The sequence below is a fragment of the Streptomyces sp. NPDC006997 genome (assembly GCF_040635175.1).
Classification (GTDB): Bacteria; Actinomycetota; Actinomycetes; order Streptomycetales; family Streptomycetaceae; genus Streptomyces.
This window is the reverse complement of sequence record NZ_JBEYHH010000013.1, coordinates 1-203,103: the sequence shown is the minus strand read 5'-3', so window position 1 is coordinate 203,103 and position 203,103 is coordinate 1. Positions and strand designations below refer to the sequence as shown.

General features: G+C 74.0%; 161 protein-coding genes and 3 pseudogenes. 68 read left to right on the top strand and 96 right to left on the bottom strand.

Translation table 11 applies throughout. The features are described 5' to 3' along the window. The first annotated feature begins 180 nt into the window (after positions 1 to 180). Positions 181 to 348 carry a hypothetical protein gene (locus ABZ659_RS15705; protein ID WP_360219045.1) on the top strand — a complete coding sequence of 56 codons (168 nt, stop codon included), beginning with the start codon at positions 181 to 183 and terminating at the stop codon, positions 346 to 348. Between the two features lie 9 nt (positions 349 to 357). Here the strand turns inward: ABZ659_RS15705 and ABZ659_RS15700 are convergent, their stop codons facing one another. Further along, positions 358 to 930, bottom strand: coding sequence for a dihydrofolate reductase family protein (locus ABZ659_RS15700; RefSeq protein WP_360219042.1), 573 nt, complete (start codon positions 928 to 930; stop codon positions 358 to 360). Between the two features lie 224 nt (positions 931 to 1,154). On the opposite strand from ABZ659_RS15700, the gene ABZ659_RS15695 reads away from it, so the two are divergent. From ABZ659_RS15695 to ABZ659_RS15680, 4 genes and pseudogenes are all read left to right on the top strand, one after another. Then, positions 1,155 to 2,378 carry an ROK family transcriptional regulator gene (locus ABZ659_RS15695; protein WP_360219039.1) on the top strand — a complete coding sequence of 408 codons (1,224 nt, stop codon included), beginning with the start codon at positions 1,155 to 1,157 and terminating at the stop codon, positions 2,376 to 2,378. Between the two features lie 114 nt (positions 2,379 to 2,492). Further along, a pseudogene (locus tag ABZ659_RS15690) lies at positions 2,493 to 2,696 on the top strand (carbohydrate ABC transporter permease); the annotation flags it as partial. 10 nt (positions 2,697 to 2,706) lie between these two features. Beyond that, the gene (locus ABZ659_RS15685) at positions 2,707 to 3,972 is read left to right on the top strand and encodes a 6-phospho-beta-glucosidase (protein ID WP_360219036.1); all 1,266 of its coding nucleotides are present in this window, start codon (positions 2,707 to 2,709) and stop codon (positions 3,970 to 3,972) included. After that, entirely contained in the window at positions 3,963 to 4,946 is a 984-nt protein-coding gene (locus tag ABZ659_RS15680; protein ID WP_360219033.1) for a BadF/BadG/BcrA/BcrD ATPase family protein, read from the top strand. The genes ABZ659_RS15685 and ABZ659_RS15680 overlap by 10 nt, the downstream gene beginning before the upstream one ends. A gap of 22 nt (positions 4,947 to 4,968) precedes the next feature. Here ABZ659_RS15680 and ABZ659_RS15675 read toward each other — a convergent pair whose 3' ends face one another. The 5 genes from ABZ659_RS15675 to ABZ659_RS15655 form a co-directional block, all read right to left on the bottom strand. Continuing rightward, positions 4,969 to 6,447, bottom strand: a complete 1,479-nt coding sequence (locus ABZ659_RS15675; RefSeq protein WP_360219030.1) for an aspartate aminotransferase family protein — start codon at positions 6,445 to 6,447, stop codon at positions 4,969 to 4,971. Beyond that, on the bottom strand, positions 6,437 to 7,828 hold the full coding sequence (locus ABZ659_RS15670; protein ID WP_360219027.1) for an MFS transporter: 1,392 nt from the start codon (positions 7,826 to 7,828) through the stop codon (positions 6,437 to 6,439). The genes ABZ659_RS15675 and ABZ659_RS15670 overlap by 11 nt, the downstream gene beginning before the upstream one ends. A gap of 359 nt (positions 7,829 to 8,187) precedes the next feature. Next, the gene (locus ABZ659_RS15665) at positions 8,188 to 8,997 is read right to left on the bottom strand and encodes an SAM-dependent methyltransferase (RefSeq protein WP_360219024.1); all 810 of its coding nucleotides are present in this window, start codon (positions 8,995 to 8,997) and stop codon (positions 8,188 to 8,190) included. 298 nt (positions 8,998 to 9,295) lie between these two features. After that, the gene (locus ABZ659_RS15660) at positions 9,296 to 9,541 is read right to left on the bottom strand and encodes a DUF397 domain-containing protein (protein ID WP_360219021.1); all 246 of its coding nucleotides are present in this window, start codon (positions 9,539 to 9,541) and stop codon (positions 9,296 to 9,298) included. A gap of 2 nt (positions 9,542 to 9,543) precedes the next feature. Continuing rightward, positions 9,544 to 10,410 carry a helix-turn-helix transcriptional regulator gene (locus ABZ659_RS15655; RefSeq protein ID WP_360219018.1) on the bottom strand — a complete coding sequence of 289 codons (867 nt, stop codon included), beginning with the start codon at positions 10,408 to 10,410 and terminating at the stop codon, positions 9,544 to 9,546. A 362-nt stretch (positions 10,411 to 10,772) separates the two neighbouring features. On the opposite strand from ABZ659_RS15655, the gene ABZ659_RS15650 reads away from it, so the two are divergent. Next, positions 10,773 to 11,303 carry an ATP-binding protein gene (locus ABZ659_RS15650; protein ID WP_360219015.1) on the top strand — a complete coding sequence of 177 codons (531 nt, stop codon included), beginning with the start codon at positions 10,773 to 10,775 and terminating at the stop codon, positions 11,301 to 11,303. Further along, the gene (locus tag ABZ659_RS15645; protein ID WP_360219012.1) at positions 11,300 to 11,833 is read left to right on the top strand and encodes a DUF6624 domain-containing protein; all 534 of its coding nucleotides are present in this window, start codon (positions 11,300 to 11,302) and stop codon (positions 11,831 to 11,833) included. The genes ABZ659_RS15650 and ABZ659_RS15645 overlap by 4 nt, the downstream gene beginning before the upstream one ends. A 22-nt stretch (positions 11,834 to 11,855) precedes the next feature. Here ABZ659_RS15645 and ABZ659_RS15640 read toward each other — a convergent pair whose 3' ends face one another. The 3 genes from ABZ659_RS15640 to ABZ659_RS15630 are packed head-to-tail and all read right to left on the bottom strand — an operon-like array spanning position 11,856 to position 13,442. Then, a complete protein-coding gene (locus ABZ659_RS15640; protein ID WP_360219009.1) occupies positions 11,856 to 12,755 on the bottom strand; it encodes a hypothetical protein in 900 nt (299 codons plus the stop codon). Then, complete coding sequence (locus tag ABZ659_RS15635) at positions 12,739 to 13,311, bottom strand: sigma-70 family RNA polymerase sigma factor (RefSeq protein WP_360219006.1); 573 nt, start codon at positions 13,309 to 13,311, stop codon at positions 12,739 to 12,741. Before ABZ659_RS15635 ends, ABZ659_RS15640 begins: the two co-directional genes overlap by 17 nt. Further along, on the bottom strand, positions 13,308 to 13,442 hold the full coding sequence (locus ABZ659_RS15630) for a hypothetical protein (protein ID WP_360219003.1): 135 nt from the start codon (positions 13,440 to 13,442) through the stop codon (positions 13,308 to 13,310). The genes ABZ659_RS15635 and ABZ659_RS15630 overlap by 4 nt, the downstream gene beginning before the upstream one ends. Positions 13,443 to 13,890: 448 nt before the next feature. Here ABZ659_RS15630 and ABZ659_RS15625 point away from each other — a divergent pair. Together ABZ659_RS15625 and ABZ659_RS15620 are read left to right on the top strand one after the other, a co-directional pair. Then, positions 13,891 to 14,217, top strand: a pseudogene (locus ABZ659_RS15625) (transposase); the annotation flags it as partial. A gap of 38 nt (positions 14,218 to 14,255) precedes the next feature. Continuing rightward, on the top strand, positions 14,256 to 15,293 hold the full coding sequence (locus tag ABZ659_RS15620) for an alpha/beta hydrolase-fold protein (RefSeq protein ID WP_360219000.1): 1,038 nt from the start codon (positions 14,256 to 14,258) through the stop codon (positions 15,291 to 15,293). 233 nt (positions 15,294 to 15,526) lie between these two features. Here ABZ659_RS15620 and ABZ659_RS15615 read toward each other — a convergent pair whose 3' ends face one another. Beyond that, a complete protein-coding gene (locus ABZ659_RS15615) occupies positions 15,527 to 16,498 on the bottom strand; it encodes a pirin family protein (protein ID WP_360218997.1) in 972 nt (323 codons plus the stop codon). A gap of 116 nt (positions 16,499 to 16,614) precedes the next feature. On the opposite strand from ABZ659_RS15615, the gene ABZ659_RS15610 reads away from it, so the two are divergent. Together ABZ659_RS15610 and ABZ659_RS15605 are read left to right on the top strand one after the other, a co-directional pair. After that, on the top strand, positions 16,615 to 17,112 hold the full coding sequence (locus ABZ659_RS15610; protein ID WP_360218994.1) for a carboxymuconolactone decarboxylase family protein: 498 nt from the start codon (positions 16,615 to 16,617) through the stop codon (positions 17,110 to 17,112). Between the two features lie 83 nt (positions 17,113 to 17,195). After that, a complete protein-coding gene (locus ABZ659_RS15605) occupies positions 17,196 to 17,852 on the top strand; it encodes an ATP-dependent endonuclease (RefSeq protein ID WP_360218991.1) in 657 nt (218 codons plus the stop codon). 113 nt (positions 17,853 to 17,965) lie between these two features. On the opposite strand, the gene ABZ659_RS15600 is transcribed toward ABZ659_RS15605, so the two are convergent. After that, entirely contained in the window at positions 17,966 to 20,119 is a 2,154-nt protein-coding gene (locus ABZ659_RS15600) for a SpoIIE family protein phosphatase (protein ID WP_360218988.1), read from the bottom strand. A gap of 290 nt (positions 20,120 to 20,409) precedes the next feature. On the opposite strand from ABZ659_RS15600, the gene ABZ659_RS15595 reads away from it, so the two are divergent. After that, the gene (locus ABZ659_RS15595; RefSeq protein WP_360218985.1) at positions 20,410 to 21,078 is read left to right on the top strand and encodes a DUF4389 domain-containing protein; all 669 of its coding nucleotides are present in this window, start codon (positions 20,410 to 20,412) and stop codon (positions 21,076 to 21,078) included. Positions 21,079 to 21,261: 183 nt separating this feature from the next. Next, positions 21,262 to 22,845 (top strand): hypothetical protein, encoded by a 1,584-nt coding sequence (locus ABZ659_RS15590; protein ID WP_360218982.1) that lies wholly within the window; start codon positions 21,262 to 21,264, stop codon positions 22,843 to 22,845. A gap of 18 nt (positions 22,846 to 22,863) precedes the next feature. Here the strand turns inward: ABZ659_RS15590 and ABZ659_RS15585 are convergent, their stop codons facing one another. From ABZ659_RS15585 to ABZ659_RS15575, 3 genes are all read right to left on the bottom strand, one after another. Then, a complete protein-coding gene (locus ABZ659_RS15585; protein ID WP_360218979.1) occupies positions 22,864 to 24,030 on the bottom strand; it encodes an aromatic ring-hydroxylating dioxygenase subunit alpha in 1,167 nt (388 codons plus the stop codon). A 99-nt stretch (positions 24,031 to 24,129) separates the two neighbouring features. After that, positions 24,130 to 25,209: an ABC transporter substrate-binding protein gene (locus ABZ659_RS15580; RefSeq protein WP_360218977.1), complete on the bottom strand. Its 1,080-nt coding sequence runs from the start codon at positions 25,207 to 25,209 to the stop codon at positions 24,130 to 24,132. After that, on the bottom strand, positions 25,206 to 25,835 hold the full coding sequence (locus ABZ659_RS15575; RefSeq protein ID WP_360218974.1) for a TetR/AcrR family transcriptional regulator: 630 nt from the start codon (positions 25,833 to 25,835) through the stop codon (positions 25,206 to 25,208). Before ABZ659_RS15575 ends, ABZ659_RS15580 begins: the two co-directional genes overlap by 4 nt. Before the next feature lie 136 nt (positions 25,836 to 25,971). On the opposite strand from ABZ659_RS15575, the gene ABZ659_RS15570 reads away from it, so the two are divergent. Then, the gene (locus tag ABZ659_RS15570; RefSeq protein WP_360218971.1) at positions 25,972 to 27,006 is read left to right on the top strand and encodes an aldo/keto reductase; all 1,035 of its coding nucleotides are present in this window, start codon (positions 25,972 to 25,974) and stop codon (positions 27,004 to 27,006) included. 52 nt (positions 27,007 to 27,058) lie between these two features. On the opposite strand, the gene ABZ659_RS15565 is transcribed toward ABZ659_RS15570, so the two are convergent. The 7 genes from ABZ659_RS15565 to ABZ659_RS15535 form a co-directional block, all read right to left on the bottom strand. After that, the gene (locus ABZ659_RS15565; protein WP_360218968.1) at positions 27,059 to 28,663 is read right to left on the bottom strand and encodes a glycoside hydrolase family 13 protein; all 1,605 of its coding nucleotides are present in this window, start codon (positions 28,661 to 28,663) and stop codon (positions 27,059 to 27,061) included. A 59-nt stretch (positions 28,664 to 28,722) separates the two neighbouring features. Next, a complete protein-coding gene (locus ABZ659_RS15560) occupies positions 28,723 to 29,598 on the bottom strand; it encodes a carbohydrate ABC transporter permease (protein WP_360218965.1) in 876 nt (291 codons plus the stop codon). A gap of 16 nt (positions 29,599 to 29,614) precedes the next feature. Continuing rightward, the gene (locus ABZ659_RS15555) at positions 29,615 to 30,574 is read right to left on the bottom strand and encodes a sugar ABC transporter permease (RefSeq protein ID WP_360218962.1); all 960 of its coding nucleotides are present in this window, start codon (positions 30,572 to 30,574) and stop codon (positions 29,615 to 29,617) included. Between the two features lie 92 nt (positions 30,575 to 30,666). Next, complete coding sequence (locus tag ABZ659_RS15550) at positions 30,667 to 32,082, bottom strand: extracellular solute-binding protein (protein ID WP_360218959.1); 1,416 nt, start codon at positions 32,080 to 32,082, stop codon at positions 30,667 to 30,669. 194 nt (positions 32,083 to 32,276) lie between these two features. Further along, positions 32,277 to 36,563, bottom strand: a complete 4,287-nt coding sequence (locus ABZ659_RS15545) for a discoidin domain-containing protein (RefSeq protein WP_360218956.1) — start codon at positions 36,561 to 36,563, stop codon at positions 32,277 to 32,279. 37 nt (positions 36,564 to 36,600) lie between these two features. Then, complete coding sequence (locus ABZ659_RS15540; RefSeq protein ID WP_360218954.1) at positions 36,601 to 39,981, bottom strand: CARDB domain-containing protein; 3,381 nt, start codon at positions 39,979 to 39,981, stop codon at positions 36,601 to 36,603. Positions 39,982 to 40,178: 197 nt separating this feature from the next. Further along, positions 40,179 to 41,189 carry a LacI family DNA-binding transcriptional regulator gene (locus ABZ659_RS15535; protein WP_360218951.1) on the bottom strand — a complete coding sequence of 337 codons (1,011 nt, stop codon included), beginning with the start codon at positions 41,187 to 41,189 and terminating at the stop codon, positions 40,179 to 40,181. A 243-nt stretch (positions 41,190 to 41,432) separates the two neighbouring features. Between ABZ659_RS15535 and ABZ659_RS15530 the strand changes: the two genes are divergently transcribed. Continuing rightward, positions 41,433 to 42,968 (top strand): PQQ-dependent sugar dehydrogenase, encoded by a 1,536-nt coding sequence (locus ABZ659_RS15530; protein WP_360218948.1) that lies wholly within the window; start codon positions 41,433 to 41,435, stop codon positions 42,966 to 42,968. A gap of 7 nt (positions 42,969 to 42,975) precedes the next feature. Here the strand turns inward: ABZ659_RS15530 and rox are convergent, their stop codons facing one another. The 3 genes from rox to ABZ659_RS15515 all read right to left on the bottom strand — a co-directional run bounded on the left by rox (position 42,976) and on the right by ABZ659_RS15515 (position 45,618). After that, complete coding sequence (gene rox / locus ABZ659_RS15525) at positions 42,976 to 44,409, bottom strand: rifampin monooxygenase (RefSeq protein WP_360218945.1); 1,434 nt, start codon at positions 44,407 to 44,409, stop codon at positions 42,976 to 42,978. 239 nt (positions 44,410 to 44,648) lie between these two features. After that, positions 44,649 to 45,044 carry a DUF1801 domain-containing protein gene (locus ABZ659_RS15520; RefSeq protein WP_360219054.1) on the bottom strand — a complete coding sequence of 132 codons (396 nt, stop codon included), beginning with the start codon at positions 45,042 to 45,044 and terminating at the stop codon, positions 44,649 to 44,651. Between the two features lie 118 nt (positions 45,045 to 45,162). Then, positions 45,163 to 45,618 (bottom strand): carboxymuconolactone decarboxylase family protein, encoded by a 456-nt coding sequence (locus ABZ659_RS15515; protein WP_360218942.1) that lies wholly within the window; start codon positions 45,616 to 45,618, stop codon positions 45,163 to 45,165. Between the two features lie 197 nt (positions 45,619 to 45,815). Between ABZ659_RS15515 and ABZ659_RS15510 the strand changes: the two genes are divergently transcribed. After that, entirely contained in the window at positions 45,816 to 48,275 is a 2,460-nt protein-coding gene (locus ABZ659_RS15510; protein WP_360218939.1) for a tetratricopeptide repeat protein, read from the top strand. 50 nt (positions 48,276 to 48,325) lie between these two features. Continuing rightward, positions 48,326 to 48,541, top strand: a complete 216-nt coding sequence (locus ABZ659_RS15505) for a hypothetical protein (RefSeq protein ID WP_360218936.1) — start codon at positions 48,326 to 48,328, stop codon at positions 48,539 to 48,541. A gap of 52 nt (positions 48,542 to 48,593) precedes the next feature. Here the strand turns inward: ABZ659_RS15505 and ABZ659_RS15500 are convergent, their stop codons facing one another. Continuing rightward, on the bottom strand, positions 48,594 to 48,875 hold the full coding sequence (locus ABZ659_RS15500; protein ID WP_360218933.1) for a hypothetical protein: 282 nt from the start codon (positions 48,873 to 48,875) through the stop codon (positions 48,594 to 48,596). A gap of 155 nt (positions 48,876 to 49,030) precedes the next feature. Here ABZ659_RS15500 and ABZ659_RS15495 point away from each other — a divergent pair, with 155 nt between their 5' ends. Further along, entirely contained in the window at positions 49,031 to 49,999 is a 969-nt protein-coding gene (locus ABZ659_RS15495; protein WP_360218930.1) for a chlorophyllase, read from the top strand. Positions 50,000 to 50,033: 34 nt separating this feature from the next. On the opposite strand, the gene ABZ659_RS15490 is transcribed toward ABZ659_RS15495, so the two are convergent. After that, entirely contained in the window at positions 50,034 to 50,630 is a 597-nt protein-coding gene (locus tag ABZ659_RS15490) for a TetR/AcrR family transcriptional regulator (protein WP_360218927.1), read from the bottom strand. 143 nt (positions 50,631 to 50,773) lie between these two features. Here ABZ659_RS15490 and ABZ659_RS15485 point away from each other — a divergent pair, with 143 nt between their 5' ends. Beyond that, complete coding sequence (locus tag ABZ659_RS15485) at positions 50,774 to 51,421, top strand: peroxiredoxin-like family protein (protein WP_360218924.1); 648 nt, start codon at positions 50,774 to 50,776, stop codon at positions 51,419 to 51,421. Between the two features lie 65 nt (positions 51,422 to 51,486). Here the strand turns inward: ABZ659_RS15485 and ABZ659_RS15480 are convergent, their stop codons facing one another. The 4 genes from ABZ659_RS15480 to ABZ659_RS15465 form a co-directional block, all read right to left on the bottom strand. Then, a complete protein-coding gene (locus tag ABZ659_RS15480) occupies positions 51,487 to 52,929 on the bottom strand; it encodes a GH1 family beta-glucosidase (RefSeq protein ID WP_360218921.1) in 1,443 nt (480 codons plus the stop codon). 38 nt (positions 52,930 to 52,967) lie between these two features. Then, positions 52,968 to 53,882, bottom strand: coding sequence for a carbohydrate ABC transporter permease (locus ABZ659_RS15475; protein ID WP_360218918.1), 915 nt, complete (start codon positions 53,880 to 53,882; stop codon positions 52,968 to 52,970). Between the two features lie 13 nt (positions 53,883 to 53,895). Further along, positions 53,896 to 54,873 carry a sugar ABC transporter permease gene (locus ABZ659_RS15470; protein ID WP_360218915.1) on the bottom strand — a complete coding sequence of 326 codons (978 nt, stop codon included), beginning with the start codon at positions 54,871 to 54,873 and terminating at the stop codon, positions 53,896 to 53,898. Between the two features lie 84 nt (positions 54,874 to 54,957). Then, the gene (locus ABZ659_RS15465) at positions 54,958 to 56,271 is read right to left on the bottom strand and encodes an ABC transporter substrate-binding protein (RefSeq protein WP_360218912.1); all 1,314 of its coding nucleotides are present in this window, start codon (positions 56,269 to 56,271) and stop codon (positions 54,958 to 54,960) included. A 267-nt stretch (positions 56,272 to 56,538) separates the two neighbouring features. Between ABZ659_RS15465 and ABZ659_RS15460 the strand changes: the two genes are divergently transcribed. From ABZ659_RS15460 to ABZ659_RS15440, 5 genes are all read left to right on the top strand, one after another. Further along, entirely contained in the window at positions 56,539 to 57,552 is a 1,014-nt protein-coding gene (locus ABZ659_RS15460; protein WP_360218909.1) for a LacI family DNA-binding transcriptional regulator, read from the top strand. 64 nt (positions 57,553 to 57,616) lie between these two features. Continuing rightward, positions 57,617 to 58,921 carry an erythromycin esterase family protein gene (locus ABZ659_RS15455; protein ID WP_360218906.1) on the top strand — a complete coding sequence of 435 codons (1,305 nt, stop codon included), beginning with the start codon at positions 57,617 to 57,619 and terminating at the stop codon, positions 58,919 to 58,921. A gap of 138 nt (positions 58,922 to 59,059) precedes the next feature. Continuing rightward, positions 59,060 to 59,644: a hypothetical protein gene (locus tag ABZ659_RS15450; protein WP_360218903.1), complete on the top strand. Its 585-nt coding sequence runs from the start codon at positions 59,060 to 59,062 to the stop codon at positions 59,642 to 59,644. 154 nt (positions 59,645 to 59,798) lie between these two features. Beyond that, entirely contained in the window at positions 59,799 to 60,335 is a 537-nt protein-coding gene (locus ABZ659_RS15445; protein ID WP_360218900.1) for a TerB family tellurite resistance protein, read from the top strand. 146 nt (positions 60,336 to 60,481) lie between these two features. Further along, complete coding sequence (locus ABZ659_RS15440) at positions 60,482 to 60,763, top strand: hypothetical protein (RefSeq protein WP_360218897.1); 282 nt, start codon at positions 60,482 to 60,484, stop codon at positions 60,761 to 60,763. A 334-nt stretch (positions 60,764 to 61,097) separates the two neighbouring features. Here the strand turns inward: ABZ659_RS15440 and gap are convergent, their stop codons facing one another. Together gap and ABZ659_RS15430 are read right to left on the bottom strand one after the other, a co-directional pair. After that, a complete protein-coding gene (gene gap / locus ABZ659_RS15435; protein WP_360218894.1) occupies positions 61,098 to 62,096 on the bottom strand; it encodes a type I glyceraldehyde-3-phosphate dehydrogenase in 999 nt (332 codons plus the stop codon). Positions 62,097 to 62,237: 141 nt separating this feature from the next. Next, positions 62,238 to 63,194: a helix-turn-helix domain-containing protein gene (locus tag ABZ659_RS15430; protein WP_360218891.1), complete on the bottom strand. Its 957-nt coding sequence runs from the start codon at positions 63,192 to 63,194 to the stop codon at positions 62,238 to 62,240. A 153-nt stretch (positions 63,195 to 63,347) separates the two neighbouring features. Between ABZ659_RS15430 and ABZ659_RS15425 the strand changes: the two genes are divergently transcribed. After that, entirely contained in the window at positions 63,348 to 64,052 is a 705-nt protein-coding gene (locus ABZ659_RS15425) for a hypothetical protein (protein ID WP_360218888.1), read from the top strand. 14 nt (positions 64,053 to 64,066) lie between these two features. Then, the gene (locus ABZ659_RS15420; protein WP_360218885.1) at positions 64,067 to 64,855 is read left to right on the top strand and encodes an alpha/beta fold hydrolase; all 789 of its coding nucleotides are present in this window, start codon (positions 64,067 to 64,069) and stop codon (positions 64,853 to 64,855) included. Between the two features lie 24 nt (positions 64,856 to 64,879). Here ABZ659_RS15420 and ABZ659_RS15415 read toward each other — a convergent pair whose 3' ends face one another. From ABZ659_RS15415 to ABZ659_RS15355, 13 genes are all read right to left on the bottom strand, one after another. Then, the gene (locus ABZ659_RS15415; protein WP_360218882.1) at positions 64,880 to 65,692 is read right to left on the bottom strand and encodes a methyltransferase domain-containing protein; all 813 of its coding nucleotides are present in this window, start codon (positions 65,690 to 65,692) and stop codon (positions 64,880 to 64,882) included. 103 nt (positions 65,693 to 65,795) lie between these two features. After that, positions 65,796 to 66,905 carry a MupA/Atu3671 family FMN-dependent luciferase-like monooxygenase gene (locus ABZ659_RS15410; protein WP_360218879.1) on the bottom strand — a complete coding sequence of 370 codons (1,110 nt, stop codon included), beginning with the start codon at positions 66,903 to 66,905 and terminating at the stop codon, positions 65,796 to 65,798. Positions 66,906 to 66,919: 14 nt separating this feature from the next. Then, positions 66,920 to 80,671, bottom strand: a complete 13,752-nt coding sequence (locus ABZ659_RS15405; RefSeq protein WP_360218876.1) for an SDR family NAD(P)-dependent oxidoreductase — start codon at positions 80,669 to 80,671, stop codon at positions 66,920 to 66,922. Continuing rightward, positions 80,668 to 90,729, bottom strand: a complete 10,062-nt coding sequence (locus tag ABZ659_RS15400) for an SDR family NAD(P)-dependent oxidoreductase (RefSeq protein ID WP_360218873.1) — start codon at positions 90,727 to 90,729, stop codon at positions 80,668 to 80,670. The genes ABZ659_RS15405 and ABZ659_RS15400 overlap by 4 nt, the downstream gene beginning before the upstream one ends. 2 nt (positions 90,730 to 90,731) lie before the next feature. Next, positions 90,732 to 102,842 (bottom strand): SDR family NAD(P)-dependent oxidoreductase, encoded by a 12,111-nt coding sequence (locus ABZ659_RS15395; RefSeq protein WP_360218870.1) that lies wholly within the window; start codon positions 102,840 to 102,842, stop codon positions 90,732 to 90,734. Positions 102,843 to 102,910: 68 nt separating this feature from the next. Next, positions 102,911 to 103,777 (bottom strand): ACP S-malonyltransferase, encoded by an 867-nt coding sequence (gene fabD / locus ABZ659_RS15390; protein ID WP_360218867.1) that lies wholly within the window; start codon positions 103,775 to 103,777, stop codon positions 102,911 to 102,913. Beyond that, entirely contained in the window at positions 103,774 to 105,195 is a 1,422-nt protein-coding gene (locus ABZ659_RS15385) for a PfaD family polyunsaturated fatty acid/polyketide biosynthesis protein (RefSeq protein ID WP_360218864.1), read from the bottom strand. The genes fabD and ABZ659_RS15385 overlap by 4 nt, the downstream gene beginning before the upstream one ends. 47 nt (positions 105,196 to 105,242) lie before the next feature. Continuing rightward, entirely contained in the window at positions 105,243 to 105,758 is a 516-nt protein-coding gene (locus tag ABZ659_RS15380; protein ID WP_360218861.1) for a hypothetical protein, read from the bottom strand. A 31-nt stretch (positions 105,759 to 105,789) separates the two neighbouring features. Next, on the bottom strand, positions 105,790 to 106,284 hold the full coding sequence (locus ABZ659_RS15375) for a hypothetical protein (RefSeq protein WP_360218858.1): 495 nt from the start codon (positions 106,282 to 106,284) through the stop codon (positions 105,790 to 105,792). Between the two features lie 279 nt (positions 106,285 to 106,563). Then, positions 106,564 to 109,413 (bottom strand): AAA family ATPase, encoded by a 2,850-nt coding sequence (locus tag ABZ659_RS15370; protein ID WP_360218855.1) that lies wholly within the window; start codon positions 109,411 to 109,413, stop codon positions 106,564 to 106,566. Positions 109,414 to 109,766: 353 nt separating this feature from the next. Then, on the bottom strand, positions 109,767 to 110,957 hold the full coding sequence (locus tag ABZ659_RS15365) for a cytochrome P450 (protein ID WP_360218852.1): 1,191 nt from the start codon (positions 110,955 to 110,957) through the stop codon (positions 109,767 to 109,769). A gap of 117 nt (positions 110,958 to 111,074) precedes the next feature. Further along, complete coding sequence (locus ABZ659_RS15360; RefSeq protein ID WP_360218849.1) at positions 111,075 to 111,845, bottom strand: ABC transporter permease subunit; 771 nt, start codon at positions 111,843 to 111,845, stop codon at positions 111,075 to 111,077. A gap of 55 nt (positions 111,846 to 111,900) precedes the next feature. Continuing rightward, the gene (locus ABZ659_RS15355) at positions 111,901 to 112,830 is read right to left on the bottom strand and encodes an ABC transporter ATP-binding protein (RefSeq protein WP_360218846.1); all 930 of its coding nucleotides are present in this window, start codon (positions 112,828 to 112,830) and stop codon (positions 111,901 to 111,903) included. Between the two features lie 95 nt (positions 112,831 to 112,925). On the opposite strand from ABZ659_RS15355, the gene ABZ659_RS15350 reads away from it, so the two are divergent. Then, positions 112,926 to 113,390 carry a helix-turn-helix domain-containing protein gene (locus tag ABZ659_RS15350; RefSeq protein ID WP_360218843.1) on the top strand — a complete coding sequence of 155 codons (465 nt, stop codon included), beginning with the start codon at positions 112,926 to 112,928 and terminating at the stop codon, positions 113,388 to 113,390. A 103-nt stretch (positions 113,391 to 113,493) separates the two neighbouring features. Then, a complete protein-coding gene (locus ABZ659_RS15345; RefSeq protein ID WP_360218840.1) occupies positions 113,494 to 114,294 on the top strand; it encodes a VOC family protein in 801 nt (266 codons plus the stop codon). Positions 114,295 to 114,320: 26 nt separating this feature from the next. Here the strand turns inward: ABZ659_RS15345 and ABZ659_RS15340 are convergent, their stop codons facing one another. Together ABZ659_RS15340 and ABZ659_RS15335 are read right to left on the bottom strand one after the other, a co-directional pair. After that, a complete protein-coding gene (locus ABZ659_RS15340; protein WP_360218837.1) occupies positions 114,321 to 114,998 on the bottom strand; it encodes a response regulator transcription factor in 678 nt (225 codons plus the stop codon). After that, positions 114,995 to 116,203, bottom strand: coding sequence for a histidine kinase (locus ABZ659_RS15335; protein ID WP_360218834.1), 1,209 nt, complete (start codon positions 116,201 to 116,203; stop codon positions 114,995 to 114,997). The genes ABZ659_RS15340 and ABZ659_RS15335 overlap by 4 nt, the downstream gene beginning before the upstream one ends. 347 nt (positions 116,204 to 116,550) lie before the next feature. Here ABZ659_RS15335 and ABZ659_RS15330 point away from each other — a divergent pair, with 347 nt between their 5' ends. Together ABZ659_RS15330 and ABZ659_RS15325 are read left to right on the top strand one after the other, a co-directional pair. Then, the gene (locus tag ABZ659_RS15330) at positions 116,551 to 118,884 is read left to right on the top strand and encodes an MMPL family transporter (RefSeq protein ID WP_360218831.1); all 2,334 of its coding nucleotides are present in this window, start codon (positions 116,551 to 116,553) and stop codon (positions 118,882 to 118,884) included. 22 nt (positions 118,885 to 118,906) lie between these two features. Then, on the top strand, positions 118,907 to 121,519 hold the full coding sequence (locus tag ABZ659_RS15325) for a SpoIIE family protein phosphatase (protein WP_360218828.1): 2,613 nt from the start codon (positions 118,907 to 118,909) through the stop codon (positions 121,517 to 121,519). A 3-nt stretch (positions 121,520 to 121,522) separates the two neighbouring features. Here the strand turns inward: ABZ659_RS15325 and ABZ659_RS15320 are convergent, their stop codons facing one another. After that, the gene (locus ABZ659_RS15320; protein WP_360218825.1) at positions 121,523 to 121,873 is read right to left on the bottom strand and encodes a metalloregulator ArsR/SmtB family transcription factor; all 351 of its coding nucleotides are present in this window, start codon (positions 121,871 to 121,873) and stop codon (positions 121,523 to 121,525) included. Positions 121,874 to 122,033: 160 nt separating this feature from the next. Further along, positions 122,034 to 123,749, bottom strand: a complete 1,716-nt coding sequence (locus ABZ659_RS15315; RefSeq protein ID WP_360218822.1) for a SulP family inorganic anion transporter — start codon at positions 123,747 to 123,749, stop codon at positions 122,034 to 122,036. A gap of 192 nt (positions 123,750 to 123,941) precedes the next feature. Between ABZ659_RS15315 and ABZ659_RS15310 the strand changes: the two genes are divergently transcribed. Continuing rightward, entirely contained in the window at positions 123,942 to 124,553 is a 612-nt protein-coding gene (locus tag ABZ659_RS15310) for a TetR/AcrR family transcriptional regulator (RefSeq protein WP_360218819.1), read from the top strand. Between the two features lie 20 nt (positions 124,554 to 124,573). On the opposite strand, the gene ABZ659_RS15305 is transcribed toward ABZ659_RS15310, so the two are convergent. Next, the gene (locus ABZ659_RS15305; RefSeq protein ID WP_360218816.1) at positions 124,574 to 125,509 is read right to left on the bottom strand and encodes a LysR family transcriptional regulator; all 936 of its coding nucleotides are present in this window, start codon (positions 125,507 to 125,509) and stop codon (positions 124,574 to 124,576) included. Between the two features lie 126 nt (positions 125,510 to 125,635). On the opposite strand from ABZ659_RS15305, the gene ABZ659_RS15300 reads away from it, so the two are divergent. Continuing rightward, positions 125,636 to 126,826, top strand: coding sequence for an MFS transporter (locus ABZ659_RS15300; protein WP_360218813.1), 1,191 nt, complete (start codon positions 125,636 to 125,638; stop codon positions 126,824 to 126,826). Positions 126,827 to 126,840: 14 nt separating this feature from the next. Here the strand turns inward: ABZ659_RS15300 and ABZ659_RS15295 are convergent, their stop codons facing one another. Next, positions 126,841 to 128,229 (bottom strand): LCP family protein, encoded by a 1,389-nt coding sequence (locus tag ABZ659_RS15295; RefSeq protein WP_360218810.1) that lies wholly within the window; start codon positions 128,227 to 128,229, stop codon positions 126,841 to 126,843. A gap of 228 nt (positions 128,230 to 128,457) precedes the next feature. Between ABZ659_RS15295 and ABZ659_RS15290 the strand changes: the two genes are divergently transcribed. Continuing rightward, positions 128,458 to 129,678 carry an FAD-dependent oxidoreductase gene (locus ABZ659_RS15290; protein ID WP_360218807.1) on the top strand — a complete coding sequence of 407 codons (1,221 nt, stop codon included), beginning with the start codon at positions 128,458 to 128,460 and terminating at the stop codon, positions 129,676 to 129,678. Positions 129,679 to 129,696: 18 nt separating this feature from the next. Then, a complete protein-coding gene (locus ABZ659_RS15285; RefSeq protein ID WP_360218804.1) occupies positions 129,697 to 130,653 on the top strand; it encodes a sigma-70 family RNA polymerase sigma factor in 957 nt (318 codons plus the stop codon). A 19-nt stretch (positions 130,654 to 130,672) separates the two neighbouring features. Here ABZ659_RS15285 and ABZ659_RS15280 read toward each other — a convergent pair whose 3' ends face one another. Beyond that, positions 130,673 to 131,731 carry a nuclear transport factor 2 family protein gene (locus tag ABZ659_RS15280; protein ID WP_360218801.1) on the bottom strand — a complete coding sequence of 353 codons (1,059 nt, stop codon included), beginning with the start codon at positions 131,729 to 131,731 and terminating at the stop codon, positions 130,673 to 130,675. A 143-nt stretch (positions 131,732 to 131,874) separates the two neighbouring features. Between ABZ659_RS15280 and sigJ the strand changes: the two genes are divergently transcribed. Further along, positions 131,875 to 132,807, top strand: coding sequence for an RNA polymerase sigma factor SigJ (gene sigJ, locus ABZ659_RS15275; protein ID WP_360218798.1), 933 nt, complete (start codon positions 131,875 to 131,877; stop codon positions 132,805 to 132,807). Between the two features lie 8 nt (positions 132,808 to 132,815). Here the strand turns inward: sigJ and ABZ659_RS15270 are convergent, their stop codons facing one another. Genes ABZ659_RS15270 through ABZ659_RS15255 form a run of 4 tightly spaced genes read right to left on the bottom strand, consistent with a single transcriptional unit; the run spans position 132,816 to position 134,763 of the window. Continuing rightward, complete coding sequence (locus tag ABZ659_RS15270) at positions 132,816 to 133,268, bottom strand: hypothetical protein (protein WP_360218795.1); 453 nt, start codon at positions 133,266 to 133,268, stop codon at positions 132,816 to 132,818. Next, on the bottom strand, positions 133,252 to 133,743 hold the full coding sequence (locus ABZ659_RS15265; RefSeq protein ID WP_360218792.1) for an RNA polymerase sigma factor: 492 nt from the start codon (positions 133,741 to 133,743) through the stop codon (positions 133,252 to 133,254). Before ABZ659_RS15265 ends, ABZ659_RS15270 begins: the two co-directional genes overlap by 17 nt. Before the next feature lie 40 nt (positions 133,744 to 133,783). After that, positions 133,784 to 134,386, bottom strand: a complete 603-nt coding sequence (locus ABZ659_RS15260) for a class F sortase (protein WP_360218789.1) — start codon at positions 134,384 to 134,386, stop codon at positions 133,784 to 133,786. Next, positions 134,383 to 134,763 (bottom strand): sortase-dependent protein, encoded by a 381-nt coding sequence (locus ABZ659_RS15255; protein WP_360218786.1) that lies wholly within the window; start codon positions 134,761 to 134,763, stop codon positions 134,383 to 134,385. Before ABZ659_RS15255 ends, ABZ659_RS15260 begins: the two co-directional genes overlap by 4 nt. Before the next feature lie 220 nt (positions 134,764 to 134,983). On the opposite strand from ABZ659_RS15255, the gene ABZ659_RS15250 reads away from it, so the two are divergent. Beyond that, positions 134,984 to 135,448, top strand: coding sequence for a hypothetical protein (locus ABZ659_RS15250; protein ID WP_360218783.1), 465 nt, complete (start codon positions 134,984 to 134,986; stop codon positions 135,446 to 135,448). Positions 135,449 to 135,466: 18 nt separating this feature from the next. Here the strand turns inward: ABZ659_RS15250 and ABZ659_RS15245 are convergent, their stop codons facing one another. Beyond that, the gene (locus tag ABZ659_RS15245; RefSeq protein ID WP_360218780.1) at positions 135,467 to 135,661 is read right to left on the bottom strand and encodes a hypothetical protein; all 195 of its coding nucleotides are present in this window, start codon (positions 135,659 to 135,661) and stop codon (positions 135,467 to 135,469) included. A 105-nt stretch (positions 135,662 to 135,766) separates the two neighbouring features. On the opposite strand from ABZ659_RS15245, the gene ABZ659_RS15240 reads away from it, so the two are divergent. Next, positions 135,767 to 136,546 carry a class I SAM-dependent methyltransferase gene (locus tag ABZ659_RS15240; protein WP_360218777.1) on the top strand — a complete coding sequence of 260 codons (780 nt, stop codon included), beginning with the start codon at positions 135,767 to 135,769 and terminating at the stop codon, positions 136,544 to 136,546. Positions 136,547 to 136,550: 4 nt separating this feature from the next. Here the strand turns inward: ABZ659_RS15240 and ABZ659_RS15235 are convergent, their stop codons facing one another. Next, positions 136,551 to 136,952 (bottom strand): VOC family protein, encoded by a 402-nt coding sequence (locus ABZ659_RS15235; protein ID WP_360218774.1) that lies wholly within the window; start codon positions 136,950 to 136,952, stop codon positions 136,551 to 136,553. Positions 136,953 to 137,040: 88 nt separating this feature from the next. Between ABZ659_RS15235 and ABZ659_RS15230 the strand changes: the two genes are divergently transcribed. The 5 genes from ABZ659_RS15230 (at position 137,041) to ABZ659_RS15210 (ending at position 141,997) form a co-directional block, all read left to right on the top strand. Then, the gene (locus tag ABZ659_RS15230) at positions 137,041 to 137,424 is read left to right on the top strand and encodes a VOC family protein (protein ID WP_360218771.1); all 384 of its coding nucleotides are present in this window, start codon (positions 137,041 to 137,043) and stop codon (positions 137,422 to 137,424) included. A 113-nt stretch (positions 137,425 to 137,537) separates the two neighbouring features. Continuing rightward, positions 137,538 to 138,662, top strand: coding sequence for a sulfite oxidase (locus ABZ659_RS15225; protein WP_360218768.1), 1,125 nt, complete (start codon positions 137,538 to 137,540; stop codon positions 138,660 to 138,662). Between the two features lie 32 nt (positions 138,663 to 138,694). Beyond that, positions 138,695 to 139,141, top strand: coding sequence for a helix-turn-helix transcriptional regulator (locus ABZ659_RS15220; RefSeq protein ID WP_360218765.1), 447 nt, complete (start codon positions 138,695 to 138,697; stop codon positions 139,139 to 139,141). A 10-nt stretch (positions 139,142 to 139,151) separates the two neighbouring features. Next, entirely contained in the window at positions 139,152 to 139,562 is a 411-nt protein-coding gene (locus ABZ659_RS15215; protein WP_360218762.1) for a VOC family protein, read from the top strand. 65 nt (positions 139,563 to 139,627) lie between these two features. Continuing rightward, complete coding sequence (locus ABZ659_RS15210; protein ID WP_360218760.1) at positions 139,628 to 141,997, top strand: excinuclease ABC subunit UvrA; 2,370 nt, start codon at positions 139,628 to 139,630, stop codon at positions 141,995 to 141,997. Between the two features lie 73 nt (positions 141,998 to 142,070). Here the strand turns inward: ABZ659_RS15210 and ABZ659_RS15205 are convergent, their stop codons facing one another. Together ABZ659_RS15205 and ABZ659_RS15200 are read right to left on the bottom strand one after the other, a co-directional pair. Next, positions 142,071 to 142,532 carry a hypothetical protein gene (locus ABZ659_RS15205; RefSeq protein ID WP_360218758.1) on the bottom strand — a complete coding sequence of 154 codons (462 nt, stop codon included), beginning with the start codon at positions 142,530 to 142,532 and terminating at the stop codon, positions 142,071 to 142,073. 63 nt (positions 142,533 to 142,595) lie between these two features. After that, entirely contained in the window at positions 142,596 to 142,958 is a 363-nt protein-coding gene (locus ABZ659_RS15200; protein WP_360218756.1) for a DUF4180 domain-containing protein, read from the bottom strand. 75 nt (positions 142,959 to 143,033) lie between these two features. Here ABZ659_RS15200 and ABZ659_RS15195 point away from each other — a divergent pair, with 75 nt between their 5' ends. From ABZ659_RS15195 to ABZ659_RS15185, 3 genes are all read left to right on the top strand, one after another. Next, positions 143,034 to 143,723: a helix-turn-helix domain-containing protein gene (locus tag ABZ659_RS15195; RefSeq protein WP_360218753.1), complete on the top strand. Its 690-nt coding sequence runs from the start codon at positions 143,034 to 143,036 to the stop codon at positions 143,721 to 143,723. Positions 143,724 to 143,754: 31 nt separating this feature from the next. Beyond that, positions 143,755 to 144,258 (top strand): DUF3291 domain-containing protein, encoded by a 504-nt coding sequence (locus ABZ659_RS15190; protein WP_360218750.1) that lies wholly within the window; start codon positions 143,755 to 143,757, stop codon positions 144,256 to 144,258. A gap of 64 nt (positions 144,259 to 144,322) precedes the next feature. After that, the gene (locus ABZ659_RS15185; protein ID WP_360218747.1) at positions 144,323 to 145,402 is read left to right on the top strand and encodes a serine hydrolase domain-containing protein; all 1,080 of its coding nucleotides are present in this window, start codon (positions 144,323 to 144,325) and stop codon (positions 145,400 to 145,402) included. On the opposite strand, the gene ABZ659_RS15180 is transcribed toward ABZ659_RS15185, so the two are convergent. Next, positions 145,403 to 146,092, bottom strand: a complete 690-nt coding sequence (locus ABZ659_RS15180) for an adenosylcobinamide amidohydrolase (protein WP_360218744.1) — start codon at positions 146,090 to 146,092, stop codon at positions 145,403 to 145,405. Positions 146,093 to 146,250: 158 nt separating this feature from the next. Between ABZ659_RS15180 and rpmG the strand changes: the two genes are divergently transcribed. Beyond that, a complete protein-coding gene (rpmG, locus tag ABZ659_RS15175; RefSeq protein ID WP_210919441.1) occupies positions 146,251 to 146,415 on the top strand; it encodes a 50S ribosomal protein L33 in 165 nt (54 codons plus the stop codon). A 60-nt stretch (positions 146,416 to 146,475) separates the two neighbouring features. Here rpmG and ABZ659_RS15170 read toward each other — a convergent pair whose 3' ends face one another. Continuing rightward, the gene (locus tag ABZ659_RS15170) at positions 146,476 to 146,775 is read right to left on the bottom strand and encodes a transglycosylase family protein (protein ID WP_360218740.1); all 300 of its coding nucleotides are present in this window, start codon (positions 146,773 to 146,775) and stop codon (positions 146,476 to 146,478) included. A gap of 316 nt (positions 146,776 to 147,091) precedes the next feature. Between ABZ659_RS15170 and ABZ659_RS15165 the strand changes: the two genes are divergently transcribed. Then, the gene (locus ABZ659_RS15165; RefSeq protein ID WP_360218737.1) at positions 147,092 to 147,967 is read left to right on the top strand and encodes an SGNH/GDSL hydrolase family protein; all 876 of its coding nucleotides are present in this window, start codon (positions 147,092 to 147,094) and stop codon (positions 147,965 to 147,967) included. Positions 147,968 to 147,971: 4 nt separating this feature from the next. Here the strand turns inward: ABZ659_RS15165 and ABZ659_RS15160 are convergent, their stop codons facing one another. Continuing rightward, positions 147,972 to 148,292 carry a hypothetical protein gene (locus tag ABZ659_RS15160; RefSeq protein ID WP_360218734.1) on the bottom strand — a complete coding sequence of 107 codons (321 nt, stop codon included), beginning with the start codon at positions 148,290 to 148,292 and terminating at the stop codon, positions 147,972 to 147,974. 136 nt (positions 148,293 to 148,428) lie between these two features. Further along, a complete protein-coding gene (locus tag ABZ659_RS15155; RefSeq protein WP_360218731.1) occupies positions 148,429 to 149,769 on the bottom strand; it encodes a M28 family metallopeptidase in 1,341 nt (446 codons plus the stop codon). Between the two features lie 266 nt (positions 149,770 to 150,035). Here ABZ659_RS15155 and ABZ659_RS15150 point away from each other — a divergent pair, with 266 nt between their 5' ends. Both ABZ659_RS15150 and ABZ659_RS15145 read left to right on the top strand, forming a co-directional pair. Further along, positions 150,036 to 150,770, top strand: a complete 735-nt coding sequence (locus ABZ659_RS15150) for a type 1 glutamine amidotransferase (protein ID WP_360218728.1) — start codon at positions 150,036 to 150,038, stop codon at positions 150,768 to 150,770. Between the two features lie 29 nt (positions 150,771 to 150,799). Beyond that, positions 150,800 to 151,375: a PadR family transcriptional regulator gene (locus ABZ659_RS15145; protein ID WP_360218725.1), complete on the top strand. Its 576-nt coding sequence runs from the start codon at positions 150,800 to 150,802 to the stop codon at positions 151,373 to 151,375. A gap of 4 nt (positions 151,376 to 151,379) precedes the next feature. Here ABZ659_RS15145 and ABZ659_RS15140 read toward each other — a convergent pair whose 3' ends face one another. Then, positions 151,380 to 152,774, bottom strand: a complete 1,395-nt coding sequence (locus tag ABZ659_RS15140; protein WP_360218722.1) for a diacylglycerol kinase family protein — start codon at positions 152,772 to 152,774, stop codon at positions 151,380 to 151,382. Positions 152,775 to 152,926: 152 nt separating this feature from the next. Next, a complete protein-coding gene (locus tag ABZ659_RS15135) occupies positions 152,927 to 154,438 on the bottom strand; it encodes an MFS transporter (protein WP_360218719.1) in 1,512 nt (503 codons plus the stop codon). Between the two features lie 202 nt (positions 154,439 to 154,640). On the opposite strand from ABZ659_RS15135, the gene ABZ659_RS15130 reads away from it, so the two are divergent. Next, positions 154,641 to 155,621: an alpha/beta hydrolase gene (locus tag ABZ659_RS15130; protein WP_360218716.1), complete on the top strand. Its 981-nt coding sequence runs from the start codon at positions 154,641 to 154,643 to the stop codon at positions 155,619 to 155,621. Positions 155,622 to 155,768: 147 nt separating this feature from the next. Continuing rightward, positions 155,769 to 156,950, top strand: coding sequence for a S1 family peptidase (locus tag ABZ659_RS15125; protein WP_360218713.1), 1,182 nt, complete (start codon positions 155,769 to 155,771; stop codon positions 156,948 to 156,950). Between the two features lie 15 nt (positions 156,951 to 156,965). Here ABZ659_RS15125 and ABZ659_RS15120 read toward each other — a convergent pair. Beyond that, positions 156,966 to 157,110: pseudogene (locus tag ABZ659_RS15120) on the bottom strand (iron chelate uptake ABC transporter family permease subunit); the annotation flags it as partial. Positions 157,111 to 157,177: 67 nt separating this feature from the next. Further along, complete coding sequence (locus ABZ659_RS15115; RefSeq protein WP_360218710.1) at positions 157,178 to 157,636, bottom strand: SsgA family sporulation/cell division regulator; 459 nt, start codon at positions 157,634 to 157,636, stop codon at positions 157,178 to 157,180. Positions 157,637 to 157,881: 245 nt separating this feature from the next. Here ABZ659_RS15115 and ABZ659_RS15110 point away from each other — a divergent pair, with 245 nt between their 5' ends. Next, positions 157,882 to 159,180 (top strand): NAD(P)-binding domain-containing protein, encoded by a 1,299-nt coding sequence (locus tag ABZ659_RS15110; protein WP_360218707.1) that lies wholly within the window; start codon positions 157,882 to 157,884, stop codon positions 159,178 to 159,180. A gap of 128 nt (positions 159,181 to 159,308) precedes the next feature. Here ABZ659_RS15110 and ABZ659_RS15105 read toward each other — a convergent pair whose 3' ends face one another. The 6 genes from ABZ659_RS15105 to ABZ659_RS15080 all read right to left on the bottom strand — a co-directional run bounded on the left by ABZ659_RS15105 (position 159,309) and on the right by ABZ659_RS15080 (position 164,568). After that, on the bottom strand, positions 159,309 to 160,436 hold the full coding sequence (locus ABZ659_RS15105) for a tryptophan dimethylallyltransferase family protein (protein ID WP_360218704.1): 1,128 nt from the start codon (positions 160,434 to 160,436) through the stop codon (positions 159,309 to 159,311). Between the two features lie 259 nt (positions 160,437 to 160,695). After that, positions 160,696 to 162,051, bottom strand: a complete 1,356-nt coding sequence (locus ABZ659_RS15100; protein WP_360218701.1) for a cytochrome P450 — start codon at positions 162,049 to 162,051, stop codon at positions 160,696 to 160,698. Positions 162,052 to 162,067: 16 nt separating this feature from the next. Then, positions 162,068 to 162,661: an ATP/GTP-binding protein gene (locus ABZ659_RS15095; RefSeq protein WP_360218698.1), complete on the bottom strand. Its 594-nt coding sequence runs from the start codon at positions 162,659 to 162,661 to the stop codon at positions 162,068 to 162,070. Then, positions 162,636 to 163,013 carry a DUF742 domain-containing protein gene (locus tag ABZ659_RS15090; RefSeq protein ID WP_360218695.1) on the bottom strand — a complete coding sequence of 126 codons (378 nt, stop codon included), beginning with the start codon at positions 163,011 to 163,013 and terminating at the stop codon, positions 162,636 to 162,638. Before ABZ659_RS15090 ends, ABZ659_RS15095 begins: the two co-directional genes overlap by 26 nt. Next, on the bottom strand, positions 163,010 to 163,390 hold the full coding sequence (locus ABZ659_RS15085) for a roadblock/LC7 domain-containing protein (RefSeq protein WP_360219051.1): 381 nt from the start codon (positions 163,388 to 163,390) through the stop codon (positions 163,010 to 163,012). The genes ABZ659_RS15090 and ABZ659_RS15085 overlap by 4 nt, the downstream gene beginning before the upstream one ends. Positions 163,391 to 163,404: 14 nt before the next feature. Continuing rightward, positions 163,405 to 164,568: an ATP-binding protein gene (locus ABZ659_RS15080; RefSeq protein ID WP_360218692.1), complete on the bottom strand. Its 1,164-nt coding sequence runs from the start codon at positions 164,566 to 164,568 to the stop codon at positions 163,405 to 163,407. Between the two features lie 516 nt (positions 164,569 to 165,084). Between ABZ659_RS15080 and ABZ659_RS15075 the strand changes: the two genes are divergently transcribed. After that, on the top strand, positions 165,085 to 166,515 hold the full coding sequence (locus ABZ659_RS15075) for a vanadium-dependent haloperoxidase (RefSeq protein ID WP_360218689.1): 1,431 nt from the start codon (positions 165,085 to 165,087) through the stop codon (positions 166,513 to 166,515). Positions 166,516 to 166,645: 130 nt separating this feature from the next. After that, positions 166,646 to 167,422, top strand: a complete 777-nt coding sequence (locus ABZ659_RS15070; RefSeq protein WP_360218686.1) for a hypothetical protein — start codon at positions 166,646 to 166,648, stop codon at positions 167,420 to 167,422. Between the two features lie 9 nt (positions 167,423 to 167,431). Here ABZ659_RS15070 and ABZ659_RS15065 read toward each other — a convergent pair whose 3' ends face one another. Next, complete coding sequence (locus ABZ659_RS15065; RefSeq protein ID WP_360218683.1) at positions 167,432 to 167,893, bottom strand: NAD(P)H-dependent oxidoreductase; 462 nt, start codon at positions 167,891 to 167,893, stop codon at positions 167,432 to 167,434. A 328-nt stretch (positions 167,894 to 168,221) separates the two neighbouring features. On the opposite strand from ABZ659_RS15065, the gene ABZ659_RS15060 reads away from it, so the two are divergent. Continuing rightward, a complete protein-coding gene (locus ABZ659_RS15060) occupies positions 168,222 to 168,734 on the top strand; it encodes a hypothetical protein (RefSeq protein WP_360218680.1) in 513 nt (170 codons plus the stop codon). A 56-nt stretch (positions 168,735 to 168,790) separates the two neighbouring features. Here the strand turns inward: ABZ659_RS15060 and ABZ659_RS15055 are convergent, their stop codons facing one another. Beyond that, positions 168,791 to 169,867, bottom strand: coding sequence for a hypothetical protein (locus ABZ659_RS15055; protein ID WP_360218677.1), 1,077 nt, complete (start codon positions 169,865 to 169,867; stop codon positions 168,791 to 168,793). Between the two features lie 432 nt (positions 169,868 to 170,299). Here ABZ659_RS15055 and ABZ659_RS15050 point away from each other — a divergent pair, with 432 nt between their 5' ends. After that, entirely contained in the window at positions 170,300 to 171,562 is a 1,263-nt protein-coding gene (locus ABZ659_RS15050) for a hypothetical protein (protein WP_360218674.1), read from the top strand. Between the two features lie 171 nt (positions 171,563 to 171,733). Beyond that, on the top strand, positions 171,734 to 173,098 hold the full coding sequence (locus ABZ659_RS15045) for an FAD-dependent oxidoreductase (RefSeq protein ID WP_360218671.1): 1,365 nt from the start codon (positions 171,734 to 171,736) through the stop codon (positions 173,096 to 173,098). 63 nt (positions 173,099 to 173,161) lie between these two features. Here the strand turns inward: ABZ659_RS15045 and ABZ659_RS15040 are convergent, their stop codons facing one another. The 4 genes from ABZ659_RS15040 to ABZ659_RS15025 all read right to left on the bottom strand — a co-directional run bounded on the left by ABZ659_RS15040 (position 173,162) and on the right by ABZ659_RS15025 (position 175,568). Then, positions 173,162 to 173,536, bottom strand: coding sequence for a hypothetical protein (locus ABZ659_RS15040; RefSeq protein WP_360218668.1), 375 nt, complete (start codon positions 173,534 to 173,536; stop codon positions 173,162 to 173,164). A 90-nt stretch (positions 173,537 to 173,626) separates the two neighbouring features. Further along, positions 173,627 to 174,139 carry a roadblock/LC7 domain-containing protein gene (locus ABZ659_RS15035; RefSeq protein ID WP_360218665.1) on the bottom strand — a complete coding sequence of 171 codons (513 nt, stop codon included), beginning with the start codon at positions 174,137 to 174,139 and terminating at the stop codon, positions 173,627 to 173,629. Positions 174,140 to 174,177: 38 nt separating this feature from the next. After that, positions 174,178 to 175,167 (bottom strand): hypothetical protein, encoded by a 990-nt coding sequence (locus ABZ659_RS15030; RefSeq protein WP_360218662.1) that lies wholly within the window; start codon positions 175,165 to 175,167, stop codon positions 174,178 to 174,180. After that, positions 175,164 to 175,568, bottom strand: coding sequence for a hypothetical protein (locus ABZ659_RS15025; RefSeq protein ID WP_360218658.1), 405 nt, complete (start codon positions 175,566 to 175,568; stop codon positions 175,164 to 175,166). The genes ABZ659_RS15030 and ABZ659_RS15025 overlap by 4 nt, the downstream gene beginning before the upstream one ends. A gap of 269 nt (positions 175,569 to 175,837) precedes the next feature. On the opposite strand from ABZ659_RS15025, the gene ABZ659_RS15020 reads away from it, so the two are divergent. The 4 genes from ABZ659_RS15020 to tgmB all read left to right on the top strand — a co-directional run bounded on the left by ABZ659_RS15020 (position 175,838) and on the right by tgmB (position 178,883). Further along, complete coding sequence (locus ABZ659_RS15020) at positions 175,838 to 176,962, top strand: hypothetical protein (protein WP_360218655.1); 1,125 nt, start codon at positions 175,838 to 175,840, stop codon at positions 176,960 to 176,962. Between the two features lie 128 nt (positions 176,963 to 177,090). After that, positions 177,091 to 177,417, top strand: coding sequence for a YkvA family protein (locus tag ABZ659_RS15015; protein ID WP_360218652.1), 327 nt, complete (start codon positions 177,091 to 177,093; stop codon positions 177,415 to 177,417). 274 nt (positions 177,418 to 177,691) lie between these two features. Next, complete coding sequence (tgmA, locus tag ABZ659_RS15010) at positions 177,692 to 177,883, top strand: putative ATP-grasp-modified RiPP (RefSeq protein WP_360218649.1); 192 nt, start codon at positions 177,692 to 177,694, stop codon at positions 177,881 to 177,883. A 16-nt stretch (positions 177,884 to 177,899) separates the two neighbouring features. After that, a complete protein-coding gene (tgmB, locus tag ABZ659_RS15005; protein WP_360218646.1) occupies positions 177,900 to 178,883 on the top strand; it encodes an ATP-grasp ribosomal peptide maturase in 984 nt (327 codons plus the stop codon). An 18-nt stretch (positions 178,884 to 178,901) separates the two neighbouring features. Here tgmB and ABZ659_RS15000 read toward each other — a convergent pair whose 3' ends face one another. From ABZ659_RS15000 to ABZ659_RS14985, 4 genes are all read right to left on the bottom strand, one after another. Continuing rightward, positions 178,902 to 179,120 (bottom strand): hypothetical protein, encoded by a 219-nt coding sequence (locus ABZ659_RS15000; protein WP_360218643.1) that lies wholly within the window; start codon positions 179,118 to 179,120, stop codon positions 178,902 to 178,904. 181 nt (positions 179,121 to 179,301) lie between these two features. Next, positions 179,302 to 179,550 carry a DUF5133 domain-containing protein gene (locus tag ABZ659_RS14995; RefSeq protein ID WP_360218640.1) on the bottom strand — a complete coding sequence of 83 codons (249 nt, stop codon included), beginning with the start codon at positions 179,548 to 179,550 and terminating at the stop codon, positions 179,302 to 179,304. 184 nt (positions 179,551 to 179,734) lie between these two features. Then, complete coding sequence (locus ABZ659_RS14990; protein ID WP_360218637.1) at positions 179,735 to 181,501, bottom strand: ABC transporter ATP-binding protein; 1,767 nt, start codon at positions 181,499 to 181,501, stop codon at positions 179,735 to 179,737. A gap of 145 nt (positions 181,502 to 181,646) precedes the next feature. Further along, on the bottom strand, positions 181,647 to 182,207 hold the full coding sequence (locus tag ABZ659_RS14985) for a hypothetical protein (RefSeq protein ID WP_360218634.1): 561 nt from the start codon (positions 182,205 to 182,207) through the stop codon (positions 181,647 to 181,649). Between the two features lie 316 nt (positions 182,208 to 182,523). Between ABZ659_RS14985 and ABZ659_RS14980 the strand changes: the two genes are divergently transcribed. After that, complete coding sequence (locus tag ABZ659_RS14980; RefSeq protein ID WP_360218631.1) at positions 182,524 to 182,754, top strand: DUF397 domain-containing protein; 231 nt, start codon at positions 182,524 to 182,526, stop codon at positions 182,752 to 182,754. A gap of 116 nt (positions 182,755 to 182,870) precedes the next feature. Beyond that, complete coding sequence (locus ABZ659_RS14975) at positions 182,871 to 183,782, top strand: helix-turn-helix transcriptional regulator (RefSeq protein ID WP_360218628.1); 912 nt, start codon at positions 182,871 to 182,873, stop codon at positions 183,780 to 183,782. A gap of 46 nt (positions 183,783 to 183,828) precedes the next feature. On the opposite strand, the gene ABZ659_RS14970 is transcribed toward ABZ659_RS14975, so the two are convergent. From ABZ659_RS14970 to ABZ659_RS14960, 3 genes are all read right to left on the bottom strand, one after another. Further along, positions 183,829 to 184,647 (bottom strand): SAM-dependent methyltransferase, encoded by an 819-nt coding sequence (locus tag ABZ659_RS14970; RefSeq protein WP_360218625.1) that lies wholly within the window; start codon positions 184,645 to 184,647, stop codon positions 183,829 to 183,831. 111 nt (positions 184,648 to 184,758) lie between these two features. Further along, entirely contained in the window at positions 184,759 to 185,616 is an 858-nt protein-coding gene (locus ABZ659_RS14965; protein WP_360218622.1) for an aldo/keto reductase, read from the bottom strand. A gap of 126 nt (positions 185,617 to 185,742) precedes the next feature. Then, complete coding sequence (locus tag ABZ659_RS14960; protein WP_360218619.1) at positions 185,743 to 187,149, bottom strand: condensation domain-containing protein; 1,407 nt, start codon at positions 187,147 to 187,149, stop codon at positions 185,743 to 185,745. 204 nt (positions 187,150 to 187,353) lie between these two features. On the opposite strand from ABZ659_RS14960, the gene ABZ659_RS14955 reads away from it, so the two are divergent. Beyond that, positions 187,354 to 187,815: a hypothetical protein gene (locus ABZ659_RS14955; protein ID WP_360218616.1), complete on the top strand. Its 462-nt coding sequence runs from the start codon at positions 187,354 to 187,356 to the stop codon at positions 187,813 to 187,815. Between the two features lie 22 nt (positions 187,816 to 187,837). Continuing rightward, positions 187,838 to 188,296 (top strand): hypothetical protein, encoded by a 459-nt coding sequence (locus ABZ659_RS14950; protein ID WP_360218613.1) that lies wholly within the window; start codon positions 187,838 to 187,840, stop codon positions 188,294 to 188,296. Positions 188,297 to 188,368: 72 nt separating this feature from the next. On the opposite strand, the gene ABZ659_RS14945 is transcribed toward ABZ659_RS14950, so the two are convergent. Genes ABZ659_RS14945 through ABZ659_RS14925 form a run of 5 tightly spaced genes read right to left on the bottom strand, consistent with a single transcriptional unit; the run spans position 188,369 to position 193,283 of the window. Next, a complete protein-coding gene (locus tag ABZ659_RS14945) occupies positions 188,369 to 189,652 on the bottom strand; it encodes an ABC transporter substrate-binding protein (RefSeq protein ID WP_360218610.1) in 1,284 nt (427 codons plus the stop codon). Beyond that, on the bottom strand, positions 189,649 to 190,746 hold the full coding sequence (locus tag ABZ659_RS14940) for a branched-chain amino acid ABC transporter permease (protein WP_360219048.1): 1,098 nt from the start codon (positions 190,744 to 190,746) through the stop codon (positions 189,649 to 189,651). The genes ABZ659_RS14945 and ABZ659_RS14940 overlap by 4 nt, the downstream gene beginning before the upstream one ends. Positions 190,747 to 190,786: 40 nt before the next feature. Further along, complete coding sequence (locus ABZ659_RS14935; protein WP_360218607.1) at positions 190,787 to 191,686, bottom strand: branched-chain amino acid ABC transporter permease; 900 nt, start codon at positions 191,684 to 191,686, stop codon at positions 190,787 to 190,789. After that, positions 191,683 to 192,501 (bottom strand): ABC transporter ATP-binding protein, encoded by an 819-nt coding sequence (locus tag ABZ659_RS14930; protein ID WP_360218604.1) that lies wholly within the window; start codon positions 192,499 to 192,501, stop codon positions 191,683 to 191,685. Before ABZ659_RS14930 ends, ABZ659_RS14935 begins: the two co-directional genes overlap by 4 nt. Beyond that, positions 192,498 to 193,283, bottom strand: a complete 786-nt coding sequence (locus tag ABZ659_RS14925) for an ABC transporter ATP-binding protein (protein WP_360218601.1) — start codon at positions 193,281 to 193,283, stop codon at positions 192,498 to 192,500. Before ABZ659_RS14925 ends, ABZ659_RS14930 begins: the two co-directional genes overlap by 4 nt. Before the next feature lie 618 nt (positions 193,284 to 193,901). Between ABZ659_RS14925 and ABZ659_RS14920 the strand changes: the two genes are divergently transcribed. Further along, positions 193,902 to 194,795, top strand: a complete 894-nt coding sequence (locus tag ABZ659_RS14920) for an NAD-dependent protein deacetylase (protein ID WP_360218598.1) — start codon at positions 193,902 to 193,904, stop codon at positions 194,793 to 194,795. 2 nt (positions 194,796 to 194,797) lie between these two features. Here the strand turns inward: ABZ659_RS14920 and ABZ659_RS14915 are convergent, their stop codons facing one another. From ABZ659_RS14915 to ABZ659_RS14905, 3 genes are all read right to left on the bottom strand, one after another. Continuing rightward, entirely contained in the window at positions 194,798 to 196,072 is a 1,275-nt protein-coding gene (locus ABZ659_RS14915; protein WP_360218595.1) for a helix-turn-helix domain-containing protein, read from the bottom strand. A 144-nt stretch (positions 196,073 to 196,216) separates the two neighbouring features. Next, positions 196,217 to 199,306 (bottom strand): LuxR C-terminal-related transcriptional regulator, encoded by a 3,090-nt coding sequence (locus ABZ659_RS14910; protein WP_360218592.1) that lies wholly within the window; start codon positions 199,304 to 199,306, stop codon positions 196,217 to 196,219. Positions 199,307 to 199,521: 215 nt separating this feature from the next. Then, positions 199,522 to 200,463 carry a dienelactone hydrolase family protein gene (locus ABZ659_RS14905; protein ID WP_360218589.1) on the bottom strand — a complete coding sequence of 314 codons (942 nt, stop codon included), beginning with the start codon at positions 200,461 to 200,463 and terminating at the stop codon, positions 199,522 to 199,524. Positions 200,464 to 200,705: 242 nt separating this feature from the next. Between ABZ659_RS14905 and ABZ659_RS14900 the strand changes: the two genes are divergently transcribed. After that, positions 200,706 to 201,617 (top strand): Gfo/Idh/MocA family oxidoreductase, encoded by a 912-nt coding sequence (locus ABZ659_RS14900; protein ID WP_360218586.1) that lies wholly within the window; start codon positions 200,706 to 200,708, stop codon positions 201,615 to 201,617. Here ABZ659_RS14900 and ABZ659_RS14895 read toward each other — a convergent pair. Next, positions 201,586 to 202,470: a GNAT family N-acetyltransferase gene (locus ABZ659_RS14895; protein WP_360218583.1), complete on the bottom strand. Its 885-nt coding sequence runs from the start codon at positions 202,468 to 202,470 to the stop codon at positions 201,586 to 201,588. The genes ABZ659_RS14900 and ABZ659_RS14895 overlap by 32 nt on opposite strands. A 331-nt stretch (positions 202,471 to 202,801) precedes the next feature. Here ABZ659_RS14895 and ABZ659_RS14890 point away from each other — a divergent pair, with 331 nt between their 5' ends. Next, a complete protein-coding gene (locus ABZ659_RS14890; protein ID WP_360218580.1) occupies positions 202,802 to 203,008 on the top strand; it encodes a hypothetical protein in 207 nt (68 codons plus the stop codon). The last annotated feature ends 95 nt before the right edge of the window (positions 203,009 to 203,103 follow it).

Here is a 203,103-nt window from a genome sequence, read left to right as displayed (position 1 = left end):
AACTGCAGACACTCCTGGCCACCTGGACCGGCGCCTGCCCCACCTGCCACCGCGACATACCCACACTGATACGAACCTGACCAAGCCCTACTAGGTGTTCTGTCCCGGGAGGTTGTTGACGGTGAGGCAGATCTCGGCTGAGGAATCTCGAACGGGTCAGGGCCTTCCGGTTCGGTGTGGATGGCGACGTCTACACCAACCAGGAAGGGCCTCGCGGTCCACCGTAATGCACCCCTGACCGAGACCGGACGCCTGCGCCTGGCCCGCCGCGTCGTCGACGGTGCCGTCCAGGCCGATGACTACGACGGTGCGTCCGTGTCCGAGGTCCGCTACCGCCGTGCCCTGTAGGGCCGCCGGTCAGCGGACGACGTCGAAGACGTTCTTCTGCAGGCCGTTGGCGTAGGTCTCGTGCTCGACGAGCTTCAACTGCTGTTTGTCCTTGTCCGTGGCGCTGAACAGCCGCTTGCCCGCGCCGAGCAGTACCGGGAAGACGAGCAGGTGGTAGCGGTCGATGAGACCGGCGTCGGAGAGCGCCTGGTTCAGGGACGCGCTGCCGTGGATGATGATCGGCCCGCCCTCCGTCTCCTTCAGCGCGGCCACGTCGTCGAGTGAGCGCAGGATCGTCGTCTCGCCCCAGTCGGTCACCAGGTCGTCCTCGGTGAGGGTGGTGGAGACGACGTACTTCGGCATCACCTTGTAGTCGGCGAAGTCCGCCATGTCCGGCCACACCGGGCTGAACGCCTCGTAGCTGACGCGGCCCAGCAGCATCGCGGTGGCCTCCTGCTGCTCGCGGCCCTTGATCTCGTAGGCCTCGGGGAGGAACTCGATGTCCTTGAAGGTCCACCCGGAGTTCCGGTAGCCCGGTTCGCCGCCCGGCGCCTCCACCACGCCGTCGAGCGAGATGAAGGCCGTGCTGATCAACGTACGCATCTTCGGTCCTCGGTTCCTCGGTCTCTCGGGCGCTGGGCTCCCAGCGCGCCGCTCCCACATGATCTCTGACCGGGGCGCGCCGGGAAACTCATCGGTCGGCGGCCCCACAGGTATTGACCGTGACGTGACGGGCGTCCTACGGTCCCTCCAACCAATCGGTAGGGAACTTTACTAACAGTTCCCGCACTCGGTTGACCGTCGCGTCGAAGGGCAGGTGCGCTCCCATGGCAGGGACGAATCAGGGCTCGCCGGGCGTCCCGGGCACCCCGCGGGTGCTGCGGGCGATGAACGACCGCGCCGCCCTCGACCTGCTGCTCGAACACGGCACCCTCTCGCGGACCCGGATCGGCGAGCTCACCGGCCTGTCCAAGCCGACCGCCTCGCAGCTCCTCGCGCGTCTGGAGGCCGCCGGGCTGGTCGTCGTCACCGGCACCAGCGCGGGCCGCCCCGGCCCCGGTGCCCAGCTGTACTCCCTCAACGCCCGGGCCGCCCACGCCGCCGCGCTCGACGTCAACCAGCACCGCGTCCGCGCCGCCGTCGCCGACATCACCGGCGCCGTCGTCGGGGAGTTCGAGCTGCGCACCGGGGGCCGGGGCGGCCCCGGCGTGGTCCGGCAGGTCGGCGACGCGCTGGACGGCGCCGTCAAGGCCGCCGGGCTCACCCGCGCCGACGTCCGGCGTCTGGTCATCGGCACCCCCGGCGCCTTCGACCCGGCCACCGGACGGCTGCGGTACGCCTCCCACCTGCCCGGCTGGCACTCCCCCACCCTGCTGGCGGAACTGGCCGCCGCCCTGCCGATGCCGTTCGAGTACGAGAACGACGTCAACCTCGCGGCCGTCGCCGAGCAGCGGCTCGGTGCCGCCCGCGGCCACGCCGACTTCGCCCTGCTGTGGAACGAGGAGGGCATCGGCGCCGCCCTCGTCCTCGGCGGTCGGCTGCACCGCGGCTTCACCGGCGGTGCCGGCGAGGTCGGCTTCCTGCCGGTGCCGGGCACACCGCTGGTCCGGCAGGTCACCAAGGCCAACTCCGGTGGCTTCCAGGAACTCGCGGGCGTCCGGGCCGTTCCCCGGCTCGCCCGGGAGGTCGGCATCGGCACCCCCGAGCAACCCTCCGTGGAGGTCGCCGGCGACCTGCTCGCCAGGGCCGCCGAGGTCCAGGGGGACGACGGCCGGTACGCCGAGCTGCTCGACCGGTACGCGGAGCGGCTCGCCACCGGACTCGCCTCACTCGTCGCCGTCCTCGACCCCGAACTGATCGTGCTCTCCGGGGGCGTGCTCGTCGCCGGGGGCGAACCCCTGCGGGCACGCGTCCAGTCCGAGCTGGCCGACCTCGCCGCCTCCCGGCCGCGGCTCGTCCTGACCGCCGTACCCGAGTCCCCCGTGCTGCGCGGGGCGCTGGAGAGCGCCCTCGCCACCACCCGCGACGAGGTCTTCGACACCTCGCGCTGACCGCACCACCCACCAGCCCCGGCGCCGCCCGCGCCCCGGGGTCCGACCAGCGCACCCTCGCTCCGTCCCAGGGAGACAGCCGCCATGCCCCCTCGCCCGCGCAGAACCACCGCGTTCGGGCCGCAGATCCACGCCTCCGAGAACCCGGGCGCCTGGCCCCTGAGCCACGGCCTGGGATCCTTCAAGGGCGCGCACCACACCGACTGGAACCTGACCATGGCCGCGACCGTGCTGGTCATGGCACCCGTGATCCTCGTGTTCTCCTTCGCGCAGAAGGCGTTCGTCGCGGGAGTCACACTGACCGGAGTGAAGGGCTGAGACACACACCATGAAGCTCGCTGTCGTGGGGGGCGGATCCACCTACACCCCCGAACTGATCGACGGTTTCGCGCGGTTGCGCGACACCCTGCCCGTCTCCGAACTCGCCCTCGTCGACCCGGACACCGCACGGCTGGTCCTCGTCGCCGGACTCGCCCGCCGGATCTTCGCCCGGCAGGGCCACCCGGGGCGGATCACCGCCACCGCCGACCTGGACGCCGCCGTCGCGGACGCCGACGCCGTGCTGCTCCAGCTGCGGGTCGGCGGGCAGGCCGCCCGGAACCAGGACGAGACCTGGCCGCTGGAGTGCGGCTGCGTCGGCCAGGAGACCACCGGCGCCGGGGGCCTCGCCAAGGCGCTGCGGACGGTGCCGGTCGTGCTGGACATCGCCGAACGGGTCCGGCGCGCCAACCCGGACGCCTGGATCATCGACTTCACCAACCCCGTCGGCGTCGTCACCCGCGCCCTGCTGCTCGCGGGGCACCGGGCCGTGGGCCTGTGCAACGTGGCCATCGGCTTCCAGCGCCGGTTCGCCGACCGGCTGGGCGTGGCCCCGGCCGACGTCCACCTCGACCACGTCGGGCTCAACCACCTGACCTGGGAACGGGCGGTACGGCTCGGCGGTCCCGACGGGGAGGACGTACTCCCCCGGCTGCTGGTCGAGTACGGCGACACCATCGCCGCCGACCTGCGGCTGCCGCGCCCGCTCCTGGACCGGCTCGGCGTCGTCCCGTCGTACTACCTGCGCTACTTCTACGCGCACGACGAGGTGGTCCGCGAACTGGGCACCAAGCCGTCGCGGGCCGCGGAGGTCGCCGCGATGGAGAAGGAGCTCCTGGCGATGTACGGCGATCCCGCGCTCGACGAGAAGCCCGCGCTGCTCGCCAAGCGGGGCGGCGCCTACTACTCGGAGGCGGCCGTGGACCTGGCCGCCGCCCTGCTCGGCGGGGGCGGGTCGCCGTACCAGGTGGTGAACACGCTCAACAACGGCACGCTGCCGTTCCTGCCGGACGACGCCGTCGTCGAGACCCAGGCGGCGGTGGGCCCGGAGGGCGCGGTCCCGCTGCCGGTGGCGCCGCTCGACCCGCTGTACGCCGGTCTGGTCGCCCACGTGACCGCGTACGAGGACCTGGCGCTGGACGCGGCGCTGCGCGGCGGCCGGGAACGGGTGTCCAAGGCGCTGCTGGCGCATCCGCTGGTCGGGCAGTACGAGTACGCCGAGAAGCTCACCGACCTGCTGGTCGCGCACAACCGGGAGCACCTCGCGTGGGCGTGAACGGGTTGCTCCTGGCGATCGACGCCGGGAACAGCAAGACCGACGTGGCGGTGCTCGACCGGGGCGGCGCCGTGCTCGGCGCGGCACGCGGCGGTGGCTTCCAGCCCCCGGTGGTCGGGGTGGCGGCAGCGGTCGACGGGCTCGCGGCGACGGTGGGCCGGGCGGTCGCGGACGCCGGTGTCCCGGCCGCCGCCTCCTTCGACCACGTCGCGGCCTGCCTCGCCAACGCCGACCTGCCCGTGGAGGAGGCCGCGTTGGAGGAGGCCCTGCGGGCACGGGGCTGGAGCCGCTCGGTGCGGGTGCACAACGACACCTTCGCGGTCCTGCGGGCCGCCGTCGACGAGCCGCGGGGCGTGGCCGTGGTCTGCGGGGCGGGCATCAACTGCGTCGGGATGACCCCGGACGGGCGGACCGCGCGCTTCCCCGCGGTCGGCCGGATCTCCGGCGACTGGGGCGGGGGCGGCGCGCTCGCCGAGGAGGCGCTGTGGTGGGCGGCCCGCGCCGAGGACGGCCGCGGCGGGCCGACGGAGCTGGCGCGGGCGCTGCCCGCCCACTTCGGCCTGGACACGATGTACGCGCTGATCGAGGCGCTGCACCTGGGCCGGATCCCGCAGACGCGGCGCCACGAGCTGACGCCGGTGTTGTTCCGGGTGGCGGCCGGGGGCGATCCGGTGGCGCTGTCGCTGGTGCACCGGCAGGCCGAGGAGATCGTCGCGCTCTCGGCGGTGGCCCTCGGGCGGCTCGGCCTGCTGGCCGAGGAGACGCCGGTGGTCCTCGGCGGCGGCGTCCTCGCGGCCCGGCATCCGCGGCTGGAGGCACGGATCGTGGACCTCCTGGCCGAGCGCGCCCCGAAGGCGGTCGTCCGCTTCGTGACCGCGCCGCCGGTGCTGGGGGCGGGGCTGCTCGCCCTGGACGCGGCGGGGGCGGGCGGGCCGGAGGCTGCGGGCCGGCTGCGGGCGCGTTACGGCGGGTGAGGGGGCGGCTGCTCCGCGGTCCTCAGACGCGGAACAGTGCCGAGACGTACTCCGTCATCAGCCGCTCCTTCAGCCGTACGGGCAGGGCGTCGAGGAGGGTGAGTACCGGGGCCATCCGGGTGGGCGGGGGCCGCTCGCCGTCGAGGCCCGCGAAGGCCAGGACCGCGGTGACGTCCTCCGGGGTGAGGGCGTCCGGGTCCAGGGTGGCGGCCAGCGCCAGGAGCTGGGGGTCGGTGGTGGGCGGCGGGGCCGTGCGGGCCGACGTGAGCGCCTCGGTGAGGTCGGCCAGGAGTTGCGGGACGCGGTCGGCGGTGGCCGGGGTCAGGGTCAGGTGGAGGTTGGCGGGCAGCGGGCCGTAGGAGAGCTGGGGCTGGAGGTACCAGCCGCGTTCCCGCGTCTCGTCCGCGACGTGCAGCACCCTGGCGAGGTCGGGGGCGCCGTCCGGGCCGGTCACGGTGAACGCGACGAGGCTGCCCGTGGGTTCGCCGAGGACGCGGACGTCGGGCAGCGCGCGCAGCGCGGGCAGCAGGTGGTCGGCGGCTTCGGCCACCCGGCGGGCCAGTTCGGTGTAGCCGTCCTCGCCGAGGTGCCGTAGCACCGCCCAGGCCTGGGCGGCGAGCCCGGCGGGCCGGGTGCCCTGCGCGGTGGGGTTGACCACCGGGTACCCCGGCCACCGGGCGTACGCGAAGTACTGGTGGCGGCGGAGTTCCGCGTCCCGGTACAGCACGACGGAGGCGCCCTTGTCGGCGTAGCCGTACTTGTGCAGGTCCACCGAGAGGGACGTCACCCCGGGCACCGTCAGGTCGAACGGCTCGACCGCGCGGCCGGTACGGCGCAGGAACGGCAGGAACCAGCCGCCGATGCAGGCGTCCACGTGGCACAGCACGCCCCGGGACGCGGCGGCTGCCGCGATGTCGGCCACCGGGTCGAGGACGCCGTGGGCGTACGAGGGTGCCGAGGCGACCACCAGGACGGTGCGGTCGGTCAGCGCGGCGGCGACGTCCCCGGCGTCCGGCCGGAACGTCAGCGGGTCGACCGGGACGGTGACCGGCTCCACGCCCAGGTAGTGAGCGGCCTTGTGGAAGGCGGGGTGGGCCGTCGCGGGCAGGACCAGCTGCGGCTGGGTCACACCGCGTTCGGCGCGGGCGTGGTCGCGGGCGGTCTTCACCGCCAGCAGGATCGACTCGGTGCCGCCGCTGGTGAGGGTGCCCTGCGCGCCCGGTTTCCCGAGGACCGTGTTGACGGCGCCCACGAGGTCGTTCTCCAGCCGCAGGACGCTGGGGAAGACGGTGGGGTCGAGGCCGTTGACGGTGGCGTGGACGCGGTACGCGTCGGCGGCCAGGTCGTCGAGTCCGGGCACGCCCGCGTCGTACACGTAGGCGAAGGTCCGGCCGCCGCGGGTGGGGGCGTCCGCGGCGCGCGACGCGCGCAGTTCGGCGAGGAGTTCGGCGGCGGGGCGGCCCTTGGGCAGGGCGCGGTCGGTGCGGGGGTCAGTGGGCACGTCGGGTCTCGTCCTCCTGGGTGGGGGGCGTGGTCGGGGTGTCGAGCCGGGCGGACTCGCGCTGGTAGCGGCGCAGCAGCGGGAGCGAGGCCAGGGCGAGGAGGGCGGGGAGCAGGCTCATCGCGGTGTTGATGCCGGTGAGGGCCGAGTCCGGCTGGCTGACCCGTTCGTCGGCGTCGGAGGAGCGGAACCCGGTGACCGTGAGGACGAGGGCGAACAGCGCCGGGCCCGTGGCCAGGGCGAGCGTCTCGGCCGCCGTCCACAGGCCGGTGAAGGTGGCGGCGCGGCGCCGTCCGGTGCGGGCGGCGTCCGCGGTGAGCGTGTGGGCCAGCAGGGTGAGCGGCAGCAGTTGGAGACCGGCGTAGGCCACGCCCGCCCCGGCGACGGCCGCGTAGGCGACGGCGGGGTGGGTGTGCGGGGTGAGCAGGAGCAGGGCGCAGGAGGCGGTGAACAGCAGGGAGGCGTACCACTGCGCGGTGCTGGTGGAGCGGGCGCGGGCGAGGCGGTTCCACAGCGGGGTGGCCGGGACGAGCGGGCCGATCATGCAGAGGAACAGCCAGGTGACGGAGGCCGCCGAGCCGAGGACGTAGGTGGCGAAGTACTGGGTTCCGGCGAGCATCACGCCCACCGCGAGGGCCTGTACGGTCCACATGCCCGCCAGCGGGGCGAAGGCGCGGTGGTCGCGGGCCGCCGCGAACTGGGCGCGCAGGGAGGGTTCCGCCGCGCTGTGCGCGAGGACGGGGGCGCGGCGGGTGGCCGCCCAGGCGCCCAGCATTCCCACGGCCAGCAGGGCGGCGACGACCACGCCCATGGTGCGGTACCCGGCGGGGTCCTCCTCGTCGGTCCGTGCGACGGCGGGGGCCAGCGCCCCGGACAGCAGGATCGACACGCCGAGGAAGGCGACGCGCCAGGCCAGCACCCGTGACTGTTCGGTGGCGTCCTCCGTCATCTCGGCGGGCATCGTCACGTACGGCACCTGGAAGACGGCGTACGCGGTGGCGGCGAGGACGAAGAGCACGGCCACGTAGGCGGCGGCGCCGGTGCCGCGCAGCGGGGGCGCGGCGAAGACGAGGGCGAACAGTGGCGGCAGGGTCAGCGCCCCGGCGAGCAGGAAGGGGCGCCGGGAGCCGCCCCGCGCGCGGCTGCGGTCGGAGGCGGCCCCGATCAGGGGGTTGACCACCACGTCCCACGCCTTGGGCAGGGCGACCGCGGCACCGGCCAGCGCGGCGGGCACGGCGAGCACGTCGGTCAGGTAGTACAGCAGGACGAGCCCGGGGACGGTGCCGAAGGCCCCGGTGCCCAGCGATCCCAGGCCGTAGCCGACGCGGACCGTGCGGGACAGCGCGGTGCCGGAGGGGGTGCGGGCGGGCTGCGCTGGCATCCGGCGTCAGCCGCGGTCGGCGCGGCACCGGCCGGACGGCGTCCCCGCTCCGCTCTGGTGGCGCGCGGGCGGGCGGGGGACGGCGGCGGCAGCGGTCATGCGCGGCATTGTCATCTGCCTGATGGGCGCACGACAAGCGGCTGTGCGGGATCCGGGGCGGCGTGGCTCGACGACCGCGGGGGCGTGGTCCGGGGGGACGTCGACGCGGGTGCCGGAGGGGGCGCCGTGGGGCGGGCGGCGGTGCCCAGCGCGACGACCACGCCGGGCGGCCTCACCTGCGCCGGTCCGTCAGCGCGCCGCCGCCCGTGGGTCTCCCGTTCCGGTGCGGGGGCGGGAGACCCGGGGCTCGGAGGAAGGGGTCAGGGCTTGCGGGCCACACCGCCGTAGATGTCGGTCGGTTCGGGGGTGGTGTTCGGTTCGGGCCGCCACAGGGGGCAGGAGACGATGCCCGGCTCCAGCAGTTCGAGTCCCTCGTAGTAGGCGGCGAGCTGCTCGGGGCTGCGCAGCACGTACGGGATCGCGCCGGTGTCGTCGTAGCCCTGCTGGGCGGACTTGAGGGACTCGTCGGTGTCGGTGCTGTCGTAGTGGACGAAGTAGCTGCCGGACGGCAGGGCGGCCTGGAGGCGGCGGACGATGGACTTGGCCTCCTCGTAGTCCTGGATGTGGCCGAGGATGCCCATGAGCATCAGGGCGACCGGCTTGTCGAAGTCCAGGAACCGCTTCGCCCGCTCGATGATCTCCTCGGGCTGGTGCAGGTCGGCGTCGATGTACTCCGTGACGCCCTCGGGGGAGCTGGTGAGCACCGCCTCGGCGTGCCGGAGCACCAGCGGGTCGTTGTCGACGTAGACGATGTGCGACTCGGGGGCGATGCGCTGGGCGACCTGGTGGGTGTTGTCGTAGGTCGGCAGGCCGGTGCCGATGTCGAGGAACTGCCGGATGCCGAGTTCGCCCGTCACGAAGGTGACGGCGCGGATCAGGTACTGGCGGGAGGCGCGGGCCATGGTCTCGATGGTGGGGGCGACCTCGCGGTAGGCGTCACCCGCGACGCGGTCGACCTCGTAGTTGTCCTTCCCTCCCATCCAGTAGTTCCAGATCCGGGCCGAGTGCGGCACGGTGGTGTCGATCTTGGACCAGGCTTCCTGGTCCGGGGTGGGCTGGCCGTCTGCCATGGGAGGTCTCCTGCCGTGGTACGCGTTCTGTCACTGCCTGGACGTCACTGTCTGCCGCTGTGCCTGGAGTCGACGGCGCCGGGAGGTCCGGCGCGGATGGGGCGGCCGGACTCCGGTCCGGGGCGGGGCAGCGCGCGGCGTGCTGGCGTCCGTGGCCGGCTGTCGCGGGGCGGCGGCCAGGAGGCCGCGGGACCGACCGGGTCGGTCCCGCGGGGGACTAAGCCCCCGGAAGGCTCGTCGTCGTGTGTGTGTCCCCCTCCCGTCACGGCGGTGGAACCTCCCCCCTCGGTGGTGTGTGTCAGGCGATCAGGAAGTCCGCCTGGCCCGACTTGGCGCCTTCCAGGAACGAGACCATCTCGTCGCGGGTGTAGATCAGCGCGGGGCCCTCGGGGTCCTTCGACTGGCGGAAGGCGACGCTGCCGTCCGGGAGGCGCTTGGCCTCGACGCAACTGCCGCCGTTGGTGCCGCTCCAGGGCTTGTGCCAGCCCTCGGTTCCCAGGTCGGAGGCGGACATGCCGTTGTAGACGGGCTCGTTGGTTCCCATGGTCACAACTCCTTACGCAGTTCGTCCAGGATCTTCCTGGTCTTCCCGACCGGCTCCGCCTGCACGGACATCCGGTCCATTACTTCGAGGTAGGTGACTACGTCCTCCGGCCGCTCGATGTAGGTGGCGCCTGTGAGGCTCTCCGTGTAGATCACGTCGGGCAGTTCGGAGAACCCGAAGCGGAACTGGTGGAAGGGGCCGAAGGCCCCGGGGTGGGTGCCCACGGAGAGGGGCATGATCTGGATCCGGACCCTGGTCGTCTCCAGGATCTCCGCGACCCGGTCGATCTGGGCACGCATCACCTCGACCCCGCCGACGGGTCGGCGCAGCACCGTCTCGTCGAGGATGGCCCAGATGGTGGGGGCGTCGGGTTTGGTGAGCAGGTCCTGGCGTCTGAGACGCAGGTCCACTCGGCGGGCGATCTCCTCCTTCGACTCGGTGGGGAACCCGACCCGGAACAGTGCGGTGGCGTAGTCGCGTGTCTGCAACAGGCCGGGTATGTAGTGGGGTTCGTAGAGGCGGATGAGAGTGGCTTCGCTCTCCAGGCTGACGTACGCCCGGAACCAGTCGGGCAGCACGTCGCGGTAGTTGTACCACCAGCCGGGCTGGTTGGCCTCCCTGGCCATGGCCAGGAAGTCCTCGATCTCCGCCGCGGGGACCCCGTAGGTACGGAGCAGTTCCCTCACGTACGGGATGCGCAGCCCTACCTCGGCCTTCTCGATCCGGCGCACCGTCAGGGCGGTCACGTCGATCGCCTGTGCCGCTTCATCGAACGTCATTCCCGCCTGCTGGCGCAACTGCCGCAGACGCTTGCCGAGCACGATCCGCAGGACGGTGGGGGCACTGCCACCAGAACGGTTCTCGCTCACCTTCACCCCCGGGAACGGCCGTCGCCTCTTGCAGTGTGCCACGCCGTCGGCGACACAGACAGGGCGTTAGCGATAGTTCTGAAATTATCAGAACGTCGCTTGCGGACCGATCCTCTCGACGGCCATAGTGCTTGACGTGACGTGGCCCACGGTTTGGACGCTCGCGGGCGCAACCGTGCCCGCGCGCAAGGCAATTGACGCTCTGACAGCGACGCCGCCAGCGCCTGGTTCCCGGGTACCGGGACAGCCGGTGCGCCCGCCCCGGCACAGTCGGCCGGCCCCCTGTGTCCCCTGACGAAGAAGCGGTACGACCGGCGGCCGCGGCAGTGCCGCCCGACCGCGTGCTCTCACGAGGAGAACCGATGACGGCATTCACCACGCGGCGCCACGGGCCGTCGCCCGCACCGGCCGGCGTCGAGGACGGGACGGCCACCGGGGCGTCGGCCCAGCGGACCCCGGCCGCCGAGCCCGCCGCCGCAGGTGAGGAGGTCCATCTGCACTCGACCGTCCCGGCCCGGCCCTCCTGGGCGACCGCCGTGCGGCGAACCGTCAGCGAACACCTCGCGGACCTGCGGCTGCACCCCGAACTGCTCGACAACGCTGTCCTGATGGCCGACGAACTGTTCGCCAACGCCGTCCGGCACGCGGGGCACGGCCCCGACGACACGGTCACCATCAGCATCGACGCCACCGAGCACACCCTGCGGGTGTCCGTGGCCGACGGCTCTCCCGTGCCACCGCGGTCGCGTTCGGCGAGCGAGACGGCCGAGTCCGGCCGCGGACTGGCCATCGTGAGCGCGCTGGCCGACGACTGGGGGGTGGCACCGCCCGACCCCGGCACCCCCGGCAAGAAGGTGTGGTTCGCCCTGGAGCGGCCGGGAGCGTTCTTATGACGGGGGACGGCGGCACGGCGCCGCCCATGCCCCCCGGCCTCGCCTCGGCGCTCGCCGCCGAACTGCTCCGCAGAGCCGACGAAGACCGTGAACTGATGCGTCAGGCGGAAACGGTCCCGCTACCGGCGCACCGGCACCGCATCACCCGGTGCCATCAGGACAACGCCGAGGCCCTCGCGACGATCGTCGACCGCCATGGCTGGCCCACCGCCGCGCTGGTCGGCGCGCCCGCCTCGACCGCGGCACTGATGATCCTGCTGCACGCCCCCGACCTCGGCTTCCGGCTCGGTTGCCGGGACCTCATCGCGCAGGCCGCGGCGGCCGGGCACTGCCCCGCCATCCACGTCGCGTACATCACCGACCACTGCGCCGTCGCCCAGGGCCATCCCCAGCTCTACGGCACCAGGATCGACCCGAAGAGCCTGCGCCCGTACCCCATCCGCCAGCCGCGGGACGTCGACGAGCGCCGCCGGGACGTCGGCCTGGGTCCGCTCCAGGAGCAGTTGGAGGCGCTGGGCCTCCCCCTCTGACAACCCGCCCGTACGGCCCGTCTCACCACACCACCTCGTGGGTGCGGCAGGGGATGCCCGAGGGGTCGCAGTCGGCGCACTTCTCGCAGTGCCGCCAGAACGCGCGCAGCGTCCGCCGACGGCGGAACTCGGCGGCGACGCTCCCGACGCGGTGCCGGTGGCCGAACGCGCTCCCGCTGTCGTGCCAGGCCCAGCCCGGGGCCGACGTCTCCGCCACGGGGCACAGCTGCGGCTCGTGGGGACGGCGTTCGGTCAGCGCGGTGATGCGGTCGGTGAAGTCGGGGTCGGGCAGGGGCAGGTCCAGGTCGTCGTCGACGTAGGCCACGGCCGCGGGTACGTAGTCGAGGGCCGCGTTGACCTGTGCCGTGCGGGCGGCCAGGTCGGGCGGCTGTGCCCACCGCGGAGCCCGCAGGGCGGTGGTGGACTCCGGCACCCCGCCGTCCGGTTCACGGCGGCCCACGGTGACGGCCGCGGCCTGGCGCCACCACCACTCCGCTTCCGGCCGCTCGCCGTGGGCCAGGTGGTGCAGGTACAGGCAGTAGGTCGCGGCGCTGTCACCGGCACCGGCGGCGTACTGCCACCAGAGCCGTGCGGAGTCCTCCCGCTCGGTGAGCTGGAGGACGCACCCCAGCACACGCGCCCCGGACGGCTCGGGCAGCGAGCGGGCCACGAAACGGCGCAGGCAGGTCAGGGCCCCGTCGCCCATGACGGCCGTCTCACACAGGGCGCTCAGGTCCTGCGCCGCGGCGTCCTGTTCCGGGACCGGCGCTATCTCGGGCTCCGGGTCGTCCCGCGTGGACTCCGCGCGCCGGGCGGCCGCCCGCGCGGCGACGCGGAGGGCCGCGGCGTTGACCTCCGCCAGGGTGTAGGGCTCGTTGACCAGCCGGGACCGGTCCAGCAACTGGTCAACGGGCGACGTCATCGGCTCGTCCTTCCTTGTCCAGCCCCAGGGTCTCGCGGAGGCGACAGCGCGCGTAGCGGGCGGTGGAGCGGACCGCCGCGGGGCTGATACCGAGGTGGTCGGCGGCCTCGCGGGCGGACTGCCCGTGCAGATAGAGCAGCACGACGACGTCCCGCTGCCGCTCGGGAAGGTCCTCGATCGCCCGCACGACGTTCAGGCTCTCCTCCAGCTGGCCTATGGGGTCGACCGCCTTGCGCAGCGCGGCCGTCTCGAAGACGGCGGTCTCGACCAGCGACTCGCGTCGGCCGCGGGCGCGGGCCACGTCGATGGTGCGGTGCTTCATCACCTGCCAGGCGTAGGCCGCCGGGTTCTCCTTGGCCAACACCTCCGGCCAGGTCGTGAGCAGTTGCTCGAAGGCCCAGTCGACGGCCTCCTCGGCGTCCGCCTTGTGCTTCAGGTACGTCTTCGCCCAGGCGACGTACGCCGGGCGGTGCATCCGGTGGAACGCTTCGAAGTCCAGCGGCAGGTCGGTCATCGGCGGGACGCCGGTCGGCGTTTCCGGGGTGCCCCGCCTCACGCCCGCCCGTCCCTCTGCTCGCCACGGCGCAGTTCGCTGATTCCCAGCCGCACCCCGGCCGCCGCGGCACGCCGCAGTATCGCCACCACGTCACGGCCCAACACCCGCACGGCGAGCAGCAAGAGGATCACCTCGTCAACTAACGGGAAACGCACCGGCTTCGCCTTCCGACAAGCACCCGGGCCCCCTCGGGCCCGGAAGGGCACGGTCTGCGCCCTCCGCCTCTGATGGCGCGCCGGAGTCCGCCATCGTGCACCCCGCCGGACCGCGATTCTCACCGGCTGAAACCGTTCGATTACGCCCGGGCGCCGCGCCCGATCCCGCGCCATCCCCTCGCGCTCGCCACCCCGCCACACCCGCCGGGCCCCACCTGCGCGAGGACGGATATGGTGACTGACGATCCGTCAGCGTTGATGTGACACACATCACGGCACGAGTGGACGGCAACCGAAAACGGCCCTACGCCCCGTTCGCAGTCCTTTGCGTGCGAACACGTGCTCGCCTCTCGTACAAGTGTTCCCGACCCACCGGGTGGGCTCGCGGTCGTAGAGCTTCCCGGCCCACACGAGCAAGCGGTACACGGGCGAGCTCAAGCGGGACGCGGTCGCGCTGGTCCACTCGTCGGGGAAGACGGTGACCGAGGTCGCCCGGCAGAACGGGGTGAGCCCGCAGGGCCTGCGGAACTGGGTGAACCAGGACAGGGCCGACCGTGGCCAGGAGGCGGTTCGCGGGCTGCCTGCCGGACCCGATCAGTCCGAGTCCCTCCGTGTCGAACACGGCCAGGACGACGCGCGGCACCCCAGGTGCCTCTTCTCGAAGACCCTGGGGGGTGAACTCCGGGACGGGTCAGGGGTGTGGCGGATGCCCCTGCGCTTGGCGCAGTACGAGACTCGGAAGGCAAACTGATGGTGCTCGGGGCTCCGGGCGTCGGAATGAGGTGGCCTATGAGTGCCTTTTCGTCGGGTCCGGGGCGGCGTCTGCTGTTGCGAGGTTCTCTGCTTCTCGCCATCGGCGCCGGTGGGGCCGGGCAGTCCGTCGCCCTGCCCCAGGCCGTCTCGGGCGGCGATGCGGAGGTGGTCGAGGAGACGTTCTCCGGACGGCGGACCGTCGATCTCGTGGTGCGTTCGGTCGCGCTCGCGCGTCCGGCCGGGGTGCGGCTCCTCACTCCCGAGAACTGGCATGCCCGGCGTCCCGTGCAGCGCTGGCCGGTGCTGCTCTTGCTGCCCGGCGGGGACGGCGATCATCTCGCGTGGACCCGGGACTACGGGATCCAGGACCTTCCCGCGTTGCGGCACACACTCGTGGTGATGCCTGAGATGCCGCTGTTCGGATTCTGCACGGATTGGTGGAACCACGGCGACGGCGGCCCTCCAGCTGTGGAGACGTTCCACCTGCGCGAGGTCCTCCCGCTCGTGGAGCGCTTCTACGGAGCCGGGACGAGGCGGGTGGTCGCCGGTCAGTCCCAGGGCGGGTTCGGCGCTGTGTCGTACACCGCGCGCCATCGGGGGATGTTCCGGGCGGCGGCGAGCTACAGCGGCTTCGTGCACCCGCTCCAGCACCCTCGCGCGGTACGGGCGGCGATGGACTACCTGGGCCTGGAGTGGACCGCGCTGTGGGGCGATCCGGTCCGGCAGCGCGCGATCTGGCAGGCTCACGACCCCGCGTACCTTGCCCACCGGCTCACCAGGATCCCCGTCTGGCTGTCCTGCGGCGACGGGCGGCTTGGCCCACTGGACCCGCCGGACACCCCTCCCGACGAGCACATCCCCGGCCTCGAAGACCCGGACGCGCCGTTCCCCGACGACGTCCTCTCACCAACCGAAGCGGTGATGCGTGAGGAGAACGAGGCCCTGGCACCCGTGCTCCGTGCTGCCGGGGCCCTGGTGACGACACGGTTCCACGCGGGAACCCACGATCCGGCCTACTGGTCGCGCGAGTTCCGGGCCTCGCTCACCACACTGCTACAAGCCCTCCGGCCTTAGGTCTGCCCTAGGTGTTCTGTCCACGGAGGTTGGTGACAGCGCTCACTGACGTGTGATCTTCAGCGTGTGCTCGGCTAGAGCCGCTCGCAGTCGCCCAAACAATGAAAATCGCAGGCAGCTTCGGAGGCACGTATGCAGTTGGAGCCGACGCGGGCCCGCCGGGATTCGCGCGTTCCCGGACAGGCGCAGCAGCGATCTTGTCTTGTCGACGTACGGCGCGCCGTGTTCGCGGGTCAGCGTGCCCTTCCGCGCGGCCTCAAGGGGACGTTCGGCAGTTCCGGCGCGGGCAGTGGAGCGCCGTCGTATCCGTGCACCTCGCCGAAGCGGTCGCCCTTCATCCAGTCCTCGCGAGCCTGCACGATCTCGGCATGCGACCGTCCGATGAAGTTCCACCACATGATGATCTCCTCGCCGAAGGGCGGTCCGCCCAGGAGGACCAGCCGGGCGGTCCCCGGACCGTCGTTCACGATCGTGAGCGCCCGGTGTCCCGGGGCGGTGTAGCCCAGGGCGGCCGGTTCGACGGTGGTGCCGTTGAGGCGGACGTCGCCGGTGTCGACGAGGAGGCCGTGCTCGAAGTCCGGGTCGACGTCGAGGGTCAGCGTCGCGCCCGGGGCGACCGACACCTCGGCGCCGAGGAGCGGCGTGAAGGTGCGGACCGGGGACGTGTCCCCGGCGAGGGTGCCGAGGAAGACCCGGGCCTCACCACCGTCCAACCGCACCGGGGACGGCACGTGGTGCTGGAAGTCCCGTGCGGTGCCGCGGTGTTCGTCGGGCAGCGCGACCCACAGCTGCACGCCGTGCAGGACGGTGGTGTCGGGGGTGGACACCTCGGAGTGGGCGATGCCGTGGCCGCCCGTCATGAGGTTGAGTTCGCCGGGGCGGACCAGGACGTGGCTGCCGAGGCTGTCGCGGTGTTCGATCTCACCGCTGAACAGCCAGCTCACGGTCTGCAGCCCGGTGTGCGGGTGCGGGGCGACGTCCATCCCACCGGTGCTGCCGACGTCGTCGGGGCCGTAGTGGTCGGCGAAGCACCAGGCGCCGATCAGCGAGCGGGCGCGCTGCGGGAGGGTGCGCCGTACCGGCATCGCGCGGGGGCCGCCGAGGGGGACCTGCCGGGCCGTGAGGACCTGGACGGTGGACGGCTGCCCGGCGCCGGACGCTTCGCCGCACTTCAGCTCGGCGGGGTGGGTCTCGGTGTTGCTCACGGGGTGTCCTCCCAGCAGCTGGCTGTTCGATATTCAACATTTTATGGGGTCGAGGTGATGATATGTCGGTGGGCGGGTGATCACTCGTCGAAGGAGACCGGGTCGAAGGAGATCATGTGACAGAGACGGCGCCGACGCGACCGCACGAGCGGGTCTACGTCGACAAGCAGAGCCCCGGGGCGTACCGCGCGCTGACCGCCACGTCGGAGGCGGTACGACGGGAGGCGGCGGACGCCGGGCTCGACCGGATCCTCGTCGAACTGGTCAACCTCCGTGTCTCCCAGCTCAACGCCTGCGCGTTCTGCCTGGACCTGCACACCCGGGCGGCGCTGCGGGCGGGCGAGTCCACCCGGCGGCTGGCCGTGCTGGCCGCCTGGCGCGACACGGAACTGTTCAGCCCCCGGGAACGCGCGGCCCTCGCGCTCGCCGAGGCCACCACCCATCCCGCCGACGCCGCCGCGCAGACCGCCGCCTACGCCGACGCCCGTGCCGCGCTGACCGACGACGAGATCTCCGCGGTCATCTGGGTGGCGATCACCATGAACGCCTTCAACCGGGTCTCCGTCATGAGCAAGCACCCGGTGCGGGGCGAGGGCGCGGCCCCGCCGCGGTGACCCCCCACGGGCCCGGGGCCCCGGAAACCCGGGTGCGGTCGGCGTCCCGGCCGTGCCAGGATGACGGGGAAAGCGAGGTCTGCGTGGACGAGTTGGGGCGGTTCCGTCAGGCGCTGGTCGCCTGGGCGGCCGGTGGGACCGGAGCGGGCGCCGCCGCCGCGCGGGCGCGGGAGCTGGCCGGTCGCGGGGTGCGCACGGTCGTCCTCGTCGAAGGCGGCAGCGACCAGGCCGCGCTGGAGGCGCTGGCCGCGCGCCACGGCCGGGACCTCGCCGCGGAGGGCGTCGTGGTGGTGCCGCTCGGCGGCGCGACGAACATCGGGCGCTTCCTGGACGTGTGCGGTCCCGCGGGCCTCGGGCTTCCGCTGGCCGGGCTCTACGACATCGGCGAGGAGCGGCACTTCCGGCGCCACCTGGAGCGGGTCGGGCTCGGTTCCGGGCTCACGCAGGCCCAGTTGGAGGGGCTCGGGTTCCATGTGTGCGTCGCCGACCTGGAGGACGAGCTGATCCGCGCCGTCGGCGCCGAGGGCGTCCAGGACGTCATCGAGGCGCAGGGCGAGACGCGGCCCTTCCACACCTTCCAGAACCAGCCCGCCCAGCGGCAACGGCCCGTGGAGCACCAGCTGCGGCGCTTCCTGGGCACGCACAGCGGCCGCAAGGCGCTCTACGCGCGGGCCCTGGTCAGCCGGTTGGACCTGGGGCACGTCCCCCTGCCGCTGGAACGGCTGCTCACCCACGTCTGAGGCGCCGTGCCTGGCCAGGCGCATCGCCCAGTCCACACCGGGCCAGAAGGCCCTCACCCATTTCAAGATCACACGCCGGTGACCGCTGTCACCAACCTCCGTGGACAGAACGCCTAGGGCACGCGCTGCAGGACGAGCAGGGCGACGTCGTCCGTGCGCTGCCGGGTGGCGCTGGCCTTCTCCAGCAGGCCGTCGATCAGCTGGTCCAGGTCCGTGTGGTCGGTGTGGGCGAGGTGGTCGGCGAGCGCGGCGATGGAGTCGTCGAGGTCGACGCCGGGGGTCTCCACGAGTCCGTCCGTGTAGAGGGCGAGCAGCGTCCCCGGGGCCAGTGGGACCTCCGTCAGCGGGAAGTCGGCGTCGGGGTCGACACCGAGGAGCGGTCCCGGCGGCATGACGAGGGGCCGGGTGTCGCCGTCGGGCAGCCGTAGCAGCGGGGGCGGGTGACCGGCGCTGGCCAGCGTCACGCGTCCGCGCGCGAAGTCGAGGTGGGCGTAGAGGCAGCTGGTGAAGAGGTCCACGCCGAGGTCGGTCAGCAGCCGGTTGGCCGCGGCGAGGACCCGCGCGGGCGAGGTGCCGAGGGCGGCGTGGGCGTGGACGGCGGTGCGCACCTGCCCCATGAGGGCGGCGGCGGCCACGTTGTGGCCCTGGACGTCCCCGATGACGACCGCGGCGGCGGTGTCGCCGAGCCGGATGACGTCGTAGAAGTCGCCGCCGATGTCCATGCCGCGGGTGGCGGGCAGATAGCGGGCGGCGACCTTCAGGCCGGTCACCTCCGGCAGTACGTGCGGCAGCAGCGCCTGTTGCAACCCGTGGGCGAGGGCGTGCTTGGTGTCGTAGAGGCGGGCCCGGTCGAGCGCCTGGGCGATGAGCCCGGCGAGCGAGGTCAGGACGGCGCGTTCCTCGGCGGGGAACTCCCGGGGGTGGTCGTAGGACAGGACGCAGCAGCCGATGGGCTCGCCGGAAATGATCAGCGGCAGGAAGGCCCAGGCCTGTTTGTCGCCGCTGGCTCCCGGGGCCTGCGGGTAGAGGCGGCTCAGCTCCGCCGTGCTGGCGAAGAACGCGGGGATGCCGCTGGCGAGGGTGCGTCCGGCCGGGGTGAGGTCGGTGTCGACGGGGAGTCCGTCGAGGTGTTCGACGGCCTCGGGCGTGTAGCCGCGGTGGCCGGTGATCCACAGGCGACCCGCGTCGGCGATGGAGAGGACCAGGCCCTGCGCGCCGAAGGCGGGCATGATCTGGTCGGCGATCAGTTCGATGACGTCCTGCACGCCGACGACCTCGGTCAGCGCGGAGGCCAGGTGCACGAGCTGGTAGAGCTGCCCCGCACGGGCCGGGACGGCGGCGTCCGTGCCCCGCGCCCCGACCACCCCTCGCGCGGCCTCCCCCGCCTCGCGCGGCGCCGTCAGCAGTCGCGGCAGGACGCCGATGGGTGCCATCCGTACGCTGATGCCGCTGGAGTCGGGGAAGAGGTGGAACTCCAGCCACTGGTCGGGGGGCCGGCAGGCGGTGAACGACACGGGTTCGCGGCTGATGACGGCAGCCCGGTAGCGGTCCTCGTAGAGGGGGTCGTCGAGCCAGCGCACGGACTGCCACGGCAGGGTGCCCAGCAGCTCACCGGCCTCGCGGCCGAGCAGTTCGCAGGCGCCTGAGCTGACGTAGGTGAAGTGTCCCTCCAGGTCCAGCGCGCAGCTGCCGCCCGGCAGGCGCTCCACGAAGTCGGCCGCGGCCAGCGCCGGGCTGACGGCCGGGTGGGCGGTGGCCGGGGCGACGACGCGTGGACCGGTGGCGGACCACCGGGGCGGGCCCGGCTCGGGGGCCTCCTCCAGCAGCCGGGCGAGGCGGCGGCAGCGGGACATGATGTGACCGCGTTCCCTGCCGGTCATGTACGGCGGCCGGGCGGCGGGCCAGAGCAGGAGGAGCGCGCCCCAGCGCCGGATGCCGGAGACCGGTGCGGCGGCCATCGTCAGCGGGTAGGGCAGCGCCATCGCGGTGCGCGGGTAGCGGTGGGCGATCTCCTCCTGGCCGCCCAGCCAGATCAGCCGGTTCTCGCGGACGGCGTCGGCCACCGGTGCCGGGGCGGTCAGCGACACCCGCGCCCAGGGCGCGGCCAGCTCGACCGAGGCCCCGCTGAGGACTTCGAGGCGCAGGAGCTGCTGGTCGGCGTCGAGGAGGTACAGGACGCCGATGGACGCGCCGGTGCGGCGGACCGTCTCCGCGAACGCGGCGTCCAGCGCGTCCCGCGCGGGTGTCGCGTCGCCCGTGCTGGTCACCCGGCACCTCCAGGGTCGCGGGCGGGGGCCCGGACGGCCGCGCACGCGCTCCGCGCCTACCCGGCCTCTCCCATAGGGCGACGCTACGCCTCCGCGGCAGACGGGGCACGTCGTCCCGGGCGGCGCCGACCCGGCTGGCGTGGACGAAGGCGCGTCCGGGTCCCGGCCGGGAGGAAGAGAGGGAGGGCTGTCCGGCCCCCTTCCCGGTGCCCGGACAGCCCCTGGCGGCGGTGGGGCGACCGGCGAATGCTGGAAGGAGGGACAGCCCCACGCCCGAAGGGAGGGGTCCCGTGAACACCAAGACCGTGCCCCCGGCGGCACCGCGCGTCCACCCGGCCCGGCTGACCGCGGCGCTCGACGAACCGCTGAACCGCTGGCTGTGGCTGGTGAAGTGGCTGCTCGTCGTCCCGCACTACGTCATCCTGCTGTTCCTGTGGGTGGCGTTCGTGGCGACGAGTGTGGTGGCCTTCTTCGCGATCCTCTTCACCGGCCGCTACCCCCGGCCGCTGTTCGACTTCAACACCGGCGTGCTGCGGTGGAGCTGGCGCGTCGCCTACTACGCGTACGGCGCCCTGGGCACCGACCGCTACCCGCCGTTCACCCTCGCCGACGTCCCCGACTACCCGGCCCACTGGGACCTGGAGTACCCGGGGACGCTGTCGCGGGGGCTCGTGCTGGTGAAGTGGTGGCTGCTGGCGATCCCGCACTACGTGGTCCTGGGCTTCCTGGTCGGCGGTGCCGGCGAGGTCTGGCTGTCCTGCGGCCTGATCGGGCTGCTCGTCCTCTTCGCGGGCGTCGCCCTGGCCGTCACCGGACGCTATCCGCGCAGCCTGTTCGACCTGGTGCTCGGGTTGGACCGCTGGGTGCTGCGGGTGGCCGCCTACGCCGCCCTCCTCACCGACGTCTACCCGCCCTTCCGCCTCGACCAGGGCGGCGAGGAGCCCGGCACGGTGTCCTGAGGACTGTCAGGCTCCCGTCACGAATGCCACGGGTGCGTCGCACGGGTCACCGGTGGGCGGCGGCCCGGAGGCGGCTCGGCACGGGGGTGGACCTCGCGCTGTCAGCCGGGTTGGCCTGGCCGTACACTGCCCATCCACGGGGGCGTGGGCGCGTATGACAGCAGTTGACCGGGGGGAGCCACCATGTCAGGGAACCCGTACGACGGGGGCAGTGGATACGTCGTGCCGCCGATACCGCCGATACCGCCGATGCCGCCGGGCCCGCCGCCCGCGCCGCCGGACGGGCTGCGCGCCCTGGCCGTCGCCCTGCTGAACCTCAGCGGCCTCGGTCTCGGCTACGCGCTGGCGCGCCGCTGGCTCGCGACCGCCGTGTGCTGGGCGGCCACCGCCGTCCTGCTGTTCGTGGCGCTCCCCGCCGACGCGGACGGCGTCCCGTCCCTCGCGCTCGGCTGCTACCTCGCGTTCCTGGTGCTGGCGGCCGTCCACGGGGCGGTGACCGGTCTGCGCAGGCCGCTGGTGTGGCCGGGGAACCGACCCGTCGCGCTGGTGCTCGGCGTGGCCCTGCTCGCCGTGCCGGCCGGTGGCGCCGTGCTGTACGACGACGCGCGCGACGAGGCCGTCGAGCGGATGCTGCTGGAGCGGCTGGCGGAGGCGGACCGGTTGGTGGCGGCGGCCGGGAAGCAGTCCTGGAGCAGCGCCGAGCCCGACTACCGCGAGGCGCTGGCCGCCTACCGCGACCTCAGCACCGAGCACGGCGGCTCCCGCGCGGCCCGGCAGGTCCCGGACCGGATGCGGACGTACTACTCGACGGTCGGCGCGGCGTACGAGGACGAGGACTACTGTCGCGCCGTCGAACCCCTGAAGTACTTGCGCGACGTGCCGGACCGGATGCCCGACGACGACCTCGGTCCGCTGGTGACCTGGCCCGACGACCGGCTGGCCACCTCGCTGTACGAGTGCGGCGCGGGCAGGCTGACGGGCGGGCAGTCCGACTGGACGACGTCGTTCGGCCAGCTGCTGAGCACGTTCCCGGAGTCGGAGCAGGCCGGGAAGGTGGCGCCCGCCGTGAAGTCCGCGGTCGACGGCGCCGCGAAGGGCCTGCGCGGCGACGAGCCCTGCGCCGCCATGGAGGACCTGCGGTCCCTGAGTTCCCGTATCTCCGAGCTGTCGGACAACGCGAGCACCACGGAGCAGGCGCTCAGCGAGGAGGCCGACCGGGCCGACGGGCGGGCCGACTCGGGCGCCTACGCGTGCGGCATCGACCAGTACCGGGACGGTGACTTCGAGGACGCGCAGGCCACGATGGAACAGTTCGTGGCCGACAACAAGAACGACAAGAACCGCGACCGGGCGCGGAAGGTCGCCATCGCGGCGGAGGTCGCCCAGACGGTTCCGGCCGCCGGGAAGCGGCTGCCGACGACCGCGTCCGGCGGCAGCATCTCGGTCACCGTCAAGAACGACAGCCCCGACGAGATCCGCGTCCTCTACACGGGCCCCGTCACCGGCAGCTTCACCCTCAAGGCGTGCGGCGGCTGTGACGCGTACCCGCTGGCCAGCACCATCGGCGGCGTCTTCAAGCCGTGCAGCGACAGCGGCAGGAACTACCCGCAGAAGACGATCAGCCTGCCGGTCGGCACCACGTACTTCGTGCACAAGCCGCTCGGCGACAGCCTCTCGTCGCCCGCCTCGGACACCGCGAAGCTGGAGTCGGGGTACGTCTACACGGAGTGCGCCTACACGACGGAGTCCCTCGGCACGGGGCTGTGACCCGCGCCCGCTGACCCGTCAGGGGGTCTGACCGCAGCCGCCCGGACCGGTGCCGCACGCGCCGGGCCGGGCGTCCAGCGGGACGCCGTTGGCGCGCAGCACGCCGCGGAGGTCCAGGATCAGCGGAAACACCTCGTGGTTGTGGTCCCCGCCCTGCTCGTCCCACGCCCGCTGCTCCGCCTCGACGGCCATCCGGTCCTCGGCGAACACCCGCTCGGTGAAGCGGCGGATGAGCGGCCACGCCAGGGCGAGGGCGCCGGGCACCCGGGGTCTGGCGATCATCAGCAGTCCGTAGGCCCGGGAGCGGCGCTGTTCGGCGTCCTCGGGGACGTACGCGGTCCAGAGCCGGAAGGCGGGGCGCTCGGCGCCCTCGGGCACCAGGTCGAGGGTCTGGTACGGGTACTCGGTGCGGATGGTCAGGACGTCGCCGGAGTCGCTGCCGCGGACGCCCCCGGCGGCGAGCAGGCTGGCGCCGCGGTCGGTCCGGCCCCCGGTGTGGGTGAAGAGGTAGCGGGCCTCGACCGACGTCGCGCCGGTCCGGTAGCCCAGCAGCTCGGGGTGGATCCTGCCGACCACGCCGCGGTGCAGGAACTGGTGGTTCATGTCGAGCAGGTTCTCGTGCAGGAAGGAGTAGTGGCAGCGGACCGTCCGGGAGAACGTCATGGTCCGGTGCGCCGGCGAGTGGAAGGCGGGCAACCAGGGCGGCTCGGTGGCCTCCGCCTTCGCCGGGTCGCCGGGGAAGACGAACACCAGGCCGTACGCCTCGCGGACGGGGTAGCCGCGCACCCCGCGCGGCGGCCGGGCGTCGCCCTTGGCCAGGTAGGGGATCTGCGAGATCCGGCCGTCGCCGCGGTACGCCCAGGCGTGGTAGCAGCAGCGGAGGGTCTCGCCCTCCACGACGCCCATGCTCAGCGGCACCTGCCGGTGGGCGCACCGGTCCTCCAGCGCGTGGACGACGCCGCTCTCCGTGCGGAACAGGGCGATGCGCTCCCCGGCGAACACGGCCGCCCGTACCCGTCCGTGGCGCACGCTCCGCGACCGGGCGAGGGGGTACCAGTGGTCCGGGTCCAGGCCGACCCGCCGCAGGTCGGCCGCGCCGGACTCGGGGTCGCGGCGCGGCGCGGGCCGACCGCTCCCGGCGTCGGTGACGGTCCCGGCGGCCCCGTCGGGCTCGGTCTCGGCCATGACTCGCTCCCTCGCGTGTGGGGACAGCACCCCCACCCTGCGGGCCGCGCCCGCCCCGCGCCCCGTCGAGCACCTCCGGACGGGTGAGTCGCGCCCCTTTCAGCCGACGTGCAGGACGCGGTAGCGGTCGGGCGCCGCCGGGTCCCGGTCCACGACCTGGACGGGCGTCCCGGCCCACTGCCAGACGCCGCTGCCCGGTGGGCGCGAGAACGCGATCCGCCCGCGGGTGCCGTCCACGGCGACCGACGGCCAGGCTTCCGCGACCCGCGTCCGTTCCGTGCCGTGGGAGCGCAGCACCTCGGCGAGTACGGCGATCGTGTCGTACCCCTCGAAGGCGACGAACGAGGGGGCCGCGCCGAGCCGTTCCCGCAGGTCCGTCGCGACGCGGGCGCCGAGCGGGGTGAGGTGGTCGGGCAGGTAGCGCAGGAACGGGATCCCGGCGCCGTCCGCGCCCAGTTCCGTCGCCCAGGCCGCGAACTCCGGCTGCCCGGCCGGAGCGCCGACCAGGACCTCGGCGAGGCGCGGGTCCCGCCGTACGGCCCGCACGAGCGGCACCGCGGGCTCCGGGTGGCCGACCAGGAGGAGCAGGGCGGTCGCGCGGTGGGCGAGGAGCGCGTCGCGGACGGCGGCGGGGGTGAGCGCGGTCGTGTCGAGTGCGGTGACGGTGCCGCCGTGCCGGGTCAGGTGCTCCCGCAGGAGGCGGGTGCCGGACTCCCAGTAGACGCTCGGCTGGGTGGCCACGGCGATCCGGCGGTGGCCCGCGGTGAGCAGGAAGTCGGCGTAGGTCCGCCAGCCGCGGGACTGCGGCGGGCAGAGGCGCGCGACCCACCGCGTCGGCCGCTCGGTGAGCGTGTCGAGCACCGCGGAGGAGCAGAGGTAGGGCAGCCCGAGGGCGTCGGCCCTGGTGGCGGCGGAGCGGGCGACGACGCTGTGGTACTCCCCCGCCAGCGCGGTCACGCCCAGGGCGGCCAGCTCGTCGACGGCCGCCACGGCCCGTCCCGGGTCGGCCGCGGTGTCCCGCACCAGCAGTTCGAGGGGCCGTCCGGCGATCCCGTCCGCCGCGTTGACGTCGTGGACGGCCCGTTCGAGTCCGGCGAGCAGGTGGTGGCCCGCCTCGGTCCAGCCGGGGCGGGTGAGTGGGGCGAGGGCGCCGACGCGGACCGGCGCGGGCGTGCTCATGCGGTGTCCGTCCGGTGCGGGCGGCGTACGTACACCCCGGCCCTGGCCGCCGCCGCGGCGGCCTCGGCGGCGCGGTCGGCGGTGGCCTCGTCCAGGGGGGCGCCGGTGGTGAGGAGCCGGTAGTACAGGGGTGCGGAGACGGCGCGGATCACCTCGCGGGCGTCGGTGCCCTCGGGGGCCTCGCCGCGGACGACGGCCTGCTGGACGCAGGGCGCCCACTCCGCGACCCGGATCTCGTAGAAGCGGTGCAGGGCCTCGGCGGTCCTGGCCTCGCAGGTGGCGGCGGCGATGACGGCCTTGAACAGGGCGCCCTGCCGGGGGTCGGCCAGGGTGCGCCGTACGAGTCGGGCGTTGGCCCTGAGGTCGCCGAGCAGGGAGCCGGTCTCGGTGCGGGGCAGCGACTGTTCGGCCATGTCGGTCAGCAGGTCGGCGACGAGGCCGGTGACCGTGCCCCAGCGCCGGTAGACGGTCGTCTTGCCGACGTCGGCGCGGCGCGCGATGTCGGCGAGGTCCAGCCGGGCGAAGCCGCCCTCGGCCAGGGTGTCACCGGCCGCCTGGAGCACCGCGGCGCGCACCCGCGCCGTGCGCCCGCCGGGCCGGACGGTCCCCGGTTCCGTATCTCCCACTGCCCCTCACTCCCGGGTCCGTAACGGGACCCCAGTTTCGTTTACGGTCAACTCCTGCTAAGTTTCCCAGGGAACACCTTAACGGAACCACAGGTCCGTTAGTACCCCCTGTCAATGAGCAGACCGAGGAGTGGTCATGGAATACAGACGGCTGGGCACGTCCGGGCTCAAGGTGCCCGCGCTGAGCTTCGGCGCCGGGACCTTCGGCGGCCGGGGACCGCTGTTCGGCGCCTGGGGCACCACCGACGTGCGCGAGGCGCGGCGGCTCGTCGACATCTGCCTGGACGCCGGGATCACCATGTTCGACACCGCGGACGTCTACTCCGGGGGTGCCTCCGAGGAGGTGCTGGGCGCCGCGCTCAAGGGGCGCCGGGACCAGGTGCTCGTCTCCACCAAGACCAGCCTGCCCACGGGCGACGGGCCGAACGACGCGGGCTCCTCGCGGTCCCGGCTGATCCGCGCCTGCGAGGACGCGCTGCGCAGGCTCGGCACCGACCACATCGACCTGTTCCAGCTGCACGCCTTCGACGCCGGGACACCGGTCGAGGAGGTGCTGGCCACGCTGGACGACCTGGTGCGCGCGGGGAAGGTCCGCTACCTCGGCGTCTCCAACTTCTCCGGCTGGCAGACGATGAAGTCCCTGGCGGTCGCGGAGCGGTACGGGCGTCCGCGCTACGTCGCCCACCAGGTCTACTACTCCCTGGTCGGCCGGGACTACGAGTGGGAGCTGATGCCCCTCGGGCTCGACCAGGGCCTCGGCGCGGTCGTGTGGAGCCCGCTGGGCTGGGGCCGGCTCACCGGCAAGGTGCGCCGGGGCCGGCCGCTGCCGGTCGGCAGCCGACTGCACGCCACCGCCGACTACGGCCCGCCGGTCGAGGACGCGCACCTGTACCGGGTGGTCGACGCCCTCGACGAGATCGCCGGGGAGACCGGCCGGGCCGTCCCGCAGATCGCCCTGAACTGGCTGCTCCGGCGGCCGACCGTCTCCTCCGTCATCATCGGCGCCCGCAACGAGGAGCAGCTCCGGCAGAACCTCGGCGCCGTGGGCTGGGCGCTGACGCCGGAGCAGGTGGCGCGGCTCGACGCGGCGAGCGCCAGGCCCGCGCCGTACCCGCACTTCCCCTACCAGCGCCAGGAGGGCTTCGCCCGGCTCAGCCCGCCGGTGGTCTGAGGCGTCGGTCCGGGCGGCGGCGGGCGGTGCCCGGACCGGCGGGCGGGTCCGGTCAGACGCGCAGCCAGACCGCCGTGTCCCGCGGCAGCAGCCCGTCCGGACCGAGCGGACCGCTGGTCAGCAGCACGCGCTGGTGGGCGGGGAGGGCCGTCGGGCGGTCCGCGAGGTTGACGACGCAGACCAGGCCGTCGCCGCGGGCGAAGGCCAGGACGCCGTCGTCGGACGGCAGCCAGGTCAGCGGGCCGTCACCGAAGCCCCGGCCGGAGCGGCGCAGCGTCAGCGCCTCCCGGTAGAGCGCCAGCATGGAGCCCGGGTCGGCGCACTGCCGGTCCACGGCGTACGCGGCCCAGTCGGCGGGTTGCGGCAGCCAGGTCTGCGCCGCCGGGGAGAAGCCGTACGACGGCGCCTCCGCCGTCCAGGGCAACGGCACCCGGCAGCCGTCCCGGCCGGGGTCGGTGCCCCCGGAGCGGAAGTGCATGGGGTCCTCGATGCGGTCCAGCGGTATCTCCACCTCGGGCAGGCCCAGTTCCTCGCCCTGGTACAGGTACACCGAGCCGGGCAGGGCGAGGGTGAGCAGGGCGGCGGCGCGGGCGCGGCGGGTGCCGAGCGCCAGGTCGGTGGGGGTGCCGAAGGCCTTCGTGGCGAAGTCGAAGGCGGTGTCGGTACGGCCGTAGCGGGTGACCGTGCGGGTGACGTCGTGGTTGCACAGCACCCAGGTGGCGGGGGCGCCCACGGGGGCGTGTTCGGCGAGGGTGGCGTCGATGGCGCCGCGCAGTCTCCCGGCCTCCCAGGGGCAGGTGAGGAAGGTGAAGTTGAAGGCGGTGTGGAGTTCGTCGGGGCGTAGGTAGCGGGCGAAGCGTTCGGCGTCGGGGAGCCAGACCTCGCCGACGAACATGGCGCCGTACGCGTCGGCGATGGACCGCCAGGCGCGGTAGATGTCGTGGAGTCCGTCCTGGTCGATGTAGGGGTGGGGGTCCACCCCCTCCTGGAAGTCGGCGAGCGCGGGGTCCTTGACGAGCAGGGCGGCGGAGTCGACGCGGACGCCCGCGACGCCGCGCTCGAACCAGAAGCGCAGGACGTCCTCGTGTTCCTGGCGGACCGCCGGGTGCGCCCAGTTGAGGTCGGGCTGCTCGGGGGTGAACAGGTGGAGGTACCACTCGCCGTCGGGAACGCGGGTCCAGGTGCGGCCGGAGAACTGCGACGGCCAGTCGTTGGGCGGGAGTTCGCCCTGCGCGCCGCGGCCGGGCCGGAAGTGGAACAGCTCTCTTTCGGGGCTGCCGGGGCCCGCCTCCAGGGCGGCGCGGAACCAGCGGTGCTGGTCGGAGACGTGGTTGGGGACGATGTCGACGATGACGCGGATGCCGAGTCCGGCGGCCTCGGCGATGAGCTTCTCGGCCTCGGCGAGGGTGCCGAAGGCGGGGTCGATCACGCGGTAGTCGGCGACGTCGTAGCCGCCGTCGACCAGGGGCGAGGCGTACCAGGGGGTGAACCAGACGGCGTCGACGCCGAGTTCCGCGAGGTAGGGCAGTCTCGCCCGGACCCCCGCGAGGTCCCCGGTGCCGTCGCCGTCGCCGTCGGCGAAGCTGCGGGGGTACACCTGGTAGATGACGGCGTCGCGCCACCAGTCGTCGGTGCGGGGCGAGTGAGGGGCTGCCACGTGTGGGTCCTTTCGGGCAGGGTGGGTCGTCGGATGGACTGCGAGGAGGGGGTGCCGCGTCAGCCCTTGAGGCCGCCCGCCGTGAGGCCGCTCATGATGTTCCGCTGGAAGACCAGGAAGATCAGCAGCGTCGGCAGGGAGGCGATCGTCAGGGCGGCGATCAGGACGTTGACGGGGACGCCGTTGGAGAGCGAGTAGATGCCCACGTTGAGGGTCTGCTTCGCCGGGTCGGGCAGGGTGAGCATCGGCCAGAGGAAGTCCTTCCAGACCCCGACGACCGCGAAGATCGACACCACGCCGAGGATCGGCCGGGAGATCGGCAGCACGATCGACCACAGGACGCGCGTCGGGGAGGCGCCGTCCATGGCGGCGGCGTCGAGGAGTTCCTTCGGGATGGAGTCGAAGAACCGCTTCAGCAGGAAGATGTTGAAGGCGTTGGTGACCGAGGGCAGCCAGATCGCCCACGGCGTGTTCAGCAGGTTCCGCTCCACGATCGGCACGTCGAGGACGGTCAGGTACTGCGGTACGACGAGCACGGTCGCCGGGATCATCAGCGTGGCGAGCATCATGCCGAGGATGGCCTTGCCGAGGACGGGCCGGAGCCGGGAGAGGGAGTACGCGGCGGCGACGTCCAGGACGAGTTGGAAGGCGAGCGCGCCGAGGGCGTAGTACAGGGTGTTGAACAGCAGGCTGGCCAGGTCCATGACGTCCCAGGCGCGGCTGTAGTTCTCCGGGGTGAAGGAGCCCGGTACCAGCGTCGGCGGGGTCTGGATGACCTCCTGGGTGTCCTTGAAGCCGCTGGAGACCATCCAGTACAGGGGGCCGAGGAAGGCCAGGGTGAACAGGCCGACGACGACGGTGAAGACGGTCCAGTAGAGGAGCTTGCCGCGCGGGCGGGCGAGTCGGGCCGGTGAGACGAGTGTGCGTGTGGACATGCCGGTCTCCCTCGCGTCAGGCGTCCTCGGCGCGGCTGAGCTTCACGTACGCCGCCGAGAAACCGGCGAGCAGGACGAGGAGCAGCAGGCCGAGCGCCGCCGCGGCACCGTAGTTGTTGAAGTTGAAGGCGTACTGGTAGATCAGGTAGACGACGGTGGTGGTCGAGCCCTCGGGACCGGCGCCGCCGGTGAGCAGGAACGGTTCGACGAAGACCTGCATGGTCGCGATGACCTGCATCAGCAGCATCAGGGAGAGGATCAGGCGGGTCTGCGGGATGGTGACGTGCCAGATCTTGCGGAGGAGTCCGGCGCCGTCGAGTTCGGCGGCCTCGTACAGCTCGCCGGGGATGCCCTGGAGCGCGGCGAGGTAGATGAGGGCGGCGCCGCCCATGTTCATCCAGGTCGAGGCGATGACGACGGAGAGCATCGACAGGTCGGGGTCCTGGAGCCACTGCTGTTCGGGCAGGTGCAGCGAGGTCAGGAGTTCGTTGAGGAGGCCGTAGCCGGGGTCGTAGAGGTACTTGAAGAGCAGCACGGAGGCGACCGGCGGCAGCATCACCGGCAGGTAGACCAGCAGGCGCAGGTAGCCCTGGCCGTGCTGGAACTCGTTGATGACGATCGCGACGACGAACGGGACGACGAAGCCGAGGAGCAGCGCGAGGACGGTGTAGAGGAGCGTGTTGCGCCACGCCTGCCAGAAGGCGGGGTCGTTGTAGACGGTGGTGAGGTTGTCCAGGCCGACCCAGGTGGTCTCGCCGCCCTCGGTCTTCTGGAAGGCGAGGAGGAACTCCCTGACCATCGGGTACCAGGAGAACAGCGCGAAGCAGACGACCGCGCCGATGAGGAAGCCGTGGGCGGTGAGGTTGCGCCGCAGCCCGGTGCCGAACCGGCCCCCCGGTGGCGGTACGGGTGTCTTGTGCAGTGGCGGGCGGCGGGCTGGGTCCGCCGTTGTCGGGGTGAGGCTGGGGGCCGACATCGTCGCTCCTCGGTACTGGTCTGCCGGATGGTGTGCCGGACGGCGCTCCCCGGCGTGGGCGGGCCGGTGCGCCCGCCCGCGCCGGGAGGAGGTCACTGGTTCGCGAGGACCTGGTTGACCTGTGCCTCGGCCGTGTCGAGGAGCTTGTCGATGTCGGTGTCCTCGTTGGTGAGCACCCCGGACATCACGTTGTCGAGGACCTTGTAGACCTCCTGGGCCTTCGGCGGCTCGGCCTTGCCCGGGACCGGGTTGTCCATGAACGTCTTGAAGTTGGCGACCGGCATGGTGGCGTGGGTGACGCGGGCGGCGTCGTCCTTCTCCTTGGACTCGCCGAGCCAGAAGTTGGGCTGCGGGATGCCGACCGGGAGCTTGTCGGCCTTGGTGCGGGCCCAGTCGAACTGGCCCTTGCCGACGGTGAGGTTCTTGAAGTTCAGCCAGGCGATCGCGGCCTTGATCTTGTCGGACGAGATGCCCTTCTTGATCATGTAGTTGTTGCCGCCGGCCAGGGTGTTCCGCTCGCCGGGTATCGGCCCCATGCCGAAGTTCTGGTACTCGGCGCCGAGTTGCTGGACCATGTACGCGATGTCGTCGGGGGCGGCGAGGAACATGCCGAGCTTGTCGGTGGCGATCTGCTTCTGGAGGTCGCCCCACTTCAGCAGCTGGGTCTTGCCCATGCTGTCGTCCTCCCAGCGCATGGCGTGGAGGTTCTCGACGACCTGGCGGCCGGTCTCGTTGTTGAACGCCGCCCTGGTGCCGCTGGTGTCGACGACGTCGCCGCCCAGGCTGTACATGTGGGCGGTGAAGTGCCAGCCGCCGGTGTTCGCGGCGCTGTACTCGCCGAAGCCCGCGACGCCGTCACCGAGACCGGCGATCTTCCTGGCGGCGGCGCGCACCTCCTCCCAGGTGCGCGGCGGGGCGTCGGGGTCGAGTCCGGCCTGCTGGAACAGCTTGCGGTTGATGAGCAGGCCCATCGTGTAGTTGCTGGTGGGCAGGCCGTACAGCTTGCCGTCCTGCTTGAGCGAGCCGAGGACGCCCGGGTCGATGTCCTTCAGCGCGGGGACCGTCTTGTCGTTGACGTAGGCCGTGATGTCCTCCGCGCCGTCCTCGGAGAGGACCTGCGGCAGGTCGGTGAAGTACGTGTAGAACACGTCGGGCTGGGACCTGGCCTTGAGCATCGCGGTGAAGCGCGGCGGCTCCAGGCACTGGCCCGGGGTGGAGCGGCCCTCGATGGTGACGTTCGGGTACGTCTTGTTGAACTCGGCGACGTCCTCCTGCCACTCCTTCAGCTCGGCCGCCTTCGCCTTGGGCGGCATACAGTCGATGGTGATCGTGACCTTGGTCTTCGGGTCCAGCGGCGCGGCCGGATTCGAGTCGCCGCCCCCTTCCGAACCACCGGCGCCGTCGTCGCTGCTGCTCGTGCCGCAGGCGGCGAGAGCGGTCAGCGTGAGCGCGGAGAGGAGGGCGACCGCGCTGGCGCGGCGGGAACGGCGGAACCGGGCAGTTCTCATGGCTGGACCCCTTCGGGCATGAACGTGGAGGTCGCCCCACCGCCGATGCGTTGTGGGGCGTCGCACACTCAACCACCACCGACAAGCGGGCGCAAGATATCGCGCAGACTCTGTAATTGATTGACAAGGGGAAGAGAAAAGGCCGGTGCGAGCCGCATACACGGCTTGCACCGGCCCGCCCGGGACTCTTCGGCCTACGGGTTGATGTTGATCTTGAAAGTGGACGTGGTGTTGCGCACGTCCACGGCGTTGCCGCTCAGCTCCAGCCCGTTGAAGGTCACCTCACCGACCGCGGGCCCCTGCCCCGCCTCGGGCATCTCGTTGGCCCACAGACCGAAGCCTGACCTGGCGTCGTAGGCGTCCCCGCTCCTGCGGGCGCCCGTGACGGAGACGTCCGTGAAGACGGTGTCCCTGATCGGGTACTGGGGCTGGCCGCCCACGTAGTTGGTCTGGAACATCACCCCGCTGTAGGTGGGGTCGACGATGTCCACGTGGTTCACCCTGATGCCCTGGAACACCTTGGACGCGGAGAACAGCCAGATGCCGGGGAAGGTCTGCGCGCCCCAGAAGTGGCCGCCCGCGCGGACGACGGAGACGTTCTCGATGGTCGTCGGCTCGGTCCCGAAGCCGTTCATCGGGTAGCCGAAGTCCAGGGAGGAGATGGTGATCCCCGAGTAGACGAGCGTGTCCGCGATATGGATGTTGCGGAAGGTGTTGCGGTAGCCGCCGTACACGGCCACGCCCGCGGCCCGCCAGGTCAGGGTGGAGGTCAGGTTCTCGTAGACGTTGTCCTTCATGTCGGCGCCGCCCGCGTCGATCGCCGAGAACAGCGCGAAGCTGTCGTCGCCGGTGGCGCGCGCGTCGTTGTTGGTCACGAGGTTGTCCGTGGAGCCGTTGGTCATGTTGACGCCGTCGGCGAACATGTTCCGGATCCGGGAGTTCCTGATCGTGATCCGGTCGGTGTTGGCGCCCCAGTAGAGGCACACCATGTGCTCGTTCCAGATGTCGTCGATGACGATGTCCGACACGTTGGCGAAGTCGAACACCTTGCCGGGGCCGTCGATGCGCGAGGTGTAGTTGCCGAAGTAGGCGAACCCCTTGAACAGCGACCCCTTGGCCGTGCCGTCCGCGCGGAAGCCGACGTCGGTGTTGTCCTGCGTCGACGGCGCGTGGAACCGGGTGTACCAGGGCCCGGCGCCGACCACCTTGACGGCCTTGCCGTACACCTGGAACTTGCTCGACGTCTGGTAGTCGCCGGGCGGCAGGTAGACGCCGACGAGCGTGCCCGTGGTGTCCATCCGCACCCGGTCCAGGGCGTCCTGCACGGCCTGGTGCGTGAACCCGTTCGGCACGGTGTACGTCGCCGGGTCGGGGTTGGCGACCGGCGCGACCTGCTCCAGGTTGACGAAGTCGATCGCGTACGTGGAGGTGTTCGCGGCGTCCTTCTGGAGCCGGATCCTGCTGCCCGCCGGGACGGTCTCGCCCAGCATCAGGTGCGCCTCGTCGTAGATGTGCCGCGGGGCGCCGGAGCCCGGGGAGTTGCCGGGCGACGCCTCGGCGCCGTACAGCCAGGCGTACTTCGAGGTCAGTGGCAGCGCCTTCCTGAAGACGCCGTCGACGTAGACGTTGATCGTGGAGTCGATGCCCCCGCCGCCGGGCGCGTCGGGGAGGGAGAAGCGGGTCACCAGGGTGTTGGTGGGGGCTCGGGTGGTGAACTCGACGTACTCCCCCGTCGCGTCCAGGCTGACGGCCTTGCGGCCGGACGCCTCGCCCGCGATGTCGCCCACGGTGCGGTTGGGTCCGGCGACGGTGGCGCCGCCTCCGGTGGTGCCGTCCTCGGCCTCGTACATGTCGTACGGCATGTTGGCGCCGCGGCCGACGAACAGCGGCTGGGTGGTGGTGTTGTTCTCCCGCTTGACCGGCACCTCGTTGGCGTCGGGGGCCACCACGACCTTGACGGTGTACGAGCCGTTCGCCGCCGTCCACGGGCCGAGGCCCACCTCGGCCGAGGCGCCCGCGGCGAGACTGCCGGAGTGCTCGCCGGTCAGGGTGCGGACCACGGCTCCCTTGGAGTCGGTCAGCGTGAGGGTGACGCCGTGGGCGCCCGCCGCGCTGGCCCTGGTGCCCTCGTTCTTCAGCCGCACCTTGAAGGTGACGGCGTCCCCGGCCGTCGGGCTGGACGGCGTGGTGGTCACCGCCGTGGCGACCAGGTCGGAGCTGTCGACGGGCTTGACGACCAGCGAGGTGGAACGGGTGTGGGTGTTGTTGGTCTCGTTCTGCTCGGTGACCTCCTCGGCGGCGTCCGCGACGGCGCTGAGCTGGTACGTTCCCGCCGCGCGCGCCCCGAGGGAGGCGGTGACGGTGGTCTGCGCGCCGGCCGCGAGGGCGCCGACCGCCGCGGTGGCGACCTCGGTGCCGCCCAGGCGGACGGCCACGCGGCTCGCCGGGGCGGCGGCCGGGCCGGAGTTGCGGACGGTGGCCGAGACGCTGATCTCGTCCGACTCCACCGGATCGGCGGGCGACACGGTCAGGCCGGTCACCTCCAGGTCCGGGTTGGGCGCCGGGACCCCGACCACCTGGAACTCGGCGAGCTGCCCGGCCGGGGCGCCGGAGTTGGCGGTGAACCTCAACCGCACGTCGGCCGCCCGGCCGGAGACCGGCACGGTGACGGTGTTGCCGTCGGCCGGGTCGAAGCGGTAGCTCTTCGCGGCGACCAGCGAGGTGAAGTCCTGCGCGTCCTGGTCGCGGCCCAGGACCTCGACGGTCTGGTTCCGGGCCGACCAGGCGGCGTCCGGGTTCAGCCTCAGCACCAGCCGGTCGAGGTCGGCGTCGGCGCCCAGTCTGACGGTGAGGGTGTTCGGGTAGCTGCCGCCCGCGCCCTCCCAGTACGTCGACACGTCGTTGTCGTTGGCGTTCCGCGCGACGTAGGTGTGCACCACGGAGGAGGCGTCGATCGGCTTGCCGACGGCCAGGTCGGAGCCCCCGCCGCCGCTGCCGGTGCGGGTGACGCTGTTGCTGGGCGGTGAGGTGTTGCCCGCCGCGTCCTTCGCCCGCACCTGGTAGGTGACGGTGCTCGTCGCGGGCTGGGTGTCGGTGTACGTGGTGGCGTCGCCGCCGACGCTGGCGCGCAGGGTGTTGTTGGCGTAGACGTCGTACGCGGTGACGCCCCGGTTGTCGGAGGCGGCGGTCCAGGTCAGCTTGATCCTGCCGTCGCCGGGTTCGGTGAGGGCGAGGTCCGCCGGTGCGGTCGGGGCCTGGGTGTCGCCGTCGTCGGCGGCGCGGGTGACGGTGTTGCTGTTGGCGGACTGGTTCCCGGCGGCGTCCCTGGCCCGCACGTAGTAGGAGACGGTCTGGTCGGCGGGCCGGGTGTCGGTGAAGGTCGTGACGTCACCGGCGACGCTGGTCAGCAGCGACCCGCCCGCGTAGATGTCGTAGCCGGTCACGCCGACGTTGTCGGTGGCCGCGTTCCAGGTCAGCCGGATCTGCCCGGTGCCGGGTTCGGTGAGCGCCAGACCGGCGGGGGCGCTGGGCGCCTGGGTGTCGCCGGTCGCGGGGCCGTAGACCTCCAGTTCGGAGATCTGGGCGGCGTTCTGCACGGAGTTCGCCGTGACCAGCACCCGTAGGTAGCGGGTGGTGGTGGCGTCGAAGGCGACCGTGGCCGTGTGGTCGCTCGCGGCGTCGAAGGTGTAGGCGCGGGAGGCCGTCAGATCGGTGAAGTCCGTGCCGTTGGCACTGCCCTGGACCTTCAGTGTCTGGCTGCGCGCCTCCCAGGTGCCCGGCAGCCGCAGCACCACCCGGTCCACCCGCACGGAGGAACCGAGGTCGGCGCGGAGCCACTGCGGGAAGGCGCCGCCCGCGCTCTCCCAGTACGTGGCCCGGTTGCCGTCGCCCGCGTTCGCGGCGGCGTACACCTGGGTGTGGCTGCTGGCGGTCAGGGTGCGTCCGGCGGCCAGGTTGACGGACGACCCCTCGGCCGCGTGCACTTCCAGCTCGGACAGCTGCGCCGCCCGCCAGCCGGTGTTCTCGGTGACCGCGATGCGCACGAAGCGGGTCCGGGTCGCCGGGAACGCCACGGTCACGGTGTTCCCGGAGCCCGGGCTGAACGCGTACGGCGCGCTGTTCTTGAGCGTGCTGAAGCTGGTGCCGTCGGCGCTGCCCTGCACGGACAGGGTCTGGCTGCGGCTCTCCCAGCCCGCCGGGAGCTTCAGGACGACCTCGTCGACGTTCTCCGTGGTGCCGAGGTCGGTCTGCACCCACTGGGGGACGTCCCCTCCGGCGCTCTCCCAGTACGTGCCCTGGTCGCCGTCGGTGATGTTCGGCGCGGTGTACTCGGCCTGCGAGCTGCTCGCCGACGCCCGGTCCCCCAGGGCGATGTTCGGTCCTCCGGCGGCCTGGGCGGTGAACGCGGGGCCGCCCAGGGCGAGAAGGCTGGTCACGACCACGGCGCTGAGCACGCGTGGTCGGCGTGTGCGGATTCTCATCGGTCTCCGATCTCGTTCCTGCGGGGGGAGCGGGGCCTCAGCCCCGGTCGATCACGAACGGGGAGCCGGGTTCGACCAGGACGTCGCCCTCGGCGGAGCCGGAGATCGCCACGTCGGTGAGCGTGGCGCTGCCGCGCGCGCCGCCCTGGGCGAGGATCCCGGAGCCGTTCACCGAGTTCTCGATGCGTACGTCCCTGATCTGGGCGCCGGGCACGGCGCCGCCGCCGCCCTTGAACTGGATGCCGTCGTAGGTGGAGTCGTGGATCTCGGTGTCCCGGATCGTCACGCCGGGGATGTCCTGGGCGGCGGCGAACAGGGTGATGGCGCCGAACTCCTGGGCCTCGCCCCAGAACGCCCCGCCCGTGCGGTGCAGGGCGTTGCCCGCGATCAGTGTCTGGCCCGAGAAGGGCAGCGGGTCGTGGTCCGTGGCCAGCATGATGCCGGGGTAGTTCATGGTGTCGGCGACGACGTTGTTCTCGATGGTGTTGCCGTAGCCCCCGTACACCGCGATCCCGTTGGCCCGCCAGGGCAGTTGGACGGTGTTGTTGCGGAAGTGGTTGTCGTGGCCGATGTCGACGGCAGGATCCTTGACGTAGCGGCTCGCCCAGACGGCCAGGGCGTCGTCGCCGGTGTTGCGGAAGGACGAGTTGTAGACCGTGGAGTCGCGGGTGCCGTTGGCGAAGTTGATGCCGTCGGCGTAGGTGTCGCGGATCCTCATGCCGGAGAACTCCAGGCCGTCGCCGGGGCCCCACAGTTCGGGGATGTTGGAGTAGTCCCGGCCGACCCACACGCCGACGTTGGCGTGCTCGATCCACACGTTGCTGATCTTGGTGTTCCTGCCGAAGCGGCCGTTGAGGCCGACGCCGCCCTCGTGGTTGCCGTCGCCGCCGCGGATGGTGCCGGAGCCGAAGATGGCGAGGTCGGAGATCCGGGTGTTGTCGTCGATGTCGAAGCCGAAGTTGCCCTCGTGCGGGTGGTTGATGCCGCCCGCCTCGTGCGGCGGGGTCAGCGTGTAGAGCTGGGAGTGCCACATGCCCGCGCCACGGATGGTGACGTCCCGGATGCCGACCTGGTTGTAGTCGCCCCGGTTCTGCGGGTCGTCGGTGAGGATCTTCTGCTCCTGCCGCCACTGTCCGGCCGGGATCCACACGCAGTCGATCTCGCCCTTCTGGTCGGCCGTGACCGCGCGCTGGATGGCGTCGGTGTCGTCGAGGCCGTCGCCCGGGACGGCGCCGTAGGCGGTGATGGAGGTGCAGGCGGCCGGTTTCGGGGCCGGGGGCGCGACCTGCTCCAGGTCGATCAGGTCGACGATGTAGAAGGCGGCCCGGTCGTCGGCGTCCCGCTGGAGCCGGAACCTGGTGCCCGGCGGGTAGCTCTGCCCGAGCAGGGCGTGTGACTCGTCGAAGAGCCGCCGCGCGTCGCCGCCCGGTGTGTTGGTCAGGCCCTCGGGGCTGTCGGTGTCGCCGTACAGCCAGCTGTGCTTGGACGACAGGGTCAGCTTCCGTTCGAAGGTGCCGTCGACGTAGAGGCTGAGGGTGGCCTCGGCGCCGCCGCCGCTCGCGGAGTCCGGGACGGAGTTGCGGACGACGAGGGAGTTGGCGGCGCCGGTGGAGGTGAACTCCACGTACTGGCCGGTGGTGTTGAGCCGCACCGACCGCCGTCCGGAGGACTCGGTGGCGAAGTTGGTGTGCCCGAAGGTGCGCTTGGGGTCGGCGGTGAGCAGGGCGCCGTCGTAGCGGGCGTCCTCCGCCTCGTACTCGGTGTACGGCACGGCCGCGCCGCGGCCCACGACGAGGGAGCGGGCGAAGACGTTGTTGTCCTCGTTGGTCTCGGTGACCTGGCCGGTGGCGTCCGCGGTGGCGGTGAGGGTGGCGCCGCCGCTGGTCGCCGTCCAGGTGCCGGAGACCGCGACGGTGGCGCTCTCCCCGGCGGCGACCGCGCCGGTGGTGCCGTTGAGGGTGGTGGTGCCGACGGTGAGCCGGGTGACGGTGCCGGCCGGGACGCCGGTGGTGCCGTCGTTGCGGACGGTGACGGTGAAGGAGACGGCGGCGCCGACCGCGGGGGCGGACGGGTCGCTGGTGATGCCGGTGACGCGCAGGTCGGGGCCTGGGCTCCGGCTCACGACCAGTTTCGTGGCGGCGGTACGGCTGTTGTTGGTGTCGTCCTGTTCGGTGACGGTGTCGGTCGGGTCGACGACCGCCGACACGGTGTAGGAGCCCTTCGGACGCTTGCCGACGGGCACCCGTACGGTGCCGGAGTCACCCGGCTGGAGCGCGCCGACGGGGGCGGACCCGGCGTCGCCGCCCTCCAGGCTGACGTTGACGGTGGTGGCCGGGGAGGCGGCGGTGCCCGCGTTGCGGACCGTGGCCTCGACGGTCACCTCGTCCGTCTCGGACGGCTGGGACGGGGACCAGGTCAGGCCGGTGACCGTGAGGTCGGGGTTGGGCGCCGCGGTGCCGACGACCTGGAACTCGGCGACCTGGGCGCCGGGCGCGCCGGTGTTGGAGAAGAAGGTGAGCCGCAGGTCGGCGTAGCGGCCGGTGACGGGGATGGTGACGGTGTTCTGGTTGCCGGACGGGCTGAAGGCGTAGTCGGCGCGTGCCTTCAGGGAGGTGAAGGCGGACGCGGACTGCTCACGGCCGAGCACCTGGAGGGACTGGGTGCGCGGGCCCCAGACCGGGTCCGGGTTCAGCTTGACGACGACGGCCGCGACGTCGGCGTTGGCGCCGAGCTTCACGGTGAGGCTGGCGGGGTGGCCGGAGGACTCCCAGTACGTGCCCGTGGTGTCGTCGTTGGCGTGGGCGGCGACGTAGTTCTGGGTGGTCGAGGTGGCCTCGATCGGCTTGTTGCGGGCGAGGTTGGTGCCCTCCACCGGCGGCTCGGAGGTGCCGCTCTCGCCGTAGACCTCCAGTTCCGCCAGCTGGGCGGCGTTCCAGCCGGTGTTGGTGGTGATCTGCACCCGCACGTACCGGGCGCTGGCGCCGTCGAGGGCGATGGTCACGGTGTTCGCCTGGGCGGGGGTGAACGTGCGGGCCGTGGCGGCGGCGAGGGTGCCGAAGGCGTTGCCGTCGGCGCTGCCGAGGATGCCGAGGGTCTGGGTGCGCGCCTCCCAGGAGGCGGGGAGCTTGAGCACCACCCGGTCGACGTCGGTCTCGGCGCCGAGGTCGATCTGCACCCACTGGGGGAAGGCGCCGGTGGGGCCCTCCCAGTACGACTGCTGGCTGCCGTCGCTGACGTTGCCCGCCGGGTAGCCGCCGAGGGCGCCGCCCGCTGTGGCGGGTCTGCCGAGCGCGACGTTGGTGACGGCGTCCGCGCGGGCGTCCGCGGCCTGGGCGCTCACGGGCAGCAGGCCCAGGGCGATCAGGCCCGATATCAGGAGCGCGACGAGGAACCCTCGTCGCTTGCGTGTCCCACTCATACAGCCCTCTCCACGAATCATCGACGGATCGCCGAGTAATTGAGTGATTTCATCGATCTTTTACGTAACCGAGGGCACAGATTTCTACCGGGTCATCACTTTGTCAACAGTCGCGACACGACGAAGGCCCCGACCCCGAGCGCCGCGGACGCGGCGACCTCGGGGGCGGGGCCTTCGTACGGGCCTGACCGGAAGGGTCAGGCGGTGGGCGGCTGGGTGGTCGAGCCGCGCAGCACGAGTTCGGGCTCGAAGAGCAGCTCACCGGCGTGTGTCCGGGTGCCCTGGAGCTGGGCGCAGAGCAGCTCGACGGCCGCCCGGCCCATCGCCTCGATCGGCTGCCGGACGGTGGACAGCGGCGGCTCGGTGCAGTTCATGAACGCGGAGTCGTCGTACCCGACCACCGACACGTCCGCCGGGACGGACAGCCCGCGTCTGCGCGCCGCCCGGATGGCGCCGAGGGCGAGCGGGTCGCTGGCGCAGACGATGCCGGTGACACCCCGGTCGAGCAGCCGGGCGGCGGTGGCCTGGCCACCCTCCAGCGAGAACATCGACCGTACGACGAACTCGTCGGGCAGCGGGGTGCCCACGGACTCGGCCACCACGCGGGCGGCCTCCAGCTTGCGGTTGGAGGGCACGTGGTCGCTCGGGCCCAGGATCAGCCCGATCCGCTCGTGCCCCAGCGAGGTGAGGTGGCGCCAGGCCTGCTCCACGGCGACCGCGTCGTCACAGGCGACGCAGGGGAAGTCGAGGCCGTCGATCGAGGCGTTGATCAGGACCACCGGGATGTCGCGCTCCGCGAGCTGCCGGTAATGGTCGTGCGGGGCGTCTGCCTGCGCGAACAGGCCCCCGGCGAAGACCACGCCCGAGACCTGCTGCTGGAGCAGCAGCTCCACGTAGTCCGCCTCGGAGACCCCGCCCTTGGTCTGGGTGCACAGCACCGGCGTCAGCCCCTGCTGCGCGAGGGCGCCCCCGATGACCTCGGCGAACGCCGGGAAGATCGGGTTCTGCAGCTCCGGCAGCACCAGGCCGACGAGCCGGGCGCGCTCACCGCGCAGCTGCGTGGGCCGCTCGTACCCCAGGACGTCCAGCGCCGTGAGCACGGACTGGCGCGTCGCCTCGGAGACCCCCGGCTTGCCATTGAGGACACGGCTGACCGTCGCCTCGCTGACGCCCACCTTCCTGGCTACCTGAGCAAGTCGTCGCGTCATGCGCGCAAGGCTAGCGCAAAATCCGCAAAAGAATGACACCCGCTTCGCCGGTCCGCCGACCACCGGCCCTCCTCATCGATCCGGCCACGCACCGCCGCTTTTGCGCCACCCCGGAGCGGAAGTGGCGCGTTCAACTGTTGCCGCCGTGAGGCGTGAGGCGCAGCCTGGAGCGCGGGAGCGCTCCCATACCGGATGCCTCATTGTCATATTCATGCCATATGCCTCGCCCCAACTGGAGCCGCTATGCCACGACGCCGATGGACAGGGCCCCTCCTGCTGGCCCTCCTGCTCACCGTGCTCGCCCCCCTGCCCGCCGCCGCGCGCCAGCCCGCCGAGGCGCCCTCCGCGACCCCCGCGCCGACCGCCGCCGCCGTGCCGCTGCCGTCGCTGTCCGCGACCACCACCCAGGTCGCCTCGGGTCTGCGGCGGCCCACCGCCGTCGTCGCCCCCGACGACGGCACCGACCGGCTGTTCATCACCGAGAAGCCCGGCCGGGTCCGCGTCTACCACCCGGACACCGGCCTCGCCGCGACCCCGCTGCTCGACATCACCTCGGCCGTGGACGAGTCGGGCAACGAGCGCGGCCTGCTCGGGCTCGCCATCCCCGCCGACTTCGCCACCAGCCAGGACCTGTACCTGGCGTACACGGCACTGCCCGACGGCGCGGTCACGCTGGCCCGCTACCGGCTCGACGAGTCCCGTCTCGAACCGCTGCTCTCCCAGCCGCACGCCGAGTTCAGCAACCACAACGGCGGCCAGCTCGCGTTCGGCCCCGACGGCGACCTGTACTGGAGCATCGGCGACGGCGGCGGCGCCGCGGACCCGCTGCGCGCCCCACAGCGCCTGGACACCCTGCTCGGCAAGATCCTCCGCGTCGACGTCAGCCGCGCCTGCGACCCGCTCCCCTACTGCGTGCCCGCCGACAACCCGTTCGTGGACACCCCCGGCGCCCGCCCGGAGATCTGGCACTACGGGCTGCGCAACCCGTGGCGGTTCTCCTTCGACAGCGTCGACGGCTCGATGTGGATCGGCGACGTCGGCCAGGGCCGGTGGGAGGAGGTCGACCACATCGCCCGCGGCCGGGGCGGCCTGAACCTCGGCTGGTCCTGCTACGAGGGTCTGGAGAAGTTCGACGGCGGCGACTGCAAGGCGGGCGAGACCTACACCCCGCCGGTGTTCACCTACTCCCCCTACACCGGCGGCTGCTCGGTGATCGGCGGCCATGTCTACCGGGGCCAGCGCTACGCCGACCTGGTCGGCGGCACGTACATCGCCACCGACTACTGCTCCTCCACGGTGTGGGCGCTGCGTCCCGACGGCCACGGCGGCTACGAGCAGGCGGAGATCGGTGAGACGCCGACCCAGGTGACGGCGATCGGCACCACCGCCGACGGCGAGTTCTACGTCGTCAACGACCTGCCGGGCGGCCTGCACCGGGTGTCGTTCGCCCAGGAGGCCCCCACCTGCCGGGTGGACCGCACGGTGGAGACGTGGGGCACCGGCACCAAGGTCGAACTCACCGTCACCAACACCGGCGGCACGGCGCTGAACGGCTGGACGCTGAAGTTCCCGCTGGCCCTGGGCCAGACCGTGGTCTCCGACTGGAACACCGACCTGACCCAGCTCAGCAACACCGTCACCGCGACGAACGCCTCCTACAACGCCGCCGTCGCCGCGGGCGCCAGCTTCACCATCGGGTACGTCGCCGGCCACACCGGCGACGCGTCACCGCCGCCGCGGTTCACCCTGAACGGCGACGCCTGCGCCGTCGGCCGCTGACCCGCCCTCAACCGGCTGCCGCGGCCCCGAACCACCGCGGCAGCCGGTCGAGCAGTTCCCGCTGGTCCTCCCCGGCCCAGGCGACATGGCCGTCCGGCCGCAGCAGCACCGCGGGCGCCGTCAACTCCTCGCTGACGTCCACGACATGGTCGACACGGTCCGCCCACCCGGCCACCGAGAGCGCGCCGGTCTGGTCGAGCAGCAGCCCGCGGCCCCGGTGCAGCAGCGGGTAGAGGCGCCCGCGCTTCAGCTCCACGTCCCGCAGCCGGCGGCCGACCAGGTCGTGGTCGTCGCCGAAGTCGTAGCGGACGTCGAGGGCGGTGATCTTCTCGACGAGGCGGCGGTTGACCTCCTCCAGCTCCATCAGCTCCGCCAGCAGTCGGCGCACCGCCCGCGGCCCGGGCTCGGTGGACATCAGCTCCATCTGCGCGCGCGTGTTGTCGAGGACGGCGGCGGCGACCGGGTGCCGTTCGGTGTGGTAGGTGTCCAGGAGCCCGTCCGGCGCCCAGCCGTCGATCTCGGCGGCCAGCTTCCAGCCGAGGTTGAAGGCGTCCTGGACACCGAGGTTGAGGCCCTGGCCGCCGGTCGGCGGGTGGACGTGCGCCGCGTCACCGGCGAGCAGCACCCGGTCGACGCGGTAGCGCTCGGCCTGCCGGGTGGCGTCGCCGAAGCGGGAGAGCCAGCGCGGTGCGCGCACCCCGAGGTCGGTCCCGGCGGTCGTCCGCAGGGCCCGCTGGAACTCCTCCAGGGTGGGCGCCGTCGCCCGGTCCTCGGCCACCTCGGGCGAGGGGACGACGATCCGGTGCGTCCCGTCGCCGAGCGGCATGGCGCCGAACCGCAGCTGGGTCCTGCGGACCTCGGCCATGACGGCGTCCAGCGTCTCCTGCGGTACGGACACCTCCATCTCGCCGATGAGGGTGTCGTTGCGGGACGGCTCGCCGGGGAACCCGACGCCGAGCAGCCCGCGCACCGTGCTCCGGCCGCCGTCGCAGCCGACCAGGTAGCGCGAGCGCAGCCGGGTGCCGTCGGCGAGTTCGGCGGTGACGCCCTGGCCGTCCTGGCTCAGCCCGACCAGCGCCTGACCGCGCCTGACCCGCGCGCCGAGGGCGACGGCGTGCTCGGCCAGCAGCCGGTCGGTGACGGTCTGCCGGATGCCGAGGACGTACCCGTGCGCGGTGTCCAGGCGCGGCGGCGTCGACGTGCGGATACCCGCGAAGAAGCCGGCGGTGATCGGGTGCCGCTGCCCGTGGGCGAGGAACCGGTCCAGCAGGCCGCGCTGGTCCATCACCTCGATGCTGCGCACGTGCAGGCCGAGCCCGCGCACGAACGGCGCCGGCTCGGCGTCCTTCTCCAGTACGACCACCCGCACGCCGTGCAGTCGCAGTTCGGCGGCGAGCATCGTTCCGGTCGGTCCGCCACCGGCGATGATCACGTCAATCATGGAACCCCCAGTCGTTGGCCGGGCGATTCTCCGCCAGGACCGGGGTCTTGCCGCAAGGCCCCCCGTGCGCTATACGTTGAGAGTGGCGAGGAGAGGGCTTCACCTCCTTGCCTTTCTCTGTGCCCTCTCCCGCTCCGGGATGTCACGGCGGGCGCGGTCTCTCGCTGGCCGGGGTCCTCGCGTGGGGCCGCTTCGGCCCGGAGTCCCTCACCGGCTGACCCGCCCCGGTGCGCGCGGGGTCAGCCCGCCGCCTGCCGCACCAGGGCGCCGATCCTCGCCTCGGCGTCGGGGGTCAGTTCCGCCAGGGCGTAGGAGGTGGCCCACATGGTGCCGTCGTCCAGGTGCGCCTGGTCGCTGAAGCCGAGCGTGGCGTAGCGCGCCTTGAACTTCTGCGCGCTCTGGAAGAAGCAGACGACCTTGCCGTCCCTGGCGTACGCGGGCATCCCGTACCAGAGCCGGGGCGCGAGGTCCGGCGCGCTCGCCGTGACGACGGCGTGCACCCGTTCGGCCATGGCCCGGTCCGGCGCCTCCATCTCGGCGATCTTGGCGAGTACGGCGGCCTCGTCCTGGGCCGCCTTGTCGGCGCGGGACGTCCTGCGCGCCGACGCCTTCAGTTCCCGGGCGCGCTCCTTCATCGCGGCGCGCTCGTCGTCGGTGAAGCCGTCGTAGCCGGCGGTGGCGGACTTCTCGGCGTTCCTCACGGTGTTCCTCCTGGTCTGCGGAGTGTCTGCGGTTGAGTGCGGGGGTGCCGGGTCAGGCCCAGGACCCGGCGGTCTGCCGGGTGGTGGCGTTGAGCCGGTTGAACAGGTTGGTGACGCCGACCATCAGGACGATGGCGGCCAGCTGCGTCTCGTCGTAGTGGGTGGCGGCGCCGTCCCAGACGTCGTCGCTCACCGGGTCGGGACGGTCGGCGAGCCGGGTGGCGGCCTCGGCGAGCGCGAGGGCCGCGCGTTCGGCGTCCGTGAAGTACGGGGCGTCGCGCCAGGCGGCGACCGTGGCCAGCCGCTCGTCGCTCACCCCGGCCTCGCGGGCGGTCCTGGCGCCGCCGTCGACGCAGGCGGCGCAGCCGTTGATCTGGCTGACCCTCAGGTGCACCAGCTCCAGCGTCCGCGGGTCGACGCCACCGGAGTGGGCGGCCTGGAAGACCTGCTGGATGGGCCGCATCGCGTCGGACAGGACGACGGCGGGGTTCCGCATACGGGACTGCATGGTGCTGCTCCTCTTCTGAGCCGGTGCCCTGTTCCGCCGGGGCATGTCCCCATCACAGCCGTGCCGGTCCGCACCGGCCAGGGCCGTGGGACACCGTGGGACAGCTGGCACGGCCTTGACCAGCGGCGACCCGGCTCGCGAGACTTCCCCCGGAGCGGGACGCGACGCCGGGGGAAGGGCGGGGGACAGTGGTGGACGTGCCGGAGCGTGCGGCGCAGGGTGAGCCGCGGCGGGAGTTGGCGGAGCGGCTCGGTCTGCTCCAGGAGCTGTCCGGACTCGGGGTGCGGGCCCTCGCGCGGGACAGCGGCCTCAGCTCGTCGTCGCTGTCGCGCTACCTGAACGGGCAGACGGTGCCGCCGTGGCCCGCGGTGGTCGCCCTGTGCCGACTGGTCCGGCGTGACCCGCGCCCGCTGCGCCCCCTGTGGGAGCGTGCCGCGAACCCGTTGCCCGCGCCGCCGAAGAGCAGTCGCCAGGGCCGTCCGGTGCCCCGCAACGACCTGCCGCGCGACGTGCCCGACTTCACCGGGCGCGCGGAGCAGCTCGCGGCCGTGTTCGCCGCCGTGGAGAGCCACCGGGTGGTGTCGGTCGACGGGATGGCGGGCGTCGGCAAGACGTGTCTGGCGGTGCACGCCGCGCACCGGCTCGCCGCCGACTACCCCGACGGCCAGCTCTACGTCGACCTGCACGGGTTCACCGAGGGCAGGCCGCCGCTGGACGCCGACTCCGCGCTGCGGATGCTGCTCAGCGCCCTCGACGTGCCCTCCGAGCGGGTGCCGCAGCGGGGGCTGGAGGAGCTGGCCGCCTGCTGGCGGTCGGAACTGGCCCGCCGCCGGGTCGTGGTGGTCCTGGACAACGCCGCCGACGCCGACCAGGTCCGTCCGCTGCTGCCGGGCGCCGGTCCCTCCGTCGCCCTGGTCACCAGCCGCAACCGGCTCCTCGGCCTGGACGAGGTACCGCCGGTCTCGCTCGACGTGCTCAGCCCCGAGGAGAGCGCGGAGCTGCTGGTCCGGGCCAGCGGCGACCCGGGCGGCCCCGGGGGCAGGCTGGCCAGCGACCCGCGGTCCGCCGCCGAGGTGCTGCGGCGGTGCGGGCACCTGCCGCTGGCGCTGCGGCTGGCCGGGGCGCGGCTGCGGCACCGGCCGGGCTGGACGGTGGGCGTCCTGGTGGAGCGGATGGCGGAGGGCGCGAGCGAGTTCGACACCGCGTTCGCCATGTCCGTACGGCAGCTGGGCCGCTCCCAGGCGCGGCTGTTCCGCCTGCTCGGCCTGTTGCCGGGGGCGTCCTTCGACGAGTACGTCGTCGCGGCCCTGGCGGACCTGCCGGTGCGTGGGGCCCGGGCGGTGCTGGAGGAACTGCTCGACGCGCACCTCGTGCAGCAGCCGACGGCGGACCGCTACCGGCTGCACGACCTGGTGCACCAGCACGCCCGCCGGGCCACGGCGGAGCAGGACCCGGCGGCGGAGCGGGAGCGGGCGCTCGGCCGGGTCCTCGACTACTACGTGCACGCGGCTGCCGCCGCCGACGCGGCGATGCCGTTCCTCTCCCCCGGCGCGCCGCCCACCGCGGGCCGTCCCCCGGCCGGACTGCCGCGGTTCGCCGACAAGAACGCCGCCTTCGCCTGGCTCACCGCGGAGTACGGCAACCTGCTGGCCGCCTTCGAGACGGCCGCCGCCGTCGGCGCCGACGTGCACGTGTACGAGCTGCCGCGGTTCCTGCGGGCGTACTTCGCGCGGCGCTGCGGTACGACGCACCTGAACGTCCTCTTCGAGCGGTCGCTGGCCGCGGCCGAGCGGCTGGGCGATCCGGTGCGGCTGGCGGAGGCGCACAGCGACCTGGGTTTCGCGCGCTACAACGCGGGCCGTCTGGCGGAGGCCGCCGCCGGTTACGAGGCGGCGGAGCTGCGGGTGGCGCAGGCGGCGGACGCCCGGGTGGCGGCCGAACTGACGCTGCGCCGTGGGTATCTGAGCTGGGACGCGGGCGGCGTCGAAGAGCCGCTCGACCTGTTCCGGCAGGCGGGGAGGCTGTACGAGGAGGCCGGGTGCCCGTCGGGGGCCGCGCACGCCGCCGCGTCGGAGGCGTGGGCGATGCTGCAACTGGGGCACGGGGAGGAGGCGGCGCGCCGGGCCCGGGAGGTGCTGGACGTCCCGCACGCCGATCCCGCCTGGCCGCCCGCGCTGACGGCCCGGATCACCCTCGGCGTGGCACTGGCCGACGTGGCGCCGGAGGAGGCGGCGGACCACTTGCGGCGGGCCCTGGAGCTGGCCCGGGAGGACGGGCACCTGAACAACCAGGCGTGGTGCCTGAACTGCCGGGGCGTCGCGCTGCGGCGGATGGGCCGCTACGAGGAGGCGCTGGCCAGCCACCGGGAGGCGTTCGCGCTGCTCGACGCGTTGTTCGAAGAGCACTGGAAGATCCATTTCCTCAACGGCTACGGCGAGACCTGCCGCCTCGCGGGGCTGCCCGAGGAGGCGCTGCGACTGCACCGGCAGGCGCTGGAGCTGGCCCCGCGGCTGGGCAACCGGCACCAGGAGGCGCTGGCCCACGAGGGCATCGCCGTGGTGCTCGACGGGACGGATCCGGCGGGCGCCGCGGAGCACCGTGCGTCGGCGCGGGCGCTGGTGGGCGAACTTCACCCGTTCGGCGCCGCGCTGGCGTAGGCGGCGGCTGGCGGGCGTTTCCGGCCGGGGGGTCGGTCGTTGGGCCAGGCATGATCAAGAACCTCGCTCGTGTCTCCGTCCTGGCCGCCGCTCTCCTGGCGACCGCCGTTCCCGCCGCGCAGGCCACCGTTCCCGCCGCGCCCCCGGCGCCGTCCGCCGGGGTCCCCGGGGCGTCGTTCCTCGACAGCGTCCTCGGCTCGCTGGAGCTGGGCCACCCGGCGTCCTCCCCGCAGTCCCTCCTCCCCACGGGGGTGCTGGGCGGGTGACGGACGGCGTGGGAGGGGCGGCCCGGAGACCCGGGCCGCCCCTCCCACGTGTCTAAGGGCCCTGTTCCTCCGCATGCCGTACGGCCTTCTTCACGTCCGCCTCGACCGAGTTCCGCGACTGTCCCTGGTCCTTGGCGTGCTCGGTGACCGCGGCCTGGACGTCGCGGGCGAGGTCGCGCCAGGCCCGCCAGGCGGTCTCGTAGGTGGTGGTCTGCTGTTCGCTCCACGGGTGGGCGGTGGGCGAACCGTACTGGGCGCGCAGCCGCTCGACCTGGGTGTGCGCGGTGTCGGCGGCGCGCTGCATCTCCACGAGTTCGTCGAAGGTGTGTGGCACGGGCGGATCGTAAGCCGACCGTCCGGAATGCCCCGGTCTCGACTCGCGCGCCGTCCGGGCCCCTTTGACAAAGCGGAACACTGATCCGTATTGCAAACGGAACAGCGCTCCACTTCCGCTCGCGGGTGCGGAGCCACGAGAAAGGACCGCGCACCATGGCCGGACCAGCCCCCGCACCGCCGACCGACGCCTTCGACTCCCCCACCCCCGTCCTGTCCGTCAGCCCGGTGACGCTGCCGGTGCCGGGACGGCCCGTCGACCTCCAGGTGCGCGTCTCCGCGCCGGTGACGGGCACCGGACTGCCCGTCATCCTGCTGTCACACGGGCACGGCCCCTCGAACAACCTCTCCTCGCTGAACGGCTACGCGCCGCTCGCGCACTTCTGGGCGGCGCACGGGTTCGTGGTCCTCCAGCCCACCCACCTCGACTCCGCGACGCTGGGCCACCTGCTCGCCGACGCCCCCGGGGCACCCCTGTTCTGGCGTTCGCGCGCCGAGGACATGGGGCACATACTCGACCGGCTCGACCTGGTCGAGAAGGCCGTGCCGCAGCTCACCGGGCGCCTGGACCCCGACCGGGTCGCCGTCGCGGGGCACTCCCTGGGCGGCCACACCGCCGGGCTCCTGCTGGGCGCCCGGCTCACCGACCCCGACGACGGGCGGGTGGCGGACCTCTTCGAATCCCGCATCAGGGCGGGCGTGCTGCTCGCGGCGCCCGGCAGGGGCGGCGACGCCCTCAACGGGCCGCGGGCGGACCTGGTGTCGGCCTTCCAGACGTCCGACTTCAGCACGATGACCACCCCCGCCCTGGTCGTCGCCGGGGACAGGGACGACTCCCGGCACTTCACCGACCTGGGCCCGGAGTGGCACACCGACCCCTACGCCCTCGCGCCCGCCCCCAAGACCCTGCTCACCCTCTTCGGCGCGGAGCACGGCCTCGGCGGGATCGCCGGGTACGACGCCGCCGAGACGACCGACGAGGACCCGGTCCGGGTCGCCGCGCTCCAGTGGCTGACCTGGGGCTACCTCCGCAGCCAGCTGCGGCCCGGGGACAACGCCTGGCAGACGGTGCGGGACGCGCTGACCCTGCGGGCGGACCCGGTCGGACGGGTCGTGGCCAAGTAGGCGGCAGCCGCCCGCCCAGGACACCGCCGCGGCGTCAGGCTCCCGCGCCCGCCAGGGTGTCGATCGCCGCCATCGCGGTGCCGCGCAACTGCTCCACGTCCGCTCCCGCGCGGGAGCGCAGATTGATGCCGTACGCCAGCAGGGCGAGCATCTCCGCCCCCGCGTCCGGGTCGGCGACCGCGGCCAGTTGGCCCAGCCGCCGGGCCGTCAGCAGCGCCTGGCGCAGGGCGTCGCGGAGCACCGCGTGCTGCCGGTCGAGCAGGGCGAGCACCTCGGGGTCGCCGCTCCCGGCGCCCGCGTGGGCGTTGGAGACCATGCAGCCCCAGCGCGCGTACTCGCCCGAGCAGCGCGTCTCGACCAGCCCGGCGAAGAACTCCCGCAGGGCGGGCAGCCCCCGCTCGTCCTCGGCGAGCCGCTGGAGCACGGGCCGGGAGCGGCTCGCGACGTAGCGGTCCAGGGCGGCGCGGTACAGCTCCTGCTTGCCGCCGAAGGTCGCGTACAGGCTGGAGCGGTTGAGTCCGGTCGCGTCGACGATGTCCTGGACGCCGGTGCCCGCCAGCCCCTGGCGCCAGAAGAGGCGTACGACCGTGTCCAGGGTCGCGTCCGGATCGAAGTGCTTGACGTCCGGCATGTCCGCTCCCGTCCGCCTGGAACGCGTCAACTTGAAATGGAGGTTCCAAGATAACGCCGCGGGCGTTGACCTGGAGCACGCTCCAGCGGCTATCTTGAAACGGTCGTTCCAAGATTTTCCGCTACCGCTGGAAGGACCCATCCATGAGCGTCAACGCCGAGCTGCGCGCCTTCTTCGAGAGCCGCCAGGCGCAGTTCCCCGAGCACGTCCGTGCCGTGATGCGGCGGGCGGGGCGGGAGCTGGCCGAGTCCGGACAGGCCGACCGGGCGCTGGCCGTGGGCGCCCAGGCGCCGTCCTTCGCCCTGCCCTCGGCCACCGGACGGACGGTCGCGTTGGACGCCCTGCTGGCCGAGGGCCCGGTGGTGCTGACCTTCTACCGCGGTGCCTGGTGCCCGTACTGCAACATCGCCCTGCGCTCCCTCCAGCGGCACCACGACGACATCACCGCCCGCGGCGCCCGGCTGGTCGCCGTCTCCCCGCAGACGCCCGACGCGTCCCTGTCGCTCGCCGAGAAGCACGAGCTGGCCTTCGACGTGCTGAGCGACCTCGGCAGCGACACCGCCAAGCAGTACGGCCTCGCCTTCGACCTGCCGGACGACCTGGCCGCCCTCTACGAGGAGTTCGGCATCGACCTGCACCGCGTCAACGGCGGCCACGCCCGCACCCTGCCCGTGCCCGCGACCTTCGTCGTCGACGGCGGCTCCACCATCCGCTGGGCGTTCGCCGACACCGACTACACCACCCGCGCCGAACCGGCCGACGTCCTCGCCGCGCTGGACGGGCTCCGGTAGGGCGGCTCCGCGCCCGGCGGTCGGTGCGACCGCCGGGCGCGTCGGACTGACCTGCTCCGCCCGGGTCAGGCGCCCGGCAGCACCCCGGTGCGGGCCACCTCGGCGTACCAGTGGGCGCTGGCCTTGGGGATGCGGGTCCCGGTCGGGTAGTCCACGTACACGGCGCCGAAGCGCTTGCTGTAGCCGTGGGCCCACTCGAAGTTGTCGAGCAGGGACCACAGGAAGTAGCCCCGCACGTCCGCGCCGTCCTTGATCGCCTGGTGGACGGCGGCCAGGTGGCCGCGCAGGTAGGCGATCCGGTCCGGGTCGTTGACGTTGCCCTCGGGGTCGGCGTAGTCGGGGAACGCGGCGCCGTTCTCGGTGATGACCAGCGGCAGTTCGGGGAAGTCGGACGACAGCCGCCCGAGCAGTTCGCGCAGGCCCGACGGGTCGATGGCCCAGCCCATGGCGGTGGTGTCGCCGGGCGGCTGGTGGAAGGCGACCTCGTCGGCGCCGGGCCAGGGGCTGTGCGCGCTGTTGCCGTGCCCGTCGGAGTTGTGGGTGCCGGAGCCGTCGGCGCGGGAGACGAGGGTCGGCGAGTAGTAGTTGACGCCGAGGAAGTCCAGCGGCTGGTGGGCCGTCTTCAGGTCGCCGTCGTGCACGAAGGACCAGTCGGTCAGCCCGGCGGTGTCCGCCAGCAGGTCCTCGGGATAGGCGCCGCGCAGCATCGGGCCGGTGAAGACCCGGTTGGCCAGCGCGTCGATGCGGCGGACCGCGTCGGCGTCGGCGTCGCTGCCGGTCAGCGGGCGGACGTGGTGGACGTTGAGGGTGACCGAGCACTGGGCGTCGGCGGGGAGCCGGTCGCGCAGTGCCTGGACGGCGAGACCGTGGCCGAGGTTGAGGTGGTGGGCGGCGCGCAGCGCGGCCACCGGGTCGGTGCGGCCGGGGGCGTGCACACCGGAGCCGTAGCCGAGGAAGGCGCTGCACCAGGGCTCGTTGAGGGTGGTCCAGCTCTTCACCCGGTCGCCGAGGGCGTCCGCCGCGAGGGCCGCGTACTCGGCGAACCGTTCGGCGGTGGCGCGCTCCGGCCAGCCGCCCGCGTCCTCCAGCTCCTGCGGGAGGTCCCAGTGGTAGAGGGTGGCGACGGGCCGGATGCCCTGGTCGAGGAGTTCGTCGACGAGTCGGCGGTAGAAGTCCAGGCCCTTCTGGACGGCGGGGCCGCGGCCGGTGGGCTGGATGCGGGGCCAGGCGAGGGAGAAGCGGTAGGCGCCGACGCCGAGCCGGGCCAGCAGGGCGACGTCCTCGCGCCAGCGGTGGTAGTGGTCGGTGGCGATGTCCCCGGTGTCGCCGTTGCGGACCCGGCCCGGGGTGCGGGCGTAGGTGTCCCAGATGGACGGGGTGCGGCCGTCCTCGGCGGCGGCCCCCTCGATCTGGTACGAGGCGGTCGCGGTGCCCCAGAGGAACCCCTTCGGGAAGGTGCGGGAGGCGTCCGGGGCGGACGCGGTCTGCTGCTGTGCTGCGGTGACCACGTTTGTCCTTTCAGATGGGTGGGGTGAACGGGGCGGTGTCAGCCCTTGACGGCGCCGGCCATGATGCCGCTGACGATCTGTCGGCCGAAGACGATGAACATCGCCAGCAGCGGCAGGGTGCCGAGCAGGGCGCCCGCCATGATCAGGGACTGGTCCCGGATGTATCCGGCGCTGAGCTGGGTGAGGGCGACGGGGACGGTCGGGTTGGTCATGTCGAGGACCACGAACGGCCAGAAGAAGTCGTTCCAGGCGTGCACGAACGTGATCATGAACAGCACCGCCATCGCGGGGCGGGCGACCGGCAGCACGATGGACCAGAAGATCCGCAGCGAGTGCGCGCCGTCCACCCGCGCGGCCTCGACGAGTTCGTCCGGCAGCGCCTCGGACAGGTACTGCCGCATGAAGAACACGCCGACCGCGCTGACCAGGGTGGGGAAGATGACGGCGGGCAGCTCCTGCGACCAGCCCAGCTCGGCCATCATCATGAACAACGGCACGACGCCCAGCTGCGGCGGCACCATCATCGTGCCGATCACCAGCATCAGCAGGATGTTGCGGCCCTTGAACCGGAGCTTGGCGAAGGCGAACCCGGCGAGCGTCGCGAAGAACACCGTGGACAGGGCGATGACCCCGGCCACGATCAGGCTGTTGACCATGGCCTTGCCCATGGCGGCCTCGTCCCAGGCGCGGGCGAGGTTGCTGAACAGGTTCGGCCCGGGCAGGAACGGCGGCGGGGTCTGGCTGACCCGGGTGTTGTCGGTGGAGGCCGCCACCATCGTCCAGTACAGCGGGAAGATCGACAGGATCGCGGTGAGGGCGAGCAGGACGTAGGAGAGCGGGCCCGCGTGGTGCTGGCGTCCGGCGCGCTGGCCGAGGATGCGGCGGCCGGTGGTCTTCTTCTCGGGGGTCCGGGCCGGGGCGTTGGTCCGGACCGGGAGGCTTTCGGTGGTCATGGCAGGCTCCTGGTCAGGACGTGCGGGCGCGCAGGCGCTTGATCAGGCGCTGGGCCACGAAGACGAGGACGAGCAGCAGGAACATCGCCCAGGCGACCGTCGCCGAGCGGCCCATCTGGTAGTTCTTCCAGCCCTCCTCGTACAGCAGCAGGCCCAGCGTCTGGTACTGGTTGTCCGCGCCGCCGGTCACCCCGTTGGGGCCCTGGCCGAAGATCAGCGGCTCGCCGAACAGCTGGGTCGCGCCGATCGTGGAGAGCACGACGGTGAAGACGATGGTGGAGCGGATCCCCGGCACGGTGACGTTCGTGAACTGCTTCCAGCGGGAGGCGCCGTCGATGGCGGCGGCCTCGTACCGGTCGGCGGGGATGGCCTGCATGGCGGCGAGGTAGAGCAGCGCGTTGTAGCCGGTCCAGCGCCAGATGACGATGGTGGAGATCGCGACCTGGGCGGGCCACTTGTCGGCCTCCCAGTTCACCGGGTCGAGGCCGACGGAGCCGAGCGCCCAGTTGATCATGCCGAAGTCGCGCTCGAAGAGCATGGTGAAGACGAGGGCCGCCGCGCCGACCGAGGTGGCGTACGGCACCAGCGAGGCGACGCGGAAGAACAGCGAGCCGCGCATCCGGTAGTTGAGCAGGTGCGCGAGGCCGAGGGCCATCAGCAGTTGCGGCACCGTGGAGATGACGCCGATGGTGATCGTGTTCTGGAGCGCGTTCCAGAACCGGGAGTCGTTCCACAGGTCGACGTAGTTGTCGAACGCCACCCACTCCATGACGTCCAGGGTGGCCAGTTCCACCCGGTGCAGGGAGATCCAGGACGTGTAGACGAGGGGGTAGAAGCTGAACGCGGCGAAGATGACGAAGAACGGCGCGATGAACGCGTACGGGGCGCCCTTGACGTCGGCCAGGTGCAGCAGCGTGGCGATCCGCCGGGCGGGGCCGTCGCCGCCCGGCTCGGCCTGTTCCGGCCGGGCGTTGGTGGTGGAGGTGGCCACCGCGGTTCCTTCCTGAGTGCGGGTGGGTGAGCCGTTACCCCAGGGCCCGCCCGGGGAGGTGGGCGGGCCCTGGGGTACGGCGGGTCAGCCGACCGCCTTCTCGATGCGCTCCGCGGTGGTCTCCCACGCCTCGTCACGCGCGGTGCCCTGCTGCTCGATCAGGGTCAGGCCCTGGGAGAAGGTGTCCTTGATCGTGCCGTCCTTGCGGCCCAGCACCTGCTTGTCGGGGATCTCCTGGGCGGCGGCGCCGAAGATCTGGCCGATGGGCGCGCCGTCGAAGTACTCCGAGGTGGCGTTCTTGACCTCGGCGCTGTCCAGCGCGGTCTTGGAGGAGGGGATGTTGCCGATCTCCTCGAAGATGTGGGTCTGCTGCTCCGGCGCGGTCAGCCAGGCGACGAGCTTCTTGGCCTCCTCCTTGACCGGGCTCTTCTCGATCACGCCGAGGAAGGAGCCGCCCCAGTTGGCGCCCTTCGGGGCCTTGGCCACGTCCCACTTGCCCTTGTTGGCGTCACCGGCCTTCTCGCTGATGTGGCTGAGCATCCACGCCGGGCAGACGGCGGTGGCGAAGGTGCCGTTGGCCAGGCCCGGGTCCCAGCCCGGCTGGAACTGGCGGAGCTTGGCGGTCAGGTCGTCCTCGGCGGCGTCCGCGGCGAGGTTCCACGCCTCCTTGACGACGGGGTTCCTGTCGTAGATCAGCTCGCCCTGCTCGTCGTAGTACTGCTCGGAGTGGCCGTAGACCATGGCGTTGAACAGGCCGCTGGCCGCGTCCATGTAGGCGACCTTGTCGCCCTTGAAGCCCTTCTTGAAGTCGCGGCCGACCTCGACGTACTTGGCCCAGTCGCCCTCCCACAGCTTGCCCACCTCCTCGCGGTCGGTGGGCAGGCCCGCCTGCTCGAAGTAGTCCTTGCGGTAGCAGACGGCCATCGGGCCGATGTCGGTGCCGAGGCCCAGGACCCGGCCGTCCCCGGTGGTGATCTGCGACAGCTTCCACGGCAGGAAGTGGTCGGTGCCGGGCACGTCGGAGAAGTCCGCGAACCGGTCGGCCTGGGTGTCGGTGATCTCTTTGGCCCTACCAATTTCTATGCCCTGGATGTCCTTGAGGCCGTTGCCCGCGGCGAGCCTCGTCTGGAGGGCGGTGTAGTAGGTCTGCTCGTCACCGGCCACCTCGACCTGGACGTCGACGTCGGGGTTCTCCTTCTCGTACTGCTCGATCAGGCCCGTCTCCTTGATGCCCATCACCCCGAACAGGCCCATGGTGATGACGGTCTTGCCGTCCTTCTTGCCGCCGCCCGTCACCGAGTCGTCGCCGCCCGAGCAGCCGACGAGGAGCGCGAGCGCGCCGGTGGCGGCGACGAACGCGACGGCTCTGGTTCGGATCGACCTGTCTGCAAGGCCCATGTTTCTTCCTCCAACGGACGGCTCTGGCACACCGGAGTCATGAGTGGTCATGATCTTGATGGGTACGTTCCCATCGCTGGGTGGGAACGTGCCCACCGGCTGTAGGAAGACTCATGGCAGCGACCGTCCCTGTCAATAACTTGAAAACAATTGCCCGGACGGACCGGGCGTGAGCCTTCGCTTCCCGAGCCCGGCCAGGGTGCTGTCGCCGTCCCGGCGTCTGCCACAATGCCGCTGGTCAGGTCCGCGTCGGGTGAGGAGCACGCAGTGGGGAACCGCCGTCCCACGATCAAGACGGTCGCCGCCCGCGCCGGGGTGGGGCGGACGACCGTGTCCCGGGTCATCAACGGCTCGGAACTCGTCAGCGCCGACGCCCGCGCCCGCGTCCTGGCCGCGATCAAGGAGCTGGACTACGTCCCCAACTCCGTCGCCCGGGGTCTGGTGACCAGCCGTACCAACGCGGTGGCCCTGGTGCTCCCGGAGTCGGAGAGCCGCCTCGGCTCCGAGCCGTTCTTCGCCGCCCTGATCCGCGGGGTGAGCGGCGCGCTCGCCGAGACCCGCACCCAGCTCCAGCTGATGCTCGTCCGTGACCAGGCGGAACGCGACCAGCTGACCGCGTCGGTGGCGACCCGCCGGGTCGACGGGGTGCTGCTGGTCTCGGTGCACGCCCAGGACCGGCTGCCCGGCATCCTGGAGGACCTGGGCCTGCCCACGGTGCTCGCGGGCCGCCGCGACGAGCGGGAGCGGCTCAGCCACGTCACCTCCGACAACGCGGGCGGCGCCGCCGCTGCCGTCCGGCACCTGCTGGGGCGCGGCAGGCGCCGGGTGGCCACCATCACCGGGCCGCTCGACATGGACGTGGGCCGCAGCCGCCTCGCGGGCTGGCGCGACGCCCACCGCGAGGCCGGGCTCGCCGCCGACGAACTCCTGGTGGAATCCGGGGACTTCACGGAGGAGGGTGGGCGCCGGGCGATGCGTTCACTGCTTGAACGCGCGCCGGACCTGGACGCCGTCTTCGCCGCGTCCGACCTGATGGCCGTCAGCGCCCTGACCGAACTGCGCCGCCAGGGGCGGCGGGTGCCGGAGGACGTCGCCGTCGTCGGGTTCGAGGACTCCGTCCTGGCCCGGCACACCAACCCGCCGCTGACGACGGTCCGGCAGCCGGTGGAGGAGCTGGGCCGGACCATGGCCGGGATCCTGCTGGACGAGATCACCGAGGCCGCGCCCCCGGGACGGCAGGTGACGCTGCCGACGGAGCTGGTGGTGCGCGAGTCGTCGTAGTGTGCCGTTTCCTCCGAGAGCGGCGGGGAACCCGGGGTGCGGGCGTACGGAAGGGGATCGAGCCGTGTTCGACTCCGAGCTGCCGCGCATCCGGGACGACGCCCTGCCGCTGTCGGACGCGGCCTCGCTCGACCCGCTCATGGAACGTGTCGGCGACGCCCGCTTCGTGCTGGTGGGCGAGGCGTCGCACGGCACCGCCGACTTCTACCGGATCCGGGACGCGCTGACCCGCCGCCTGATCGAGGAGAAGGGGTTCTCCTTCGTCGCCGTGGAGGGCGACTGGCCGGACTGCGAGGCCGTGCACGCCTCGGTGGTGGCGGCGCCGGGCGCGCCCGAGGATCCCGGGGAGGTGCTCGCGAATCCGCGGAGCTGGCCGACGTGGATGTGGGGCAACACGGAGGTGGCCGACTTCGCGCGGTGGCTGCGCGGCCACAACGGGCGTCGGCCGCCCGGGAGCCGGGTGGGCTTCTTCGGTCTCGACGTCTACAGCCTCTGGGAGTCGCTGCACGCCGTCCTCGGGCATCTGCGCGAGCACGATCCCGGCCGGGCGGGCCCGGCCCTGGAGGCGTTCCGCTGCTTCGAGCCGTACGGCGACGATCCGCGGTCGTACGCGCTGGCCACCAGCGTCCTGCCCGCGGACTGCGAGGCGCAGGTGCTGTCCCTGCTCGCGGAGATGCGGCAGCGGGCGGCACGGACGGCGGTGCCGGACGGTTCCCTCGCCGAGTTCGCGGCGCGGCAGAACGCGGAGGTGCTGGCCGGGGCCGAGCGCTACTACCGGGCGATGCTCGGCAGCGGCCCCGAGGCGTGGAACATCCGCGACCACCACATGGCCGACACCCTCGACCGGCTGGCGGAGCACCACGGTCCCGGCGCGAAGGCGGTGGTGTGGGCGCACAACACGCATGTCGGTGACGCCCGCGCCACCGACATGGCCGACACCGGCACGGTGAGCGTCGGCCAGCTTCTGCGGGAGCGGCACACGGGTGACGGGGTGGTGCTGGTCGGGTTCGGCGCGTACGCCGGGGCCGTGCTCGCGGCGACCGAGTGGGGCGAGGAACCCCGGGTCATGGACGTGCCGCCCGCTCACGCGGGCAGCCTGGAGGAGCTGCTGCACCGGGCCGCGCTGCCCGGTCGGCGGGCCCTGTTCGTCTTCCCGCACGTGCAGTTGCAGCGACCGCCGTCGACCGGTCCCCGCGCGTGGTTCCACCAGGAGCGCGGCCACCGCGCGATCGGCGTCGTCTACCGGCCACGCCACGAACACCTCGGCGCCTACGTCCCCACGGTGCTGTCCCAGCGGTACGACGCCTTCTGCTACCTGGACGACACCGAGGCGGTGACGCCCCTGCGCCGGGCCGCGGCGCGGCTGTGACGGAGGGCGGCACCGTTCTTCCACGGGGTGTTGAGCGTTTTTCCGGGCCCGCGCTGAACCGAAAGCGCGTTCACGGCGTGCAACCCGGCAAGAACCGGCCGCAGCCAGGCCGTGCTGCCTGGAAAGGAACGACGCATCGTGCCCACGGACTACGCATGTCACACGGCTGCCGAGCAGGCCGCTCACTGCCTCGCTCCCGTCTCCGCCTTACTGGCGCCCGACGCGCACGGGCCGATGGCCGACGCGGAGGTCATGCCGGTCGTGCTGCGCAACTACCTGGGCGCGGGACGGCCCGCCCAGGCGACGGTCAGGACGGCCGCGCCGGTGGTCACGGTGTCGACGGGCGCGCTGGCGGTGCGGCTCTGTCTCGAAGGGCTGCGCGCGGAGATGGAGGGCGCGCTGTCGCTGTGGCACGCGGGGCTGGCGCAGCGGCTGCCCGAGGTGCTGGGCGGCCGGGGCCGGGCGGGGGCGCGCGAGTGGCAGGTCCTGCAGGACCTCCAGGCCGAGGCGCAGGAGGTGCTCACCCTGCTGGCGCACCGGGAGCGGCACGGGCCGTCGGGGGCGCGGATGCTCGGCGGGCAGATCATGCTGCTGGAGGACGTCCTGTGCGGGTCGCTGCGGCGGCTGGCGGTGCCCGTCGACGCCGCCTCGGAGTGCGCGGGCGGTCTGGCGCGGGCGGTGGGGTCGCTGTTCGGGCTGGGGGCGGCGCCGGTCGCGCACTGAACCAGGCGGGCGGCGCGGTGACGGGCGGGGCGCTGGGGTACGCGCGGGAGTGCGCGCTTTGCGGAACCTTTGCGTGGGGGCCGGTCGTTGGAGGGGCGAGCGCGCGCGAGCGGGTTCGAGACAGACGCTCTCCATCGATACCGAGGTGACCTCAATGGCAGTGTGGGACCGGCTCAAGGACCAGGCCAGGGCTCTCCAGCAGTCCCCGGGCGGACACGGCAGCCGTGGTGCGAGGTCGTCCGGCGGTGGGTCGCGCGCCCAGCTGGTCAGCGCGCTGAAGACCCAGCTCGGTTCGCTCAAGACGGAGCTGAAGAGCGGTGCGTACCGGGACGCCAGCATGGCGATGTGCGCGCTGGTCGCGGCGGCCGACGGCCAGGTGGACGCGGCCGAGCGGCAGCAGATGGAGTCGCTGATCCTCAGCAACGACGTGTTGCGGAACTTCCCGCCGGAGCAGCTCCGCCAGCGCTTCGGCAAGCACGTGGACCGTCTGACGTACGACTTCGGGCAGGGCAGGGCGGAGGCCATGCAGGAGATCGCCAAGACCGCGAAGAAGCCGACCGAGGCCCGCGCGGTGATCCAGATGGGCATCGTGATCGCGGGCGCCGACGGCCACTTCTCGCAGGCCGAGGAGACGGTCATCCGGGAGGTGTGCGGCACCCTGGGCATCTCCCCGGCCGAGTTCCAGCTCTGACGCGCGCCGGCCGCCGCACGCGGTGGCGCCGCTCGGCCCGGGGAACAATCCGGGCGCGGGCGGTGCTGATCGGGGTGCCCCCGGGGATGGTGGAGTGGGTCCCGGTCGGGGGGGTTTACTGATCCGGCGGAGGAGCGTGAAGACCGATGGCGACCGCAGAGCGTGACTGGCCGTCCGTGAGTGAGGACACATCGTTGGTGACCACCTGTGGGCGCAGGATCTCCGTGCGCCGACTGCGGCTCGCGGTCGCGGAGCGGCCGATCAGCCGGGTCACCCTGGATGTGGGGCGGTACCCGGGCGGGGAGTCCGGGGTGTGGGCGGCGCTCACCGCGGCGGAGGCGCGTGATCTGGCCGGTCTGTTGCTGCTGCACGCGCGTCGGGTCGAGCGGGACGGTGAGCCGAGCGAGCCGTCCGGCGCCCCCTCCTGAGGAGCAACGGGCGTCGGCGGGGCGGCCGTTCGTCGCACGCGGTCGGCGTGGGACGCCGCGGCCAGCAGGGCCCCGGTGCCCAGGGGGCGGCGGGCCGCCGTGAGGGCGGCGAACGCGCCGCACACCACCAGGACCAGCACGGTGAGCGCGGGCAGTACCTCGCGTAACCCGGGTCCGTACCGGCCCTGGCCGCGCGGCGGTCGCACCGCCTGGCGTCGCCGGACACCTCTGGATGCCGGACGGCCGGTCTCCCGGCGGCGCCAGGTCGCCGGGCCGGCTCCCCCTCCCCTCAGCGCGTGCGCGTGGGGGGAGGCGTACCCGGGCGGGCGGGGTGTCAGCCCCGGGCGAGCAGTTCCAGGGTGTCGATCACCCGGTGGGAGAAGCCCCACTCGTTGTCGTACCAGGCGACGACCTTGATGTGGCGGCCGTCGACCCGGGTGAGCGCCGAGTCGAAGATCGACGAGGCCGGGTTGCCGGTGATGTCGGAGGAGACCAGCTCGTCGTCGGAGTACTCGAGGATCCCGGCGAGCGGGCCCTCGGCGGCGGTGCGGTACGCCGCCAGCACCTCGTCGCGGGTCACGTCCCGCGCGACGGTGGTGTTGAGTTCGACGAGGGAGCCGACCGGGACCGGCACCCGGATCGAGTCGCCGGACAGCTTGCCGTCGAGGTTCGGCAGCACCAGGCCGATCGCCTTGGCGGCGCCGGTCGTGGTCGGCACGATGTTCACGGCGGCGGCGCGGGCGCGGCGGGCGTCGCGGTGCGGGCCGTCCTGGAGGTTCTGCTCCTGGGTGTAGGCGTGCACGGTCGTCATGAAGCCGTGCTCGATCCCGGCGAGCTGGTCCAGTACGGCGGCCAGCGGCGCGAGGGCGTTCGTCGTGCAGGAGGCGTTGGAGACGACGGTGTGCAGTGCGGCGTCGTAGGCGTCGGTGTTGACGCCGTAGGCGAGGGTGACGTCGGCACCGTCCGAGGGGGCGCCGACGAGGACCTTCCGCGCGCCCGCGTCGAGGTGGGCGCGGGCGGCCTTGGCGGAGGTGAAGCGGCCGGTCGCCTCCAGGACGAGGTCCACGCCGAGGTCGGCCCAGGGCAGCCGCGCCGGTTCCCGCTCGGCGAGCACCTTGATGCGGCGGCCGTCGACGACGAGGGTGTCCCCGTCGACGGTCACCGGGCGGCCGAGGCGGCCCGCGGTGGTGTCGTAGGCGAGCAGCCGGGCGAGGGCGGCGGGCTCGGTGAGGTCGTTGACGGCGACGATCTCCAGGTCGCTGTCGCGCTCCAGGAGAGCGCGCAGCACGTTGCGTCCGATGCGGCCGAATCCGTTGATGGCGATGCGGGTCATGAGGGGGAAGTCCCTTTCGTCCCTGGGCCCTTGGTTCCTGGCCCTTGGTTCGTCCCTTGGTCCGTCACCAGCCTCGCGCGCCGCGTCGGCGGGTGGCCGGGGCGGGAGCGCCAGGGTCCGCAAGGATCGCGCCAGGTGCTTTCACTCGCCTCGGGAGAAGGTGCGCCGGTACTCGCTCGGGGTGGTGCCGAGGATGTGCTGGAAGTGCAGCCGCAGGTTGGCGCCGGTGCCGAGGCCCACGTCGACGGCGATCTGCTCGACGCTCCGCTCGGAGCGCTCCAGCAGTTCGCGGGCGGCGTCGACGCGGGCGCGCATCACCCACTGCATCGGCGTGTACCCGGTGTCGTCGACGAACCGCCGCGACAGGGTGCGCGGCGAGACCGCCGCGTGCCGGGCGAGCACCTTGAGGCTGAGGGGCTCACCGAGCCGGTGCAGCGCCCACTCCCGGGTGGCGGCGAACCGCTCCCCCAGCGGCTCGGACACGCTGCGCGGCACGAACTGCGCCTGCCCGCCGCTGCGGTAGGGCGCCGCGACGAGGCGCCGGGCCGCGTGGTTGGACGCGGCCACGCCGAGGTCGCCGCGGAGGATGTGCAGGCACAGGTCGATGCCGGAGGCGGCCCCGGCGGAGGTCAGCACGCTGCCCTCGTCGACGAAGAGCACGTTCTCGTCGACCTGGACGAGGGGGTGCCGCGCCTTCAGGGCGCGCGCGTAGTGCCAGTGGGTGGTGGCGCGCCTGCCGTCGAGCAGTCCGGTCGCGGCGAGCGCGAACGCGCCGGTCGAGATGGCGGCGAGCCGCGCGCCCCGGCCGTGCGCGGCGCGCAGCGCGTCGACGACGGCCCGCGGCGGGTCGTCGCGGTCCGGGAACCGGTAGCCGGGGATGAAGACGGTCTCGGCCCACTCCAGCACGCCGAGGCCGTGGGCGACGTGGTACGACAGTCCGTCGCCGCCGGTAACCAGTCCGGGCGCGGCACCGCACACCCGTACCTCGTACGGCATACTCGCCCGGGTCGTGAACACTTGCGCGGGGATGCCGACGTCGAGCGGCTTCGCTCCTTCGAGGACCAGGACGGCGACGCGGCGCAGCGGAGAAGGTGGCACGCCGGACAGGGTACGAGGCCCCGGCGACCGGTGGGCGGGGTGGGACTGGGGTCGATGCTGGGGCGGGCACCGGGGCGGGGCGCCGGGTCCGTCGGGCAGGCTCACCCTCCATGACGTTGTCTCCCCCGTCGCCGGAACGCGCCGGAGCGCCTCGTGGGTGATCCGTTGCCCCGTCGTCCCGCGTGGTCACGGCTGCGCGTCCATCTCACCGCCCACCGCGGACGGTACGCGGTCTACCTGGTCGGTTGCCTGCTGTTCTCCAGCGGTGCCGCCTGCTTCATCCACGCCGACCTCGGCACCGACCCGCTCGACGTCTTCGCCCTCGGCGTCCTGGAACACGCGCCGCTGACCATCGGCATCGTGCAGGCCTCGGTCGCCGCGGTCTGCCTGGCCGGGTGGGCGGTGTGGAACCGGCGCAGGCCGCCGGTGTCGCCGTTCGTCACCTTCTTCCTCTGCGGCAGCCTCATCGACGCGCTGCGGGCGCTGGAGGCCGCCTCCCTGCTGCCCGTCCCCAGCGGGGTGCTCATGCTCGTCGGGGTGGGACTGTGCACCTACGGCTCGGCGCTGATCATCATCAGCGGGATCGGCATCCGCGCCATGGACCTGGTCGCCATCACGATGACGCACCGCTGGCGCTGGCCGTTCTGGGCCGCCAAGGGCAGCCTCGAACTGGTGCTGCTCGCGGCCGGCTGGGCGCTGGGCGGCCCGGTGGGCGTCGGCACCGTCTGCTTCCTCGTGCTCGTCGACACCCTCCTGCAGCCCTGTATGCGGCTGAACACCCGCCTGTTCTCGCTGCGCAACCACGGGCTCGCGGCCCCGGCCCCGGTCCCCGCCCGGCTGGAATCCGACCCCGCCTGAGAAAGGCCACGCCCTTGACGACCGTCGACACCTCCGCGCGACCGGCCGCGGGCTGGGCGCTGCGGATGCGGGACGCGGCGCCCGCCCGGCCCCCGCTGGTGCGTCTCGTCTGCGTGCCCTACGCGGGTGGCGGCGCCGCGGCCTTCCACAGCTGGTCGGAGCTGCTGCCCGCGACGATCGAACCGTGGGCGGTGCGGATGCCGGGCCGGGACGCCCGGCTCCAGGAGCCGCTGCGCACCGACCTGCTGGCCACGGCCCGGGAGCTGGCGGAGGCGCTGGCGCCCGAGCTGACCGGGCCGTACGCGTTCTTCGGGCACAGCCTGGGCGCGTTCCTCGCCTTCGAGACCGTGCGCGCCCTGCGCGGGCTGGGGCTGCCCGAGCCGGTCCTGCTGGCGGTGTCGGCCCGGAACGCGCCCCAGCACCGCACCTACGCCGGGAGCGTGCACCGGCTGCCCGACGACGAGTACCTCGACGTGCTGGACCGGCGGTACGGGGCGATCCCGCCGCTGCTGCGCGAGGACGCCCAGATGCGGGCGATGTACCTGCCGATCCTGCGCGCCGACACGACGATGCTGGAGACCTACCGCTACACGCCGGGACCCGTGCTGGACTGCCCGGTGCTGGCGTACGGCGGTGTCGACGACCCCGAGACGACGACGGCGTCCCTGGCCGCCTGGGCGGAGGTGACGGGGGCCGGGTGCGGCACGCTGCTGCTGCCCGGCGGGCACTTCTTCCTCCAGCCGTCGCGGGAGCGGCTGCTCACGCACCTGTCGGCGGAGCTGCTGCGCGCGCTGGTGCCGTGAGCCGGCCGCCCCGGACGGTGCCGTTCAGCGTCTGCGGGCCGTGATGAGGACGTACCCGAGGCCGGGCGTGTCGAAGGTGTCCTCGTCGGTGTCGAGCAGGACCCGCACCACCTCCTCGCCCGCGAGGGCCACCCACTCGGCGCGGTGCTCCGCCAGCGTGGCCCGCAGCCGTTCCCGCAGCGGCCGCGGGACGCGCACCCGGGCGGTGACGTCGCTCTCGTCGAGGACGTCGAACCCGGCGGCGCGCAGCATGGGCTGGTAGGCGGCCAGCGGTACGGCGGTCACCAGCGGGTGGACCGTGGACCAGTCCTGGCCGGGCTGGTGGAACAGGTCGGCGACGGCGAGCCGGGCCCCGGGTCTGAGGACCCGGGCGGCCTCCCGCAGGGCACGTGGCTTGTCGGTCATGTGGATCAGCGACTCGAGGAACCAGGCGGCGTCGAACGACGCGTCGGGATACGGCAGTTGCTGGGCGTCGGCCCGTTCGAAGCGGACCCGGTCGGTCAGCCCCGCCTGCCGGGCGCGGACGCTGGCGTGCTCGATCTGGCGGCGGCTGACGGAGACCCCGACGACCTCCACCGGGTGGCCGCGCGCCAGGTGGAAGGCGGGCTGCCCGATGCCGCAGCCGAGGTCGAGGACGCGCTGGCCGGTCCTCGGGGCGAGCCGCTCCACCATGAGCGCGGTCAGCCGCTCGGCGGCCACCTCGAAGCTCGCGCCGTCGTCCTCGTCCGTCCAGTAGCCGACGTGCAGGTTGCTGGCGCAGATGCGCGCGTGCGCGGCGACGAAGGAGTCGTACAGTTCGGCGACCGCCTCCGTGTGGGACGGGTGCGACGAGGTCATTCCGTGCCTCTCTGCGTCGGAGCACCGCAAGGTGTGCGGCGGGTGCGGTGCGGTGCCGTCGGCTGTCAGGTGCCCGGCCACGGCACCGCGCCGCGCACGCCGGTCAGGTGGTGTAGTACCAGCTCATCGGGGTGGCCCCGGCAGCCGGGGCGGAGGGCTCGGGCGCCGGGTCCCGGCCGGGGGCTCCGGCGCAGCGCCGCCGCAGGCCGTCGAGGGCGGGCAGGGCCCGGGTCACGGTGTCGAAGGGCAGCCCGAAGTCGACCAGGCAGGCCACCTCGTCCACCCCGACGCCGCGCAGCCGCTCCACCGTCGCCGCGCACTTGTCCTCGGTGCCCAGCAGGGACCTGCGGCGGTAGTAGTCCTCGGCCATCAGCTCCGCGAGCTTGTCCTGCTCGGCGGCGTCGGTGCCGCGCGAGGTGCCGCTGACCTTGTCGTCGTTGCGCTTCTGCGTCATGAAGGACGCCAGATAGCCCTTCACCGGCTCGCGTACGAGGTCCCACACCTGTTGTTCGTCGTCGCCGACGTAGGTGTGCATCCCCACGGTGACCGTGCCCGCCGCGGGGTCGTGCCCCGCCTTCTCGCGGGCGGCGCGGTACTGGACGACGTCCTCCTCCAGCTTCTCCCAACTGGTCAGCAGGGACAGGACGTTCAGTCCGCGCTTGCCCGCCTCCACCCAGGTCTGCGGGTTGGAGGTGTGCACGAGCCACATCGGCAGCTCCGGCTGGCAGGGCCGCGGGTAGGTCCGTACGTCGAGGGCGCGGCCGTCGGGGCCGGGGAAGGACCGGGACTCGCCCCGCCACAGCGCGGCGATGGTGTCGACGTTGTCGAGCGTGTACTCGCGTCGGGTGGCGTAGTTGTCGGGGTAGAAGACGAAGTCGCCCTGGTGCCAGCCGGTGGCCAGGCAGACCCCCACCCGGCCCTGGGAGAGCTGGTCGACCAGGGACCACTCCTCGACGACACGGACGGGGTGGTGGTGGGGCGCCACCACGCTCCCGGCCCGGATGTGCAGGTTCTCCGTGGCCACGGCGAGCCCCGCGGACAGCACGGCCGGGTTGGGGAAGCTGCCCCCGAACTCCTGGAAGTGCCGCTCCGGCGTCCAGATGGCGGTGAAGCCCCGGCGGTCGATGAAACGGGCCACGTCCAGGATGAACCGGTAGCGGGCGCCGAAGTCGTTGCGGTCGTTGGCTGAGAAGAAGTAGACGCTGAAGTCCATCGTTGTCGGTGTCCTCACCTGTCGCCGTCGGGGCCCGCCGGGTTGAGCGAGGCGGGGAACAGGCTGGCCGGGAAGGTGCGTGGATCGAGCACGGGGGCCAGCATCCCCGCGATGCGGGCCAGGTTCTCGTCGTGCGCGATGGTGTGGTGGTCGGCGTGCATCTCGTGGATGGTGATCCGCGGGCCGACGAACTGGGCGAGCCCGTTCGACTTGTCCGCGCTGGTCCTGGGCACGGGCGGGAGGTCGTTGCTGTTGCCCGGCGCCAGGAAGCCCTGGGTGGCGTGGAACAGGGTGGTGGGGACCGCGCTGCGCAGCGGCTGCGGCCGGTACGCCTGGAGCAGGTCGCCGTTGTGCAGCATCAGCTCGTGCCGGACCAGGATCTGGTGCTTGATCATCTCCGGGTCGGGGCCGGCGGCGGAGCGGTCGTGGATATGGCGGGCGACCAGGTCGAGTTGGGCGTCCAGGTCCAGGTCGGCCAGCGCGGCGAGGCCGATCTGCTCGCCGACGCCCCACCGCTGGCACATGGCGTTGCCCAGCATCACCAGCGAGAACGCCTCCGCCTCCACCTCCGTGACGGTGCCCCAGTCGACGCTGTCCCAGGCTTCCGTGCCCGGCATGATCGGGTCGATGGCGATCAGGTGGCTCACCTCCTCGCCCGCCTGCTGGAGCTGCCGCGCCATCTCGTAGGCGAGCACCCCGCCGAAGGAGCAGCCGCCCAGCAGGTAGGGCTCCCCGGGGAAGCGGGCGCGCAGTTCGTCGGTGTAGTGCGCGGCCATCTCCTCCACCGACTCGTACCGGCGGGGCGCCCGGTCCGGGGTGGCCGCGCCGATCTGCTCCAGGCCGATGACGGGCTTGTGCAGACCGAGGTGGCGGGAGAGGTAGATCGCGTAGCTCACCTCGCCGTACAGGTTGTGCGCCCAGACGGAGCGGCGGCTGTCGCCGTGCCGGTTGATGGCGACGACGGGCGACGCCTCCCCCGGCACCTCCGCCGCCCGCGGGGCGACGGCGGGCGGAGCGCCGTACACCCGGTCCGCGTTGGCCCGCGAGAGCAGCAGCCACGGCTCGGCGTCCACCTCGACCACCTCGGGCGGCGGGGCGATCCAGCGGTGGTACTCCCCCACCGGGCTCCCGGCTCCCGAGGCCCGTACGACGACGGTCCGTCCGGCGCGGCCCAGGGGGCGCGGCGGGTATCCGGCGGCGGCGACCGCGAGGGCGGTACGCCACTCGGTGGCCCGCTCCAGCCTGCCGCGCAGCGCCGCGCCGTCCATCGGCGCGACCGGGGCGAGCGCCGCGGTCACCTGGTCGAGGGCCTCGTCACGGCTGCGTCCGGCGAGGTCGTCGGTCCGCGCGGGCAACCGGGTCGCGCCCCAGACACCGGCCAGGTGCGCCGCCGTCTCCGCCAGCGACCGGGCCTCGCTCTCCGCGGTGGGTGCCTCGCCGGGGGCGGGGGTCTGCACGAGCAGCAGCTCGGTCACTTCCAGTCCGCGGTCCTGCACCAGCCGGGCCGTCTCCACGGCGACCAGACCGGCGAGCCCGTACCCGGCGATCCGGCAGCTCCCCTCCGGCCGGGCCTGGACGATCGCGTCGGCGCAGGCTCGCGCGAGCAGTCCCACGTCGGCGGACGGCGTCTCGCCGGAACGGAAGCCGGGCGCCTCGACGCCCGTCACCGGGCCGTCCTGCGCGAGCGCGCCGACCAGGTGCATCGCCCAGGTCAGCTCGCCCGTGTCCCCGAAGAGGCAGTAGACGGGGTCCCCCTCCCCGGCACCGGTGAACGGCACCAGCCGGGCGGGCGCGGGCGCCGACGGGCGGGGGCGCGGCGCCGGTGCCGGTGCGGACGGCTGCGGGCCGAGGGTGTCGGGGACCTCGTCGGGCAGGACGTAGCTCTTGTCGAGGTGCGTGACGAGACGGTCGACGCTGGGGTGCTCGAGGATCGCCGCCATGGGGATGTGGTCGCCGTAGCGCGCCTGGATCGTCTGCATGATCCGCATCGCGCCGATGGAGTCGACGCCGTAGCTCGCGAAGTCCCGGTGGGGGTCGACGTCCTCGGTACGGATGCCGATGCCGTCGGCCACGGCTTCGCGGACGTGGTGCCGGAGGGTGGCCAGGCGGTCGGGGTCGGTGGAGGGTTGGGGGGCGGGGGCGGGCGCGGGGGCGGGCTGGGGAGCGGGGGCGGCTACGGGTGGGGGTGTGGATGCGGGCTGGGGTGTGGGGGCGGGTGTGGGGGTACGGCCTCGCGGTGCCGTCTGCCGGGGGGTTTCCGGAACCGGGGCCGGGGCGGGGGCGGGTGCGGGGGCGGCGGTCGGGAGCCAGTGCCGTTCCGGGGCGAACGGGTACGTCGGGAGGGAGACGCGGGTGCGGGGGGCGGCGGTGTGGAGGGACCGCCAGGGCACGTCGGCGCCGCGCGCCCAGAGCCTGGCGAGCCTGCCGACGTCGCCGGTGGCTGCCCGGCGCAGGGCGTCCGACAGGTCGTCGGCGTCGGCCGGTTCCGCGGTGTCGGCGCTCGGTGCGCCCCGTACCAGCGTGGCCGTCCCACCGCCGTCGAGGTGGGTGCGCAGGACGTCCGCGAGGTCCGTGAGGGTGGCGGCGGCGACGGCCAGGCGCGCCTCCAGGTGGGGGCGGCCGACCTGGAGGGTGTAGGCGACGTCCGCCGGGGACACCGTCCGCAGGCGGCCGTCGCGTTCCCACGCCTCAAGGCGGTCGAGGAGCCGACGCACGGCGGCGCGCAGGCGGTCGTCGTCGCGGGCGCTGAGCACGTACAGCTGGTCGGTGCCGTCCGGGACGCCGGGTGCCGTGGGGCGGTTCGGGGCCTCCTCGACGACCAGGTGGGCGTTCATGCCGCCGAAGCCGAAGGAGCTGACGCCCGCGCGGCGGGGCAGCGGGGCGCCGGTGGCGCCGTCCGTGAAGGGGGTCCACGGGCGGGCGGAGGTGACGAGGTGGAACGGCGAGTCCGCGAGCCTGATCAGCGGGTTGACGCGCTCGACGTGCAGGGTGGGCGGCAGCATCCCGTGGCGCAGGGCGAGCAGGACCTTGAACAGGCCCGCCATCCCGGCCGCGGTCTCCAGGTGCCCGACGTTGGTCTTCACGCTGCCGAGTCCGCAGGACTGGCGGGGGACGGCGGCGCGTTCCGTGTCGCCGGGCGGGTCGAACGCGGTGCGCAGTCCGGTGATCTCGATGGGGTCGCCCAGCGCGGTGCCCGTGCCGTGCGCCTCCACGTAGCCGATCGTCTCGGGACCGACGCCCGCGCGCCGCTGCGCCAGCGAGATCACCTCGGCCTGCGCGGCGGGGTTCGGCGCGGTGAGCGAGGCGGCCCGGCCGCCGTGGTTGGTCGCGGAGCCCGCGATGACGCCGTGGACGTGGTCGCCGTCGGCGAGCGCCCGCTCCAGCGGCTTGAGCAGGACGGCGCCCACGCCCTCGCCGCGCACATAGCCGTCGGCGCGGTGGTCGAAGGACTTGCAGCGGCCGTCGGGCGCGAGCATCCCGGAGCGGCCGAACGCCTCGAACGCCGTCGGCGCGACGATGACGTTGACGCCCCCGGCGATGGCGAGTTCGCACTCGCCGGTCTGGATGGCGCGCACGGCGCGGTGCACGGCGACCAGGGAGCTGGAGCAGGCGGTGTCGACCGGTTCGCTGGGGCCGCGCAGGTCGAGCAGGAAGGAGACCCGGTTCGCCAGCACGCTGTGGTCGTTGCCCGTCATCAGCTGGCCGTCCACGTCGACGCCGCGTTCGCGGGCCAGTTCCCCGTACTCGGAGGAGGCCACACCGACGTAGACGCCGCAGGCGGTACCGGCCAGGGCGGCGGGGTCGTAGCCCGCCTCCTCGACGGCCGACCACACGGTCTGCAGGAACAGCCGGTGCTGCGGGTCCATCACGCGCGCCTCACGCGGCGTGATCTGGAAGAAACCGGCGTCGAACTGGTCGACGCCGTCCAGGAAACCGCCGTACATGGGCGGACGCCCGGCCGCCGCGCTGCCGAACCGGTCCGCGGGCGCCTCGGAGATCAGGTCGCGGCCCTGGAGCAGATGCGACCAGAACGCGTCCGGGTCGGGCGAGCCGGGGAACGCCCCGGCCATGCCGACGACGGCGACGGCACCGGTGGGGGCGGGGGGCGGCGGGGCGACGACGGGGGCGGGGACGGGAGCCGGGGCCGGGGGGTCGTGCCGTTCGACCGGGGCCGGGGCCTGGGCCGGGGCCTGGGGCCCCTTCTCCTCCGGCGGGGCCGTCACACCGTTCGTCGCCGTGACGAGGTACTCGACGAGGGCGGCCGTGTCCCGGCACCCGTAGAGCACCGGGGGCGGCACCTCCACGCCGGTGTCGGTGGAGAGACGGTCGGCGAGCTGCACCATCGTCACCGAGTCGAAGCCGAAGTCGCTGAGGTGGTCGGCCGGGTCGATGTCGGAGGGTGCCACGCCCAGCAGCGAGCAGATGGCGTCGGTGACGGTCGCCAGCATCGCGGTGAAGGCGGACGGTGTGGTGCCGCCCGCGGTGTCGACGGTCGGGTCAGGGCGGGTCACGGAGGGCTCCTCGGAAGGGCTGGTGCCGGAGGTGGCGGCTTCGGCGGAAGGGCTGGGACCGGGAGACGCGGCTTCGACAGGCGGCCTGGAACCGGGAGACGCCGCTTCGACAGGCGGCCTGGAACCGGGAGACGCCGCTTCGACAGGCGGCCTGGAACCGGGAGACGCCGCTTCGACGGACGGGCTGGGACCGGCGACGGCCGCTTCGGCGGGTGAGGTGCGGATCCAGTAGCGGCCGGAGGCGAAGGGGTAGTGCGGGAGGGAGACGATCCGGGCACCGGTCGCGTCCGGGTGGTCGACGTCCGTGCCGTTCACCCAGGCCCGGGCGGTGTCGAGTACGGCGGTGTCCTCGGCGGACAGCGCGGAGGGCGACGACGCCCCGGGCGCCTCCCGGCGGCTTCTCACCAGCCGCGCGTCGTCCCGCTGACCGGCGTACGCGTCGAGGACCTCGACGACATCGGTCAGGGTGTGGACGACCGCCCCGAGGCGTGCGGGGAGTGGCTCGCGGCCGACGCGCAGGGTGTGGGTCACGTCGCGCACGCTGAGACCGGCCCCCGGACCGCGCAGGAAGTCGGCGAGGCGGCGGGCGTGGGTGGCGAGGGCGTCCGGGCGGCGGGCCGACAGGGCCAGCAGGTACGGGCCCGGCGCGGACGGCACGTCCGCGGGGACGCGCGGCGCCTCCTCGACGATCACGTGGGCGTTCGCGCCGCCCGCGCCGAAGGAGCTGACGGCGGCCCGGCGCGCGGAACCGTCCGGCTGCCCGGGCCAGGGGACGGGCTCGCGCGGGACGAGGAACCCGTCGGCCGTGAGGACGCCGTCGGAGCCGAGGGTCGGGGCCAGGGTGCGGTGCCGCAGTTGCAGGATGACCTTGGTCAACTGGACCATGCCCGAGGCGGCTTCGAGGTGCCCGGTGTTGGGCTTGACGGAGCCGACGCGCAGCCGGTGGCCGTGCTCGCCCACCCCGTAGGCCCGGCGCAGGGCGGCGAGTTCGAGCGGGTCGCCGACCGGGGAGCCGGTCGCCTGCGCCTCCACGTACTGCACGGTGCGGGCGGCCACCCCGGACGCGGTGAGGGCCTGGGCGATCAGCTCGGTCTGCGCCGCCGCGCTGGGTACGGCGTACGCCTCGGTCGGACCGTCGGAGTTGACGGCCGTACCGCGGATACAGGCGTGCACCCGGTCGCCGTCCCGCAGCGCGTCGGAAAGCCGCTTGAGGACGACGGCGCCGACCCCCTCCCCGGTGACGATGCCGTCGGCCGCGGTGTCGAAGACCCGGGGTCGGCCGCCCGGCGAGAGCATCTTCGCGGCGGCCAGGTCGGTGTGGTGGCTCGGGTGCAGGATGACGTTCACGCCCCCGGCGACCGCGGTGGCGCACTCGCCCGCGCGCAGGCTGCGTACCGCGAGATGGAGGGCGGTGAGCGCGGACGAGCAGGCGGTGTCGACCGCGAGGCTCGGGCCGGTCAGGCCGAAGGTGTGGGAGACCCGGTTGGCGATGGACCAGCCGGAGGACAGCGCCTGTACGGCGTTTCCCCGCCCACGCTCCTCGGCGGCGAGCAGGGCGTACTGGTGGTGCATCACGCCGACGAAGACGCCGGTGCGCCGTCCCTGGCGGGTCAGCCTGACCGGTGGGAGCGCCGCGTCCTCCAGGGCCTCCCACACGGTCTCCAGGAAGAGGCGTTCGGCGGGGTCCATGCGTTCGGCCTCCCGTGGGGAGACGCGGAAGAGCAGGGGGTCGAAGCGGTCCACGTCGGCGAGGAAGCCGCCCCAGGCGGAGCCGTCGCCGGTGTCGCCGCCGCCGTCCCAACGGTCGGGTGGCACGGGCGTGATGAGGCTGCGGGCGGCGAGGAGGTGCGCCCAGAGCGTGTCGACGTCCGGAGCGCCCGGGTAGCGGCCCGCCACACCGACGATCGCGATCGGCTCGTCGGCGTCGGGTGGGGACGGGGCTGTGGCGACTGGCGGCGCGGGTCGCGCTGAAGCGGACGGTTCCGCCGGGGCCGGGACGGACGGTTCCCCGCTCTCGGCCGCGACCAGCGCCTGCGCGATGGCGCGGACCGACTCCCCGGAGACCACGAGGTCGTGCGGCACCCGTCCGATCTCCCGCTCCAGCCGCTCCACCGCTTCCAGCACCGTCAGCGAGTCGGTGCCGAAGGACACCAGCGGGACGGCGGGGTCCAACTCGTCCACGGGCATCCGCAGCAGTTCCGCGAAGAGGTTCCGCAGGCGGTCCTCCATGCCCGTGACGAGACCGTCGTCCGCCGGGGCGGCGGACGGTTCGGCCGCCACCTCGGGGGTCGCCGCGGTCGGGTCGGGCGCCACGGCCGAGTCCGGCGCCACCGCCGGTACGCTCCACGCCCCCCGCTCCGCGAGGAACAGGTGCTGCCCTGCCTGGTGGTCGGTCCAGCCCCGGACGCCGACGCGCCGCGTCCGGTCGTACCCCGACTCGGCGAGGAGCGCCTCCCAGGCGGCCGGGGCGAGCAGCGGCGCGTGCGGGAGCCGGAGGTCGGCGTCCCGGGCGAGCCACCAGCCGTCCGTGAGGCCGAAGACGGGGGTGACGGCGTCGAGGACGCGGGTGGCCTCGTTGACGGCGAGCAGGCCACCCCGGGCGGTCAGCTCGGCCACGGTGCGCAGGGTCCGCCGGATGTCCCCGGTGGCGTGCAGGACGTTGGTGGCCACGACGATGTCGTAGCGCTGTCCGTCGAAGCCCTGCGCCGCCAGGTCCCCGGCGATGTCCAGCACCCGGAAGTCGGTGCGGACGGGCCCGTCGGACAGCCGCTGCCGGGCGGCGGCGACCAGGGACGGCGAGATGTCGGTGACGTCGTACGAGACGGCCGTACCGTGCTCCGCGAGCGCGTCCAGCACCGCGCGCGTCGTCGCGCCGGTGCCCGCGCCGATCTCCAGGACGCGGAGCCGCCGCTCCGGGTCCGCGTCCAGGGCGTCGGCGACGGCGGCCCGGACCGCCGTGGCCGTCAGGTGGTTGAAGTAGCGGGTGCGGGGGTCGTCGGCGTACAGCGCGGCCATGCGCCGGTCGGAGCCGCCGGGGAAGAGGACGTCGAGTCCGCTGCGGCGGCGGGCGAGGACGTCGGGGAGGGCGGCCGCGCAGTCGTCGAGGAGGTCGAGGGTGGGGACCAGGTGGGGGAAGCGCTCCGCGAGCCCGTCCCGCAGCGCGGCCCGGTCGCCGTCCTCGCCCTTCTCCCGCATGGTGGTCAACGCGTCGTACAGCCGCGTCCGTTCCTCGTGCACCGGCAGCCGCTCGCCCGCGGGCCGCAGGGCGTCGCGGACGGCGACCCGCGCGTAGGCGTCGACGGCGTCCAGGTAGTCCGGCGCGTAGGGCTCACCGGCGGCGAGCTGCGCCGTGGCGACGGCCGCCGCGGGAGCGGCGAGGACGTCGGCGCCGCGCACGCCCAGGTCCCGGGTGACGGGGTGCAGCCGTGTCACCCGGCCCAGTTCGGCCGGGTCGGCGCGGAGCGGTGCGACCTGGGTGAGTCCGGCGGCGAGCACCTGCCGGAAGGCGCGCAGGCCCTCGTCGGCGGACAGGGGCTGGACGCCCCAGCGGGCGAGGCGTTCGCGGTGCTCGGGGGTGGCGACGGCGCCCTCGTCCCCCCAGAACCCCCAGTCGAAGACGGTGACCGGCCACCGCAGCCGGGTGGCGAGGTGGGCGCCGTACGCGCTGAGGAAGGTCGATCCGGCCGCGTAGTTGGACTGCCCCGGGTTCCCGGTGTGGGCGATGGCGGAGGAGAACAGGGCGAGGAAGTCGAGCGGTTCGGCGGCGAGGGCGTCGGCGAGCGCGACGGTGCCCCGGGTCCTGGGGGCGAACGCGGCGTCGAAGACGTCGTCGTCGAGGTGGCCGATGGTGCGGTCCGCGAGGACGAACGCGGTGTGCACCGCCCCGTCGACGCCGCCGTACCGCTCGTGCAGCAGCCGGACCGCCGCCCGGCTGGCGGCGGGGTCGGTGAGGTCGCCGCTGTGGTAGGCGACCTGCCCGCCGTGCGCGCGGAGCCGGTCGAGTTCGCCGTCCGGGAGTTCGGCCTCCGTCCTGCGGCCCATGACCACCAGTCGGGCGTCCCACTCGCGCAGCAGGTAGGCGCTGATGACCCGGCCGAGGCCGCCGAGCCCGCCGACGACGAGGTACCGGCCGCCGCGCCGCAGCGGGAGCCGGTCGTCGGCCGGGGCGGGCAGCCGGGCGGGGGCGAGGTGCTTGACGAGGCGGGTCCCGGCGCGCAGGGCGGTCTCCTGGAACGGCTGTCCCGCGGGCTCGGCGGTGACGGCGTTGACGAGGGACGTCCAGGTGCCGCGTGCCGCGCACTCCGCCAGGTCGGTGCGGCTCAGGTCCACACAGACGACGTCGAGGAAGGTCAGCTCGCGGGAGAGGGTGCGGGCCATGCCGTGCAGGGCACCGGCGTAGGGGTTGTCCACCGGGCTGTCGGGCAGCGGCTGCTGGCTGTCGCTGGTGAGGACGGTGAGCCGGACGCCCTGGGGGCGCAGGTCGGACAGCGCCTGCGCGAGGTGGAACAGGGCGCGGCAGCCGACGCGGGCGCTGTCGGCCAGGTGGTCGAGGTCCGTGGCGGAGTGGCGGCGGGTGTCGACGCCGCCCGTGAAGTAGATCGTCGTGGCGTCGGGGTGGGCGGCGAGCAGGGCGCGGTGGTCGGCGCGGTCGCGCAGGGCGCCGAGGTCGGCCCGGGCGGCGTCGCCGCCGTGCGCGCGGACCAGGGCGTCGGCGAGCCCGTGGTCGTGCCCGGCGGTGAGCACCAGCGCCGGTCCGCCGGTGGGGGCGGCGTCCCGGGGCAGGGGCTCCAGGTGCCAGGCGGGCACGAGGTAGGGGACGTCGGGTTCGCCGCGCGGGGGCCGTACGACGGTCAGTCCCGTGAACTCGACGAGGACGCGTCCGGTGGCGTCCGTCAGCCGTACGTCGCAGCGGACCGTGCCGCGCGCCTCGTCGGCGGAGACCAGCCGGGCGTGGGCGTAGCGGGGGGCGGTGGCCGGGTCGTGGACGCGGACGCGTGCCACGGCGGCGGGCCGCGTGGCCGGTTCGTCCCAGGCGGGGAGCGCGCCGTGGACGGCGTGCAGCGCGGCGTCGGTGGTGCCGGGGTCGGTGGTGCCGCCGTGCGGCTGTCCGGCGTCCGGGGCGGCGAGTTCGGCCAGGGCCTGCCCGTCGCCGCACCAGAGGCGTGCGACGCGGCGGTAGGTCGGGCCGTAGTCGAGGCCCGCCGCCCGTGCGCGGTCGTAGAAGTCGCCGTGGCCGGTCTCGCGGGTGCAGTCGCGGCGTACGGCGGTGAGGTCGACGGCCCGCGGCGCGGTGAACCGGGCGTCGGGGTCGGCGGTGACCGTGGCGTGCACGACGGGGCCGGTGGTGATCTCGACACGCACCCGCCGGTCCTCCGGCCGGGTGCGTACGGTGGGCCGTTCGCCGGTGTCCATGAGCACGGGGGCGCGCCAGCGGACGTCGGTCAGTTCGGTGATCGGTCGGGCGGCCGTGCGTTCGGCCGCCGTACGGGCCAGTTCGAGGAGGGCCACTCCGGCGAGCACGGGCCGTCCGTCCACGAGGTGGTCGGCGACCCAGGGGTGGTCGGGGGTGAGGGTGACCGGCACGTCCTCGGCCCCCGGTGCCGTCTCCGCGGTGTCGGGCCAGTGGACCGGCCCGGCGAACGGGTACGTCGGCAGCGACACGGGGCGGGCCGTGTGGCCGGACCGTGGGTCGGGCCGCGGCCAGTCGAAGTCCTCGCCCCCGGCCCAGCGGGCGGCGAGGTCGTGCAGGCGGCCCCCGGCGAGGAGGGCGGCGGCGTCCGTCGGCCGCTGTCGGGGGGCCTCGGGCGACAGGGTGCCGGAGGCGTGCGCGGCGCCGGTGCGGACGTACTCCGTGAGTGCCTCGCGCAGGCCCCGGTGGTCCGCGACGACGAACGCGGCGCGGTACTCGAAGCCCTCCCGCCCGGTGCGCAGGGTGTGCGCGATGTCCGCGAGCGGCGGCAGGGACTCCCGCGGGGCGTCGAGGAAGCGGGCCAGCCGGTCGGCGGCGGCGGTGAGGCGGTCGGGGGTGCGGGCGGACAGCGGGACCAGCTGGTCGGTGCCGTCGTCGGGGCGCGGGCGGTCGGGGGCCTGGTACTCCTCGATGACCGCGTGCGCGTTGGCGCCGCCCGCGCCGAAGGAGCTGAGCGCCGCGCGGCGGGGCAGGCCGGGGCGGCGCGGCTGCCACGGTGCGGCGGCGTGCTGGAGCCGGAACGGGCTGCCCGCGAAGTCGATCTTCGCGTTGGGCGGGTCGCTGTTCAGGGTCGGGGCGAGGGTGCGGTGCCGGAGCTGGAGCACGACCTTGGTGAGGCCCGCGATCCCGGCGGCGGCCTCGGCGTGCCCGATGTTGGGCTTCACCGAGCCGAGGGCGCAGAACTGGCGCTCGTCGGTGGACCTGCGGAACACCCGGGTGAGTCCCTCGATCTCGATGGGGTCACCGAGTTCGGTGCCGGTGCCGTGCGCCTCCACGTAGCCGATGGTCGACGGGTCGACGCCGCAGCGGTCGAGCGCGGTGCCGATCACGGAGGCGTGGGCGCGCGGTGAGGGCACCGTGTAGCCGTTGGTCCGGCCGCCGTGGCTGATGGCGGTGGCGCGGATGACGGCGTCGATCCGGTCGCCGTCGGCGAGCGCGGCGGCCAGCGGCTTGAGGATGACGGCGCCGACGCCCTCGCCGGGCACGAAACCGTTGCCGCCCTCGCCGAAGGCGCGGCAGACCCCGTCCGGGGAGAGCATCCGCTGCTCCGCGAGCATGGCGAACTTCGACGGGTGCAGGGTGAGGTAGGCGCCGCCCGCCACGGCCATCCGGCATTCCCCGCGCCGCAGGCTCTCGCAGGCCAGGTGGAGGGCGGTGAGGGAGGCGGAGCAGGCGGTGTCGACGGTGAGGCTCGGGCCGTGCACGTCGAGGTGGTAGGAGAGGCGGTTGGCGAGGGAGAACTCCATCGAGTACGCGGAGACCGGGTTGCCCTTGCCCCACTCCTCGGCGCCGACCAGGCCGTAGCCGAGTCCGGTGGCGCCGACGAAGACGCCGACGGCGTGGCCGTCGTCGTCGGTGCGGGTGGCGCGGTGCAGCCGGTCGCGGGTGTACCCGGCGTCCTCCAGGGCCGACCAGGCGACCTCCAGGAAGAGGCGTTCCGCGGGGTCCATGCGGCGGGCCTCGCGGGGGGCGACGGAGAAGAACAGCGAGTCGAAGCGGGCCACGTCGTCGAGGAAGCCGCCCCAGCGACCGTAGCTGGTGCCGCGGGCGCGCGTCCCGTCCCGGTCGAACCAGCGTTCCCTGTCCCAGCGGGAGGGCGGTATCTCGCCGATGGCGTCCTCGCCGCGCACCAGCATCCGCCACAGCTCGTCGACGTCGCGGGCGCCGGGGTAGCGGCCCGCGAGGCCGACGACCGCGATGGCGTCGTCCGGGACGGGCTCGCTGGGCGCCACCGGGCCGGGTGCCGGGGCGGGTGCCGGGACGGGCACCACGGCCCGCGCCTTCGCCGGGGCGTCGGTGACCGTGCCGTTGCGGCGGTCGCCGCCCCCGGCGAGCGCGCCGAGCGCCGGTCCGTGGTGGGCCGTCAGGTAGCCGGTGAGGTCGTCGATCGTGCGGTGCTCGAAGAGGAGGGTGGCGGGCATCGGGCCCAGCCTGTCCTCCAGGGCGACGGTGACCCGCTTGACCATCACGGAGTCGATGCCGAGGGCGGAGAACTCCAGGTCGGGGCGGAGGCGTTCGGGGCGCAGCCGGGTGAGCCCGCCGAACACGTCCAGGAGGAAGTCCCGCGCGGTGCCGGACACGTCGGCGTCCGCGGCCTGCGGGGTGTCGTCCCCGGGTGCGGTGTCGGCCGCGTCGAGACGGGACTGGACGAACCGTTCGATGCGCTCCCGGTGCCCGTGGACGACGACGACCTCCGGCGCCCGCGACCGCAGCGCGGCCCGCAGCACCCGCAGTCCGGTCTGCGGCGCCATCTCGACCATGCCCTGGAGCTGTTCTACCGCCTCGCGGTCGGTGTCGCTGAGGGTCATGCCGCCGCCCGCCCACAGCGGCCAGCCGACGGACACGGTCGTGCCGCGCCGCAGGCCCCGCTCGACGAGGGCGGCGCGGTCGGTGGCGAAGCCGCCCAGGGCGCGGCTGGCGGCGGCGTAGTCGGCCTGCCCCGGGTGTCCGGCGTATCCGGCGAGGGAGGAGAACAGCACGAAGTGGTCGAGGGGTTCGTCGCGGGTGGCCTCGTCCAGGGCGCGGGCGCCGAGCAGCTTGGGGGCGAGCACGCGCGCGTGGCCGCCGGGCGCCTTGTTGACGATGTACGCGTCCTCGTTGACCCCGGCCAGGTGCAGTACGCCGGTGACGGGGCCGTACGCCGCGTGTGCCTCGTCGACGGCGTGCCGGACGTCCCCGGGCCGGGTCACGTCGCCCCGCACGTACCGGACGCGGTCGCCGACGTCGCGCAGCAGGGCGTCCACCGCGGCGCCGGGCGCGGACCGGCCGAGGAGCACCACGGGGGAGGAGGGTGCCAACTGGCGGGCGAGGCTCAGGGCGACGCCCCCGCCGCCGCCGGACAGCAGGTGGACGCCGCCGGACAGCGGGGCGCCGTCGGACAGCGGGGCGCCGTCGGCGTCGGGCAGCGTGGCGGGCGTCAGGGTGCGCAGCCAGCGGCCCTGGGCGTCGTAGCGGACCTCGTGCAACGGGGCGGCGGGGGCGGTGAGTTCGCGCAGGGCGAGGGTGACCGGGGCGGGGTGGTCACCGGCCGCCACGGCGACCAGGCGCAGCCTGCCGTCCTCGCGGGCCGCGATCGAGCAGAAGCCGCCGAGCGCGTCCGCCGACTGGGCGCTGTCCTCCCCCACCGTGACGCAGGCCAGCGCGAGACGGTCGCCCACCCGGCCGCGGATCAGGGTGCGCAGGGCGGGATAGACCAGGTCGAGGCAGTGCTCGGGACCCGCGGCGGTGACCAGGACGACGCGCCGGGGGGTGGCGCCCCGGTCCGCGAGCCCGGCCCACAGCCGCTCCCAGGAGGCGTCGGCGGCGAGGTCGGTCTCGTCGGCCCGGACGACCGTGGCGTCCTCCGGGACGGTGGGGCCGGGGCGGCGCGCGGCGGACGCGTCGAGCACGACGAGCGGGCGGTCCGTGGCGGCGGGGCGGTCCGCGGTGGGCTCGGCACGCCGCCAGCCGGAGGTGTAGGCGACGACCTCGTGCGTCTCGTTCATCGCGGCAACCGCGGCGGCCACGGACAGCTGCCCGGACCTGACGCGTTCGAGTATGTCCCGCCGGTTCTTCCTGGAGATCACCGCGCACCTTCCATGAGGCGTTCCGCTTCGTCCACCGACAGACGGCCGTCGTTGAGGGCCTGGAGCAGGTCGGGCAGGCTCGTCCCCGGGCTGTCCGCCGACGGCGGGTCGAGGGGTTCCGCCCAGTGGCGCTGCGCTTCGAAGGGGTAGCCGGGCAGCGGGGTGCGCCGCCCCGGCCTGACCGGCAGGACGCCCGCGCCGGTGACCCACGCGCGGGCCGCGTCGTACGGGTCCGCGTCGCCGGCGGTCCGCTCCCCCGCCTGGGCGGGGGTGGTGGCGGTGCCGGTGACGGTCCGCGGGCCGGGTTCGCCGTCCAGGGACCGCCGTACCTCCGCGGTCAGCTGGTCCGTCGTCTCGACGACGAACGCCGCGCGGTGCGGCATCGGGTCGCGTCCCACGGTCAGCGTGTGGGCGAGGTCCGCGAGGGCGAACGGGCCGGGCCGGTCGCCGGGGTCCGCGGTGAGGGCGCCGTGCAGGTCCGCGAGCCGGGCCCGCAGCTGCTCCGGTGTCCGGGCGGACACCGGGACGACCAGCGGGCCCCGGTCGGGGGCGCGGACCTCGGCCCGTTGGTCGGGGTAGTCCTCCAGGAGGACGTGGGCGTTGGTCCCGCCGAGGCCGAAGGAGCTGACCCCGGCCCGGCGCGGGGTGCCGTCGGCCCCGCGCTGCCAGGGCGTGAGCCGGTCGACGACGCGGAACGGGCTGCCGTCCAGGTCGAGGAGCGGGTTGGGCTCGGTGAAGTGGAGCGTGGGCGGCAGCGCGCCGTGCCGCATCGCCAGCACCGTCTTGACGACGCCGGTCAGCCCGGCGGCGGCCTCCGTGTGGCCCACGTTGGACTTGACGGTGCCGAGCCAGCACCAGGGGTCGACGGGTTCCGTGTCCGGCCTGCCGTCGAGGGCGGCGAACGCCTTGCGCAGCCCGCGGACCTCGATGGGGTCGCCGACCTCGGTGCCGGTGCCGTGCGCCTCGATGTAGGTCACCGTGCGCGGGTCCACGCCCGCCTCCCGGTACACCGAGCCGATCAGCTCGGCCTGCGCGGTCGGGTTGGGCATCATCAGGGAGTTGACGTGCCCGCCGCCGCCGTGGGAGACGCCGCTGCCGCGGACCAGGGCGTAGACGGTGTCGCCGTCGGCGAGCGCCCGGGACAGCGGCTTCACCAGCACCGCGACACAGCCCTCGCCGCGGACCATGCCGTTGGCCCGCCGGTCGAAGGCGGCGCAGCGGCCGTCCGGCGACATGATGCCGAGCTGGCCGAGGGCCACGAACAGGTCGGCGGTGAGGAACAGGTGCACCCCGCCGACGATCGCCGCGTCGCACTCGCCGGAGCGCACCGCGCGCACCGCCCGGTGCAGTGCGGTGAGCGAGCTGGAGCACGCCGTGTCGACGGCCTCGCTCGGGCCGCGCAGGTCCAGTTGGTAGGAGATCCGGTTGGCGATGAGGCAGTGCCCGTTGCCGCTGACGACGTGGCCCTCGCGGTGGCGGCCCGCCCGGTGCAGCTGCCAGTCGTAGTCGTGGGAGGTGGCGCCGACGAAGACGCCGGTGCGGGTGGAGCGCAGCTCGCCGGGCCGGTGCCCGGCGTCCTCCACGGCCCGCCACGCCGTCTCGAGGAGCAGCCGCTGCTGGGGGTCCATCAGCTCGGCCTCCATCGGTGTCATGCCGAAGAAGTCCGCGTCGAAGCGGTCGACGCCGTCGATGAAGGAGCCCCAACGGCTGTTGACCGTGCCCGGGGTGCGGTGCGGGTCGCCGAAGACCTCACGCCAGTCGAAGCGGTCCCGGGGGATCTCGTCGACCAGGTGCGTCCCGTCGCGCAGGTGCCGCCACCAGGACGCCAGGTCGGACGAGCGGGCGTACCGTCCGGCCATGCCGACGATCGCCACCGGGTCGTCGTCCGGGGCGGGCCGGGGCGCGGGCGCCGGGGCGGGCCGGGGCACGGGCGCCGGGGCGGGCGAGGGCTGTGGTGCGCTGACCGGCTGCGGGCGGGGCTTCCGGGACGGCGTGGGCGCGTGTGCGGTGAGGTGGGCGGCGAGGGCGTCGATCGTCGGGTGCTCGTAGAGCAGCACCTTGGGCAGCTTGCCGAACTCCGGTTCCAGGCCGCGGACCAGCTGGATCGCGCTGAGCGAGTCCATGCCGTACCGGTCGAACGGGACGGCGGTGTCCACGTCCTCGGGCGCACGGCCGAAGAACCGCGCGAAGACCGGGAGGAGCCGGTCGCGGATCTCGGCCGCGTCGGCCGGTGGGGCGGACGGTGCCGCATCCGGTGCGGGGGTCGGCTCGCGCTCCGGCGCCGGGGCCGCGACGGTGGCCGGGACCGCGACGCTGGCCGAAGCGTCGACAGTGGCCGGAGCGTCGACGTTGGCCGGGGCCTCGACGGCCACCGGAGTCGGAAGGCTCGCCGCCGGGGCGGCCGTCGCCGGTACGCGGCTGTAGAGCACCGCGTTGTCGAACTCCGTCTCCGCCAGGTCCGGCGCCCCCAGCGCCCAGGTGGCCTCGAAGCCCTGCTCCGCCAGCGCCGTACGCCAGCGCGGTACGTCGAAGAACGGGGAGTGCGGCAGCCGGGTGCCGACGTCCACCGCCGACCAGTAGCCGGGCAGCGGGCCGATCATCGCGGTCATGCAGTCGTGGTTGCGCACCAGTTCCTCCAGCACCAGCACGCCGGACGGCGCGAGCAGGGAGCGCACGCGGCCGAGGCTCTCGCCCAGGTGGCGGGTGGCGTGCACCGAGTTGGCGGCTACGACGATGTCCGCGCCGTGCGGGGTGAAGCCCTGCTCGACCGGGTCCCGGTCGAGGTCGAGGACGGCCGTGGTGAACTCCGCGGCGGTGTCGGCGAACCGGGCGCGGGCGGCGGGCAGGAACGCCGGGGAGACGTCGGTGAACAGGTACCGCACCGCGTCGCCGTGCTCGGCGAGGGCTTCGAGGAGCCGCCGGGTGGTGCCGCCGGTGCCGCCGCCGATCTCCAGCAGCCGGACCGGCTCACCCGGCCGTTCCCGCCGCAGTTCCCGTACCCGGGTGGCGACCAGCCGGGCCACGATCTCGTTGTGGTGGTCGGCGACCGCGTTGCCGTCGTAGATGCGCAGCAGCAGGTCCGGGTGGTCCGGGGAGAAGAACACCTCCAGGGCGTCCGCCCGGCCGGTGAGCATGTCGGGGAGCCGGGGCAGGCACACCTTCACCAGGTCCACCCAGGGCGCCAGTTCGGGGTGCTCGGCGGCGAGCGCGGACGCCTCGGTGAGGAAGTCGCCCGCCCTGCTCGCCGCGTCGGCGGACCCGGCCGTCATCGCGGCCAGCGCGTCCGCGAGCCGCCCGTAGGCGTCCTCGTCGGCCAGCAGCGCCCGCAGCCGCCCGGCGGTGGGCGGTGTGCCCGCGTCGGCGAGCAGGTGGCGGCACCAGCGCCGGAGCATCTCGTTGAGCCGCTCCATGCCCGCGGCGGCCCGGCGCCCGTCGAAGCCGCTCGTGGTGATGTGCCGCTCGGCCTCGCGCACCTCCGGGGGCGTGTCCGGTGTCCCGGTCGCCGGGGCAGGGGCGGTGAACCAGTACCGCTCCCCGGCGAAGGGGTGTGTGGGCAGGGAGATCCGGGGCGTCGCCGGGTCCGGTACGGCGGTGGCGGGCAGCGCGTCGTCACCCGCCGCCCAGGCCCGCGCGGCGTCGAGCAGGTGGCGGCCGGGGGCGTGGGCGGTCACCTGGACGCGGTCCGTGGCGCGCGGGTCGGCGAGGTGGGCGTCCAGCGCGGCGAGGAGGCCGTCGGCGGAGTCCGCGACCACGGCGAGCCGGTGCGGCAGCGCCTCGCGGCCGTGGTGGAGCGTGGCCGCCGTCCGGTCGAGCGGGGTGTCGGGCGCGGCGGCCAGGAAGTCGCGGTGCCTGCGCACCAGGTGCCGTAGCGCCTCCTCGTCGCGGGCCGAGTACGGGAACAGCCGGGGCTCGTCGGGCACGGGCACGGCCGTGCGGGGGGCCGGGGCCTCCTCGATGACGGCGTGCGCGTAGGAGCCGCCGAAGCCGAAGGAGCTGACCCCGGCGAGGCGGGGCCGCCCCCGCGGCGCCTCCCAGGGGACGGGTTCGGTGTTGACGTACAGCGGGGTGCCGTCGAAGCGGCAGTCGGGGTTGGGCCGCTGGTAGTCGGGCATGGCGGGGATCACCCCGTGTCGCATCTGGAGCACCGTCTTGACGACCCCGACCAGACCGGCCGCGCCCTCGGCGTGTCCCAGGTGCGCCTTGGCGGATCCGATCGCGCAGAACGCCGTACGGTCCGTGTGGCGGCGGAAGGCCGACACGGCGCCCTCGACCTCGATGGGGTCGCCGAGCGCGGTGCCGGTGCCGTGCGCCTCCAGGTAGCCGATCCGGGCCGGGTCGACACCGGCGCGGGTCCAGGTGGCGTCGAGCAGGTCCGTCTGCCGGGTGGGGCTGGGCGCGGTGACCGAGCCCGCGCGCCCGCCGTGGTTGACGCCGACCGCGCGGACGACGGCGTGCACCGGGTCGCCGTCGGCGAAGGCCCGGTCGAGGGGCTTGACCAGGACGGCGACGACGGCCTCGGCGGGCACGTAGCCGTCGGCCCGGGCGTCGAAGGTGTGGCAGCGGCCGGACGCCGACAGGGCGCCCAGCGCCGAACTGCGCACGTAGTGCTGCGGGTCGAGGACGAGGTTGGTACCGGCCGCGAACGCCATCGCGCACTCGCCCCGGCGCACCGCCTCCACGGCGAGGTGCAGCGCGTGGAGGGAGGACGAGCAGGCGGTGTCGACGACGAGGGACGGGCCCGCGAGGTCGAAGTGGTAGGCGGCGCGGTTCGCGGCCATGGTGACGGAGGTGCCCGTCACGTCGTGCGCGCCGGGAGACCGTCCGGCGGCGGTCATGAGCTGGTCGTAGTCGTTGAAGCAGCGGCCCACGAAGGTGCCGGTGGACGAGCCGCGCAGGATGCCGGCGACACCCGCGTCCTCGGCGGTCTCGTGGAGCACCTCAAGCAGCAGCCGGGTCTGCGGGTCGAGCCCCTCGGCCTCGGCGCGGCCGAGGCCGAAGAAGGCCGCGTCGAAGCGGTCGACGCCGTCGAGGAAGCCGCCGTGCCCGCAGTCGGTGGCGTCCGGCACCGTGCCGGTCGGGTCGTGGTACTTCCGGTGGTCCCAGCGGTCGGCGGGCACCTCGGTGACCAGGTCGCGTCCGCCGAGGAGGTCGGACCAGAAGCCCGCGAGGTCGCCGGAGCCGGGGAGGCGGCCCGCCATGCCGATGATGGCGACGGGCTGGTCCCGCTCCCGCTCCCGCTCCCGCTCCCGCTCCTCGGTCTTCTCCGGGGCGGGGGCCGGTTCGGTCTCCTCGGGGCCGAGCGCGGCGCGTACGGCGTCGGGGTGCGCGTCGAGCAGGTGGCCGACCAGGCGCTCGGTGTCGGGGTACGTGAAGAGCGTGGTGGCGGGCAGGTCGACGCCGAGCCAGGCGCCCAGCCCGGTGGTGAGCGTGGACAGTTCGACCGAGGAGAGGCCGAGGGTCATGAAGCCCCGGTCCGGCGCCACGGCGGCCGGTGTCCGGCCGGTGCGGCGCAGGACCGAGGTGATGTGGTCGGTGAGGCGGGCGCGCACGTCGTCCCCCGTTTCGGTGGCGGGCGGTGCCGGAGGCGCGGTCGTGGTCTCCAGGGCTCCGGTCAGGCGTGCCCGGTCGCCGTGCAGGACCACGACCCGCTCCGCGTCCAGGCCGAGGGCGGTGTCGAGGGCGCCGAGGGCGGTGTCGGTGCCGAGCGGGACCGAGCCGGTGCGGGCGAGGACGCGGTCCTGGAGCGCCGGGTCGACGCGCATCCCGCCGTCGCGCCACAGCGGCCAGTCCACGGCGAGGGTGACGCCGTGCCGCTCCCCCGCCCGCCGCCGCTCCGCGCGCCAGGCCGCGAAGGCGTCCAGGGCGCGGTTGGCGGCGCTGTAGTCGGCGCCGCCCGCGCTGCCGGCCGCCGCGGCGAGCGAGGAGTAGAGCAGCAGGTAGTCGAGCCGGTCGTCACGGGTGACCGCGTCGAGGTGCGCGGTGCCCCGGAGCTTGGGCGCGAGGACCCGTTCGGCGGAGGCACGGCTCTTGTTGACGACGAGGGCGTCGTCGAGCACGCCCGCCGCGTGCACGACCCCCGTGAGCGGTCCGAACCGCTCGCGCACCTCGCGCACGGCCGCCGTCAGGGCCGTGCGGTCGGTGACGTCGGCGGTGAGGTAGGTGGCGCGGGCGCCCAGCCCTTCGAGCTCCGCCACGGCCGCGGCGGTTCGCTCGTCGGCCGGGGAACGGCCCAGCAGGGCCACGGACACCCCGTCGGTGGCGGCGATCCGGCGTGCGGTGTGCAGGCCGAGCCCACCGGCGCCACCGGTGATCAGGTAGACCCCGCCGGGCCGGGCCAGCCGTACGCCGGTGGCGTCGGACGCCGCGTCGACCGGGGTGAACGCCTCGGCGAGACGGCCCGCGGTGGTGTGACGGACCTCGGTCCCGGAGTCGGGCGCGTACGTCTCGGCGAGCAGGGCCGCCGCGGTGGGCTCCGTGGCCGCGAACCACACCGTCCTGAGCAGGAGTTTCGGCTGTTCGAGCCGGACGCTGCGGGCGAGTCCGCCGACGGCGGCGTGCGCCGGGGCGGGGCCGTGGGAGGCGTACGCGTAGACCACCGGCAGGGGCTGGGTGAGCCCGACGGCCAGGGCACGGCAGAGCAGCAGCGTGGAGAGTACGCCGCCCCCGCCCGTGTCCCCGGTGACGTCCCCGGCGGACAGCGCCCAGAGGTGGAGCACGGCCCGGGGTGCCCGGCCCTCCGCGCGCAGGGTGTCGACGAGCCGCGTGTAGTGCTCGGCGTCGCCGGGCTCGATGACGAACTCGTCCGGCGCGGTCCGCTGGTAGGACATGCCGGGACGGACGCGGACGACGGCGGGACGCAGGGCGCGCAGGTCCCGGTGGCGGTCGTCGTCGGTGTCCAGGACCAGCAGGGGGCCGTCGTCGGGGGTGGGGGGAGCGGCCGGTGGCGGCAGGGGGCGGGTGCCGGGGACGTACAGCAGGGTGGCGGTGCCGTCGGTGGGCGACGGCTCGACCCGCGCGGGCGAAGGGGACGTGTCGCCGAGCCAGTACCGCCGCCGTTCGAAGGGGTAGGTCGGCAGCGGGACGCGCTGGACGGCACCCGGTACGGGCGTCCAGCCGGGCGCGCCGCCCGCGGCCCACGCCCGTGCCGCCTCGGCCTCCGGCCCGCCCGCGCCGTCGGCGCCCAGGGAGTCGGCGCCCAGGTAGGCCGGGCACGCCGCCCGGCCCCCCGCCGCCAGGGCGTCCAGCGCCGCCGCGAGTTCGTCGGTGCCGGCGGCGACCACCGCGAGCCGGTGTGCCATGGCGCGGCGTCCGGTGCGCAGCGTGTGGGCGACGTCGGCCAGGCTCGCCCCGGGCCGGGCCCGCAGGTGTCCGGCGAGCCGTCGGGCCAGCTCGCGGAGCCGGTCGGCGGACCGGGCGGACAGCGGTACCGCCAGCGGCCCACGGTCGGCACCGTCGCGCACCGCGCCGGTGAACTCCTCGATGACGACGTGGGCGTTGGCGCCCCCGGCGCCGAAGGCGCTCACGGCGGCCCGGCGCGGCAGCGGGCGTCCGTCGTCGGGGTCGACGGGGCTGGGCCAGGGCTCGGGCGCGGTCGGCAGCCGGAAGGGGGTGCCCTCCCAGCGGATCCCGGGTGCGGGTGCCCCGATGTCGCCCACGGCGGGCAGGGTGCGGTGTCGCAGGGCCATCAGCACCTTGGTGAGTCCGGCCATCCCGGCCGCCGCCTCCAGGTGGCCGATGACGGGCTTGGCCGAGCCGATCACGCAGTGCCCGGGGGCGCCGCCGTCCCGCCCGTAGACGGCGGCGAGCGCCTCCGCCTCGATCTGGTCGCCCAGCGGGGTGCCGGAGGCGTGCGCCTCGACGTAGCCGACGGTGCGCGGGGAGACCCCGGCGGCGTCGAGCGCGGCGGAGACGACCCGGGTCTGCGCCTCGGGGCTGGGCACGGAGTAGCCGCCGGTGCGTCCGCTGTGCTGGACGCTGGAGCCGCGCAGCAGGCCGTAGACGTGGTCGCCGGAGGCCAGCGCGTCGTCGAGGGGCCGCAGCAGCAGGGCGCCGACGCCCTCGCCGGGGACGTAGCCGTCGGCGTCGCGGCCGAAGGGGCGGCAGTGTCCGGTCGGGGAGAGCAGGCCCAGTTCGGCCAGGCGCAGGTACTTGTAGGGGTGCAGGGAGAGGTTGACGCCGCCGACGAGGGCGGCGCGGCACTCGCCGCGGCGGAGCGCGTCGGCGGCCAGGTGGAGGGCCACCAGGCTGGCGGAGCAGGCCGTGTCGACGGTGATGCTGGGGCCGGTGAAGTCGAAGAAGTAGGAGATCCGGTTGGACAGGGCGGAGGCCCAGGAGCCCGCGATGTCGCCGGTGCCGTCGCGCAGCCGGTCCAGGCCGTGCAGCTGGTAGTCGTTCCACATGGCGCCCGCGAAGACGCCCACGCCCCGGCCGGTCTGCTCGGCGAGCCCTTCGGGGGTGTGCCCGGCGTCCTCCAGGGCCTCCCAGGCGGCCTGGAGCATCAGCCGTTCGTGCGGGTCCATCAACTCCGCCTGGCGTGCGTTCAGTTGGAAGAAGGGCGCGTCGAAGTCGGCCACGCCGTCGCAGAAGGCGCCCCAGCGGGAGTAGGTGCGTCCGGGGGTGCCGCGCCGGGGGTCGAAGTAGGGGTCGTGGTCCCAGCGGTCCGGGGGGACGGGGCCGGTGCGTTCCCTGCCCTCGCCGAGTACGTCCCACAGCTCCTCGGGGGTGGCGGCGCCCGGGTAGCGGCCCGCGAGGCCGACGATGGCGAGGGGCCGGGTGGCGTCGGGGCGGCGGGGCGGGGCCGTGGGGCGCACCACCTCGCGTACGGGTTCCGCGACCGGTACCGCGTCCGCGTACTCGGCGCCCAGGTGGCCCGCGAGGCGCCGCACGGTGGGGTGTTCGAAGAGCAGGGTCGGGTACAGCTCCGTGCCCAGCAGCTCCTCCAGGTCCCCGGCGAGGCTCAGCAGGTCGACGGAGCTGAGGCCGCACTCGTAGAAGCCGAGGTCGCGGTCGACGCCGTCGGCGGCGACGCCGAGCCGCCGGGCGACGAGGGCGGCGACACGGTCCTCGAAGGACCCGGGCGCGGGGCTGCTCGCGGCCGGGCGGGGAGGCTCGGCGGCGGGCCGGGGCGGCTCGGTGGGCCGGGGACGCGCGCGGTCCGTGATGAGCGCCGCCGACCGGACGCGCTTGGCGCGGAAGCCGGTCAGCTCCGCGAGCACCTCGCCGTCCGGCGCGCACACCGCGATGTCGGCCTGGAACAGTTCGCTGTCGAAGCCGCCGGTGACCGGCCCCGGCACGTGGACGAGGTTCTCGGCGCCGATGCCCGCACGGGCCCGGAACGACTCCACGAACAGCGGGATGTAGGCGTGCCGGGGCGCGCCGAGGTCCTGCTCCGGGAAGAGCAGCATCGGGATCAGGGTGGCGAAGTCCAGGACGGCCGGGTGGGCGTGGAAGTGGCCGAGCTGGTCCGTCGCCTCGTCGGCCAGCCGCATCCGCGCCAGCGCGTGCCCGGGGCCGACGCGGACGGTGCCGGAGGCCCGCATGAACCCGGTGTGGTGGATGTCGAGGGCGCGGACGAAGCCGTACAGGTCGTCGACGCCGACCGTGCGGGACGCCTCGGCGTCCAGCCGGCCCGGGTCGACGCGCGGCCACGGCCGGTCACCGGTCGTCTGGTGGAGTTCGGCGGTGCAGTTGGTCTCCCAGGGGGCGTCCGGCGTGCGGTCGGGGCGGCTGCGCACGGTGACGGGCACGGGCGCGCCCGGTTCCGCGTCGCCGAAGGCGACCTCGACGGTGTGCCGTCCGTCCGTCGCCGTCCCGGCGACGGGGGCGTGGAAGACGATGCGGCGCAGTTCGACGTGGGCGGGGTCGGCCCCGGCGCGCTGGGCGGTCCGCAGGACGAGGTCGAGGAGGAAGACCCCGGGCAGGACCGGCACCTGGTGGACGAGGTGGTCGCGGACGGCCGGGTCGTCGGCGCTGACGCCGGTCCTGGCGCGACGGCCCGCGAGCGGGCGCGGCGGCTGCTGGGGGGACCGCGGGGGCTGGACGGATCGGTTCTCCGGCATGGCTAGATCAGTTCCTCCAGCTCAAGCAGCAGTGGACGGGTCGGCCGGGTGGGCGGGCGGTCGGCCGGGCCGGGGCGGTCGAGCCAGTACCGGCGCCGCTGGAACACCGGCGCGGGCAGGGGGGTCCGTACGGCCGTCCGGTCGGTGTCGGGGGCCTCGCGGAGGACGACGTGGCAGTTGGTGCCGCCGAAGCCGAAGGCGCTGAGCCCGGCGCGCCGCACCCCGTGCCGGCGCTGCCAGGGCGCGAGCCGGTCCTGGACGCGGAACGGTGAGGTCTCGAAGGCGAACCGGGGGTTGGGGCGTTCGCAGTGCAGGGTGGGCGGGAGCTGCCGGTTCTGGAGGGACAGCACGATCTTCTGGAGTCCGGCCATGCCCGCCGCCATCAGCAGGTGGCCGACGTTGGACTTCACGCTGCCGACGGCGCAGAACTGGCGCTCGTCGGTGGACTCGCCGAAGACGTGGGTGAGGGAGCGCAGTTCCATCGGGTCGCCGATCATCGTGCCGGTGCCGTGCGCCTCGACGTAGGACACGCTCGCCGGGTCGGCGCCCGCGCGGAGGAGGGCCTCGCGGACGACCGCCTGCTGGGCGTCGGGGTTGGGGGTGGTGAGCCCCATGGTGCGGCCGTCGTTGTTCATGGCGGTCGACTCGATCACCGCGAGGACGCGGTCCCCGTCGCGGAGCGCGGCGTCCAGCGGCTTGACCAGGACGGCGCCCACGCCCTCCCCGGGCACGAACCCGTTGGCGGCGGCGTCGAAGACGTGGCAGGTGCCGTCGGGTGACAGGGCGCGGGCCGCGGAGAGCGACAGGTAGGGCGTCTCGTCGAGGAGGAGGTCGGCGCCGCCCACGATCGCCATCTCGCACTCCCCGAGCAGCAGGGACTGCCGGGCCAGGTGGAGGCCGGACAGCGAGGACGAACACGCGGTGTCCACGGTGAGGTTGGGGCCGCGCAGGTCGTGCAGGTGGGCCAGGTGGGCGGCGATGAAGTTCTGGTTGAGGCCGGTCGCGGTGGCCCGGCCGGGCACGGTGACGCGGGAGCCGTAGGTGCTGGTGCCGGAGCCGACGAAGACGCCCACGGGCCGTCCGTTGAGTTCCTCACCGCGGTATCCGGCGTCGGCGATGGCCGTCTCGGCGGCTTCGAGGAAGAGCCGGATCAGGGGGTCCATGTGGGCGGCGTCGTCCTCGGGGATGCCGAAGTAGGCGGGGTCGAACTCCTCGATGCCGTCGAGGTAGCCGCCCCACTTGCTGATGCTCATGCCGGGCGCGTACGCGGGCGAGTAGAGGCTGGCCACGTCCCACCGGCCGCGGGGCACCTCGCGGACGCCTGAGCGGCCGTCGCGGAGCAGTTCCCAGAAGGCGGCGGTGTCGGGGGCGCCGGGGAAGCGCCCGGCCATGCCGATGACCGCCAGCGGGGCCGTCGTCGGGGAGGGCTCCCGCCCCGGTGTGGGGGCCGCCGCCGGCTTGGCCTCAGCCGTGGTGTCCGGCTGGTCCCCCGCCCAGCGGCCGAGCCCGTCCCGGTACGTCACCGTCAGGTGGCGGGCGAGGCGGTCGACGGTCGGGTGCTCCAGGACCACGGAGGGGTCGAGGGCCGTGCCGGTGATCTCCTCCAGCCGTACGACGATGCTGGCGATGAGGATGGAGTCCACGCCGAGGTCGGCGAACGGGCGGTCGGGGGCGATGCGGTGCCGGTCCAGGCCCGTGACGTCGGCGAGGACGCCGGTGAGGTGCGCGGCGCAGCGCTCGGTGAGCCCGACGGGGTCGTGCTGCTGCTCCATGGGGGCGGCCTCCGGTGCGTCGGTGGGTGGGTCCGCGGGGACCGTCGCGACGGCGGCGAGCGTGACGTCCGCCGTCGTGGTCGCCAGCGCCGCGTCGAGCAGGGTGAGGCCGTCCTCGGGGCGCAGGGCGGTGAAGCCGAGTTCGCCGTAGCGGGGGGTCACCACCTCGCCCATGCCGATGCCGGACCAGCTGCCCCAGGCCAGCGACAGCCAGCGGGTGGCGGTGCCGCGCCGACTGGCGTGTACGGCGGCGAAGGCGGCGTAGTCGTCCAGGGCGGCGTTGGCGGCGGCGTAGTCGCTGAGTCCGACGGCGAGTTCCGGCAGCCAGGCGGAGAGGGAGGAGTAGAGGACGACGAAGTCGGGTGCGTCGTCGCCGAGCGCCCCGGCGAGCGCGGCCAGGGCGGGGCCCTTGGGCTGCCAGGTGGTGTCGAACTCGTGCGGGGGCTTGTGCACGAAGGCGGGCGTGGGCGAGACCGCGCCCGCGCAGTGCAGCACCCCGGCCGGGGTGCCGAAGCGGGCGCGCACCTCGTCGAGGAACGCGGGGAGTTCCCCGGGGGTGCCGTGGCCGACCAGGACCTCGGCTCCGGCCGCCTCCATCCGGGTGACGGCGGCGGCGCAGGGTCCCCACCAGTCGTCCGGCGTGGCGTGGGCCCACTGTGCGCGGGGCGGCAGGGCCCGGCGTCCGGTGAGCGCGATCCGCCGGGCGCCCCGGGCCACGAGCAGTTCGGCGGCGGCGAGTCCGAGGCCGCCGGTGCCGCCGGTGACGAGGTAGGGGCGGTGGGCCGTGACGGGGACCGTGCCGAGGTGCCCCGGGGCGGCGGGCGGCACGGCGGGCACCGCGTCCGTCGTCCTGACCTCGCGGGTGCCGTGGGTGTAGCGGATCTCGGCGTCGCGGGTCCCGGCGGCGTATTCGGCGGCGGCCAGCGCCAGCGGCCCCGGCATCCCGGCGGGCAGGGTGTCGTACGCGACCGTGACGGCGGTGACGGCGGCGTACTCCGCGCCGACGGCACGGACGCATCCGGCGACGCGGGCCGCGGTGAGGACGGCGTCGCCCGCGTCGGCGGGGCGGGACGCGGCCGAGGGGCGCGGGTGGACCACGGTGACCGGGTGCCGTCGGGCCCGTGCCGCCAGCTCCTGGAGCAGCGCGAGTCGGCCTTCGTGGCGGGATGGGGCGCCGGGGGCCGCGGAGGTGTCGACGAGATCGACGACCAGGTCGAACGGCTCGTGGTCGGTCAGTTCTTCGCGCAGGACCCGCAGGGTGGCGTCCCGGTCGCCGAGGTCCGCTTCGAGGGTGCGGGCGCACGGCAGCGGCACGGGCGACGGTTCACGCAGGACGACCACGGTGGGCGCCGTGAGCCCGGCCACCTCCTCCAGAAGCCCGGCCCCGGCCTCCGCACCGGCCAGCACCAGGATCGTGCGGGGGGAGCGCTCCGGTTGCCCGAGGGCCTCGGGGGTCCAGAGGGGGCGCAGGAGCCGCAGGTTCCCGAGGCTCGCGGCGGACGGCGTGACGGTGTCGACCCGGGGGCTGCTCTCCGCGGGATGGGCCCGAGAGCCGCTCTCCACAGAACGGGCCCGAGGGCCGTCCTCCGTGGAACGGGTCCGGGGGCCGTCCTCCGCGGAACCGGTCCGAGGGCCGTACTCCGTGGAGTGGTCGAACGGGCGGGCGGGGAACGGCACGCGGCGCCGCCCCGGGTCGGCCGGCCAGGTCACGGCCTCCCCGCCGGCCCAGCGGCGGGCGAGGTCACCCGACTCCCCGGACCCGGGCGCGGCGGCCTCCGTCACGAGCCCGGGTGCCGCCCGCCCCGCCAGGTAGGCGTCGAGCGCGGCGCACGCCTCGTCGGGTGAGGCGGCGACCACGGCGAGCCGCGCCGCCAACGGCTCCTGGACCACGCCGGAGGTGTGCGCGAGGTCGGCGAACTCGTCGGGCCGCCGCCGCAGTTCGTCCCCGAGCAGGGTCGCGTAGGCCCGCAGCCGGGTGTGGTCCGGCGCCGACAGCACCAGCGTGGACGGCCGCCCGGCCCCCGGCGCGGCGCTGACGGCGACGGACGGCGGCTCCTCGACGACGACGTGGGCGTTGGCCCCGCCGAACCCGAAGGCGCTCACCCCGGCGCGCAGCGGCATCGGCGCTCCCCCGGCGTCCACGGGCCGCCACGGCCGTGCCTCGCGCAGCACCCGGAACGGGCCGCCGTCGAGCCGCAGGTGCGGGTTGGCGCGCTCCCCGACGGGGTTCGGCGGCAGGACGCGGTGCTCCATGGCGAGCACCACCTTGAGCAGGGCGGCGATCCCCGCGGCGGACTCCAGGTGCCCGATGTTGGCCTTGACCGCGCCGAGGTGGCACCAGGGGGCGTCGGCCGTCGCGCCCAACCGCTCGAAGGCGCTGGTCAGTCCGGCGATCTCGATGGGGTCGCCGAGGCGGGTTCCCGTGCCGTGCGTCTCGACGTACGACACTCCGCGCGGGTCGGTTCCGGCGCGTTCCAGGGCGGCGGTCACGACCTGGGCCTGGGCCTCGGGGCGGGGCGCGGTGAGCGAGTGGGCGCGTCCGCCGTGGTTGACGGCGCTGCCCCGGATGACCGCGCGCACCGGGTCCCCGTCCGCCAACGCCCGGTCGAGCGGTTTGAGGACGACGACGCCGACGCCCTCGCCGCGGACGAACCCGTCGGCGCGCTCGTCGAAGGTCCAGCAGCGGCCGGTGGGCGACAACATGCCCGCCTGCCCGAGCGAGTCGAACCACCGCGGGTTGAACAGCGCGTTCACCCCACCGGCGAGGGCGAGGTCGCACTCCCCCGCCGCCAGCGCGGCCAGCGCCCGGTGCAGCGCGGTGAGCGAACTGGAGCAGGCGGTGTCGACGACCTCGCTGGGCCCGCGCAGGTCGAGCAGATACGACAGCCGGTTGGCGATGACGCTCTGCACATGGCCGGTGATGCTGTGGGCGGCGGTGTCCTCGCCCTTCCGGCCCAGCAGGTCGGCGTAGTCGGACAGGGTCGCGCCGACGAAGACGCCGGTGCGGCTGCCCGCGAGGGAGGACGGCCGGATCGCGGCGTTCTCGACGGCCTGCCAGCCCGCCTCCAGGAAGAGCCGCTGCTGGGGGTCCATCAGGCTCGCCTCGCGCGGGGAGACGGCGAAGAACTCGGCGTCGAAGGCGAGGACGTCGTCGAGGAAGCCACCGGTGGGCGCGGGGTCGCCGAAGCGTGCCACCGGCCCGGGTCCGACCAGGTCGTCCCCGTCGATCAGGTGCTGCCAGTACGCCGCGAGGTCCGGGGACCCCGGCAGCCGTCCCGCCATGCCGATGACGGCGACCGGGGGCATGGTCCCGTCGGGCTCCGGTGTGGCGGCCGGGAGCGTACGGGGCTCCGTGGCGGCCGGCACCGGCGTGTCCGCCAGCGCGGCGGTCAGCGCGCCGATGGTCGAGTGCTGGTAGAAGGCCACGGGTGTGAGCGTCAGGCCGAGCCGGTCGTTGAGGCGGTTGGCGAAGTCCGTGAACAGCATCGAGTTGAAGCCGAGGTCACCGAACTCGGCCGTGTCGCCGAGCTGCGCCGCGGGGATCTTGAGGAGCCTGGCGGCCTCCTCGCGCAGCAGGTCCCGCAGGTCGGTGCCGGGCGGCTCGGGGGCCCGCCGTTCCGCGACCGGCGCGGGGGCGAGCGCCGCGCCGATCCGCCGCTGGTCGCCGTGGCCGACGAGGACGCGGGGACGGCCGAGCCGCAGCGCGTCCTCCAGGGCGGTCAGGGCGGCCGGGGTGCCGATGGGGACGAGGCCGACCGTGGTCTCGGTCAACCGGCGTACCGCGTCCGGCATCCGCATCCCGCCGTCCCGCCACAGCGGCCAGGCGATCGACACGGACGTCCCGGACCGCTTCCCCGCGGCCACGAGACGCGCGCGCCGCTCGGCGTAGGCGTCCAGGAACCGGTTCGCGGCGCAGTACGACGTCTGTCCGGCGTTGCCGAGGGTGCCGACGTAGGACGACATCAGGACGAAGAAGTCCAGCGGGTCGTCGGCGGTCGCCTCGTCGAGGACGACGCAGCCGACCGCCTTCGGCGCGAGCACGGCACGCACCTGGTCGGCGGTCCGGGAGCGGGCGGGGCCGTCGTCCAGGACGCCCGCGGCGTGGACGACGCCGTGGACGGGGCCGTGGACCCGGCGCGCCTCGGCCAGCGCGGCGGCGAGGGCGGCCGGGTCGGACACGTCGGCGCACGCCTCGTACACCGCCGCGTCGGAGCCGGGCGGCGCGGTGGAGCGGCTCACCCAGGTGACGCGGGCGCCGTGGCGTTCGACGAGGTGGGCGGTGAGCAGGCGGCCGACGCCGCCCCGGCCGCCGGTGACGACGTAGTGGCCGCCGCGCCGGAACGGCACCGCCCCGGCGGCGGACTCGGCGGCCCGCCGCCAGACGCGGGCCAGGAGGCCGTCGCCGGTCAGCCGTCCCTCGGGGACGCGCAGCGCGGACAGCACCTGGGTGAGGGCGGGTTCCGGCGCGTCCTCGTCGACCTCCAGACGCACCGGGCGGAAGCCCGGCACCTCGTGCTCCAGGGCCCGCCCGAACCCGGACGCCAGCGCCGCCGCCGGGTCGTCGTGGTCGGGGCGGGTGACGCTGACGTAGGTCAGGGCGCCGAGCCGGGCCAGCGCGCGCAGGGCGTCGGGTGCCTCGTCCAGGGCCCGGGACAGCGGTCCGGGCGGGCCGTCCAGGCCGCGGCGGTCCACGACGACCAGCCGCCGGGCGGGCTGGGGGGTGACCTCGGTGAGGTCGCGGACGTGGTGGTCGGCCGTCCGCGCCCACTCCGCCGTACCGCCCACGACGGTGACGGTGGCTCCGGCCGGGTCGTCCGCGGCCGGGGTGGCGGACGTCCAGTCGGGCACGTGGAGTGTGGTCTCCGCGTCGGCGGGCGCGGGCGGCTCCGGCGCCTCGGTGACGGTCAGCCAGTGCCGGGTCCGGGCGAACGGGTAGCCGGGCAGGGACACCCGTCGTCCGCCCCGCGACGGGAGGATGTCGGCCCAGTCCAGCCGGGCGCCCTGGCACCACAGCCGGGCCAGCTTGGCCCGTTCGCCGTGGGCGGCGAGGGTGCGCAGGACCTCGGTGGCGGCCGGGGTGCCGTCGAAGACGTCGCCGAGGCGGGTGTCGTCGTCGGCGCGGCCGGTGAGGGCGCCGTCGACGCCGCGCACCGCCTCGGCCAGCGGGCCGCCGTGCCCGGCGATCCGCTCCAGGCGTCCGGCCAGTTCGTCGAGGCCGCCGACGACCAGGGCGAGCCGGGTGGTGAGGGTCTCGCGGCCCTCCCGCAGGGTGAAGGCGACGTCGCGGAGGCCGAGGTGCGGCCCGGCCGCGCGCAGGTGGGCGGCGAGCCGGGCGCAGGAGTCGCGCAGGCGGTCCTCGTCCCGCGCGGAGAGCACGATCAGTTCGGGTTCGGCGGGCGCCGGCGGCGGCGTCGGACGTTCGGGGGCCTCCTCGACGACCAGGTGGACGTTGACGCCGCCCGCGCCGAAGGAGCTGAGGCTGGCCCGCCGGGGCGCTCCGGCGGGGGCGGCGGGCCAGGCGGTGGTGTCCTGCTGCACCCGGAAGGGCGTGGCGTCGAAGTCGATGTCGGGGTTGAGGCGCGCGGAGTGCAGGGACGGCACGAGGGTGCGGTGCCGCAGTTGGAGGAGCACCTTGGTGAGCCCCGCGAGGGCCGCCGCCGCCTCGGTGTGCCCGATGTTGCCCTTCACGCTGCCGACGGGGATCGTCGCCGGGCCGTTCCCCGGGCCGAACGCCTTGCCCAGTCCGCGGATCTCGATGGGGTCGCCCAGCGGGGTGCCGGTGCCGTGCGCCTCGACGTAGCCGATCCCGGCGGGGTCGACCCCGGCCCGGCGCAGGGTCCGTTCGATGAGTTCGGCCTGCGCCTGGGGGCTGGGCACGGTGAAGCCGTTGGTGCGGCCGTCGCTGTTGGTGCCGACGGCCCGGATGACGCCGTAGACGTGGTCGCCGTCGGCGAGGGCGTCCCGCAGCGGGCGCAGCAGGACGGCGCCGACGCCCTCGCTGGTGACCATGCCGTCCGCGTCGGCGCCGAAGGGGTGGCAGCGGCCGGTCCGCGACAACATGCCGAGCTGGGCGTACTGGATGCGCCGGGCGGGGTGCAGGATGAGGTTGACCCCGCCCGCGAGGGCGGCGGAGACGGTGCCCGCGCGCAGCGCGTCCACGGCGAGCTGGAGGGCGACCCCGGAGCCGGAGCAGGCGGTGTCGACCGCGATGCTCGGGCCGGTGAAGTCCATGAAGTACGAGACGCGGTTGGCGAGTTGGTAGAGGTCGCTGTTGGGGTACCTGCTGTGGCCGTCGAGGGCGGCGTTGGCGCTGAGGACGGCGTAGTCGGGGCCCATCGAGGCGACGTAGACGCCGACGTCGCGGCCCAGGCTGGCGGCGGTGTGCCCGGCGTCCTCCAGGGCGTGGTGGGCGGTCTGGAGGAAGAGCCGCTGCTGGGGGTCCATGGTCTCGGCCTCGCTGGGGGCGAGGTGGAAGAACGGCGCGTCGAACTCGTCCACGCCGTCCAGCAGTCCGCCCGCCGAGGTGTACGTGCGGTCGGGTCCGCCGCGCGGGTCGACGACGTCCCGCCGTGCCCAGCGGTCGGCGACGTCGCTGAGGGACTCGGCGCCCGCCTTGAGGTTCTCCCACAGCTCGGCGGTGTCCCGCGCGCCGGGGTAGCGGCCCGCGATGCCGACCACGGCGATGCCGTCGACGGGGCCGGGGTCGGGCTCGGCGGGGGGCGGCGCCGGTTGCCGCTCGCGCACGACCGCCACGGGGGCCGGGGGCGCGGTGGGGGCCGTGGCCGGTGCCAGGGCGGCGGCGAGGGCGCCGAGGGTGCGGTGTTCGAAGAACAGGGTCTTCGGCAGCCGTCCGAAGGTCTTCTCCAGGGCTACCGTCGCGTCCACGATCTCCAGCGACTCCAGCCGCAGGGACTCCAGGGTGGTGTCCGGTGTCAGCTCGGTCACGGGCAGCCGCCGCAGCCGTGCGACGACGGTCCGTACGGCGTCGAAGGCGTCGTCCGTGCCACCGGCCGGGTGCCGCGCCTCGGGTACGGGGACGGGAGCCGCCGTCTCGCCGGTGACGGCGTGGTGCAGGGCCGCCGGGTCGGTCAGCTCGTCCGCCAGCAGGGCGAGGGCCTCGCGGCGGGCGGCGTCACCGGCCACGGGGCCGCCGCGCTGGGGGGCGGGGGCCGGGTCGGTGTCCGGTGCCTCGGTGGAGGGGCCCTCGTCCGGCTGGAAGACCAGGGCGGCGAGGTCGGTGAGGCGGGCGCGGAAGACCTGGGCGTCCTGGCCGGGCCCGGGTTCGCCCATCGCGGTGTGGAAGAAGGTCCGCGCCGGGGCGTTGCGGTCCGTGGGCCGGTGCTCGGCCCGCAGGTGCGTGGGGCCGTCGGCGGTGGTGGCGGCGCGGGCGACGGCGGCGAGGAAGGCGTGTTCCACGCCCCGCCCGAGGACACGGCAGCTGAGCAGGAAGGTGTCGAGCAGCACGTCGCCGTCCCGCTCGCGGGTGACGGCGGCGCCGACCAGCCCGTAGTCGCCGAACCGGTCGTGGACCTCGGCCACCCAGCAGCGGGCCCCGTCGGCGCGCAGTCGGCGCAGGTCGGACTCGGTACGGCGCAGGGGGGCCAGGTTGAACTGGTTGGTGCGCTGGGTGAGCTGGGCGAAGCGGGCGAGTTCGGCGTCGTCGGCCTCGTGGACGTCGACGCGCAGGCCGAGGCCCTCGATGAAGCGGGCCAGCGAGGGGGCGGCCTCCTTGGCCTCGTCGCGGCGCCGGGACGCCTGGTACAGGGCGGTGCGGCGGCGGTCCTCGTCGGTGACCTCGGCGCGGTCGAACGCCCAGAGCCGGGCGAGGAACGCGGGCCACTCGGCCTCGTCCCAGGGCAGCCGCAGGGCGAGCACCCGGGGCTGCGCGGCGCGGACGGCGGCGACCTCCACGGGGTTGTCGTCGAGGAAGACGAAGGAGTCCAGGCCGACGCCGAGTTCGGCGGCGAGTGCCTCGATGTTGGCCGGTTTGGGGTTCCAGTCGACGCGGCGGGCGGCGATGTGCTCGGGCCGCAGCGGCATCTCCGGGCGCCGCCGGAACACCTCCTCGACGTCCTCGGCGGAGTTCTTGCTGGCCAGGCAGATCAGCACGCCCTCGTCGTGGCGTCGTACCGCCCACTCCTGGAGCCGTCGGTGCGCCTCGCCCAACTGGACGCCGCGCGGGCCGTCCTCGCCGACGACGCCGCGCCACAGGGTGTTGTCGCAGTCGAGGACGAGCACCTTGAACGGCTTGCCGAGCAGCGCGTGGACGTGCCGGACGACCGCCGTGGCCAGGGCGGTGCAGGCCTGCGGGGTGTAGGGGATGGAGGCGTGTTCCTCGCGGGCGGCGTCGTGGTGGTCGGTCACCCAGTGGCCGTCCCGCCGGTCCTCAAGGCGTACGAGGTGCACGCCCCGGGCGCCCTCCAGCGCCGCCCGTACCCGGTCCTCAAGGGCCCGCAGTGCGGGGCCGCGCCGGTCGACGGCGGGCGGGGAGGCGGGGCAGAGGGCGACGAGCAGGGGTACCGCGAGGCGTTCGGCGGCGGCGCGGGCCGCGGCGGCGAACTCGTCGGCGGTGCGTTCGCCCTCGGCGCCCTCCGGCCAGTCCTCGGCGCGCAGCAGGACGACGTCACAGCCGCGCCGGTTGGCGGCGAAGGCGCTGCCGGGGTCGAGGAGTTCCTGGAAGACCTGGCCGTAGGAGGTGAGCTCCACCGCCAGGTCGAGGCCGAGGCGGTCGGTCCAGTGGGTGAGCGGCTGGCGCAGCGGGTCGGTGGTGAAGGTGGCGGCGACGGCGAGGGTGCCGGACGTCCCGGTGGGCTCCGCCGGTGGCTCCTGCCGGAACTGGTCGAGGATCTCGGTGGTGCCCGCGGCGGGCCCGGCCGCGACGCGGTGGACGACGGCGGCGGCCACCGGCTCGACGGCGAGCGCGGTGTCGTCGGTCATGCTGTCGGCGAAGGTGGTCGCCAGCCGGGGCGGCCGGACGACCAGCGCGGCCACGCCGGGGTGGTCGACGGTCACGGCCGTCACCAGGCCCTCCACCGCCCGTTTCGCGGCGGTGTAGTGGGAGAGCCCGCGCTGGGGTGCCGGGGCGTAGGCCGAGGAGACGGCGACCACGACGCCCCCGGCGGCCAGGTCGGCGGTGCACGCGGCGAGGGGCGCCTGGACGAGCCGCAGCGCCTCCGCGACGTGCTCGCCGGAACGGGTCACCGTGTCGGGGTGCAGGTCCATGGGGCGGGCGGGCGGCCCGGCGTTGAGGACCAGCAGGTCGACGGGGCCGTCCTGGTCGCGGATCGACCGGCTCAGCTCGGCGCACCACGCGGGGTCGCCCACGTCGCCCCGGTGCGGCCGGACGCGGGCGGCGTCGGGGCTGAGCGCGGTGAGCAGCGCCTCGGTCTCGGCGGTGCTGTCGCGGTAGGCGACGTGGACGGTGGCCCCGGCGAGGGCGAGCGCCTGGACGAGGGCGGCGCCGAGCCCGCGGCTGCCGCCGCACACCAGGGCGGTCCGGCCGCGCAGGGGTGCCGCCTCGCCGAGCAGGGCGCGCAGGCGTGCCGGGTCGGACGGGGCGGCCTCGCGCCGGGCGAAGGCGCGGACCTCCACGCGCGCGGTGGTGTGCCCGGCGGTGACGTCGCCGGTCAGCCGGACCGAGCGGTAGCGCGGGTCGACGTCGGCGAGCACCGCCCGCGCGGTGAACCCGTGCGGTCCGCCGGGGTCCGCCGTGAAGTCGGCGTCGATGCCGCTGACCAGCGCGGCCCGCCCGGGGACCTCCATCCCGGCGAGCTGACTCGCCCAGGCGAGCACGCTCACGTGCTCGGGTCCGACGCCCCGGCGCGCGAGTCCGCGGGCGTCGGTGAAGCGGCCGAGGGCCCGCCAGTCGGGGCGGTAGCGGGTGCCCGCCTCGGTGCCGGGGGCGAGGTCCTCGAGGGGGGTGCGGGCGGCGGCCTCGGTGAACGCTCGCGGCGTGCCGTCCTCGGGGGCGGGGTGGACGGCGCCGGTGTCGTACCGGACGTCGATCTCGGCGAGGGCGCGGCGGCCGTCCAGGAGGCGCAGGACGGTGGCGTGGGCGCCGTCGGGCTCGGCCTGCCAGGTGTAGCGCTGGTCGGCGTAGACGGGTCCGAGGAAGCGTGCCCGCAGCGAGGCCAGCCGCCGCCCGCCCTCCGTCGGGGCTGCGGTGAGGGCGAGGGCGTGGAGCACGCACAGGGCGCCGTGGGCGACCGGTTGCCCGAAGGGGGTCTGCCGGGCGTACGCCGCGTCCAGGTGCAGGGGGCTGGCGTCCCCACCGGCCTCGGCGAAGTCCAGGACGTCCTGTCGTGTGACGCGGAAGTCACCCGCGACGACGTTGGGCTGCATACGCCGTTGTTCCTCCAGTCGGGTTCGGTCGGCGTGCGTTCCCGGCCTCCGGTCGCTGGCGCGGCCGGTCAGCCGCGGGTTCCGGCGGCCTCCCGGGCGGCGCGGATCCTGCGGGTCAGCCCGGTGAGCACGTTGCCGGGGCCGATCTCCCGCAGGTCGCAGTCGGGGAGGGCGAGCAGGTGGTGCACGGTGTCGGTCCAGCGGACCGGGGACCACAGCTGACGGCAGAGCAGGTCGCGGAGGTCGCCGTCGCCGTACGGTCGGCCGGTCGCGTTGGCGATGACGGGGATCTTCAGCCGTCCGAAGACGTACTGCCCCAGGAACCGGTCGAGGCGTTCGGCGGCGGGCCGCATGTGCCGGGAGTGGAAGGCACCGCTGACGGGGAGCGCCACGACCGCGTCGGCCCGCGGTGCCAGCGCCGCCGTCACCTGGCGTACCCCGGCGGGGCTGCCGGAGACCACGAGCTGGTCGGGGGCGTTGAGGTTGGCGAGGTCGACGTCGGTGTCCGCGGCGTCCAGGGCCTCGCGCACCTCGGACTCGGTCAGCCCGATGACGGCGGCCATCGCGCCGGGCCCGGTCTCGGCCATCAGGGCGGCACGCCGGGCGACGATCTCCAGGCCGGTGCGGAAGTCGAAGGCACCAGCGGCGAAGAGCGCGGCGTACTCGCCGAGGCTGTGTCCGGCGACCACGTCGGGGATGACGCCGGTGGTGCGTACGGCGTCCACGTAGGCGAGGGCGTCGACGACGTACACCGCTGGCTGGGTGTAGCGGGTGTCCGCGAGGCGTTCCGCGGGGCCGTTCAGGCACAGGTCGGCGATGGAGTAGCCGAGCGCGGCGTCCGCCTGGCGGACCAGGTTGGGGTAGGCGGCGAGCAGGTCCGCCCCCATGCCGACCCGCTGCGAACCCTGCCCGGCGAAGACGTGGGCGACAGTCATGTTCCGCTCCCGGGAGAGGTCGTGGCGGTCAGGCGGGCCAGCCGGTCGGTGAGGACGTCCGCGGCGCCGCGCATCAGCCAGTCGGCGATCTCGTCGACGTGCCGCTCGCGCCAGTCCTCCCGCGGGGTGCCGCGCAGCCGGGAGTTGAGGGCGCCGAGGGCGGGGCCGCAGTTGATCTGGTAGTCGACCTGGTGGTCCTCCGAGCCGCTCATGGCGAGGCGGATCGACTGCACGAAGTACGCCTTGAAGACCAGCAGCATCCGGTGCTTGGGGTCCCGCTCGGCCAGGGCGAGCGACTCGGGGTTGGCCCGGGCGTAGTAGGCGCGGGTCTCCTGCCAGACCTGGTCGAAGGTGCGGCGGAAGTAGCGGCGCTGGAGCTGGTCGGCGGTCTGTTCGTCGAGGTCCTCCAGGGAGTCGTGGCGGCGGTACAGCTCGTAGAGCTTGTTGGCGCGCGCCGGGTAGAACAGTCCGCGGCGCAGTACCTGGGCCTTCGCGCCGGTCTCCAGCATGTCCCCGGCGGGGACGACGGTCATGTCCTGCACCTCGGCCCGCTGGAGCATGTCCTTCACGCGGTCGCTGGTGCCGCACTCGGCGGTGCACTGGTTGACGCTGCCGGTGAGCGCGAAGTCGGCGCCGAGGACGAACGCGGCGGCCACCGCCTCCGGTACGCCGAGGCCGCCCGCGGCGCCGACCCGTACGGCCGCGGCGGGGGGGAAGGCGCGGCCGGCGGCGTCCCGCTGCCGGACCATGTCGGGCAGCAGGACGACCAGTTGGCGCTGGTCGGTGTGGCCGCCGGAGTCGGCCTCGGCGCACAGGTCGTCGGCGAGGGTGATCCGTTCGGCGAGGGCGGCCTCCTCGGGGGTGACCGCGCCGTCGGCGAGCAGTTCCGCCACCAGGGCGCGCGGCGGCGGGTCGAGGAAGTACTGCGCGACCTCGGGCCGGGACACCTTCGCCATGACCCGGTTCGGCACGTGCACGGAGCCGTCGGGTGCCCGGCGCAGGCCGCTGATCCGGTACTGGACCAGCGGCCGGGTGGGGACGATGAAGGACGCCGCCTCGACCCGGCGCACCCGGTGCGCGAGGAACAGCCGTACCTGTTCCTGCTCCTTGGCCTGGTTCTCGTGCGACGCCAGCAGGTTGAGGCCGTAGGGGCCGTCGCCGATCTCCCGCTCGAAGCGGCGGATGGCGGCGACGACCCGTTCGGCGCGCAGGCCGCCGGTGCCGAAGTACGACAGGAGACCGGCCCGCCCCATGCGGACGACCATCTCCTCGGAGGCGACCGCCTTGTACATGGAGCCCGCGGCGTAGGCGTACCGCACGTTGTGCTCCGCGCGGAACGCCGCGCTGCCGAGCGCCTCGGCGCGGACGCGGCCCCGTCCCTGCGCCGTCTCCCGGGCCCGTTCCAGCGATGTGGTCATCCCTGCTCCCTTGCCGGTCGTGTCGGTACGCCCGTCGCCCCCGTGTCTCAGCCGGTGGAGCCCGCCTTGCGCTGCTCGTAGCGTTCGAGGATCGCGGGCATCTCGGCGCTGACGAAGCCGAGGAAGCGCTCCATGTTGGCGAGCCGCTTCAGGCGCTCGTCGGAGGCGTTCTCCTTGCGGAGCGCGGTGAGGCCGTCGGCGGCGATGCGGTGGAAGTCGGGGAACTCCGAGAAGATGCCGCGCACCTTGGGGCCCCAGCTGTTCTCCCGGAGCCGGATCGTGTAGTTCTCGTCCAGCGAGCCGCTGCGCTCGAAGACGCTGACGGGGTCGTTCTCGGGGGTGAGCTGGTCGACGATCCGGTCGATCGCGGCGCGCGGGACGCCGAGGGACTTCTCTATGTCGGCGGCGGTCTGCTCGGGCGGGTCGCAGATCATCATGTAGCCGACGACCCGGCCGCGGTCGTGGGGCATCCCGTCGTTCTCGAAGTAGTACTGGGCCACCTTCTCGACGAAGGCCGTCTCGCCTTCGGAGAGGGGGGTGACGGTGGCGGTCTGCTCGGTCATACGGCGCTCTCCTCGCGTGGCGTCCGGAAGGTCAGGCGGCGGTGCGGTGCTCGGCCCAGCGCTTGGACATGTCGGCCAGGTCGCCGACGATGTGGCCGAACAGTTCCTCGATCTCGGCGATGCGCTTGCGCCGGTCGTCGTCGGCGTCGGCGAGGACCTCCAGGCCGAACTGGAAGATCCGGTGGTACTCGGGCCAGCTGGCGAAGGTGTCGGAGACCGCCTTGGGGTAGCCGTCGTCGACGAGCCGGTAGCGGGTCTCCTCGCCGGGGGTCTCGACGCGCTGGTAGAGGCCGGCCAGGGTGAGCTGCTCGATGAGCTGCTCGATGGCCTCGGGGGTGGCGTCCACCGCCGCGCAGATCTGGTCCAGGGTCTGCTCGATGGGGTCGCTGATGATCATCCACGCCATGACCCGGCCCTTCTCCCAGGTCACGCCGTGGGCCTCGTGGTAGTGCCGGGCCACCTGGTCGACGAAGGTGCGCTCGCCCTCGGTCAGGGTGGCGTAGGTCTTGTCCGTCGTACTCGTCACTGGTCCCGCCTCTCGGTTCGACGTCCGGCCGCTGCGGCTGAGCCGGACGCCCGGGGGAGTCGCGTCCGGCGCAGCCAGCCGCCAGCCTGGTCGACGGGGGCGCGCGCCCGCCCCCGGAACTCCCCCAGCAGCGACCCCAGTTCCGGGTGGGGGTGGGGGTGGGGGTGAGCTGGGGTGGGCCGCGGGAGCGTCGGCGGGGGCGTGGAGGTCAGCTCGGAGCGGCGTCGGTGTGGAGGCCGGCTCGGCAGGGCGTCGGTTTCCCGCGCCCCGGCCGGGGGGTCAGGCCGAGCACCACATCTCGTCGGCCTGGGACGCCGGTCCGGCGGCCAGCGCGCGGCCCAGTTCCGCGCGCTTGGCGATGCCGAGCTTGGCGTACGCCTGGCTGAGGTGCCACTCCACCGTCTTGACGGTGACGAACAGCGCCTGGGAGATCTCCCGGTTGCTCAGCCCGGCCGCCGCCTTGTGCGCCACGCGCTCCTCCGCGGGCGTCAGCGGGGCCCGCTGCTGCTGTGCGCCGCGGACCTGGCGTACCCCGGCGAGCCGGAGTTCGCTGCGGGCCGTGGCCTCCAGCACGGACGCGCCGATGCGGTGGGCGGTGTCCATCCCGGCCGCCAGTCGGCGCCGGGCGGCGGCGCGGCGGCCCTGGCGGCGCAGCGCCGCGCCCAGGGCGACCTGGACGCGGGCGCGTTCGAGGAGGTAAGGCGAGGAGCCGAGGAGGCGTTCGGCGCTCTCCAGCATCTCCAGCCCCTCGTCGCCGCCGACGATCTCGCCGTAGGTGCGCAGCGCGGCGGCCAGGGGCCGGGCGGCGCCGAAGGCGCGGGCGCGTTCGGTGACGTCGGCGGCGAGGGCGCGGGCGGCCCGCGGTCCGGTGGTGATGGCGAGGGCCTTCGCGGCGTCCGACAGGTACTCGGAGGACGCGGAGGGGTACAGCCATCCCTCCTGGACCGCGAGGTCCCGGCACTCGGTCAGCTCGCGCAGCCCGGTCTCGAAGCGGTCCTGCCGGATGCGCAGCCGTGCCCGGGCTATCAGCAGCGGCACGAACAGGGCGGACCGCGGCAGCCGTCCGGCCAGGCCGTGGCGGCAGAGCGTCTCCTCCGCGTCGTCCAGCCGGTCGGTCTCGATGAGGCAGTGGGTCAGCACCGCGGCGGCCAGCGGCACACTGGCCAGCATCAGCGACTGGTCCTCGTGCCGCCGCAGCAGGCGGCGCGCCCCGGTCTCGGCCTCGGCGAGCCGTCCGGTGTCGAGCAGGACGCCGCCGAGCAGGCTGGTGGAGGTGGCCGCGGCGAGCAGCTGTCCGGCGCTCAGGGCCCGGTGGGCGGTGTCGCGCAGGGCGCGTTCCGCGGACTCCGCCTCGTCGCACTGGCTGAGCGCCCAGGCGGCGACCAGGGTGTCCGTGAGTTCGGTGTCCTCGGCCGGGGGCGGCGCGTCGTCAGGGACGGCGGCGGCGGCCAGCCGGGCGACCCGGGTGAAGGACCGGCCGCGTGACAGCGCCTCGATGGCGGCGTGGGAGCGCGGGGCGCCCCCACGGCCGGGTGGGCGGCCGGTCCGCTGGTGGCCCGGGGTGATGCGGGACACCACCGCGGCGACGGTGCGGGCGGCCTGGTCGGTGGGGTCCGGCACGTCCCGCTCGTCGGCCAGGGCGCCCGTGACCGCGAGCACCCGCAGTGCCTCGTCGTAGCGGGCGGCGGCGGTGAGCGCGACGGCGAGTTCCAGCCGCAGTCGGCAGCGGATGACGGGGTCGTGGGTGCGGCGCAGGGCTTCCCGCAGGTGTTCCACGGCCTCGGGCTGCCGGGCGCGCAGTTCCGCCGAGCCCAGCTGGCCGAGTATCCAGGGGTCGCGTTCGGCGTTGGAGTCGGCGAGCGCCCGGCGCAGGTAGCGGGTGGAGTCGCCGGGCTCGACGCGGCGCATCGCCTCGACGGCGGCGGCGCGCAGGGTGCGGACCGTCCAGGGGTCGTTGCCGGGCTCGGTGCGGCACAGGTGTTCGGCGACGGTGATGATGTCGGCGCCGGAGGCGTGCAGGGTGTAGGCGGACCGCCGGTGGGCCTGGCTGCGGGTCTCCGCGGACATCCAGGCGTACACGACGGGCCGTACGACGGAGCGCCGGAAGGCGTACGGCAGGCCGGGGTTGAGGATGCCCGCCTCGCGCAGGACGTGCGCCGCCCGGAGCGCCTCGGACTGGCTGATCCCGGCGGCGGCGGCGCAGTGGCGGGGTTCGGCGTCGTCTCCGAGGACCGCGACGGCGCCCGCGAGGGCGTGCGCCGTCTGGGGTAGGTCGTGAAGTTGGCGCACCACCTCCTTGGCCATCCGGGCGGGGGTCAGCCGGGGGATGGTCTCGGCGGCGGGCTGTCGGGGGGCGATGCCGCGGCGGCTCATCTCGTCCAGCAGTTCCGTCAGGTGCAGCGGGTTGCCCTCGCTGGCGGCGAGGCAGGCCTCGGTGACGTCGTCGTGCGGGGGGTGGCCGAGCCGTGCGGTGATGGCCTCGCGCACGGCGTCGCGGCCGAGCGGTTCGAGTACGGCGTGGCAGGCGTCCGGCGAGCGGCTGGCGGACAGCAGCAGTTCCTGCGCGGGGCCCCGGGGGTCGGGCGTGCTGGTGAGGACGAGCAGGACGCCGCTGCGTTCGAGGCGGTTGACCAGGTAGTTGACGAACTGGAGGGAGGCGGTGTCGGCGTGGTGGGCGTCGTCGATGAGCAGCAGCAGGGGGGCCTTGGCGGAGAGGTTCCGGCAGAGCCAGTAGAGGCCGTGGAGGACCTGGTAGAGTCCGGCGCCCTCGTGCGGCGGGGCGCTGATGCCCTCGGGGTCGGCGTAGTCGAAGATGCTGCCCGCGAGGGTGGCCGGGCCGGTGAGCAGGGCGTCGGGGGCGGCGTCCACGGCGGCCAGCCGGTGCTCGAACAGCTGACGGACCACCACCCAGGCGAAACCGCACTCCAGTTCGCCCGCCCGGGCGTGCAGGACCTGGAGCCCGGCCTCCTCCCCGGCGGACCGGGCCGCCGCCAGCAGCTGGGTCTTGCCGGAGCCGTGGGGCCCTTCGAGCAGGACGACCCCGCCGTGTCCGGCGAGCACGTGGTCGATGCCGCTTCTGATCAGTTCCAGTTCGCGGTCGCGCTCAAGAAGCAGGAAGTCCTGCCGCATATGCCACACCCCTTGATGGAAATCGAGAAACCGGAAATATTCCAGAAAAGGGAAAATGGACGAATTCTGCTGCGCTCTCGGCGCGCGGCATTACTATCCCGTTCGTGACGGCTGCAACATGTTCCCCCGTTCCCAGGTCATTCACTTTGCCACCGCACAGGTCAGAAGTCCGTGTCAAGCTACCACATGCCCCTGTCCCATGCCACGGCGGAAAGAGCCGATAACCCGTCAAGAAATGTCGGTCTTTTCGCCAGGGGCCAGAGAGAGAAGCATGAAAACCACCCCTCCTCAGCCATGGCCGAAAAGGGGTGGTTTAAGGGATGGTCTACGTCGGAGGGGTACCGCTCTTCACGTCACGCGGGGCGCACGGTGACCGGCAGCTTGTCGAAGCCGACCATCTGCGGGGGGATCGCCCAGGCGAGGTCGCCGTCCCGGTCGACCGCGATCTCCTTGAACCGGTCGAACAGGACGTTCAGCACCAGCTTGGTCTCCAGCCGCCCCAGCGCGTTGCCGATGCAGTGGTGGGTGCCGAACCCGAACCCGAAGTGGCGGCCCTCGCTGCGCCGGTGGATGTCGAACTTCTCGGGGTCCGGGAACTGCCGCTCGTCCCGGTTGGCCGAGCAGAAGCTCGCCGCGACGTGCTGGTTCTCCGGGATGGTGACGCCCGCCAGCTCCACCTCGCGGGTCGAGGCGCGCAGCCCGGTGGTGATCGGGGGCCGGTGCCGCAGCACCTCCTCGACCGCCTGCGGGATCAGCGCGCGGTTCTGCCGCAGCTCCGCCTGGGCGTCCGGGTTGAGGTCGAGGAGGTCGACGGAATTGGCGATGGTCATCGTGGTGCTGATGTGCCCGCCGGCGAACATGACATTCGCGAAGTTGACCGTCTCGTCCTCGGTGAGGCGGTCACCGTCCAGCTCGGCGTTGGCGAGCCGGGTGAGCATGTCGTCGGTATCGCTGTTCTTCCGCTCGCGCACCTTCTCGCGCAGATAGGAGATCGCTTCCTGCTGAAGCTCGCCGAGGGCCTCCAGATAACCCTCCTGGGCCATTTCCTCGGGCGTCACGTTCATCACCTTGCGGGCCCAGTCGTAGAACAGGACCCGGTCCTCGGCGGGCAGGCCGAGGATTTCCAGGATGACGGCGATGGGGACCGTGTACGCGAGATCGGCGACCAGGTCGACCTGGTCGCGGTCGCCGATCTCGTCCACGATCTGGTGGGTGGCACGGATGATCTGCGGCTCGTAGGCGGCGATCGACGCCGGGGTGAAGGCGGTGCTCAGGATCTGCCGGACCCGGGTGTGCCGGGGCGGGTCCATCTGCGGCAGGCTCTCCAGGCCCGACTCCGGGAACCCCATCCGGTGCATCTCGGAGGAGAACGTCCCGGGGTTGGTCAGGACGTGCCGGGCATCGGCGTAGCGGTACACCACCCACCAGCCGGTGGCCGGATCCCGGTGCACGGGATGCTCGTCGCGCATCAGGCGGTACCAGTCGTAGATCGCCGGGTCGTTCACATTGGGCTGAGCCGGGATCTCGGTCTCTGTCGTGGACACCCCATCACCTTTCCCCTCACAGGACGGGTCAGTCGATGCAGCGTCGCCAGAAGGCCCCGGGGCGCACACTGGGGTCTCCCCCAGCACCCACCCCAGAGCCTTGGTCAGTGGTACGGGTCAGCTGTTGATGTCTCGCTGGTTGAAGCGGCGCACCCCCAGCACGAAGAGCACGCCGGAGGCGACGACCAGCACGAGGGCGTCCGCCCACTGGAAGCCGTGCCGCAGCGGCTCGCCGCCGATGTAGTAGTGGAAGGGCGACACGTAGGCGAGCCAGTCGGCGTCGAGTTGTCCCGCGAAGGTGTCCAGGGTGTACGACACCACCCCGATCACGGCACAGGACACCAGGACGACGGACCTGCGGCCGACGATGCCGCCCAGGCCGATGGCGAGCGCCCCGAAGAGCACCGCGAGCAGCGCCAGGTTGAGGCACTGCGCCAGGAACTCCACCGGCGTCACGCTGGTCAGCTCGGAGCCGTTGCGGATGGCCAGCAGGCCCAGCCACACCAGGGCGGCGATGGCGAACGCCCCGGCGACCAGCGCGGCGAACCGCTCGGCGGCGAGCTGGGTGCGGGTGACGGGGTGGGCGAGGACCATGTCGAGCTGGCCCGCCTCCTCCTCCGCGGCGATGGCGCGGGTCCCCGCGGTGACGCCGTAGATCATGGCCAGCAGCGGGAGGAGTACGCCGAAGACGCTGGCGTGCAGGTAGCCCGCCGCGGTCTGGTCGATGTGCAGCCCCTCCCGCAGGGCCTCGGGGAGGTTGGCGGTGTTCTCGCGCTGGGACGGGTAGGTGCTGGCGTACACCGTGGCGACCGCGGCGGTGCCGACGGCCCAGCCGGTCAGGGCGCGTCGGCTGTCGGAGAGGTACTTCACGAGGATGGCGCTGCTCATCGGGGGGACCTGGTCCTTTCGGTGCGGTTCACGGGGGCGGGCGGCGGCGTCGGCGTCATACGGCGCGCGCCGTCTCGGTGCGCGGCGCGTCCTCGGCCCCCGCGTAGTAGCTCTGGAACAGCTCCTCCAGGGCGGGCTCGGTGGCCCGCAGGCTGGTGACGGTGTACTGGGCGAGCACCTTGACCAGGGCGTCCGGGCTGCCGGAGATCTGGCCGGTCAGGGTGGTGCCCGCGTCGTCCAGGCGCAGCCGGTCCGCCTCGTCCAGGGCCGCGAACGCGGTCGCCGGGACCGGCGCGTCGAAGGTGACCTCGATGTCCCGGACGGCACCGCTGCGCAGGTTGGCCACGGTGTCGAGGGCGGCGAGGCGGCCGTCGCGGATGATGCCGACCCGGTCGGCGACCGCCTCCACCTCGCTCATGATGTGGCTGGACATGAAGACCGTCTGCCCGGCGTGCCGGGCCTCGGCGACCAGGTCGAGGAAGGTCTGCTGCACCAGCGGGTCGAGGCCCGAGCTGGGCTCGTCCAGGATGAGCAGCTCGGGCTCGTGCATGAACGCCTGGACCAGGCCGACCTTCTGCCGGTTGCCCTTGGACAGCTTCTTGATCATGGTGGTCTGATCGAGCCCGAGCCGCTCGGCGAGCGCGTCGATGCGCACCTCGGGCACCCCGCCGCGCAGCTGCCCCAGGAAGCGCAGGTAGCTGCGGACGTTCTGGCGGCCGTCGCAGACGAAGTCCCCGGCCAGGTAGCCGACCCGGCGGCGCAGCTCCACGCCGTCCTCACGCGGCCGGAGCCCCAGCACCGACGCCTGCCCGGAGGTGGGGCGGATGAGGTCGAGCAGCAGCCGGATGGTGGTGGACTTGCCCGCGCCGTTCGGGCCGAGGTAGCCGAAGACCTCGCCCCGTCGTACGTCGAGGGTCAGGTCGACCAGCCCGCGGCGCGTGCCATAGGTCTTGGTGAGCTTCCGCAGCTCGATCACGTTCTCCATGGCGCGGAACGTATCGAAGTTTCAGAGATCTGTAAACGTTTTGAGAATTCCCCGTACTCGTTATGCTGATGTCCAGCCACGAACGGAGGGCGTTGATGGACGAGAGGGACGCAGAGCTGCGGGACTGCGCCGAGCGGCTCGCGCTGACGCTCGCGCAGAGCGGTATGCAGCGGACGACCGCCCGGGTGATGACCGCCCTGCTCTTCACCCAGCAGGAGGCCATGACCTCGGCGGATCTCTGCGAGGAGCTCCAGATCAGCAGCGGCGCGGTCTCCGGCGCCGTGAACCAGCTGGTCTCGACCGGCATCATCGAGCGGGTCCCGGCGCCCGGCAGCCGCCGTGACCACTACCGCTTCCGCGAGCACGCCTGGGCGACCCTGATGGGCAACCAGAACGCCCTGCTCGACAGCATGTGGAACGCCGCCGCGGAGGGCATCAAGGCGGCGGGCCGCGACAGCACCGCGGGGCGCCGCCTGGACGAGATGCAGGACTTCTACGGCTTCATGCAGCGCGAGATGGCGGCCCTGATCGACAAGTGGCGCGAACGCTACGACGCGTAGGCCGCGCGGGTCGCCCGTGCCCCCCGGGGAGCGGCTGGCGGGCGGTTGTCAGTGGTGGGTGCCAGGCTGGGGTGACACAGGATCTGCGGAAGGAATCAGTGTCATGATCACCACGGACTTCGTCCCCGGCTCCCCCTGCTGGCTCGACCTCGGCGCACCCGACGTCCGCGCCGCCGCGGCCTTCTACGGCGCCGTGCTCGGCTGGGAGTACGAGCCCATGGGCGACGGCGGGGGCGACATGGAGGGCGGCGTGTTCCGCAAGGACGGCAAGACCGTCGCGGGGCTCGGCAAGCTCACCGAGCAGGGCGCGCGTCCGGCGTGGATGATCTACCACAGCGTCCCCGACGCGGACGCTACGACGGAGGCCGTGCGGCGCGGCGGCGGCACGGTGCGGGTACCGCCGACGGACCTCGACGGCTGGGGCCGGATGGCGCAGTACAGCGACCCGCTGGGCGGGCAGTTCGCGGTGTGGCAGCCCGGCACCAACCAGGGCGTGGAGCTGGTGGACCAGCCCGGCTCGCTGTGCTGGACGGAGCTGTACACCAGCGACGCGACGGCCGCGAAGGAGTTCTACGGCGACGTCTTCGGCTGGCGGTTCAGCGACATGGAACTCCCCGGCGGCGGGGGCACGTACGCCCTCGTCACGCCCGCCGGGCAGCCCGAGGAGCGGATGCACGGCGGGGTGATGGAGCTGGCCGCGGAGAACCTCGCGCTCGCGGGCGGACGGCCGTACTGGCACCCGGTGTTCGCCGTCGACGACTGTGACGCGGCGGTCGCCCGGGTCACCGAGCACGGCGGCAGTGTGCAGATGGGCCCGGACGACGCGGAGGGGGTGGGCCGACTGGCCGTCTGCCTCGACCCGTCGAACGCGGACTTCGTGGTGCTCACGCCGCCGCGGAGCTGAGCACCGGGGGCGTCACCGGCGCGCGGTCAGTGGCCGATGTCGTGGTCGCCCGCTTCGACGAGGCCGCTCTCGTAGGCGAAGATCACGATCTGGATCCGGTCGCGCAGCCCCAGCTTGGTGAGGATGCTCGACACGTGTGACTTCACCGTGGCCCCGCCGATGACGAGCCGTTCGGCGATCTCCGCGTTGCTGGCGCCCCGGGCGACCGCCGTCATGATCTCCCGCTCCCGGCCCGTCAGCCGGTCCAGGCGCTCCACGACGGCGGTGTTGACGACCCGGCGCTCGGCGAACCGGTCGATGAAGCGGCGGGTGATCGAGGGCGCCAGCAGCGTCCCGCCCTCGGCCACGGTGCGCACGGCGGTGGCGAGTTGCTCGGGCGGGATGTCCTTGAGGACGAAGGCGCTCGCGCCGGAGCGCAGCGCCTTGTAGACGTACTCGTCCGGGTCGAAGGTCGTCAGGATCAGCACCCGGGGCCCCCAGTCGGCCTCGGACAGGATGCGGGACGTCGCCTCCAGGCCGTCCATCTCCGGCATCCGGATGTCCATGAGGACGACGTCCGGGTGGTGCCGGTGGGCGGCCTCCACCGCCTCGACGCCGGTGCCCGCCTCGGCGACCACCTCGATGTCCGGGTGGACCCGCAGGATCATGGCGAAGCCTCGCCGCACGAGCGCCTGGTCGTCGGCGACGACGACGCGGATGGTCACGTGGGCTCCCCCTTGACGGGCAGTCGGGCGGCGAGCCGGAAGCCGCCACCGGGGCGCGGCCCCGCGTCGAGGCCGCCGCCGAGCAGCAGCGCCCGCTCCCGCATCCCGACGACGCCGTGACCGGGCAGGCCCTCGTGTGCGCCGGACACGGACCGCACGGCGGCACCGTGTCCGTCGTCGAGCACCTCGATGGCGATGCCGTCGCCCGTGTCGTCGAGCCGTACCTCGGCACGGGTGCCGGGCCCGCTGTGCTTGAGCACGTTGGTCAGCGCCTCCTGGACGATGCGGTACGCCGACAGGTCCACCCGGGCCGGGAGGGGTCCCGGCAGCGCGCCCGTCACCGACACCTCGAGTCCCGCCTCCCGCACCTGGGCCACCAGCCGGGGCAGGTCGGCCAGACCCGGCTGGGGCCCCAGCCCGTCGCGCTCGGCGTCCGGGCGCAACACTCCCAGCAGATGGCGCAGTTCGTCCAGCGCCTGGCGTCCGGCCTCCTCCACCGCGGCCATCGCCTCCAGGGCGCCGTCCGGGTCCTCGGCGGCCACCATCCGGGCGGCACCGGCCTGCACGGTCATCATGCTGACCCGGTGGGCGACCACGTCGTGCAGCTCCCGGGCGATGTGGGTGCGCTCCTGGGTCACCACCCGCCGCGCCTCGGCGGCCTGTTCGCGGCGTTCCCGGTCCGCGCGTTCGGCGCGCAGCCGCAGTCGGCGGCCGAGGTACCAGACCCCGGCGAAGACGGCTGCGCCGAAGCCGACGTCGCCCCAGGGGGTGGAGTGGAACAGCCCCTCCAGGACGAGGGCGCCGACGGCGACGGCGATGCCGGGCGGGCCCCAGCGGTGGTCGTCGGCGTACCGGCCGACGCTGTAGAGCGCGACGATCACCAGGCCGCCCATGGTGGAGTAACTCGTGCCCAGTGTCGGCGCCCAGGCGGCGAGCGCCACGCACAGCACCGCGACGGGCCGGTGCCGACGCCGGTAGAGGGCGCCCGCGGCGACGGCGATGAGCAGCAGCGCGGGGTGGAGCAGGTCCATCGCCGGGCGGACGGTCAGCGAGTCCCCGGGGCCGTCCACCAGGAGCGCGGCCAGCGCGAACAGCACGGTGGCGAGGGCCGCGTCCGCGCCGCGCGGCCAGCGGGCGAAGGGGCCGCGGCGCCTGCTCGGCGCGCCGTGGTCGGGTGTCTCGGGCTGCGGGGCCGTGGGGTTCATCGTCACTCCCAGCGAAGGGGTCCGGTGTCCTGCGGCGGGCCGCCGGGGCGCACCGGGCTCGTCATCGTATGACCGGCCCCGAAGCGCGGTCACCCGCCCGTGGGCGGAGGCGGTCCTCCCTCGCCGGACGGAGGCGCGCCCCGGGACCGCCCGCCGTGCGCGGGAGGCACGGACCCGCCCGGCGGCGGGAGACGGCACGGGGGCGCGGCGGCCACGCTGGATCCGCTCGACCGCCGGCCCCGCACGCCGGACGTCGGGTCCTCCCGGGCGCCCCGCCGACGCCCCGGCCGGTGATACGGCCGTCCCGCGTCCGTCCGCCCTTCCGCCTGCCCACAGGAGTCACCGCCATGAACCGACTCACACGCCGGATCGGCGACGCGAGCGCCCGCCGTCCCTGGGTGACCATCGCCGCCTGGCTGGCCGCGCTGGTCCTCCTCCTGCCGCTGGCCGCGCTGGCCGGTGCCTCGTTCGTGGACGACCTCGTCGCCCCCGGCAGCCAGAGCGAGGAGGCGATGGACCTGCTGGAGGAGCGGTTCCCGGAGGCGTCCGGCGGCAGCGCGATGGCGGTGTTCGCCGTCCCGGAGGGGCAGCGGATCATCCGTCACCGGGCCGCCGTCGAGGCGGCGGTGGACCGGATCGCCGGGGTGCGGCACGTCGTCCAGGTCAGCGACCCGTTCGCCGCGGACACGGTCTCCTCGGACGGGCGGATCGGCTACGCGCGGATCGCCTTCGACGTCCCGCCGATGGAGGTGGACCCGGAGGACATCGACGCGCTGGACGACGCGGTCGAACCGGCGCGCGGGCACGGGGTGACGGCCGAGCTGGGCGGTGACGTGGTGTTCATCAACGCCAAGACGCCGACGTCGGGCGCCGAGGCGGCGGGCCTGCTGACGGCCCTGGTCATCCTGGTCGTCGCCTTCGGCACGGTCACGGCCGCGCTGGTGCCGGTCGCGCTCGCCGTGGTCGCCGTCGCGGCGGGTCTGGGCGGGGTCGCGCTGCTGTCGCACGCCATGGACGTCTCCAGCGCGGCGCCGACGATCGGCGCGATGATCGGCCTGGGCGTGGGCATCGACTACGCCCTGTTCATCGTGGCGCGCTGCCGGGAGAACCGGGCCGCGGGCCAGGACGGCCGTGCCGCGCTGTCCGACGCCATGGGCTCCTCGGGCGCGGCCGTCCTGTTCGCCGGGGGCACGGTCGTGGTGGCGATGAGCGCGCTGGCGCTGACCGGTCTGGGCTTCCTGACGTCGATCGGGCTGAGCACGTCGCTGGTGGTGCTGTGCGCCGTGGCGACCGCGCTGACGCTGCTGCCCGCGCTGCTGTCCCTGCTGGGCGAGCGCGTCCACCGGGGGCGCGGACGCCGGGTACGCGGGCGCGGGGGACGCGAAGGCGGGCGCCGGGGTCTCCTCGTCCGGGGGCGCGTCCGCAAGAGCCCCGGGCGGCAGGACCACGGATACCAAGACCACGGACACCAGGACCACGGGGGCCAGGGTCACGGGCACCCCGCGGTCCCGTCGAGCGCGGGTGCCGAGGCCCCGCGCGAGACGGCGTGGTGGCGGTTCGCGCACCGGGTCTCCGGCCGCCCGTGGCCGTATCTGCTGGCCGCGTGCGCCGCGCTGGTGGCGCTGGCGCTGCCGTCGCTGCGGATGGAGACGGGGTTCCCCGACGCGGGCGACGACGCGGTGGGCACGACGCACCGGCGCGCCTACGACCTGCTGGCGGAGGGCTTCGGTCCCGGCTTCAACGCCCCGCTGCTGGTCGTCGCCGACCTGCGCGAGCCGGGCGTGGACGCCGACGGCGTCCCGGGGCTGTCCCGGCTCCTCGCCGACGACCCCGGTATCGCGTGGGTGGGCGAGCCGCAGGTCTCCGCGGCGGGCGACACGGTCGTCCTGCCGACGGTGCCGACCACCGCTCCGGCGGACCCCGCGACCGCCGACACCCTCGTCCGGATCCGGGACGCCGTCCCCGGGAACGTCGCCGTGTCGGGGCTGACCGCGATGACCGACGACCTCACCCGGCAGCTCGGCGACACCCTGCCGGTGTTCGTCGCCGCGATCGTCGTGGTGTCGTTCCTGCTGCTGACGCTGGTGTTCCGCTCGGTGGTGGTGCCGCTGAAGGCCGCCGTGCTGAACCTGCTGTCCATCGGAGCCGCGTACGGCGTCGTCGTCGCCGTCTTCCAGTGGGGCTGGCTGGCCTCCGTGTTCGGTCTGGAGGAGACCATGCCGATCGCCTCGCCGCTGCCGACGATCTTCTTCGCGGTGCTGTTCGGGCTCTCCATGGACTACGAGGTGTTCCTGCTGTCCCGGGTCCGGGAGGAGTACGACGCCACCGGCGACCCCGTGGAGTCGGTGGCCCGGGGGATGGCGGTCACCGGCCGGGTGATCACGTCCGCCGCGCTGATCATGACGGTGGTCTTCCTCAGCTTCGTCGTGAACCCCTCACCGCTGGTGAGGATGATGGGGCTGGGGCTGGCCACGGCCGTCGTGCTGGACGCGACGATCGTCCGCATGGTGCTCGTCCCCGCGGCGATGGCCGTGCTCGGCCGGTCGGCGTGGTGGCTGCCCCGCGCGCTGGAGCGGCGCCTGCCGCGGCGGGCGCCCGAGCGGCCGGAGCCGCCGGTCACCCCGCCCGGGGACACCGCGCGTGACGGGCACGGACACGCCATGACGCCCTTTTCAGGCTGACCGGTCTGGGCACCCTGCCCGTATGGGCTGTCCCCTTCCTCCCGGAGTGCCGTACCGGCGGCTCTCCCCCGCGCCGGAGAACGTCGCCGCCGCCCGCCGGTTCGTGCGGGCGGCGCTGGCCGGTGCCGCGCCGGACGTGCTGGACACCGCCGAGCTGCTCACCGACGAGCTGGTGACCAACGCGGTGGTCCACGCCCGCACCGAGGCCGAGGTGTGGGCGTGGGCCGACGGCGGCCGGGCCCAGGTGCGGGTCAGCGACCGGCGGCCGGAGTGGGGCGTGGTGCCGCACGACCGCCACCCCTACGCCAGTACGGGGCGTGGCCTGGCGCTGCTGCGGGAGCTGGCCGCCAGCTACGGCGTGCACAGCGACGCGGAGCGCAAGACGGTCTGGTTCGACCTGTGGCCCGAGGCGACGGAACCCCCGACGTCCGCGTGGGAGACCGCGGAGCCGTCCGGCCGGACCGTGACCGTGGCCCTCAAGGACGTGCCGTACACGCTGTACCGGGCGGCGCGGCAGCACTGGGAGGGCCTGCTGCGCGAGCTGTTCCTCGTCGCCTTCGGCGGCGGCCCGGCGGAAGTGCCGCCGCGGGACCTGGCCGCCGCGCAGGACGCCAGCCACCTGATCTCCGCGTGCGTGGCGGCGGCGGTGGAGCAGGAGACCCCGGACAGCACCACGCTGTCCGTGCTGGTCCGGTTCGCGGCGGACGCCGCGCCGGGGGTGGCGACGCTGCGCCGGGTCGTCGACGCGGCCGAGGCGGCGGCGCGCCAGGGGGACCTGCTGGCGCTCCCCGCGCTGCCGCAGATCCGGGCCTTCCGCCACTGGCTGTTCGACCAGATCGCCGGTCAGCTGTCCGGGGCGTCCCCCACCTCGTGGACGCGGGCGCCGGGAACACCCGGCGCCTCCCCCGCGCAGCTCGCGCCGTGGGACGCGAGCGAGGTGGAGGCGGCGGACGTGCCGACGGTCGCGGCCGACGACCGCAACCGGATCATCGCGGTGAACCACTCCGCGGCGAGCCTGCTGGGCTGGCCCGCGCACGACCTCGTCGGGCGACGGCTGACGGTGCTGATGCCCGAGCACCTGCGGGCCCGCCACCGGGCGGCCTTCACCTCGCTGCTGCTGACCGGCGAGTCCCGCATCCTGGGCCGGCTCCTCCCGGTCCCGGCGCTGCACCGGGACGGCAGGGCGATCCCCGTCCGGCTGTTCATCCAGACCCAGGAGGCGGTCGACGGGCGCACGGTGTTCGTCGCCCAGCTCACCGCGGCGGCGGCTCCCCTGACGCCGCCCGAGCCGCCGGAGGACCGGTACGTCACCCGGCCGGTGCCGGGCCCCGCCCGGCTGCCCACCGCCGCCACCCGGCGGGCGACCGTGGTGGACGGTCGGCGGGCGGCGGAGTGGCTGCCCGTGTTCGCCACCACCAGCAGGGCCCTGACCAGCACCCTCGACGTGGGCGAGATGCTGCGGCGGGTGTGCCGGGTGCTGACCACCCACCTGGCGGACTGGTGCGCGGCGGACCTGCTCGACGAGCACGGCCGCGCGGAACGGGTCTGCATCGTGCACCGCGATCCCCGGGCGCCGGTCTCCACGGAGCACCTGGGACGGCTCCCCGCGGCACCCGAGAGCACCCGGGACCCCCTGCTGCGGGTGCTGCGCGGCGCGGGCCCGCTGCTGGTCACCGACCTCTCCCCGCTCCGCCGGACGAAGAGCCCGCTGGACGCCTGGCAGCTGGACCTGGTGGCGCGGCTGGGCGGCAGCAGCGCCGTCGTCGCGCCGCTGCGGGCCCGGCGGGACGTCGTCGGCGCCCTGACCATGGTCCGCGTCCGGGACGAGGAGCCGTTCGCCAAGGACGACATCGTGCTCATCTCCGAGCTGGCCCGCAGCATCGCCCTCGGCGTCGACGACGCCCGGCTGCACCAGTCCACCCGCTCCAACGCCGAGCAGCTCCAGCGCGCCCTGCTGCCCGAGCTGCCCCAGGCCGACCAGCTGGAGCTGACCGCCCGCTACGTCCCGTCCAGCACGACGGCCGAGGTCGGCGGCGACTGGTACGACGCCTTCGTGCTGCCCGACGGCGACACCGCGCTGGTCATCGGGGACGTGTCGGGGCACGACCTGCAGGCCGCGGTCGCCATGAGCACCCTGCGGAACATGCTCCGCGGCATCGCCGTCGACCGCCGGGAACCGCCCGGGGAGGTGCTGCGCCGCCTGGACCTGGCCAGCACCACCCTCTCCCCGCAGTCCACCGCCACCTGCGTCTACGGCGTCCTCAAGAGCGACGGCGGGCGGTGGAGCCTGCACCACTCCTCCGCGGGCCATCTGCCGCCCCTGCTGACCACCCCGTCGGGCGACGCCCGCTACCTGGACACGGGCGGCGGCCTGCTGATCGGGATGGATCCCGAGGTGCCCCGTCCCTCGGGCCACGACGGGCTGCCACCGTACTCCACCCTGCTGTTCTTCACGGACGGGCTGATCGAGCGCCGAGGGGAGCCCATCGACGACGCCATGGAACGCCTTCGGCGGCACACCGCCGCCTACGCGCGGGCGCCCCTCGACGTCTTCTGCGACGAGCTGGTCATCCAGCTCGGCGCCGACAGCACCGACGACATCGCCCTGCTCGCCCTGCGCCCCACCCCCGGGTGAGGGCTACGACCGCGCCCCGCCGTCGCCCGGCGCGGTCCGGAGGTCGGCCAGCAGCTCGGCCTGCCCGGCGAGCACCCCGGACAGGATGGTCCGCGCGACCCGCAGGAGCTCCGCGACCTGGGGGCTGGTCAGCGAGTAGTACACGGTGGAGCCCTCCTTGCGGGTCCTGACCAGGTTCGCCCGCCGCAACACGGCCAGCTGCTGGGACAGGTGCGCGGGCTCGATGCCCACCTCGGGCAGCATCTCCGCCACCGCGTGCTCCCGCTCGCTCAGCAGCTCCAGGACCCGGATGCGGGCCGGGTGCCCCAGCGTCTTGAAGAACTCGGCCTTCAGTTGGTACAGCGGCGTACTCATCGCGCCGTCGCCTCCCCGCCGCCCCGGCGCGTGTCCTCCGGCCGGAGCCGGGCGCGCCGCGTCCATCCGCTCGTCACGTCCATGTGGTACATCCTCGCCCCCGCCGCCCACCTCGCCGAACCCGGCCACCGCGTACGGCGGTCCGGCACCGGTACCGGGCTCATCGCGCGGCCTCCGCAGGGCTCCCGGCCGGGGGCAAGACGTCCGTCAGCTCCAGGTGGGCGCGGGCCCGGCGGATCGCCTCCGGCGTGGTGGCGAACTCCCGGCCGTCGTGCCGCAGCGGGTCCAGGGCGCCCACGGAGTCCAGGACCTGCCGCTGGCCGGGGCGGATGCCGGACGCCAGCACGAGGATGCCGCGCCGCGCCAGCTTCTCCACGGCGTCCTTGAGGACGAGGGCGCCGGTGGCGTCCATCGTCGACACCCGCGACATCCGCAGGATGACCACCCGTACGTCGGCCACCTCGGCCAGTTCGAGGAGGAAGCGGTGCGCGGCGGCGAAGAACAGCGGTCCGTCGATGCGGTAGGCGACGATGTGCTCGGCGAGCAGGGCGTGCTCCTCGGCGCTGTGGTCGCCCCGGTCCAGCGGCACCTGGTCGATGCGGACCTGCTGGGCGACGGCGCGCAGGGCGAGCACGGTCGCCACGACCAGGCCGGTGATCACCGCGTACACGAGGTCGAGTACGAGGGTCGCGACGGCGGTGAGGACGAGGATCAGCGCGTCGGAGCGGGTGGCCCTGGCCATCGCCCGGAGCGAGCCGACCTCGACCATGCGGACGGCGGTGGCCAGCAGCACCCCGGCGAGCGCGGCGAGCGGGATCCGCTCGACCAGCGGGGCCGCCGCGAAGACGATCACCGCGAGGACCACGGCGTGGGTGAGGGCGGACAGCCGGGAGCTGGCGCCGGTGCGGACGTTGACGGCGGTCCGGGCGATCGCGCCGGTCGCGGGCACCCCGCCGAACAGCGGCGCCGCGATGTTGGCGAGGCCCTGGCCGAACAGCTCGCGGTCCGGGTCGTGCTGCTGGCCCACGGTCATGCCGTCCGCCACCGACGCGGAGAGCAGGGACTCCAGCGCCGCGAGCGCCGCCACCGCGACGGCCGGGGCGAGCAGCGTGCCGAGCGCGCCGACGTCCAGGAAGCCGAGCGAGGGCGCGGGCAGCCCGGCGGGCAGGTCGCCGATGGGCCGGGCGGCGCGCAGGTCGGCGGTCTGGGCGACGACCGTGGCCGCGACAACGGCGACGATGGAGAACGGGACGCCCGGCCGCCAGCGGGCCCCGGCCAGCATCACCGCCGCGACCGCCACCGCGAGGCCGACCGCCGTCCAGTCCGGGTGGTCCGCGAACTCCCGCACGGCCCGCCAGGTCACCGCGAGCACGTGGTCGCCGTCCGGCCTGGGCACGCCCAGCGCGTTCGGGACCTGCTGGAGTCCGATCACGCAGGCGATGCCGAGGGTGAAGCCCTCCACCACCGGCGCGGGCACGTACCGCATGTACTTCCCGGCGCGCAGCGCGGCCAGCGCCACGAGCATGACGCCCGCCATCAGTCCCACGGTCAGCACCCCGGCCGGGCCGTGCTCGGCGACGATCGGCACCAGGACGACGGTCATGGCCCCGGTGGGCCCGGACACCTGGAGGTTGGAGCCCCCGAACACCGCGGCGAGCAGCCCGGCGACCACGGCGGTGGCCAGACCCGCCTCGGCGCCCAGCCCGGAGGAGACCCCGAAGCCGAGCGCGAGCGGCAGGGCCACGATCGCCACGGTCAGCCCGGCGAGCAGGTCCCGCCCGGGGGCGCGCCGCACGTCCGCCAGGTCGGCCCGGGCGGGCAGCAGCGCGGTGACACGGGCCGTCGCCCGGCGTATCCGCGACAGCGGAGGGGTCACGGGTCCTCGCCTTCTCTACGTACATACGGATCTAAGCAATTGCGAAAGTTGGCAATTCAGCATGTTGGCACATCCGAGTGACGACCCACCAGCCATGAAGGTGATACGCCGGACAAGAGATGAATTGCCCGCACTCACCCCGCTCTGCGGTGGAATCATGGGACCGCACCCCTACAGAGCGGAGACGGCTTGGTGGAGCGAGCACAGGACGGCGGGACCGGGCCGGACGAGGAGTCGCTGCTGTGGACCGTGGCGGCGGCGATGCGCAGGCTGAGCCCCCACGCGAGCATGGCGCAGATCGCCCGCGAGGCGGGCCTGACCCCGGCCGCCCTCTTCCGCCGCTTCCCCACGCCCGACCTGCTGCACGACCGGCTGGCGGAGGCGTTCTACGACCGGCTCCTCGCCCATCTCCAGCAGACGTTCAGCCTGCCGGTGGAGCGGCAGCTGGACCACTTCCTGCACACGGTCGGACTGCACCTCGCGCTGAGCCACGGCGTCCTGCCGCACCCGTTCGGCCTCATGGCAAGCCCCGACCAGCGCGAACGCGTCTACGAGGCGACCACCCGGCTCCTGGACCAGGGCAGGCGGGCCGGGGTGATCTCCCCCGACGTCGCCCTCTCCGACATCGCCACCGTCATCTGGGGCCTGCGGGGTGTCGTCGCCACCACCGACACCGTCGCCCCGGGCGCCTGGGAGCGGCTCCTCGACATCGCCGTGGCCGGGCTGAAGAACCCGGCGCTCACCTTCACCCGCCCGCCGCTGAGCACCGAGGCCCTGGACCGGGTGATCCACAGGCCCGCCTGACGGCGCGGACGCGGCGGCGGTCAGTCCGCCCGCACCCAGCCCGGCACCCAGGTCCCGGGCGCGTCACGGCCGGGCGCCGTGGCGGCGAGGTAGGCGCGGAGGGTGGCCAGCGCCGGGTGCGGGTTGTCGCGGTGCCAGAGCAGCGAGTGCGGGTAGACGGGCGTCGGAGCGGTCACCGGGATGCGGCGCAGCCCGTGCTCGGCGGGCCAGACCAGCCGGGTCAGCTCCCCCATGAAGGTCGCCAGCGCCGGGGTGTCGGCGACGGTGTCGAGGAGTGCGTCGGAGCCGAAGTTGGGCCCGGTCGCCTCGATGGTCAGGCCGAACTCGGCCACCAGGTCGTCGTAGTAGGCGGCCCACTCGGTGCCGGGCACGATGCCCGGCATCCAGATCCGGTGCCCGGCGAGCTGGGCGACGGTCACCGAGCGGGCGCCCGCCAGCGCGTGGCCGGGGCCGGTGAGGAGCTGGAGCGGCTCGTCGAGCACCCGGACGGCGTCGATGTCCTCGGGCAGCGGGCGGCCGGGCGCGGCGACGGCGCGGAAGGACGCGTCGATCTCGCCCGAGCGCAGGGCGGCGACGGCCGTACCGATGTCGAACAGCCACACCACGTCGAGGTCGACGGCGGGGTGCGCGCGGTGGAAGGCGCGCATCAGGCCCGACGCGGCGCCGCGTGAGGCGATCACGTCGACGCGCAGCGGACGGCGGCCGGGGCGCACGGAGGCGACCGCGCGCTCCTCGACGCGCAGCAGGTCGCGGGCGTGGGGCAGGAACGCCTGCCCGTCGATGGTCAGCTCGGCGCCGCGCGGGGTGCGGGTGAACAGCCGCACCCCGAGGTCGCGCTCGAGCGCGGCGACGCGTTTGGAGACGGCCTGCTGGGTGACCGCGAGCCCGGCGGCGGCCTCCTGGAACCGCCCCGCGTCGGCGACGGCGACGAAGGTCCGGATGGTGTCGAGATCCATGCCGCCAGCCTAGGAGCACAACCGATGGTTGTGGGCGGGCGGCCCCGCGGTTGTTTGATCTGGGGCTACGCGCCCGCTTCGATGTCTCCGGTCACGGACGGGTTGTACAGGGGAAGGGCGCGGGGCATGGGGAGCGGGCGGCGGTTCGGGTGGCTGTGGGCGGCGTACGGGACCAGCGCGCTCGGTACGTGGCTCGCCTTCGGCGCGCTGCCGCTGATCGCCATCCGGGTGCTGGGCGCCGGACCGGCCGGGGTCGCCGCGCTCGCCTCCGTGGGGGCGGCGGTGGGCGCGGCCGTGGCGGTGCCGCTCGGGCCGTGGGTGGAGTTCCGGCGCAAGCGGTCCGTCCTGGTCGCGACGGACCTGGTCCGGTGCGTGGCGCTGCTGACGATCCCGGCCGCGTTCGCGTGCGGCGTGCTCACGTTCCTCCAGCTCCTGCTGGTCTCGGCCGTCGTCGCGGCGGCCGACATCACCTTCCGGGCGGCGTCCGGCGCGTATCTGAAGGCGCTGCTGCCCGCGGAGGAGCTGCTGGTCGCCCACGCCCGGTTCGAGGCCACCGCCTGGACGACGACGATCGTCGGGCCGCCGCTGGGCGGGGCCGTGATCGGGTTCCTCGGCCCGGTGGCGACGGTGGCCGCCGACGCGGTCAGCTACCTGCTCTCCGCCCTCGGCGTGCACGCCTCCGGCGGCCCCGAGCCGCTCCCCGAGCGCCGGGAGGCCGCGCGTGTACGGGCCCGGGACCTGCTCGACGGCTGGCGGTTCATCCTCACCGACGGGACGCTGCGCCCGCTGTTCCTCAACACCACCCTGTTCAACGGGCTGGTGATGGCCACGCAGCCGCTGCTGGCGGTCCTGCTGCTCGGTCGGCTGGGGTTCACGCCGTGGCAGTACGGCCTCGCCTTCGCCGCCTCCTCGGTCGCCGGGCTGCTCGGCGCCCGGCTGGCCCGGCCGCTGGTCACCCGGTACGGGCGGCACCGGGTCCTGACCGGGGCCGGGGCGCTGCGCGCGGTCTGGCCGGTGGGGCTGGCCTTCCCGGGACCGGGCACCGGTGGGCTCGTCCTCGTCATCGGCGTGGAACTGGGGCTGATCCTCTGCTGCGCGGTCTTCAACCCCGTCTACGCCACCCACCGCCTCCGGCACACCCCGGCCGACCGGGTCACCCGCACCCTGTCCGCGTGGGCGGTGACGGGCAAGGCCACGACCGCCGTCCTGACGGCCGCCTGGGGTGTGCTGGGCGCCCTGCTCGGCCCACGGCCGGCCATCGGCCTTGCAGGCGCCCTGCTCCTGGCGACCCCGCTGCTGCTCCCCCGGCGCCCGTGAACGAGGACGGCCGGTCAGTGGATCTCGTCGACTGCGAGGTCCTTCCCGACGACCAGGGTGACCACGCCCGCCGTGGCGCCGTCCGCCCGGGTGGCGCGGATCCCGCCGGGCAGCCGGGCGGCGAGCGCCTCGGCCTGCCGCTCCAGGCCCGCCGGGTAGGTCACGGTCGTGCTGCCGGCGGCCTGCGGGGCGTTGCCCGTGCCGGTGACCGTGAGTCCGGCCCCGGTCAGCCGCTCGGCCACGGTGGCGGCGAGTCCCGGGGTGCCGGTGCCGTTGAGGACCTGGACGGAGACGGCGGAGGCGTACAGGGGGTCCCTGGTGTCGGCCTCCAGCCGCTCCTTGTCGACCTCCTTGTCCTTGGCCAGGGCGGTGAACACCTCGGTGGCCTGCGGGTACTGCCAGACGACGTTGGCCGTGTCGGAGGGCACGTCGGCCTCACGCGGGTAGTTGGGCACGGTGAGGAAGGTCAGCCGGTCGCTGGGGATGCCCCTGAGTTCCGTGCCGAGCCCGTACAGGGGCTTGATCCCGGCCAGGTCGGGGTCCGTGGTGAGCGAGCCGGTGGCGGACTTCAGGAAGCCGTAGAGGGCGTTCGGGCTGGTCAGCTTGGACTGCGCCTTCTCGGCGAGCGCGTTCATGAACTCCTGCTGGCGGCCGATGCGCCCGATGTCGGAGCCGTCGCCGACGCCGTAGCGGACCCGGACGTAGCCGAGGGCCTGCTCGCCCCTGACCGTCTGGCAGCCGGGCTCGATGTCCAGCTTCGCCTTGTCGGAGTGGATGGCCTCCTCGGGGCAGACCTCGATGCCGTCGAGGGCGTCGACCATGCCCTTGAAGCCCTGGAAGTCGATGGACATGAAGTGGTCGATGCGCAGCCCCGTGTTCGCCTCGACGGTTTTGATGGTGCAGGCGGCGGCCCCGGCGACGTCACCGCTGGTGCCGCCGAGCGCGAACGCCTCGTTGATCTTGAAGTGGTGGACGGCGGAGGTGCTGCCGTCGCCCTTGTCGCACGCGGCGATCTCCACCCAGGAGTCGCGCGGGAACGAGAGGACCGTGGCCCACTCCCGGTTCGCGGGGATGTGCAGCACCATCAGCGTGTCCGACTGCATGGTGGTCAGGTCCTTGCCGTACTTGGCGTTGGCGCCGTCGCGGCTGTCGGAGCCGACCACGAGGATGTTCTTCGAGCCCGGGCTGAGCTTCTCGGGACGGTCACCGCCGATCTTGTCGTCCACGTCGGCGGACGTGATGTTGTCGTTGAGGTCGTGGTAGACCCACGCTCCCACCCCGGCGATCCCGAGGACGACGACCGTGGTCACCCCGGCGCCCCACGCCAGGATCCGCCCCCGCCGGGTCAGCCGGGGCTTCCCCGCGCCACCCGGCGTGCGCCGCCGTTTCCCCGATCCGCTCACCCGCGCCCCCTCTGTCGATTGCATGGCCCGGAGACCCGAGGGCCCCACCGTGATCAGACCACGATTCTCACCTGATCGGTTGCCTGTCGCCGAACACGTACTCGAATACCTACGGAAGGGGCGATTTCACTCTTTCGGGCACCAAAGCCCACATCTCTGTCAGGAATCGCGGCGCCGTCCCGCTCAACACCCGGGGAGCAACCGAACCACACGAGCACGGAGCACCACATGAAGCACCGCATCGTCGTCCTGGGCGCCGGTTACGCCGGGGCCTACGCGGCCGGGAAACTGGCCCGTCAGCTCTCTCCGCGGGACACCGAGATCACCGTCGTCAACGCCGAGCCGGACTTCGTCCAGCGGCTGCGGCTGCACCAGCTGGCGGTCGGCCGGGAGGTGGCGGCCCCGAAGCTGTCCGACGTCTTCGCGGGCACCGGCATCCGGCTGCGCGTGGCCCGGGTCACCGCCGTCGACCCGGACCGCCAGGTCGTCACCGTCACGGACACCGACGGCACCGACAGGGCTGAGACCGAACTGGCCTACGACACCCTGTGCTACACGCTCGGCAGCCATGTCGCCGACCACGGCGTCCCCGGCGTGGCCGAGCACGCCTTCGACGTCACCAGTCGGCCCGCGGCGCGGCGGCTGGGCGCGCGCCTGGACGAGCTGGACGCCCGGTCGGGACCGGACGGCGGCAGGAGGGTGGTGGTCGTCGGTGACGGCCTCACCGGCATCGAGACCGCCACCGAGATCGCCGAGGCCCGGCCCGGTCTGGCGGTCACCCTGATCGCCCGCGGCGAGCTGGGCGCCGCGCTCGGCCCCGGGTCCCGCCGCCAGCTGCGCCGGGCCTGCGACCGGCTGGGCGTCGCCGTCCTGGAGCACACCACCGTCGAGGCGGTCGAGGCGGCCCGGGTGCGGTGCGCCGACGGCACCGTGCTGCCGTCCGACGCCACGGTGTGGACGGGCGGGTTCACGGTGGCCCCGCTGGCCGCCGCCAGTGGGCTCACGGTCACCGCGAACGGTCTGATCGTCGTCGACCGCGCCATGCGGTCGGTCTCGCACCCGAACGTCTACGCCGCGGGTGACAGCGCGCACGCCATCGGTGACAACGGCCGACCGCTGCCGATGTCCTGCGGCTCGGCCGGCTACACCGGACGGCAGGCGGTGGCGTCGATCGTCGCCACCCTGACCGGCCGCGAGACCCCGCACACCCCGCTGGTCTATCTGGGCAACCACATCAGCCTCGGACGGCGGGACGGCATCCTCCAGCTGGTGGACGGCGAGGCGCGGCCCCGCACGCGGTGCGTGGGCGGCCGGAAGGCCGCGCGGATCAAGGCGGGAATCCTCGACATGTCGCTGTGGACGGTCTCGCACCCCTCCTTCGGCCTCCCCCAGCGCAGGCGACGCCTGGCCGCCGCGGCGCACGCGCCCGCCGAGAAAGCCGCCGTGTAGCCACCTAGGGTGGTCCGTGTGAACAGCACCACCACCGATCGCTTCGACACCGGTCGCTTCGAGGCCAGCCGCAACCGGCTGGCCTCGCTGGCTTACCGGCTGCTGGGCTCCGCCGCCGACGCCGAGGACGCCGTACAGGACGCCTTCCTGCACTGGCAGGGCGCCGACCGGGAGCGGATCAGGGTGCCCGAGGCGTGGCTGACCAAGGTCGTCACCAACCTGTGCCTGGACCGGCTCCGCTCGGCGCGGGTCCGCCGGGAGCGCACCGTCGGCGCCTGGCTGCCCGAACCGCTCCTCGACGGCGACCCGATGCTCGGCCCGGCCGACACCTTCGAGCAGCGCGAGTCGGTCTCGCTGGCCGTGCTCACCCTCATGGAGCACCTGTCGCCCCTGGAACGTGCCGTCTACGTGCTGCGTGAGGCGTTCTCCCACAGCCACGCCGAGATCGCCGAGGTCCTCGACATCACCCAGTCCGCGAGCCAGCAGCACCTGCACCGCGCCCGGCGCCGGCTCGCCGCCGAGCGCGGGCGGGACGGCGGCGAGGTCGACCCGGTGTCCGCCCGCAGGATCGTCGAGGAGTTCTTCACCGCCGCCGCCTCGGGCCGCACCGAACGGCTGGTGGCCCTGCTCACCGACGACGCGACCGCGGTCTCCGACGGCGCCGGCCGCACCGCGACGCTCCAGCGGTACGACACCCCGGGGCGCGTCGCCGCCGTGGCGCGGGCCGGGTTCCGGTCCACCCCGGCGAAACGGCGGCTGGCCGGGGGCGCGTCCACCGTGCACTACGCGCTCGTCAACGGCGCCCCGGCGCTCCTCTTCGTCCGGGGGGAGCGGGTCATCGGCGCCGTGGCGTTCGACCTCGCCGACGACGGGATCACGACGCTGCGCGGTATCGCGGCCCCCGACCGCCTCACCCGGCTCGCCGCGGCCTGGCGGCGGCGGCCGCCGCCGGAGCCGCTGCTCGCCGAGTGGTGAGGCGGCGACGGCGCCGCCGTCAGTAGCCGACGGCCTCGCGGAGCAGCAGGACCGTGCCCCGGCCCGGCACCGGTTCCGCGTTCAGGACGAGCAGCCGGTTGACGGCGCTGGGCTTCCCGTACACCGCCTGGGCGCGGGCGTCCTCCAGGGGCAGGACGTACTCCTCCAGCCTGCGCAGCGCCGAGGCGAGGTCGGGCACCACCTTCTGCGCGCCGACGACCCAGACGGCCCGGGCGGCGCCGCCCGCGTTGGCGGGGAGCTGGCCGCCGCTGGCCGAGGCCAGCACGAGCGAACCGGTCTCGGTGACCGCGGCGACGCTGTTGACGACGGCGTCGGGGCTGGCGGTCAGCCGCCGTATCTCGTCGGCCTGGGTGGCGCGGTCCATGGCCAGGACCCGGGGCCGGACGGCGTCGTACCGGCCGCTCCGGCTGATGTCCTCCTCGATGCCGGACAGCCGCAGGGTCTCGCTGGCCCCGGTGAAGACGCTGGCGCCCTCGGGCAGCAGCTCCCGGACGCGGGCGCGGGCGGCGGCGGCGTCGTCGAGGATCTCGACGGCGAACCCGCCCGCGCGCAGCGCGTCGGCCGCCCGCCGCAGCCGTTCGTCCGGTGCCGGGGCGTCGAAACCCGGTGCGGCCTCGTGGGCCCGGGGCGCGCCGCCGGTCAGCGGGGAGGTGTCGAGGTACCTGACCTCGTACTCCCGCTCGGCGAACTTCCAGCCCTCCGCGGTGCGCTGGTAACGGTCGTGGTAGACGGCGAAGTTCATGCCCTCGCGGCCGTCCAGGGAGCGCGCGAGTTCCTGGATGTGGGCGCGGCCGGTCGCGGTGTCCCCGTCGAGCACGATGGTGCCGGGGTGGGTGTTCTGCACGAAGAAGTCCCACTGGCTCTGCAGCCGCTCGCCCCCGGCGAGGATCTCCTCCCGGCCGACCTGCTCCACGGGGATGTTGGGCATCCGCAGGACGCCGTCCGGGGTGAACAGGGCCGCCAGGCGGGGCCGGTCGCGCATCATCAACGCGTCGGTGAACTCGGCCCGCAGCGCCTCGATCTCGACGCGGTCGGCGATGGCCCGGAAGTCGTTCATCGGGTTCCTCTCGGTGGGGGTGACGTCCTCACCGGTACGACCGGACAGCCCGCGGGAACGTGAGGTGGCGCGCTGTCACATTCCCGCGCCCCGTGGGGTCGTAGTGGAAAGACCACGGCAGCGAGCGAGGGAGACAGCGGACCATGACCAGTGCGGCCACCACCGGCGTCGAGCGGAGCGGTCCGGACCTCGGCGTGCTCATGGGCGAGCGGCGCCGACTGCTGAACCTCGGCTACCGGCTCCTCGGCTCCCTCGCCGACGCCGAGGACGTCGTGCAGGAGACCTACGCCCGCTGGTACGCCCTGCCCGTCGAGCGGCGACGGGCCGTCGAGTCGCCCGGCGCCTGGCTGACGACGGTCGCCGGCCGTCTCTGCCTGAACCTGCTCGGCTCGGCGCGGGTCAGGCGGGAGACGTACGTGGGCGACTGGATCCCGGAACCGCTGCCCGCGCCCGCGCGGGACCTCTGCGGGCGCTCCGGCGCCGACGACCCGGCCGACCGGATCACCCTCGACGAGTCGGTGACGATGGCCTTCCTGGTCGTCCTGGACGCGATGACCCCGGCCGAGCGGGTCGCGTTCGTGCTGCACGACGTGTTCCGCTACCCGTTCGGCGAGGTCGCCGAGATCGTCGGCCGCACCCCGGCGGCCTGCCGCCAGCTGGCCTCGTCAGCCCGCCGACGGGTCCGCACCGCACGGCCGTCCGCGGGGCCGGGTGCCGGGCAGGCCGGTGTCGTCCGGCGGTTCCGTACGGCGTGGGAGGCGAAGGACATCGACGCCCTGGTCGGCCTGCTCGACCCGGACGCCACCGCGACCGCCGACGGCGGCGGGCTGGCCGTCACCCATCCGCGCCCGATCGTGGGCGGTGCGCGGATCGCGCGCGCCTACGTCGAGATCGCCCGGGTGTCGGGCGGCCGGACGACGTTCGCGGAGCGTGTGGTCAACGGCGCGCCCGGGCTGGTCGCCTGGCAGGACGGCGTGCTCGCGACCGTGTTCGCGTTCGAGGTCGCGGGCGACCGGATCAGGAACGTCTGGGCGGTGCGCAACCCGGAGAAGCTCCGTGGCTGGCGGGCCGGCTGAGGGGCTCGCTACCGGGTCGCCGTCGTGTCCCGGGCGCGCGGCGGTGACGGGTCGGTGGCCGGTGGGTCCTCGGGGGTCGTCGAGGGCCTGACCCCGGCCCGTGCGGTGGTGGGGCGCGCGCTCGGCTCGTCGGGCACGGGGCTGGCCGTCGGGGCCGGGGTGCCCGGGGCGGGCGGGGGCGGCGTGGGCTGGACGCTGGTGAGCGGGGGGGCGAGGGGTGTCGTCGGCCGGGCGGGTCCCTCGGCGCCGGGCTGGCGCAGCGGCAGCACGACGAGGGCGGCGACGCCGCAGGCCACGGCGGTGCCGAGGGCGGCGCGCAGCGCCTTGCGGCGGGCCGCGCGGCGGCGGACCGCCGTGAAGCGGCCCGGCGGCGGGCCCAGGAACTCGGACGGGGGCCGCAGGATGACCGCGAGCGGATCGTCGGGGGCGAAGTCCGGGTCCTCGTCAGAGTGAGTGATCAAGACTTCTCCTCAGGTGAGCGCGGAGCAGTTCGCGGGCCGTGTGCAGGTCGGCCTTGATGGTTCCCTCCTTGCGCCCGGTCAGGGCGGAGACCTCCCGGATCGGCATGTCGGCGTAGTAGTGCAGCAGGATCGGCACGCGCAGTCGCTCCGGCAGCGCCTGGACGAGCAACCGTACCGACGGATCGGCCTGTTCGGGCTGCGGGGTCAGGGCGGCCTCGGTGCCGGCCCGGCGCACGGCCCGGCGTTCGCGCTCCAGTCTGCGCCAGTGGTCGCGGACGAGGTTGGCCGCGGTGACGTAGAGGAAGCCCCGTGGTTCGGACACGGTGGTCCAGCGGGCCCACAGCCGGGTGAACGCCTCGGAGGCGATCTCGTGGGCCGTCTCGTCGTCGTCGACCAGTCGGCGGCACCACCCGGCGAGCCGCGGGTAGAGGGCGACGAACAGCTCGGACGCTGCCGTTTCGCGCGAGCGTTTCAACGTTCTCCAACGTTCTCCGTGGGCGTGGCGGGGGCGCGGCTCAGCTGCTCGGACCGGTGGCGTCCAGCGCCGCGAAGACGATGACGTTGTCCGGGTAGCCGTCGGCGGTGCGCCGGCCGCCGCAGGTGATGAGCCGCAACTCCGGTGCGCCGACGTCTCCGTACACGTCGTCGGACGGGAACCTCGCCTTCGCGACGGTACGCACGGAGGTGACGGTGAACGCCGCCCGCGTGCCGTTCCCCAGACGGGCCACGACGCCCGCGCCCCGGCGCAGCGCGGACAGGTGCCGGAAGACCCCGTCCCCGAAGCGGCCGACGGTGACGTGGCCGAGGATCACCGACGGTCCCGTCTGCCCGGGCGCCGGGGAGTGCTCGTACCAGCCCGCCCGGTCGTGCGCGGTCACGGGCGGCACCTCCACGGTGCCGTCCGGGGCGAGCCCCAGCCGGATGACGGGGGTGTCGACGCCGATGGCGGGGATGGACAGCCGGAGCGGTGCCGAACGCCGCGGCGGGGGCGCCGACTCGGCCGGGGTCCGGGTGCCGGGCGGGGTGCGCGCCCCCCGCCCGGCCGGAGGGCCACCGCAGCCTGCGAGCGGCGTGGTCAGGGCCGCGAGGGCGAAGGCCCGTCTGGAGAGCGGGGTCATGCGCCGGTCGTCCGCCGACGGCGTACGAGGACGACGGCGCCGCCGGCCAGGGCGACCGCCGCGGCGGCGCCCCCGCCGATCAGCGCGCCGTCGCCGCCCGGCTCCGACGCCGTGGGCGCCACGCCGGTGTCCGGCGCCCCGCTGGGCCGGACGGACACCTGCGGGCGGGTCGGCTCGGCGGAGGGCACCGGGCTGGCCGCGGTGTCGTCGGTGGCCGGGGCGTCGGTCGGGGCGGGCTTCGGGGTGGCGTCGCGGTCGGGGGCCACGGTGGGGCTCGTGGCCGCGGTGGGGCTGCCGCCGTCGGCGTGGGCGGGCAGCGCGGCCCCGAGGACGGCGGTACAGCCAACGGCCAGGGCGGTGAAGGCGGTTCGGCGCATCGGTTCGCTCTCTTTCGTCGGACCGGCGGCCCGGTGGGCGCGGCGGTCGAAGTGACGGATCGTGCGGAGAGACGAGGCACCGGGGGAACGCGTTGCAAAGAGAAGGTAAAGCCGCGTGGGGAGGGGAGGGCAGGTGTCCCGCGCACCCCGGTGAACCGGATGCCGTGTGGCCCCCGTAGTGCGGTGGGCACCCGGGGGGCCGGTACGTGAGGAGGACAGGGTGCACTTGAAGACCGGACGCGCCGTCGAGGGCTGGGCGGGCCGTCTGTCCTGGTACGGGCTGCTCGCCGTCGCCGCCGCGGCGGTCGCGGCGGGTTCCGTCGGGTGGTCGGCGGACGGCGCCTACCGCGTCGCTGCCGGGCGGGTCTGCCGGTCGGCGCTGCCGCCCGGACTGGAACTGTCCTGCGGCGCCGACGGGTTCGGCGACCTGCGCCGGGTGTGCTCCGGGGGCGGTGCGTGCACCCGCACCACGGCGGTCACGGTACGCAACGACGGCACGTCCGCCGTGTACGTGAGCGTGGTCAGCGGCCCCCGGCAGGGCGTCCGCGAGCAGGGCGCGGACCACCTCGTCCGCTCCGGCGACACGGTCGTCCTCCGCCCCGGCCGGGCGGAGTACCTGTTCGACATCACCCTGCGCGCGGCCCGCTCCGGACCGGCGGTCCTGGCCGTGGTCCGCGTCCGGTGACCGGCCCCGCCCCGTGTCTCAGGTGATCGTCTCGCCGTCGTGGAGTCCGCCCACGCAGCGCTGGGTGAACGAGTCGGTGCCGCCCTCGACCGCCGAGACGATGATCACGCCGCCGCCCTGGACGCAGTCGTTCGCGGAGACGGCGGCGGCCCGGGCGGGACCGGCGGACAGCGCCAGCACGGTCAGCGCCGCGGCCAGGGCCGGGTGCACCACGTTCAGGGGGACCTCTCCGTGTCCTGGGCACCAGTGCGTTTCCAGCGTCACCCGAGTCACGGAGGGCCGCTAGTCGACCGCCCGCCGCCCGGCTAGCGTGACGGGATGGACCAGAGCCGACAGCCCGCCCACGCCTCCTCGTTCGGCGCCGCCGCGGTCGCCTACGCCGAGCACCGCCCGGACTACGCGCGCGCCGCGGTGCGCTGGGCGCTGGAGTCCGCGCCCGGACCCCGGGTGCTCGACCTCGGCGCGGGCACCGGCAAGCTGACCGGCACGCTGCTCGCCCTCGGCGCCGACGTCACCGCGGTCGAGCCCGACCCGGCGATGCGGGCCGAACTGCGCCGCGCCCTGCCGGACGTCCCCGCCCTGGCGGGCGGCGCGGAGGCGATCCCGCTGCCGGACGCCAGCGTCGACGCCGTGCTCGCGGGCAACGCCCTGCACTGGTTCGACATGGCCGCCGCGGGACCGGAGATCGCCCGCGTCCTCGCGCCGGGCGGCGTCCTGGCCGGGCTGTGGAACCTCCTGGACGACGGGACGGAGTGGGTCGCCGAGCTCGCCCGGGTCGCCACCGGGGCGGCCGTCGGCCCCCGGGACACCCCGGCGAGCTGGCGTGCGGAGACGGCCGGTGCGCATCTGCCCGGGACCGGCGGGACCGCCTGGTTCGAGGCGCCGGAGCAGGCCGAGTTCCCGCACGTCCAGCGCCGTACCGCCGACTCCCTCGTGGCGACCCTCGCGACCCGCGCGGGCGTGCTGGTCATGCCGGAGCGGGACCGTCAGGCCCTGCTGGACCGGATCCGCGCGTTCCTCGCCAGCAGACCGGAGACGGCGCACGGCGAGTTCACGCTCCCGATGCTGACCGGAGTGCTGCGCGTCCGGCGCAGCTGAGCCGTCACGTCGGCTCCCGGGTCCGGGGCACGACGAGGCAGAACTCGTTGCCCTCGGGATCGGCGAGGACGACGTGGTCGGCGTGCCGGGCCTGAACGGCCGCGCCGAGAGCGGTCAGACGGCGGATCTCCGCCTCCGGGTCCGCCGCGCGCAGGTCCAGGTGCACGCGGTTCTTCGCGGCCCTGGCCTCCGGCACGCGCTGGAACCACAGCCGGGGTCCGCCGTCCGCGCACTCGACGAGCACCGTGGGGTCGTCTTCCGTACGGGTGATCCCGAGGGAGCGCAGCCGGGCCAGCTCCGCGTCGTCGTAGGGGGCGACGCCGTAGCCGTCCAGGGCGGCGGCCCAGAAGCGGGCCAGGGACGCGGGGTGGGCGCAGTCGAAGACGATGTCGTGGAGGTGTGCCATCGGCCCATGGTGGCCGCGCGGAAGGGACGCCGTCAGCGGGTGCGGCGCGGGTGATCGTTTCGGTGGGCGTCTCCCTACACTGGCGGGCATGGCATGTCGCATCAGTGAACTCGTCATCGACGCCGCCGATCCCGAGCGGCTCGCCCTCTTCTGGAGTGAGGTCCTCGGCTACGTCGAAGTGGGCCGTGAGGACGACGGGAGCATCGAGATCGGGCCGCCCGGCGTCGGTTTCGGGGGCCCTCAGCCCACGCTCATCCTCAGCCCCAGCACCGACCCGCGGCCCGCCAAGCTCCGGCTGCACATCGACGTCAACCCCACCGACCGCGACCAGGACGCCGAGTTGGAGCGGCTGCTCGCCCTCGGCGCCCGGCCCGCCGACGTCGGCCAGGACGGCACCGAGAACTGGCATGTGCTCACCGACCCCGAGGGCAACGAGTTCTGCCTCCTGCACGCCCGGATCGCGCCCGTGTGACGGCGCCCCGCGCACCGGGGAGGCATCCCCAGGCCGACCGCACGATCGTCGGGGACGTCTTCGACCTCACCTGCGCATGGGGCACGGCGGGGCGTGCGGAGAATAATGGACGCATGACGCGCCGACTCACCGACATCAGTGCCCCCGCCCGGCTGGCCCACGACGGCGAGGGCCTGGGGCAGGACGAACTGGCGCTCGCCGCGCGCAACCACGGCCTGCCCCTGGAGGCGCTGCGCTACGACGTCACCCCGCCCGGCCTGCACTACGTCCTCACGCACTACGACATCCCGCACGTGCGGGACGCCGACGCCGACGACTGGCACCTGACGGTGGACGGCCGGGTACGGCGTGCCCTCAGCCTCTCCCCCGAGCGGCTGCGCGCCTTCCCCGCCGTCACCACGCGCGTGACGATGGAGTGCGCGGGCAACGGCAGGGCCCTGCTCACCCCGCGCCCGGTCAGCCAGCCCTGGCTGGTCGAGGCGGTCGGCACGGCGGAGTGGACGGGGGTGCCGCTGCGGCTGCTCCTGGAAGAGGCCGGGGTCGCCCCCGACGCCGTCGACGTCGTGTTCACCGGCGCGGACCACGGCGTGGAGCGCGGGGTCGAGCAGGACTACCAGCGCGCCCTGCCGCTGGACGCCGCCACCGGGGACGACCCGGAGGTGCTGGTCGCCTACGCCATGAACGGCGCGCCCCTGCCGCCCCAGCACGGCCGTCCGCTGCGGCTGGTGACGCCGGGCTGGTACGGGATGGCGCACGTGAAGTGGCTGCGCGCGATCACCGTCGTGGACGAGCCGTTCACCGGGTTCCAGCAGTCCGTCGCCTACCGGCTGCGGCAGACGCCGCGGGACCCGGGCGAGCCGGTCACGCGGATCGCTCCCCGGGCGCTGGTCGTGCCGCCCGGCTTCCCCGACTTCATGTCCCGGACCCGGGTGGTCGCCCCCGGACCCGTGCCGCTGGAGGGGCGGGCCTGGTCCGGCCGGGCGCCCCTGGCGGCGGTGGAGGTCAGCACCGACGGCGGCACGACCTGGCACCCGGCGGAGCTCGAACCCGACCACGGCCACCGGTGGGCCTGGCGGCGCTGGACGTACGCCTGGACCGCCGTCCCCGGCGAGCACGTGCTGAGCGCGCGGGCCCGCGACGAGGCCGGGAACGAGCAGCCGCTGGAGCAGCCCTGGAACCGCGGCGGGTTCGCCAACAACCTCGTCCAGCGGGTACCGGTGCTCTGCCCGGCCCCGTGAGCCGCTGACCGCCGTATGGCACGATCGGGCAGATGACCAGCGACACCGCCACGACCCGGCACCACCTGCGGGACCTCGCGCTGCTGCGGCGGGTCCGGGACCGGATCGACCGGGAGTACGCGCAGCCGCTGGACGTCACGGCGCTGGCGCGGGGCGTGAACATGTCGGCCGGGCACCTGAGCCGCCAGTTCCGGCTCGCGTACGGCGAGTCGCCCTACGCCTACCTCATGACGCGGCGGGTCGAGCGCGCGATGGCGCTGCTGCGCCGCGGGGACCTCAGCGTCACCGAGGTCTGCTTCGCGGTGGGGTGCGCGTCGCTCGGCACCTTCAGCACCCGGTTCACGGAGCTGGTCGGGATGCCGCCGAGCACCTACCGGCGGCTCGCGGCGAGCGCGACGGCTGGGCTGCCGTCGTGCGTGGCGAAGCAGGTCACGAGGCCGGTCAGGAATCGAGAAGCACCGGTCGGCCGCGCGCACTAGCGTGGCCGCCATGACCGTCACGATTCACTCGGCCTTCCTCCCGCACGACGACCCCGACGCCGCGCTGGCGTTCTACCGCGACGCCCTCGGCTTCGAGGTGCGCAACGACGTCGGCTACGGCGGGATGCGCTGGATCACCGTCGGCCCGCCCGACCAGCCCGGCACCTCCCTCGTGCTGACGCCCCCGGCCGCCGACCCCGGGGTCACCGAGGACGAGCGCCGCACCGTCGCCGAGATGATGGCCAAGGGCACCTTCGCGGGCATCGTGCTGGCCACCGCCGACCTCGACGGCACCTTCGAGCGGGTGGAGGCCAGCGGCGCGGAGGTCATGCAGGAGCCCGCCGAGCAGCCGTACGGGGTGCGCGACTGCGCCTTCCGCGATCCCGCGGGCAACATGGTCCGGATCCAGGAAGTGCGCTGAGCGGCGCCGCTGACGACGACCACGAGAACGGACGGGCCCGCACACAGATGGAGACGAAGAAGAGCATGAGCACGGACACGCCGCACGCCGCCGACAGCCACGAGATGATCCGCGTGCACGGCGCGCGCGTGAACAACCTCAAGGACGTCAGCGTCGAGATACCCAAACGCAGACTCACGGTGTTCACCGGGGTCTCCGGTTCGGGCAAGAGCTCGCTGGTGTTCGACACGATCGCCGCGGAGTCGCAGCGGCTGATCAACGAGACGTACAGCGCCTTCCTGCAGGGGTTCATGCCGACGCTGGCCCGGCCCGAGGTCGACGTGCTCGACGGGCTGACCACCGCGATCGCCGTGGACCAGCAGCGGATGGGGTCCGACCCGCGCTCCACCGTCGGCACCGCCACCGACGCCAACGCGATGCTGCGCATCCTGTTCAGCAGGCTCGGCACCCCGCACATCGGCCCGCCCGGCGCGTTCTCGTTCAACGTCGCCTCCGTCTCCGCGAGCGGCGGGTTCACCGTCGACCGGGGCGCCGAGAAGACCAGGACGGAGAAGGTGACGTTCAGCCGCACCGGCGGCATGTGCGTGCACTGCGAGGGCCGGGGCACGGTCTCCGACATCGACCTCGCCCAGCTCTTCGACGACTCCAAGTCGCTCGCCGAGGACCCGTTCACCATCCCCACCTACACCGGGGACGGCTGGGTCGTGCGGGTCATCAAGGAGTCCGGCTTCTTCGACGTGGCCAAGCCGATCCGCGCGTACACCAAGAAGGAGCGCTTCGACTTCCTGTACCGCGAGCCGACCAAGGTGAAGATCAACGGCATCAACCTCACCTACGAGGGGCTGATCCCGAAGATCCAGAAGACGTTCCTGGCCAAGGACCGGGAGTCGATGCAGCCGCACATCCGGGCGTTCGTGGACCGGGCGGTCACCTTCGCCCGGTGCCCCGAGTGCGGCGGCACCCGGCTCACCGAGCTGGCGCGGTCCTCACGGATCGGGGACGTGAACATCGCCGACGCGTGCGCGATGGAGATCCGCGACCTCGCCGAGTGGGTCCGGGGCATCACGGAGCCGTCGGTGGCGCCGCTGCTGGCCGCGCTCCAGCACGCGCTGGACTCGTTCGTGGAGATCGGCCTCGGCTACCTCTCGCTGGAGCGGCCCTCGGGCACGCTGTCCGGCGGTGAGGCGCAGCGCGTGAAGATGATCCGCCACCTGGGGTCCTCGCTCACCGATGTCACGTACGTCTTCGACGAGCCGACGATCGGTCTGCACCCGCACGACATCCAGCGGATGAACGACCTGCTGCTGCGGCTGCGGGACAAGGGCAACACGGTCCTCGTCGTGGAGCACAAGCCGGAGATGATCGCGATCGCCGACCATGTCGTGGACCTCGGTCCGGGCGCGGGCACGGCGGGCGGCACGGTCTGCTTCGAGGGCACGGTGGCGGGGCTGCGGGCCAGCGACACCGTCACCGGCCGCCACCTCGACGACCGGGCGACGCTGAAGAAGTCGGTACGGCGGCCCAGCGGGGCGCTGAAGATCCGCGGCGCGTCGGCGAACAACCTGCGGGACGTCGACGTGGACGTGCCGCTCGGGGTGCTCACCGTGGTCACCGGGGTCGCCGGGTCCGGCAAGAGTTCGCTGATCCACGGGTCGATCCCGGCGAGCGAGGGCGTCGTCTCGGTGGACCAGACACCGATCCGCGGCTCGCGGCGCAGCAACCCGGCGACGTACACGGGGCTCCTCGACCCGATCCGCAAGGCGTTCGCCAAGGCCAACGGCGTCAAGCCCGCCCTGTTCAGCGCCAACTCCGAGGGCGCCTGCCCGACCTGCAACGGCGCCGGGGTGATCTACACCGACCTCGGGATGATGGCCGGGACCTCCACCACCTGCGAGGAGTGCGACGGCAAGCGGTTCGAGGCGTCGGTCCTCGAACACCGCTTCGGCGGGCGGGACATCAGCGAGGTGCTGGCGATGCCGGTGACCGAGGCGGAGGAGTTCTTCGGCACCGGCGAGGCGCGCACCCCCGCCGCCCACCGGATCCTCCAGCGCCTGGCGGACGTCGGGCTCGGCTACCTCACCCTCGGCCAGCCGCTGACCACCCTCTCCGGCGGCGAGCGCCAGCGCCTGAAGCTCGCCACGCACATGGCCGACAAGGGCGGCGTGTACGTCCTCGACGAGCCGACCGCGGGCCTCCACCTCGCCGACGTCGAGCAGTTGCTCGGCCTCCTCGACCGGCTCGTGGACTCCGGCAAGTCGGTGATCGTCGTCGAGCACCACCAGGCCGTCATGGCCCACGCCGACTGGATCATCGACCTCGGCCCCGGCGCGGGCCACGACGGCGGCCGGATCGTCTTCGAGGGCACCCCGGCCGACCTCGTCGCCGCCCGGTCGACCCTCACGGGGGAGCATCTGGCGGCGTACGTCGGGGGGTGAGAGGGGGGACGTCGGTGCAGTGACGGGGACCCGGTCCACCGCGCCGGCGTCTGCCGACAGCCGTGTCGGCCCGTCAGCCCGCTGACGGGCCCTCGGCCGCGTCCCCGTCCTCGCGTTCGCGTTCGTGTTCGTGTTCGCGTTCGCGTTCGCGCTCACCTTCGCTTTCGCGTTCGGCCAGCAGCCGGGCCAGTTGCTGGCCCTCCGTGAACGCCCGGTCCTCGGGATCGTCGTCGTCGAGCCGGTCCTCGGCGTCGAGGGTGTCCAGGTGTTCCGCGTGGAGACCGGCCGGGTTCTGCCACACCGGGTCGGAGCACCGCCAGACGTCCACCGCGCCCGCCAGGTCGCCGCGCTCCGCCAGCAGTTCGGCCAGGCGCCGGGTCGTGGGCGACTCGTCGCCGTAGGCCCGCGCCCAGACCCGCAAGGCCTCCTCGTCGTCGCCCCGCCGGGCGAGCAGCTCCCCCAGCCTGCCCGCCGCGTCGCGGTCACCGGCGTCGGCGCGGGTCCGCAGTTCCGCGAGCTGGTTCGCGTCCTCCACTGGCGGTCACCCCTCAGGCCGAGCGCGGCTCCCCGGCGATTCTCGCGGACCGCGGGGCCGCTGTCAGCCCCGCAGGCGTTCCGCCAGCCGCTCCCGGTCCGCGAGGAACCAGAGCTGGCGCCCGCCGTTGCTCTCCCGGACGAAGTCCGCCAGCGCCGAACTCGCGCCCACCTGCCGGGAGATGTCGCCGAGGACCACCAGCCCCACGCCGTACTGGGCGAACTTCTGGACGATGTCCCCCGCGACGCGCGTCCGCAGGTGGAAGAAGTCGTCACCGAACCGCCGGGCGGGGACGACGACCCACCGGGCCCCGAGATAGCCCGCGTCGCCGATCAGGTCCACGGCGTCGCGCTCGCTCACGATGGCCGGGCCGTCGGCCGCGCACATCAGCACCGGGACGTCGTGGATCTTCTCCAGGGAGGTCATCGCGCCAGGTTACTGGCGCCCCCGGACACCCTTCTATCGACAATTCACGTTGTTCCTAGAACCTACAATGGCCGGGTGGAGGACATCGACGCGATCGCGGCACTGCAGGATCCGGTACGGCGCCGCCTGTACGAGTACGTGGCGGCGCAGGGCCGCGAGGTCGGCCGGAACGAGGCCGCCGAGGCGGCCGGGGTGGCGCGCACCCTCGCCGCGCACCACCTGGACCGGCTGACCGAGGCCGGACTGCTGGAGAGCGGCAGCCGCCGGCTGACCGGCCGCTCGGGACCGGGGGCGGGCCGCCCCGCCAAGGTGTACACGCGGGCGCGGACCGAGCGCTCGGTGTCGCTGCCCGCCCGCGACTACCGCACCGCCGCCGAACTGCTCGCCGAGGCCGCCGAGGAGGCCGGTCTCGACGCCGGGCTCCGCAGGGCCGCGCACCGCCGGGGCTCGGCCCTGCGGAGTGCCACGACACCCTGCGGCGACCTCGACGAGGCCGTGGCGGTGCTCGCCGCCCGCGGCTACGAACCCTGCCTGGAAGACGCCGAGGGGGCGTCCGCGCGGGTCGTGCGGATGCGCAACTGCCCCTTCCACACCGTCGCCGAGCGCTTCCCGCCCCTCGTCTGCGGGATGAACCTCGCCCTGCTGGAGGGGCTGCTCGGCACGGACGGTCCGCTGCGCGCCCGGATGGACGCCCGGCCCGGAGAGTGCTGCGTGGTGGTCGAGGACGCCGGTGCGGGACCGGACTCTAAAAACAATGTCGATTGACATAGAAAAGACGGGGTGCTGGGATGTGGCCATGACCTCAGCCACGTCCTCCCCCGCGCACGCCCGCCACCTCGCCCAACTCAACGTCGCCACCCTGCGCTTCCCCCTCGACGACCCGCGCATGGCGCCCTTCGTCGAGCTGCTCGACCCGGTCAACTCCGAGGCCGACGCGGCGCCCGGGTTCGTCTGGCGGCTCGTCGAGGACGGGGCGGCCGACGCCACCGGGCTGCGTCCGGCGGGTGAGCATGTCATCGTCAACATGTCGGTGTGGGAGAGCCAGGAGGCCTTGTGGGACTTCACCTACCGCAGCGGGCACCTGGAGGTGGTGCGGCGGCGGCGCGAGTGGTTCGAGCGGCACGTCGAGGCGCACGCGGTGCTCTGGTGGGTCCCCGCCGGTCACCTCCCGACCGTCGCGGAGGCCCTGGAGCGGCTCGCGGACCTGCGGACGCACGGGCCGTCCCCGCGCGCGTTCACCTTCTCCTCCCCCTACACCGCGGAGGAGTCGGCGGGGGTGCGGGGAGACCTCGTCTCGTAGGCCGGTGGTCTCCCGGGCAGTCCCCGACCGGTCCCGCCCCGACCGACCCAGGACGGTGCCCACGATGACCTCACTCCAGCGGAAGGTCCAGGCCGTCCTCGACGAACTCGTGGACAGCGGAGCCGAGACCGGCCTGCAGGTCGCCGTCCACCACCACGGGGCGCTCGTCGTGGACGCCGTCGCGGACGGCCGCACCGGAGGCGGGCTGGCCCCGGGGACACCGGTCTTCAGCTTCTCCACCGGCAAGGCCATGACGTCCCTGATCGCCCACCTGCTCGTCGGGACCTGCGTGGTGGGGTACGACACCACGGTGGTCGACGTGTGGCCGGAGTTCGGCACCCGTGGCAAGGAGGGCGCGACCCTGCGGCACGTGCTGACGCACGCGGTCGGCCTCCCGGCGATGCCGCACGGCATCGTCCCCGCCGACCTGGCCGACTGGTCGCGGGTCTGCGACGCGCTCGCCGACGCCGAACCGCGGTGGCGGCCCGGGACGGCGACCGGGTACCACTCGTTCACCTACGGCTTCCTCGTCGGCGAGATCGCCCGCCGGGTCACGGGCAAGCCGATGCGGCGGCTCCTGCGGGAGTGGGTCGCCGTACCCCTGGGCCTCGACGGGGAGCTGTACTTCGGGGTGCCCGAGGGCGACCTGCCCCGGCTGGCGCGGCTGGAGGACGCCGCGGTGCCCCAGGCCGCCCCGCCTGACACCGACGCCGTCCTCGCACCCTGGGAGGCGGGGCCGAGCGCGGCCCTGGGCAACAGCCCCGCGATCCTGTCGGCGGACATCCCGTCGGTCGGCACCTTCACCGCGCGGGGCATGGCCGCGATGAACGCCGCGGTCCTCGACGGTCGGCTCGTCGACGCGGGCCAGCTACGGGAGTTGACGGCGGTCGCCTTCGAGGGGACCGACCAGGTCTTCGGCAACTCCGCGCGGCTGGCCCTGGGCGCCCCGCTCGGCCGCCTCGGCACCCGGCCGGAGGAGACGCCCACCACGTTCGGCTGGGTCGGGGGCGGCGGCAGCTACGTCTACGCCGACACCGCCACCGGTACGTCCTTCGCCCTGACCAAGACCCGCCTCACCCCGCACTTCGGCACCGCGCAACGGCTCGCGGACCTGGTCGCCGACCACCTGGGAGACGGGTCCTAGTCAGCCGACGGGCGGCAGGGCGGTGCGTACGGCACCGTGCACCGCGCGGGCCAGCCGAGCGCCCCACAGGGAGCGGGGGCCCGCGAACTGCTGGGTCTCCGTGCCGGGGGTGCCGGGGACGGGGGCCGCGACACACACGGCGTCGGTGGGGGTGCCCGAGCAGTCCAGGCCCGCGTCGAGGAGCGCCTGCACCTTGGCCTCGGTGGCGGTGGCCACCGCGTTGACCAGGGCGGCGTCCGTGAGCGGCACCGGGAGGGCGACGACGATGTTGATCGTGCCGGGCGCGACGGGGGCGGCCGTACCCGCCGCGTCGGAGGCGGCCCAGCCGCGGACGTTCACCCCGGCGGTGACGACGGCCTCGACCCCGCCGTCCCGCGCCCGGCCATACGCCGACACGTCGGCCGCCGTCATCAGGCCGACGCCCGCCGAGCGCAGGCCGAGGCCGGTCGCCAGCTCCGCGAGGTGCCGGTCGGGGTCGGTACGCCGGTAGCCGTGCGCGACCTGGGCGTTCAGCACCCAGGCGCGCTCACCGATGCCGCCGCCCAGCACGGCGTTGCTGATCATGCGGTGGCCGGGCCCCGGCGACCAGACCAGGGCGTGCAGTTCCTCGCCGTCCTCCCGGCGGGACAGGCACCGCACGGACAGCGGGCCGCCGGGCGCCGAGCGGGGCGGGGGGACAAGCGCGGTCAACGGGCGGGGCTCCTTCGCGGGCGGGGACCCGGTGATCGTACGCGGGCCCGGCGGTGGGCCGGGAATGCGGCGGGGGCGGTCCGCGTTGGGGAGGACATGGCTGGCATGAACGGGTCAGAGAACCGTCGAGCCCGTGGTGCCGGTGGAAGGAGGAACCCATGGCCCGCAGTACCGTGCGCCCCGTCGTCACCCTGAGGTCGACGGCCGGGACCGGGGTCACCTACGTGACCCGGAAGAACCGGCTGAACGACCCCGACCGGCTGGTCCTGCGCAAGTACGACCCCGTGGCCGGGACGCACGTCCCGTTCCGCGAGACCCGCTGACCCACCGGTCGGCTCCACGAGGGGCCCGGCGCCGCACACCGCGGTGCCGGGCCCCTCGTGTCACGAGCAGCCCCAGGCCCCCATGCCCTGGATCCGGGCCAGCCGTTTGGCGATGGCGATCTGCTGTCTGCGGGTGGCCAGGTCCGCGCGGGGCGCGAACCGGAGACCCCCGGCCGCGATCCAGCTGGACGTCTTGAACTGGAGGCCGCCGTAGTAGCCGTTGCCGGTGTTGGCCTTCCAGTTGCCGCCGGACTCGCAGGCGGCGATGGCGTCCCAGTCGGGACGGAGGACGGTGGACGACTGCGCGGTGGCGCCCGTGGTGGTGGTGAGCGTCACGGCGACGGCCAGCGCCGCCAGCACGGTCCGCGGACCACGGCGGGCCCGGACACCGGGACGCGCTACACGTTCATCTTTCGACACGATCATCACACCGGGAATGTGGCACAAGCCGCCCACCCCACCCCCGCAACGACGGGGCGCGACACACCCGGACCACCCCGACGGCGCAACGGCCCGGCACCTCCCGGGCGAGGGTTCCACCGCTCCCCGCCGTAAGAACTTGCGTCAGCAACATTGACGTCCAGCGGAACCCCCCGCACATTACCTACCAGTAGTACCTCCCGGTAACCCCTGCTCCGAGCCGCCGTCACGCCCGTCCAGGAGAAAGCGTCCGCCGATGAACGTCTTCCGCCGTGTCATGCTCGCGTCAATTACTGCGCTGAGCGCCGCGACCCTCGGCCTCACCGCCCCCGCCGCGCACGCCGCGCACGCCGCCGAGCCGCTCGACTACGTCGCCCTCGGCGACAGTTACAGCGCGGGCAGCGGAGTGCTGCCCGTGGACCTCAGCTCGCCGCTGTGTCTGCGGTCCCTGGCGAACTACCCCCACGTCATCGCCTCCCGGACCGGCGCCCAGCTGACCGACGTCACCTGCGGCGCCGCGCAGACCAAGCACTTCACCGAGGCCCAGTACCCGGGTGTGCCCCCGCAGGTCGCGGCGCTCGACGCGGACACGGAGCTGGTGACGCTGACGATCGGCGGCAACGACAACGGCACCTTCATCAACGCCCTGACCGCCTGCGGCACCGCGGGACTGCTCAGCGGCGGCCAGGGCAGCCCGTGCAAGGACAAGCACGGCAGCACCTTCGAGGACCAGATCGAGCAGAACACCTACCCCGCGCTCAAGGCCGCCCTGCGGAGCCTCAGGGCCAAGGCGCCGGGCGCCCGGGTGGCGGCGCTGGGCTACCCGTGGATCATGCCCGCGACGCCCGACCCGTCCTGCTTCGCCAAGCTGCCGGTCGCCTCCGGTGACGTGGCCTACCTGCGCGGCATCCAGGCCCACCTGAACGCCGTCGTCGAGCGGGCCGCCCGGGAGACGGGGGCCGTCTTCGTGGACTTCGCGCAGGTGTCCGAGGGCCATGACGCCTGCAAGCCCCTCGGCACCCGATGGATCGAGCCGCTGCTCTTCGGCACCAACCTCGTGCCCGTCCACCCCAACGCCCTCGGTGAGTCACGGATGGCGCAGCACACCCTCGGCACCCTCGGGCTCGGCTGACCGCTCACGCCGCCCGCACCACCACCGTCGGCTGCCGGGCCGCGGCCGACCCGGTCGCGGCCCGGACCCGGTAGGTCGTCTTGGCGGGGTCGACCAGCGGCTCGCCGAGCACGATCCGGCGCGCGGCGTACAGCTCGTCGCAGACGTCGGTGGGCAGGGCGGCGTAGCAGGCGCCCTGCCCACCGGGGCCCGACGGCCGCCAGTAGCCGTATCTGCGGCGGCCACCCTCGTGGACGGTGACGAAGACCGGCGTCCCGGAGTCGGAGACGATGCGCAGGACGTCGGTGGCGGTGCGGCTGACCGGGGCTGAGGAGCGGGGGTTCACCAGCGGCCTTTCCACGAGATTCCACGAGACTTCGAGACCGCCTACCCGGTCCGGCCGGAGTTGATCTCGCTTGCCCGCAGTCTCCACCATGCCACTGACAACGGGCCGCTCCCCGGGCCGCGGCGCTGACCTTCCGTCAGAAGGTCAGCCTCCAGCTGTCGATGTAGCCCGTGTCCTGCGCCGCGACGTCCTGCACCCGCAGCCGCCACGTGCCGTTCGCCGCCTCGCTCGACGCGTCCACGGTGTACGTGGCGACGACGTTGTCCGCCGAGTCGGAACCGCTGGAGTTCTTCAGCCGGTAGGCGGTGCCGTCCGGGGCCAGCAGGTCGACGACCAGGTCACCGCGCCAGGTGTGCTTGATGTCCACGCCGACCCGGAGCGCGGCGGGGGCGTTGCCGGTGCGGCCGGAGACCGTCAGGGACGAGGTCACCGCGGCGCCGTTGTCGGGGATGGCGACGTCGGTGGTGGTCTCGTAGACCTCGCCGGGCGGCACCGGGTCGACGGTTCCCAGGGTCCACACGGCGTGCGCGAGGGCGTCGCTGTTGCGGTCCAGGGCGGTGTCGTTGATGTTGGCGGTGGTGTCGCAGGAGGAGTGGTAGCAGCGGTCGAACGCCTGCCCCGCCGTGCCGCCCCACTTGCTGGCCTGCGCCGACGTCTTGGTGCGGCTGGCGCCGGTGAACAGGCCGCCGACGGGTATGCCGACGTTCTTGAAGGACGCGTGGTCGGAGCGGCCGTCGCCCTCGGTCTCTATCTCGGTGGGCACGCCGATGCCGGCGTACCAGTCCTTGAAGACCTTCTCGATCGCCGGGTCGTCGTCGTAGACGAAGTAGCCGGGGTTCGGGGAGCCGACCATGTCCAGGTTGATGTACCCGGAGATCCGCGCGCGCTCGGCGGTCGGGAGGTTGTTGACGTAGTACTTCGAGCCGACGAGCCCGAGTTCCTCGGCGCCCCACCAGGCGAAGCGGAGGTGCTTGGTGGGCTGGAGCTGGGCGCGGGAGACGGCGAGCGCGGTCTCCAGTACGGCGGCGGAGCCCGAGCCGTTGTCGTTGATGCCCGCGCCGGAGGTGACCGAGTCGAGGTGCGCGCCGGCCATCAGGACCTGGTCGGGGTCGCCGCCGGGCCAGTCGGCGACGAGGTTGTAGCCGGTGCTGCCGGAGGAGGTGAACTGCTGGACCGTGGTGGTGAACCCGGCCGCGTCCAGCTTGGCCTTCACGTAGTCGATGGAGGCCCGGTAACCGGTGCGGCCGTGGGCGCGGTTGCCGCCGTTGGCGTTGGCGATCGACTGGAACTGGGCGAGGTGCGCCTTGACGCCCGCGAGCGGGATGTCCGGCGCCGCGAGGACCGCGGGGGCGGCGGCGCGCCCGGGGGCGGCGGCGGACGCGGCCGGGACGGCCAGCAGGCCCGCGAGGGCGACCGCGGCGACGGCGGTCACGCGTCTGGAGACGGTCCGGGACGGTCTGGAGGTGGAGGAAGTCATGTGGGGGGTCCGCACTTTCTCGTCGGTGGGGATCTCGGACGGTGCCTGGTTCGGTGGTGCCAGAGCGGTGCGAGTGCCGTGCGCGCGCCAACGGCCCGATGGGTGGGGGCCGTTGCGCGCTGGTGCGGAAGTGCGCGCCTGATGTTCAGCCACATACCAACGGACGGTCAAGAGCTGTATCCGGTCACGACCGTCCGCTGAGCGGACACCTGCCGGTGTGACGCACGCGGTTGCCCCCGGCGGCCGGGCTCTGATGATCTGGGCGCATGGCTGATACGACGATGAACGTGCTGCTGGTGCGCAACTCCTCCGGCAGCGGCCCCGGCCGCCTCGCGCCCTGGCTGCGCGAGGCGGGGCTGGCCGTGACGGAGCTGCCCGGCGGGTCGGCGCCGGACAGCCCGGCCGGTTTCGCCGCCGTGGTGCTGCTGGGCGGCGGCTTCCTGCCCGACGCGGACGCGCACGCGCCGTGGCTGCCCGCGCAGCGCGCCCTCGCCCGGCGGTGCGCCGCGGACGGGGTGCCGTTGCTCGGCGTCTGCCTCGGCGCGCAGGTGCTGGCGCTGGCCACCGGCGGCGCGGTGACCGGCGCGCACGGTCGGCCCGAACGCGGCTCCCACACCGTCGTACGGCGTCCCGAGGCGGCGGGCGATCCGCTGCTGGCCGGGCTTCCTGAGGCGTTCCCGGTGATCCAGAACCACCGGGACCAGATCACCGCGCTGCCGCCCGGCGCCGTCCACCTGGCACAGAGCGCGGACTGCCCGGTGCAGGCGTTCCGGGTGGGGGCGCGGGCCTGGGGCGTGCAGTTCCACCCGGAGGTCGGGGCGGAGCGGCTCGCGGACTGGGACGAGGCCGCGCTGGCCGACGCGGGGCTGGACCTGGCGGCGCTGCGGACGGCGGCGCTGGCGGCGGAGCCGGACGCGCGCCGGGCGGCGCGGCGGCTGGTGGCCAACTTCGCCGCCGTGGTCCGGGAGGCCGTCCAGCCGGTCGCAGGTCAGCGGCGGTGAGAGGGCGGCGCGGTGTTAATTTGTGAGCCATGGCTCTGCGCAACGCGGTGATGGCCGCTCTTCTGGAGGGCGAGGCGTCCGGTTACGACCTCGCGAAGGGGTTCGGGGCCTCGGTCGCCAACTTCTGGATGGCCACCCCCCAGCAGATCTACCGGGAGCTGGAGCGCATGGCGGCCGACGGACTCGTCTCCGCGCGGCTCGTGCGGCAGGAACGGCGGCCCGACAAGCGGCTCTTCTCCCTCACCGACGCCGGGCTCGCCGCCGTGCGCGCCTACGTCGCGGAGGTCCCGACGAAGCCGACGGCGCTGCGGGACGAGCTGATGGTGAAGGTGCAGTGCGCCGACGTCGCGGACGTCGGCGCCGTACGGGAGGCGATCACCGAGCGGGTGGCGTGGGCCACGGCGAAGCTGGCCCGTTTCGAGCGTATGCGGGAGCGGCTGCTGGCCGGGCGCGGCGAGGACGAGTTCTTCGCCACCGCCGAGCGCGTCGGCCCCTACCTCACGCTCCAGGCCGGTATCGCGTTCGCGCGGGAGAACCTGCGGTGGGGCGAGATGGCCCTGGAACGGCTGGAACAGCGCGCCGGGGCGGCCGACCCGACGGGGTGAGGCGCTACATCGTGGTCGGCGGCAGGGTGGCCGTCGGCGGGTCCGGCGGGCCGTGCCGTCCCGGGGAACGGCCGGGCGCGGCCGTCCGGCCCACCGCCGCCGCGAGTTTGCGCAGGCGGCGCCAGTCGAGGCGGGGCGCCGGGTCGGGGACGCCGGGCCGGTCGCGGGGGACGCGGACGCGCAGGGCCCGGCGTTCGACGCGGCAGCGGACGGGGGCGGGCAGGGTCACGGGCTCGCCGTCGAGCCCGGCCTCCACCTCGGGCGCGTCGGCGTACACGATCACGTCGTGGGAGGTGGTGGTCGCGAACCCGCTCGGGTCGAGGAGGAGTTCGGCGGCGTCCACGGCGCTGTCGACGCGTACCGTGACGACGCCGAGCCGTCCGGTGTCCAGGCGGGCCCGGCGGCCGAAGCCGAACGGGTCGTCCATGCGGTAGGGGTTGTTGCTGACCAGGACGGCGTGCGGATCGCTGAACGTGGTGCGGCCGACCCGGGCCGTCAGCCGCGGGCCGTGCTCGCGGGACAGCAGGTCGGGCAGCAGCTCCAGCGCCGTACCGACCTTGTCGGCGCGGTAGCCGGGGCTCTGCACCACCGCCCCGTACACGCCGAACGAGGCGTTGTTGACGAAGGGGCGGTCACCGGCGAAGCACAGGTCGACGCGGACCTCGACGCCGTCGGTGAGGGCGTCCAGGCAGGCGGCGGGGTCGTCGCGGTCCAGGCCGAGGTCCATCGCGAAGTGGTTGCGGGTACCGGCGGAGATCACCAGGAACGGCAGCCCGTGCTCGGCGGCGACCGCGGCGACCAGTGCCTGGGTGCCGTCGCCGCCGCCGACGCCGAGCAGGTCGGCGCCGTCGGCCACGGCGGCGCGGGCCAGCTCGGTCACGTCCTGCGGCTTGTCGGGGTCGAGCAGGACGACGCGGGCGCCGAGCCGTTCGGCCTTCTCGCGCAGCGCGAACCGTTCCACCTTGCCGCCGCCGGAGAGCGGGTTGAGCAGCACGAAGGGGCGGCGCGGCGGCGGGACGCGGTACTCCCTGGCGCGGCTGCGGCGCAGGCCGGTGGTGCGCAGCGCGTACCGGCCGCTCCACACCGCCGCCGACCACAGCAGGGCGGAGAGGAGGACGGCCCACAGCAGGTTGGCGCGGTCGAAGAGGACGATCACGGTGACGGGCGTGCACAGGGCCACGGTCGCGGCGGCCAGGCGCACGGGGCCGCGGCGGGAGAGCGTCCACCACAGCGCGGCGAAGGTGACGGCGAGTCCGGCGACGCCCAGCAGGAGCAGCAGCAGGCCCGCGACGCCGCCCTCGACCAGCGGCAGCAGGACCGCCGCGGCGGCGGCCGTCAGCGACGTCCGGGCCGCCCAGGCCTGACGACGGTGCGCCCGCACCCTGACCACCGGTGTCACCTGTCTCCCCTCCACCCCCGCCGGGCCGTCCCGGCGGGACCGCTTTCCGGAGAACCTTCCCCGAATGCGCCGGGTCAGCCCACCGGGGCGCGCGGCTTAGGGGTCCTTTCACTGTGAGCGTGCGACCCGGACGGGGATCGGGAAAGGACCCCTTAGCCGTGCCCGGCGTGCACGGGGCTGTGCGACAGGTCCTCGGGGCGGGAGCGGCCGGTGCCCCTGCGGTGTCGGCGCCAGTCCCGTACCGCGAGGACGAACGCGGCCAGCACCGGCAGGACGCCGCAGAGGACGGCGACCGTGACCGCCGTCCGGTAGTGGTCCTCGTGCTCGGCGAGGACCAGGTAGAACAGTCCCGGCAGCGCGGCCGTGCCCACGGCGCCGCCGAGGCGCTGCCCGGTCTGGAGCGCGCCGCCCGCGGCCCCCGCCATCCGCACCGGCACCTCGCGCAGCGACATGGTGACGTTCGGGGAGATGACGCAGCCGCTGCCGACGCCGCCGAGGAAGAGGGCGGGCGCGGCCAGCCAGGTCGCGAGGTCGGCGGGCGCCCGGTGCAGGATCAGCGCGGTGCCGCCGAGCCCGGCGACGACGGCGGCGAGGCCGCACACCGTCAGCAGCCGCCCCAGCCGCTCCACCAGGCGTCCGGCCACGAACGCGGCCAGCGCCGAACCGGCCGCGAACGGCGTCACCGCGAGCCCGGAGCGCAGCGGCGAGTACCCGAGGCCGTTCTGGAAGAAGAGGGCGAAGACGAGCCACACCCCGCTGAACCCCACGAAGTACAGGGTGGCGATGGCGGCGCCGGTGGCGTAGCCGCGCGCCTCGGTGAGCAGCCGGGGGTCGAGCAGCGGCTGTCCCTCGCGGGCGGCGACCGCGCGCTCCCAGCGGGCGAAGACCGCGAGCAGCGCGAGGCCGACGAGGAACAGCCACCACACGGTGCGCACCCCACCGGACTCCGCGAGCACCAGCGGCAGCATGAGCGCGAGGACGCCGGTGCCGAGCAGGGCGACGCCGGGCAGGTCGAGCCGCTGGCCCCCGGCCGGGCGGGTGCGGGGCAGCAGGCGCAGGCCGAGGACGAGGGCGACCACGCCGACCGGGACGTTGACGTAGAAGATCCAGCGCCAGCCCTCGGGACCGCTGGCGAGGGCCAGGATGAGTCCGCCGGTGACGGGGCCGACGGCGCTGGAGATGCCGACGGTGGCGCCGAACAGGCCGAAGGCCCGGCCGCGCTCGCCGCCGCGGAACATCTGCTGGATGAGGGCGGAGTTCTGCGGGGCCAGGAAACCGGCGCAGACGCCCTGCGCGATCCGCGCGGCGATGAGCGCGCCGATGCCGGGGGCGGCGCCCGCCACCGCGCTGCACACCACGAACCCGCCGAGCGCCAACAGGAAGATACGGCGCCTGCCGAGCGCGTCGCCGAGGCGCCCGGCGGTGACGAGGACCAGCGCGAAGGCGAGGGCGTAGCCGGAGACGACCCACTGGATGGCGGGCGCGGAGGCGCCCAGGTCCTGCTGCATGGTGGGCAGGGCGACGGCGACGATGGTGACGTCGAGCAGGCTCATGAACCCGGCCACCAGGGTCACCCAGAGCGCCTTCCAGCGCCGGGGGTCCGTGCCGTCCTGCGGCTGTCCGGGCCCGCGGTCCGCGCCCCGCGGCGGTGTCCGTGATCGCACCGCGACTCCTCACTCTCGGCCGCCGAAGCGGTGTGGGCCGTACCGGGCACCAGTTCCACGGAGTACCACCGAACCCCACCCGTACGCCGGGCTCCCTGGTCCGTCCGCCGGACGCGTTTTGCCGGATCGGCAAAACGGTTCGGTCCGGTTCTCGGCCCGCCCGCATGATCGACGGGAGCAGACCGACGTACTCGGAGGACTCATGCAGGCGCACGTCAAGGATTTCACCCACCGGCTGGTTCCCTCACCAGCGGGCAGGATCCATCTGGTGGAGCAGGGCACCGGTCCGCTGGTGCTGCTGGTGCACGGTTTCCCGGAGGGCTGGTACTCCTGGCGCCACCAGCTGCCCGCGCTGGCCGCGGCCGGATACCGCGCGGTCGCCGTCGACGTCCGCGGCTACGGACGATCCTCCCGCCCCGCGGACCCGGCCGCCTACCGGATGCGCGACCTGGTGGACGACAACGCCCAGGTCGTCCGCGCGCTGGGCGAGGAGTCGGCGGTGGTCGTCGGCCACGACTGGGGCGCGAACATCGCCGCGAACTCGGCGCTGCTGCGCCCGGACGTGTTCCGCGCGGTGGGGCTGCTGAGCGTCCCGTACACCCCGCGCGGCGGGCCACGGCCGAGTGAGGTCTTCGGCCGGATGGGTGGCCCGGAGGAGTTCTACGTCTCCTACTTCCAGGAGCCGGGGCGGGCGGAGGCGGAGATCGAGCCCGACGTGCGCGGCTGGCTCGCCGGGTTCTACGCCGCCCTGTCCGGCGACACCAAGCCCGCGCCGGGCGCGCCCGACCCGCACTTCGTGAGCCCAGGCGGCACGCTGCGGGACCGGTTCCCGGACGGACCGGCGCCCGCCTGGCTCGGCGCGGACGACCTGGACGCGTACGCGGATGAGTTCGAGCGGACCGGTCTGACGGGGGCGCTGAACCGGTACCGGAACATGGACCGCGACTGGGAGGACCTGGCCGACCTGGACGGCGCCCCGATCACCCAGCCGTCGCTGTTCGCCGGGGGGCTGCTCGACGCGTCCACCACCTGGCTGAAGGACGCCATCGACGCCTTCCCCGCCACCCTGCCGGGTCTGGTCTCCTCGCATCTGCTGGAGGGCTGCGGCCACTGGATCCAGCAGGAGCGTCCCGACGACGTCAACCGACTCCTGACCGACTGGCTGGCCGCGCTGCCCTCCTGACGCCCTGACGGGCCGGGCCGGACAGTTCTGTAGTTGGTATGGACCTGTCAGGCCGGGCCCGCTAAGCTGCGCACCAGCACCGTGAGAGCGCTCTCAACTGGCTGTTGTTCCACCCCCACACCGGGAACGACGAAGGGCGATCCATCCATGAGACGCACCCCCACCGGCCGTACCCCCGTACGGCGCACCCTCAGGCACGTCGGCCTGGCCACGCTGCTGGTCGTGGGCGGCCTGGCCGCCGCGGGCACGCTCCCCGCCGCCGCCGACAGCGGCACCTCCGCCGACGCGTCCGCCTCCCCCGGACTGCTCGCCGCCATGCAGCGGGACCTCGGACTCACCCCCTCCCAGGCCGAGGCCCGCCTCGCCGCCGAGGAACGGGCCACCGACCTCGAACCCACCGCGCGCCGGACCGCGGGCTCCGCGTACGGCGGCTCGTGGTTCGACGCCAGGAGCGGGAAGCTCACCGTCGCCGTCACCGCGGACGCCTCCGGCGCGACGGTCCGCGCCCTGCGCGACGCCGGGACGACGGTCCGCACCGTCGAGCACAGCGCCCGGCAGCTCGACGCGGCCAAGGCGCGCGTGGACCGGCTGGACGCCCCGCCGGGCGTCAGCAGCTGGCACGTCGATCCGGCCGCCAACTCCGTGGTCGTGGACGTCGTCGCGGGCGAGCGCTCCGACAACGATGTCCAGCGGTTCGTCGCCCGCGCCCGCGAGGCCGGTCCGGTGACCCTGCGGACGGTCCCGGCGGCTCCCGGGACCTTCGCCGCCGGGACGGTCGGCGGTGACCCGTACTACACCGGCAACGTCCGCTGCTCCATCGGCTTCTCGGTGCACGGCGGGTTCGTCACCGCCGGGCACTGCGGCCGCGCGGGCGCCGGGGTGAGCGGCTGGGACCGGTCGTACATCGGCACCTTCCAGGGCTCGTCGTTCCCGGACAACGACTACGCCTGGGTCAGCGTCGGCAGCGGCTGGTGGACGGTGCCGGTGGTGCTCGGCTGGGGCACCGTCCCCGACCGGCTGGTGCGCGGCTCGGCCGAGGCCCCGGTCGGCGCCTCGATCTGCCGCTCCGGCTCCACCACGCACTGGCACTGCGGCACCGTGCTGGCCAAGAACGAGACCGTCAACTACAGCCAGGGCGCCGTCCACCAGATGACGAAGACCAGCGTCTGCGCCGAACCCGGCGACTCCGGCGGCTCGTTCATCAGCGGCGACCAGGCCCAGGGCGTCACCTCCGGCGGCTGGGGCAACTGCTCCGGCGGCGGCGAGACCTGGTTCCAGCCCGTCAACGAGATCCTCAACCGCTACGGCCTGACCCTGCACACCGCCTGACGCGCGGGCGTCCGGCTACCTTCGGGTCCGGACGAGCAGGCACAGGAAGTACGGCGTCCCGATGACGGACCGTCATCACCCCGGCGCCCAGTTGGGCCGGGGCGATGACGGTCCGTCCGAGCAGGTCGGCGGCGCAGACCAGGGCGGCGCCGACCAGGAGTCCGGCGGTCGTGCGGGGCAGCCGGGAGACCGGGGGCACCAGGCCGCCTGACCGCGGCGGGGCGCGCTCACCCCCCTTCCGACAGCTCCGCCACCAGGGCGTCCCAGTCCACCCCGGCCAGCTCGGTGCCGTACGGCACCACGTCGTAGGTGCCGCGCAGCCAGGTCTCCAGCGCCCCCAGGTCCGCCTCGAACAGCGCCTGCGCCCCCCGCGACCGCAGCCGTAGGCACACCTTCCACCTGCTTCTGCCGCGCAGCGGCCAGATGCGCACGTCGCCGTCCCCGGTCGCCTCCATGAGGCCGTCCAGGAGCAGGTCGCGGCCGATGCGCCAGGTCACCCGCGGCCCCTCGGGCGGGCGGAAGGTGACGGAGACGGTGAGCGGAATGCCGGGGTCGTAGCGGAAGTCGGCGGCGAGCGGGACGCGCAGCGTGTGCCACACGACGCGGTTGATCCGCAGGGACAGCGGCGCCACGCGCCGGGGCAGCGGGCGGCGGGCCGGGGAGCCGGACAGCTGGTGGTCGGTCATGACGGGTGTTTCCCTTCCCGGGGTCAGAGGCGGCCGGTACGCCTTCACAGTCGCCCGTGGGCGCCGCCGGCACATCCGTCAGCCGACCGCACGCCGCTTCTGCGTCAGGTCGCCACCCACCGGGCCCGCGCGCCCCCGCTCCCGGCAGTGACGTGGGCGACAGCGCGGGCGGGTGTGAACGCGGGGACCCGTGGGCAGTCAATGGCCGTGCGAAACGAACTGGTGTCGGTTTTGTGGGGGTCACCGTGCGCGTGTGCGTGATCGGTGCAGGTCTGTCCGGGCTCGCCGTGGCGCGTGCGCTGAAGGACCGCGGGATCGACTTCGTCTGCCTGGAGAAGGCGCCCGACGTCGGCGGGATCTGGCGGCGGCCGGGGGCCGGTGAGCCCGGTCCCGGCTATCTGTCGCTGCACCTCAACACGGCCAAACAGCTCACCGCCTACCGCGACTTCCCGATGCCGGACGCCTACCCCCTCTACCCGCGGCACGACGAGGTCGCCGCGTACCTGCGGGCCTTCGCCGAGTGGACGGGGGTGCTGGACCACGTCGAGACCCGTACCGAGGTGGTGTCGGTACGGCAGCGGGCCGACGGGATGTGGACGGTGCTCAGCCGGGACGCGCACGGGGCGGTGGCCTCCCGGCGGTTCGAGCGGGTGATCGTCGCCTCCGGACACAACTCCGCGCCGTCGCTGCCCCGTCGGCTGCCGCCGGGCGCCGGCAGCTTCGCCGGTCAGATCCTGCACTCGCTGGACTACCGCGACGGCAGCGACTTCACCGGCCAGCGCGTCGTCGTGGTCGGCCTCGGCGCCTCCGCGGTGGACATCGCCGCCGACCTCTCCCGGCACGCCGGGCAGACCCTGCTGTCGGTCCGCCGGGGGCTGCACATCCTGCCCAAGCAGCTCTTCGGGCTCTCCCTCGACGAGATAGCCGAGGCGCCCTGGTGGACCGCGATGTCCTTCGACGAGCAGCGCCGGTTCGTGGAGCAGGCCCTGCTGGTGGCGCGGGGCAGGCTGGGCGACTACGGGCTGCCCGAGCCCGACCACCCGATCTTCTCCTCGGCGGTGACCATCTCCGACGAGATCCTCAGCCGGATCCGGCACGGCACGGTCACCCCCAAGCCGTCCATCGCCTCCTTCGACGGCCCCCGGGTCACCTTCACCGACGGCACCTCGGCCGAGGCGGACGCCGTCGTCTACTGCACCGGCTTCCGCATGGACTTCCCCTTCCTGCCCGCCGGGTGCCCGGCCGGGGCGGACGGCGCGGTCCGGCTCTACAAGCGGGCGGTCGCGCCGGAGCGCCCCGGGCTGTACTTCGTGGGGCTGGTCAGGCCGCTGGGCGCCATCACACGGCTGGTGGAGGCGCAGGCGCACTGGCTCGCCCGGATCGTCGCCGGTGAGACGGGGCTGCCGCCCGCCGAGGTGATGGGCGAGGAGATCGACGCGTACCTCGCCGGGATAGCGGCCCGCTACGGCCGTACCGAGGGCGCCTCCATCCAGGTCGACGTCGGCCCCTACCTGGGCGAACTGCGGGATTTGCAGGCCGTCTAGGGTGTGTCGCGGCGAGGGGGCGTGCCGGGCGTCGGGCGGCAGGCGGGACGTTCGCGACACGTCCTGGTGCTCCACCCGCACGCCGCCGGAGGCCCCCCGCGGACCGTCCGCCGGGAGCCTCCCGGGTGTCAGTGCACCACCTCCAGCGGTGGCGTGACGGCGCGTTCGTTCGGCGGCCGGACGGCGTACGCCTCACAGGACAGGTACGCCGTCACGCGTGGCGGGCTGCCCTGCTGGTGGACGAGGGCCAGGTAGGCGATCAGGCCCACCCCCTCCTCCGGGCGCCGGTCGGTGACGGCGGCCAGGGCGCGGGCCAGCGGCTCCGGGTCCATGCCGTGCCGGCGCAGCACCGTCGCCGCGCGGGCCAGGGCCTCGCCGTCGTGCGGGGCGTAGTCCCGGACCGGGATGTGCAGGGTGAACCCGGTCGGACGGCCCGCCGTACGGTCGGTGAGGGCATGACAGGTCAGGGCGGGACGGCGGTCCAGGCTCCGCGGGCCGTGGCCCACGGCCGTGCGGAAGAACTCCGCCACGCTCGCCGGATCGGGGCCGTCCGCCGTCCGGGACAGGCCCGGCGCCTCCTCGGGAGCGAGGTTGTCGTGGCGGAGGTAGACCTTCACCCGGGGGGTGTCCCAGTCGCCGAGGTCCAGGGCGAGGAAGGGGTAGCCGTCGGCGTCCGGCAGGGACGCCAGGGCCCGGCCGTGACCGAGGCGGCGGAGAGCCTCGGCCAGTGTCCGGGCGGCACGTTTGCGGCCCGCCGCCGCCGGGTTGAGGTACACCTTCACCCCCGGCACCCCGCCGGGCCGCAGCTCCAGCGCGGTCCACAGGGCCAGCGGGCCCTTCGGGGACGCGGGCAGGAACAGCTCCTCCAGCTCGTCGAGGCGGTCGGTGGCGAAGTTCCAGCGTCTGGCCATGGCCCGGACGGACTTGAGCCCCCTGCGACCGGTGCGTGCCAGACTGCCTGCGCCGCAGCCTGGTTCCACCAGCACCCGCAGGGCGGGTGCCGTGCCGGGCCGGAAGGAGAGCGAGAACTCCACCGGGGTGTGGTCGTCGGAGAGGAAGCTCTCGGCGGCCGGGGGCAGGTCGAGCGGCCGGGCGGCCACCGGACCCAGCGACTCGGTCAGGACGTCCGCGTAGGTGTCGGCGTCGGCGTCGGACAGTCCCGCGACGCCGCTGAGCCGGCGTAGTTGCCCGGCGGTGAGGTCGCCGAGGGTGGAGATGCCGGGCCCCTCCCGGTCACCGGCTCTCAGGGGGGTCACCAGGCGGCTCGCAGGGGCTCGGCGGGGACAAAAAGATACCCGCCTGGGGGGGCGGGTACCGGTGTGCGGTCCGACGGTTGGGGGTGTGGTCTGCCGGGACGATATGCGACATCGACAGATATGTGATGCATCACGCCTCCTCTGCCTCGTAAGAGTTCGGATGCCGCGTTGCTCACTACCCCTACCGTTGAACCTTCATGCGACGGACGAAACCTGATGCGGTGTGGAGTGCGTCACCCCGAGATCCAGTCGGATCACGTCAGCCCTTCATCCAGTTGAGGAAGCTGCTCCAGAGCCCACGTTCGGGCTTGCGCGCCGTCGCCGCGGCGGCCTGGGTGTCGGCGACCGTGGGCTGCGGGCTCTGCTGCTGCGGAGTGGGCTGGCGCAGCGGGCGGATCGGGGTGAAGCGGGCCGGCAGGGTGGCCAGCGCCCGGTTGAAGGGGCCCGGACGCCACGTCAGGCTGTCCTCGGGGACGGCGAGTTCGACGTCGGGCAGGTGGTTCAGCAGGTTCTCGATGGCCGTCACCGTGATCTGCCGGGCCGGTTCCTTCGACGGGCAGGCGTGCGGGCCCGCGCTCCACGCCAGGTGGGCGCGGTTGCTGCCCGCCTTGCGGGCCGCGCTCAGCGCCGGGCCGGTGTTGGCGGCGGCGAAGCCGACCAGCACCAGGTCGCCCGCCTGGAGGTGCTGTCCGGCGAACTCCATGTCCGACGCCGGGTAGTGCGGCGCGTAGTTGGACATGGGAGGGTTCTCCCACAGCGTGTCGTCGATGGCCTCCTCGATCAGTCCGCCCTCGCGGGCGTACCGGTCATGGGTGAGGAGCCGGTGCAGGGTGTTGCCGATGAGGTTGCGCAGCGGTTCGGCGCCCGCGCCGAGCAGCAGGGCGAGCTGGTGGACCATCTCCTCGTCGCTGAGGGCCGCCTCGTGCTGCATCAGCCAGGAGGTGACGTCGTCGCCCGGCCGGGACCGCTTGATGGCGACGAGCTCCCCGACGGCCTGGAACAGCACCCCGACCGCCTTCTCGGCGTTGACGCCGTCGAACATGCCGGAGATGCCGAACAGCACCCGGTCGCCGATGTCGGCGGGGCAGCCGAACAGCTCGTTGAAGACGAACAGCGGCAGCTGCTTGGCGTAGTCGCCGAGCAGGTCGGCCGAACCACGGGAACCGACCTGGGAGATGAGGTAGTCCGAGATCTGCTCGGTGCTGCGCGCCAGCCGCCTGCTCTCCACCTTGGCGAAGCTGTCGGTGACCGCCTGGCGCAGCCGGATGTGCTCCGCGCCGTCGGCGAACATGCAGTTGGGGCGGTACGACAGCAGCGGGGCGACCGGGCTGTCCGGGCTGATCTTGCCCTCGTTGAAGGCCCGCCAGCGGCGCGCGTCCTTGCGGAAGGAGGTGGAGTCCTGGAGCAGTTGCAGGGCCGTCGCGTAGTCCGTGACCAGGGTGGCCTCGACGCCGGGGCTGAGTTCCACGGGGGCGGCGGGGCCGTAGTGGCGCAGGAACTCGTAGTACGCCTGGGGGTCGGCCGCGAACTCCGGGCCGTACAGCGGCACTCTGCCGCCGGAGCCGTGGGCCGGGCACCCCGGCGGGGGCACCGGGGTGGTGGGTTGAGCGTCCATGTGTGCGTTCAGCTTCCTAGTGGGCACGGTCCAGCAGATAGCGGACGAGGGTGGTGAGCGCGGCGGCCGACGACTGCTCGTCGCGGGCGTCGCAGGTGACGACGGGGGTGTCGTCCAGCAGGTCGAGCGCCTCGCGCAGGGCCGCCTCGGTGCGGTCGGGGGAACCGTCGAAGTGGTTGACGGCGATGGCGTAGTCCAGGCCGTACTGCTCGATCAGGTCGATCACGGCGAAGGAGTCCGCCAGCCGCTCGGGGTCGACCAGCACCAGCGCGCCGAGCGCGCCGCGCGCCATGTCCTCCCACATCTGCACGAAGCGCAGCTGCCCGGGGGTGCCGAACAGGTAGAGCACGACCCGCTCGCTGATGGTGAGGCGGCCGAAGTCCATGGCGACCGTGGTGGTGGTCTTGCCGTGCACGCCCTTGAGGTCGTCGACGGACTCGGCGGCCCGGGTCATCGTCTCCTCGGTGGACAGCGGCTCGATCTCGGAGATCGAGCCGATGAACGTCGTCTTGCCCACCGCGAAGTGCCCGACGACCAGGATCTTCACGGCCGTCTGCGCCGCCCCGCCGCGAACGTAGTCCCGCTCACCCAAACTTGGCGCGGAGCCCATTCAGCACCTCCTCCAGGATCTGCCGCTCGGCGAGCGGCGCCCGCTGCACCGGCGGGCGGGTGATGAGGTAGCCGCCCTCCGTGAGCGAGGCGAGCAGGATCCTCACCACGCCCAGCGGAAGCCGGGTGTGCCCGGCGACCTCGGCGACGGAGAGGTACCCGGCCGAGCAGACGTCGAGCAGGCTCTGTTCCTCGGGGGACAGCCGGGTCGGCCGCTGGGCGTGGTCCTCCGCCGCGGTGACCAGGGTGATGAGGGAGAGCTGTTCCTCCTGGGGCAGTCCGCGCCCCTTGGTGATGACGTACGGACGCACTAATTCGGCGGCCTCCGGCCCCCACTCCTCCTGGCCCGTCATGAGTGGGCGCCGAGGTTCTCACGCGGCGGCGTCATCAGTTCCTTGCCCAGCCTGCCGACGAGTTGCTGCATCCGGAAGGTGATGTCCGCCATGTCGACGTCCGGCGAGGCCGAGACCGCGAGGTAGGCGCCCTCACCGGCGGAGATCAGGAAGACCCAGCCGCCGTCGAACTCGACCAGCGTCTGCCGCCACCGCTGTCCGGGGTCCTCACAGAAGAATCCCAGGGAGCGGCTGAGCGACTGCACCCCGCTCATCGCGGCGGCGACCCGGTCGGCGTCGTCCTTGTCGAAGTCCTTCGTACGGGCCATCAGCAGACCGTCCGCGGAGATCAGGACCGCGTGCAGTGCGCCGGGAATCTCCAGGGCGCTGTCGAGCATCCACGACAGATCGTTCACGAGACCTCATGCCCTTCGCTGCTTGCTTCACGTGTGCGGCTCGTCTGGTCCCCCGGTTCGGGTTGCGAGGCCCGGCCCGACCGCGTGCCCCGCTGGAAGGCGCCCATGATCGCCGCGGTCTCCGCGCCGGAGCGGGGGGCGGCGTCGGAGTCGCCGGAGCTGGTGCCCGGCACGATGGCCATGGGCCGCTTGCGGCGGCGCCGGGGCAGTCCGTCGGTGGTCGAGCCGGTGGTCAGCGCGGACTCGGTTCCGCCGTCGCGGGCGGTGCCGGCCGGGTTGGCCGGGGCCTTCTTCTCGGGCATTCCGGTGAGCAGCTCGTGCGGCAGCAGAACGACGGCGCGTACACCTCCGTAGGGGGAGGTGGAGTCCACGGCCACCTCGAAACCGAACCGCTCGGCGAGCACACCGATGACCGCGAAGCCGAACTGCGGCGGGTTGCCGAGGCCGGAGACGCCGGAGGCGCGTTCGCTGGAGAGCAGTCTCTGGGCGCGTACGCGCTCCTCGTCGCTCATGCCCACACCGGCGTCGTCGACGATGACGCAGATGCCCTTGGGCACGGGCCGGATGTTGATCTCGACGATGGTGTCCGGGCTGGAGTAGCTGGTGGCGTTGTCCAGCAGCTCCGCGAGGGCGAGGGCGACCGGCTCGACGGCCCGGCTGGTGATGCCGAAGTCGACCTGGGAGAGGATCTCCACCCGGCGGAAGTGCCGGATCCTGCCCTGCGCGCTGCGCACCACGTCGTACACCGAGGCGACGTCCCGGCGGCCACCCAGCCAGCCGTCGCAGAGCACCGCGATGGACTGCGCGCGGCGGCCGAACTGCGAGTTGGTGTGGTCGATCTCCAGGAGGTCCTCCAGGATGACCGAGTCGCCGTACTTGCCCTGCAGCCGGGACAGGACGAGCTGTTGTTCGGCGGCGAGACCCTGAAGCGTCCGCATCGCGGATTTCAGTACGGTCCTCGTCGCGTCGTCGGCCTGTTCCTGGGCCGCTTGGACGGACTGTGCGTAGTCGTTCTCCAGCTCCGTGTAGTGAGCCTTGAGGCCCTGGATCTCCTGCCGCAGATTCCGTGCCGCCCTGCGTTGGCGGACAAGGAGTGCGACGGCGGCGATGATGACAGCGAGCAGCACCAAGAGCGCTGCAATCACTATGTATTCCGTCATAAGACTCTCTTCAGGCGACTGACAGCCCGCTTGCTTGATTTACAACCTTGTGCGGATGCCCCGGCGGACCGCTCGCACCGGGGGTGGCTGCCCAGGCTGCTGTCCCTGACGTCGGAAGATGCCGTCGTGCACCCATCCGCCCGCTCCGCAAACGCGGTGATCGTATCACCGGACAATCACACGAATGGACGTCAACAAAGCCGTCCTTGAGGGGCCTTGGAGCGGCGGAAGAGCCCTGACGGAACGTCCGCCTCCGTCGGGATGGCCAAGGTTCGAGGTCAGAAGCGCGGCGCACGACGCCGGAGCGCGCTCTTACGGATGTGAAAAGTCGCGGAATTCCCGATTCACCCGGAACTTGCGCCGTGCCCCGAGACGTCGTCCCCTCAGTGGCGCGAACCGCGCACCGCTTTCATCACGGGGAAGAAGAACCGGGGGATTCGTATGAGTGACCGCCGTTTTGCCGCACGGCAGCTGCGTGTACGCGCGGCTGAAGCGGAGTTCCAGCGTCAGCCACCGGTGCAGACGGCGAACGGGGAGGAGTCGGACTACGCGCCGCTGCCGTTCATCGCGAACTACTCCAAGGGGCTGCCGCACAACGAGCTGGGCGAGGTGGACCCGGCGGCCTACAACCTGCTGCGCCGGGCCCTGCACACCGGGCGGCACGAGGACTTCGAGCGGATCCCGCTGGCCGGGCCGCGCAAGCTGGTCAACCCGCAGGCCGGGCTCGCCTTCGACCTCCAGGGCCCGGACGCGCAGGCGCTGACGGTACCGCCCGCGCCGCGCATCGACAGCGCGCAGGGCGCCGCCGAGGCGGTCGAGCTGTACTGGATGGCGCTCTGCCGTGACGTGCCGTTCGCCGACTTCGCCGTCAACCAGGAGGCCGTCGACGCGGCGGCCGAGCTGACCTCGATGCCGTCCCTCGCCGGTCCGACCCTGCGCGGCGAGGTCACCGCGCAGACCCTCTTCCGCGGGATCACCCCCGGGGACCTCGTGGGGCCGTACCTCTCGCAGTTCCTGCTCAAGGACATCCCGTACGGCACCCTGCTGATCAAGCAGACCCTGGACACCCTGGTCCGCCCGGTCGACCACCTCACGACGTGGGACGACTGGCTGGAGGTGCAGAACGGCGACACCACCGTCCCGGACCAGCGCGACACCGCCCGGCGCCGCTACATCCAGACGCCGCGCGACCTCGCCCACTACGTCCACTTCGACGCGCTGTACGAGGCGTACCTCAACTCCGCGCTCATCCTGCTGGGCATGGGCGCCCCGGTGGACGCGGGCAACCCTTACCAGTACTCCCACAACCAGGAGGGCTTCGGCACCTACGGCGGCCCCCACCTGCTGTCCCTGGTGACCGAGGTCGCCACCCGCGCGCTGAAGGCCGTCTGGTACCAGAAGTGGTACGTGCACCGGCGGCTGCGGCCGGAGGAGCTGGGCGGCCTGGTCCACCAGCACCTCAGCAACACGCGCGAGTACCCGGTCCACTCCGGCGTCCTCGGCTCGACCGCCGTCGACCGGGTCTTCAAGAAGTACGGCAGCTACCTGCTCCCGCAGGCGTTCCCCGAGGGCAGCCCCACCCACCCGTCCTACGGCGCCGGGCACGCCACCGTGGCGGGCGCCTGCGTGACCGTCCTCAAGGCGTGGTTCGACGAGCGGCACCTGCTGACCGACCCGGTCGTGCCCAGCAAGGACGGCAAGGGCCTCAAGCCGTACACGGGCGCGGACGCCGGCCGGCTGACGGTCGGCGGCGAGCTGAACAAGATCGCCGCCAACGTGGCCATCGGCCGGAACATGGGTGGTGTGCACTGGCGCAGCGACTACACCGCCTCGGTGCGCCTCGGTGAGGAGATCGCGATCGGCCTGCTGCGGGAGTCCAGGGAAGCGACCCTGGAGGACGCGTACTTCAGCCTCACCCGCTTCGACGGCACCACCATCTCCATCTGACCCGCACGGGTCGGCGGTGCGACACCGGTGACGGCCACGGGGCCGTCACCGGTCATCCCCCTCCGCTGCCACGCGGGCGCTGACGGCCAGTAAGGTGCCGTTACTCCGGCGCGTTCGAGGGGATGACGACATGGACCCGATCCTCACCGGCCTGGCCGCTTCCAGCCTGGCCTCGGCGGCGGGCAGCGAGGCCTGGCGGGCGGCCGTCGAGCGCTTCCGCGCCCGGCAGCAGGGAGCGGGCCAGCCGGGGCGACAGGACCAGCCGGGCCCGGCGGAGGACCCCGCCCGCGAGGCCCCCGTGGGCTTCCCCGGCTTCCCGGTCGGCGCCACCCCCGAAGGGTCCGGTGCCGACGCCGACCCCGCCACGACGGCGCCGCAGCCGACCCCGGCCGCCCTGTCGGACGTCCTGGAGGACTACTACGAGAAGGTCGGCCGCCGCGCCGACGTCAGCTTCTTCGCCGCGATCGCCGCCGCCGTGCTCGGCTACCTCATCATCGTCGCGGGCATCCTGGTCGGCATCTACCGCTCGGACGACCTGGTGCTGTCGGTGGTCGCCACCGCGTCCGGCATCTTCTCCCAGGTGCTGTCGTTCTTCTTCTTCCGCAACCGGGCCGAGGAACGCCGGATGATGATCCAGGCCCTGGCCGACCTGCGGCAGGACGCGGAGCGCAACGCCCGCGCCACCCGCGCCCTCGAACTGGTCGCCCAGGTCAAGGAGCCGCTGCTGCGGGACAACCTCGCCGCCGCCATCGCGCTGGAACTGAGCGGGGTCACTCCGGACCTGGGAAACCTGCACGGCTCGCTCCAACTCTTCACCACCGCGCCGGGCCTCACCGTCCCCGCACCCGCACCCGCACCGGCGACGGGCAACGGCCACCCGACCGCGGCCGGTGAGCGGCCGGTGTGACCAGGGGCTTCAGGCGTCCTCCTGCACCAGCCCGGCGGCGAGCGCCGCCCCAAGCTCCCAGCACGCCTCCACCTCGGCCCTGCCCGGTTCCCCGGTGACGGTGACCGGCTCCGCGGCGCGCCGCCAGCCCAGGCCCGTGGTGATCGACTCGATCGCCCGGACGGCGCCCGTGACGTCGTTCCCGCCGTGCACGTAGTAGCCGAACGGCCTGCCCCGGGTGGCGTCCAGACACGGGTAGTACACCTGGTCGAAGAAGTGCTTGAGCGCGCCGGACACATAGCCCAGGTTCGCCGGGGTGCCCAGCAGGAAGCCGTCGGCGTCGAGCACGTCGGACGCCGTCGCGGCCAGCGCCGCCCGCCGCACCACCCGTACGCCCTCGATCTCCGGCGCCGTCGCACCCGACACCACGGCCTCGAAGAGGGCCTGGCAGTTGGGTGAGGGCGTGTGATGCACGATCAGCAAGGTAGCCACGGACGAACCCTGCCGCCTCCCCGCCACCGACCGCAAGGCGCCACGGGCCAGCTGCGGGTCCAGACGGCGCCGACACCACGGCGCGGGAACCGGGGAGGCACCGGTCCGCGGCCCAGCCGACGACGGCTGCCCCTGACGGGGCGGCGGCGACGCCGTCGGTGGTCGCCGTACGTCCTCTTTCGTGATCGACCCGTGCGGGCTCGGCCGCGCGCCGCAGGCTCTCGGCACGGGCCTGACCGGGACGCTGACGGTGGAGGGGGCGAAGTGCGCCTTTCGTTGCAGGAGTTGAGGGAGTTGCGGATCCCGCCTCCGGAAACTCACCGTCGCGGTGCTGGGGCCCATCCGGGACCGGGCCGCGCCGGGTCCGCCGGAGGGTCTCGCGGCACAGCTCGCCCCCGGCTGGTCCGCCGGTGCGGGCGTGCTGCTGGTGGCCGCCCTGGCCGTGGGCGGAGCCGGGGCCTTCTGCCTGCCGCGCGCGGCGCACGGCCGCCCCTACGCCCGTCGGCTCTCCGCGTCCGACGACCCGACGGGGCGGCCACTGGAGGACGACGACGAGGCCCTGGCCAGCGCCCGTTTCCTGCGTACCGGGATCACCCTGACGTGCCTGTGCACGGTCCTGCTCGTCACCGCGGTCGGCGTCACCTGGTACGCCCCGCCGAAGGATCCTCCGCGACTGCTGATCCGGCAGGGCACCACCACGCTGTGCGGGGAGGTCGTCTCAGCACGCCGGGGCACGGTCGTCGTGGAGACCGGCGGTGTCGCCATGACCGTCGACCTGTCCCGAGCCGAGTCCGTCACCCCGGTCGCCACCTGCCCCGCAGCGCCTTCCGGCACCGGCTGAGGCAGGGAGGACCCGGGCCAGTATTCCGTGGGGGCGGTCGACGCGTTCGTGGTCGGTCAGGCCGCCACCACCACGAGCAGCACCGCGAGAAGTATGAGGGCGGCGACCACCGCGAGGCCCCAGAGCATACGGCGGCCGTCCTCCGAGAAGCGCTCCTCGGCCCTCACCCGGCCGCTGGAGTCCCGGAAGACGTAGTACTGGTAGTGGTGGGAGCCGGACGAGCGGGCCCGGACGACCGTCAGCCTGCGGAGGTCGGCCTCGCGGGCCCGCTCCTTCTTCCTGGGGCGCAGGTACGGCTCCAGGGCGCCGCGATGGGCGGGGGACAGATCACCGGGCAGGGGATCACCGGCTTCGAGGAGGTCCTTCCGCCAGGCGGCCGAGTCCAGCGCCGCCTTGATGTGGCTGGGCCGTTGGACGGGGACGACGGAGTCGTACTCCGCGGTCCACCTGATCCGTCCCTCGGTCCATGAGGTCAGGTGCCCGGACTCGGCGCACGTCTCGCACTTGACGGTGCCCCTGCGGCCGCACTCCTCGCAGGGGACACGTCCGCTTCCCTCGCAGTCCCCGCACTTCACCCTCCCCCAGCCACGACAGCCCGGACACGCGCTGTCAGCCGTGTGGCAGCCCTGGCAGGTGCCCCGTTCCCCGGGTTGGCCGGGCTTCGGAAGCTTGGACGGCGTGCCGGGCAGGTTCCCGTGCAGCACGTACTGCGTGCACGGGGAGACACCGGAACAGACGGGGCACGCCTTGGCGGGCTCGCACGTCCCGTACGCCCTGCCCCCGCAGCTTGCGCACTGCCGCCGTCCGTTGCCGCAGTCGCACGACCTGCGATGCGCGGTGCCCCGTCGGAGCAGGACGAGCGGTCCCTTGCGGGGCGACTCGTGGGGACCCGGCTCGTAGTCCGGCAGATCGTCGTAGATCGGCAGCCCGGACAGGTCCACGGTTCCCGGTGAGTACCGGATCTCCTCCTCGCGGGTCTCCATGTAGTGGGTGACCGTCGCTTCGAGGAGGTGCAGAGGGGTGAGGAGGAAGTCGCCGACGGGCGGGGCGGAGCCCCTCCGGAAGCCGATGCGCGCCCGGCACGCCTCGATCGCCGCACGGACCTCGTCGTCGGTCGGGATGTCCGTCGCCACGACTGCCCCACCCCCTGGTCGCGCCCCCGCCCGGACGGGTCGGGCGGCAACAGTGTGACGGGCGCGGGCCGGTCGCGGAAGGGCGCGGGACGAGGGTCCCCGACGGGACACGGCCGCCACCGGGGCCGCGGGGAGCGCGCGGCTCGCTCTCGCCGTGGTGGCCGCCGGTGCCGCCACCGGCCGGGACGGCAGGACCGCACGGTCGTCAACCGGTCACGGAGGGGCGGCTGCCAGGACGCGCGGGTCGCCGGCTCCAGGACCACCACCGCGACCGCCGTCGACAGGCTGTACGGAGCCCCGGAGGCGTCATCCCGGCGCCTCACCCGGGTGGCGCTGCCCCGGTGGGGACCCTAGTAATGGGCAGGTAAGCACCACGTGCCGCCTTCGGAGGGGCAGGGGGCGGCCGTGTACCACTCCCCCCTGGAGCGCAGCATGACCACGCCCTCACCGTCCCCCACCCCTTCGGACCCGACCGCCACGGCAGCCGCCGAGCCGGCCCCCGAGGCACCGGCGCCCACGGTGGCGCCGGTGTCCGGCGCGGGACCGGCGCCCGGCGCCGGGCCGATGCCCGTGACCGAGCCGGTGCCCACCACGGAACCGGTGCCCGCCGCCGAACCACCGCCCCGCCCCGCCCACGCCCCCTCCCCCGCCCCGGGTGAGGGCGAGGGCACGGCGGCACCGGCGGCGCCGCCGAACCTGGTGCCCCTGGCACCCGACACCCCCACCCCCCACCAGCCGACCACCACCGTCGACTACGGCGGCGCGGCGGGCGAGCTGGTGCACGCGGCCGTCAGCGGCCGACCGCTGGAGGAGGTCTTCCGCATCATCACCCTGCTGGAGGAGTCACCCGAGCACGCGCGGGCCGTCGTCGACGTCCTGCGGGCGGTCGCGGTGGACCGTCCGGTGGACGACGTCGCCCAGCTGATCACGGAACTGACCCGGCCGCCCCGTCGGCCCGACAGCGCGGACGTCGCGATCCGTACGGCGGTCGAGACCCGCACGGTCGAGGAGGTGTCGCGGCTGATGGAGCTGCTGCACGAGACGCCGGTGCAGCCGCACTGCGGGCAGGAGGCGGTGCACGCCGCCGCCACCGGCCGCCCCGTCGAGGAGTTGGTGGAGCTGATAGGGCGGCTGGCGCGCGAACGGCACCGCGACGTCCCCGCCCTGGACCACGAGCCGTCGCCCCCGGCCGGTCCCGGGCGGACCCACCCGGTGGCGGCCGTCCACGGGCCGGTGCGGGTCCGGCGCGACCGGGACCGGGAGCGGTCCGGCAGGTCGGCGTTCTGGCCGAGCTGGCTCGCCGCCGCGGCCCTGGTGGTCTGCGGTGCGGCGCACTTCCCGCTGCTCCGCGCGGACGTCTCCCTGAGCGTCTACATGGCGACCCTCGCGGTGTCGGGACTGTGCGTCGTCCTGGCCGTCGTGGTGGCCTGCCGGCCGACCCCGCCGGTGCTGCTGGCGGGCGTGCTGGTGCCCGCGGTGCTGGCCGGGGCGGTGGTGTCCGAGGGCTGGGTGCGGGCGCCGCAGCTGTCGCAGGCGCTGGGCATCATGGTGGCCCCGCCGTGGAGCGCGGGCCTGACCGCGGTGTGCGCCTCGCTGGCCTCCCTGGCGGCCCTGCTCCTGCTGCTGATGGTCCAGCTGACGGACCGGCACCCGTCGACGCCGCGGCCCTACGAGGCGGGCCGGGTGGCGGACTGACGCGGGGTCAGCCGGGAAAGGGGTGGTCGGCGGGGTGCCGCCTGACCACCCCTCCCGTCTGCCATAACCGCGGCTTATGAGTCCATAGAACGAACCCGCGTACCGACTTAGGCTTGCCTTAGCTTAGGCTTCCCGTTCGAGTCGCCTGTCACCGCTCGAAGGGAACTGATCATGCCCCGCCCCCTGCGGGTAGCCATCGTCGGAGCCGGTCCCGCCGGGATCTACGCCGCCGACGCCCTGCTCAAGTCCGACGTGGCCGCCGACCCCGGTGTGTCCATCGACCTCTTCGAGCGGATGCCCGCGCCGTTCGGCCTGATCCGTTACGGCGTGGCGCCCGACCACCCCCGCATCAAGGGCATCATCACCGCCCTGCACCAGGTCCTCGACAAACCCCAGATCCGGCTCTTCGGCAACGTCGACTACCCGACCGACATCAGCCTGGACGATCTGCGCTCGTTCTACGACGGCGTGATCTTCTCCACCGGCGCGACGGCGGACCGCAACCTCGCCGTCCCGGGCATCGACCTCGACGGCTCCTACGGCGCCGCCGACTTCGTCTCCTGGTACGACGGCCACCCGGACGTGCCGCGCAGCTGGCCCCTGGAGGCCGAGAAGGTCGCCGTCCTCGGCGTCGGCAACGTCGCCCTCGACGTCGCCCGCATCCTCGCCAAGACCGCCGACGAGCTGCTGCCGACCGAGATCCCGCCGAACGTGTACGCCGGGCTGAGGGCCAACAAGGCGCTCGAGGTGCACGTCTTCGGCCGCCGTGGCCCGGCGCAGGCCAAGTTCAGCCCGATGGAGCTGCGGGAGCTGGACCACTCCCCCAACATCGAGGTCATCGTCGACCCCGAGGACATCGACTACGACGCGGGCTCCATCGAGACCCGGCGCGGCAACAAGCAGGCCGACATGGTCGCCAAGACCCTGGAGAACTGGGCGATCCGCGACACCGGGGACCGCCCGCACAAGCTGTACCTGCACTTCTTCGAGTCGCCCAGCGAGATCCTCGGCGCGGACGGCAAGGTCGTCGGCCTGCGCACCGAGCGCACCGAGCTGGACGGCACCGGCAACGTCAAGGGCACGGGGAAGTTCACGGACTGGGACGTCACCGCCGTCTACCGCGCGGTCGGCTACCTCTCCGACAAGCTGCCCAAGCTGCCGTGGGACATCGACTCGGGCACCGTCCCCGACGTGGGCGGCCGGGTCGTCGAGGAGAGCGGCGCGCCCCTGCCGTCCGTGTACGTCACCGGCTGGATCCGGCGCGGCCCGGTCGGCCTGATCGGCCACACCAAGGGCGACGCCAACGAGACCGTGTCGAACCTGCTGGACGACTTCGCGCAGGGTCGGCTGCCCGAGCCGTCGGCGCCCGCGCCCGAGGCGGTGGACGCCTTCCTCGCCGAGCGGGCGGTCCGCTTCACCACCTGGGACGGCTGGTACCGGCTGGACGCCGCGGAGAAGGCGCTCGGCGAGCCGCAGGGCCGCGAGCGGGTGAAGATCGTGGAGCGCGAGGACATGCTCCGGGAGAGCGGCGCGTAAGCACGGCGCGTGGACCGGCGTGGGCTCCCGGCGGGGCCCACGCCGGACGCGTCCGCGCCGTGGTCAGACCTCCAGCTCGTTCTCGATCTTGCGGAGCTGGTGGCGGGCCATCGCCAGGTTGGCGCGGCCGGAGTCGAGCACGAGGTAGAGGAACAGGCCCTTGCCGCCGCGCCCCTTGATCAGGCGGATCATGTGGTACTGGCTGCTGAGGGTGATCAGGATGTCCTCGATCTCCTCCTTCAGCCCCAGGTGCTCCATCGTGCGCAGCTTGGACCGTACGACGTCGGTGTTCCCGGCCGCCGCGACGTCCAGGTCGAAGGTCTTGCTGCCGCCGAGCGTGCCGAGGGCCATGCCGCTGGTGTAGTCGACGAGCGCGGCGGCCCGCGCGCCCTCGATGGAGCTGAGGCATTCCTTGAGCGAGGTTTCGAGGTTGGCCATGGTGTTGGGGTCCTTTCGGGCGGTGGTGGTGGTCGGGCCGGCGCTCCGGGCTGAGCGGTCCGGCGGGGACTGGGGGCGGGGCCGGGCGGTTCAGCCGCCGGTCTCGGGCTGCGGCCGGGCGCGGGTCCCGGCCGGGGACGTGGGCCGCCGTGGGGCGCGGACCGGGAGGGTGCCGATGGGGCGCTCGGGGTCCGGGTCCGGCACGGGCCGCCGGACGGTGTCGCCGGGGGCGGTGCGGGCGGCGACCAGCTCACCGATACGGACGCCGCTGCGCCGTCCCTCCAGGTGCAGCCGTCCGACGTTGACGCGGTCGTCGGTGAGCAGGGTGAGCACCACGGAGGGGCCCGCCGTATAGGTGGCGACGTAGCCGTCGGCGCCGCGCAGGAGCAGTTCCCGGAAGTCGCCGCGGGCGGTGAGGTCGGCCATGCGCTGGGCCACGCCGAGGGCGGCGGCGGTGATCGCCGCGAGGGACTCCGGTTCGGTGCCCGGCGCGTCCTGGGCGAGGACGAGACCGTCGACGCTGGCCGCCAGGGAGCCGGTGAGCTGGGGCAGCCGGGAGCGCAGTCGGCGCAGTTCGTCCAGGACGTCGTCCTCGACGGCCATGAGCAGTCTCCTTTCGGCACGCTGTCGGCGCGCGCGGATCACAGGGCCTCCAAGGCGTCTCGAAGCCGTCGCAGCAGCGCCGTGTCGGGGTCGTCCACGGGTGGCGGGAGCCAGTCGGGCGGCGGCCCGTGCGGTGCGGACGGCCGCGGTACCGGGGTGACGAGCCCGTCGGCGGCCAGTCGGCGCAGCTCCACCAGGGTGTGGAAGGCGCGGCAGGCCAGGGCAGACGCGATCTGGGACGCCGTACGCTCGCCGTCGATCTCGGCGAGTATCCGCCGACGGCGCGCGGGCAGCGTCCGCGCGCGGGGGCGGGCGCCGGCGACCCGGGCGAGGGGGGCGCTGTCGACGTCGGTCCGGGGCCATATCCCGTCCAGCAGGGCGTGCCGCCGGGCGCACTCACGGAGCAGCACGTCGACCGCCACGGGCCGCACCGCACCGATCCAGTGCGCGGCACCCGCCCGGAACCGGGGTTCGGGACCGCCGGGCCCGGGGACGGCGGAGCCCAGAGGCCCGGGGGCGGGGACACGGGAGCTCGGGACAGCGGAGCTTGGGGCGCCGGCGCCAGGGGCGTCAGGGGCGCCGAAGCCAGGGGCGCCAGGACCGAGGACGCTGGGACCCAGGACGAAGTACGCGGCGTCGAACAGCGCGCCGAGGTGGCACAGCTCCAGCGCACCGGCGGCGAGACGGCCGCTGTCGACGAGCTGGCGGCCGACACGGCGCCGGGCGCCCGCCCGGTCCAGGGCGTCCTGCCAGCCGTCGGGGTCGACGGCGGAGCTGCGGGTGAGCAGGGCGCCGAGGTCGGGCGCGGCGGGCGACTCGGCGTGCACGACCCGGCCCTCGGCGAGGTACACGGCACCGGTCGCGGCGATGAGGACGCCGGTGGCCCGCCGGTCGGCGAGTGCGGCGAGCCAGGCCGTGGGGGTACGGGAAGCGGGAAGGTCGGCCCTCCCGGTCACGTCAGCCGCCCCGGCCATCTCAGCCACCCCGGCCATCTCAGCCACCCCGGCTATCCCCGTCACCTTGGTCACCCCAGCACCAACCGTTCCGCCAGTTCCGCCAGGCGGATGCGGGCCAGGGCGAGGTTGCCCTCGGTGCGTGTCAGCCAGAGGTGGAGTACCACGCTGCTGTCGAACGCCGTGGCCACGAACCGTACGACGTGGTAGTCGTCCGGTGTGGTGAGGATCAGGTCCTGGACGGGCGGTTCCTTGCCCGGCTCGGTGGCGTCGGACGCGGTGGCCGGGCGGAAGGCGCCGCTCTCCGCGGCGAGCCGGGCCAGCTCGGCGGTCTCCGCGGCGGCGGTCTCCAGGTCGCCGCCGGGTGCCTCGCCGACGGCGCCCAGGGCGAGCCCGCTGATCCAGTCGATCACCGCGGCGCCCCGCGCGCCCGGCAGGCGCATGGCGTCCAGCAGACTCTCGTCGATCCCGGGCACGCTGGATCCCCTCCCCCTGTACGGCTGTACGGCGAACGCGGGACCGACGCTACGGACCGCCGGGGGCTCGGGGAGCGCTTCCGCATTTTCGTTCGGAATATGCCAACAGGTGTTCCTTTCTGACCGCCCCGAGATCGAGCGCCGCACGGATGGCGGCTCCCGGCGCACACCATCCGACGACCCCCGGCACCGCGCCCCCCCGGTGATCTCGCACCGCCGACGCGGGCGATACTGGCTGATACCCGACGCCCCCGTCCCCAGCTGGAGCCATGCCGAGTTCCCCCACCGACCGCCCCTCCGCCGCCCCCACCCTGTGGCTGGCCCGCGGCCACTGCCCGGCGGCCGACGCACCCGAGACGGTCCGGCGCACCCTGCGCGCGCTCACGGAGCGCGAGATCATCGACGGCCACCTGGAACCCTCCGGGACGGGCACGGACGGCGGGCACGTCTTCGAGGCCCGCTGGCGGGTGGCCGGGGAGGTGACGGTCCGCGCCCGCCTGTCGCTCGGCGGCGGCACCTGGACGCTGGCGGCGGAGGCCGAACGGGCCTGGGACCCGCGCTGGCCGTCCCCGGCGACCATGTTCTGGCCCGCGGACGCCGCCGCGGACTGGGACCGCGAGACCGGCACGGGGCTGCGCCTGCGGGACATCAACCCCCTGCCGTACGACGAGAAGGACCTGCGGCGGCTTCTGAAGGGCGCGGCGCGCGCCACCTGGACGGTGCACGTCGTCGTCCACGAGGCGATGACCCCGGACGAGCGCGGACGCCGCCCGTTGGCCGCGCTGCTGCCGCCGGGCCTGGCGCACCGGGTGGTGGAGCACCGCGCCGCCCCGCAGCAGCTGCGGGCGGTCAACTGGGCGCTGCGGGACAGCGGCGTCGAGGTGCCGCGCGGTGGCGCCGCCGTACTGCCGGGAGACCCGGCGCCGGACGGCTGGAGCGCGCCGGAGTTCGCCGTGCGCACGGTGTTCCTGGACGGCTCGGAGCCCACCGAACTGCTCGACGCCGTCACCCGCTTCGCCGCGCTGCCGCGACCCCTGCCCGAGGGCGCCGACGCCGCCGTGACCGCCCTGCGCGAGGACTGGCACCTGCTCACCCTGGAGGAGGAGCTGGACCGCCAGCGGCGGTTGGTGGCCATGTACGCCGAGGCGCTGGAGGCGATGACGAGGTCCCGGGACCTGTACCGGGAGGCCGCCGAGCGGGCCCACGAGGCGCTGGCCGCCTACCGGGACTCCCCGCCGCCCGGCCCGGAGAAGCCCGGGGCCGCCTCCCGGGGGCCGTCCCCGTTCCAGCAGCTCACCCGCACCCTCGAACGACTCAAGGGCAGCTCCAGGCCCCAGCGCCCCGCCCGCCACACGGACGCCGGCCTCTCCCCGGAGCAGCCCGAGGAGCGGTAGCCCCCCGGCGGTCGCCGGAACCCCCGTTCGGGTGTGTGGCCGTATTCCGTCGGCCATACCGAGGCCATATGCGGGAATCCAGAAAGACGGGGCCCGCGTCAAGCGGTGCACCGGACTGAGGAGGACCCGTGGATTCGACCACAGCAGTACTCGTCGCCGTCGCGCTGGTCCTCGCGGCGCTCGCCCTCGCGGCGGCCGTGGCACTCCTGGTGCGGCTGGTACGGACGCGGCGCGGGCTGCGGCGCGCCGGGCTGCCGACCGGGCCGCGCTGGGTGTTCTGGGGGGCGGTCCTGTACCTCGTCCTGCCGGCGGACGTCCTGCCCGACCCGGTCTACCTGGACGACGTCGGTGTGCTCCTGCTGGCGCTGCGCAGTATGCGCGCCCCGCTGGCGGACAGGACCGGGCGGTCGGTACGGGAGCCGACAGCGGTCAGCCGCCCCACGGACTCCGCCTGAGCGCCCCCCGCACGCCGGCGCGCCGCCGCCACGGTGCACCCCCCGACCAGTCGCACGCCCCCTGAGTGCTCCATGTCACAAACAGTCAACCGACTGGGGGACTCAACCGTCTCAGGTTCAGGACGGGCCAACTGGCCCACGACTACGGAGCGTAGGGAAACCATTCACTCGTTCGAATCGTATAAGTCCATGGAAAGCCTGGAGATCCAGCGGGCCAAGCGGCGACAAGGGATGTCGCCGCCTTGACCGGGGGAGCATCGAAAAGGGAGAGACCATGCAACCGTTCGCGCTGAACTACGCACGCCCCGCGGCGGATTTGGACCTGACCACTCCATACGCCTACGACGCAGGCCTTCAGTTGAACGTCACCAGGGACGGCCGCATCGCCGCGACCGACCACGCGCTGCTACGGGAGTTCGGCACGACCACCTCCACCGCCGGTTCGAAGACACACTTCGACGACTGACCACGGACCGTCGACGATGACCGTACTGATCCTGACCTCCGAGCAGGATGTGACCGCGGACATGGTGGTCGTCCACCTGAACGCGTCCGGGGTCCCGGTGGTCCGGCTCGACCCCGCCGACCTGACCGGCGGGGTAGCGCTCTCAGGCGAGTACGTGCACGGCTCGTTCCGCGGTCATCTCTGGTCCGCGGGCCGTCTGTTGACCATGGACGGCCTGCGGTCGGTGTGGGTGCGCAGGCCGGGTGTCCCGGCCGCCCGCGTGCCCCAGCCCTCCGCGTGGCTGACGGAGGAGTCCGCGCAGGCGCTGTACGGCATGTTGCGCAGTTCCGGCGCGCGGTGGATGAACCACCCCGACGCCGCCCGCCGGGCCCGGCACAAGCCGTGGCAGCTCCGCCTCGCCCAGCGCAGCGGACTGCCCGTCCCGGCCACCCTGATCACGACGTTGCCGCAGGCCGCCCGGGACTTCGCGGCACGCTTCCCGGACCTGGTGGTCAAGCCGGTCTCGGGCGCGCACCCGCAGGAGCCGCCGCGGGCGGTGCCGACCAGCAGGGTGGCGCCGGGCACCGACTTCGCCGCGGTGGCGTACGGCCCCACGCTGCTGCAACGTCGGATCGCCAAGCGGGCCGACATCCGGCTCACCGCCGTCGGCGAGCGGCTGCTGGCCGCCCGCAAGGAGACGGCGGCGGGCGCCGACCCCGAGGAGGTGGACGTCCGGTTCGACCGGTCCGCGGCACCCTGGCGCCCGGCAGAGGTGCCGCCCCGCATCGCCGACTCCGTCCACACCTATCTACGGGAGGCCGAACTGGCTTACGGCGCCTTCGACTTCGTCGAGGACGGCGACGGGGTGTGGTGGTTCCTGGAGTGCAACCAGTCGGGGCAGTTCGGCTTCGTCGAGGTGGACACCGGGCAGCCCATCGCGCAGGCCATCGCCGAGTGGCTGACCCACCCGGCGGGGCGACGGCCACCGCAGGTCAGGGACGCGGACAGCGTGGTGCCGTGACCCGACCGGGCCGGGCGCTCAGTGCGGGCGCGGGCCCGGCAGCATCCCCTGGCGCTGCCAACCCGCGCCCGGGGCGGACGGGCGGCGGTCGACGCCGGGCGGCGCACCCGGGGAACGCAGGGGGCGCATGACCAGCTCCAGTTCCCTGCCGACGCGTTCGGCCTCGCTGCGTACAAGGGCGGGAACGTCTCCGCGTTCCGCCACGAGTCGGTCGTAGATCGGGGAATCCTGGAACACCCGGCAACGCGCCTTTCCTCTCGGAGACCCATGAACATGGGCATGACTGCCGAGTGTAAGCGACCGGGCACACCTCGGTGCGGACGGTGTCGAACCACGGGAGCCGCCCCGGAGCCCACCCGGCGCCCCGCGCGCCCCTCGGCCCCCGTTCACACCCCGCTTCGCCCCGGCACACCCCGGCTCAGCCCACGAGGGACAGATCACCCTCCCCGTCGGTCTCCTTCTCCTTGAGCTGGTCCTCGGCCAGCAGGGCGTCCGCGCGGGCGATCGCGTCCCGGACGCTGGTCGTGCCCATCATCACGCAGAGTGTGTAGCTGACGTCCTCAAGCTCCCGCGCCCGGGCGGGAACGGCGTGCTCCGCCTGCGCGATCCGCAGCGATGCGTAACGGGTGAGCTGTCTCCTGACGGCCTTCGGGTCCGGAACAATCACGGTGCGCCCCTCTCTCGATCTTCGGCTTCGCGTATGCCCGGGGAGCACCGGACCAATCCTGCCGTCCGGTCCTTTTCTCCCAAGTGACCAAATACCGTGGGTCATTCGCATCGGGAGCGCGACGCGCGGGGCCGACGGCGCGCTCACCCGCCGACGGCCCACACGAGGGGCGGTTCGGGAGGTGTCAGACGGCCTGCCCGCTGTGCAGTTCCGTGTAGGCGCCGCCGCGCCGCAGCAGCTCGTCGTGGGTGCCGGTCTCCAGGACCCGGCCGTCGCCCATCACCACGATCCGGTCGGCGCCGCGCACGGTGGACAGCCGGTGGGCCACCACGAAGGTCGTCCGGCCGCGCAGCAGCCGGGCCAGCGCCTGCTGCACCAGCGCCTCGGAACGGGTGTCGAGGGCCGAGGTCGCCTCGTCCAGGATCAGCACCTTGGGGTCGCGGATCAGCGCGCGGGCGATGGCGAGCCGCTGCCGCTGCCCACCGGAGAGCCGGGCGCCGCGCTCGCCCACCAGGGTGTCGAGGCCCTGCGGCAGCCGGTCCACGAACTCCAGCGCGTTGGCGTCCCGCAGCGCGGCCCGCACGGCGTCCTCACCGGCGTCGTCCATGCCGTAGGCGACGTTCTCCCGGATGGTGCCGTCGAAGAGGATGGACTCCTGCGGGACGACGGAGACGAACCGCCGATAGGTGCGCAGGTCCAGGGTGTTCATGTCGGTGCCGTCGAGCAGCAGCCGTCCGGAGGTCGGCCGGATGAAGCCGATGACGAGGTTGAGCACGGTGGACTTGCCCGCCCCCGAGGCGCCGACGAGCGCGATGGTCTCCCCCGGCGCCACGGAGAGGCTGAGGTCGCGTACGGCGGCCCGGCCGCCGTCGTAGGCGTAGCTGACGTCTCGGAAGGTGACGGCGCCGTGCAGCGCGGTGAGTTCCGCCTTGCCCTCGTTGTCCTCCAGCTCGGGCGCCTGGAGCACCTCACCGACCGAGCGCACCGACTCCAGGCCCTTGGTGATGACGGGCGCCAGACCGGCCAGCGTGGTGGTGGAGTTGGTGAGGGTGGTCAGGAAGGCGCCGAGCATGACGACGTCGCCCGCGGTGACGCCCCAGACGTCGTAGTACGAGACCAGCGCGGCGCCCGCGAGGACCAGCACGCCGACGACGTTGAGCACCACCCAGGCCAGCGAGCCGAACCGCCCGTTGACCAGGTCCAGGCGCATCCCGGAGCTGAGCAGGCGCCGCAGGGTGCCGTCCATGCGGTTCAGGGCCTTGCCCTCCAGGCCGTGGGCGCGGGTGACCGGTATCAGCCGGGTCATCTCCGTCACCCGGGAGGAGAGGGTCTCCACCTCGTGCCGGAAGTGCTCGTTGTGGGTGCGCAGCCGGGCCCTGAGGCGGGCGACGACGAGGGCGGCGGCGGGCACGACGACGAGGAAGACGGGCAGGAACTCGGGGGTGCGCACGCCGATGATCACCAGTCCGCCGATGAGGACGGTGGTCGCCCCGAGGCCGGTCTCGGCGGTCTGCTGCACCATCTGCTCGACCGTCTCGACGTCCCGCACCACCTTGGCCTGGAGCACCCCGGCGCTGACCCGGGAGTGGTAGCCGATGGAGAGCTGCTGCATCCGGGTGCACAGGGCGGAGCGGAGCGCGGTGCCCATGCGGCGCACGCTGCCGTAGAGGAGCCGGACGTAGAGGACGTGCAGGGGGTAGTTGACCAGCAGGATGAACATGATGACGCCGGTGCTCGTCCAGAGGTTGCTGATCGGCTGGTGCTGGACGACGGTGTCGATGATGGACGCGGTGATCAGCGGCAGCAGCCAGACGGGGCTGTGCTTGACGGTGAAGACGCCGACGGCCGCGGCGAGGCGCCGGCGGTCGGCGCGGAACAGGTAGGCGAGCGTGCGGACCGGGTGCTCGCCCCGGTAGCGGTGGTCGAGTGGTCTCTCCTGCGTCGGCGCCATCGGCGGTGTTCCTCCCAGTGCCCTGTCGGAAGCGCCCTGGCGGGCAGCAAGCGCTTCCCTTCCCTTGCGGGCGAGGAGTACACCAGGTCGGGGCGGGACGGGGGAAACGTCCAGGGCGTGAGATCGGCTCACGCGCGCGGTGGGATCAGATGGCGGCCCGCGCCGGGTCAAGGGCGCGGGCCAGTTCCGCCGCGGCGCGGCCGAGTTCGCTCTCGTCGGCCGGGAGCCGGCAGAGCAGTCCACAGCGCTCGCGCACGGCCTCGCGGGCGGCACGCTCCCAGGCGACCGGGTTCTCACGGCGGTTGAGGAGCTTGGGGTAGGCGCTGGCCGTGCGCTCCCACTGACGGGCGTCCGCGATGCCGCCGAGCAGCCGGACGATCTCCGGGCGGCAGGTGACATGCGGCAGTTGCGCGAGTTCCCAGAGGAAGGGGACCGTCGCGGCGGTGGCCTGCGTCACCACGAAGCCGTACTGGCAGATCCGGTCCCGCAGCTCGGCCACGGCGGTGACGGCCGTCGGGGCGCTGCCCCAGGCGATCTTGTTGAGCAGCAGGGGGATCGTCGCCGCGGAGCCGGTGGAGTCCTGGAGGTCCGGCCAGGGCACGTCGCCCAGGCCCCGCAGGGGTTCCACGGGCGCGGTCTCGTGGTCGGCGCGCTGACTGTGCTGGTTGCGCTCGGTGCTCGGCTGGTGCGTCGGAGCGGTGCGCATGGCGTGAACCTTTCCGCGGCGGTCAGGTCAGAGAAGGGGCGGCGCGGCTGCCGGGCCGCCGCCGGGGGTGCGGTGCTGGGGCGCTGAGCGCACCGGTATGAGCACGGCGTCTCCCTGATGAGGCGTCAGGCAACGGCGTCGACCGAGGGGTTGACGCCGAGGGCTATTATCCACGCCGACGGCGTCCGCGTGCAATTGCACGAGAAATTGCGCGGAATCGGGGTAGGAAGGGAGAGGCCCCGCGCACCACGAGTCATCCGGGGCCCCGGTGGGCGCACGGCTCCCCGGTGGAACGCGAGACGGCAAGGAGAGGTCAGTGTCAGCAACACCCAACGGAGTGCGCGCCAGTTCGCTGGACGCGGCGTGGATCAAGAGCCAGCACAGCACCGCCGAGGGCAACTGCGTGGAGGTGGCCCACCTGACGGACGGGTCCGTCGCCATGCGCAACTCCCGCGACCCGGAGGGGCCCGCGCTTGTCTACACGCCCGCCGAGATGGCCGCGTTCCTCGCCGGGGCGAAGGACGGGGAGTTCGACCACCTGGTGTGACGCCCGCCCCGCTCGACTCCGTTCGAATCGGGCGGCGTCGCCGTCCGGGAGGTGCGGTGCGGACGTACGGACTGCGGTAACGTGGTTGCCACTTCTGCCGGTTGCTGGGAGCCAGGATGTCCGCCGAGTCGCAGCGCATCTCCCGTCTCGAAACCTATCTGGCCCGGACCGAGCCGGCACCCACCCTCCTGAAGATGCTGGTGGGCGTGCAGCTGGCCGGTTTCCGCGAGGACGCCGGGTACGCCCAGGACCAGGCGGCCAGGGCTCTCGGATTCAGCGCGGCGAAGCTGTCCCGCATCGAGTCCGGCAAGGGCCGCAGACCCCCCTCCGAGGCCGACGTCCGCGCCCTGCTGAAGCTGTACGGCACCGACGAGTACGAGGGTTCGGTGCTGCTGAAGCTGCTGCGGCGGGCCGGGGAGCCGGGCTGGTGGCAGCGGTACGACAAGCGGCTGATGCCGGAGTGGTTCGACCGGCTGGTGGGCCTCCAGGAGGCCGCCGCCGCGATCCGCACCTTCGAGATCCAGTACGTCCCCGGCCTGCTCCAGATCCCGGCGTACACCCAGGCCGTGATGGACCGCGGGCTGCCGACCGCGCCCGGCCCCGAGGTACGGCGCCGGGTGGAGCTGCGGACCAAGCGCGCCGAGCTGCTGCACCGGGCGGACCCGCCGCAGCTGTGGGCGATCATCGACGAGTCGGTGCTGCTGCGGGTGCTGGGCAGCCGGGCGGTGATGCGGGACCAGCTGACGCATCTGCTGGAGATGGCCCAGCTCCCCCATGTCACCGTGCAGGTCGTGCCGCTGGACGCCACGAACGCGTCGTCGCCGACGATCCCGGTCACGTATCTGCGCTTCGGCGGCCTCGACCTGCCGGACGTGGTCTATCTGGAGCACATCCGAAGCGCCCACTTCCTGGAGGACCGTGACGAGACCGAGGAGTACCGGGTCGTCCTGGACCGGCTGGCGGACGAGGCGCTGACGCCGAGGGAGTCGCTGGAGCTGATGGGCGAGACGCTGCGGACCCGGTACTGACCCCGGTCCGCCGCCGTCTCCACCGCTCCCTGCCTTCTCCGCTCCCTCAGCGGACGATCCCGACCCCGCCGAACTCGATCCACTCGTGGGTGAGCTGCCGGGGCGCCACCTCGGTGTCGGGACGCCAGGTGGAGACCTCCACCAGCCCCGGCTCCAGCACGTCGAGACCCTCGAACAGCCGCTCCACGTCCTTCGGCTCCCGCACCCGCCCCCAGTGCCCCTGGGTGACCTGGTCCATGAAGTCGGTGACGAAGGCGCGCACCTCGGCGTCCTCGCTGACCAGCTGGCACATCACCATCACGCTGCCCGGCACCAGCCGCTCCCGCACCCGGGTGGCCACCGCGAGCGGGCCGTCGGTGTCGCTGTCCGGGATGCAGTGGAAGACGGAGTTGAACAGCACGGCCACCGGCTGGGAGAAGTCGATCAGCCGCTGGGTCTCGGGGTGCGCGAGTATCCCGTCGGTCTCCCGCAGGTCGGCGTGGATCACGGCCGTGCGCTCGTCCTGCTCCAGCAGGGCCCGCCCGTGGACGAGCACCATCGGGTCGTTGTCGACGTAGACGACGTGCGCGCCGGGGTCGACGCGCTGGGCGACCTGGTGGACGTTGTCCTGGGTGGGCAGGCCGGACCCGTGGTCGAGGAACTGCCGGATGCCGTGCTCCTCGGCGAGCGTCCTGACGACCCGCTGGAGGAACCGGCGGTTGTTCAGGGCGAGGCGGCGGGTGCTGGGCACCACCTTGTCGAGCTGCTCGCAGGCGGCGCGGTCGGCGGCGTAGTTGTCCTTGCCGCCGAGGTAGTGGTCGTACATCCGCGCGGCCGTCGGGACGCTGGCGTCGATCTCCGTGGACAGCGGCTTGTCCGTCTGCATCGTTCCCCCCGCGTTGTGCCGAGCGTCAACTCGGCTGGCGTGACCGGGAGTACATCCTAGGGAGGCGATGTCGGCCGATGCCAGTCCGCGGACGGAGACCGACCGCCGGGGTCACGCCGCGTCCAGCTCCGCGAGTTCGGCGGTGGTGAGGACGAGGTCCGTCGCCGCCACCGAGTCCCGGATCGTCTCCGGCCTGCTGGCGCCCGGGATGGGGATGACGACGGGGGACTTGGCGAGCATCCAGGCCAGGCAGACCCGCTGCGGGCTCACCCCGTGCGCCTCGGCGATCCGGGCGAACGGGGCGTGCGCGGAGCCCAGTTCACCGGCGCGGGAGATGCCGCCGAGCGGGCTCCACGGCAGGAAGGCGATGCCGAGGTCGTCGCAGAGCCGCAGCTCCGGCTCGCTGGAGCGGAAGGCGGGCGAGAACTGGTTCTGCACGGAGACGAGCCGTCCGCCGAGGATGTCGTTGGCGAGCTTGATGCGCTCCGGGTTCGCGTTGGAGATCCCGGCCATCCGGATCTTGCCCTCGTCCAGCAGGTCGCGCAGCGCGCCGACCGACTCCTCGTACGGCACCCGCGGGTCGGGGCGGTGGAACTGGTACAGGCCGATGGCCTCCACGCCGAGCCGCCGCAGCGACGCCTCGCAGGCCTCCTTGAGGTGGCGGGGGCTGCCGTCGACGGTCCAGCTGCCGTCGCCGGGCCGCAGGTGGCCGCCCTTGGTGGCGACGAGGACGTCGGCGCCCCGCTCGTGCTCGGCGAGGGCCTTGGCGACGAGCGTCTCGTTGTGGCCGACCTCGTCGGCGTCGCGGTGGTAGGCGTCGGCGGTGTCGATGAGGGTGACGCCCGCGTCCAGGGCGGCGTGGACGGCGGCCAGGGAGCGGGCCTCGTCCGGACGCCCCTCGATCGACATGGGCATGGCGCCCAGCCCGATCGCACTGACGTCGACGGCACCGATACGGCGAGTGTGCATCTGCTCGTGACCTCTTTCGACTGTCGCGCGGAACCCGGCGTCCGGCGGGCCGGTGGGTACGACGCCGGACGTGATCCAGCGTGACGGCCCGCGCGCCGGAGGTCCAATAGAGAGAGGTGAACGGATTCAGCAGCGGGGCAGCTGAATGCCCGCGCGCGCCGCCGACAGGACGTGTTCGCGCAGCAGCTCGACGTACCGGCGCATGTTCCGGTAGGCGGGGTCGGTGCTGGGGTAGCGGCTGGCGAACTGGAGGCCCTCGTGCAGCCGGGTGATCCACACGCACACCTGGTCGCCGTACGACACCCGGATGAGGCCGTAGGCGTTCAGCTCCCGCCACCGTTCGGAGCCCACGGTGGCGCGGGCGTCCACGTAGGAGACGATCGAGTAGAGGTCCGGTGAGGTGGGCCGGAAGTCGGAGCCCAGCAGGCGCAGCACCCGGGCGATGGGCAGCTGGGCCAGCGGCCGGGCGTCCCGCAGCGCGGAGCGGACCATCCGCACGGCGCCGTCGAAGCCGTCGGCCCGCCCCGCCGGGATCTCGATCGGCGCCCCGCCCACGTACCAGCCGACCGAGTCCGACCAGCGGGACTTCATCCTGGTGTGGAACGGTACGACGGTGCGGTAGACCGGCTGCCCGGTCAGCTCGTGGACGATGAGCGCGGTGGCCGCGAGGACGCCGACCAGGGTTCCGCCGTGCGGGCGGCAGTAGGCCTCGAAGGCGGCGGCGTCGCGCTCGTCGACGAGCATCTCGTGCATCAGCTTCTGCGGTGGCAGCGGCTTCCCGGCGCTGGCGTCGAGCCCGAGGTCGACGGGGAAGTTGGGCAGCGTCCCGCCGCACCGGGCGACGAACTCCCGCCAGCGGGCGACGACCGGGTGCGTGCCGTCGATCCGGTCGGCGTCGGTGCGCTCTCTCGCGCAGAAGTCGATGTAGCTGGCGGCCGGGGCCGTGGGCACGCCGCGGCCCTCCAGACCGGCCGCGTACAGTTCGTGGATCTCGGCGGGGATGCGGTGCAGGGAGTACGCGTCGACGTTGCTGTGGTCGAAGGCCATGTACACGCTCGCGCTGCCCTCCCTGAGGACGGCCGTGTAGAGGAAGTTCGGCCAGCCGAGGGCGTCCGCGGCGACGTCGAAGCGGTCCTGGAGGTAGCGGCTCAGCGTCGCCGCGTCGGAGAAGTCCCCGCGGTCCTCGCGGTGCAGCCGGACCGCGTCCGGGTCCAGCGTGAACCGGCGCATGTCGTCACCGACCCACCGGAACCCGCTGCGCAGCGTCTCGTGCCGCAGCGTCCAGGCCCGCAGGGCGCCGTGCAGGACGTCGAGGTCGACGTCGCCGGGGATGTCGAACGCGGCCCCCAGCCAGGTGGGCACGAACAGCCCGTCCTCCCGCACCGTCCGCGCCGTTCGAAGATGGGACTCCTGTACGTACGCGGGTGGCCGGACGTCCTCCCCCAGGCCGGTCGCCGTCTCGACGGTCGCGGGATGCAGCGTCCACTCCACCAGCCGTCCGGGCCGGATCTCGCAACGCTGGAGGTCGGTCATTCGCACAGGGCACTCCGTTCGCCTGCCCTCGGAAGTCGGGGCGGGGAGGGGTCGGCAAAGGCACATCCATGCCAACGACGCGAATGATCCGGAGGAAACGCCCGACGCGACACGCTCCGTCCGACGCCCCGGAGCGGAGCCCGCCGACGGCAGCCGGTCACGGCGCCAACGGCGTTGTCGGTGCCCGCTCTTAGAGTGGGTCGCATGGGGTCCACGGGCATTCAGATCGACGTAGTGGTGGGTTGTCCGGTCAACGACGAGGTGGAGAGGGTGCTCGGGCTGGCCGAGGCCGTGGGGGAGCCCGTCACCGTCACGTTCCTGTGGGAGGGGCGGGCGGAGGCGGAACGGGCGGTGCTGGTGCCCGCGGCCACGCTGGCGTCGTGGGAGCACTGGGCGCCCGGCGGCTACCCGGGCGGTGGGCACGCCGAGGCGGAGGAGGGGCCGGAGCTGGCGCGTCCGGCGACGTTCGGGCCGTTCACACTCTTCCGCCGTCGGGCGGGAGGGCGTACGGCGGTGGCCCGTGGCGGGGTGGTGGTCGCCGAACTGCTGGATCCCGGCGAGGCGCACTGGCTTGAGGAGAAGGCCCGCGGGGTCCGGCAGGGTTTCATGGATCCCGGACAGCGGGCCGCTTACGAGGAGTTCCTCGCCCGGCAGGATGGCGTGTGACGGTCCGGTGGGGCCCATCGACGTGGGGGTTGATTTCGTGGAGCAGTACGAGGACCGGATCCTGGCTGAGGAGCTTGCCGCCCTTGGCGCGGTGGGCGGGGGCAGTGGTCGCCTGGTCCGGGTGGTGGCCAAGCGGATGAAGAAGAACGTCCAGGAGATCGAGCTGCTCGTGCCCCTGCCGTTCGACGAGGCGGTGCGGCGTGTCTTCGGTGTGCTGAGCGGCGCGGGCCGCGCGGTCGGGAGCGGGGCCGGGGACGACGGCACCGAGATGCTCCGGGTCGTCGCCGGTGGTGGTGCCGGTGGCCTGAATCCGGTCGTGGTGACCGTGTGGGTGCGACAGGCCGGTGAGGGTGGCTCCCAGGTGCGGCTGCGGGCCGCCGCCAAGGAGGGGCTGATCAGGCAGCGGGCCGGGGAGAAGACCGCCGCCCGGCTCGCCGCCCTGCTGGGCGAGGCGACCGGGGCGACCAGAGCGGGCGGGTGAGCGGGGGCGCCGGGCACGAGACTGCCGCCCGGCCGGGAAACGAGTCCGGGCGGCAGTCGGTTCCGTGGGGCGTCAGGCGCCCTTGCCCTTCAGGTACTCCGCCACGCCAGGCGCCTCGTGCGCGTCCTCCACGCCGATCACGCCGCCGACCGACTTCGCGTCGGGCTTGAGGACGTAGGTGGACAGGCTCGCGGGGCTGTTGACGTCGGAGAAGTTCTGCGGGGTGCCGAGGCCGGTGTCGGCCTTGGTCTGGGCGCGGTGCGCCTTGACCACGTCCGCGCGGGCGAGGCTGCCGCTCTCGCAGGCGTTCTCCAGGTCCTCACCGATCAGCTTGGCCGCGTTGTAGCCCGAGAGCACGCCGGAGTCGACCGGGGAACCGGGGTACTTCTTCTCGTACGCCCCGACCATGTTCTTCACGCCCGGCAGGTTGGAACTGACCGCCGGGGCGGCGCTGACGATGTGGACCATGGCCTCCAGCGCCTTGGCCGCCGGGGTCTTCATCAGCTGCGGGGCGTAGCCGGGGGCGCTGGTGACGATCGGGACCTGGAGGCCGCGGGAGGCCGCGACGCCCGCGAGGGACGCCGTCTGCGCCGGGCCCGCGCTGATCAGGATGGCCTTGACGCCCGCCTTGCGCAGCGCGGAGACCTGCGCGGACAGGTCGGTGTCGGTGGCCTTGATCTTCTGGTCGACGACCTTCATGCCCGCCTTCTCGGCGGCCCAGGTGGAGCCCTCCAGGGCGTTGGTGCCGTAGTCGCCCTCGAAGTAGACGTGGCCGATCGAGTCGCCCTTCTTCAGCTTGGCGGTTCGGGTGAGGAAGTCGACGGCGGCGATCATGTCGACGTCGTAGGTGGTGCCGAGGACCTGGACGGCGTCCTTGCCGAGCAGGGAGGCCGCCCACGCCTGCGGGAAGGTCAGCAGGTGGTCGCTCTCGATGTCGTCGAGCAGCGCCGCGACCACCGGGGAGCCGATGACCTGCGGCAGCGCCACCACGTCGGGTGAGATGTCGGCGTAGGCGGTGACCGCCTTCTGGACGTCGTAGCCGTGGTCCTCGACGACGATCTTGATCTCGCGGCCGCAGATGCCGCCCTCGGCGTTGATCTCGTCGGCCCACATCTGCTGCGCCTGCACGATGGACTTGCCGAGGGTGGCGTAGGGGCCGGTGAGGTCGGTCAGCGCGCCCAGGGTGATGGTCTTCTCGGTGACGCCGGGGCCGGTCTTCACGCCGTCGGCGCCACTGGTGGCCTCCTCGTTGTCCGCCTTGGAGCTACACGCGGTGCCCGCGAGCAGGAGCGCCGACACGGCCGAGGCGAGGACGATTCTGGAGGTGGTGCGGTGCCTGCGGGGCTTGACGTTCACGGGGTGTGCTCCTTGGCTCGTGCGGCTGACGCTGCTGAGGTGGCTGGTGCGGACGGGGTGGCCGAAGCGGCCGAGGTCGGTTCCTGGGATGGGTCGGTGCGGCGTCCGCCGCGCACGCGGGCCCGCACCCGGCGGGTCAGGCCGTGCAGGCCGTCCGGCGCGTAGAGCAGGACGACGACGATGGCGGCGCCGTAGAGGTAGCGGGCGGCCTCGGTCGGGCCGACGCCGCCCTCACCGGTGCCGGGTGCCGTGACCAGCGGCAGATGGTCGGCGTAGCGGGTCATCAGCAGCGGCAGCGCGGTGACGAAGGCCGCGCCCGCCACCGCCCCGGCGACGGAGCCGAGGCCGCCGATGACGATCATGGCGAGGTAGTCGACGGAGAGGGCGAGGCCGAAGTAGTCGGGGACGATGCGGCGGAAGCCGAGGGCCAGCAGGGCGCCCGCCAGACCCGCGTACATCGACGACACGACGAACGCCGCCGAGCGGTAGCGGGCCACGTTGACGCCCATCACGGACGCCGCGGTCTCGCTGTCGCGCAGCGCCACCAGGGCGCGTCCGGGGCGGCCCCGCAGGACGCCGCGGGCGGTGAGGCAGGTGACGGCGAAGAGCAGCAGGCCGAGGTACCACAGGCGTTCCTCGGTGCCGAACGGCACGCCGAGGACGGTGAGGTCGGTGTCGTCGCCGAAGCTGAAGCCGCCGACGGTCAGCGGGGGCACCGAGCGGCCGTTGAAGCCGCCGGTGACGGAGTCCGCGGTGAGCAGGACGTGGTGGCCGAGGAAGACCAGCGCGAGGGTGGCGACGCCGAGGTAGATGCCGCGCACCCGGCCCGCGACGGGGCTGAACAGGCCGCCCGCGGCCCCGGCGAGCAGCACCGCGCACACCAGGGCGAGGACGGGCGGCAGGCCGAGGCCCGGGTCACCGGCGAACCAGGCGTAGCCGTAGGCCCCGACGGCGAGGAAGAAGGCGTGGCCGAGGGAGAGCTGGCCGGCGGTGCCGGAGAGCAGGCTGAGGCCGACCGCGCCGATGGCCGCCGCCATGGCGAACAGGCCGATCCGCAGCCAGAACGCCTCCAGGTAGAAGGGGAGGGCGCACATCAGTGCCACGGGCACCACCCAGCGGGCCCACTTGGCGAGGTCAGACACGTGCCGCTCCCTTCGCGCCGAACAGTCCGGTGGGCCGTACCAGGAGGACCAGCACCATCACGGCGTACGGGGCGACGTCGCCGAAGCCCTCGCCGAGGACGTGCAGGTCGGACTGGTAGCCCGCGACGAGCGCCTCGGTGAGGCCGATCAGCAGGCTGCCCGCGAGGGCGCCGGGCGGGGAGGCGAGGCCGCCGAGGATGGCGGCGGGGAACGCCTTCAGCGCGATCTGACCGGTGGTGCGTTCCAGGCCGGGGGCCGGGAACGCCACCAGGAACACGGCGGCGAGCGCGGCGAGGCCGCCCGCGAGGCACCAGGCGAGGGTGCGCACGCGGGTGAGCCGTACGCCCATCAGCGCCGCCGCCTCCACGTCCTCGGCCGCCGCGCGCAGCGACAGGCCCCAGGTGCTGTACCGGAAGAGGGCGAAGACCCCGGCGATGACGAGGGCGGAGACGACGATCGCGGCGATCCGGCTGTCCGCGACCGTGAACGACCCGACGGTGGTGACCGAGTCGCCCCAGGGGTCGCCGGTGCTCATCAGGTCGCCGCCGATGCGCCGGGCCAGGTCGGTGACGAGGACGATGTCGATGCCGATGGTGACGATGGTCTGCACGTGCGCGGCGTGCGCGTCCTGCCCGCCGGTGCGTTGCAGGACGAACCGGTCGAGGAGGCCCGCCACGGTCGCCGTCGCCAGGATGGCGAGGGCGAGCGCCCCGGCGAAGCCGAGGTCGTCGTGGAGGACGGCGGTGAGGTAGCCGCCGAGCAGCAGCAGGGAGCCGTGGGCGAAGTTGAGGACGCCGGACGCCTTGAAGATGATCACGAAGCCGAGGGCGACCAGGGCGTAGACCGAGCCGAGGGCGAGGCCGTTGAGGACGTTGTCCACGAAGGTGGTCATGCGGCGTCCTCCCCGCTGTCGGTGGTGCCGTCCGCTTCGGTGCCGAGGTAGGCGCGCAGCACCTCGGGGTCGCGTTGGACCTCTTCGGGGGTGCCGTGGGCGATGGCCTTGCCGAAGTCGAGGACGGTGACCTCGTCGGCGAGGCGCATGACCAGGCCCATGTCGTGTTCGACGAGCAGCACGGAGAGTCCGAGTTCCTCTCGTACGGCGCGGATGACCTCGGCGGTGCGGGCGCGTTCGGCGGCGTTCATGCCGGCGACCGGTTCGTCGAGGAGCAGCACGCGGGGTTCCAGGCAGAGGGCGCGGGCGAACTCGACGCGCTTGCGGTCGCCGTAGGAGAGCGCGGCGACGGGGGCGTCGAAGTGGTCGGCCAGCCCGGTGAGGTGGGCGAGTTCGCGGGCGCGGGCGAGGTGCTCGCGCTGTTCGCGGCGGGCCTGCGGCAGGCGCAGGGCGCTGGCGGCGAAGCCCGCGTGGGACAGGGCGTGGCGGCCGAGCATCAGGTTGTCGGCGACGGTGCCCTGGGTGGTGACGATGTTCTGGAAGGTGCGGGCGACCCCGAGGGCGGCGATCCGGTGCGGGGCGAGCCGGGTCAGCTCGGCCGCGCCGAGGCGGACCGTGCCGCTCGCGGGCCGGTACAGGCCCGACAGGACGTTGAAGCAGGTGGACTTGCCCGCGCCGTTGGGTCCGATGACGGCGTGCACCGAGCCGGGGGCGACGGTGAAGGAGACGTCGTCGAGGGCGGTCAGACCGGCGAACCGGACGGTGACGCCGCTGACTTCGAGCGGGAGCGGAGGTGCGGTGGTACGGGTGGTCACGCGGCCCCCTGACCTTCGGTGGCGGCCTCGCCCAGGTAGAGGCGGCGTACCGCGTCGGTGCGGGCGAGTTCGTCGGCGGGTCCGGCGAGGCCGACCTCGCCGACGTCGAGGACGTAGGCGTGGTCCGCGAGGGACAGCGCCATTCCGGCGTTCTGTTCGACGAGGAGGACGGCGGTGCCCTGGGCGTTGATCTCGCGGATCACCTCGGCGATCCGGTGCACCATGCGCGGGGCGAGGCCGAGGGAGGGCTCGTCGAGCAGGAGCAGCCGGGGGGCGGCCATCAGGGCGCGGCCGATGGCGAGCATCTGCTGCTCGCCGCCGGAGAGCAGACCGGCGGCCTGCTGGGTACGCTCCGCGAGCCGCGGGAAGAGCGCGAAGACCCGGTCGCGGGCCTCCTTCGCCTGGTGGGCGCCGCGGCGGCCGAGGCCGAGGGCGCCCGCGCGCAGGTTCTCCTCCACGCTGAGCCCGGCGAACACCCGTCGGCCCTCGGGCACCTGGACGACTCCGGAGCGGACGGCGGCGACGGGGTCCTGGCCGTCGAGGACGGTGTCGCCGTAGCGGATCCGGCCCGCCGTGACGGCGCCGCGATGCAGTCGCAGCGTGCCCGAGACCGCGCGCAGGAGGGTCGTCTTGCCCGCGCCGTTGGCGCCGAGCAGGGCGACGACGCCGCCTGGTGGGACGGTCAGGGACACGGAACGCAGGGCGGACAGGGCGCGGCCGTAGGTCACGTCGAGGTCCTCGACGTGCAGCGCGGGCTCACCGTCCGGTGGTGCTTCGGGCATCACGGCTCCTCGGGTCCGTGCCGGAGCGGGCACGGGCTGGGGTGGGAAGGTGCCGCTCACGACAGCACGGGCGCCGCGCGCCGGTACAGGCTTCACCACGCTGACGCTGCGTCTTCCCAACCCGGGTGGTGCCGACTTGTGCGGGTGCCCAGGGCGCTGGCGCGCGCCGGTGGCCCGCGTGACCTCCCCGTTATGGTCCGCCTTGGGTACGACGTCGCGCGCGGGGCCTCCGCCGCGGCCCGCGCTCCCCGCCCGGACGCCCGGTGCGCGCGCTGGGGGAAGGCAGGAGGACACGCTCGGGGAAGACAGAGAAGGGAAGACCTGTGTCTCGACAGGACCCGCACACGCTGTTCGGCCTCGACGGGCGGCGGCACACCAGCTGCCACGACCCGGCCGACCGGCGGGCGCGCGTTCGCCGACGCCTTCGCGGTGCTGCCGGACGGCTCCGACCTGCGGCGGCTGGAGCTGCCGGTGGAGCACGGGGCGGCGGTCCGGTTCCGGCTGTGACCTGGTCGCGCGGCTGGTCCGGCCGGAGGAGGACTCCGGGGCGGTCGGTCGGATGCGCGCGGGCATCCCCGGTCCGGTCTGCCGCCGACGCCGCGCCCGTACCCTGATGTCATGCGGACGCGCCCCACCCTGACCTGGACCCCGCCCGAGGACCTGCCGCCGGGAACGGCCGACCCGGGCCCGGTCGCCGACGTGCTGGCCGTGGGCGGGGTGCTCGTGCTGAGCGGGGCGGGGATCTCCACCGAGTCGGGCATCCCGGACTACCGGGGTGCGGGCGGGAGCCTGAACCGGCACACGCCGATGACGTTCCAGGACTTCACCGGCAGCGCGCGGGCCCGGCGCCGGTACTGGGCGCGCAGCCACCTCGGCTGGCGGACCTTCGGGCGGGCGCTGCCCAACGCCGGGCACCTGGCGGTGGCCGCGTTCGGGCGGCACGGGCTGCTGGCGGGGGTGATCACCCAGAACGTCGACGGTCTGCACCAGGCCGCGGGCAGCGAGGGCGTCGTGGAACTCCACGGGAGCCTGGACCGGGTCGTCTGCCTGTCCTGCGGCGCCCTCAGCCCGCGCCGTGACCTCGCGGCACGGCTCCGGCGGGCCAACGCGGGCTTCGCGCCGGTGGCCGCCGGACTCAACCCGGACGGCGACGCCGACCTCACCGACGAGCAGGTGGGCGACTTCCGTGTGGTGCCGTGCGCCGGGTGCGGCGGTGTCCTCAAGCCGGACGTGGTGTTCTTCGGTGAGAACGTGCCGCCGCGCCGGGTCGAGCACTGCCGTGAGCTGGTCCGGGCGGCCACCTCGCTGCTGGTCCTCGGCTCCTCCCTGACGGTGATGTCGGGACTCCGGTTCGTCCGGCAGGCGGCCGAGGCCGGGAAGCCGGTGGTGATCGTCAACCGGGACCCGACCCGGGGCGACCGGCACGCCCGCACCCGGGTCGCGCTCCCGCTCGGCGACACCCTCACCGCCGTGGCCAGGCGGCTGGGCGTCCCGGTGGGCGCCGCCCGCTGAACTCAGGGCCGCAGCAGCCGCCGTGCCGTCAGCGCCAGGGTGATCTCCGCGAGGTCGGCGGGGCGGGCCAGGGAGCGGTCGGTGAGCTGTTCGAAGCGGCGCAGCCGGTTGAGGACGGTGTTGCGGTGGCAGTACAGGCGGCGGGCGGCGCGCTGGGCGGAGCCGTCGCAGGCGAGCCAGGCGGCGAGGGTGTCCAGGAGGACCTCGCGGTCGGCGGGGTCCAGCTGGGCGAGCGGGCCGAGCACGCGGTGCGAGAGGGCGGCGCCCAGCTCGGGTGAGGTGACGATCAGCGCGGCGGGCAGGTGGTCGGCGAGCCGGACCGCGCCGCCCTCCGGCGGGCAGATGGTGAGCGCGGTGTCGGCGAGGCGGCGGGCGTCGCCCACCGCGGCCAGCCCCTCCACCACGCCGCCGATGCCGATCCGGACGCCCGCGGTCGGCCCGGTCGGCTCGATCACCGGCTCGGGCAGGTCGCCGTCGCCGACCAGGACGATGCCGTGGTCCACGTCGGCGCCGGAGTACCAGTGCACGGGCAGGCCCGGCGGTACGGCGGCGGCGCGGGCGTCGGCGCACTGCGCGGGGTGCCCGCCCGCGACGGCGACGACGGCGTACCGCCCGCTCTCCGGCAGGTCGAGCACCTCGGCGGCCTCGGGCAGGTCGGCGATGCGGCTGGTGCCGTCGAGCAGGGCGGCGGCGAGCACCCGTACCCGGTTCTCGCGGCGCCAGGCCAGCTGCCGCTCGACCTGCCGGTAGGACTCGGCGACGAGGGAGCAGTGCTCGTCGACGAAGTTCCAGACGTCGGACGCCACGTGCACCAGCAGCCGGATGTCCTCGGGGGCGGCGCGGGAGGTCTCCTCGACCAGGCCCTGCCACACCAGGGAGCCGCCCAGCCGGAAGGCGTGCAGCAGGGCGTCGAGCGGGATGCCCTGTTCGGCGCGGCGGGCACCGATCTTCCAGGTGCAGCGGCGGGCGCCGTCCCGGGCGCCGCGCGGGTCGAGCAGCGAGGCGATGCTGTGCCCCAGCGAACGGTGCACCTCCTGCCAGGTGGCGACGGGCTCGGTCTCCATGGCGGACCGGTAGCACGCCTCCTCCTCCTGGAGGACGGCCACCAGCCGGTCGGTGAGGTCGGGCAGGGCGGCCTGCAGCACGCGGGCGGCGCGGTGCAGGACGCGGATGGCGTCGGCGTCGATCAGGGACCGGACGGGACGTCCGGCGCGTGGTGGCGGTACGGCGGTCGGCCGAAGGCGGGTCGCCGTTCGTGGCCGTAGTGCTTGCTGCATCGCGGTCCTCCCCCAGGGTCGGTTGCCCGGCGGTGCGGTCGCCTGCGGGCCTCCGACCGGTTCCCGGTCGGTCGGGTGGCCCGTGGCGGCGGCCGGCATCTGACTCTTGCTGCCCCGAAGGATGGCATACCGTCCGGTCGGTCCCTAGGGTTGTGCACCGGTCTTTTCGGACTGCTCCACCAGCCGGGCCAGCTCGACCCGGGACCGCACGCCGAGTACGGCGAAGACGTTGCGCAGGTGGTAGTCGACGGTGCGGGTGCTCACGGACAGGGTGCGGGCGACCTCGCGGTTGGTGGCGCCCTCGGCGACGCACTGTGCGATACGCCACTGCTGCGGGGTGAGCCGGGACAGCGCCCCGCCTCCGGTCCCGCTGGGCGCGGCGCCGTTGGCACGCAGTTCCTGGCGGGTCTGTCCGGCCCAGACCCCGGCGCCGCAGTGGTCGAACCCGGCGAGGGCGGCGCCGAGCCGGTCGCGGGCCTCGCGCAGTCGGCGGCGCCGTCGCAGCCACTTGCCGTACAGCAGTTGGGTGCGGGCGCGTTCGAAGTCGCCGACGGCGGCCTCGTGCAGGTCGAGGGCGCGCAGGTAGAGCGCGTCGGCGTGCTCGGGCGGGGCGAGCAGGGCGCGGCAGCGGGCGAGCTGGGCGGGGGCCTGCGGATCGACGCCGAGGGAGGCCCAGACCGCGAGGTCGGCGAGGACGCCCTGGGCGTCGTCGGGGCGTCCGGCGAGTACGGCGGCCTCGACGAAGCAGGGCACCGCGAGCATCCACACCGCGAAGTGGCCGCGCCGTGGGCCGGGTCTGACCAGCGGGCCGAGCCGGTCGGCGGCCTCCAGGGGGCGGCCCCGGCCGAGGTCGGCGCGGGCCGCGGCCCAGTGCGCGAGGGTGGCGGCCTGGACCAGCCCGTGCCGCCGCGCGGTGCTCAGCGCGGCGCTGACATGGCTGCTGACGACGCTCCCCTCGCCCACGATCGACGCCGCCAGGGCGAGTACGGCGTGGTGGTGGGCGGCGGTGTTGCGCTGCCCGGCGCGCTGGGCCGCGCGCAGGCCCTCCTCGGCGTGGGTGCAGGCCAGGGCATGGCGTCCGGCGCGCAGTTCGGCGTAGGCGAGGTACTCCAGGGCGCGGGGTACGAGGGCGTCACCGCCGTGGGCGCGGGCCGCCGCCAGTGCCCTCGCCCCCGCCCGAACCGCCGCGGACATGTCACCCAACAGCAGCGCGGCGACCGCGGGCCGCAGCAGCGCCTCGGGTTCCCCGCTGACGGAGGTCTCCGCCACGACGCGCCGCAGGGGGGCGGCGGCGAGGTCGAACCGCCCCTGGAGGACGGCGCGCATTCCGTGGCGGTAGTCGGCGGCGAGATCCACCGGGCCCACGGGAACCGACGCGGACCGCCCGGCACCGGGGGCTTCGGGGCGGGCCCCCGCGTCAGCCGCCGGGAGCGGAACGGACCGCCCGGCGCCGGGCACCTCGCGGCAGGCCGCGTCAGCCGCCGGGTTCGCACCCGCCACGCGCCGCCCCCCGCCGAGCGCCCCCGGGTGGACCTCGGCGTCACCCACCACCCACGCGGCCTCAGCCGCCGGGCCCGGTGCGGGCCGCCCGGCGCGAGAGGCCTCCAGCCCCGCGTCCAGCGCTTCGAGGCCCGCCCCCGCGTCGCCCGCCGCCCAGGCGGCCCCGACCGCCGGGCCCGGCTCAACCGCCCCGCCCCGCACCCCCCACCCCGCGTCCAGCGCCTCAAGGCACGCCCCCGCGTCGCCGGCCGCCCAGGCCGCGTCGGCGGCTGTGAGGGCGGCGGTGGCGGCGAGGGGCGGGTCGGTGGGGGTGAGGAGGGCCGCGGCGGAGAGGAGGGACTCGCGGGCGTCGGCGACCGGGCCGTCGTAGCGTTCCGCCAGGCCCCGGACCAGCTCGGCCCGGCCGCGGACGGCGGCGGGCGCGGTGCCGTACCCGGTGTCGTCGAGCAGCCGCAGCGCCCAGCGGGGCCGGCCCGCGTGCAGCGCCTGTTCGGCGGCGGCCGTCCAGCTCGCCGCCCGCCGCGCGGCGTCCGCGGTGAGCTGGGCTGCGCGGCCGTGGGCGAGGGCGCGCAGCCGCCGTGGGGCAGGGACGGCGGGGTCGGCGGCGGCGCGGGACAGCTCCTCGGCGATCAGCGGCGCGGGCCCGCCGGTGGCCCACGCCCGGTGCAGCAGCGCCGGGAGCCGCTGGCCGTCGGCCGCCAGGACCTGGGCGAGCGCCCGGTGCGCGGCACGCCGCCGTTCCGGCGTGGCGCCGGCGTACGCGGCCCGCCGCAGCAGGCTCCCGGCGAACCGGAACCGGCCGTCGGCCAGGCCGATCGCGTCGGGCAGCGGATCGCGGGACGCCGAGGCGGTGGGCCGCGACCGCCGTGCGGAGCGGAGGACGAGGTCGGCGTCCACCGACACCTCGTCGCTCTCGCGCAGGGCCGCCGCCGCGGTGAGCAGCAGGTCGGCCGCGGCGGGTGTGAGGCCGCGCAGCACGTCGCCCGCCACGCCGGTGAGCGTCCCGGCGTCGGCGAGCGGGCGGGGCAGCGGGCGTTCCCCCGCCAGTTCGGCGGGCGCCAGACGGCGGGCCAGCGCCAGCAGCAGGGCCGGGTTGCCCTCGGCCTCGTCGAGGAGTTCCGCACGGACCGCGGGGTCCACGCCGCCGCCGGTCACCTCGTCCAGCAGGGCCCCGGCGTCCGCCGGCGGGAGCGGGTGCAGTCCCGTCACCGGCAGCCCGGCGAGGTCCCGTTCGGCCGTCTGGTGCCCGGTGACGGCGACGAGCAGGCCGACCCGGCCCGTGCGGTGCAACTGCCGGGCGGCGGCGCCGAGGGCGGCTCGGGAGGCGGCGTCCCACAGGTGGGCGTCGTCGACGCAGACCAGCAGCGGCGCGTCCACCGTGGCGCAGGCGAGCGCGTCGAGGAGGGCGCGCACGGGCTGGGCGGGCGCCCCGGCCGCGCCGACCGCGGCGCCCGCCTCCGCCGCCACGGCCGCCACCGACCGGCACAGCGCGTGCACGGCCGCGCAGGAGGTACGGGCGAGGGCGGGGTCGGCGCGGACGGTGAGGACCCGGCCGGTGTCGAAGGTGCGGGCCGCGTGCTCCAGCAGCGCCGTCCGGCCGAGGCCGGGCTCGCCGGTCACCACGAGTACCGCGCTGTCCGTCCGCAGCCGGTCCAGCAGCGCGGCCACCGCCCGGCGCTGGGTGCCGCGCCCGTACAGCCGGTGGGGCGCTTGCACGGTCGTCGTTACGGTCATTCCCGGGAGGTTACGTACAGGTAACCGGGCCCGGAAGCGTGGCATCCGCGCCCCGCCGCCGCTCATCCGCCGCGCCACCTGCTCTTTCGTACGGTGTCGGCGGCGCAGGTCTGTGCCGCTGCCCAGCCGGGTGGCGTCCGGGCCGGGCCCCGGCACAACGCCGACGGCGGCCGTGCGCGGGGCACGGCCGCCGTGGCGGACTGGATCGCGGAGCGTCAGGAGGTGTGCGGGCAGTTGCCCCGGTACTCCTCGATGGTCCAGCTGGGCCGCGGCAGCGGGCACAGGAACTGCTCGTAGCGGGTGTCGTTGTCGATGAACCGCTTCAGCCACGAGATGCTGTACTTCGCGATCGTGGTGTTGTTCGAGTTCGGGGTGAAGTGCGTGGCGCCGTTCAGCTCCAGGTACGCCTTGTCCAGGGACGACGGCAGGGTGTTGTAGAACGGCTCGGAGTGGGTGATCACCGGGGCGATCGTGTCGCCGTCGGCCCCGATGATCAGGGTGGGGGTGCGCACCTCGGGCCAGGTCTTGTCGGTGTTCCACGGGGTGAGCGGAATGGCCGCCTGGAGCGACGGGCGGTCCTTCGCGGCCTCCAGCGTGCCGCCGCCGCCCATCGAGTGACCCATCACGCCCAGCCGGCTGCTGTCGACCCGGCCGCGCACCGAGCTGCGTTCGGTGAGGTAGTCCAGCGCGGAGAGGAGCTGACGGCCCCGGGAGTCGGGCTGGTCGAGCGTGGTGAGGGTGTCGATGGTGAAGACGACGAAGCCCTGGGAGGCGAGCCGCGGTCCGAGCCAGGCGATGGAGGACTCGTACGCGGTGAAGCCGGGCGAGATGACGACGGCGCCGAAGGTGCCGTCGGCGGTGCTGGTCGGGTAGTAGATGGTGCCGCCGCCGAAGCCGGTGACGAACAGGGACGACACGCTGGTCTGGGAGACGGAGTACGGGCCGCGCAGCGCCTCGATGCTGGACTCGGTCGGCGCCGGGCCGCGCTCGTAGGGGTTGTCCGCGGCGTGCGCGCCGGGGCCGGTGAGGGTGGTGAGCCCGACGACGGCGGCGACCGCCGCCGCGAGGCCTGCGAGTCGGCCCGTGCGGCGGGCGCGGCCGGTGCCGGTGGGGGGTGTGACGCTGGTGGCGGTGCTGCTGTGCGGGTGCTCCTGCACGACGGGGAGTCCTCTCGGTCGGGGGCGGGCCTTCCTGCCGTACGCGGTCCACTGGGCGTGGAGGGTTGCGTGAACCGCGTCCGGCGGCGCCGCCGTCTGGCTGGCGGTGCCACTGTCGGGCCCGTCACCGGGAGCGGGGACCGGCGAAATCACCGGTGTCGTGCGCGGGCCGGGGTTGCGGGGCCGGGCCCGGGGTGTGCGACGCTCGGCACCGATTCGTTGGATGGCGGAGGGGCGAGGACATGCGCATCGGACTGCTGGGCACCGGGCCGTGGGCGCGGATGGCGCACGCCCCGGCCCTGAGCGGGCACGGCGAGGTGGAGTTCGCCGGGGTGTGGGGGCGGCGTCCGCAGGCGGCGGAGGAGCTGGCCGACCGGTACGGGACGCGGGCCTACGACGAGGTGGACGCGCTGATCGCCGACGTGGACGCGGTGGCGGTGGCGCTGCCGCCCGAGGCGCAGGCGGAGCTGGCGGTGCGGGCGGCGCGGGCGGGCCGCCATCTGCTGCTCGACAAGCCACTGGCGGCGACGGTGGCGCAGGGGCGGGCGGTGACGGAGGCGGTGCGGGAGGCCGGGGTCGCGTCGCTGGTCTTCTTCACCACGCGGTTCCAGCGGGCGGCGGACGCCTGGATCGGGGAGCAGGCGGCGGCCGGGGGCTGGTTCACGGCGCGGGCGCAGTGGCTGGGCGCGGTGTTCACCACCGACAGCCCGTTCGCCGCGTCCGCGTGGCGGCGGGAGAAGGGCGCCCTGTGGGACGTGGGCCCGCACGCGCTGAGCGTGCTGCTGCCGGTGCTCGGCGACGTGCACCGGGTGGCCGCGGCGTCCCGCGGCCCCCGGGACACCGTCCACCTGGTCCTCGACCATGACGGCGGCGCGACCAGCACCCTCACCCTGAGCCTGACCGCACCCCCCGCCGCCGCGGGCGCCGGTGTGGAGCTGCGCGGCACGGCCGGGGTGACCGAGCTGCCGACCGGCACCGAAACCCCGGTGGACGCCCTGACCCGGGCGGTGACCGCCCTGCACACCGCCGCCCGCACCGGCGTCCCCCACCCGTGCGACGCGGCCTTCGCCCTACGGGTGACCGAGATACTCGCCGAGGCCGAACGGCTCCTCGACGGTCAGGTCAGGGCCGGAAGTGGACCCGTTCCCGGCTGACGGGGAAGCCGACCTTCCTGAAGTGGGCGGCCATCGGGAAGTTGCCGCGGTCGGTGGCCGCGGCGATGAAGGGAGCGCCCTCGTCGGCGAGGAAGTGGGCGCACTCGGTGAGCAGGTCGTAGGCGTAGCCGTGGCCGCGGTGTTCCGGGAGGACGCCGATGAAGCCGATGCAGGGGCCCGAGGGGTTGTGGGCGGGGATGTGGATGCCCACCGGGTCGCCCTCGGGGGTGCGGGCGACCCGCCACCACTCGCGTGGGGACGGGCACCAGTGGAAGAAGTCGAGTTCCTCCCGCGCGGCCAGTTCGACGCCGCCCTTGTCGATGGCGAGGAGGGCGTGGGCGTCGAGGGTGGCGGAGTGGATGCGGCACAGGGCGTCGAGGAAGACCGCGTCGTCCGGTTCGGGGGTGTGGCGCAGGCGGGTGGGCCGGGCGGGCAGGCCGTGCTCCGGGGTCCAGCGGTACAGGTAGCGCTCGACGAGGAGTTCGTACCCGGCGGCGCGGGCCGCGGCGAACCGGGTCTCGGCGGCGGCGCGCCGCCGTGGCTCCTCGCGCCAGCCGCTGGGCAGGGTCAGCTCCAGCTCGACCCGCCAGGGCGCGGTGCGCAGCAGCTCCGCGCCCGCCGCCTCCTCCCCCTCGGCCACGTCGAACCAGTTGACGTTGACCGGTTCGGTGTCGTCGGGGCCGCCCCACCAGGCGGCGCGGGCGACGACCCGGCCGTCGCGCAGGGCGACGCGCCGCCAGTCGGCGCGGTGCCGGGTACGGCGGTGGGTGTCCTGCTGGCCCAGGGGGTCGGGAAGGGTGTCGAACAGGGCCGCGTCGCCGTCGTCGAGCGCGCGGATGACCAGGTCGGTCATGGATCCTCCGGGATACGGGGAGCGCTCCCGGTCAGAGACGGCACGCCGGGACAGGGGGGAGGGAGCGCGGGAACGGTGTCGGTCTCATGGCACTGCCCTCCCTCCGTCGTCTCGGGGCGTGCGGGGGACGCTACGCGGCGTCCCGTCGGCCGTCCAGTGGTTTTTTTCGGCCCGGGAACGGTACTCCTGCCTGCACCGGAGTCCGCCGCGGCGAGCGGCGTACCGGGCCGCTGGATTGCATGGCGGGCTCCAGGGGTGAATGGTGAGTTATCGGACCCGATCGCACCAGCGGGGCCGAAGCAGCAGTGACCCGGACCGAGGAGCACAGATCATGTCTACGTCACCGTCCGGCGCGTCCCAGCCCTCCCAGGACCGCGCCACCCCCGACGCCCTGCTCCATGCCCGCACCGGCACCGACGTGTCGCCCGAGGACGTGGTGCTCGCGTCCGGCAAGGACCTGACCCCGCGCACGCTGGAGTGGGCCAAGCGGAAGCTGGCGGCGGAGGGCCCCGCCGCGCTGGACAAGCTGCTCCCGTAGCCGAGGCCGTACCCGTGGAGGCGCGGGGGCGACCTCCGGGGCAGGCACGTGGTCACCGTCGAGGACTACGGCGTGGACGAGGAGACCGGGGCCGC

Coding starts and splice junctions, on each gene's coding strand:
- ABZ659_RS15020 (WP_360218655.1), top strand. CDS start 175,838: ATGCCGAGTTCCCCCACCGACCGCCCCTCCGCCGCCCCCACCCTGTGG.
- ABZ659_RS14985 (WP_360218634.1), bottom strand. CDS start 182,207: ATGCGCACCGCTCCGACGCACCAGCCGAGCACCGAGCGCAACCAGCAC.
- tgmA (WP_360218649.1), top strand. CDS start 177,692: ATGCAACCGTTCGCGCTGAACTACGCACGCCCCGCGGCGGATTTGGAC.
- ABZ659_RS14910 (WP_360218592.1), bottom strand. CDS start 199,306: ATGACCGTAACGACGACCGTGCAAGCGCCCCACCGGCTGTACGGGCGC.
- ABZ659_RS15115 (WP_360218710.1), bottom strand. CDS start 157,636: ATGACCGACCACCAGCTGTCCGGCTCCCCGGCCCGCCGCCCGCTGCCC.
- ABZ659_RS14935 (WP_360218607.1), bottom strand. CDS start 191,686: ATGACCACCTTCGTGGACAACGTCCTCAACGGCCTCGCCCTCGGCTCG.
- ABZ659_RS15100 (WP_360218701.1), bottom strand. CDS start 162,051: ATGGACGCTCAACCCACCACCCCGGTGCCCCCGCCGGGGTGCCCGGCC.
- ABZ659_RS15230 (WP_360218771.1), top strand. CDS start 137,041: ATGGCATGTCGCATCAGTGAACTCGTCATCGACGCCGCCGATCCCGAG.
- ABZ659_RS15235 (WP_360218774.1), bottom strand. CDS start 136,952: ATGGCACACCTCCACGACATCGTCTTCGACTGCGCCCACCCCGCGTCC.
- ABZ659_RS14960 (WP_360218619.1), bottom strand. CDS start 187,149: ATGACCGACCTCCAGCGTTGCGAGATCCGGCCCGGACGGCTGGTGGAG.
- ABZ659_RS15085 (WP_360219051.1), bottom strand. CDS start 163,390: ATGCTCGACAGCGCCCTGGAGATTCCCGGCGCACTGCACGCGGTCCTG.
- ABZ659_RS15335 (WP_360218834.1), bottom strand. CDS start 116,203: ATGAACCCCACGGCCCCGCAGCCCGAGACACCCGACCACGGCGCGCCG.
- ABZ659_RS15550 (WP_360218959.1), bottom strand. CDS start 32,082: ATGAGAACTGCCCGGTTCCGCCGTTCCCGCCGCGCCAGCGCGGTCGCC.
- sigJ (WP_360218798.1), top strand. CDS start 131,875: ATGACCAGTGCGGCCACCACCGGCGTCGAGCGGAGCGGTCCGGACCTC.
- ABZ659_RS15660 (WP_360219021.1), bottom strand. CDS start 9,541: ATGGGAACCAACGAGCCCGTCTACAACGGCATGTCCGCCTCCGACCTG.
- ABZ659_RS15640 (WP_360219009.1), bottom strand. CDS start 12,755: ATGACGTCGCCCGTTGACCAGTTGCTGGACCGGTCCCGGCTGGTCAAC.
- ABZ659_RS15445 (WP_360218900.1), top strand. CDS start 59,799: ATGGCAGTGTGGGACCGGCTCAAGGACCAGGCCAGGGCTCTCCAGCAG.
- ABZ659_RS15255 (WP_360218786.1), bottom strand. CDS start 134,763: ATGCGCCGAACCGCCTTCACCGCCCTGGCCGTTGGCTGTACCGCCGTC.
- ABZ659_RS14895 (WP_360218583.1), bottom strand. CDS start 202,470: ATGACCGACCTGGTCATCCGCGCGCTCGACGACGGCGACGCGGCCCTG.
- ABZ659_RS15325 (WP_360218828.1), top strand. CDS start 118,907: ATGGGCTGTCCCCTTCCTCCCGGAGTGCCGTACCGGCGGCTCTCCCCC.
- ABZ659_RS14900 (WP_360218586.1), top strand. CDS start 200,706: ATGCGCATCGGACTGCTGGGCACCGGGCCGTGGGCGCGGATGGCGCAC.
- ABZ659_RS15545 (WP_360218956.1), bottom strand. CDS start 36,563: ATGAGAATCCGCACACGCCGACCACGCGTGCTCAGCGCCGTGGTCGTG.
- ABZ659_RS15570 (WP_360218971.1), top strand. CDS start 25,972: ATGGAATACAGACGGCTGGGCACGTCCGGGCTCAAGGTGCCCGCGCTG.
- rox (WP_360218945.1), bottom strand. CDS start 44,409: ATGATTGACGTGATCATCGCCGGTGGCGGACCGACCGGAACGATGCTC.
- ABZ659_RS15465 (WP_360218912.1), bottom strand. CDS start 56,271: ATGGGCCTTGCAGACAGGTCGATCCGAACCAGAGCCGTCGCGTTCGTC.
- ABZ659_RS15190 (WP_360218750.1), top strand. CDS start 143,755: ATGACCTCAGCCACGTCCTCCCCCGCGCACGCCCGCCACCTCGCCCAA.
- ABZ659_RS15650 (WP_360219015.1), top strand. CDS start 10,773: ATGACGGCATTCACCACGCGGCGCCACGGGCCGTCGCCCGCACCGGCC.
- ABZ659_RS15620 (WP_360219000.1), top strand. CDS start 14,256: ATGAGTGCCTTTTCGTCGGGTCCGGGGCGGCGTCTGCTGTTGCGAGGT.
- gap (WP_360218894.1), bottom strand. CDS start 62,096: ATGACCCGCATCGCCATCAACGGATTCGGCCGCATCGGACGCAACGTG.
- ABZ659_RS15070 (WP_360218686.1), top strand. CDS start 166,646: ATGGACCCGATCCTCACCGGCCTGGCCGCTTCCAGCCTGGCCTCGGCG.
- ABZ659_RS15665 (WP_360219024.1), bottom strand. CDS start 8,997: ATGGCAGACGGCCAGCCCACCCCGGACCAGGAAGCCTGGTCCAAGATC.
- ABZ659_RS15380 (WP_360218861.1), bottom strand. CDS start 105,758: ATGACCGAGCAGACCGCCACCGTCACCCCCCTCTCCGAAGGCGAGACG.
- ABZ659_RS15210 (WP_360218760.1), top strand. CDS start 139,628: ATGAGCACGGACACGCCGCACGCCGCCGACAGCCACGAGATGATCCGC.
- ABZ659_RS15490 (WP_360218927.1), bottom strand. CDS start 50,630: ATGCCGGACGTCAAGCACTTCGATCCGGACGCGACCCTGGACACGGTC.
- ABZ659_RS15410 (WP_360218879.1), bottom strand. CDS start 66,905: ATGGACTTCAGCGTCTACTTCTTCTCAGCCAACGACCGCAACGACTTC.
- ABZ659_RS14955 (WP_360218616.1), top strand. CDS start 187,354: ATGGGGTCCACGGGCATTCAGATCGACGTAGTGGTGGGTTGTCCGGTC.
- ABZ659_RS15150 (WP_360218728.1), top strand. CDS start 150,036: ATGGCTGATACGACGATGAACGTGCTGCTGGTGCGCAACTCCTCCGGC.
- ABZ659_RS14990 (WP_360218637.1), bottom strand. CDS start 181,501: ATGGCGCCGACGCAGGAGAGACCACTCGACCACCGCTACCGGGGCGAG.
- ABZ659_RS14940 (WP_360219048.1), bottom strand. CDS start 190,746: ATGTGCGCCCTCCCCTTCTACCTGGAGGCGTTCTGGCTGCGGATCGGC.
- ABZ659_RS15370 (WP_360218855.1), bottom strand. CDS start 109,413: ATGCGGCAGGACTTCCTGCTTCTTGAGCGCGACCGCGAACTGGAACTG.
- ABZ659_RS15580 (WP_360218977.1), bottom strand. CDS start 25,209: ATGAGCACGCCCGCGCCGGTCCGCGTCGGCGCCCTCGCCCCACTCACC.
- ABZ659_RS15505 (WP_360218936.1), top strand. CDS start 48,326: ATGATCAAGAACCTCGCTCGTGTCTCCGTCCTGGCCGCCGCTCTCCTG.
- ABZ659_RS14970 (WP_360218625.1), bottom strand. CDS start 184,647: ATGCAGACGGACAAGCCGCTGTCCACGGAGATCGACGCCAGCGTCCCG.
- ABZ659_RS15300 (WP_360218813.1), top strand. CDS start 125,636: ATGGGGAGCGGGCGGCGGTTCGGGTGGCTGTGGGCGGCGTACGGGACC.
- ABZ659_RS15045 (WP_360218671.1), top strand. CDS start 171,734: ATGCCCCGCCCCCTGCGGGTAGCCATCGTCGGAGCCGGTCCCGCCGGG.
- ABZ659_RS15385 (WP_360218864.1), bottom strand. CDS start 105,195: ATGACCACATCGCTGGAACGGGCCCGGGAGACGGCGCAGGGACGGGGC.
- ABZ659_RS15495 (WP_360218930.1), top strand. CDS start 49,031: ATGGCCGGACCAGCCCCCGCACCGCCGACCGACGCCTTCGACTCCCCC.
- ABZ659_RS15050 (WP_360218674.1), top strand. CDS start 170,300: ATGACCACGCCCTCACCGTCCCCCACCCCTTCGGACCCGACCGCCACG.
- ABZ659_RS15145 (WP_360218725.1), top strand. CDS start 150,800: ATGGCTCTGCGCAACGCGGTGATGGCCGCTCTTCTGGAGGGCGAGGCG.
- ABZ659_RS15645 (WP_360219012.1), top strand. CDS start 11,300: ATGACGGGGGACGGCGGCACGGCGCCGCCCATGCCCCCCGGCCTCGCC.
- ABZ659_RS15440 (WP_360218897.1), top strand. CDS start 60,482: ATGGCGACCGCAGAGCGTGACTGGCCGTCCGTGAGTGAGGACACATCG.
- rpmG (WP_210919441.1), top strand. CDS start 146,251: ATGGCCCGCAGTACCGTGCGCCCCGTCGTCACCCTGAGGTCGACGGCC.
- ABZ659_RS14965 (WP_360218622.1), bottom strand. CDS start 185,616: ATGCACACTCGCCGTATCGGTGCCGTCGACGTCAGTGCGATCGGGCTG.
- ABZ659_RS15475 (WP_360218918.1), bottom strand. CDS start 53,882: ATGACCACCGAAAGCCTCCCGGTCCGGACCAACGCCCCGGCCCGGACC.
- ABZ659_RS15185 (WP_360218747.1), top strand. CDS start 144,323: ATGACCTCACTCCAGCGGAAGGTCCAGGCCGTCCTCGACGAACTCGTG.
- ABZ659_RS15330 (WP_360218831.1), top strand. CDS start 116,551: ATGAACCGACTCACACGCCGGATCGGCGACGCGAGCGCCCGCCGTCCC.
- ABZ659_RS15585 (WP_360218979.1), bottom strand. CDS start 24,030: ATGGCCGAGACCGAGCCCGACGGGGCCGCCGGGACCGTCACCGACGCC.
- ABZ659_RS15305 (WP_360218816.1), bottom strand. CDS start 125,509: ATGGATCTCGACACCATCCGGACCTTCGTCGCCGTCGCCGACGCGGGG.
- ABZ659_RS15080 (WP_360218692.1), bottom strand. CDS start 164,568: ATGACGGAATACATAGTGATTGCAGCGCTCTTGGTGCTGCTCGCTGTC.
- ABZ659_RS15125 (WP_360218713.1), top strand. CDS start 155,769: ATGAGACGCACCCCCACCGGCCGTACCCCCGTACGGCGCACCCTCAGG.
- ABZ659_RS15040 (WP_360218668.1), bottom strand. CDS start 173,536: ATGGCCAACCTCGAAACCTCGCTCAAGGAATGCCTCAGCTCCATCGAG.
- ABZ659_RS15350 (WP_360218843.1), top strand. CDS start 112,926: ATGGACGAGAGGGACGCAGAGCTGCGGGACTGCGCCGAGCGGCTCGCG.
- ABZ659_RS15485 (WP_360218924.1), top strand. CDS start 50,774: ATGAGCGTCAACGCCGAGCTGCGCGCCTTCTTCGAGAGCCGCCAGGCG.
- ABZ659_RS15215 (WP_360218762.1), top strand. CDS start 139,152: ATGACCGTCACGATTCACTCGGCCTTCCTCCCGCACGACGACCCCGAC.
- ABZ659_RS15400 (WP_360218873.1), bottom strand. CDS start 90,729: ATGCCGGAGAACCGATCCGTCCAGCCCCCGCGGTCCCCCCAGCAGCCG.
- ABZ659_RS15130 (WP_360218716.1), top strand. CDS start 154,641: ATGCAGGCGCACGTCAAGGATTTCACCCACCGGCTGGTTCCCTCACCA.
- ABZ659_RS15240 (WP_360218777.1), top strand. CDS start 135,767: ATGGACCAGAGCCGACAGCCCGCCCACGCCTCCTCGTTCGGCGCCGCC.
- ABZ659_RS15555 (WP_360218962.1), bottom strand. CDS start 30,574: ATGTCGGCCCCCAGCCTCACCCCGACAACGGCGGACCCAGCCCGCCGC.
- ABZ659_RS15035 (WP_360218665.1), bottom strand. CDS start 174,139: ATGGCCGTCGAGGACGACGTCCTGGACGAACTGCGCCGACTGCGCTCC.
- ABZ659_RS14920 (WP_360218598.1), top strand. CDS start 193,902: ATGCGGACGCGCCCCACCCTGACCTGGACCCCGCCCGAGGACCTGCCG.
- ABZ659_RS14915 (WP_360218595.1), bottom strand. CDS start 196,072: ATGCAGCAAGCACTACGGCCACGAACGGCGACCCGCCTTCGGCCGACC.
- ABZ659_RS15260 (WP_360218789.1), bottom strand. CDS start 134,386: ATGACCCCGCTCTCCAGACGGGCCTTCGCCCTCGCGGCCCTGACCACG.
- ABZ659_RS15095 (WP_360218698.1), bottom strand. CDS start 162,661: ATGGGCTCCGCGCCAAGTTTGGGTGAGCGGGACTACGTTCGCGGCGGG.
- ABZ659_RS15280 (WP_360218801.1), bottom strand. CDS start 131,731: ATGAACGACTTCCGGGCCATCGCCGACCGCGTCGAGATCGAGGCGCTG.
- fabD (WP_360218867.1), bottom strand. CDS start 103,777: ATGACTGTCGCCCACGTCTTCGCCGGGCAGGGTTCGCAGCGGGTCGGC.
- ABZ659_RS15705 (WP_360219045.1), top strand. CDS start 181: ATGGCGACGTCTACACCAACCAGGAAGGGCCTCGCGGTCCACCGTAAT.
- ABZ659_RS15220 (WP_360218765.1), top strand. CDS start 138,695: ATGACCAGCGACACCGCCACGACCCGGCACCACCTGCGGGACCTCGCG.
- ABZ659_RS15225 (WP_360218768.1), top strand. CDS start 137,538: ATGACGCGCCGACTCACCGACATCAGTGCCCCCGCCCGGCTGGCCCAC.
- ABZ659_RS15520 (WP_360219054.1), bottom strand. CDS start 45,044: ATGAAGGAGCGCGCCCGGGAACTGAAGGCGTCGGCGCGCAGGACGTCC.
- ABZ659_RS15685 (WP_360219036.1), top strand. CDS start 2,707: ATGAAGCTCGCTGTCGTGGGGGGCGGATCCACCTACACCCCCGAACTG.
- ABZ659_RS15165 (WP_360218737.1), top strand. CDS start 147,092: ATGAACGTCTTCCGCCGTGTCATGCTCGCGTCAATTACTGCGCTGAGC.
- ABZ659_RS15090 (WP_360218695.1), bottom strand. CDS start 163,013: ATGACGGGCCAGGAGGAGTGGGGGCCGGAGGCCGCCGAATTAGTGCGT.
- ABZ659_RS15670 (WP_360219027.1), bottom strand. CDS start 7,828: ATGCCAGCGCAGCCCGCCCGCACCCCCTCCGGCACCGCGCTGTCCCGC.
- ABZ659_RS15355 (WP_360218846.1), bottom strand. CDS start 112,830: ATGGAGAACGTGATCGAGCTGCGGAAGCTCACCAAGACCTATGGCACG.
- tgmB (WP_360218646.1), top strand. CDS start 177,900: ATGACCGTACTGATCCTGACCTCCGAGCAGGATGTGACCGCGGACATG.
- ABZ659_RS14925 (WP_360218601.1), bottom strand. CDS start 193,283: ATGCCCGAAGCACCACCGGACGGTGAGCCCGCGCTGCACGTCGAGGAC.
- ABZ659_RS15560 (WP_360218965.1), bottom strand. CDS start 29,598: ATGTCCACACGCACACTCGTCTCACCGGCCCGACTCGCCCGCCCGCGC.
- ABZ659_RS14890 (WP_360218580.1), top strand. CDS start 202,802: ATGTCTACGTCACCGTCCGGCGCGTCCCAGCCCTCCCAGGACCGCGCC.
- ABZ659_RS15590 (WP_360218982.1), top strand. CDS start 21,262: ATGTCAGGGAACCCGTACGACGGGGGCAGTGGATACGTCGTGCCGCCG.
- ABZ659_RS15700 (WP_360219042.1), bottom strand. CDS start 930: ATGCGTACGTTGATCAGCACGGCCTTCATCTCGCTCGACGGCGTGGTG.
- ABZ659_RS15695 (WP_360219039.1), top strand. CDS start 1,155: ATGGCAGGGACGAATCAGGGCTCGCCGGGCGTCCCGGGCACCCCGCGG.
- ABZ659_RS15395 (WP_360218870.1), bottom strand. CDS start 102,842: ATGCAGCCCAACGTCGTCGCGGGTGACTTCCGCGTCACACGACAGGAC.
- ABZ659_RS15200 (WP_360218756.1), bottom strand. CDS start 142,958: ATGACCTCCCTGGAGAAGATCCACGACGTCCCGGTGCTGATGTGCGCG.
- ABZ659_RS15535 (WP_360218951.1), bottom strand. CDS start 41,189: ATGACGCGACGACTTGCTCAGGTAGCCAGGAAGGTGGGCGTCAGCGAG.
- ABZ659_RS15155 (WP_360218731.1), bottom strand. CDS start 149,769: ATGACTTCCTCCACCTCCAGACCGTCCCGGACCGTCTCCAGACGCGTG.
- ABZ659_RS15515 (WP_360218942.1), bottom strand. CDS start 45,618: ATGCAGTCCCGTATGCGGAACCCCGCCGTCGTCCTGTCCGACGCGATG.
- ABZ659_RS15320 (WP_360218825.1), bottom strand. CDS start 121,873: ATGAGTACGCCGCTGTACCAACTGAAGGCCGAGTTCTTCAAGACGCTG.
- ABZ659_RS15290 (WP_360218807.1), top strand. CDS start 128,458: ATGAAGCACCGCATCGTCGTCCTGGGCGCCGGTTACGCCGGGGCCTAC.
- ABZ659_RS15415 (WP_360218882.1), bottom strand. CDS start 65,692: ATGACCTCGTCGCACCCGTCCCACACGGAGGCGGTCGCCGAACTGTAC.
- ABZ659_RS15360 (WP_360218849.1), bottom strand. CDS start 111,845: ATGAGCAGCGCCATCCTCGTGAAGTACCTCTCCGACAGCCGACGCGCC.
- ABZ659_RS15540 (WP_360218954.1), bottom strand. CDS start 39,981: ATGAGTGGGACACGCAAGCGACGAGGGTTCCTCGTCGCGCTCCTGATA.
- ABZ659_RS15345 (WP_360218840.1), top strand. CDS start 113,494: ATGATCACCACGGACTTCGTCCCCGGCTCCCCCTGCTGGCTCGACCTC.
- ABZ659_RS15530 (WP_360218948.1), top strand. CDS start 41,433: ATGCCACGACGCCGATGGACAGGGCCCCTCCTGCTGGCCCTCCTGCTC.
- ABZ659_RS14975 (WP_360218628.1), top strand. CDS start 182,871: ATGTCCGCCGAGTCGCAGCGCATCTCCCGTCTCGAAACCTATCTGGCC.